At 60.9% G+C, this 227,865-nt stretch carries 214 protein-coding genes and 4 tRNA genes (2 of these 218 running past the window's edge); 100 read left to right on the top strand and 118 right to left on the bottom strand.

The window, feature by feature from the left end; genetic code table 11:
• Together METLI_RS12260 and epsC are read right to left on the bottom strand one after the other, a co-directional pair.
• Positions 1–684: the 5' portion of a polysaccharide deacetylase family protein gene (locus METLI_RS12260; RefSeq protein ID WP_004037033.1), read on the bottom strand. 75 nt of this gene lie to the left of the window's left edge; the window shows 684 of its 759 coding nt (coding positions 1–684); it begins with the start codon at positions 682–684; the stop codon falls past the left edge of the window.
• On the bottom strand, positions 674–1,405 hold the full coding sequence (gene epsC / locus METLI_RS00280) for a serine O-acetyltransferase EpsC (protein ID WP_217178690.1): 732 nt from the start codon (positions 1,403–1,405) through the stop codon (positions 674–676). The genes METLI_RS12260 and epsC overlap by 11 nt, the downstream gene beginning before the upstream one ends.
• A 613-nt stretch (positions 1,406–2,018) precedes the next feature.
• Between epsC and METLI_RS00285 the strand changes: the two genes are divergently transcribed.
• The 4 genes from METLI_RS00285 (at position 2,019) to METLI_RS00300 (ending at position 9,868) form a co-directional block, all read left to right on the top strand.
• Positions 2,019–3,329 carry a glycosyl hydrolase family 28-related protein gene (locus METLI_RS00285; RefSeq protein WP_169313791.1) on the top strand — a complete coding sequence of 437 codons (1,311 nt, stop codon included), beginning with the start codon at positions 2,019–2,021 and terminating at the stop codon, positions 3,327–3,329.
• Between the two features lie 685 nt (positions 3,330–4,014).
• Positions 4,015–6,741, top strand: a complete 2,727-nt coding sequence (locus METLI_RS00290) for a carbohydrate-binding protein (RefSeq protein WP_169313792.1) — start codon at positions 4,015–4,017, stop codon at positions 6,739–6,741.
• 476 nt (positions 6,742–7,217) lie between these two features.
• Positions 7,218–8,510: a phenylacetate--CoA ligase family protein gene (locus METLI_RS00295; protein WP_157203170.1), complete on the top strand. Its 1,293-nt coding sequence runs from the start codon at positions 7,218–7,220 to the stop codon at positions 8,508–8,510.
• A 404-nt stretch (positions 8,511–8,914) separates the two neighbouring features.
• Entirely contained in the window at positions 8,915–9,868 is a 954-nt protein-coding gene (locus tag METLI_RS00300) for an alpha/beta fold hydrolase (RefSeq protein ID WP_004037038.1), read from the top strand.
• A 107-nt stretch (positions 9,869–9,975) separates the two neighbouring features.
• On the opposite strand, the gene METLI_RS00305 is transcribed toward METLI_RS00300, so the two are convergent.
• The 10 genes from METLI_RS00305 to METLI_RS00350 all read right to left on the bottom strand — a co-directional run bounded on the left by METLI_RS00305 (position 9,976) and on the right by METLI_RS00350 (position 18,936).
• Positions 9,976–10,203: a hypothetical protein gene (locus METLI_RS00305; protein WP_004037039.1), complete on the bottom strand. Its 228-nt coding sequence runs from the start codon at positions 10,201–10,203 to the stop codon at positions 9,976–9,978.
• A 4-nt stretch (positions 10,204–10,207) separates the two neighbouring features.
• Positions 10,208–11,029: a HAMP domain-containing protein gene (locus tag METLI_RS00310; protein WP_004037040.1), complete on the bottom strand. Its 822-nt coding sequence runs from the start codon at positions 11,027–11,029 to the stop codon at positions 10,208–10,210.
• 145 nt (positions 11,030–11,174) lie between these two features.
• Positions 11,175–11,981, bottom strand: coding sequence for a tryptophan synthase subunit alpha (gene trpA, locus METLI_RS00315; RefSeq protein WP_004037041.1), 807 nt, complete (start codon positions 11,979–11,981; stop codon positions 11,175–11,177).
• Positions 11,978–13,150, bottom strand: a complete 1,173-nt coding sequence (gene trpB / locus METLI_RS00320; RefSeq protein WP_004037042.1) for a tryptophan synthase subunit beta — start codon at positions 13,148–13,150, stop codon at positions 11,978–11,980. Before trpB ends, trpA begins: the two co-directional genes overlap by 4 nt.
• Positions 13,147–13,719: a phosphoribosylanthranilate isomerase gene (locus METLI_RS00325; protein ID WP_004037043.1), complete on the bottom strand. Its 573-nt coding sequence runs from the start codon at positions 13,717–13,719 to the stop codon at positions 13,147–13,149. Before METLI_RS00325 ends, trpB begins: the two co-directional genes overlap by 4 nt.
• Positions 13,710–14,474: an indole-3-glycerol phosphate synthase TrpC gene (locus METLI_RS00330; RefSeq protein WP_004037044.1), complete on the bottom strand. Its 765-nt coding sequence runs from the start codon at positions 14,472–14,474 to the stop codon at positions 13,710–13,712. Before METLI_RS00330 ends, METLI_RS00325 begins: the two co-directional genes overlap by 10 nt.
• Positions 14,471–15,487, bottom strand: coding sequence for an anthranilate phosphoribosyltransferase (gene trpD, locus METLI_RS00335; RefSeq protein WP_004037045.1), 1,017 nt, complete (start codon positions 15,485–15,487; stop codon positions 14,471–14,473). Before trpD ends, METLI_RS00330 begins: the two co-directional genes overlap by 4 nt.
• Positions 15,484–16,065, bottom strand: a complete 582-nt coding sequence (locus METLI_RS00340) for an anthranilate synthase component II (RefSeq protein ID WP_004037046.1) — start codon at positions 16,063–16,065, stop codon at positions 15,484–15,486. The genes trpD and METLI_RS00340 overlap by 4 nt, the downstream gene beginning before the upstream one ends.
• Positions 16,062–17,567, bottom strand: coding sequence for an anthranilate synthase component I family protein (locus tag METLI_RS00345; protein WP_004037047.1), 1,506 nt, complete (start codon positions 17,565–17,567; stop codon positions 16,062–16,064). The genes METLI_RS00340 and METLI_RS00345 overlap by 4 nt, the downstream gene beginning before the upstream one ends.
• Positions 17,568–17,577: 10 nt before the next feature.
• Positions 17,578–18,936, bottom strand: coding sequence for a TrpB-like pyridoxal phosphate-dependent enzyme (locus METLI_RS00350; RefSeq protein WP_004037048.1), 1,359 nt, complete (start codon positions 18,934–18,936; stop codon positions 17,578–17,580).
• 134 nt (positions 18,937–19,070) lie between these two features.
• Between METLI_RS00350 and METLI_RS00355 the strand changes: the two genes are divergently transcribed.
• The 10 genes from METLI_RS00355 (at position 19,071) to METLI_RS00400 (ending at position 29,447) form a co-directional block, all read left to right on the top strand.
• The gene (locus METLI_RS00355) at positions 19,071–19,406 is read left to right on the top strand and encodes a hypothetical protein (RefSeq protein ID WP_004037049.1); all 336 of its coding nucleotides are present in this window, start codon (positions 19,071–19,073) and stop codon (positions 19,404–19,406) included.
• A complete protein-coding gene (locus METLI_RS00360; protein ID WP_004037050.1) occupies positions 19,399–21,351 on the top strand; it encodes a V-type ATP synthase subunit I in 1,953 nt (650 codons plus the stop codon). Before METLI_RS00355 ends, METLI_RS00360 begins: the two co-directional genes overlap by 8 nt.
• The gene (locus tag METLI_RS00365; RefSeq protein ID WP_004037051.1) at positions 21,351–22,796 is read left to right on the top strand and encodes an ATP synthase subunit C; all 1,446 of its coding nucleotides are present in this window, start codon (positions 21,351–21,353) and stop codon (positions 22,794–22,796) included. Before METLI_RS00360 ends, METLI_RS00365 begins: the two co-directional genes overlap by 1 nt.
• Before the next feature lie 12 nt (positions 22,797–22,808).
• A complete protein-coding gene (locus METLI_RS00370; protein WP_169313793.1) occupies positions 22,809–23,402 on the top strand; it encodes a V-type ATP synthase subunit E in 594 nt (197 codons plus the stop codon).
• Positions 23,389–24,573, top strand: coding sequence for a V0D/AC39 family V-type ATPase subunit (locus METLI_RS00375; RefSeq protein WP_004037053.1), 1,185 nt, complete (start codon positions 23,389–23,391; stop codon positions 24,571–24,573). The genes METLI_RS00370 and METLI_RS00375 overlap by 14 nt, the downstream gene beginning before the upstream one ends.
• The gene (locus tag METLI_RS00380; RefSeq protein ID WP_004037054.1) at positions 24,570–24,881 is read left to right on the top strand and encodes a V-type ATP synthase subunit F; all 312 of its coding nucleotides are present in this window, start codon (positions 24,570–24,572) and stop codon (positions 24,879–24,881) included. The genes METLI_RS00375 and METLI_RS00380 overlap by 4 nt, the downstream gene beginning before the upstream one ends.
• Positions 24,878–26,635 (top strand): V-type ATP synthase subunit A, encoded by a 1,758-nt coding sequence (locus METLI_RS00385; RefSeq protein ID WP_004037055.1) that lies wholly within the window; start codon positions 24,878–24,880, stop codon positions 26,633–26,635. Before METLI_RS00380 ends, METLI_RS00385 begins: the two co-directional genes overlap by 4 nt.
• On the top strand, positions 26,632–28,020 hold the full coding sequence (locus METLI_RS00390) for a V-type ATP synthase subunit B (protein ID WP_004037056.1): 1,389 nt from the start codon (positions 26,632–26,634) through the stop codon (positions 28,018–28,020). The genes METLI_RS00385 and METLI_RS00390 overlap by 4 nt, the downstream gene beginning before the upstream one ends.
• The gene (locus METLI_RS00395) at positions 28,017–28,667 is read left to right on the top strand and encodes a V-type ATP synthase subunit D (RefSeq protein WP_004037057.1); all 651 of its coding nucleotides are present in this window, start codon (positions 28,017–28,019) and stop codon (positions 28,665–28,667) included. Before METLI_RS00390 ends, METLI_RS00395 begins: the two co-directional genes overlap by 4 nt.
• A gap of 162 nt (positions 28,668–28,829) precedes the next feature.
• Complete coding sequence (locus METLI_RS00400) at positions 28,830–29,447, top strand: LysE family transporter (RefSeq protein WP_004037059.1); 618 nt, start codon at positions 28,830–28,832, stop codon at positions 29,445–29,447.
• Here METLI_RS00400 and METLI_RS13295 read toward each other — a convergent pair whose 3' ends face one another.
• From METLI_RS13295 to METLI_RS12985, 4 genes are all read right to left on the bottom strand, one after another.
• Positions 29,448–29,696 (bottom strand): eS24 family ribosomal protein, encoded by a 249-nt coding sequence (locus METLI_RS13295; protein ID WP_004037060.1) that lies wholly within the window; start codon positions 29,694–29,696, stop codon positions 29,448–29,450. It lies immediately after the preceding gene.
• Positions 29,697–29,763: 67 nt separating this feature from the next.
• Positions 29,764–31,299 (bottom strand): hypothetical protein, encoded by a 1,536-nt coding sequence (locus METLI_RS13300; protein ID WP_169313794.1) that lies wholly within the window; start codon positions 31,297–31,299, stop codon positions 29,764–29,766.
• A 96-nt stretch (positions 31,300–31,395) separates the two neighbouring features.
• A complete protein-coding gene (locus METLI_RS00415) occupies positions 31,396–32,064 on the bottom strand; it encodes a ribonuclease III domain-containing protein (protein WP_048103551.1) in 669 nt (222 codons plus the stop codon).
• A 605-nt stretch (positions 32,065–32,669) separates the two neighbouring features.
• Positions 32,670–32,897 carry a hypothetical protein gene (locus METLI_RS12985; protein WP_157203171.1) on the bottom strand — a complete coding sequence of 76 codons (228 nt, stop codon included), beginning with the start codon at positions 32,895–32,897 and terminating at the stop codon, positions 32,670–32,672.
• Here METLI_RS12985 and METLI_RS12990 point away from each other — a divergent pair.
• From METLI_RS12990 to METLI_RS00420, 3 genes are all read left to right on the top strand, one after another.
• Positions 32,884–33,054 (top strand): hypothetical protein, encoded by a 171-nt coding sequence (locus tag METLI_RS12990; RefSeq protein WP_004037064.1) that lies wholly within the window; start codon positions 32,884–32,886, stop codon positions 33,052–33,054. The genes METLI_RS12985 and METLI_RS12990 overlap by 14 nt on opposite strands.
• Before the next feature lie 162 nt (positions 33,055–33,216).
• Positions 33,217–33,399 carry a 4Fe-4S binding protein gene (locus tag METLI_RS12600; protein WP_004037065.1) on the top strand — a complete coding sequence of 61 codons (183 nt, stop codon included), beginning with the start codon at positions 33,217–33,219 and terminating at the stop codon, positions 33,397–33,399.
• Positions 33,383–34,606, top strand: a complete 1,224-nt coding sequence (locus tag METLI_RS00420; RefSeq protein ID WP_004037066.1) for an NAD(P)/FAD-dependent oxidoreductase — start codon at positions 33,383–33,385, stop codon at positions 34,604–34,606. The genes METLI_RS12600 and METLI_RS00420 overlap by 17 nt, the downstream gene beginning before the upstream one ends.
• A gap of 780 nt (positions 34,607–35,386) precedes the next feature.
• Here the strand turns inward: METLI_RS00420 and METLI_RS00425 are convergent.
• Positions 35,387–35,719, bottom strand: a complete 333-nt coding sequence (locus METLI_RS00425; RefSeq protein ID WP_004037067.1) for a cupin domain-containing protein — start codon at positions 35,717–35,719, stop codon at positions 35,387–35,389.
• A gap of 72 nt (positions 35,720–35,791) precedes the next feature.
• Entirely contained in the window at positions 35,792–37,696 is a 1,905-nt protein-coding gene (gene cooS, locus METLI_RS00430; protein WP_004037068.1) for an anaerobic carbon-monoxide dehydrogenase catalytic subunit, read from the bottom strand.
• Positions 37,697–37,796: 100 nt separating this feature from the next.
• Between cooS and METLI_RS00435 the strand changes: the two genes are divergently transcribed.
• From METLI_RS00435 to METLI_RS00455, 5 genes are all read left to right on the top strand, one after another.
• Complete coding sequence (locus METLI_RS00435) at positions 37,797–38,627, top strand: TrmB family transcriptional regulator (protein ID WP_004037069.1); 831 nt, start codon at positions 37,797–37,799, stop codon at positions 38,625–38,627.
• A gap of 9 nt (positions 38,628–38,636) precedes the next feature.
• Positions 38,637–38,975, top strand: a complete 339-nt coding sequence (locus METLI_RS00440; protein WP_004037070.1) for a cupin domain-containing protein — start codon at positions 38,637–38,639, stop codon at positions 38,973–38,975.
• 81 nt (positions 38,976–39,056) lie between these two features.
• Positions 39,057–39,482, top strand: coding sequence for a GerW family sporulation protein (locus METLI_RS00445; RefSeq protein ID WP_083838631.1), 426 nt, complete (start codon positions 39,057–39,059; stop codon positions 39,480–39,482).
• A 9-nt stretch (positions 39,483–39,491) separates the two neighbouring features.
• Positions 39,492–40,154, top strand: a complete 663-nt coding sequence (locus tag METLI_RS00450; RefSeq protein ID WP_004037072.1) for a DUF2953 domain-containing protein — start codon at positions 39,492–39,494, stop codon at positions 40,152–40,154.
• Complete coding sequence (locus tag METLI_RS00455) at positions 40,151–40,414, top strand: hypothetical protein (protein ID WP_004037073.1); 264 nt, start codon at positions 40,151–40,153, stop codon at positions 40,412–40,414. Before METLI_RS00450 ends, METLI_RS00455 begins: the two co-directional genes overlap by 4 nt.
• 52 nt (positions 40,415–40,466) lie before the next feature.
• Here METLI_RS00455 and METLI_RS00460 read toward each other — a convergent pair whose 3' ends face one another.
• Positions 40,467–41,297 (bottom strand): class I SAM-dependent methyltransferase, encoded by an 831-nt coding sequence (locus METLI_RS00460; RefSeq protein ID WP_004037074.1) that lies wholly within the window; start codon positions 41,295–41,297, stop codon positions 40,467–40,469.
• Positions 41,298–41,379: 82 nt separating this feature from the next.
• Between METLI_RS00460 and METLI_RS12995 the strand changes: the two genes are divergently transcribed.
• Complete coding sequence (locus METLI_RS12995; RefSeq protein WP_217178693.1) at positions 41,380–41,583, top strand: hypothetical protein; 204 nt, start codon at positions 41,380–41,382, stop codon at positions 41,581–41,583.
• A gap of 120 nt (positions 41,584–41,703) precedes the next feature.
• On the opposite strand, the gene METLI_RS00465 is transcribed toward METLI_RS12995, so the two are convergent.
• The 8 genes from METLI_RS00465 to METLI_RS00500 form a co-directional block, all read right to left on the bottom strand.
• On the bottom strand, positions 41,704–42,858 hold the full coding sequence (locus tag METLI_RS00465) for a COG1361 S-layer family protein (RefSeq protein WP_004037076.1): 1,155 nt from the start codon (positions 42,856–42,858) through the stop codon (positions 41,704–41,706).
• Positions 42,859–43,506, bottom strand: coding sequence for a YIP1 family protein (locus METLI_RS00470; RefSeq protein WP_004037077.1), 648 nt, complete (start codon positions 43,504–43,506; stop codon positions 42,859–42,861).
• Between the two features lie 42 nt (positions 43,507–43,548).
• Positions 43,549–43,914: a DUF2703 domain-containing protein gene (locus METLI_RS00475; RefSeq protein ID WP_004037078.1), complete on the bottom strand. Its 366-nt coding sequence runs from the start codon at positions 43,912–43,914 to the stop codon at positions 43,549–43,551.
• Positions 43,915–43,981: 67 nt separating this feature from the next.
• Positions 43,982–45,739: a PAS domain S-box protein gene (locus METLI_RS00480; RefSeq protein WP_004037079.1), complete on the bottom strand. Its 1,758-nt coding sequence runs from the start codon at positions 45,737–45,739 to the stop codon at positions 43,982–43,984.
• A gap of 14 nt (positions 45,740–45,753) precedes the next feature.
• The gene (locus tag METLI_RS00485) at positions 45,754–46,896 is read right to left on the bottom strand and encodes a pyridoxal phosphate-dependent aminotransferase (RefSeq protein WP_004037080.1); all 1,143 of its coding nucleotides are present in this window, start codon (positions 46,894–46,896) and stop codon (positions 45,754–45,756) included.
• Positions 46,893–47,300 (bottom strand): 6,7-dimethyl-8-ribityllumazine synthase, encoded by a 408-nt coding sequence (gene ribH / locus METLI_RS00490; protein WP_004037081.1) that lies wholly within the window; start codon positions 47,298–47,300, stop codon positions 46,893–46,895. The genes METLI_RS00485 and ribH overlap by 4 nt, the downstream gene beginning before the upstream one ends.
• A 53-nt stretch (positions 47,301–47,353) precedes the next feature.
• Positions 47,354–47,815 carry a riboflavin synthase gene (gene ribC, locus METLI_RS00495; protein ID WP_004037082.1) on the bottom strand — a complete coding sequence of 154 codons (462 nt, stop codon included), beginning with the start codon at positions 47,813–47,815 and terminating at the stop codon, positions 47,354–47,356.
• Complete coding sequence (locus METLI_RS00500; RefSeq protein WP_048103906.1) at positions 47,812–48,945, bottom strand: pyridoxal-phosphate-dependent aminotransferase family protein; 1,134 nt, start codon at positions 48,943–48,945, stop codon at positions 47,812–47,814. The genes ribC and METLI_RS00500 overlap by 4 nt, the downstream gene beginning before the upstream one ends.
• A 125-nt stretch (positions 48,946–49,070) precedes the next feature.
• On the opposite strand from METLI_RS00500, the gene purE reads away from it, so the two are divergent.
• Together purE and METLI_RS00510 are read left to right on the top strand one after the other, a co-directional pair.
• Positions 49,071–49,460, top strand: coding sequence for a 5-(carboxyamino)imidazole ribonucleotide mutase (gene purE, locus METLI_RS00505; protein ID WP_004037084.1), 390 nt, complete (start codon positions 49,071–49,073; stop codon positions 49,458–49,460).
• A complete protein-coding gene (locus METLI_RS00510; protein ID WP_004037085.1) occupies positions 49,457–50,071 on the top strand; it encodes a GNAT family N-acetyltransferase in 615 nt (204 codons plus the stop codon). The genes purE and METLI_RS00510 overlap by 4 nt, the downstream gene beginning before the upstream one ends.
• A 57-nt stretch (positions 50,072–50,128) precedes the next feature.
• Here the strand turns inward: METLI_RS00510 and thiC are convergent, their stop codons facing one another.
• On the bottom strand, positions 50,129–51,409 hold the full coding sequence (thiC, locus tag METLI_RS00515) for a phosphomethylpyrimidine synthase ThiC (RefSeq protein ID WP_004037086.1): 1,281 nt from the start codon (positions 51,407–51,409) through the stop codon (positions 50,129–50,131).
• A gap of 25 nt (positions 51,410–51,434) precedes the next feature.
• Here thiC and METLI_RS00520 point away from each other — a divergent pair, with 25 nt between their 5' ends.
• The 5 genes from METLI_RS00520 to METLI_RS12270 all read left to right on the top strand — a co-directional run bounded on the left by METLI_RS00520 (position 51,435) and on the right by METLI_RS12270 (position 57,480).
• Positions 51,435–52,034, top strand: a complete 600-nt coding sequence (locus METLI_RS00520) for an MBL fold metallo-hydrolase (protein ID WP_004037087.1) — start codon at positions 51,435–51,437, stop codon at positions 52,032–52,034.
• Positions 52,031–52,486, top strand: coding sequence for a GIY-YIG nuclease family protein (locus METLI_RS00525; protein ID WP_004037088.1), 456 nt, complete (start codon positions 52,031–52,033; stop codon positions 52,484–52,486). The genes METLI_RS00520 and METLI_RS00525 overlap by 4 nt, the downstream gene beginning before the upstream one ends.
• Positions 52,487–52,509: 23 nt before the next feature.
• On the top strand, positions 52,510–53,034 hold the full coding sequence (locus METLI_RS00530; protein ID WP_245529376.1) for a flavodoxin family protein: 525 nt from the start codon (positions 52,510–52,512) through the stop codon (positions 53,032–53,034).
• Between the two features lie 883 nt (positions 53,035–53,917).
• Positions 53,918–54,217, top strand: a complete 300-nt coding sequence (locus METLI_RS00535) for a YunC family protein (protein ID WP_048103554.1) — start codon at positions 53,918–53,920, stop codon at positions 54,215–54,217.
• A 128-nt stretch (positions 54,218–54,345) separates the two neighbouring features.
• Positions 54,346–57,480: a PAS domain S-box protein gene (locus METLI_RS12270; RefSeq protein ID WP_004037091.1), complete on the top strand. Its 3,135-nt coding sequence runs from the start codon at positions 54,346–54,348 to the stop codon at positions 57,478–57,480.
• Between the two features lie 10 nt (positions 57,481–57,490).
• Here the strand turns inward: METLI_RS12270 and cofH (METLI_RS00545) are convergent, their stop codons facing one another.
• Genes cofH (METLI_RS00545) through METLI_RS00555 form a run of 3 tightly spaced genes read right to left on the bottom strand, consistent with a single transcriptional unit; the run spans position 57,491 to position 60,401 of the window.
• Positions 57,491–58,573 carry a 5-amino-6-(D-ribitylamino)uracil--L-tyrosine 4-hydroxyphenyl transferase CofH gene (gene cofH, locus METLI_RS00545; protein WP_004037092.1) on the bottom strand — a complete coding sequence of 361 codons (1,083 nt, stop codon included), beginning with the start codon at positions 58,571–58,573 and terminating at the stop codon, positions 57,491–57,493.
• 47 nt (positions 58,574–58,620) lie between these two features.
• On the bottom strand, positions 58,621–59,709 hold the full coding sequence (gene cofH, locus METLI_RS00550; RefSeq protein WP_004037093.1) for a 5-amino-6-(D-ribitylamino)uracil--L-tyrosine 4-hydroxyphenyl transferase CofH: 1,089 nt from the start codon (positions 59,707–59,709) through the stop codon (positions 58,621–58,623).
• Complete coding sequence (locus METLI_RS00555; RefSeq protein WP_004037094.1) at positions 59,706–60,401, bottom strand: signal peptidase I; 696 nt, start codon at positions 60,399–60,401, stop codon at positions 59,706–59,708. The genes cofH (METLI_RS00550) and METLI_RS00555 overlap by 4 nt, the downstream gene beginning before the upstream one ends.
• A 97-nt stretch (positions 60,402–60,498) precedes the next feature.
• Between METLI_RS00555 and METLI_RS12275 the strand changes: the two genes are divergently transcribed.
• Positions 60,499–61,110 (top strand): DUF3267 domain-containing protein, encoded by a 612-nt coding sequence (locus tag METLI_RS12275; RefSeq protein ID WP_004037095.1) that lies wholly within the window; start codon positions 60,499–60,501, stop codon positions 61,108–61,110.
• 98 nt (positions 61,111–61,208) lie between these two features.
• On the opposite strand, the gene METLI_RS00565 is transcribed toward METLI_RS12275, so the two are convergent.
• The 4 genes from METLI_RS00565 to METLI_RS00580 are packed head-to-tail and all read right to left on the bottom strand — an operon-like array spanning position 61,209 to position 64,165.
• On the bottom strand, positions 61,209–62,018 hold the full coding sequence (locus METLI_RS00565) for a metal ABC transporter permease (RefSeq protein WP_004037096.1): 810 nt from the start codon (positions 62,016–62,018) through the stop codon (positions 61,209–61,211).
• Positions 62,015–62,791, bottom strand: coding sequence for a metal ABC transporter ATP-binding protein (locus METLI_RS00570; RefSeq protein WP_004037097.1), 777 nt, complete (start codon positions 62,789–62,791; stop codon positions 62,015–62,017). Before METLI_RS00570 ends, METLI_RS00565 begins: the two co-directional genes overlap by 4 nt.
• Positions 62,788–63,675 carry a metal ABC transporter solute-binding protein, Zn/Mn family gene (locus METLI_RS00575; protein ID WP_157203173.1) on the bottom strand — a complete coding sequence of 296 codons (888 nt, stop codon included), beginning with the start codon at positions 63,673–63,675 and terminating at the stop codon, positions 62,788–62,790. The genes METLI_RS00570 and METLI_RS00575 overlap by 4 nt, the downstream gene beginning before the upstream one ends.
• A 58-nt stretch (positions 63,676–63,733) precedes the next feature.
• Positions 63,734–64,165, bottom strand: coding sequence for a metal-dependent transcriptional regulator (locus tag METLI_RS00580; RefSeq protein ID WP_004037099.1), 432 nt, complete (start codon positions 64,163–64,165; stop codon positions 63,734–63,736).
• Between the two features lie 100 nt (positions 64,166–64,265).
• Here METLI_RS00580 and METLI_RS00585 point away from each other — a divergent pair, with 100 nt between their 5' ends.
• The 3 genes from METLI_RS00585 (at position 64,266) to METLI_RS00595 (ending at position 68,943) form a co-directional block, all read left to right on the top strand.
• Positions 64,266–65,678 (top strand): DNA-directed DNA polymerase II small subunit, encoded by a 1,413-nt coding sequence (locus METLI_RS00585; protein WP_004037100.1) that lies wholly within the window; start codon positions 64,266–64,268, stop codon positions 65,676–65,678.
• A 173-nt stretch (positions 65,679–65,851) separates the two neighbouring features.
• Positions 65,852–67,894 (top strand): sodium-translocating pyrophosphatase, encoded by a 2,043-nt coding sequence (locus METLI_RS00590; protein WP_004037101.1) that lies wholly within the window; start codon positions 65,852–65,854, stop codon positions 67,892–67,894.
• Positions 67,895–67,998: 104 nt separating this feature from the next.
• Entirely contained in the window at positions 67,999–68,943 is a 945-nt protein-coding gene (locus METLI_RS00595) for a magnesium transporter CorA family protein (protein WP_004037102.1), read from the top strand.
• On the opposite strand, the gene METLI_RS12280 is transcribed toward METLI_RS00595, so the two are convergent.
• Complete coding sequence (locus tag METLI_RS12280; protein WP_004037103.1) at positions 68,940–70,388, bottom strand: ATP-binding response regulator; 1,449 nt, start codon at positions 70,386–70,388, stop codon at positions 68,940–68,942. The genes METLI_RS00595 and METLI_RS12280 overlap by 4 nt on opposite strands.
• A 100-nt stretch (positions 70,389–70,488) precedes the next feature.
• Between METLI_RS12280 and METLI_RS00605 the strand changes: the two genes are divergently transcribed.
• Entirely contained in the window at positions 70,489–71,076 is a 588-nt protein-coding gene (locus METLI_RS00605) for a MarC family protein (protein WP_004037104.1), read from the top strand.
• A 23-nt stretch (positions 71,077–71,099) separates the two neighbouring features.
• Here METLI_RS00605 and pdxT read toward each other — a convergent pair whose 3' ends face one another.
• The 10 genes from pdxT to METLI_RS00655 all read right to left on the bottom strand — a co-directional run bounded on the left by pdxT (position 71,100) and on the right by METLI_RS00655 (position 78,794).
• Positions 71,100–71,669: a pyridoxal 5'-phosphate synthase glutaminase subunit PdxT gene (gene pdxT / locus METLI_RS00610; RefSeq protein WP_004037105.1), complete on the bottom strand. Its 570-nt coding sequence runs from the start codon at positions 71,667–71,669 to the stop codon at positions 71,100–71,102.
• Positions 71,659–72,555 (bottom strand): pyridoxal 5'-phosphate synthase lyase subunit PdxS, encoded by an 897-nt coding sequence (gene pdxS, locus METLI_RS00615; RefSeq protein WP_004037106.1) that lies wholly within the window; start codon positions 72,553–72,555, stop codon positions 71,659–71,661. Before pdxS ends, pdxT begins: the two co-directional genes overlap by 11 nt.
• 20 nt (positions 72,556–72,575) lie before the next feature.
• Positions 72,576–73,496 (bottom strand): adenosylcobinamide-phosphate synthase CbiB, encoded by a 921-nt coding sequence (gene cbiB / locus METLI_RS00620; RefSeq protein WP_004037107.1) that lies wholly within the window; start codon positions 73,494–73,496, stop codon positions 72,576–72,578.
• The gene (locus METLI_RS00625; RefSeq protein ID WP_004037108.1) at positions 73,478–73,990 is read right to left on the bottom strand and encodes a hypothetical protein; all 513 of its coding nucleotides are present in this window, start codon (positions 73,988–73,990) and stop codon (positions 73,478–73,480) included. Before METLI_RS00625 ends, cbiB begins: the two co-directional genes overlap by 19 nt.
• A 4-nt stretch (positions 73,991–73,994) precedes the next feature.
• A complete protein-coding gene (locus METLI_RS00630; RefSeq protein WP_004037109.1) occupies positions 73,995–74,177 on the bottom strand; it encodes a methytransferase partner Trm112 in 183 nt (60 codons plus the stop codon).
• Positions 74,174–75,184, bottom strand: coding sequence for an adenylosuccinate synthetase (locus tag METLI_RS00635; protein WP_004037110.1), 1,011 nt, complete (start codon positions 75,182–75,184; stop codon positions 74,174–74,176). The genes METLI_RS00630 and METLI_RS00635 overlap by 4 nt, the downstream gene beginning before the upstream one ends.
• A 64-nt stretch (positions 75,185–75,248) precedes the next feature.
• Positions 75,249–75,563 carry a DUF4405 domain-containing protein gene (locus tag METLI_RS13305; RefSeq protein ID WP_004037111.1) on the bottom strand — a complete coding sequence of 105 codons (315 nt, stop codon included), beginning with the start codon at positions 75,561–75,563 and terminating at the stop codon, positions 75,249–75,251.
• A gap of 281 nt (positions 75,564–75,844) precedes the next feature.
• Complete coding sequence (locus METLI_RS00645) at positions 75,845–77,005, bottom strand: aminotransferase class I/II-fold pyridoxal phosphate-dependent enzyme (RefSeq protein ID WP_004037112.1); 1,161 nt, start codon at positions 77,003–77,005, stop codon at positions 75,845–75,847.
• A gap of 8 nt (positions 77,006–77,013) precedes the next feature.
• A complete protein-coding gene (locus METLI_RS00650) occupies positions 77,014–77,505 on the bottom strand; it encodes an Lrp/AsnC family transcriptional regulator (RefSeq protein WP_048103555.1) in 492 nt (163 codons plus the stop codon).
• Between the two features lie 5 nt (positions 77,506–77,510).
• Positions 77,511–78,794, bottom strand: coding sequence for an ORC1-type DNA replication protein (locus tag METLI_RS00655; protein ID WP_004037114.1), 1,284 nt, complete (start codon positions 78,792–78,794; stop codon positions 77,511–77,513).
• Between the two features lie 661 nt (positions 78,795–79,455).
• On the opposite strand from METLI_RS00655, the gene METLI_RS00665 reads away from it, so the two are divergent.
• A complete protein-coding gene (locus tag METLI_RS00665; protein WP_004037116.1) occupies positions 79,456–79,944 on the top strand; it encodes a MogA/MoaB family molybdenum cofactor biosynthesis protein in 489 nt (162 codons plus the stop codon).
• A 5-nt stretch (positions 79,945–79,949) separates the two neighbouring features.
• Here the strand turns inward: METLI_RS00665 and cgi121 are convergent, their stop codons facing one another.
• Entirely contained in the window at positions 79,950–80,459 is a 510-nt protein-coding gene (gene cgi121, locus METLI_RS00670; RefSeq protein WP_004037117.1) for a KEOPS complex subunit Cgi121, read from the bottom strand.
• Between the two features lie 129 nt (positions 80,460–80,588).
• On the opposite strand from cgi121, the gene METLI_RS12285 reads away from it, so the two are divergent.
• The 5 genes from METLI_RS12285 (at position 80,589) to METLI_RS00695 (ending at position 85,773) form a co-directional block, all read left to right on the top strand.
• Positions 80,589–81,701 carry a glycosyltransferase family 4 protein gene (locus tag METLI_RS12285; RefSeq protein WP_004037118.1) on the top strand — a complete coding sequence of 371 codons (1,113 nt, stop codon included), beginning with the start codon at positions 80,589–80,591 and terminating at the stop codon, positions 81,699–81,701.
• Between the two features lie 243 nt (positions 81,702–81,944).
• Positions 81,945–82,934, top strand: coding sequence for a GDP-mannose 4,6-dehydratase (locus METLI_RS00680; RefSeq protein WP_004037119.1), 990 nt, complete (start codon positions 81,945–81,947; stop codon positions 82,932–82,934).
• Positions 82,924–83,649 (top strand): nucleotidyltransferase family protein, encoded by a 726-nt coding sequence (locus tag METLI_RS00685; protein ID WP_217178695.1) that lies wholly within the window; start codon positions 82,924–82,926, stop codon positions 83,647–83,649. The genes METLI_RS00680 and METLI_RS00685 overlap by 11 nt, the downstream gene beginning before the upstream one ends.
• 4 nt (positions 83,650–83,653) lie before the next feature.
• On the top strand, positions 83,654–84,793 hold the full coding sequence (locus METLI_RS00690; protein WP_004037121.1) for a DegT/DnrJ/EryC1/StrS family aminotransferase: 1,140 nt from the start codon (positions 83,654–83,656) through the stop codon (positions 84,791–84,793).
• Between the two features lie 2 nt (positions 84,794–84,795).
• Positions 84,796–85,773, top strand: coding sequence for a GNAT family N-acetyltransferase (locus METLI_RS00695; RefSeq protein ID WP_004037122.1), 978 nt, complete (start codon positions 84,796–84,798; stop codon positions 85,771–85,773).
• A gap of 6 nt (positions 85,774–85,779) precedes the next feature.
• Here the strand turns inward: METLI_RS00695 and METLI_RS00700 are convergent, their stop codons facing one another.
• From METLI_RS00700 to METLI_RS00725, 6 genes are all read right to left on the bottom strand, one after another.
• Complete coding sequence (locus tag METLI_RS00700) at positions 85,780–87,318, bottom strand: flippase (RefSeq protein WP_004037123.1); 1,539 nt, start codon at positions 87,316–87,318, stop codon at positions 85,780–85,782.
• Between the two features lie 133 nt (positions 87,319–87,451).
• A complete protein-coding gene (locus tag METLI_RS00705) occupies positions 87,452–89,632 on the bottom strand; it encodes an ATP-dependent DNA helicase (protein ID WP_004037124.1) in 2,181 nt (726 codons plus the stop codon).
• A gap of 108 nt (positions 89,633–89,740) precedes the next feature.
• Entirely contained in the window at positions 89,741–90,280 is a 540-nt protein-coding gene (locus METLI_RS00710) for a KH domain-containing protein (RefSeq protein WP_004037125.1), read from the bottom strand.
• A gap of 6 nt (positions 90,281–90,286) precedes the next feature.
• Entirely contained in the window at positions 90,287–91,078 is a 792-nt protein-coding gene (locus METLI_RS00715) for a serine protein kinase RIO (RefSeq protein WP_004037126.1), read from the bottom strand.
• A gap of 8 nt (positions 91,079–91,086) precedes the next feature.
• Positions 91,087–92,028: a tyrosine--tRNA ligase gene (locus tag METLI_RS00720; protein WP_004037127.1), complete on the bottom strand. Its 942-nt coding sequence runs from the start codon at positions 92,026–92,028 to the stop codon at positions 91,087–91,089.
• A 36-nt stretch (positions 92,029–92,064) separates the two neighbouring features.
• Positions 92,065–93,084 carry a type II glyceraldehyde-3-phosphate dehydrogenase gene (locus tag METLI_RS00725; protein WP_004037128.1) on the bottom strand — a complete coding sequence of 340 codons (1,020 nt, stop codon included), beginning with the start codon at positions 93,082–93,084 and terminating at the stop codon, positions 92,065–92,067.
• An 82-nt stretch (positions 93,085–93,166) separates the two neighbouring features.
• Between METLI_RS00725 and METLI_RS00730 the strand changes: the two genes are divergently transcribed.
• From METLI_RS00730 to METLI_RS00760, 7 genes are all read left to right on the top strand, one after another.
• Positions 93,167–94,192, top strand: a complete 1,026-nt coding sequence (locus METLI_RS00730) for an acyltransferase family protein (RefSeq protein ID WP_245529377.1) — start codon at positions 93,167–93,169, stop codon at positions 94,190–94,192.
• A gap of 83 nt (positions 94,193–94,275) precedes the next feature.
• The gene (gene ppk1, locus METLI_RS00735) at positions 94,276–96,381 is read left to right on the top strand and encodes a polyphosphate kinase 1 (protein ID WP_004037130.1); all 2,106 of its coding nucleotides are present in this window, start codon (positions 94,276–94,278) and stop codon (positions 96,379–96,381) included.
• Positions 96,368–98,140: a CHAD domain-containing protein gene (locus METLI_RS12290; RefSeq protein WP_004037131.1), complete on the top strand. Its 1,773-nt coding sequence runs from the start codon at positions 96,368–96,370 to the stop codon at positions 98,138–98,140. The genes ppk1 and METLI_RS12290 overlap by 14 nt, the downstream gene beginning before the upstream one ends.
• Positions 98,127–98,717 carry an HD domain-containing protein gene (locus METLI_RS00745; RefSeq protein WP_004037132.1) on the top strand — a complete coding sequence of 197 codons (591 nt, stop codon included), beginning with the start codon at positions 98,127–98,129 and terminating at the stop codon, positions 98,715–98,717. Before METLI_RS12290 ends, METLI_RS00745 begins: the two co-directional genes overlap by 14 nt.
• Before the next feature lie 23 nt (positions 98,718–98,740).
• Positions 98,741–100,003, top strand: a complete 1,263-nt coding sequence (locus tag METLI_RS00750; RefSeq protein ID WP_245529378.1) for a uracil-xanthine permease family protein — start codon at positions 98,741–98,743, stop codon at positions 100,001–100,003.
• Between the two features lie 55 nt (positions 100,004–100,058).
• Positions 100,059–101,903 carry an Nramp family divalent metal transporter gene (locus METLI_RS00755; protein WP_004037134.1) on the top strand — a complete coding sequence of 615 codons (1,845 nt, stop codon included), beginning with the start codon at positions 100,059–100,061 and terminating at the stop codon, positions 101,901–101,903.
• 40 nt (positions 101,904–101,943) lie between these two features.
• Complete coding sequence (locus METLI_RS00760) at positions 101,944–102,720, top strand: 4Fe-4S binding protein (RefSeq protein ID WP_004037135.1); 777 nt, start codon at positions 101,944–101,946, stop codon at positions 102,718–102,720.
• 8 nt (positions 102,721–102,728) lie between these two features.
• On the opposite strand, the gene METLI_RS00765 is transcribed toward METLI_RS00760, so the two are convergent.
• Complete coding sequence (locus METLI_RS00765; RefSeq protein WP_004037136.1) at positions 102,729–102,965, bottom strand: hypothetical protein; 237 nt, start codon at positions 102,963–102,965, stop codon at positions 102,729–102,731.
• Positions 102,966–103,934 carry a sensor histidine kinase gene (locus METLI_RS00770; protein WP_004037137.1) on the bottom strand — a complete coding sequence of 323 codons (969 nt, stop codon included), beginning with the start codon at positions 103,932–103,934 and terminating at the stop codon, positions 102,966–102,968.
• 278 nt (positions 103,935–104,212) lie between these two features.
• Here METLI_RS00770 and METLI_RS00775 point away from each other — a divergent pair, with 278 nt between their 5' ends.
• From METLI_RS00775 to METLI_RS00790, 4 genes are all read left to right on the top strand, one after another.
• On the top strand, positions 104,213–105,136 hold the full coding sequence (locus tag METLI_RS00775) for a DNA adenine methylase (protein ID WP_004037138.1): 924 nt from the start codon (positions 104,213–104,215) through the stop codon (positions 105,134–105,136).
• 283 nt (positions 105,137–105,419) lie between these two features.
• Positions 105,420–105,701 carry a hypothetical protein gene (locus METLI_RS12610; RefSeq protein ID WP_245529379.1) on the top strand — a complete coding sequence of 94 codons (282 nt, stop codon included), beginning with the start codon at positions 105,420–105,422 and terminating at the stop codon, positions 105,699–105,701.
• Positions 105,698–105,997, top strand: a complete 300-nt coding sequence (locus METLI_RS00785) for a hypothetical protein (RefSeq protein WP_004037140.1) — start codon at positions 105,698–105,700, stop codon at positions 105,995–105,997. The genes METLI_RS12610 and METLI_RS00785 overlap by 4 nt, the downstream gene beginning before the upstream one ends.
• Complete coding sequence (locus METLI_RS00790; RefSeq protein ID WP_004037141.1) at positions 105,994–108,747, top strand: hypothetical protein; 2,754 nt, start codon at positions 105,994–105,996, stop codon at positions 108,745–108,747. The genes METLI_RS00785 and METLI_RS00790 overlap by 4 nt, the downstream gene beginning before the upstream one ends.
• A 6-nt stretch (positions 108,748–108,753) precedes the next feature.
• Here METLI_RS00790 and METLI_RS00795 read toward each other — a convergent pair whose 3' ends face one another.
• A complete protein-coding gene (locus tag METLI_RS00795) occupies positions 108,754–111,885 on the bottom strand; it encodes a DUF3427 domain-containing protein (RefSeq protein ID WP_004037142.1) in 3,132 nt (1,043 codons plus the stop codon).
• A gap of 259 nt (positions 111,886–112,144) precedes the next feature.
• On the opposite strand from METLI_RS00795, the gene METLI_RS00800 reads away from it, so the two are divergent.
• The 5 genes from METLI_RS00800 to METLI_RS00820 all read left to right on the top strand — a co-directional run bounded on the left by METLI_RS00800 (position 112,145) and on the right by METLI_RS00820 (position 118,493).
• A complete protein-coding gene (locus METLI_RS00800) occupies positions 112,145–113,170 on the top strand; it encodes a helix-turn-helix domain-containing protein (RefSeq protein ID WP_004037143.1) in 1,026 nt (341 codons plus the stop codon).
• Positions 113,171–113,677: a PIN domain-containing protein gene (locus tag METLI_RS00805; RefSeq protein WP_004037144.1), complete on the top strand. Its 507-nt coding sequence runs from the start codon at positions 113,171–113,173 to the stop codon at positions 113,675–113,677.
• A gap of 380 nt (positions 113,678–114,057) precedes the next feature.
• Positions 114,058–115,851, top strand: coding sequence for a hypothetical protein (locus METLI_RS00810; protein ID WP_004037145.1), 1,794 nt, complete (start codon positions 114,058–114,060; stop codon positions 115,849–115,851).
• Complete coding sequence (locus METLI_RS00815) at positions 115,852–117,453, top strand: tetratricopeptide repeat protein (RefSeq protein ID WP_004037146.1); 1,602 nt, start codon at positions 115,852–115,854, stop codon at positions 117,451–117,453.
• Entirely contained in the window at positions 117,441–118,493 is a 1,053-nt protein-coding gene (locus METLI_RS00820) for a hypothetical protein (RefSeq protein ID WP_048103560.1), read from the top strand. Before METLI_RS00815 ends, METLI_RS00820 begins: the two co-directional genes overlap by 13 nt.
• 62 nt (positions 118,494–118,555) lie before the next feature.
• On the opposite strand, the gene METLI_RS00825 is transcribed toward METLI_RS00820, so the two are convergent.
• Entirely contained in the window at positions 118,556–124,957 is a 6,402-nt protein-coding gene (locus METLI_RS00825; protein ID WP_004037148.1) for a DEAD/DEAH box helicase, read from the bottom strand.
• A gap of 826 nt (positions 124,958–125,783) precedes the next feature.
• On the opposite strand from METLI_RS00825, the gene METLI_RS00830 reads away from it, so the two are divergent.
• Both METLI_RS00830 and METLI_RS00835 read left to right on the top strand, forming a co-directional pair.
• Entirely contained in the window at positions 125,784–125,987 is a 204-nt protein-coding gene (locus METLI_RS00830; RefSeq protein WP_004037149.1) for a hypothetical protein, read from the top strand.
• Complete coding sequence (locus METLI_RS00835) at positions 125,965–126,255, top strand: type II toxin-antitoxin system RelE family toxin (RefSeq protein ID WP_004037150.1); 291 nt, start codon at positions 125,965–125,967, stop codon at positions 126,253–126,255. The genes METLI_RS00830 and METLI_RS00835 overlap by 23 nt, the downstream gene beginning before the upstream one ends.
• A gap of 46 nt (positions 126,256–126,301) precedes the next feature.
• Here METLI_RS00835 and METLI_RS00840 read toward each other — a convergent pair whose 3' ends face one another.
• Entirely contained in the window at positions 126,302–126,670 is a 369-nt protein-coding gene (locus METLI_RS00840) for an HIT family protein (RefSeq protein WP_004037151.1), read from the bottom strand.
• A gap of 69 nt (positions 126,671–126,739) precedes the next feature.
• Positions 126,740–127,036, bottom strand: coding sequence for a MarR family transcriptional regulator (locus METLI_RS00845; RefSeq protein ID WP_004037152.1), 297 nt, complete (start codon positions 127,034–127,036; stop codon positions 126,740–126,742).
• Between the two features lie 77 nt (positions 127,037–127,113).
• Between METLI_RS00845 and METLI_RS00850 the strand changes: the two genes are divergently transcribed.
• From METLI_RS00850 to METLI_RS00860, 3 genes are read left to right on the top strand one after another with little or no spacing between them, the layout of a single operon-like run.
• Entirely contained in the window at positions 127,114–128,142 is a 1,029-nt protein-coding gene (locus METLI_RS00850) for a tRNA-guanine transglycosylase (protein ID WP_004037153.1), read from the top strand.
• Complete coding sequence (locus METLI_RS00855) at positions 128,139–128,978, top strand: hypothetical protein (protein ID WP_004037154.1); 840 nt, start codon at positions 128,139–128,141, stop codon at positions 128,976–128,978. The genes METLI_RS00850 and METLI_RS00855 overlap by 4 nt, the downstream gene beginning before the upstream one ends.
• Positions 128,975–130,156 (top strand): BREX system ATP-binding domain-containing protein, encoded by a 1,182-nt coding sequence (locus METLI_RS00860; RefSeq protein ID WP_004037155.1) that lies wholly within the window; start codon positions 128,975–128,977, stop codon positions 130,154–130,156. Before METLI_RS00855 ends, METLI_RS00860 begins: the two co-directional genes overlap by 4 nt.
• Positions 130,157–130,217: 61 nt before the next feature.
• Here METLI_RS00860 and METLI_RS00865 read toward each other — a convergent pair whose 3' ends face one another.
• The 7 genes from METLI_RS00865 to METLI_RS00890 form a co-directional block, all read right to left on the bottom strand.
• Entirely contained in the window at positions 130,218–131,297 is a 1,080-nt protein-coding gene (locus tag METLI_RS00865) for an endonuclease NucS domain-containing protein (RefSeq protein WP_004037156.1), read from the bottom strand.
• A gap of 409 nt (positions 131,298–131,706) precedes the next feature.
• Entirely contained in the window at positions 131,707–133,107 is a 1,401-nt protein-coding gene (locus METLI_RS12615) for a HEAT repeat domain-containing protein (protein ID WP_157203174.1), read from the bottom strand.
• A 125-nt stretch (positions 133,108–133,232) separates the two neighbouring features.
• Positions 133,233–136,421: a PD-(D/E)XK nuclease family protein gene (locus tag METLI_RS00870; RefSeq protein WP_169313795.1), complete on the bottom strand. Its 3,189-nt coding sequence runs from the start codon at positions 136,419–136,421 to the stop codon at positions 133,233–133,235.
• Entirely contained in the window at positions 136,422–138,497 is a 2,076-nt protein-coding gene (locus METLI_RS00875) for a hypothetical protein (RefSeq protein ID WP_004037159.1), read from the bottom strand.
• Positions 138,494–141,049, bottom strand: a complete 2,556-nt coding sequence (locus tag METLI_RS00880; RefSeq protein WP_004037160.1) for a DEAD/DEAH box helicase — start codon at positions 141,047–141,049, stop codon at positions 138,494–138,496. Before METLI_RS00880 ends, METLI_RS00875 begins: the two co-directional genes overlap by 4 nt.
• Positions 141,050–141,061: 12 nt before the next feature.
• A complete protein-coding gene (locus METLI_RS00885; RefSeq protein ID WP_004037161.1) occupies positions 141,062–144,418 on the bottom strand; it encodes an AAA family ATPase in 3,357 nt (1,118 codons plus the stop codon).
• The gene (locus METLI_RS00890; RefSeq protein WP_004037162.1) at positions 144,411–145,217 is read right to left on the bottom strand and encodes a hypothetical protein; all 807 of its coding nucleotides are present in this window, start codon (positions 145,215–145,217) and stop codon (positions 144,411–144,413) included. Before METLI_RS00890 ends, METLI_RS00885 begins: the two co-directional genes overlap by 8 nt.
• 121 nt (positions 145,218–145,338) lie before the next feature.
• Between METLI_RS00890 and dpdA the strand changes: the two genes are divergently transcribed.
• From dpdA to METLI_RS00910, 4 genes are all read left to right on the top strand, one after another.
• Positions 145,339–147,060, top strand: coding sequence for a tRNA-guanine transglycosylase DpdA (dpdA, locus tag METLI_RS00895; RefSeq protein ID WP_004037163.1), 1,722 nt, complete (start codon positions 145,339–145,341; stop codon positions 147,058–147,060).
• A gap of 683 nt (positions 147,061–147,743) precedes the next feature.
• Positions 147,744–148,523, top strand: a complete 780-nt coding sequence (locus METLI_RS00900; protein ID WP_004037164.1) for a sensor histidine kinase — start codon at positions 147,744–147,746, stop codon at positions 148,521–148,523.
• A gap of 149 nt (positions 148,524–148,672) precedes the next feature.
• On the top strand, positions 148,673–151,048 hold the full coding sequence (locus tag METLI_RS00905; RefSeq protein WP_048103564.1) for a DEAD/DEAH box helicase: 2,376 nt from the start codon (positions 148,673–148,675) through the stop codon (positions 151,046–151,048).
• 13 nt (positions 151,049–151,061) lie between these two features.
• Positions 151,062–152,270, top strand: a complete 1,209-nt coding sequence (locus METLI_RS00910; RefSeq protein WP_004037166.1) for a PD-(D/E)XK nuclease family protein — start codon at positions 151,062–151,064, stop codon at positions 152,268–152,270.
• Positions 152,271–152,457: 187 nt separating this feature from the next.
• Here the strand turns inward: METLI_RS00910 and METLI_RS00915 are convergent, their stop codons facing one another.
• The 3 genes from METLI_RS00915 to METLI_RS00925 form a co-directional block, all read right to left on the bottom strand.
• Positions 152,458–155,034 (bottom strand): DEAD/DEAH box helicase family protein, encoded by a 2,577-nt coding sequence (locus METLI_RS00915; protein WP_004037167.1) that lies wholly within the window; start codon positions 155,032–155,034, stop codon positions 152,458–152,460.
• Positions 155,035–155,191: 157 nt separating this feature from the next.
• Complete coding sequence (locus METLI_RS00920) at positions 155,192–155,371, bottom strand: hypothetical protein (RefSeq protein WP_004037169.1); 180 nt, start codon at positions 155,369–155,371, stop codon at positions 155,192–155,194.
• Entirely contained in the window at positions 155,358–156,545 is a 1,188-nt protein-coding gene (locus METLI_RS00925) for an ORC1-type DNA replication protein (protein ID WP_004037170.1), read from the bottom strand. The genes METLI_RS00920 and METLI_RS00925 overlap by 14 nt, the downstream gene beginning before the upstream one ends.
• Before the next feature lie 241 nt (positions 156,546–156,786).
• On the opposite strand from METLI_RS00925, the gene METLI_RS12295 reads away from it, so the two are divergent.
• From METLI_RS12295 to METLI_RS00955, 6 genes are all read left to right on the top strand, one after another.
• The gene (locus METLI_RS12295; protein ID WP_157203175.1) at positions 156,787–159,465 is read left to right on the top strand and encodes a hypothetical protein; all 2,679 of its coding nucleotides are present in this window, start codon (positions 156,787–156,789) and stop codon (positions 159,463–159,465) included.
• An 11-nt stretch (positions 159,466–159,476) separates the two neighbouring features.
• Positions 159,477–160,292: a PKD domain-containing protein gene (locus METLI_RS12300; protein WP_004037172.1), complete on the top strand. Its 816-nt coding sequence runs from the start codon at positions 159,477–159,479 to the stop codon at positions 160,290–160,292.
• A gap of 94 nt (positions 160,293–160,386) precedes the next feature.
• On the top strand, positions 160,387–160,584 hold the full coding sequence (locus METLI_RS00940; RefSeq protein WP_048103565.1) for a hypothetical protein: 198 nt from the start codon (positions 160,387–160,389) through the stop codon (positions 160,582–160,584).
• 469 nt (positions 160,585–161,053) lie between these two features.
• Positions 161,054–161,338: a nucleotidyltransferase family protein gene (locus METLI_RS00945; protein ID WP_004037176.1), complete on the top strand. Its 285-nt coding sequence runs from the start codon at positions 161,054–161,056 to the stop codon at positions 161,336–161,338.
• 32 nt (positions 161,339–161,370) lie between these two features.
• Entirely contained in the window at positions 161,371–161,658 is a 288-nt protein-coding gene (locus tag METLI_RS00950; RefSeq protein WP_004037177.1) for a HepT-like ribonuclease domain-containing protein, read from the top strand.
• A 118-nt stretch (positions 161,659–161,776) separates the two neighbouring features.
• Positions 161,777–163,177 carry an ATP-binding protein gene (locus tag METLI_RS00955; RefSeq protein ID WP_048103566.1) on the top strand — a complete coding sequence of 467 codons (1,401 nt, stop codon included), beginning with the start codon at positions 161,777–161,779 and terminating at the stop codon, positions 163,175–163,177.
• Positions 163,178–163,236: 59 nt separating this feature from the next.
• Here the strand turns inward: METLI_RS00955 and METLI_RS00960 are convergent, their stop codons facing one another.
• Complete coding sequence (locus tag METLI_RS00960; RefSeq protein ID WP_004037179.1) at positions 163,237–163,479, bottom strand: hypothetical protein; 243 nt, start codon at positions 163,477–163,479, stop codon at positions 163,237–163,239.
• A 168-nt stretch (positions 163,480–163,647) separates the two neighbouring features.
• Here METLI_RS00960 and METLI_RS00965 point away from each other — a divergent pair, with 168 nt between their 5' ends.
• The 7 genes from METLI_RS00965 to METLI_RS00995 all read left to right on the top strand — a co-directional run bounded on the left by METLI_RS00965 (position 163,648) and on the right by METLI_RS00995 (position 171,102).
• Positions 163,648–164,151, top strand: a complete 504-nt coding sequence (locus METLI_RS00965) for a hypothetical protein (protein WP_004037181.1) — start codon at positions 163,648–163,650, stop codon at positions 164,149–164,151.
• Positions 164,152–164,182: 31 nt separating this feature from the next.
• Entirely contained in the window at positions 164,183–164,377 is a 195-nt protein-coding gene (locus METLI_RS00970) for a hypothetical protein (RefSeq protein ID WP_048103567.1), read from the top strand.
• Positions 164,378–164,719: 342 nt separating this feature from the next.
• Positions 164,720–164,992: a hypothetical protein gene (locus METLI_RS00975; protein ID WP_004037183.1), complete on the top strand. Its 273-nt coding sequence runs from the start codon at positions 164,720–164,722 to the stop codon at positions 164,990–164,992.
• Between the two features lie 382 nt (positions 164,993–165,374).
• Positions 165,375–166,583: a C45 family autoproteolytic acyltransferase/hydolase gene (locus METLI_RS00980; protein WP_004037184.1), complete on the top strand. Its 1,209-nt coding sequence runs from the start codon at positions 165,375–165,377 to the stop codon at positions 166,581–166,583.
• A 158-nt stretch (positions 166,584–166,741) separates the two neighbouring features.
• Positions 166,742–167,467, top strand: a complete 726-nt coding sequence (locus METLI_RS00985; RefSeq protein WP_004037185.1) for an ABC transporter ATP-binding protein — start codon at positions 166,742–166,744, stop codon at positions 167,465–167,467.
• Positions 167,460–168,854: a hypothetical protein gene (locus tag METLI_RS00990; RefSeq protein WP_004037187.1), complete on the top strand. Its 1,395-nt coding sequence runs from the start codon at positions 167,460–167,462 to the stop codon at positions 168,852–168,854. The genes METLI_RS00985 and METLI_RS00990 overlap by 8 nt, the downstream gene beginning before the upstream one ends.
• A gap of 112 nt (positions 168,855–168,966) precedes the next feature.
• Positions 168,967–171,102: a SpoIIE family protein phosphatase gene (locus METLI_RS00995; RefSeq protein WP_004037189.1), complete on the top strand. Its 2,136-nt coding sequence runs from the start codon at positions 168,967–168,969 to the stop codon at positions 171,100–171,102.
• A 28-nt stretch (positions 171,103–171,130) separates the two neighbouring features.
• On the opposite strand, the gene METLI_RS01000 is transcribed toward METLI_RS00995, so the two are convergent.
• The gene (locus METLI_RS01000; protein WP_004037191.1) at positions 171,131–171,877 is read right to left on the bottom strand and encodes a class I SAM-dependent methyltransferase; all 747 of its coding nucleotides are present in this window, start codon (positions 171,875–171,877) and stop codon (positions 171,131–171,133) included.
• Positions 171,878–172,111: 234 nt separating this feature from the next.
• Between METLI_RS01000 and METLI_RS01005 the strand changes: the two genes are divergently transcribed.
• Positions 172,112–173,422, top strand: coding sequence for a hemolysin family protein (locus METLI_RS01005; RefSeq protein ID WP_004037192.1), 1,311 nt, complete (start codon positions 172,112–172,114; stop codon positions 173,420–173,422).
• 46 nt (positions 173,423–173,468) lie between these two features.
• Here the strand turns inward: METLI_RS01005 and METLI_RS01010 are convergent, their stop codons facing one another.
• The 15 genes from METLI_RS01010 to METLI_RS01080 form a co-directional block, all read right to left on the bottom strand.
• Complete coding sequence (locus METLI_RS01010; RefSeq protein ID WP_004037194.1) at positions 173,469–174,215, bottom strand: class I SAM-dependent methyltransferase; 747 nt, start codon at positions 174,213–174,215, stop codon at positions 173,469–173,471.
• 83 nt (positions 174,216–174,298) lie between these two features.
• Positions 174,299–175,024 (bottom strand): TetR/AcrR family transcriptional regulator, encoded by a 726-nt coding sequence (locus tag METLI_RS01015; protein WP_004037196.1) that lies wholly within the window; start codon positions 175,022–175,024, stop codon positions 174,299–174,301.
• Between the two features lie 173 nt (positions 175,025–175,197).
• Positions 175,198–176,040, bottom strand: a complete 843-nt coding sequence (nudC, locus tag METLI_RS01020) for an NAD(+) diphosphatase (protein WP_004037198.1) — start codon at positions 176,038–176,040, stop codon at positions 175,198–175,200.
• Positions 176,041–176,098: 58 nt separating this feature from the next.
• Positions 176,099–176,899: an EFR1 family ferrodoxin gene (locus tag METLI_RS01025; RefSeq protein WP_004037207.1), complete on the bottom strand. Its 801-nt coding sequence runs from the start codon at positions 176,897–176,899 to the stop codon at positions 176,099–176,101.
• A 169-nt stretch (positions 176,900–177,068) separates the two neighbouring features.
• Complete coding sequence (locus METLI_RS01030; protein WP_048103568.1) at positions 177,069–177,281, bottom strand: hypothetical protein; 213 nt, start codon at positions 177,279–177,281, stop codon at positions 177,069–177,071.
• 232 nt (positions 177,282–177,513) lie between these two features.
• Positions 177,514–177,596: transfer RNA gene (locus METLI_RS01035), tRNA-Leu, on the bottom strand.
• Between the two features lie 63 nt (positions 177,597–177,659).
• Positions 177,660–177,935 (bottom strand): acylphosphatase, encoded by a 276-nt coding sequence (locus tag METLI_RS01040; protein WP_004037209.1) that lies wholly within the window; start codon positions 177,933–177,935, stop codon positions 177,660–177,662.
• The gene (locus METLI_RS01045; RefSeq protein WP_004037210.1) at positions 177,932–178,378 is read right to left on the bottom strand and encodes a C-GCAxxG-C-C family protein; all 447 of its coding nucleotides are present in this window, start codon (positions 178,376–178,378) and stop codon (positions 177,932–177,934) included. The genes METLI_RS01040 and METLI_RS01045 overlap by 4 nt, the downstream gene beginning before the upstream one ends.
• Before the next feature lie 6 nt (positions 178,379–178,384).
• Positions 178,385–178,678: a hypothetical protein gene (locus METLI_RS01050; RefSeq protein WP_004037211.1), complete on the bottom strand. Its 294-nt coding sequence runs from the start codon at positions 178,676–178,678 to the stop codon at positions 178,385–178,387.
• A gap of 5 nt (positions 178,679–178,683) precedes the next feature.
• Positions 178,684–179,019 carry a cupin domain-containing protein gene (locus tag METLI_RS01055; protein WP_004037213.1) on the bottom strand — a complete coding sequence of 112 codons (336 nt, stop codon included), beginning with the start codon at positions 179,017–179,019 and terminating at the stop codon, positions 178,684–178,686.
• A 14-nt stretch (positions 179,020–179,033) separates the two neighbouring features.
• A complete protein-coding gene (locus tag METLI_RS01060; protein WP_004037215.1) occupies positions 179,034–179,801 on the bottom strand; it encodes a 4Fe-4S binding protein in 768 nt (255 codons plus the stop codon).
• Between the two features lie 37 nt (positions 179,802–179,838).
• Positions 179,839–180,309, bottom strand: a complete 471-nt coding sequence (locus METLI_RS01065) for a GNAT family N-acetyltransferase (RefSeq protein ID WP_048103928.1) — start codon at positions 180,307–180,309, stop codon at positions 179,839–179,841.
• A gap of 62 nt (positions 180,310–180,371) precedes the next feature.
• Positions 180,372–180,587 carry a hypothetical protein gene (locus METLI_RS01070; RefSeq protein ID WP_004037220.1) on the bottom strand — a complete coding sequence of 72 codons (216 nt, stop codon included), beginning with the start codon at positions 180,585–180,587 and terminating at the stop codon, positions 180,372–180,374.
• A 29-nt stretch (positions 180,588–180,616) separates the two neighbouring features.
• Positions 180,617–181,447 carry a MerR family transcriptional regulator gene (locus tag METLI_RS01075; RefSeq protein ID WP_004037222.1) on the bottom strand — a complete coding sequence of 277 codons (831 nt, stop codon included), beginning with the start codon at positions 181,445–181,447 and terminating at the stop codon, positions 180,617–180,619.
• 148 nt (positions 181,448–181,595) lie between these two features.
• Positions 181,596–181,670, bottom strand: a tRNA-Pro gene (locus METLI_RS01080).
• Positions 181,671–181,859: 189 nt separating this feature from the next.
• On the opposite strand from METLI_RS01080, the gene METLI_RS01085 reads away from it, so the two are divergent.
• Complete coding sequence (locus METLI_RS01085) at positions 181,860–183,158, top strand: Fic family protein (protein ID WP_004037224.1); 1,299 nt, start codon at positions 181,860–181,862, stop codon at positions 183,156–183,158.
• Positions 183,159–183,193: 35 nt separating this feature from the next.
• On the opposite strand, the gene METLI_RS12620 is transcribed toward METLI_RS01085, so the two are convergent.
• Entirely contained in the window at positions 183,194–183,349 is a 156-nt protein-coding gene (locus METLI_RS12620) for a DUF1328 family protein (RefSeq protein WP_004037225.1), read from the bottom strand.
• A 321-nt stretch (positions 183,350–183,670) separates the two neighbouring features.
• Between METLI_RS12620 and METLI_RS01100 the strand changes: the two genes are divergently transcribed.
• Positions 183,671–184,696, top strand: a complete 1,026-nt coding sequence (locus METLI_RS01100) for an AI-2E family transporter (protein WP_004037226.1) — start codon at positions 183,671–183,673, stop codon at positions 184,694–184,696.
• Between the two features lie 23 nt (positions 184,697–184,719).
• Here METLI_RS01100 and METLI_RS01105 read toward each other — a convergent pair whose 3' ends face one another.
• The 7 genes from METLI_RS01105 to METLI_RS01135 form a co-directional block, all read right to left on the bottom strand.
• Positions 184,720–188,586: a DNA-directed DNA polymerase II large subunit gene (locus tag METLI_RS01105; RefSeq protein WP_004037227.1), complete on the bottom strand. Its 3,867-nt coding sequence runs from the start codon at positions 188,584–188,586 to the stop codon at positions 184,720–184,722.
• Between the two features lie 56 nt (positions 188,587–188,642).
• Positions 188,643–189,944 carry a HEAT repeat domain-containing protein gene (locus METLI_RS01110; RefSeq protein WP_004037229.1) on the bottom strand — a complete coding sequence of 434 codons (1,302 nt, stop codon included), beginning with the start codon at positions 189,942–189,944 and terminating at the stop codon, positions 188,643–188,645.
• Positions 189,945–189,976: 32 nt separating this feature from the next.
• The gene (locus METLI_RS01115; protein WP_004037230.1) at positions 189,977–190,489 is read right to left on the bottom strand and encodes a HEAT repeat domain-containing protein; all 513 of its coding nucleotides are present in this window, start codon (positions 190,487–190,489) and stop codon (positions 189,977–189,979) included.
• Positions 190,490–190,498: 9 nt separating this feature from the next.
• Entirely contained in the window at positions 190,499–191,389 is an 891-nt protein-coding gene (locus METLI_RS01120; protein ID WP_004037232.1) for a mechanosensitive ion channel family protein, read from the bottom strand.
• A gap of 3 nt (positions 191,390–191,392) precedes the next feature.
• Complete coding sequence (locus METLI_RS01125) at positions 191,393–192,097, bottom strand: DUF432 domain-containing protein (RefSeq protein WP_004037234.1); 705 nt, start codon at positions 192,095–192,097, stop codon at positions 191,393–191,395.
• 134 nt (positions 192,098–192,231) lie between these two features.
• On the bottom strand, positions 192,232–192,660 hold the full coding sequence (locus METLI_RS01130; protein WP_048103570.1) for an FKBP-type peptidyl-prolyl cis-trans isomerase: 429 nt from the start codon (positions 192,658–192,660) through the stop codon (positions 192,232–192,234).
• A 141-nt stretch (positions 192,661–192,801) separates the two neighbouring features.
• Positions 192,802–193,062, bottom strand: a complete 261-nt coding sequence (locus tag METLI_RS01135) for an RNA recognition motif domain-containing protein (protein ID WP_004037237.1) — start codon at positions 193,060–193,062, stop codon at positions 192,802–192,804.
• A 90-nt stretch (positions 193,063–193,152) separates the two neighbouring features.
• Here METLI_RS01135 and METLI_RS01140 point away from each other — a divergent pair, with 90 nt between their 5' ends.
• Both METLI_RS01140 and METLI_RS01145 read left to right on the top strand, forming a co-directional pair.
• Entirely contained in the window at positions 193,153–193,776 is a 624-nt protein-coding gene (locus METLI_RS01140) for a 2'-5' RNA ligase family protein (protein WP_004037238.1), read from the top strand.
• A 21-nt stretch (positions 193,777–193,797) separates the two neighbouring features.
• Positions 193,798–194,040 carry a hypothetical protein gene (locus METLI_RS01145; protein ID WP_004037240.1) on the top strand — a complete coding sequence of 81 codons (243 nt, stop codon included), beginning with the start codon at positions 193,798–193,800 and terminating at the stop codon, positions 194,038–194,040.
• Position 194,041: 1 nt separating this feature from the next.
• Here METLI_RS01145 and METLI_RS12305 read toward each other — a convergent pair whose 3' ends face one another.
• Genes METLI_RS12305 through tnpA form a run of 3 tightly spaced genes read right to left on the bottom strand, consistent with a single transcriptional unit; the run spans position 194,042 to position 197,393 of the window.
• Complete coding sequence (locus METLI_RS12305) at positions 194,042–195,790, bottom strand: MASE3 domain-containing protein (RefSeq protein ID WP_342632918.1); 1,749 nt, start codon at positions 195,788–195,790, stop codon at positions 194,042–194,044.
• 7 nt (positions 195,791–195,797) lie between these two features.
• Positions 195,798–196,985, bottom strand: coding sequence for an RNA-guided endonuclease InsQ/TnpB family protein (locus METLI_RS01160; RefSeq protein WP_004037242.1), 1,188 nt, complete (start codon positions 196,983–196,985; stop codon positions 195,798–195,800).
• Positions 196,986–197,393 carry an IS200/IS605 family transposase gene (gene tnpA, locus METLI_RS01165; RefSeq protein WP_004037244.1) on the bottom strand — a complete coding sequence of 136 codons (408 nt, stop codon included), beginning with the start codon at positions 197,391–197,393 and terminating at the stop codon, positions 196,986–196,988. It lies immediately after the preceding gene.
• Between the two features lie 253 nt (positions 197,394–197,646).
• Here tnpA and METLI_RS01170 point away from each other — a divergent pair, with 253 nt between their 5' ends.
• The gene (locus tag METLI_RS01170) at positions 197,647–198,831 is read left to right on the top strand and encodes a cation:proton antiporter (protein ID WP_004037246.1); all 1,185 of its coding nucleotides are present in this window, start codon (positions 197,647–197,649) and stop codon (positions 198,829–198,831) included.
• On the opposite strand, the gene METLI_RS01175 is transcribed toward METLI_RS01170, so the two are convergent.
• A complete protein-coding gene (locus tag METLI_RS01175) occupies positions 198,832–200,010 on the bottom strand; it encodes an aminotransferase-like domain-containing protein (RefSeq protein ID WP_048103572.1) in 1,179 nt (392 codons plus the stop codon).
• Between the two features lie 50 nt (positions 200,011–200,060).
• Positions 200,061–200,303: a PspC domain-containing protein gene (locus METLI_RS01180; protein WP_004037249.1), complete on the bottom strand. Its 243-nt coding sequence runs from the start codon at positions 200,301–200,303 to the stop codon at positions 200,061–200,063.
• Positions 200,304–200,384: 81 nt separating this feature from the next.
• On the opposite strand from METLI_RS01180, the gene METLI_RS01185 reads away from it, so the two are divergent.
• Entirely contained in the window at positions 200,385–200,867 is a 483-nt protein-coding gene (locus tag METLI_RS01185) for a DUF2124 domain-containing protein (protein WP_004037251.1), read from the top strand.
• Position 200,868: 1 nt separating this feature from the next.
• On the opposite strand, the gene METLI_RS01190 is transcribed toward METLI_RS01185, so the two are convergent.
• The 5 genes from METLI_RS01190 to frhA form a co-directional block, all read right to left on the bottom strand.
• Positions 200,869–201,066 carry a hypothetical protein gene (locus METLI_RS01190; protein ID WP_004037253.1) on the bottom strand — a complete coding sequence of 66 codons (198 nt, stop codon included), beginning with the start codon at positions 201,064–201,066 and terminating at the stop codon, positions 200,869–200,871.
• Between the two features lie 196 nt (positions 201,067–201,262).
• On the bottom strand, positions 201,263–202,126 hold the full coding sequence (gene frhB / locus METLI_RS01195) for a coenzyme F420 hydrogenase subunit beta (protein WP_004037255.1): 864 nt from the start codon (positions 202,124–202,126) through the stop codon (positions 201,263–201,265).
• Between the two features lie 11 nt (positions 202,127–202,137).
• Positions 202,138–202,899 carry a coenzyme F420 hydrogenase subunit gamma gene (gene frhG / locus METLI_RS01200; protein ID WP_004037257.1) on the bottom strand — a complete coding sequence of 254 codons (762 nt, stop codon included), beginning with the start codon at positions 202,897–202,899 and terminating at the stop codon, positions 202,138–202,140.
• Between the two features lie 310 nt (positions 202,900–203,209).
• Positions 203,210–203,692, bottom strand: a complete 483-nt coding sequence (gene frhD / locus METLI_RS01205) for a coenzyme F420-reducing hydrogenase, FrhD protein (protein WP_004037259.1) — start codon at positions 203,690–203,692, stop codon at positions 203,210–203,212.
• A gap of 8 nt (positions 203,693–203,700) precedes the next feature.
• The gene (gene frhA / locus METLI_RS01210) at positions 203,701–205,068 is read right to left on the bottom strand and encodes a coenzyme F420 hydrogenase subunit alpha (RefSeq protein ID WP_004037261.1); all 1,368 of its coding nucleotides are present in this window, start codon (positions 205,066–205,068) and stop codon (positions 203,701–203,703) included.
• Between the two features lie 421 nt (positions 205,069–205,489).
• Between frhA and METLI_RS01215 the strand changes: the two genes are divergently transcribed.
• Positions 205,490–208,543 carry a PAS domain S-box protein gene (locus tag METLI_RS01215; protein WP_004037263.1) on the top strand — a complete coding sequence of 1,018 codons (3,054 nt, stop codon included), beginning with the start codon at positions 205,490–205,492 and terminating at the stop codon, positions 208,541–208,543.
• 13 nt (positions 208,544–208,556) lie between these two features.
• Here METLI_RS01215 and mptA read toward each other — a convergent pair whose 3' ends face one another.
• The gene (gene mptA, locus METLI_RS01220; protein ID WP_004037272.1) at positions 208,557–209,492 is read right to left on the bottom strand and encodes a GTP cyclohydrolase MptA; all 936 of its coding nucleotides are present in this window, start codon (positions 209,490–209,492) and stop codon (positions 208,557–208,559) included.
• A 143-nt stretch (positions 209,493–209,635) separates the two neighbouring features.
• On the opposite strand from mptA, the gene ilvC reads away from it, so the two are divergent.
• The gene (gene ilvC / locus METLI_RS01225; protein WP_004037273.1) at positions 209,636–210,628 is read left to right on the top strand and encodes a ketol-acid reductoisomerase; all 993 of its coding nucleotides are present in this window, start codon (positions 209,636–209,638) and stop codon (positions 210,626–210,628) included.
• 67 nt (positions 210,629–210,695) lie between these two features.
• A complete protein-coding gene (locus METLI_RS01230; protein WP_004037275.1) occupies positions 210,696–211,178 on the top strand; it encodes a flavodoxin family protein in 483 nt (160 codons plus the stop codon).
• Here METLI_RS01230 and purL read toward each other — a convergent pair.
• On the bottom strand, positions 211,156–213,228 hold the full coding sequence (purL, locus tag METLI_RS01235) for a phosphoribosylformylglycinamidine synthase subunit PurL (protein WP_004037278.1): 2,073 nt from the start codon (positions 213,226–213,228) through the stop codon (positions 211,156–211,158). The two genes, METLI_RS01230 and purL, sit on opposite strands and share 23 nt — an antisense overlap.
• 94 nt (positions 213,229–213,322) lie before the next feature.
• Between purL and METLI_RS01240 the strand changes: the two genes are divergently transcribed.
• Positions 213,323–213,934, top strand: coding sequence for a translation initiation factor IF-2 subunit beta (locus METLI_RS01240; protein WP_004037280.1), 612 nt, complete (start codon positions 213,323–213,325; stop codon positions 213,932–213,934).
• On the opposite strand, the gene METLI_RS01245 is transcribed toward METLI_RS01240, so the two are convergent.
• Both METLI_RS01245 and METLI_RS01250 read right to left on the bottom strand, forming a co-directional pair.
• Positions 213,931–214,554: a class I SAM-dependent methyltransferase gene (locus METLI_RS01245; RefSeq protein ID WP_004037282.1), complete on the bottom strand. Its 624-nt coding sequence runs from the start codon at positions 214,552–214,554 to the stop codon at positions 213,931–213,933. The two genes, METLI_RS01240 and METLI_RS01245, sit on opposite strands and share 4 nt — an antisense overlap.
• A 1-nt stretch (position 214,555) precedes the next feature.
• On the bottom strand, positions 214,556–214,834 hold the full coding sequence (locus METLI_RS01250) for a DNA-directed RNA polymerase subunit L (RefSeq protein ID WP_004037284.1): 279 nt from the start codon (positions 214,832–214,834) through the stop codon (positions 214,556–214,558).
• Between the two features lie 148 nt (positions 214,835–214,982).
• On the opposite strand from METLI_RS01250, the gene METLI_RS01255 reads away from it, so the two are divergent.
• Positions 214,983–216,251 carry an APC family permease gene (locus tag METLI_RS01255; protein ID WP_004037285.1) on the top strand — a complete coding sequence of 423 codons (1,269 nt, stop codon included), beginning with the start codon at positions 214,983–214,985 and terminating at the stop codon, positions 216,249–216,251.
• A 1-nt stretch (position 216,252) separates the two neighbouring features.
• On the opposite strand, the gene METLI_RS01260 is transcribed toward METLI_RS01255, so the two are convergent.
• The 4 genes from METLI_RS01260 to METLI_RS01275 are packed head-to-tail and all read right to left on the bottom strand — an operon-like array spanning position 216,253 to position 220,311.
• Positions 216,253–216,972, bottom strand: a complete 720-nt coding sequence (locus METLI_RS01260; protein WP_004037287.1) for an MBL fold metallo-hydrolase — start codon at positions 216,970–216,972, stop codon at positions 216,253–216,255.
• A gap of 1 nt (position 216,973) precedes the next feature.
• Positions 216,974–218,263: an ATP-binding protein gene (locus tag METLI_RS01265; protein ID WP_004037289.1), complete on the bottom strand. Its 1,290-nt coding sequence runs from the start codon at positions 218,261–218,263 to the stop codon at positions 216,974–216,976.
• 39 nt (positions 218,264–218,302) lie between these two features.
• A complete protein-coding gene (gene map, locus METLI_RS01270; RefSeq protein ID WP_004037291.1) occupies positions 218,303–219,184 on the bottom strand; it encodes a type II methionyl aminopeptidase in 882 nt (293 codons plus the stop codon).
• Entirely contained in the window at positions 219,181–220,311 is a 1,131-nt protein-coding gene (locus tag METLI_RS01275; protein WP_004037293.1) for a M24 family metallopeptidase, read from the bottom strand. Before METLI_RS01275 ends, map begins: the two co-directional genes overlap by 4 nt.
• A 90-nt stretch (positions 220,312–220,401) precedes the next feature.
• Here METLI_RS01275 and METLI_RS01280 point away from each other — a divergent pair, with 90 nt between their 5' ends.
• The 6 genes from METLI_RS01280 to METLI_RS01300 all read left to right on the top strand — a co-directional run bounded on the left by METLI_RS01280 (position 220,402) and on the right by METLI_RS01300 (position 222,624).
• Positions 220,402–220,659: a hypothetical protein gene (locus METLI_RS01280; protein ID WP_004037295.1), complete on the top strand. Its 258-nt coding sequence runs from the start codon at positions 220,402–220,404 to the stop codon at positions 220,657–220,659.
• Positions 220,652–220,951 (top strand): hypothetical protein, encoded by a 300-nt coding sequence (locus METLI_RS01285; RefSeq protein ID WP_004037297.1) that lies wholly within the window; start codon positions 220,652–220,654, stop codon positions 220,949–220,951. The genes METLI_RS01280 and METLI_RS01285 overlap by 8 nt, the downstream gene beginning before the upstream one ends.
• Positions 220,952–220,991: 40 nt before the next feature.
• Positions 220,992–221,064, top strand: a tRNA-Asn gene (locus METLI_RS01290).
• A gap of 153 nt (positions 221,065–221,217) precedes the next feature.
• Positions 221,218–221,433, top strand: coding sequence for a nucleotidyltransferase family protein (locus METLI_RS01295; RefSeq protein ID WP_342632902.1), 216 nt, complete (start codon positions 221,218–221,220; stop codon positions 221,431–221,433).
• Positions 221,411–221,533: a hypothetical protein gene (locus METLI_RS13590; RefSeq protein WP_342632903.1), complete on the top strand. Its 123-nt coding sequence runs from the start codon at positions 221,411–221,413 to the stop codon at positions 221,531–221,533. Before METLI_RS01295 ends, METLI_RS13590 begins: the two co-directional genes overlap by 23 nt.
• A gap of 110 nt (positions 221,534–221,643) precedes the next feature.
• Entirely contained in the window at positions 221,644–222,624 is a 981-nt protein-coding gene (locus METLI_RS01300; RefSeq protein WP_004037301.1) for a DNA-methyltransferase, read from the top strand.
• Here METLI_RS01300 and METLI_RS01305 read toward each other — a convergent pair.
• Both METLI_RS01305 and METLI_RS01310 read right to left on the bottom strand, forming a co-directional pair.
• Positions 222,621–223,238: a class I SAM-dependent methyltransferase gene (locus tag METLI_RS01305; RefSeq protein WP_052311143.1), complete on the bottom strand. Its 618-nt coding sequence runs from the start codon at positions 223,236–223,238 to the stop codon at positions 222,621–222,623. The genes METLI_RS01300 and METLI_RS01305 overlap by 4 nt on opposite strands.
• Positions 223,239–223,287: 49 nt before the next feature.
• The gene (locus METLI_RS01310; RefSeq protein WP_004037305.1) at positions 223,288–223,842 is read right to left on the bottom strand and encodes a YqhA family protein; all 555 of its coding nucleotides are present in this window, start codon (positions 223,840–223,842) and stop codon (positions 223,288–223,290) included.
• A gap of 111 nt (positions 223,843–223,953) precedes the next feature.
• On the opposite strand from METLI_RS01310, the gene METLI_RS01315 reads away from it, so the two are divergent.
• From METLI_RS01315 to METLI_RS01325, 3 genes are all read left to right on the top strand, one after another.
• Positions 223,954–224,163 (top strand): hypothetical protein, encoded by a 210-nt coding sequence (locus METLI_RS01315; RefSeq protein WP_004037307.1) that lies wholly within the window; start codon positions 223,954–223,956, stop codon positions 224,161–224,163.
• 134 nt (positions 224,164–224,297) lie between these two features.
• A tRNA-Ile gene (locus tag METLI_RS01320) sits at positions 224,298–224,369 on the top strand.
• A 296-nt stretch (positions 224,370–224,665) separates the two neighbouring features.
• Positions 224,666–225,262, top strand: coding sequence for a GNAT family N-acetyltransferase (locus METLI_RS01325; RefSeq protein ID WP_004037309.1), 597 nt, complete (start codon positions 224,666–224,668; stop codon positions 225,260–225,262).
• Between the two features lie 12 nt (positions 225,263–225,274).
• Here the strand turns inward: METLI_RS01325 and METLI_RS01330 are convergent, their stop codons facing one another.
• The 4 genes in view from METLI_RS01330 to METLI_RS01345 are tightly spaced (at most 36 nt apart) and all read right to left on the bottom strand, a layout consistent with a single transcriptional unit that may run on beyond the window.
• Positions 225,275–225,841 (bottom strand): YeeE/YedE thiosulfate transporter family protein, encoded by a 567-nt coding sequence (locus METLI_RS01330; protein ID WP_004037311.1) that lies wholly within the window; start codon positions 225,839–225,841, stop codon positions 225,275–225,277.
• Positions 225,838–226,338 (bottom strand): YeeE/YedE thiosulfate transporter family protein, encoded by a 501-nt coding sequence (locus METLI_RS01335; protein ID WP_004037313.1) that lies wholly within the window; start codon positions 226,336–226,338, stop codon positions 225,838–225,840. Before METLI_RS01335 ends, METLI_RS01330 begins: the two co-directional genes overlap by 4 nt.
• 10 nt (positions 226,339–226,348) lie before the next feature.
• Positions 226,349–227,713, bottom strand: coding sequence for a rhodanese-like domain-containing protein (locus METLI_RS01340; RefSeq protein ID WP_004037315.1), 1,365 nt, complete (start codon positions 227,711–227,713; stop codon positions 226,349–226,351).
• A 36-nt stretch (positions 227,714–227,749) separates the two neighbouring features.
• Positions 227,750–227,865: the final stretch of an SLC13 family permease gene (locus METLI_RS01345; RefSeq protein WP_004037317.1), read on the bottom strand. 1,675 nt of this gene lie beyond the right edge of the window; 116 of the gene's 1,791 nt are visible here — the last part of the coding sequence; its start codon lies off the right edge, out of view; its stop codon occupies positions 227,750–227,752.

Raw genomic sequence — 227,865 nt, forward strand, 5'->3', positions numbered from 1 at the left:
AAACGCCTTTGTGTCCTGATCTCTTGTAACCCCGAACCGACTGATCCCGTAGAGATCCGACCCTGCGGCGGTGCGGGGATTTACTTCCAGGGCACAGGCATACCCCGCCTCCCTGGCGGCGAAAACCTCTCGTGGAGAATATTTTCCCCAGGGGTACGACAGGGAAAGAAAGGTCTCTCCAAACCTGATCAGCGCTTCTTTTGAATCGTCCAGCTCCCTGCGGAGCGCCAGGGCGTCGAGTGCGGGAAGGTTTGCATGCGAATGAGTGTGGCTCCCGAGCCCGATCCCGCAGGACCGGATGGAGAGCACGTCGTCTTCATCCATCAACCGTGCGTCGGGTGAGTGCTCGTTGAACCTCGCCTTCTCCCCGAGCATGCCGGTGACGAGAAAGACGGTGGCCGGGACACCGAACGCTTCAAGCACCGGGAGCGCCTCCTCGACAAAGTCCAGGTAGCCGTCGTCGAAGGTGATGACCGCCTGCATCCCGACACCCGGATCGCTGGTTTTAAGCCCCTCCACCAGCGTGGGGAGCGGGACGATATCGTAGCCCGCATCCAGAAGCCACCCGATCTGCCCGGAGAAAGCCTGCCGTGAAACGGCAAAAGGGTCAGAAGGGGCAGTCGCGGTGATCGAATGGTACATGATGACGATCGGACCCGGAAGGTGCCTGATCTTAAAATTCATTGGATTCTCTCCCTATTTTATCGCCCGAATGCTCAAATGCATGCTGTCGCTCCTTTTTCAACAGGGTCGGGTAATTGTCGTGCACCCTCCCGACCACCCGCGCCGGGACACCGGCGGCGACGGCGTTTTCAGGGATGTCAGAGAGCACAACGGCGTTTGCGCCGATCATCGCATTGTTCCCGATCGTCACCGGACCCAGGATCTTCGCACCGGCCCCGAGCATCACGTTGTCGCCGATCGTCGGGAACGTTCTCCCGTTCTTTCTCTTCCCGGGCACCTGCCCGAGGGTGACTCCCTGGTACACGGTCACATTGCGCCCGATCTTCGAGGAGTAGCCGATGACGATGCACTGGGCATGGGGGATGAAGAGACCGGCACCGATCTCCGAGCCTGTGGAGATGGCGATCGCGTTTAAGATGCGGTTGAGTATGTTCAGAAGGGGGAGGAAGAACCCGAGGTTTTTTTCTCTGGTCTTCCTCGCCAGGCGGTAAAAGAAAACGGCCCTATAGCCCCTGTGCATGAGGGCGTATCTGAGTACGATATACCCGGACCGTATGCGCCCATAGGAAACGGCGGTTTCCGGTCGCCTGAGATAGGGCAGGAGGTCCTGCATATAATCAGACACCGGGCACGCCTCCACCGCCGGGGTGCCCCCCTCATGAACCCATTGTACGGCAAAACCCTGAGAACCGTCAGGGTAGCCCGGACATTCTTCCTCCACCTGCGGGGCACTGCCACGTATCAAAGCCATAGAGACCGGTCTCCATATATGCTCAATTATCCCCCGCCATCCACTCTTCGCTCAGATAGGTTGACGGGAATCTCACCAGGCCCCATGCCATGAAGCCGCGGGAAGATCCTTTGCGGTCCTGTCTGCCGTGCGCCGGTGACCTGACAAATGCCGGCATCGTCGCAGCTGACATACGCCTGCGTGTCAGTGCAGGCACCCGACATATAATAGTTTCTCACATGCCCGGGGTCATGGAAGACGGAACAGGACAGAAAGGGAGAGAGGCCGCCCCATCTCTCCCTCAGCCAGAGTGTTTGCGTTTCTGTTTTTCCGTTCATCTCAAACCCCTTCTCCGCACCGTCGGTTCACGCGACGGCCCTGAGGGTCCGGGGGCCGGTCATCCGGTCGATCCCGGGAGCGGCCTGACGAGCGGGATTATCCGTCCCCCTATCGCAATCAGGCAGGCGGACCTGTGGAGCAGGGCCGTTCCACCACCAACCGGATATATCAGGACATGAGTATAGGGGGTCATATCAGAGAGACGGCACCCATGACCCGGTCGATAGCAACCGTTATATTTCTCGTCGTCACGGCAGGCATCTGTTTGACACAGGCGACAGGCGCAGTGACGCTCTCCGTAGCCGCCGCTGACAGTTCACCTGAAGAAAAACGATATGCAGATCGTTTCTGCGACGGGACCGGGGACCAGATCGAGATCCAGAAAGCAATAAACGATCTTCCCGGAGAGGGGGGCGAGGTCGTTCTCCTCTCCGGACACTTCAGGTGCGATGACACCATCAGGCTCCGCTCCGGCACCATGCTCTCGGGGAAGGGCGCCGGCATCACCGTGCTCGACTTTACCAGAGGGACGATCTATCTCAGAGACATCAGGGGCGTGGTGGTCAGGGACTTCGGCACGACCGGCAGCGGATCGGTATGGATCTATAACAGCAACGTCGTTCGCGTGCGCAACGTCTCCGCTACCACCGATACCTCTGCACACGGGGCATTCTGGATTTATGCGCACAACGCCGTCGTCGACGATATCGAGTTCGTAAACTGCACCGCCCTGAACTGTTCACGCCACGGTTTCATCAACAACGGCGAAGGGACCACGAAACTGGTGAAAAATGTCAGGTATATCAACTGCACAGCCATAAATTCCGGGCTGTTCGAGCGTTACAACCCCTGGTCCACCGGATTCGATCTCGCAGAGAACAGTGATCTCGAGAACTGCGTGGTCAGCGGGTGCCTGGCCGAGGGGTCCTGGGAGTCAGGGTTCCATATCGAGAACAACCCCGCGAAGATCAACGTTTTGATCGAAAACTGCATCAGCCGCAATAACGGACAGAGGGAAAACGCCGATTTCGGTGCCGGTTATCTTATATCGGGCGATGTCACCCTGAAGAACTGCATCTCCGAGAACAACAGGCGGGGATATTATGTGGTAACGGCCCGGACGCCCGGACATCCGGTGATCACAGACTGCATGGACCGGGGTTCAGGCCAGAGTTATGTGCTGAAAGATACGGCAGAGATCCGTATCCAGAATAGTTCAAGCATAGATGCCTCGAACATGGGCATTTCAGTCATCAGATCAAAAAATATCACGATCAGCAACTTTACCCTTAAAAACGCCGCACATGAGAATATCATCTGTCATTCCCTGGGGATACCCCTGCAGGAGTCCGAATCCGGGTATCATGAGCTTCATAACATTGGAGGAATGTACAGTTGCGGCATAAGCGTTGAAATGAGCAAAAATGTGATGTTTTCTGGAACTATCGCAGAAAAAGAATCTGAAGAGCCAGGGACGCCGGGATCCATCATCAGAAAGGGCGTCATCGCAGCCATAATCGGTTCAATAGTGCTTTATTTCGCGTACCGCACATTAAAAAAGGTTAAAAATATATGATTGCCCATTTAAATTCTCAAATAACAACAGAGGCCCTAAATTTAACCGCGTATTAGAATGTATGATATACCGAGAAGCAAAAAGAGAAACAGAAATCCAGAAATTGCCAAAATATACTAAAAACATCATAATACGAAAAAATTGCCATTTTTGATATTGCGATGATTTCCGAGGGCACATCCGAGAAGCAACATTAAAAAATAAATTCAAATATATAAATTATACGCAGACCACATTATAGCATTATATACGAATTATATTAAATGAACAAAAATTATGAGATAGATTCTATTATCCTGCGCGACAGGATCCGAGAACGGTTGGCACCACAACACATTCGAATAGATAATATCAATTTAATTAACTAAAATGTCCTTAAAAAAACACATATCGAGATAATAGAACATTAATAAAAATTTTTAAAGGATTAAGACTTCAAAAATCAATAAAATTTTAAATTATACGATTAAATCGACAAATTAGAGTTAAAAGACTATATTAAACAATATTTTTGTAAAACTAAATTGTTATTGACCTTTTATCTGCCAAAAAATCAAAATATGATGCTAAAATGAATGAATCAAAATAGAAATATTTAAGTTAATATTGTATGAAAATAAATGTGCCCGGGGGGGAAGATGAAAATAGAGGAATTGATATGGGGATCAGGCCAACGCTAAAACTGTTGTTTGCAGCACTCATGCTCGTCTGTCTCGCACAGGCAGCCAGTGCGGCAACGGTCCATGTCGCTGCAAGCGACAGCACGGCTGAACTGAAAAGTCAGGCTGATTATATCTGCGACGGGTATAATGACCAGATAGAGATCCAGGCGGCAATCAACGCACTGCCAGCCAGCGGCGGCGAAGTGGTCCTGGCAGAGGGCAAATTCAGCCTCGGATCATCTGTCACGTTAAAGTCGAACACTGTTTTGAGAGGAGCAGGAGAGGAAAAAACGATCCTGACATTCTCATCAGGCAGAGTGGATATCTCAGGCGTGCAGTATGTCACCGTCGGTGACTTCAAACTCCTCGGGACTGGAGCAGTTTTCATCAAGAACGCAAAGCACATCACGGCCGAGCGGATCTATGCGTACGACATCTCCAATGTCCAGTGGGGCGCCTTCCAGGTAAGAGCGGACAGCTATGTCACCGAAGACATCAAGCTGATCGACTGCACCGCCGATTACATTGCACGTCACGGATTTGTTAACGACGGAACCAACGGTGGCCTGATAAAAGATATGCAGTTTATACGCTGCAAGGCGCTCAGCTGTGGTCTTCACAACAGGATCACGGCAGAGTGGGGAACCTGGGTGACCGGTTTCGATATCACGGAGACCGTCGATATCGAGAATGTCCTGCTTGACTCCTGCGTCGCGGACAACAACTGGGAATCGGGCTTCCACATCGAGTACTTCCCCAAAAAGACAAATGTAACATTCATAAACTGCCTTTCCACAAACAACGGCAGGGTCAAGCAGTACTCAAACGATGAGAAGATCTGGATGGCCGGCTACACCGTTTCCGGTGACGTCACCCTGATCAACTGCACGGCCGAGAACAACATGAAGGGGATCTTCTTCAACACCGGCCACTGGGCAGCTGGCGGCGTATTTGTCGACGTCCCCGGCACTCCGAAGTTCATCAACTTCCATGATGACGGCTCCAACATCGGCCTCTACATGCTGGGTGCACGCAGAGGCGTGCTGGAAAACTGTGTATTTGAAAACTCGGAGACCTACGCGATCTATGACTACAAGTCGTGGGACATCACGTTCGACAACTGCGATTTCGTGAACCCTGCGGGGGTCAACGGCGTCTACATCCAGAATGTTGTCGCAAACTCACAGGACTGGAGCGGCGTGAACCTCATCTTCGATGAGAATTACCAGTACAACCCGGTTCAGGAGCCAACGCCGGAACCAACCCCTGTGCCAACACCGGAACCAACGCCGGTTCCGACCGAGCCCCTGGCAGTGCCGGGGATCGTCGCGATCGAGCAGTATGACGCCGGCGGCGAGGGCGTCGCATACCACGACACCACCGCAGGCAACCAGGAAAACACCCTCGGAACCGATGACGTCGATATCGTCACCCGTTCATGGTACGACGGCTACCTGATCGGATACATCGACGAGGGCGAATGGATCAACTACACCGTGAACGTCGAGGAGGCAGGGGTCTATGACGTCGAGCTCCTCGTCTACGCAAAGAACGCAGGAAGGACCCTCTCCCTTGCAATCGACGGGGAAGAGGCATGCACCATTGAGGTCCCGGCAGGAGGCGACTGGACGACACCCCTGAACCCGACCGCACAGGTGACCTTCCCGACCGCAGGCGAGCACGTCGTCACGCTGACATTCGCAGGCGGGGACATGAACGTCGGGCCCATGTCGTTCGCACTCGCAGGACCGATACCGGAGCCGATACCGGAGCCGACACCTGAACCGACGCCTGAACCGACGCCGGTGCCAAAAGACGAACCGGTTTATCTTTCGACACCGCTGCCCGGCATCATTGCAGTCGAGCAGTATGACGCCGGCGGCGAGGGCGTCGCATACCACGACACCACCGCAGGCAACCAGGAAAACACCCTCGGAGACGATGACGTCGATATCGTCACCCGTCCATGGTACGACGGCTACCTCATCGGATACATCGCCGAGGGCGAATGGATCAACTACACCGTAAACGTCGAGGAGGCAGGCGTCTATAACGTCGAGTTCCTTTTCTACGCAAAGAGCGCAGGAAGGACCCTCACCCTTGCGATCGACGGGGAAGAGGCATGTAGCGTCGTGGCCCCGGCAGAAGGGTCCTGGACAACACCCCTGAACCCGACCACACAGGTGACCTTCCCGACCGCAGGCGAGCACGTCGTCACGCTGACATTCACAGGCGGGGACATGAACGTCGGGCCCATATCGTTTGCACTCGCAGGGCCGGTCCCCGAACCGGCGCCAGAAGGTATGATGGTACTGCCCGGCATCGTCGCGGTCGAGCAGTATGACGCTGGCGGCGAGGGCGTCGCATACCACGACACCACCGCAGGCAACCAGGAAAACACCCTCAGAGACGATGACGTCGATATCGTCACCCGCTCCTGGAACGACGGCTACCTCATCGGATACATCGCCGAGGGCGAGTGGATCAACTACACCGTATATGTCGAGGCGGCCGGAACATATGACGTCGAGTTCCTCGTCTACACGAAGATCGGGGGCAGAACGCTCAGCCTTGCGATCGACGGAGAAGAGGCATGCACCGTCGAAATCCCGGCTGGAGGAAGCTGGACGACACCGCTGAACCCGACCGCACAGGTGACCTTCCCGACTGCAGGCGAGCATGTCCTCACCATGGCGTTTGCAGGCGGGGACATGAACGTCGGTCCCCTGACATTCGAACGCAGCAATTAAAGCATCATACCGGCCTGCACCGGGGACCCGGAACAACAGGCCGGCCAAGACCTATTTTTTCTGCCTGAGAGGGCCGGGCATGACTGCAGAGCCAGGATGCCGGGAGCAGGTACGCCCCGAAATCATGGCCAGACCGACTTTTCTCCATTATTCTTCTGATTTTCCCCGGATACCGGGAATATATCCTGACTATAATCCGGCACATGAGAAACCTATATATATTGATTGCATATTACTGCTCATCGCCTGGCGGGGGGACGCGGGGCCCGGGGGTATGAGAGCGTGCCGAACGCATCTCTGCCGACGGGCGGCAGGTGCGAGCACGGCCGGACATGCCCTGAAACGGCAGAAGATATCGTCCTGAAAGACCCAAAAGAAACCATTCCAGGTGATGCCGACACGGACGTTCGGCGCAGGACGGTTTTCCCCCCACCACGCAATCCCAGCGGCATTGGAGCCGGGAAGAGGTGATCAGCGTGAGCAATGTCAGAAAACTCCTGTATCTCAGACAGGCGATGCGGAACCAGTGGCTGAAAAAGAAGGAGATCGAAGAGATCCAGAGACGCATGATGCGGGGGATGATCGTGCACGCCTACGACAACGTGCCCTTCTACCACAGGAAGTTCAGAGAGGCAGGAGTTACGCCCGATGATATCCGGACCGTTGAAGATCTCCGGAAAATACCGATAACCACAAAAAAAGAACTCAAAGAGAATTTTTCCGACCTGATCGCCCGCGGGGTCGATCCCTCCTCGTGCTGGATGCCGAGGACCAGCGGATCGACGGGGATACCGCTCAAAGCGGCCTATGGGAGGAGAGACGAAGATTATCAGAAGGCGATCGCACTCAGGCCGAACCTTGCGTGCGGCCAGCACCTCCGGGATCCCTGGGCGGTGCTCACGGCGCCCCACCACATCCTGGACAAAAAACACTGGTTCCAGAAGCTCAGGTTTCTCTCACCCACCTTCATCAATATATTCGCCGACCTGCAGGAGCAGATCAGGCTTCTCGAAGAGATGCAGCCGCGGGTCATCGACGGATATCCCTCGGCGCTCTACCTGCTGGCACGGGAGATGAAGCGGACCGGCAGAAAGACGATCAACCCGGAGATCATCTTCAGCACGGCCGAACACCTCTCGCCCGAGATGCGGGAGGGCATCGAATCCACATTCGGGATCAGGATGTACGACCAGTTCGGGTGCGTCGAGATGGGGCGGACGGCCTGGGAATGTCCCGAACATGCGGGCTACCATATGGACATCGATGCGGTGGTGATGGAGTTTCTCCGGGACGGCGAGCCGGTCGCTTCGGGCGAGCGCGGGGAGATCGTGTACACCGGGCTCTACCATTATGCGATGCCGCGTATCAGGTACGCCGTCGGCGATGTCGGGGTCCCGACCGACGAGGAGTGCCCCTGCGGGCGGGGGCTGCCCCTGATGAAAGAGGTCGAGGGGCGATCTGACTCGTTCATCCAGACCCCGGACGGGAGGATCTATCCCCAGATGACCTTCTGGGCGATCATGAGGACGTTTGCGCACGCCGAAGAGATCGCACAGTTCAGGGTGATACAGGAGAGAACGGACGCCATCACCGTCCCGGTCGTCAGGGGCAAAAATTACCGGGAGGGGATCGACGAGGAGATCAGGAGGCACATCATCGGCGTGCTGGGCGAAGACGTGAAGATCACGGTCAGCCCGGTCGACGAACTCCCGCGCGATCCCACCGGCAAGGTGAGAACGGTGATCTCCAATGCGCAGATCCAGTGGTGACTATCCACACCCCATTTTGTGAATTAAATCACATCAGAGACCATTAATACGCCCAAATAACCAGGCCAGGATATCCCGAAGCCGGCAGCGGTGCAATTCGGCGTCAGCACCCGAGAGATGGGGGAGAGAAACGCCCTATCTGAGGAGTCGGGGACCGACTGACCCGTACCAGGAGGCTCTGGAGGGGCATCATCGACGCCAGCCGACCTCTCCTGTCACCCGGGAACAGGAGGCGTACAGAAAGATGTGGCAAGAACCGCGTGATTTTCATCTCTCTTTGCTTCAATCCCCGGGACCGTCTGCAAACCCACCATATGACCGGCAGTGTCCGATAAATGAGAATAGAAACCAATAAACGGTTGATCGGCGACTATGGCTTTAGAGCAGAAAAAGGAGAGCCCGGAATGAAGCAGGACAGGACAGACACATCTGAGAAAGCCGACGAAAATCGGATCGAAATATTGAAGGACGCGTATATCTCCCCGGAGCTCATCGAAACCCGCCTTGGAAAGGTGGAGATAGATATCACCCGGGGCGACGGGCCTGTTCTGATGGGCAGTCACGGAGGTCTCGGCGGCGTCGATCAGTGCCGTGCGGCCATTGATTTTGCCGGCAACGATTTCAGGCTTCTTTCTCTCTCCCGCCCGGGATATCTGGGAACACCCCTCGAGAGCGGGAAGTCACTCGAGGAGCAGGCCGATCTCTTTGCCGCCGTCCTCGACGAGCTGGGGATCGAGAAGGTGGCGATGTTTTCCATCTCCGCAGGCGGACCGTTCGCATACACCTTCGCCATACGCCATCCCGACCGGATCTGGGCACTGATCGCCGCAGACGCCGTCAGCGGGTATTACGATCTCCCCGAGACCGCAGGGCCGGTCACCCAGATGATGTTCCTCTCCGATATCGGCCAGAGCCTTCTTCAGAAGATGACGAAATCCAAACCCGATGCATTCATAAAAGAGATCTTCAAGAGCGAGGCCTATTACACGAAGAAGCAGATGAAGGAGCACCTCGATTTCGTCCTGAACGATCCGTACGCACACGGGTTCGCAACGGCCTTCATGAATACGATGTACCCCTACAAACCCAGAAGAGCGGGAACGGAGAACGATCTGAAGATCACCCGCAAGCTCACCCATCTGCCCGTAGAAAAGATCACATGCCCGACCCTGGTGATCCACGGCACGCACGATGCGGACGTCAAGTTCTATGACGGCGTCTATGCATACGAGCACATCGAGAATGCAGAGCGGATCTGGATCGAGGAGGGCTCGCACCTCTGTTTCTGGATCAACCCGAAGTCAAAAGAGGCGCAGCGGTATGCCCTTGACTTTTTGAAGAGGAACATGCCAGAATGATTTCCGGGGTTTCCGGATCTTTTGAACCGCCCATGAACCGGGCACGCGGGTTCGCGGCGCTCAGCAGGCCCTCGCCCTCTTCCCGGGGCTCGATCAAAAAAAAGAGATCAAATCTTCTTTAATTTTTCAGTAAGTTCTGCAGCACGCTCTTTTCCGATCAGGAGGCCCGCCGAGATGTTCACCCATTTGATCAGATCGGGCATGTCAGAGCGCTGGATCGCCGAAAATTCAACTCCGTCCATATGAGAGCGGGTCTGGCGCTCCAGAAAGCGCTCGGCCCCCGGCCCGAGGTACTCGGTCGTGATATCCAGAACACGTTTGGAAAGGAGGTTCATGGTATCACTCACGTTTCGTCTCTTCGTCAGTGTCCATGAAGATCTTGAGACTTGCAACCATCCGGGAGAACGAATCCGCGAGTTCGCCGATTTCGTCCTTTCTCCGTACATCCACCGTCACCGAGAGGTCGCCCATGCTGATGGCGCGGGCGGTCGCGTTCAGTTTCCTGATGTCCCGAATGATCGTCAGGGAGAAAATGCCGATGATAAACGCTGCGACGAGAGAGGCAATGCCGATGATGAGGTATATCGTGTTCCCGATGAAGTTCTGCCGCTCAATGACGTCCGAACTGTCCATGTCGATCCCGACGATGCCGACGACCTCGCCCGCGCTGTTTCTGATCGGTGCATAGCCTGAGAGGACGGTACCCCACTGGTCGGTGGTAAATTCGTCGTCCGCAGACAGGCCTTCAAAGCCGTCGAGCATATTTTCGGTGACGCCCTCATAGATCTCCCCGATCCCGGCAACGTCCTCGTCGTAGCCATAGTCGGCATCGACAACAAATACGATCTCATTCCCGGATTTTCGCATCGAATAGACGTATAATACATCCGGGTTGGTCTGCTGGACCGATTTGAAGTCATCGCGTATCCGTATGAATGCCTGCGTGCTTTCATCGCCGGGCTTCAATGACGCGAATGCATCCCCGTCCACCTGAACAGCAACCGCCCCGGCAACGGCCATCAGTTCGCTCTGCGTCGACTCCTTGAGGGCGTTTTTCGTCTCTCCATAGGTATAGAAGAACGTGAGCCCCGATGTGATGAGGATGAGAACGACAAAACTCGCGATCAGCTTTGTCGAGAGGCTATGAAGCACCTTAACCATGTTATAATATAAATAAATATCCCATATAAAACTTCTCAAATTATACTATAATATAGATATAGAGATAAAATATCGGATTTTAACCAAAGATAACGACCATAAAGAGATAAAAGAGATAAGGCGCCCTCTCATGAAAAAGAGGGTTTCACCTGGAGGCCGTCCCACGGGCCGCCGCAGCCATTCCAGCCACATACGCCCTCAGCGCCGCCTGCATCGCCGCCACGTCGCCGCCGTGCGCCCCGACGATCCTGACGACGGCGCTCCCCACGATCGCGGCATCGGCCCCGGCATCGGCGATCTCCCGCACGTGCTCGGGCCTGGAGATCCCGAAGCCGACGGCGACCGGAAGGGAGGCGGACGAGCGGACGGCAGCGATCCGCCGGGCGATCGCCGGGTCGAGGCTCTCCCGCACGCCGGTGACCCCCTGCACCGAGACCAGGTAGAGGAACCCGCTCGCCAGACCGGCGATGAGGGGGAGGCGCTCGGGCGGGGTGTTGGGAGCGACCAGGAAGATCCGGTCCAGACCGTGCTCCCGGGCGGCGGCGTCGAAGGGACCGGACTCCTCGGGTGGGAGGTCGGTGACCAGGACGGCGTCCGCCCCGGCATCCCGCGCCTCGCGGCAGAAGCGTGCGTCGCCGCGGACATAGACCGGGTTGTAAGAGGTCATCAGCACGATCGGGACCTGAACGCGCTCCCTGATCGCCCGCACCAGCGCAAATAGTCTCTCGGTCGTCATCCCGCCGGCGAGCGCCCGCACATTCGCCTCCTGGATCACCGGGCCGTCGGCGATCGGGTCGGTGAACGGGATCCCGATCTCCAGGATATCGGCCCCGCCCTCGACGATCGCCATCGCCGCCGCAAGGGAGGTCGCAGGGTCGGGGTCGCCGCCGACGAGATAGGCGACCAGGAGGGGGCGCTTCGCCCCGGCGAAGGCCTCCGCGATCCTGCTCATCGCCGGCCCCCCATGATCGCCGCCACTCCTTCGACGTCCTTGTCCCCCCGGCCCGAGAGGTTGACGATGAGAATGTCGTCCCTCTCCATCTCCTCCGCCGCCTTCACCGCCTGCGCCACCGCATGCGACGATTCCAGCGCCGGGACGATCCCCTCGCGCCTGGAGAGGAGGGAGAACGCCGCCAGGGCTTCGTCGTCGGTGACGGCGGTATACGCCACCCGGCCCGCCTCTTTGAGCATGCTGTGCTCCGGCCCCACGCCCGGATAGTCGAGGCCGGCCGAGACCGAATGCGTCTCCAGCACCTGGCCGTCGGCGTCCTGCAGGAGATAGGAGAGCGCCCCGTGGAGCACTCCTTTCGTACCGGCGCAGAGGGTCGCCCCGTGCTCTCCGCTCTCCAGCCCCCGCCCGCCGGCCTCGACCCCGATCAGCCTCACCCGATCGTTCAAGAAGGGGTGGAAGATCCCGATGGCGTTCGACCCGCCGCCGACGCAGGCAATGACGGCGTCGGGCAGGCGCCCTTCGGCGCGGAGGATCTGCGATCTCGTCTCCTCCCCGATCACCCGCTGGAAGTCCCTGACGATCGTCGGGTACGGGTGCGGCCCGACCACCGAACCCAGGCAGTAATAGGTCTCCCCGGCGTTCGTCACCCAGTCGCGGAGGGCCTCGTTGACGGCGTCCTTCAGGGTCCGCTGCCCGGTCGCAACCGGGATCACCCGCGCCCCCAGCAGCTCCATCCTGAAGACGTTCAGCCGCTGCCGCGCCATATCGGTCTCCCCCATGTAGACCTCGACCGGGATCCCGAGAACGGCCCCGGCGATCGCTGTGGCGACGCCGTGCTGCCCTGCCCCGGTCTCGGCGATGATCCGCCGCTTTCCCATATGCTTCGCAAGCAGGGCCTGCCCCAGGGCGTTGTTGGTCTTGTGCGCCCCGCCGTGGAGGAGGTCCTCGCGCTTCAGGTAGAGCCGGCACCCCAGGTCGGCAGAGAGGTTTCTGCAGAAGGTGAGCGGGGTCGGCCTCCCGGCAAACTCCGCAAGGTAGGTCTGCAGCTCCTCCTGAAACCCGGGATCAGCCTTTGCCGCTTCGTACGCCGACGCCAGTTCCTCCAGGGGGGCCATCAGGGTCTCCGGGACGAACTGCCCGCCGAACCCGCCGAACGATCCTGCGTTCACGGGGTGATCCCCCTGCACGCCATGACACACGCCTTCATTTTATCAATGTTTTTTATGCCGGGGCTGTCCTCGACACCGGAGGAGACGTCGACGGCGTACGGCCTGACCACCGCAACCGCCGCCCCGATGTTCTCCGGGCCAAGCCCGCCGGAGAGAATGACCGGGACGGGCGAGGCCCGCACCAGGGCCTCTGCCTCCCGGAGATCGCAGTGCATGCCAGAACCCCTGCTCGCATCGAGGAGGAGGGCGTCGAACCGGCTTTCGGGGATTTTGCCGTCCCCGACCCCCCTGATCACCCGCACCCCGGGGGGCACGTCGAGGTCGCAATAGACCTGGACGGCGGTCGGATGGAGGGCGAGCATCCCGGCAAGGTCGTCCGGGTCGTCGGTGGCCGAAACGCAGACGCGCCCGGTGAAGGGGCCGAGGGAGGCGAAGATCGCCGCCGCCTCCGCCGGCGTGACCGAGCGGGGCGAGTCCGAGAACATGACGACGCCCACGGCGTCCGCACCCGCGGCCTCGGCGGCGAGGGCGTCACGGACGCGCGTGATCCCGCAGATCTTCAGGCGCATACCAGCCTCCCGAGCCGCCGCGCCGGGTCGCCCGAACCCATCACCGAGGAGCCGATCAGGAAGGCGTCGCAGTGGTCCTTGAGCGCCCTGATATCGCAGGGCCAGACGACCCCGCTCTCCGAGACCACCAGCCGGCCCTCGCCAGCAAACAGGGGGGAGAGACGGACGGTGGTCTTCAGGTCGATCGTCATCGTGGCGAGGTCGCGGTTGTTGATCCCGATCAGCCCGGCCCCGGTGGCGAGCGCCGATCTCGCCTCGGCGGCGTTGTGAACCTCGACGAGGGGTTCAAGCCCCAGGTCGGAGGAGAGGTCGATGAACCTCCCCAGTTCTGGCCCGAGCACCCCGGCGATCAGGAGGACAGCGTCGGCGCCCAGGGCGGCCGTCTCGTAGACCTGTCGCTCGTCGACGATGAAGTCTTTCCTGAGGATCGGGACGTCTGCGATCGGCCTGATCCGCTCGATGTTCTCCGTGCTCCCGCCGAAATAAAAGGGCTCGGTCAGCACCGAGAGGGCGACGCAACCCCCCCGGATCAGTTCCCCGGCGAGCGTCTCCGGCGGGTCAAAACGCCGGATCGCACCGCGGGAGGGCGAGGCGTATTTCACCTCGGCGATGATGGCGTTTTGCTCGCCCGCCGACCTGATCGCCCCGGAGAGGCTGTGGTGCGTGCGGTGCCGGGGAAGAAGGTCCATCTCCTCCACCGGCCGCAGGGCGGCGACCCGGTGGCGGGTGCAGGCGACGATCTCGTCCAGGATCATAGAGCGCCCCCGCTCGCCTGCACCAGCGATTCGAGTTTCCCAAACGCCCTTCCCGAGTCGATCGAGCGCTCCGCAGCGCTGACGCCGTCGATCAGCGTCCGGCTCTTTCCGCCGAGATATATCGCCGCTCCGGCATTGAGGAGGACGATATCGCGGGCAGGGCCAGGTGCCCCGGCCAGCACCTCCCTGAGAATCGCCGCATTCACGGCGGCGTCCCCGCCCCGCAGGTCGTGCAGGGAGGCCGGGCGAAACCCGAAGTCCTCGCACCTGATATCAAAGGTCCGGACCGTCCCGTCCCGCAGTTCGGCGACGGTCGTCGGTCCCGTGGTGCTGATCTCGTCGAGCCCGCCGCCGTGGACGGCCATCGCCCGTTCCACGCCGAGATCTCTGAGCACCCCGGCCACCGTCGTTACCAGCTCAGGGGCGTACACCCCCACGATCTGCGCCTGCGCCCCGGCGGGGTTTGCGAGCGGTCCGAGGAGGTTGAAGATCGTCCTGATCCCGATCTCGCCCCTGGGCCCGGCCGCCCGGCGGAGGGCCGGGTGGTAGGTGGGGGCGTAGAGGAAGACAATCCCGATCTCCTCCAGGACTGCCTGCGCCCGCGCCGGCGGGAGGGCGAGGTCGATGCCGAGCGCCGCAAGGACGTCGGCGGAGCCGCACCCGCTCGATACGCCCCGGTTGCCGTGCTTGACGACCGGGACGCCGGCGCCGGCGGCGACAAAGGCGGCTGCCGTGCTGATGTTGAAGGTCCCGGCCCGGTCGCCGCCGGTGCCGCAGGTGTCGACGAGGGGAGAGGCGACCCGCGGGGCGATGGCGACCGAAGCCGCCCGCATCGCCTGCACGCAGCCTGCGATCTCGGGCACCGTCTCGCCTTTCATCCGCATCGCCGTGAGAAAACTCCCGATCTGCGCCGGGGTCGCACCGCCCTCAAGGATCTCGCGCATCACCGCACCGGCCTCTTCGGCCGTGAGATCGCGGTGACCGACCAGCGCCGTGATCGCTTCGGCGATCATTGGGCGACCCCCCCTTCTGAGAGGAAATTTCCAATGATCCGGTCCCCCTCCCTGGAGAGGATGCTCTCCGGGTGGAACTGGATCCCCTCGATGGGGTAGTCCTGGTGGCGCACCCCCATCACGTAGCCGTCGTCCAGGCTCGTCGCCGTCACGGCGAGAGCGTCGGGCAGGCTCGCCTGGTCGGCGATCAGGGAATGATAGCGTGTCGCCTCAAACGGGTTCTCGACGCCGCTGAAGATCCCCTGACCGTCGTGGCCGATCAGCGAGGTCTTGCCGTGCATCAGCCGGTCGGCCCGCACGACCCTGCCCCCGAAGGCGGTGCAGATCGCCTGATGGCCGAGGCAGACCCCGAGGGTCGGGATATCCCGGCAGACCGTCCTGAGCGCTTCGAGGCAGAGCCCTGACTCCTCAGGAGTGCCCGGACCGGGCGAGAGGATGATCCGGTCGCATTCGATCTCGCGGAGCACTGATACCGGGGCGTCGTTCTTGACGACGACCGGCTTTGCTCCGAGCATTCCGACCTGCTGGAAGAGGTTGAAGGTGAAACTGTCGTAACAGTCGATGATCATGACGTTCATGGCGATTGCCTCCCGATCTCGATCGCCCTGAGCATGGCCCGGGCCTTGTTCTCTGTCTCTTCCCATTCCCTTTCGGGGACGGAGTCGGCGACGATCCCGGCCCCGACCTGCACGGAGGCGGTGCCGTCCTCTACGACCACCGTCCTGATCGCAATGGCGCATTCGAGGCTCCCGTCAACGCCCGCATACCCCACCGCACCGGCATAGACGCCGCGGGGAGAGGGCTCCACCGCCTCGATGATCTGCATCGCCCGGATCTTCGGGGCGCCCGAGACCGTCCCTGCGGGAAAGCAGGAGGCGAAGGCGTCGAAGCAGTCGTAACGGCTGTCAAGCTCCCCCTCGACGACCGAGACGATGTGCTGGACATGGGAGTATTTCTCGACGTCCATGAACGAGACAGGCCGCACCGAGCCGTACCTGCAGACTCTGCCGAGATCGTTTCGCGCCAGGTCGACGAGCATCGTGTGCTCGGCCCGCTCCTTCTCGTCGGCGAGGAGTTCCCGGCCCAGTCGGTCGTCCTCCTCCGGCGTCCGCCCCCGCGGTCGGGTGCCGGCGATCGGCACCGTCGTAACAATCCCCTTCTCCACCCGGACGAGCATCTCCGGGCTTGCGCCGGCGATCTGCATCCCGCCGAAGTCGAGGTAGTACAGGTACGGCCCGGGGTTCATCGCCCGCAGGGCGGTGTAGATCGCAAACGGATCGGCCGGGTAGTCGCAGTCGATCCGCCGCGAGACGACGCCCTGGAAGATCTCGCCGGCGGCGATCTCCTCTTTCACCCGGAGAACGGCAGCCTCGAACGCCGCCTGCGTCATCGAGGACGAGAAGACCGGAACAGCGCCAGGGATGGAGAGAGGGGGAGGATGGGGCGAGCGGTCCCGGGCATCGATCGCCGAGGCGATCCTCCGGATCCGCTCCAGCCCCTCCCGGTACGCATCGGCCGGTTCCCGGCCCCCGCCCGCGATCAGATGCGAGACGATGAACATCCTGCCCTCCAGGTGATCGAAGACGATGGTGTCCCGCGCGAGCATGCACCTGATCGCCGGGGCTGACCTGCCCCGGCGGCGCTTCACCTGCGGGTAGAGGTCACAGACGAGATCGTAGGTGAAGCAGCCGACAAAACCGCAGGCGTAGCGCGGGACGGCGACAGGCAGCGGGGAGAGCCGTTTCAGGACCGAACGCACCTTCTCGAGGGGCGTCGATCCTTCGGGGGATCCGGCGATCCGGAGATAGGGCTCATCCCCCCGGATCACGTCCTCCTCCCCGAGCGAGAGGGAGAGGACGGGATCGATCCCGATCACCGAGGAGCGTGCGGTCCGCTCGCTCCCTTCCATCGACTCCAGAAGAAATCCCCGCCCTTTGCAGAGCCTCGAATAGAGATCGGGGGGAGATATTCCAGGGAGGGGGTGTTCGCAGCAGAGCGGTACGAGAACCGGGCCGTCCTGACGCTCTGCAGTGGCGCAGAACTCCTCAAAAGAGGGGGTTATGGTGAAGGCAGCATCCATTCCACCGGCATCACCCCACCTTCGGCAGATGTGAGAGCGATTCCCGGATCAGGTCGGCCGGGTATTCGTAATCGATGAGACGCCCTGCAAAGTACGCCTCGTAGCTGGAGAAGTCGAAGTTGCCGTGGCCGGAGTTGTTGAAGAGGATCACCCGCTCCTCGCCGGTGCGCCGGCACTCGAGGGCGGCGTCGATCGCCGCTTTGACGGCGTGGGCCGATTCAGGGGCGACGATGATCCCCTCGGTCCGCGCAAAGGTGACGGCGGCCTCGAAGACCTCGTTCTGGTGGTAGGATGATGCGCCGACAACGCCGTCGTGGATGAGTTTCGCCACGAGGGGCGAGACCCCGTGGTACCGGAGGCCGCCAGCGTGGATCGCCGGCGGGACGAAGTCGTGGCCGAGGGTGAACATCCGCATCAGCGGCGTTAAGCCGGCCACATCGCCGTAATCGTAGGCATAGAGCCCCTTCGTCATCGTCGGGCATGCGGTGGGTTCGACGCCTAGGATCTCGGTCTCAGGGTGCTTCCCGGTGATCTTGTCCCCGGCAAAGGGGAAGGCGATCCCGGCGAAGTTGGACCCGCCGCCGACGCAGCCGATGACGGTGTCCGGGTATTCGTCGACCATCGCCAGCTGCTCGCGGGCCTCGAGCCCGATCACCGTCTGGTGGAGGCAGACGTGGTTGAGCACGGAACCGAGGGCATAGTTGGTGTCAGACCGTCCCGCGGCGTCCTCCACCGCCTCTGAGATGGCGATGCCCAGGGAGCCCGGGGTGTCGGGATGCTCCGCCAGCACCTTACTGCCCGCGGCGGTGCGGGGGCTCGGCGAGGGGATGCACTCGGCGCCGTAGACCTGCATCATGCTCTTCCGGTAGGGCTTCTGGTCATAGCTCGACCTGACCATGTAGACGGTGCACTCCATGTCGAAGAGGGCGGTGGCGAACGCAAGGGACGAGCCCCACTGCCCGGCCCCGGTCTCGGTGGCGAGACGCTCCACGCCCGCCTTCATGTTGTAGTAGGCCTGCGGGATGGCGGTGTTGGGCTTGTGGCTGCCCGGCGGGGAGACGCCCTCCCACTTGAAGTAGATCCGCGCCGGCGTCTTGAGGTGCTGCTCCAGCCTTCTCGCACGGTAGAGCGGGCTCGGCCTCCAGAGACGAAGGATATCCCGCACTTCGTCCGGGATCGGGATCGAGCGCTGCGTGCTCATCTCCTGCCTGATCAACTCCATCGGAAAGATCGGAGCGAGATCCCCGGGCACCACCGGCTTTCCGGTCCCGGGGTGGAGCGGCGGGTCGAGAGGCGAGGGCAAATCTGCCTGAATATTGTACCACGCCTTCGGGATGGCATCCTCGTCGAGGAGGATCTTGGTCTGCATACCATAGCATGGGTGTTGTCTAAATATATACATTGTTGCATCATATAGCACATCGAAGATCGCAGAATGTCGTGCGTGGAGAAGAGAAACACATAAATTACCTGACAGTTCAGGCTCGTTCAGGTGGTATAGGGATGCCCTTCCATGAGATCGAACTCGTGAAGCGGGCTGAAGAGGAGGCCTTCGCCCGCATCGCCAGGGCGCGGGAGGAGGCCGGCGTCAGGCTGGAGCGGGGGCGCGAACGGGCGGCGGCGGCAGCGGCAGCAGAGCGCCGCCACGCCGAGGCCGAGGCCGTCGCCCTCGTCGCTGCCGCCAGGGCCGGGGCCGCGGAGGAGGCCGGGCGGATCAGGGCCGGGGCGGAGCAGGAGGCGACGAGGATCCAGAGGGCGGCGGCCGGACGCCTCGACGACGCCGTCGCCTTCCTGGTGCGGGAGGTGACCGGCGGTGTTGAGACCGGCACGGATGCGTAGGCTGACCGTCGGGGTGCACACGGAGGCGTACGAGTCGTGCATCGCCGCCCTCCAGGAGGCCGGGGCCGTCGAACTGGAGGCGGCCGGCGATGTGGAGGGACTGCAGGGGCTCATCAGTCCCCGCCCGCGGTCTGAGCGGATACCGGCGATCGCCACCGAGCGGGCGCGCCTTGAGCGGTGCATCGAGGCCCTTGAATCTATCCTCCCGGAAACAAACCCGATCAGAGAGATCTTCTTTCCAACGACGCCATCGCGGGTGCCGGTCGCAGTGCGCGGTGCGGACGCCGTCCTTGCAGACGCCGGACGGCTGCACGGGGTGATCGAGAGGGTGCTCGCCCTGAAGACAGAAGACGGGGCGATCGCCGGGAGACTCGAACGCATCGGTGAAGAGGAGGAGATGCTCGGATACCTCCTCCCCTTCGGGATCGACCTCGCATGGCTCGGCTCCTCCCCCTTCCTCGAGGTCAGGGCCGGGACGATCCCGGCCGGCGAGTGCCGGGAGATCGAGGCGCACCTTGCCGGGCATATGCCGGATCTTGCCGCGTGGTTCTGCCTCTGCGGGATCGGCGAAAACCCCGCCGTCGTCCTCACGACCGCCCATCCGACGGCGGCGGCGCAGGTCGACGCCGTCCTCAGGAAACTCGCCTTCAGGGAATTTGCCCCGGGGATAAAGGAGGGGGCGCCCGAAGAGGGGCTGGCCAGGCTTGCAGGGGAACGCACGGCGCTTCTCCGGAAGCGGGAGGAGATCGTCGCCAGCCTCACGGAGATCGCCGCCGGGCACCTCCCGGCCCTGCGGGCCCTTGCCGAAGAACTCGCCTTTCTCAGGGAGCGGGAGGAGGCCGCCAGGCTCATGGGCGGCACCGCCGGTATGACCGTGCTCCACGGGTGGGTCAGGGAGGACGGTGCCGACGGCGTCGCATCGGTCTGCGAACGGGCGACGGACGGGCTTGCCTTCTGCATCTTCGGCCCGCCCGGCGAGGATGCGCCGGTCGCCTTCGACCATCCCGGCTGGCTCGCACCCTTCGGCTTTCTCACCGCCACCTTCGGGACGCCGGCATACGGCAGCGTCGATCCCACCCTCTTCCTCGCCCCGGTGCTCGTGCTCACCTTCGGGATCATGCTCGGCGACGCCGGCTACGGCATCCTCCTCGCCCTTCTCGCCGCCCTGGTCCTGAGAGGGGCCGGACGGACGCCGGGGACGGTGCGGGACCTCGCCCTCGTCCTCTTCGCCTGCGGGATCTCCGGGACGATCTTCGGCGTCCTGATGGGCGGGTTCTTCGGCGATCTCCTCCCCCGCCTCTTCGGGATACAGGCACCCTTCGCCGTCATTGAGCCGCTGAAAGACCCGATCGCCATCCTCCTCCTCGCCCTTGCGATCGGGATCGCCCACCTCAACCTCGGGCTGGCAATCGCCGCCCGCGAACACCTGCGCACCGGAGACCTGCGGGCGATGGTCCTCTCGGAGGGAGTCTGGTTCGTCATCCAGCCCTGCGCCGCCGTGATCCTCCTGACCTTCTTCGGGTGGGGCGCCTTTCCCGAACCCGCCGTCACCCTTGCATGGGCCGGGGCCGGGCTCGGCATCGCCGGGGTGATGATCGGCGAGGGGCCGCTCGGGTTCTTCTCGCTCACCGGCTTTCTCGGGGACTGGCTCAGTTACGCCCGCATCCTGGCCCTCGCCCTCGCCACCGGCGGGATCGCCATGATGATCAATATCCTCGCCGGGATGATCGCCGCCGTCCACCCGGCCCTCGTCGTCCTCGCCGTCGTCTTCGCCGTGGCCGGGCATGCGGGCAACCTGGTGCTCCAGGCCCTCGGGGGGTTTATCCATGCCCTCAGGCTCCAGTACGTCGAGTTCTTCGGGAGGTTCTTCCGGAGCGGCGGCCGGCCCTTCAGGCCGTTTGCAGCCAGGCGGACCTTCACCGAGGTCACGGGAGGGGATGAGTGATGGGGGTCGATGCCGGGCTCGTCCTCGCCGTCATCGGGGCCGGGCTTGCCGTGGGGCTTGCCGCCATCGGCTCCGGGATCGGCGTCGGGATCGCCGGGGCGACCGGGGCAGGCGTGATCGCCGTCAGGCCGGAGAAGTTTGGAAAAGCGATCGTCTTCCAGGCGGTGCCGCAGACGCAGGGGATGTACGGCCTCCTCGTCGCCGTGCTCATCCTCCTCTCCACGGGGGTGATCGGCGGCGGGACTGAGGGCGTCCCCCTCCCCCTCGGGCTGGCGGCCCTGGGCGCCGGTCTGGCCGCGGGGATCGCCGGGCTCTCGGCGATCGGGCAGGGAATCGCCGCATCGGCCGGGATCGCAGCCACCGCCGAGCGCGACGAGGCGATGGGGAAGAGCCTGATCTTTGCGGTGATCCCGGAGACACAGGCAATCTACGGGCTTCTCGTCGCCATCCTGATCATGGCGTTCACCGGACTCCTGACCGGATCGCCGGTGGCCACCGAGGCGACCGGGCTCGCGGCGATCGGCTGCGGGCTTGCCGTGGGGATCGCAGGTCTTTCGGCGATCGGACAGGGGATCGCCGCCGCCGCGGGATCGGCAGCGGCGGCCGAGCACGAGGAGAGTTTTGGAAAAGGGCTCGTGTTTGCAGTGATCCCGGAGACGCAGGCGATATACGGGCTTCTCGTCGCCATCCTGATCATGGCGTTCACCGGCATGATCGCCGGCGATCCGGTCGGCGACATTGCGATCGGTTTCGCGGCGATCGGGTGCGGGTTTGCCGTGGGGCTCGCCGGCATATCGGCGATCGGGCAGGGGATCGCCGCCGCCGCGGGATCGGCGGCCAGCGCCGAGCACGAGGGGTCCTTCGGGAAAGGGCTCGTATTCTCGGTTATCCCTGAGACGCAGGCGATCTACGGCCTCCTCGTCGCCATCCTGATCATGGCGTTCACCGGCATGATCACGCGGGACCTCACCGCCACCCTTGCTGCGGGCTTCGCCTCGATCGCCTGCGGTTTCGCCGTCGGTTTTGCAGGGATCTCGGCGATCGGGCAGGGGATCGCCGCATCGGCCGGGATCGCAGCCACCGCCGAAAAGGAGGAGATGTTCGGGAAGGGGCTTGTCTTCACCGTCATCCCCGAGACGCAGGCGATCTATGGCCTCCTCGTCGCCATCCTGATCATGGCGTTCACCGGCATGATCACGCGGGACGTCACCGCCACGGCGGCCGCCGGGCTTGCCGCCATCGGCTCGGGTTTCGCCGTCGGGCTCGCCGGGCTCTCGGCGATCGGGCAGGGTATGACCGCAGCCTCCGGGATCGGGGCGACTGCGCAGCGTGAAGGGGCGATGGGGCCGAGCCTGATCTTTGCCGTGATGGCCGAGACCTTCGCCATCTTCGGGCTGCTGGTGGCGATCCTGATCATGTTCGGGATCGGGCTCTTCGGGGGCTGAACAGGAATGGGCGTGGACGAGATCATCGAACGTATCGGCGCCGACGCCGCCGCGGAGGCGGAGGCGATCCGCAGGGAGGCCGAAGCCGGGGAAGAGCAGATCCTCAGGGACGGGCGGGCGGCATCTGAGAGAGAGGCCGCAGAGATCATGGCCGAAGGAAGGCGTGAGGCGGCCAGACAGCGACGAAAGGCGATCGCACAGGCGCGCCTCTCGGCCCGCGCCCGCCTCAGGGCGTGCAGGGAGGCGGGCCTCGACCGCGCCTTCGAGGAGGCCGAACGGCGGATCGCCGCCCTCAAAGACTCAGACGAGTACCCGGCCGTCCTCAGGAGGCTCATCCTCGAAGGGCGCGAGGTCGTGGGCGGCGGCCCCATCACCGTCCTCTGCCGTGAAGAGGAGAGGGGGGCCGTCGTCGTCGCCTGCAGCCGGATCGAAGGGGTCACCATCGCACCGCTCAAGGACGACGGCCCGGGCGGCGGCGTTGTCGTGCTTGCCGGACGGTCCAGGTGCGACCAGCGTTTTTCTTCCAGGATCGCACGGATGCGGGAGGGCCTGACCGGAAGGACCGCTGCAATCCTCTTCGGGGAGGAGCGTCATGACCGCCCTTGAGGAGATCGCCGTCGCCGTCCTCTCCGGGGCCGACGGGAAGGCCATGCTCGTCGCCGGGCTCTCCATCGCCGTCATGGTGGCGGTGATCCTGGCGGCGTCGGCCGGATATTTCAGGATGATCCTGAACATCGCTCTCTTTGCCCAGCCCGACGCACGGGTCCGGGCGATCGGCAACCCCATGATCGGCAGGGAAGGGGTGAGGGAGGCGCTGGAGGCCGGAAATCTCCACGACCTCTTCGAACGGTTTGCCGCCCTCGGGCACCGGATGCCGGCCGGTGCGGGTCTCGACGGCCAGGAGGCGGACCGGCTCGTCAGGGTGCACCACTACGAGGCCGTCATGCGCCTGATCGAGAGCGTGCCCGACGGGGTCAGACATTTCTTCGTGGCATACGCGGCGATGATCGGCACCGGGGAGGCGGCGGCGATCGTGGCGGGGAAGGGGCGCGGCCTCTCACCCGCCGCCATCGAAGAGCGTGCCGTCCCTATCGGGGCCCTCACGCCCGAGCGCGTGAGAAAGGCGGCGCATGCCGGGAGCGAGGAGGAGGCGATCAGGAGGATGGCGAAGGCGCCGTTCGGCCCCGCCCTCGCCCGCGCCCATGCCGCCGCCGCAGGAGACACCGCCGCATTTTCGGCACTTTCTCTCGCCGCCGCCCTCACCGAGATGGGCGTGGCCGCACGCGGGGTGGACATCTCTCTCTCCCCGCCGGTGGTGGAGACCGCCGGCAGAATGGTCGACGCCGCCAATCTCCGCGCCCTCGTGCGGGCCAGGGCATCCGGCACCGGGCGAGAAGCGGCGGCACGCCACCTGATCAGACAGGGCGGCTTCGAAATCACCGGGGAGCGGCTGCTCCATGCCGAACGGGCGGGAAACCTCGCCGACCTGGTCGCCGCCGTCGAGGGGACGCGCTACCACCGGTATCTCGCCGCCCTTCCCGGGGCGGTGCAGGAAGGCGACGCCGCCGCACTGGAGACGGCCCTCGACCGGTGCATCCTGGACGCCGCCCGGGGGATCGCCAGCCAGTACCACCTGGAGAGCGGCCCCCTGCTCCGCCACCTCGTCGCACTCGGCTACGAGGCGCGGAATATGAGAGCGATCGCCGTCGGCGTGGCGGCCGGGGCGCCGACCGAAGAGATCGAACGGGTGCTCATCGTGGAGGAGACAGAGGCATGAGGATTACAGCAATCGGAGACCGCTCCATGGCACTGGCATGCAGGGCCGGCGGGATCGCCCGGGCGGTCGCCTGCGCCGATGCAGAGGAGGCCGAACACGCACTGACAGGAGCGCTCGCAGAGAAAGATATCGGCGTGATCCTTGTGCTCGACCGATACCTCGCCGCCATCCCGGGGCCGCAGATCCCCGGGGTCTACCCGGTGGTGATCGGGGTTCCCGGGCCTTCGGGCCCGGTGCACGGGGAGGACACCGTCGCCAGAGCGGTGAGGAGAGTGGCAGGCAGGGGTCTACCCGGGGTGAGCGGGTGACCGGGCGGATCGTCAGGATCACGGGCCCGGTGATCGAGGCCGACGGGATGCGGGGCGGACGGATGTACGAGGTGGTCAGGGCGGGAAACGCCGCCCTTATCGGGGAGATCATCGGGCTTTCCGAGGACGTCGCAACGATCCAGGTCTACGAGGACACCACCGGGATCGCACCCGGAGAACCGGTCGAGCGGACCGGCGCCTCTCTCTCGGTCGAACTCGGCCCCGGCCTGCTCGGCAGGGTCTATGACGGCATCCAGCGCCCCCTTCAGGTGATAAGGGACGAGATGGGCGATTTCATCATCAGGGGGGCCTCCCTGCCCGCACTGGACAGAACGCGGCGGCACGAATTCACCCCGCAGGCACAGGCCGGAGGGACGGCGACGCCGGGCACCCGGATCGGGACGGTCCCAGAGGGGCGGTTCGCCCATGCCGTCCTGGTGCCCCCGGGGGTCGAGGGGCGGTTTCTCAGGATCGCACCGCCCGGCGCCTACACCATCGACGAGGGGATCGCATGCGTCAGGACCGCAGGAGGCGAAGAGGTGACCCTTTCCATGCTCCAGCACTGGCCGGTGCGGGTGGCGCGGCCGATCCGGGAGAAGCTCCCCCCCACAGAGCCCCTGATCACCGGGCAGCGGGTGATCGACTCGTTCTTCCCGATGGCCAAAGGAGGGGCGGCCGCGGTGCCCGGACCCTTTGGAGCCGGAAAGACCGTTGTCCAGCACCAGCTCGCCAAATGGTCTGATGCCGACATCATCGTCTATGTGGGCTGCGGGGAGCGGGGGAACGAACTCGCGGACGTGCTGCGCCAGTTCCCGGCCCTCGAAGACCCCAGGACCGGCGAGCCCCTGATGGGGCGGACGGTGCTCATCGGAAACACCTCGAACATGCCGGTGGCCGCCCGCGAGGCCTCGGTGTACACCGGGATCACCATCGCCGAGTACTACCGGGACATGGGCTACGACGTCGCCCTGATGGCCGACTCCACCTCCCGCTGGGCCGAGGCGATGCGGGAGATCTCAGGGCGCCTCGAGGAGATGCCGGGGGAACACGGTTATCCGGCCTATCTGGCCTCCAGGCTTGCGGAGTTCTACGAGCGGGCCGGAAGGGTGCGGCCCCTCGGCTCCGCAGAGACGACCGGATCGATCTCGGTGATCGGGGCGGTCTCGCCGCCGGGCGGCGATTTTTCAGAGCCGGTCACCCAGAACACCCTCAGGATCGTCAAGGTCTTCTGGGCCCTCGACGCCGATCTCGCCCACGAACGGCATTTCCCGGCGGTGAACTGGCTTCTGTCCTATTCCCTCTACCTCGACGCCGTCCGGGAGTGGTGGGAGGAGCACGGCGGGCCTGACTGGGAGCGGGTGAGAGCCGACCTGATGGCGATCCTCCAGAAAGAGAGCGAACTCGAGGAGATCGTCCATCTCGTCGGCCCGGACGTCCTGCCCGAGGAGGACAAACTCACCCTCCTCGTCGCCGGGATCGTCAGGGAGTCGTTTTTGATCCAGTACGCCTTCGACCCGGTCGACACCTACTGCCCGCCGCAGAAGCAGTACCTGATGATGAGACTGATCATGGATTATGCGGCGGCAGGACGGGCGGCGGTGGGGAGGGGCGCCTCAGCCGCAGAGGTGGCGGCGCTGGCCGTGACCGGCATGCTCTCCCGCCTGGGTTCGGTCCCGGCCGCCGATTTCCCGGCGTTCTTCGGCGAGGTGGAGCGGCACATCGAGGAGGAGTTCGGCAGGGGTGGGAGACCATGACCTCGCCGGCACGGGAGTACACCTCCGTCACCACGGTCGCCGGGCCCCTGATGGCCGTCTCGGGCGTGGGTGACGCCGCCTACGGCGAGGTGGTGGAGATCCGCCTCCCTGATGGGGAACGGCGCCTGGGGCAGGTGCTCGAAAGCCGCCTGGACCTCGCCGTCGTGCAGGTCTTCGGGGGGACGCGGGACCTGGACACCGAGGCGACCTCGGTCAGGTTCACCGGCGAACCCCTGCGCATGGCCGTCTCGCCCGAGATCCTCGGGCGGGTCTTCGACGGCGCCGGAAGGCCGGCGGACGGCGGCGGCGCCGTCATCCCTGAGGAGGTGCGGGAGATATCGGGCGCCTCCATCAACCCCACGGCGCGCGCTTTCCCGCAGGACTGCATCGAGACCGGGATCTCGGCGATCGACGGGATGAACACCCTGGTGCGGGGGCAGAAACTCCCGATCTTCTCGGGCGCCGGTCTCCCCCACTCCCGCCTCGCCGCCCAGATCGCCAGGCAGGCGCGGGTGCTCGGCGATGCCGAGGAGTTTGCGATCGTCTTCGGGGCGATGGGGATCACGAGCGAGGAGTCCAGGTTCTTCCTGGAGGCGTTCGAGGAGACCGGGGCCCTGGAGCACGCCGTGATCTTCGCCAACCTCGCCGACGATCCCGCCATCGAGCGGATCGTCACCCCGCGCTGCGCCCTGACGGCGGCCGAATACCTCGCCTTCTCGGAGGGGATGCACGTCCTCGTGATCCTCCAGGACATCACGGCCTACTGCGAGGCGCTGCGGGAGGTCTCGGCGGCCAGGGAAGAGGTGCCGGCCCGGCGGGGATACCCCGGCTACATGTACACCGACCTCGCCTCGATCTTCGAGCGGGCAGGGCGGATCAAGGGAAAGAAGGGCTCCATCACCCAGCTCCCGATCATCTCCATGCCGGACGACGACATCACCCACCCGGTGCCCGACCTCACCGGCTACATCACCGAGGGGCAGATCGTCCTCTCGCGCGACCTCCACCGGAAGAGCGTGTACCCGCCGATCGACGTCCTTCCAAGCCTGTCCCGCCTGATGCCCGGCGGCATCGGAAAGGAGAAGACGCGCGAGGACCACGGCGCCGTTTCCGACCAGATGTATGCGGCGTATGCACGGGGCAGGCGGCTCGAAAGCCTGGTGGCGGTGATCGGGGAGGAGGGGCTCACGCCAACAGACCGCCTCTACCTCGACTTCGCCGCACGCTTCGAGCGGGAATTCGTCGGGCAGGGGGCGGCGGCCGGGCGGACGATCACCGAAACCCTGGACCTTGCATGGGGTCTGCTCTCCCGGTTCCCGGACGACGAACTCAAACGGATCGACCCGGCCCTGATCGCCGCCCATGCGCGGAGGGAGAAGACGTGAGCCGGCGGATCATACCGGGGACCCGCCCCACCCGGATCGAACTGCTGAAGATCAGGAAGCGGATCGTCGTCGCAGAGAAAGGGCACGAACTCCTCCAGGAGAAACTCGACGCCATGGTGCTGGAGTTTTTCCGGCTGCAGGAGGAGCGGGAGAGACTGAGGACAGCCGCAGAAACAGCATTTGCAGACGCGTACCGGCCGCTTCTCCGGGCAGAGATGACCATGGGGGCCAGAGACCTCGAAGACGCCCTCGCCCTCACCGCCTCCATCGGCGAGATTGCGATGGAGCGGCGGACGGTGATGGGCACGGCGGTGCCGGCGATCCCTCTCCCTGAGCGCCTGCGCACGGCCGAAGAGCCGGGTTATCCCCTTGCTGCGCCGGGCGCCTCCCTGGACGAGGCCTGCCGCCGCTGCGAGGAGGCGGTCAGGGCTGCCCTGGTCTGCGCCGAAGCAGAAGGGGCGATGGCCCGGCTTGCAGACCAGATCGTCACGGTCAGGAGGAGGACGAACGCCCTCGCCTATATGCTCATCCCATCGCTCCGCGATACGGCCGCCTATATCGAGGACTACCTGGAGGAGATGGAGCGGGAGGACCTCTACCGGCGGAAACATACCAAATCCCTCCGCAGGGAGGAGACGAAGGCATGAGCGGGGAGGACCTCTCGCGCATCTTCCTGCTGGTCCAGGCCGCCGGGGCGATCGCCCTGATCGCGGGAGCGATCGTCCTCCTTTTCGTCTGGATCTTCGGGATCCAGGGGTGAAGGGCGACCATCCCCTTCTCTTATCACCTTTACCGTCCCATACATACCGATGGACGGCATCATCCCGGCCCTGATCATCGGGTTTGTCATCGGCCTCTCCGGAGCCCTGGCCCCGGGCCCGACCCTGGTGGCGACGATCAGGGGCTCGCTCGATCACGGGTGGACGGCCGGCCCGCGCCTCGCCGCGGGTCATGCGGCCGTCGAGGCGGTCCTCGCTCTCGCGATCGTCGCCGGGCTTGCCGCCGCGGCCGATAGCGTGGCCGTGCCGGTCGCCGTCGTCGGAGGAGCGGCCCTGATCCTCTTCGGCGGGCTCACGGTGCGGGAGAGCCGGACCGCCGTGCTCGACGCCCCCGTAGAAGCGGCATCGGGAAGCCCCTTCCTTGCCGGGGTCGTCACGAGCGCCGCAAACCCGTATTTCTGGCTCTGGTGGCTCTCGGTGGGGAGCGGGCTGTTGCTGGAGGGGCTGGCGGCCGGAGCGGCGGTCGCCGTCGCCTTCATGATCGGCCACTGGGCCTCGGACTTCGGGTGGTTCGGGCTGGTCGCCGCCGGGACGGCGGGCGGAAAGACCGTCCTCTCGGTCAGGCAGTACCGCCTCGTCCTTGCCGCATGCGGGGTGTTCCTGATCTTCTTCGGGGCCTCGTACCTCTGGCGGGCCCTTCCGGCGTGATCACCGCTCCGCGGCCTTCATCGCGGTCGGGTCGTCGTATATCCTTCCCTTTCCCCGGATCTCACCTTTTTTCGCCCGCGGGCTCAGGCGGTCGAGGGCGATCGCCGCCGGGTCGGCGCCCGAGATCAGGGCCAGCTCTGCACGCACCTCCTCCCGCGACGGGATGGCGCCTGAGAAGCGGGCGACGAACTCCAGATCGATCCTCCTGCATGCCTCGTTGCGCTCGTAGCGCGGGAACTCGATGTCCATGCTCTCCTCTCGGCGGGAGTGGGGAAGAGCGTTGGGGCGAGAGGCAGAGGAGAAAAAAGAGATCTGATTATCCGGCAACGGCCGGGAGGATCGAGACCTGGTCCACGCCCCGCACCGAGGTCCCTGCAGCCGAAGGGTACTGGACGCCGCCGGTCCAGTAGTAGACCCATGCCTCCTCCGCGAGGCAGGTCCGCATGTTCTCGTTCCCGAAGGTGTGGTCCGGGGCGAGGTAAAAGAGCCGCGGGCCGTCGTTGTAGGCCGGGGCGTAACCCTCCCGCGCACTCCACCAGGAGAGGACCGCCTCGCCCTGCTCGGGCCGCGGGGCATAGATGTTCTCGTAGCGCAGTTCGGTGGCGTAACCGTCTGAGGCGGAGAGCAGCACCCGGTCGCCGGGGTTCATTCCGCCTACGAGGTCGCAGAGATCCCGGATCGCCGTTCCGAGCACGGCGTCCTCGACCTTCGCCGGGTTCTTATCCTCTGCGGGGTTCCAGAGGTCGTCTCTGTCGAAGGTCGGGCCCTGGATGCGGTAGGGCACGGTCTCGTTCCCGAGCACCGGGAGGTTCGCCTCCATCCAGACGGTGTCCACCGTCGTCTCGTTCAGGACGGTCTGCCCGTCGGGCGCATACCGCCTGACGGCGATCGCCGGGGCGGCCGGGGGCCGGTCGTAGCCGGAGAGGGAGAGGGAGACGATCCCTTCAACGGTGCGCTCACCCATCCCCGGTCCGACGAGGACGAAGGGTCCGGCAGGACCGTCGAGGAGAGGAGCGCCGTCCTCCATGTACGCGATCAGGTAATCGTTGTTCCGGACGAGAACGGTGCTGTTCAGCGTATAGTCGGCGCCGTCCCTCCCGGTGAAGGTGACGTTATACCCGGTCGACGCAAGGCTCGAACTGAGCATCGGGTGGTGCGGGGACTCGCGACCGTCGACGCAGCCGATGAAGAACCAGACCGGGACGCCGCTCCAGAGGGATCCGTCAGGATCGGTATAACTCCGGCCGTGGCAGAGAAGGGCCGCACGGTAGATCTCAGGGGTGACCGCGTACTCAGAGAGACCCGAGAGGGCAAGCGATCCGCTTGCAGGTGCGCTCTCCTTCCCTTCCTCCAGGTGCAGAACGGTGCGGATCACCGCCGAGGCCTCATCGGGGCCGCAGCCTTCGGGCCCGTAGAAAAATACCACCCGGTCGCCATCGGCGGCGCAACGGGTGAGCACCCCGTCTTCAGCCGAACTGAGGAGGACGGGCGCCCCGTTCACGGTGCAGTTCCACACCGTCCCGTTCGCTTCGCAAAATCCGCCGACCCCCTCCACCACCTGCGAGTGGAGGCGCGGGTTCCAGTCCCGGTCAGAAACCGTGCAGGAAAGACCTTCCTTCTCGCAGACCGCCATTAAGATACCATAGAGGCTGCTGTTGTCCACCGTGTACTGGACGTTCGATCCTGCAGCGGTGAATACGGTCGTCCCGCTGCTGATGTTCACGGAGCCCTCATAGAGCACCGCAGGGCCGGAGAGTCCGCCGGCCCCCGCGAGGGCGAGCACGGCGGCGAGCGCACCGACGAGTGCGAGAACCGCCGCAGCGGATATGATAACAACCGTTTTTCTATCCAAAGAGATCACCACACGCCCCGGATACCAGGCCGGGGCCGTTCAGGAGCAAATTAAGATATCATTGACACGGCCAGAAAATAAAAGATATCGCACATACTATCGCGGCGCAAGGAGGCGGGCGGCCCGTGCCACCCCTTTGAGCCCGCACTGGAGGAAGACGATCCCGAGCACGGCCTCGACCAGGGTGCCCTTCACGTGATCGCAATCGCCCTTCTCCACCGGCGGGTCGAAATGGACGCGGTGCTCGTACAGCCCCCAGCGGTCGCAGAGCCGCGCCATATTCACATTGCTCTCGTAGGCCTTCCGGCGCTCTGAGAGCAGCCCGGCATCGGCGAGGCGCGGGCTCCAGATCTGGGGCAGGACCCCGATCTTCAGGGCCGCATCCCCGATCCAGGCGAGGGTCTCAGCCGCTTCAGGGAGGCGGGCCATCTCTGCGAGCGCAGTCGGGGAGAGGGCGCATCTGCCGTCCCTGAAATGGGCGTTGATCTCGGAGAAGAGGTTTTTCGTGGAGGGCTGGAAGAGGGCGAGGAGGAAGATCTCGTCGTTCTCGATGGAAAAGCCGAGGTCGCGCTCGACGGCGGGCATGACCACCAACCGGACCGAACCGATCTGCCGCAGGATCTCCTCCACCGAGGAGAGCCAGCGTGCGGTCAGGGCCTGCTCTCTCCCATCGGGGAGGGCGGCCGCCTTCCGGGCGAGCCCGTCCCTGAGGGCGGCGAGGTTCTCTTCGACACCGACCCGGTGCCAGCGGAGCGTCTGGTGCATACGCCTTCTTCTGGACGGAAAGGGCATATCTCTTCCCATTCGCCCTCCAGGGAAGTGCCGGGCAAAATTATTTTATAGTACATGCACAATAAAAATCTGCCTCGGGGGGGATCGTGACCGGACAGATGCTGCCAGGGTGCGATCAGCCCGACGGTCGAAACGGCTGAAGACCGAACGGGCGAAAACGAGAGCGCATCAGGGGGCCGAACAGACACCCGCTGAAGATAGGGCCGCAAAGACCAGAGCCACAGATCTTCTCCGGCAAAAGAGATGTGGCGGCAGAGAAGGCCTTTGGACGGCGCCGGCCTATCTTCACAGGGTTCGATGCCATGAGGGCCCGGTTCCGGGGCCGAAACGGCTGAAGGCCAGGGGACAGAGAGGGCGTATCACGGGGCCGAACAGAATACCGGGGACCGCCCCGGGGCACGTTTTTCAACCGGGATCTTTCGGCTCTTCGCGAAATTTCTCTGCGGGGAGCCATTGACACCTCAGCCCGACGCCCCCGGCCGGATCTTTCATCCAGGAGGGGTGAGAGCATCGGATCGGGATCAGGTCTCGATGGCAGCCCTTCGGAATCCCGGCGGGAGGAAGGAAAGCGGTTTCTTTCAGGCTCCCCGACGCGACCTATCGACCGGTTGAATTTCCTGCACGATTTTTCGCGAGAGATAGCCGGCATAAATATCGGGGCAGATAAAAATCCCTGTCAATCTACCGTTTTCTTCCATGACCGAGAGAGACTCCCGGCGGTCGGCCATCAAGAGCAATTTCATCGACGGTCCGGTATGTTCTCCCTCTTCATGACAAAAGAGGGACGACTCGATGTCGCTTGCCATCGTGCCGGTCACCGCCATTGCCGTAACATACGGCAATATCTTCTTTGCCTTCGGATGTGTGGTGTTCGTGCTCGCTCTGCCGTATCTTCTCGCGATCGTAAAGGAAAAGTACACCCTGCCTGAAGTAGCTCCAGGCAGCTCGAAACAGGAAACCTGATGCCCGATGAAAGACTTTTTGAGGGGATCTCACTCCCCTTATATCAGTCAACACAAACGATGTGAGACCGTAAGAGCCCGTTCCGGTTCATGGGGACGGACGCATCAAGAACATCAACAGTATGAATCGATAGTTATGACGACCAGAGATCATCTTTCCGGCATGATTATCATCGATCGTAGCCGGTGTTGTTATTGTGGAACCTGTGTAGCGACCTGTCCGAACTCAAATCTGGAATTAATCGATGCATGTCTCACGATGAACGCTGATTGCAAAAGGTGTGGGATATGTGCGAATATCTGTCCGGTCGGGGCATTGGAGGTAGTACATGAACACCGGTTATGACGTGCTGGTAATCGGCGGTGGGCCCGGCGGTGCGATCGCTGCACGAACGGCTGCCGAACAGGGACTTCGAACCTGTTTAATCGAAAAAAGACCGGCTATCGGAACGCCGGTCCGGTGCGCAGAAGGAATTTGTAAACATGAGTTGTCAGAGTTCATCGAGCCCGATTATAAATGGATATCAGCAGAAATTTCACAGGCGGGGATCGTCTCACCAGATCAGACAATGATGGTTCTCGATTCATCGATAGCCGGCAGTAAAGTGGGGTATGTCCTTGAGAGAAAAATTTTCGACCGGGCTCTTGTTAACCAGGCCGCTGCTGCAGGTGCTGACATATTCGTTAAAACCAGTGCAAAAGCTCCCATTATCACCGATGGCGTGATCAGGGGGGCCAGGATCGATGGAGGTGTCTCTCACATTCAGGCAGACGTCGTTATTGCTGCCGATGGGGTAGAGTCGCAATTCGCCAGACGGTGTGGAATCGACACTTCTGTTAAACCCGGCGATATGATGAGTTGCGCACAATATCTGCTCTCAAATATCGATATCAATCCTGCAATGAACGTATTCCACTTTGGAAACACGATCGCTCCGGGCGGATATATCTGGATCTTTCCAAAAGGTGAACGGTCAGCAAATGTCGGGGTCGGGATAGCAGGTTCTAAAAGCGGAGAGCATCATCGAGCAAAGGACTACCTTGACGCATTCGTTAAAGAAAAATTTCCAGACGGCAAAACTCTTGAACTGATTGCCGGAGGAATCCCGGTCTCCCGACCACTTGCAACAACCGTGAGCGATGGCCTGATGATCGTCGGTGATGCCGCCCGGGTCGCAGATCCCCTGACCGGAGGAGGGATCTATAATTCCATGTTTACCGGAAGGCTGGCAGGGGAAACGGCAGTCGAGTGTATTGCGAAAGGGGATTGCAGCAAGAACGCTCTTTCATCGTATGATAAAAAATGGAGAGTGTCTCCAATGGGGCAAGGATTAAACCTGAACTACAAAATCAAGGAATTTTTATACGCTCTTTCTGACGAAAAATTGAATAAACTGATGCAATCGGCGACGCGGTTAAATCTTAAAGAATTTAGCGTGCTTAATATCGTAAAGGAACTGGCTCTCAACAATCCCGGATTGCTCTGGGATATGAGGGAAATTATCCCGGAACTTTATCATCCGCCCCACCATGAGAAATCGGGGATCTCATAAAGGTCCTGACACCCGTCTTCGGACACGCACATATCCTTTTTTTTCGGCTTTTGTAGAAATCATCACGTTTCCGGATGGGAGCGTGATTCATTCGCTTTCCCCCATCTTCGCGCCGGGGGTTCTTACCCACGGACCCCCGCGTGCGGTTGTCCTGGATAGGGGAGGAGAGTCCGAGCGGCGCATCTGTCGATGAAAAATGATGGACGGACATCCCAGCGAGGTTTGCCCATCCCTGCCCCAATCGCAACCGGCGGGGGGACCGGGGGCAGCAGGCCCCCCGGCAGAGGCGTACCCTGATATCCCATACGGTCACACAACGCCCACACCGCGCCGGGTGGTTGGACCCCGGACCCCTGCATGCGATTGCCCTGGATATGCAGGAGCAGGGAGGTCAGATTATCTACCGGAAAAAATCCTGATGGCCTGGCTGGCGTATTTTTCCCGTTCCCGCCCCAACCGCAGTTTCGCGGGGCACTGATCCCGCATCTGCTCCCTGAAACTGCCGGGCGAATGGCTTTGTCCAGACCATCTCGTCGCCTGGTTCCACGATAAAGGGAAGATCTATCACACCCTCACCAAAGCACCTTCAAGCGATATCGATCGTTGTTGGAGGGGAGCTTTTCAACAAAGCCCTTTTTTCGGCTTTGTGGTAAACCCCCGGTCGATCCGGAGGGGGGAACCGGGCCCCGGAAGATCCTCCCCTCCCGGGTTTGTCGGTCTGGAGAATCGCACCTGCGTCATACTCCCGACTCATGCCTGATTCTCCAGGGCCATTTTTTCTCACTCGTGGATCATCACGAGCAGCATCTTGAAGGGCACCCGGGCAAACAGGGCGTGCGGAATTGTTGCCGGCATGACGATCATCTCGCCGGCGGCGAGGGTGTACGGGCGGCCCCCGACGGTGATCTCCGCCTCGCCCTCCAGGACCTGGACCACCGCATCGTAGGGCGCCGTGTGCTCAGAAAGGCCCTCCCCGGCATCGAACGCAAAGGCCGTGATCGTCCCTGCCTTTTTCGTGACGAGGGCGCGGGAGACGACCGCCCCGTCCTGATAGGCCACGAGCGCCCGCGGATCGATCACCGACCCGGCGAACGCATTTTTCTTCCCTTCCATACTCAGCCTCTTCCCGGCGTGCGGATAATGCTTCCCCCCCCGAAAAAAAGAGGCCCGAAGCCTCCTTCCTCTTCAGATCCCGAGCCCATTCCTCTTTTCCTCGATATGGGCGAGGACGCCCTCCGCGGCGGCCGCCGGATCGGTTTCTAAGGCGAGCACGCCGCCGGTGATCCCCTTTAAGTCCTGCGTGAGCAGGCGGACCAGGGACGGGGCGCCGGTCACCGTCGGCACCGGGTTCACGTAGGTGTACAGCCCGTATGCCAGGGCGAAGATGGCATCGATCGTCGCCTTCTGCTCCATGTACTCGGGCGCCACGGCGGCGACCGGGAGGTCGGGGACGGCCACGCCGCCGAGCGCCTCGCCGACGGCGGCGATGAGGTCGGCAAGCCTGCCGGTGTCGGTGCAGGTGCCGAACGAGAGGACCGGCGGGACGCCGACGGCGGCGCAGACCTTCTTCAGCCCGGGCCCGGCCTTTGCGGCGGCGTCGAGGGTGCACAGCCCGGCCACCTGCATCGCCGCATTCCCGCAGCCGAGCGAGAGCACCAGGATGTCCCGTTTGATCAGCTCCTCTGCAACGGCGACCGAGTGGACGTCCTGCCCTGAGTCCCGCAGGGTCGTGCACGAGACAAGCCCGGCCACGCCCCTGATCGATCCCTCCTTTATCGCATCAAGCAGGGGGCCCAGGCTCCCCCCGAGCGCCGCCGTGATGCTCTCAGGGGAGAACCCGACCACCGCCTTCCCCACCGGCAGCCCGGCGATCGGGGTGACCCGCTCCCGGCGCTCCCTGAAGTTCGCGATGCCCATCTCCAGGAGGGCGACCGCCTGCTCCCTCGCAGATCCCGGGTCGTAGTCCATCCGGTCGGCGACGCCCTCGAAGGCGACGAGGTCTGAGACCGGGACGATCTTGAACCCGAACCTCTCTGCATACACCGGGTCGAGCGGGAGCGAGCAGTTCATATCGGCCACGAAGACGTCGACGGCACCGGTGGCGAGCACGGCCTCCTGCATGATCCAGTTGCCGGTGTAACCCCAGAAGACCTCGTCCATCTCCAGGCGCTGGACCATCTCCTGCCCGGTCTCGATGTTCGCGATCACCCTGATCCCCTTCGCCCCTGCTTCACGGGCCCGCTCCTGCCATTCGGGGTTCCGGGCCAGGTCCACCAGCGCGAACCCGAGGAAGGGCTCGTGGCCGTTGGGGAGGATGTTCACGTAGTCGGGGTCCAGGACGCCGAGGTCGACACGCATCCAGTGGGGCCTGGGCGTCCCGAAGAGGACGTCCTGCAGGCTTTCAAGCACCAGCTGGCTCTGGTAGGCCATCGCGATCGAAAGACGCATCGCCTTTTTCGCCAGGCTCACAAAATACCCGTCCACGTTGGTGAGAGACGACCCGGTGGCGAGCATCATCTCGCCGTAGATCCCGCCGGGAAAGATCCCGAGATTGCGCCAGACCTTCTTCCGCTCTGCCGGGGCGAGGAGATCGACGATCAGGCTCTCTTCATGGGACTTTCTGGCGAAGTCCTCCTCCAGGAATGCGCAGAGGTCCAGGGCCAGTTCGTCGGCGGGAACGGCGGTGTCGAGACCGAGGCGGGCGGCAAAATGTTTCAATTTCGCCAGATCGGCGATCCTGAAGGGCGAGGCGCCGAGGGCCGTCTCCCGCAGGGTGCGGACCGTCTGCTCGCAGTGATAGTGGTAGGTGGCCGAACCCATCACGTTGCGCAACAGCATCATCCGCATCGCCATCCCGTCGGCCGAGATCCCGCAGACGCCGCGTTTGTCCTTCTCCGCATCGGCCCGGCAGGGGCCGTTCGAGCAGAAGTCGCACCGCACTCCCCCCATGCAGAAGCGGCAGCGCTGGTCGGGATCGGTGCCGAGGCCCTGCGCCTCGTACCGGTCCCAGACATTGGAGAGCCCCATCTCGTGGAGCTGCCTGTACACCCTCTTTACCGATTCATGGTGTGATATCCGTATATCTTCCATGCCATTCACCCCGGAGCGGGATACCGGCGACGGCCAGACCCCTCCGGCATCAGCCTCACGGCAGGAGAAGATAAATCTGTCGTCCCCACAATAGTGACATATGGACCAGATCGTCCGGGACCTTGTCGCCCTCGGCATGAAGGAGTACGAAGCAAAGGTGTACGCGGCCCTCGTCGGGATCGGGGAGGGGAACGCCCGTGAGATCCACATCGCAAGCGGCGTCCCCCGCCCCCGCGTCTACGACATCCTGGAGGGGCTTGCCGGGAGGGGTTTTGTCGAGGTGCGGCAGGGCTCCCCCCTCCGCTACCGCCCGGAAGAGCCCGGCGTCGTGACGGCGAAACTCAGGGGGGCGCTCGAAGGAGCGGCCGACCGGGCGCTTGCCGGCCTCGACGAGTTGCGCCTTGAGGCGAGGCCGACGCCCGCCCCGATCTGGTACCTCGACGGGGAGTGGAGCATCCGCCGCCATCTCGAATCCCTCGTCCACGGCGACTACGCCGCCCTCACGGTCATCTGCATGCTCAGGTCAGGGCCCGGCGAGTACGCCGCCCTCCTGTCTGAGGCGGCCGGGCGGCATACCGTCGACGTGGTCGTCCCCGAAGGAGCGGCGCAGGCGTGCCCCGAAGGCGTCAGGGTCACGGTTGCCGGGGAGTTCTGCCCCTTTTTCCAGGAGAAGATCTACGGGAAGGTCTTTTCGCGCCCGATCGATCACGAGGGCTCGGTCTTCTCCCTCGAGTACATCTTCATGGCCGACGACGAGGAATCGCTGATCGTCTATACCGAGAACGGGAGGCGCAAAGGCGTGATCATCACCCTCCCGTTCATCACCTGCGTCCAGCACCAGCTCGCACGGAAGATGATCGCCGGCGGCCGTGATGCCGCCGCAGCCCCGGGCCAGAAGATATACACGGGAGAAGAGAGAGTTCACACGTAGGTGAGAGAAATGGATGCCAGAACTGTCGGCGAACTGCCGAAGGAGAAAAACCCGCACGGCGTGGACGTCAGGAAACTTTACGACACGGAGAACGCCGTGATCGTCCACATCACCCTGCAGCCCGGCGAAGGGCTCAAACGGCACATAACCCCGGTGGACGTCGCCTTTTACGTCCTCGAAGGGCGGGGCGTCGTCGAGATCGGGGAGGAGCGGCAGGAGTGCGGCCCCGATACCCTCATCGAGAGCCCGGCCCGCATCCCGCACCGCTGGACAAACGAGAGCGACGCCCCCTTCAGGGTGCTCGTGATCAAGGTGCCGCGGCCGACCGAGTCGACGCGGCTGCTGTGACCGGGTCCCACCGGCAAAATCTGCCCGGACGGCACCACGTATTTATAGGGGCGCGGTCAATCAGGCACACTGGTGAGATAGATGACAGGCGATGAGATGATCAGGGCAACAGCGGAGGAGCTCCGCAACTTCATCAGCGCAAAGGCGATCATCGGCGACCCCCTCGACCTCGGGGACAAGGTGATCTTCTCGATAGCAACCTTCGGCTTCGGCTTCGGTGCCGCATCAGGGCGCGGGAAGGCAGAAGAGGGCGAGGGCGGCGGTGAGGGCGGCGGCGCAGGCGGCGGGGTCACGCCGATCGCCCTCCTGGTCGTCCACAAAGACGTCAAAGGGCCCGAAGGCGTGCAGATCTACTCCATGACCAAAAAAGGGCAGCTCTCCGAGATCATCGAGACCATCGGGGAGACGCTGCCGTCCGTGGTGGAGCGGGTCGGCGGCAAGGTGCTCGAGATGAGGAAGGCCTGCACCGAAGAGGGGGAGAAGACGCCGGAAGAGCCCGAGAAATAACCGGAGATCATGGGCGGCGGCGACCTCCCGGTACTCCTTTTTTTCCTCGCACTCCTAGCCCTGCCTCTGTACGCCCTGCTCCTCGTCCCGTTCGAGATCCGTTTTTCGGGGGGGTATGAAGCCGGGGAGGTGCGGGGGTTCTGCGCCTTCTGCTGGGCGGTCGTCTCCTTGAGATTATTATGGACGGAGGGCGCTCCCTGTGCGGAGGTCGCCCTCGGCAGGAGCGTGCTCTTCTCCACGCCCCTCGGCGGTGAGGAAGAGGAAGAAGAGATCGAAGAGAAGACCGGGGAAGAGAAACCCGCCGCCGGGCCCGGGGCCAGGGAGGTGCTCGCCGCCGCCAGGGCCGTGCTCCCGGGAGCCCTCAACCTGCTGGGATATACCCTTGCACGCTGCCGGATCGCCTGCGGGCGGATCCGGTTCAGGGCCGGGCTGGACAACGCCGCCGATACCGGGATACTCTTCGGGATCGTCCAGGCGATAAACGGCGTCCTGGCACCGACACCCTTCCGGGTCGATATGACACCGCTCTTCGACGGCGGCGAGGCCGCCGGGCGGGCCGAAGGACGGGTGCTGATCGAGCGCCCCCTCACGATCCTGATTGCGGCGGCGCTCTTTGCGGTCTCGGCACCGGTGCGGACCGCCGTATGGCCATTGATCCGGGGTGAAGCATGAGGGAGGAGACGGTCGTCGAAGCGGGCGGGGCGCGGGTCGCGGCCGGGCGGGCGATCGTCCCGATCGTGAGGACGCAGACGATCGTCGCCGGACCGGGACTGTTTCTCACGGCCGAGCCGATCGGCCTCGTGATCGCCGGCGAGGGCTGGGCGTACCTGCTCTCCGCTGAGGGTGCGGAGATCCCGGGCGACATCGTCGCCGGGGCGGCCGTGAGGGCACGGGAGGCCCTTTCGAGCCCGTCTCCCGGCCCCCAGGAGTGAGAGACGATTTTTTTCTCGTGAACTACCCCGGCACCTGTCCGGGCCTGATAGTTCACCGTTCTTCTTTTTTCCACCAGATATGGGCAAAGCGGGAACGGCCCCGCATGACCGGGCCCTCCTCCCCGAATTCAAGCCAGCCCTCAAGGGCGTGTGCAAGGACCTGCCGTTGCCGCTCGTCCACCGCCGAGAACCGCGGCGCATAATACGAGAGGGCGTCCTCCAGACGCGAAAAGCGCCGCTCTTCGGTGAAGGCGTGCAGCGTGATCTCAGGACGGCGCCCCATCCCCCGAAGGAGGCAAAAGACCACCCCGGCCTTCGGCACCGGCCTGTACCGGGCGCCGTGGAGGGCCGGCCAGAGGGCCATATACTGCCGCTCCCATGCCGGCGTCCCCACATGCCAGAAGATATGCACCGATCCCGCGGCGACCCCTTCCATCTTTTCCAGGGCGGCGGCGAGATCGGGCATCGCAAGCGAGAAGGAGGAGACGACCACGTCGTACGGGGGATCGAGGTCCAGGCCGGGATCCTCCCACCGCCCCTCCACGACCCTGATATTTTCAAGCCCCGCCTCGGCCGCCCGCTCCCGGAGCACCGCCGCCATCCCCGCGGCCGGTTCGACGGCATCGACCCGCCGCACCAGCCGCGCCATCGGGAGGGTGAGAGTGCCGGGCCCAGCGCCGATATCGAGCACCGCGTGTTCCGGCCCGAGGGGGAGGGCGGCCAGAGACTGCTCCACCCGGTCGCCCTCTCCGACGCCCCGGTCATAGCGGCGGGCGGTCTCTTTCTCCTTCCAGAGTACGCCGCCGCTCACGAAGCCCGGGCTCGACCGGTGCGCCGCCAGCCGCACCCGCCACACCCTGTTCCAGTCGATCCCGGCATCCATGAGAGAACAATCGTCCCGGAGGCAGAAAAAACCGACCGTGCCTGCCGGGGACGGGCGCAACGCTCATATGGTGCTTCGAACAATGGAACCCCTGGTGAAAAAGTCCATGGACAGGACAGGTATTGGAATGGTCGTCGCAGGGCTGGTGCTTGCCGCCATCGGCATATACGGCATTATGCTCCTCCCGTCTGAAGTGGTCGCTTTCCTCGTCGGCCTCGTCGAAATCGCCGTCGTCATCGTCGGCCTCGGGCTGATCGTGATCGGGGCGGTCATGGCAAAAGACTGATCGTCCGGGCGGTACGGGAGGATGAGGGCCTCTCCTGCACCACCTCTATGAAAAAATCGGTTCTTCGTCCTTAGACAGAGGGGAGCCCCCCGGCACACAGGAGCAAAGAGCAAAAAAAAGTTATTCGGAGTTCTGTTTTGCCTTCTTCCACGAATAGACGATGACGCCCCCGACCGCCACGACCGCGAGAAGGATCAGGGCGATCGCCCATACCGGGAACGATTCACCCTCCTCGGGGGCCACCGTGCCGCTGGACCCGATCGAGATCTGAACGGTTGAACGGTAGGCGTTCCCGTCCTCATCCTTGTATTCGATGACGAGCGGGACCGAGTCCGTATCTTCAGCCGTGAAGGTGACGTCGAAGCTCGAGAGGTCGTCGGGGTCGAGAGAAGCGACCGGATAGACCCGGTTCGGCTCGACCGGGACGGCCGGAGCGCCGACGGTGATCACGACGGCCTTCGCCACCTCAAGGCCGGCATTGGTGACGTCCCCGCTCACCCGGTAGACGCCGCCCTCTCTCGTCACCTCGATCCCGGAGACGACGATCTCGGCCTGTTTCTTGTCCTCAGAGAAGGTGATCGGGAGGCGAACAGAGGTGCTCCTCTGGTTGTTCCCGTTGCGGTAATCCACGTTTAAGACCAGATCGGTCTCCCTGGACGGCGTGATCTCAAAGGAGACCTCAGCCATACCGTCAGGGGCGAGGGCCCCGATAAAGACGCTCGTCGGGGTGCTCTCGATCCCATCTCCCCGGGGCACAACGGTGACGCCGTTGATCTCGCCTGAGCGCGGGTTGCTGACCTTGACCTTTATCGTCGCCTTTTTCCCCTCAGCGAAGGAGTCGGGGCGCTCCATGATCGAGATCCGCGGTTCGGTGCTCTCCACCTTCACCGTGACCGGGGACCGGAGCGATCCGGCGTCCCTGAAGTCGATCACAAACGGCGGGTAGAAGATCCCGTCCCCTGTGGACGCCTGCACCGTAAACGTGAAGGAGACCTCGTTGCCCGGGCCGATGGAGCCGAAGGTCTGGTAGGGGTTGTCCAGAATCACGATGTTTTTCTCCGTGAACATCCTGGCGCTTCTGAGGGCGACGCTCTCGTCGGCGGTGTTTTTCACCGTCACCGTCACCGTCGCCGCATCGCCGGGCATGAGCACGGCAGGGTCGACCGAGAACCCGGTGACCGTGACGCGTGCGGCGTTCTCCTGGGGGGTGGCGCCGGAGACGACCCCTGCAACCAGGAGGACGAAGACCGCACAGAACAGCAGACATCTTTTCATTTATATAACTCCCAGAGAAACTATCTGATAGATAATATATATCCCCACCGGCACGCCCACCGTGATCGCCGCGTTTTTCAGCGTGAGATTTCTCGCATGCTTCATGCCGAAGATCCAGATGTTCGCGCTCCAGAGGAGGAAGACGATCGTGATCCCAACGACTGCCATCATCATCGGAGAGTGCGTGATCGTCGCCTGGAACGCCGTCACCGCCGCCGGATCGGTGAAATCGATCTGCGGGAGGGGGACCGACGAAACGAACTGCGCCGTCAGGACGAGGGAGATCGCGGAGGAGAGGATCGTCGGGACATAGCCGTAACCGGTGAACTCAAGGGTTTTTTTCAGGCTCCCGCGCCCTTTGAACACGGACGAAATCGCGTAGAAGATAATGGCGACGACCACCCAGCCGATCAGGGAGAAGATCGGCGTGGCGACCGCTCCTGCGACGGCGATGATCCCCAGGATCCCCTGCGCCTCCGCGGGGAAGGCCGGGGTGAGCATGTTCGTGATCAGGTATGCGGCGATCCCGCCGATGATCCCGGTCACCAGCACGAGGGCTGCCGGCAGCATCAGTTCAGGCGCACGATCGGCCATTTTCCGAAAGAAGGCGTCAGGATTGAGGAGGACCTCAACGATCGGATGACTCATGAAGATAACTCGCGCGGCCCGCGCATATATACCATCGGGTCGTCAGTCCTCGAGGGCGAGCAGCACCGCCTTTCTAAAGATGATCTCGGGCACGACATAGCCGGATCGCACCTCCTCCTCATACGCGCACTCAGGGCGGCCGAGTTCCTCCATCCGGGACGGCCCGGTGCAGTAGCGCTGGGCCCCGGCGGCCTCGTCGATCAGGTCGGCAAGAGGGGCGCCGTTGAACCAGACGCCTGCGCCTTCATCGACCGTTTCCACCGTTACCTCCACCGAGACGCCGTTCTCCTTCAGGAGGGGGACGATCTCCCTGAGGAGATCGGGGAGCGAACGGTCGGTGTCTGAGGAGCGGTACGGGCAGGGCGATCTTCCGGTCCGGCGCCAGAGCACCGTGAACCGTTCCTTCATCCCCGCACCCCGGTCGATCTCGTTCTCATGAGGAGGTGTTGTCCGGCGTCCAGATGAACCGATCCCTTCAATGTTTGCGGAGGAACTCGCGCACCTTCTCGGACTCGATCCAGCCGCGGTCGAGCTGCGTGATGATCCCGTCGATGATCTCTGCCTGCTCCAGGATCCGCTCCTTTTGCTCCTCCTCGCAGTAGAGGTCGGCGACACCGACGATCACGGCGAGCGGGTTTCTGATCTCGTCGCCCAGGGTGGCGAACTGCCCGATGTTCCGGTCGATCTGCGCAAACGCCTCGGAACGCATCCTCTCCATCTGTTTGCGCTCGGTGATCTCGCGCGCCGCCCCCTGCAACCCGATCACCGTGCCGTCCGCATAGAGGGGGGCGGCGTTGATCTCCAGGTAGCCGCTGGTACCGTCATTTTTCAGGAAGAGTACCTCCAGCCCCTCCAGGCTCCCCCCACCGGCGACAGCGGAGATGGCTTCGGCGTATTTCCCATGATCCGCTGGATCGGTCAGGTCAATGGGCGATCTCCCGAGAAGGTCCGCGGGCTCGTAGCCGGTCACCCGGAGGACCGAGGGGGAGAGATAGGTGAAGCGGCCCCCGGTATCCATAGAAAAAATGATGTCGAAGGAACTCTCGGCAATGCGCCTGAACTTCTCCTCGCTCTCCTGCAGGATCTGCTCAGAGCGCCGCCTCAGCCTGATGTGGACGGCCAGGAAGACGACGACGATCGCAAGGGTGGCGATCGCAAACACCCCGGCAACCGCCACGCTCCGGTCGATCTCGATCAGCTGCGACGGCCTGTTGATCACGGCGCTCCCCCCTGGCAGCGTGGAGCCCTCAAGACCATAGCGCTGGAGCTGGCGATAGTCAAAGACATAGCGCCCCTGCAGATCGGTCTTCACCGGGATCGCCGAAGCCGGTTCCCCGTCGAGGATGCGCAGCCCCATTGCGGCGGCCGCCTCTCCCTGGTCTCTGCTGAAGAGGATCTTTCCACCGACGATCCCGCGGCCCATATGGACGTCCCAGACACCATAGACCGGTACCGCCGAGGCGGCGGAGATCGGACCGGCGACGTCGGCATGTTCGTAGTAGACACCGTCGGGGCTGCGGTAGTAGGTCATCAACAGGACGATCGTGTCGTCATGAAGGTTCCGCACCGTCTCCTCGATCTGGGCGAGGGTCGCATTGCCCGAGTGGGTGAAGGTCAGGCGACCGGCATAGCGGCCCGCGGCGCCCTGGATGACCCGCAGGTTCGAGATCCCGGTCTCGGTGGCGTCGTTCACCACAAAGACATTCTTTATCCCGGGGCTGAGGAGGAGGGCGGCGTCAAGGGTGCCGTCCACGTCATAGACCTCGACGATCCCGGTGCAGTTCTCCCAGCCTTCGAGATCGGCCTCGTCAAAATAGTTCAGGCCGCAGAATACGACCGGGACACCGGGAAAAAGGGAGGCGTGACGGTCCTGGAGGAAATGAAAGGCGTAGTCGTCCAGACAGATGACGAGATCGAACGTGACTCCTGCAAACTTCTGTCCCAGAATGGCCTCCTCCCGGTCCCCGTAGCCCGCATCGCCGAGACGGAGGGTGTCCATGTACTCGACATAGAGGTCGACCGGCGTTTCGGCGGTATCGAAGACCGACCTGGCCCCGGCCGTCATCTCGTCGGTCCAGGCGAGGCCCTGGTGGTAGGAGTGGAGAAGAAGCACTCGTTTTTCAGGCGATTCTACGGCGAGAGCGGGGGAGACAAGGGTAAAAGAGAGGAGCAAGAAGGTGAGAAGAAGAACGGCATATCCATATCTTCGTACAGACGCCCGTTTCGTCCTCATCCACCACCCTCTGTTCATCCGCTCTTTTTCCAGGCGCGTATCCGCCTCATCGCCTCTTTCAGCGTCGGCAGGGAGGCGGCATAGCTGACCCGGATCCAGCCGGGCGCATTGAACGCCGCCCCCGGTGTCGCCGCCACATGGGCATCGTTCAGCCATGAACGGGCGATCTCGAGGTCGTCGCCCTCCACCCGCACGAAGGCGTAGAAGGCGCCGTCGGGCGGGGCGACCGCATAGCCCATCGAGGTGAACTCGTCGAGCATGTACATCCGCCTGGCCTCGAACTCTTTGCGCATCGCCTCGACGCAGGACTGGTCGCCTTTCAGGGCCGCGACACCGCCCCACATCACGAAGGTCGCCGGGTGGGAGACCGAGTGCTGCTGCACCTTCGCCATCTGGCGGAGGACCGGGAGCGGGGCCACGGCATAGCCGAGCCGCCAGCCGGTCATCGCATAGGCCTTGGAAAAGCCGTTGACCGTGATCGTCCGACCGGCCATATCGCCGATCGAGGCGAGGGAGATGTGCTCTTTCCCGTAGATCAGTTTCTCATAGATCTCGTCGGAAAGGGCGAGGAGGTCGTAGTCCTCGCAGATGTCGGCGACGAGTTTGAAGGACGCCTTCGAGAGCACCGTCCCGGTGGGGTTCGAGGGGCTGTTGACGACGATCATCTTCGTCCGCGGCCCCACCCGCTCCAGGATCCGATCGTCGATCTGGAACGAGGGCTCCCTGAGGAGATGGTGGACGACCCGGCCGCCGGCCATCTGGACGCAGGGCTCGTAGGAGACCCAGGACGGGTCGGGGAGGACCACCTCGTCGCCCGGGTTCAGGCAGGCCTGCATCGCCTGAAAGATTGCGTCCTTCGCTCCGCAGGTGGCGATGACGTTTTCAGGGGCGCAGGGGATGTGGTTCTCGGTCCGGCATTTTTCGGCCACGGCGTGCAGGAGTTCGGGGATGCCGTTCGAGGGCGCGTAATGGGTCTCGCCGCGGGCGAGGGCGTCGCAGCAGGCCTGCACGATGTGCGCGGGCGTCGCAAAGTCGGGTTCGCCGATCGAGAGGCCGATCACGTCGATCCCCTCCCGCTTCATCCTCTTTGCGGCGTCCGAGATCTCGATCGTCGCCGAGGGGGCGACGGCGCTGACCTTCTCCGAGAGGGCCTTCATTCCAATCTCTGCACCATTTTTACGGCTGATTCAACGGCGCGCTTTGCGTAGTCGATCCGCTCGGTGGCCTCGAGGCGGGTCATGCCCGGACCCGAGATCCCGAGGGCGACGGGCTTGCCGTACTCCAGGGAGAGGTCGATGATCTTCCGGGCGGCGTGCTGGACCACGATCTCGTCGTGCTGGGTCGCCCCCTCGATGACGCAGCCGATGGTGACGACGGCGTCGATACCGTCCTGCTTGAGCAGTTTCTTGATCGCAAGCGGCATGTCGTAGGCGCCGGGCACATAGATGCAATCCGCCACCTCGGCGCCGAGAAACTTCGCGTGCTCCCGCGCCTCGATCTCCATCATATAGGTGATGTCGCGGTTGAACTCCGCGACCACAAATCCCAGTGTGATTGCCATGATATAACTCCTCGAATTGATCCTGTTTCTGTTCTTTCTTTATTCTGCCGGTTTTACTGCCTCGCCGGGCCGGCGTCCTCAAAGCCCTGCCGCTGGCCGGTGCCGGCCTGGCGGGTGAGCACCTGGGGGCGGAGGATGAGGTTCACGGCGTTTTCGGCGTGCTCCCGCGCCCGCCGCTCCGCGAGCCATGCGAGTTCCCGGTCGTTCTCCGCCTCGTCCTCGTGGACGAAGACCTCGATGATATGCCGGTTGGTCATCAGCTGGGCGAGCATCAGACCCTGCGAGGCCTCGTGGGCGCACATTTTGTCTTTATCTTTGCCGCCCGGCATGCCGAGGGCGACGACGATGTCGCAGCCCCGCTCCTCGATGAGCTTCTTGCAGGCGACCGGGAGGTCCTTGAAACCCGGGACGGTGTAGCGCTCGATCGCGACGCTGGCGTGCTTGCGCAGCTCGTCAACGACGAAGGCGCCCATATTGACGCGGGCGAAGGTGGTGTCGGCGACCCCGATCTTCATGCGTCGAGCACCTCAGCCGCCGCCCCGACACCGTCACCCATGCCGGCGACGCCGGCCTTCTTGAGTGCGTGCTGGACTGCTGCAAGGGTGGCGAGGATCTCGGGGGCGCTGACCGCACCCATCGAGCCGATCCTGAAGATCTTCCCCTTGAGGTGGTCCTGGCCGCCGGCGATCTCGATGCCCATCCGCTTGACGGTGCCGCGGAGGGCGCTGTCGGTGACGCCTTCGGGCATGACGACGGCGGTGACGGTGTTCGAATAGGCGTGGGCGGCGTCGAGCTGCGGGAACATCGAGAGGCCCCAGGCGGAGACGGCGGCCCTGACCGAGGCCGACATCCGCCGGTGCCGGGCGATGCGGGCGGCCATGCCTTCTTCACGGATGATCGCCATCGCTTCGGCGAGGGCGAGGAAGAGCGGGACGGCCGGGGTGTACGGGGTCTCCATCGGGGTCTTCTTGCCGTTCTTGCGGTAGGCGGCGAGGTCGAGGTAGTACGGGCGGTCCTCGGCGATCCGCTCCCATGCCCGGTCGGAGACGGCGACGGCCGCAAGCCCTGCCGGGGCGGCCAGGCACTTCTGCGAGCCCACGATGGCGATGTCGACGCTCCACTCGTCGGCGAGCACCTCATCGCCGCCGACCGAGGTGACGCCGTCCATGACAAAGAGGGCGTCGTGTTTCCGGACGAGTTTCCCGACGTCCTTCGCCGGGTTGAGGATGCCGGCCGAGGTCTCGTTGTGGACCATCGTCACCATCTCGACACCGCCTTCGAGGGCGGCGGCGAGGGCGTCGAGGTCGAGGGGCGTGCCCCAGGTCGATTCGATCGCGGTGACGTCGCCGTAGCGCCGCCCGAGGTCCCGGAGCCTCTCGCCGAACTTGCCGTTGACCAGGGAGGCGATCCGCTTCCCGCGGCCGAAGTTGGCGACGGCCGCTTCCATGCCGGCGGTGCCCGAGCCGCTGATGATATAGACCTCGTTTTTGGTCCCGAAGCATTCCTTGAGGACTGCGGCGCTCTCGGCGTAGGCGGTGCCGAATTCAGGGCCGCGATGGTTGATTGCCTGCCGCATCATCGCCTGCCGTACCCGTTCCGGCACCGGCACCGGCCCCGGCAGCATGAGGAGTCGTTCGTTTTCCATAAAGATCAGCGTGTACTGGTGCATCTTCCGGGGCAATGTAGGTTTTCATGGTGGGGGGGGCGGGCGTACGCGCTGGCCCTGACAGAAGACCTAATCCCACGACCGCACAATACTACAGATCAGTTATGCCCGATGTTGCAGTGATCACAGGCTCGAACTCAGACAGTGCGATTGCCGAAAAGGCGGTAAGAGTGCTCGAAACCTACGGTCTCTCCTATGACGTCCAGGTGATCTCGGCCCACCGCGACCCCGACCGTCTCGACGACTATATGCGCACCTCCGACGCGAAGGTCTTCATCGCCATCGCCGGGATGGCGGCCGCCCTCCCCGGCGTCGTCGCCTCGAAGACGAAACGCCCGGTGATCGGGGTCCCGGTCTCGGGCAAACTGATGGGCGGGCTCGACGCCCTCCTCTCCATCGTCCAGATGCCCAAAGGCGTGCCGGTCGCCTGCGTCGCCGTGGACGGCGGCGAGAACGCAGCGCACCTTGCCGCCCGCATCCTGGGCGTCGCATGAAGACCCAGCCGACCATCAGGAGCGGTCCCGTGCTCCTCGCCCCGCTGTGCCCGGAAGATGCCGGGCGCATCTCTCTCCTTGCAGGAGACAACGCTGTCGCCGACACGGCGGTCCTCATGCCCCATCCCTATTCCGAGGGAGCGGCAGAGGCCTGGATCGCGGAGAGCACGGCAGGATGGAAGGCCGGGTGGGGCGCGGCCTGGAAGATTACGAGGGCAACTGACGGCCTTCTCGTAGGAGAGGTCGGAATAACGATGGAGCCGGAAAACCTGAGCGCCGAACTCGGGTACTGGATCGGGAAGGACTACTGGGGCAGGGGCTATGCCACGGCGGCGGCGTGGGCAGCGGTGCAGTTCGGTTTTGAGGAGATGGGAGTCCACCGCGTCCACGCCTCCTGCCTCAGGCGGAACGCCGGGTCGGCGCGGGTGCTGGAGCGGGCCGGGCTGCAGTACGAGGGGTGCCTGCGGGAGCATCTCCTCCACCGGGGACGTTTCGAGGACCTGCTGCTCTTCGGGGCGGTGCGGGACGGGGACATGAACCCCGGAGAGAAGGAGGGCGGAGCCTGCTCCTCCCGGGTTTGCCATGAAAAACACCTGCGGTGTGTTTCGTAGAGTGCCCTGAAAAAAAGAGATCGTCAGGCTCCCCGGCGGCGAGGCCGGGCGGCCGCACTATTTTTCCCGTTCCCCGAGGATATCCCGCACCATCTTCACGGCGCAGAGGTCGCCGCACATCGAGCAGGTCTCCAGGTCGCCGTCGCGCTGATGGATCGTTCGGGCGTGTTCGCCGTACATCGCCGCCTTAAACTGCTCCTCCCAGTTGAGCCGCCGTCTGGCCTCGGCCATCTTCAGGTCGGCCCTCGCATGGGCGCCTGCGCCGAAGCGGACGATGTCGCCCGCATGGGCGGTGATCTTCGCCACCCGCGTTCCCTCCACGATGTCGTCGATGTCGGGGAGGGCCAGGTGCTCGGCCGGCGAGACCATGCAGAAGAAATCGGCGCCGTGCATGGCGGCGACCGCGAAACCCATCGCCCCGACGACATGGTCGTAGCCGGGGGCGACGTCGGTCACCAGGGGCCCGAGCAGGTAGAGGGGGGCACCGTCCGAGATCTCCTTGAGCATCTGCACGTTGTAGCCGACCTGGTCGAGGGGCATATGCCCGGGCCCCTCGATGAAGCGCTGGACGCCGGCCGCGAGGGCCCGTTTCGCGAGGCCCCCCAGGGTCACGTACTCGGTCACCTTCGCAAGCCGTTCGGCGTCGTACAGGCAGCCGGGGCGCATCCCGTCCCCGAGGGAGGCGACGACATCGGCCTCAGAGAGGATCTCGAGGAGGTAGTCGTACTCGCTGTAGAGCGGGTTCTCCTCGCCGGTCGCCGCCATCATCGCCACGTGGAAGGCCCCGCCCCGCGAGACCACGCCCATCACCCGCGGGTCGAGGCGGAGGGCCGAAAAGGCGGCCTGGTTCACGCCGCAGTGGAGGGTGAGGAAGTCCACGCCCTGCCGGCAGTGCTCCCGGATCACGTTAAAGAGGAGATCGGAGGTGACGTCGGCCGCATTCCCGGCCCGTCGCACCGCCTCGTAGATCGGGACCGTGCCCACGGGAACGTCGAGGGCAAGGATCTCCTTTCTCATCGCCGGGAGATCCCCGCCGGTGGAGAGATCCATCAGGGTGTCGGCACCGTTCTCCAGGGCCGCCTGCGCCTTCCTGATCTCGAGGGCAGGGTCGCAGCGCTCCCCTGAGGTGCCGATGTTCACGTTCACCTTGATCCGGCAGCCCTCGCCGATGGCAGAGAGGCGGTGCGGACGGCGGGGGTTGGCTGCGACCGTGATCCGCCCCCTCGTTATCGCACGGGCGGCCTGCCGCGGCGAGAGCCCCTCGTCCCTCGCCACCACCTCCACCTCGGGAGGGACGCCTTTGAGGCACTCCTTGATCAGGGTTTGCATAACACACATCTATCGGGAATCCTTATTATTCTGCATGCCAGTCGTGTGGTTGCCTGGAGAAGGATATTTCGCGAACAGTTATATCTTCGGCGGGGTGCTCGTCGACGCCGGGGTGACGCCGCTTGTGCTCGCCAGGCACGCCGACCGGATCGAGAGCGTCGTGCTCACCCATACGCACTACGATCACATCGCATACCTCAAGGAGATCAAGGCGCTCACCGGGGCCGAGGTCTGCGTCCACGCCTTCGACGCCGCCGGGCTCTCCGGGGATAGGACCAGCCTCGCGCCCGTCTTCGGCGCCCGCCCCCCGATGACCGTCCCGGACCGTATCCTCGAAGGCGGGGAGCGGATCGGCGGCCTGGAGGTGATCCACACCCCGGGCCACACGCCGGGCGGCATCTCCCTGTACAGCCCCGAGGAGCGGGCGCTCTTCTGCGGCGACACCGTCTTTCCCGGCGGATCCTTCGGACGGTTCGATTTCCCGGGCGGCGACCTCGAGGCGCTCACCGGCTCGATCGACCGTCTCGCCGCCCTGGACGTCGAGGCGCTCTACCCCGGCCACGGCGAGCCGGTCAGGACCGGCGGGACCCGCCACATCAGGGCGGCGGCCATGGCCGTGCGGGAGATGCGATGAAAGGCATCTACTGCCTGGTCCTCAGAAACGGGGCATGCGACCTCGAGGTGGGAAGGCTCGGACCGGTCCATTTCAGAGAGGGCTGGCACATCTACGTCGGTTCGGCCCTCGGGCCCGGCGGGCTTGCCGCCCGCGTCGGCAGGCATTTCAAGCTCGCCGCCGCACAGGACCGGCGGCCGCGGTGGCACATCGACCGCCTCCTCCTCTCGCCGGCCTTCAGCCTCGAAGGGGCGGTCTGCGGCGGCACCGAAGAGAGGCTCGAGTGCCGCCTCGCCGGTGCGATCGGCCGGGAGGGGGTGCCGGGCTTCGGGTGCACCGACTGCGCCTGCGATTCGCACCTCTTTTACCGTTCTGACGACCCATTTGATGAGATAACACGGGCCTTCACCGCGATTGGCATCTCTGCCGTAACCAGAAAGACCAATAAGGGGGAGAGTGATCTCCTGATATGAAAGTGCTCGGCATTTCTGGGAGCATGAGAAAGGACGGCAACACCGCCCAGATCGTGAGGTATATCCTCGCAAAGGTGCAGACGGCCGGGATCGAGACCGAGTTCGTCTCCCTTGCAGACCGGGAGATAAAACCGTGCACCGGCTGCGAAAAGTGCAAGGAGACGAAATGGTGCGTGATCGAGGGGGACGACTGGAGCGCCGTCGCTGAAAAGATGCTCGAGGCCGAGGTGGTGGTCCTGGGGTCGCCGACCTACTACTACGACATCAACGGCCAGATGAAGAACCTCATCGACCGGACCTATTCCTTCTACCACGACCGGAAGCTCGCCGGCAGAAACGCCGTCGCCGTGACGGTCTGCGCCGACCGGGGCTGCGAGCGCTCGCTTGAGACGATCGAAGGTTTCCTGAACACCCACCAGTTCTCCTATCTCGGGCATGTCTGCGGCAAGGCCTATCTCCCCGGCGAGATCATGACCGACGCCCGGGCGGTCAGAAAGTCCGACGAGGCCGCACGCAAGATCATCAACCTCCTCCAGCCTCACGACTAAAAAAGCACCCCGATCTACATCAAAATGCTGATCTGGCCCAAAAAAGCACCTTTTTTTGGCTTTGTTGAAAACCTCCCCTCCAACAACGATCGATATCGCTTGAAGGTGCTCTGGTGAGGGTGTGATAGATCTTCCCTTTATCGTGGAACCAGGCTACGGGATGGTCTGGACGAAGCCATTCGCCCGGCAGTTTCAGGGAGCAGATGCGGGATCAGTGCCCCGCAAAACTGCGATTGGGGCGGGAACGGGAAAAATACGCCAACCAGGCCATCAGGATTTTTTCCGGTAGATAATCTGCCCTCCCGGCTCCTGCATATCCAGGGGCAATCCTCGCGCGGGGGTCCGGGGGTACAAACCCCCGGCGCGGTGCGGGCGTTGTGTGACCGTATGGGATCTCAGGGTATGCCTCTGCCGGGGGGCCTGCTGCCCCCCGGTCCCCCCGCCGATTGCGATAGGGGCAGGGACGGAAAAACAACTGCGGCTTTTCCCTCCATCATTTTTCATCGAGAGATGCTCCGCTCGGACTCTCCTTCCCTATCCAGGGCAATCTCGCGCGGGGGTCCGGGGGTACAAACCCCCGGCGCGAAGATGGGGGAAAGCGAATGAATCACGCTCGCATCTGGAAACGTGATGATTTCTACAAAGCCCTTTTTTTATTTTAAGGTCAGAAAATAGGTGGAGCAGAGAAAACTCCCGAAGGAGAGAAGAAAGCATGGATCGAACCGCCCGCCCGGAGATACAGTACTGTGCCATTGCCCTTTCCGTCGTAGTTATCGCTCTCCTGATCGCTGCCATCCTGCCTGACGGTATTTTTGCTGCATCACCCCCTGTGAATGGCGCAAGGACAAATCCATTGATATATGCCGGAGACTCATCCGAAGGTATGGAAGGCATCAGGATCCCCCTCACAGAGAAAGAGGCTGAAGGCTTTGTCGTCCCCCTCGGCCCGGCAAACCTCGTATTTGCAAAGACCGATATCGGGCTCGTCGGTTGCGGCGCCTTCGATGTGGCGGCGCTGGAGCGGTTCGGCTACCCGGCGGCACGGGTGCGACCGGCAGAGGGATCATCGATCCGCGACCTCGACGACCTCCTCGCCGGCATTATCGCCGTGGCAAACGAACCGGCGGCAAAGAGGGGTATCGCACCGGGCATGACCGGGAGAGAGGCCCTCGAACTCCTCTGAGGGTGCAGGCCATCGCACGGGAAGACCTGCGCCAATCGAATGAGAACAGATACATGGATCAAAGAGAAACCTGAACACGACCAGTCCAGCCGCGTGGAGGAGTTACTATCGAAGGTTCCGGGAAGAAGGTGTTCGTTGCCGCCCTCCTGCTGCTCTCTCTTGTCCTTTCGGCCTCCGCTGCAGGGCCCGACGATACCAGGAGCGTCATGCTCCTCCTCTCCTATAACCAGGGGTTTGCATGGACCGACGACGTGGTGGACGGCGTCGTCTCCGTCATCCCGTCGGACGCCGACACCGATCTCCGCATCGAGTACATGGACGCGAAGCGGGCGAGCGGGGACGAGTACTTCGAGCGCCTCTTCAGGATCTACCAGACCAAATACCGGACGGACACGCCCGACGTGATCATCGCCGAGGAGGAGGACGCCTACCTCTTCTTAAAAAAATACCGGGACGAACTCTTCCCGGACACGCCGGTCGTGGTCGTCGGCCTGAACTGGCGGGAGGACCGGCAGGCCCCTGAACTCCATCACGCCACCGGGGTGATGGAGGACTACGAGATGGCGCGGACGATCGATCTCGCCCTCGCCCTCCACCCCGAGACCGGGCACCTCGTCGTCATCAACGACAACATCTCGACCGCCGGAAAGGAAAACGACCTCATACTCCAGACGGTCCTGCCCGCATACCGGGAGCGCCTCGAGGTGATCATGCTCAGCGGCCTCGCCGCCGAAGACCTCTACCTCGCCCTGGAGCGCCTCCCCGCCGACAGCGTCGTCCTGCTCCTCACCTACAACCAGGACGCCGAAGGGCGGATCTTCACCTACGACGAGATGGTGGAACGCATCACCCGCATGACCGACGCCCCGGTCTACGGCATCTGGGACTTTTATCTCGGCAAAGGGATCGTCGGCGGCTACATGACGCGGGGGTTCGAGCAGGGCGCGGCGGCCGGCGAGATTGCAGAGGCGATCCTCAACGGCACCCCGGCGGCGGCGATCGCCCCGGTGGTGGCGCGGCCGCAGGCGGCGATCTTCGATTACCGTCAGCTCGAAGAGCACGGCATCCCGGCCTCAGCCCTGCCCGAGGGGAGCGTCGTGATAAACCGGCCGGAAACGAGCATCGAGGTTCCGATCCAGACGGTGTACCTCTCGGTCGTCGCTGCAACGCTGCTCACCGCCCTTCTCGCCGGCCTCGTCCTGACGAACAGGCGGCTCAAGGGCGCACAAACGAGGCTGAAGACAAGCGAAGAGCGGCTTTCCGCCGCACTCGCCGCCACCAACGACGGGGTGTGGGAGTGGGACCTCACCGACAACCGGGCCTATTTCAGCCCATCGTATTACCGGATGCTCGGCTACGAGCCCGGCGCATTCCCGGCGTCCTATGCCTCATGGGAGGCGCTGCTCCATCCCGACGACAGGGACCGGGTCAGGAGCGAGATCAGCGCCGCCATCTCCACGAAAAACACCGATTTTCAGGTCGAGTTCCGCATGCTCACCCGTGAAGGCACATGGAAGTGGGTCCTGGGCCGGGGGCGGGTCGCGGCGTGGGACGGCGACACCCCCCTCAGGATGGTCGGCACCCATGTGGACTTCACCGGGCACAAGCGGGTGGAGATCGAGCGGGAGGTCTCCCGCAAAACCCTCGAAGAGCAGGTCGCAAAACGCACCGCCGACCTCGACCGGGCGGTGAAAAACCTCAGCGACGAGGTCAGGGACCGGAAGGCCGCCGAGTCCAGGCTTGCAGACGGGAAAGAGCGCCTTGCAGTGACCCTGCGATCGATCGGGGACGGCGTGATCGCCACCGACACGGACGGGCGGATCGAGATGATGAACCGGGCCGCAGAGGAGATCACCGGGTGGGCGATCGAGGAGGCGCGGGGAAAACACCTCGCCTCGGTCCTCAGGATCGTCGACGAACTCAGCCGGAAACCCCGTGATGACCTGGTGGCGCAGGTGATGAGGGAGAACGCCATCATCGAGCTCCCGCGAGAGACGGTCCTGATCCAGAAGGACGGGGGCGAGCGGGTCGTCGCCGACTCGGCCGCCCCGATCCGTGATGCAGAGAGCCGGATCATCGGCGTCGTCATCGTCTTCAGGGACGTGACCGCAGCCAGGCAGGCTGACGAAGAGCGGACCAGGGCGCAGAAACTCGAGTCCATCGGCCTTCTTGCAGGCGGGATCGCCCACGACTTCAACAACTTCCTGATGGGGATCCTGGGCAACATCCAGTTCGCCGCCGAGGGGATGGAGGAGAGCGATATCAGGCTGAAGTATCTCAAAGACGCAGAAGCGGCGCTCTTCAGGGCGCGGGACCTGACGGCGCAGCTCCTCACCTTTGCACGGGGCGGAGCGCCGGTCAGGCGCGCCCGCCACCTCGGGGAGATGATCAGGGAGACGGCCACCTTCACCCTGAGAGGGTCGCGGTCGAGACCGTCCTTCGATATCCCCGAAGACCTCCTGCCGGTGAACGTGGACCTCGGCCAGATCGCGCAGGTGATCGGAAACCTCGTCCTGAACGCCGCACAGGCGATGGAGGGCGGCGGCATTGTCACCCTCTCCGCGAGAAACGTCGATCTCGGCGAAGAGACGCCCGTGCTCAAGCCCGGGAAATATGTCAGGATCGAGGTCGGCGACACCGGGAACGGCATCCCGCCCGCCGTCCTCCCGAAGATCTTCGACCCGTATTTCACCACAAAAGCCGGCGGGCGCGGGCTCGGCCTTCCCAGCTGCCTCTCCATCATCCAGAAACACGACGGCTGGATCGATGTGCGCTCCGAGGTGGGCGCCGGGACGACCTTCTCGGTCTACCTCCCCGCAGCCGAGGAAAAACCCGTCCCTGATGAGCATGGAGAGGCAGGGCCCGAAGAGACGGCATGCCCCGGCCGCGTCCTGATCATGGACGACGAGGAGGCGATCAGGGCGGTGATGAAGGCGATGCTCACCAGAAAAGGGTTCTCTGTGGACACCGCGGAGGACGGCGCCGCCACCCTCGAACGCTATAGAAATGCGATGGAAGGGGGAGAGCCCTATGACGCCGTGGTGCTGGACATGACCATCCCCGGCGGCATGGGCGGGAAGGAGACGATGGAGCGGCTCAGAGAGATCGATCCGGCAGTGCAGGCGATCGTTTCGAGCGGCTACTCGCAGGACCCGGTGATGGCGTCCTATGCAGACTACGGGTTTTTGGCGGCGCTCCCGAAACCCTACCGGATCCAGGACCTCGTCGACGCCCTCAACGAGATCTGCAGGAATAACCGATAGGCAGGGCTCTTCACCGCACGGCCCGGTACAGGGTCGTGCGCTCCCTGAGGGGGCGGCCGAGATCCTCTGCGATCCGCCGCATCTCCGCGGGGTCCAGGTAATCGGTCCCGGTCGCCCCTGCCCCTTTCGATATGCTCTCTTCAAACATCGTCCCGCCGAGATCGTCGGCGCCGGCCATGAGCGCGATCTGCGCCATTTTTGTCCCGATCTTCACCCACGACGCCTGGATATGGACGATGTTGTCCAGGAAGAGGCGGGAGACCGCATACATCAGGAGGTCCTCCCGCCCGGTCGCACCGGCCCGCGCCCGCCCCGAGGTGTAGATGGGGGTGGTCCACGGGATGAACGAGAGCGGGACGAACTCGGTGAACCCGCCGGTCTCGTCCTGGATCTCCCTCAGGACCGCGAGGTGACGGGCGCGGTCGGCGGCGGTGTCGATATGGCCGTACATGATCGTCGCCGTCGAGGGGATGCCCATCAGGTGCGCCTCCCTGATGATCCTGACCCATTCTTCGGTCAGGATCTTGCCCGGACAGATCTCCCGGCGCACATCGTCCACCAGGATCTCGGCGGCGGTGCCGCAGAGCGATCCAAGACCCGCCTCCTTCATCCGGTCCAGAACCTCGCGGGTCGAAAGCCCGCTCTGCCTGGCGGCATAGGCGACCTCCTGGGGGTTTGAGGCATGGATGTGCGCCGCCGGCGCCTCCTCCCTGATCCGCCGTATAAGACCGACATAATCCTCGACAGTAAAGTCGGGGTGGAGACCGCTCACCGTGCAGATCTCGGTGACCCCGCGTTCTCTGGCGGTCCGCAGGCGCGAGACCACCGCCGCCGGATCGTGAAGGTACGCGTCGGGGTCCCCGATCTTCCGGCAAAACCCGCAGAAACCGCAGGTGTTTATGCAGATGTTCGTCACGTTCAGGTTCTGGTTGCGCACGTAGGTGACCGCATCGCCCGCCCGCTCCTGGCGCACCTGATCGGCGGCGGCGGCGATCGCCCACACATCCCGGCCCCTGGCGGAGAAAAGGGTCAGCGCTTCGGCCTCGGTCATCCGGCGACCGGCGAGAATCTCGTCGAGCAGCGCCCGTATCATGTACCAGGTGCTTCGGCACTCACCCTATAAAAGAGATGGGAAGGGGCTCAGGCCCGTCCGTAGGTGGTCGTCCGCTGCACGAGGGGGCGGCCGAGATCCTCTGCGATCCGCCGCATCGCCGCCGGGTCCAGGTAATCGGCCTCGTCGGCGCCGGCAGAGACCGTCACCGCATCGGCAAACATCGTCCCGCCGAGGTCGTTCGCCCCGGCGAGCAGGCAGGCCTGCGCCATCTTCGTCCCGACCTTGCCCCAGGAGACCTGGACGTTCTGGAAGTTGTCCAGGAAGAGGCGCGATACGGCGATGAGCAGGACGTCCTCCCGCCCGGTCGAGCCCGGACGGGCGATCCCGGCCTGGTAGAGGGGGGTGTGCTGGTGGATGTACGGGAGGGTGACCAGCTCGGTGAAGCCGCCGGTCTCGTCCTGGATCTCCCTGAGGATCGCGAGGTGGCGGGCGCGGTCGGCGTCCGACTCGTACGAGCCGTACATGATCGTCCCTGACGACCTGATCCCCATCAGGTGCGCTTCTTTGATGATCCTGACCCAGTCGGCCGTCCGCACCTTTTTCGGGCAGATCACGTCGCGCACCCCGTCCACCAGGATCTCCGCCGCCGTCCCCTGGAGGGTCCCGAGCCCGGCGGCCCGCAGGCGTTCCAGCGCTTCGACCGTCGATATGCCGCTCCTTTTTGCGGCATGGAGCACCTCGTCCGGGCTGCAGGCGTGGATGTCCACCCCGGGAAGAACGGCGGCGACCCACCGGATCATCTCCTCGTAGGACTCCGTGGTGAAGGCCGGGTGGACGCCGGAGAGGAAACAGACCTCGGTGACCCCGCGCCCCCCTGCATTGCGGGCCTGCGCCTGCACCTGCTCTTTGCCCAGCATGTATGCGTCCGCATCGGTCGCTTTGCGGCCGAAACCGCAGAAGCCGCAGAGGTTCTTGCAGATGTTGGTGATATGGAGGTTCTGGTTCAAAACGAAGGTGACCGCATCGCCGGCCTTCTGCTCCCGCACCTCGTCGGCGGCGGCGGCGATCGCCCAGATCCGGCGATCCTTCACGCCGAGAAGCGTGACCGCCTCCTCCTCGGTCATCCGGTGTCCGGCCAGCGTGTCGGAGAGCAGCGTGCGTATTCTGTCTGTCATGGTCGTCTCTTCCTGCTATCGCTCTTCGTCTCTTGTTTCCGTCTCTCGCTCAGGTAGTCCCAGAGGATCATCAGGGCGATCAGGGCGACCGCCACCTCGAGCAGGTGGAGGGGGAGGTAACCGAGCACCGGGACCGCAAACAGGGCCTTGCCGACGATCCACTCCTCCTTCACCGGTTCGATCTGCCCGAGGCCCGGATAGGCGACCACCTGGTCGGGGACCGGGTTGTTGTCGCCCCAGGTGATATACCCCTCATGCGGCGCCGTATAGCCGAGGTTGAGGCCGTTGAGGGTGTCCACCGTCTCGCCTCCCTCGACCCGCATCATGGCGCGGTGGATGATCGGGTGGACCGAATCGGCCCCGTTGGGCCGGTAGATGATCACGTCCCCGTATTCGTTGTATTTCATGTAGCCAGACGCCTGAGCGCCCTCGAAGGTCTGGAGAGCCCCGAAACGGTCGGGCGCCACGACGAAGACGAGGTCGCCGACATTCATGTTCGGGACCATGCTCTCGGACTCGATCGCCACCACGGCGGGCCAGGTGCCTGAGACGAGGAAGAGGACGAGCGCGATCACCCCGACGACCGCCACCGCCCAGAGGACGTCGCGGGCGATGGAGACGATGGGGTTCTGGCTCTCCCTGAACTGCTCGATCAGGCCGGGTTTCGGTTGGAGAGACGGTTTATCCGACATCTGTATGGTGATGGTGGGAACCTGGATCTGATATAAATATGGGAACGGCCCTGACCGGCGGGATGATAGGTCGGGAAGACGCACCTGACCAGAAGAGATGCTGCATACGCCGGGAAGTTCAAGGAAAGGAGGGTCTATCGACCTGAACGGATATCGCAAAGACAGGACCATCGACGTTTCCGGAGAGACGTCCCTGCTCCTCACGGCCGCATCGTTCGTCCTGTTCTTTGTCTCTGCAGCCGCCGTCCTCCTCATATTCACGCTGGTCACCGGCACGGGCTCGTTCACCTTCACGGCGAGCGGCCCGACCGACCTCCTGCCCATCCTCGCCCTGGTCCTCCTGGTCCTCCTTGTCGGCGTCCTCCACGAAGGTCTCCACGCCCTCGCCTACCTCCTCCTGCACCGGCGCCCGGTCTTCGGTTGGGGGAGGAAAGTTCTGCTCCTCTACTGCTCCTGCTCGGCCGACGGGGCGTACACGCGAGACGAGAGCGTCTTCGTCCTCACGCTGCCGTTCGTCCTGATCACGGCCCTCGGGCTCGGGGCGATCGTCCTCGCCCCGGGATGGGGGATCGCCGCCCTCGTCCTGGTCCCCCTCAACGCCGCCGGATCGGCCGCCGACCTCTATGCGGCGGCAACACTTCTCCGCTCCCCGACCGAAAGCCTGGTGCTCGAGGAAGGAGGCGCCATGACGCTCTTTGTGCCCGAATGAACAGAGGGGCCTTCGCACATCCCCGGGGGGATAGCCCCGGGCGCGCCCGTCCACGCAGGCGAGAGGCCGATAAAGGCGATAAAAAAGGAGGGCGCCCCTCAATCACGGGGGAAGAGGGTCCGCGCCCCCATCACCGCCCCATAGACGCCGGCGGCGACCAGGATGATCGTCGCCCCCGACGGGACATTGAGGAGGTACGAGAGGACGATCCCGCTCACGGTGAAGACCGCCCCGAGGGCGACCGCAAGGGCCATCATCAGCCCCAGGCGGGAGGAGAACTCCCGCGCGATCGCCGCCGGGATCGTCAGCAGGGCGATCACCAGGATGATCCCGACGACCTGGATGAGCATCACCACGGTCAGGGCGACGAGCACCAGGAGCAGGAGCGAGATCCGCTCCACCGGGAGGTTCATCACCCGCGCGTACTCCTCGTCGAAGGTGACCGCAAAGAGGTCCCTGAAGAAGAGGGCGACCACGAGGAGGATCACGGCGACGAGGGCGCCCATCAGGACGAGGTCTTCCCGCGGCACGAGCAGGATGTTCCCGAAGAGATAGCCGAAGAGGTCGGGCGCAAAGCCGGGCGTGAGATAGACGAAGAGGATGCCGAGCGCCATCCCCGCGGCCCAGACCGCCCCGATGATCGTGTCGAGGTTCTGCCGCTGCCGCAGGGAGAGTTCGCCCATGCCGAGGGCGACGGCGACGGTGAAGACGGTCGCCGAGAGGATCGGGTCGAGGCCGAGATAATAGCCGAGCCCGATCCCGCCGAAGGCGGCGTGCGAGACCCCGCCCGAGAGCGAGACCATCCGCCTGACCACCACATAGGTGCCGATCACCCCGCAGGCGACGCTCGCAAGCAACCCGGCAATCAGGGCGTTTCTGAAAAACTCATAGGCGAATATAGAGATCACGGCCGCTCCTCCCCTTCGTGCTCTCCCAGCACCCGGTGGGGAAGACCGTGGGCGATCAGGTCCACCGGGCAGCCGTATGCCCCTGTAAGCATGTCGCCGGTGATCTCGGCCGTATCGTGGGTGAAGATCCGCCGGTTTAAGCAGGCGATCTTTGTCACGCGCGAGGAGAGGACGCCGACGTCGTGGGTGACCAGCAGGACGGTCATCTCATCCCTGAGCCCGACGAGCAGGTCCATGAAGTGATCGCCGGTCGGAGCGTCGACATAGACGGTGGGCTCGTCCAGGATCAGCACCTCGGGCTCGCCCACCAGGGCGCGGGCGATGATCGCCCGCTGCTGCTGCCCCCCGGAAAGAGCGCCGATCTCCTGGCCCGCGAGATCGCCGATCCCCATCGTGGCCATCGCCCGGTCCGCAGCAGCGCGGTCTTCCTGCCCGTAACGGCGGGGGAAATTCCTGATGTGCCCGAGCCTGCCTGAAAGCACCATCTCGCCCACCGTGACCGGGTACGAGAAGTCGAAGGTGCGGTACTGCGGGACATAGCCGAGGAGGTGACGCCGCTCGACGGGCGTCCCGCCCAGCACCCTGACCGTCCCTGCGGACGGACGGATCAACCCCAGGATCACCTTCAGAAGGGTGCTCTTCCCGCCCCCGTTCGGGCCGATCACCGCATAGAAATCGCCTTTCTCGACCCTGAAATCGACGTCCTCCAGCACCGGGCGGCCGCCCAGGGTCACCGAAACGCCCCTGACGTCGATGACCGGATCCTCGCTCATACCGCCCCGCCGAACGCCGCGGCGACGTTCCTCATGTTCGCCGTATAATGTTCTTCAAGCGGGCTCACCAGGGCGACCCGGCCGCCGATCGCATCGGCGATCACCCGGGCGCTCTTCGTGGAGTACTCGGGCGAAGCAAAGACGACGGTGATATTCTCCGCCGCTGCCTGGAGGATCAGCCGTTCGATCCCCTGCGGGCCGGGCTCCTTTCCCTCGTCCTCGATCGGGATCTGCACGAGCCCGTAGTCCCGCACGAAATATGCCCAGGACGGGTGGTAGACCATGACCGCCTCGCCCTCGCGGCCCGCGAGAGAGGCGGCGATCCCGGTGTCGAGGGCCCGGAGTTCGTCGAGATACAGGTCGCGGTTCGCCTCGAAATAGGCGGCGTCGGCCGGGTCGATCGCCACCAGGCCGGCACAGATATTCTCGACCATCACCGCGGCGTTTCGCACCGAGAGCCAGACGTGCGGGTCTGTGCCGCCCTCCTCCTCGTCGCCGGCGAGGAAGGAAAGACCGGCCGAAGAGTTGACGACATGCATCCCCGGGTTCACCCCGACGATCTTCGCCATCCAGGCGCGCTCGAACTCGATGCCGGAGCCGACGGCGGCATACATCCGCACCTCTCCGAGGGCCGCCATCTGTCCGGGCGTCAGCTCGTAGGTATGCGGGTTTGCGCCGGGCGGGACGAGCACCATCACGTCCACCCGATCCCCCCCGATTGCCCTGACGAATTCGGCCTGGGGCGGGATCGTCACGGCGACCGGGATCGGTCCGTCTTCGGCCGGGGCCGCACCGTCGCCGAGGCAGCCCGCCGTCATCAGAAGAAAAAGCACACCCATCGCGGGCAACAGCCATTGCGCCGTCCCCATCTTCTTCCCACCCATAATTTGGTACGTATCTAAATTATCCCTGCAACCCGTAAATAGGTTTTCGGGCCCACAATCAACCGGTATCGGGGCAGCAGGCGAGATCGTGCTCGATCGGGCCGCAGACGCTCTGGACCGGGTGCCCGAGGGATGCGCAGATCCGGTCGACGAGGTCCTTTGAGACCCGCCCTTCCAGCATGTTCGCCTCCCTGCACGCCTCCGCGGGCGTCAGCCCGAACTGGCTCAGGGCGAGGGAGAGGAGGCGGTGGCGGCGGAGGAGGAAGCGGGCGTATCGCTCGCCCTGTGTGGTGAGGGAGACGCCGCGGTACGGCGTATGCTCCAGATACCCTTCATCTGCAAGGGCGAGAAGCGTCTTCGTGGCCGTCGAGGGGGCGACGCCGACCCTCCGCGCGATCTCGTTTGTCCGGGCGCATCCGCCCATGATGCCGATGATCTTCAGGTATTCGGCCTTCCGGCCAGGGAGTTCGAAACCGCTGATCTCCTCCATGCGCCGTAGTGCGCCGGCCAGAGAGTTAAATTTTCCCACACCCCAAACCTCGCGCCCTCATCCGCAAGGATCATGAGGCTCGACCGCCAACCTGATCACAATGCTCTGCGAGGATGAGATCGTCTCACGGTTCCTTGCCACCAGCCTCTTCGTCTCGCCCGAGGTGGTGGCCTACATAAAGGAGCAGGACGACCCCGGCCTCATCGACCGGATCATCGCCGGGACGCCCGAGGGCACCGTCGTCGTCTCGCCCGACTGCATTCCCGCCCTCAAGAAGGTGAGGGACGGCACCCGTTTTCTCGCAGACCCGGTCTGCGAGGTCCTCGCCGGAATGGAGAACTCGGCCGAGAGCATCAGGGACTTCGAGGAGTACATCACCTATTTCCGCAACCGTTTCACCCGCCTCTCCACCTTCATGCGGGGGCGGATCCAGCCGGTCCCGATCGAGGCGCTGGCCCGGACCGGGCGCTACCAGGAGGAAGAGGTCTCGTTCATCGGCATGGTCTCGAACGTGCGGAGCACGGCCAACGGCAATAAGATGGTCGAGGTGGAGGACCCCACGGGCACGATGCGGGTGCTCTTCAACAAGTCCAGGGAAGGGTTTTCTGAGGCCGAGAAGATCCTGCCCGACGAGGTGATCGGCGTGCGGGGCAAACTCTCGCAGGACGGCACCATCTTTTTCGCCAACACGCTGGTCCGCCCGGACATCCCGCTCTCGAACGCCCCGTACCGCTCGGAGCGTCCGGGCCGGGCCGTGCTGATCTCGGACATCCACGTCGGCTCAGACACCTTCCTCGAGGACGAATGGCACCGCTTTGCCGACTGGATCTCAGGCCAGGAGGATATCGGTTACCTGGTCATCGCCGGCGACCTCGTGGACGGGATCGGGATCTACCCGGGCCAGGAAAAAGAGCTCGTGATCAAGAACATCTACCAGCAGTACGCGGCGCTCGGCGAGATGCTCTCGGCCCTCCCGGAGCGGCTGACGATCGTCATCTCGCCGGGCAACCACGACGTGGTCAGGGGCGCCGAACCGCAGCCTGCGATCCCGCCGGCGTTCAGGATAGGTTACCCGGCAAACTGCGTGTGGGTCGAGAACCCGGCGCTCGTCTCCCTGCAGGGCGTGCGGGTGCTCATCTACCACGGGCGTTCGTTCGACGACATGATCGGGACGATCCCGGGCGCCTCATACAACCGTCCCGCGGAGATCATGGAGGAGATGCTGAAACGCCGGCACCTCGCCCCGATATTCGGGATGCGGACCCCGATCGCACCGGGAAAAAAGGACCCGCTCATCATCGACCCGGTCCCCGAGGTGCTCTTCACCGGCCATGTCCATATCAGCGGGATCAAACGCTACCGGGGCGTGCTGATGATCAATGCCGGGACCTGGCAGTCGCAGACCGCCTTCCAGAAACAGATGAACACCGTGCCGACACCCGCGCAGGCGGTCGTCCTGGACCTTCAGAGCCTTGAGACCGAGATCGTCGATTTTCTGACTCCCGGATCCTGATCGCGCCGGCGCACCTCCTGGCAACGGAAACTTCCGGCATCCTGCGGCGATGCGGGAGAAAACGATCAGATCATTCGAATCGCTCTATTTTTATTATTGAAGGGGCACATAGATAGAGAATCAAAAAGCCGGGATCCGGTGCTGTCAACCAGAACCCGGGGGAAAGAAAAAACATGGATGCAATCGTCTATCTGGCACCTATATGTGCTCTCTTAGGCCTTCTTTTTGCAGGGTACTCATTCCTTGCAGTTCGAAAAGAGGGAGAGGGCACTGAGGTGATGAAAAAGATCACCGCGGCGATCCACCACGGTGCCATGGTCTACCTGAACAGGCAGTACCGTGCCATCGCCCTGTTCGTCGTGGTCCTGGCCATCGTCATCGCGGCCATTCTACCGAACGGCGTTCTTACCGCAGCATGTTTCGTGCTCGGCGCCGTGCTCTCGGCCACCGCAGGATACATCGGCATGTTCACCGCCACGAGCGCAAACGGCCGGACCACCAACGCCGCACGCCGCGGCATCGCCGAGGCCTTCAGGGTCTCCTTCGCAAGCGGCTCGGTCATGGGCATGTCCGTCGTCGGCCTCGGGCTCTTCGGGCTTTCCATCGCCTTCATCGGACTCTCGAGCTTCCTTCCGGGCATGGACGAGTACACGATTGTGAACATCCTCGCCGGCTTCTCCCTCGGCGCCTCCTCGATCGCCCTCTTCGCCCGTGTGGGCGGCGGCATCTTCACCAAGGCCGCCGACGTCGGTGCTGACCTCGTCGGCAAGGTCGAGGCCGGCATCCCCGAGGACGACCCGAGAAACCCGGCCGTCATCGCGGACAACGTCGGCGACAACGTCGGCGACATCGCCGGCATGGGTGCGGACCTCTACGAGAGCTACGTCGGCTCGATCATCGCCACCATGCTCCTGGGCGCATCGACCGCGGCGGTCTTCTTCCCGAACGTCTCCTTAATGAACGTCATTCTCTTCCCGGTCGTCATCGCCGCCCTCGGCATCGTCGCTTCGATCATCGGCTCCTTCTTCGTCAGGACGAACAAGGCCGAGTCCAGCGCCATCCACATGGCCTTCAATAAGGGCCTGCTCGTCGCCCTCGCCCTGGTGGTCGTCGCCACCTACTTCGTGACGAACGCCATGCTCGGCGAGTACGGTTTCGGCGTCTTCGTCGCCACCATCTCCGGTCTCGTCGCCGGTTTCCTGATCGGCCAGATCACCGAGTACTACACCTCCTTCGAACGCAAACCGACCCTTGAGATCGCGAAGTCCTGCCAGACCGGCGCAGCGACCAACATCATCACCGGGTTTGCAAAGGGCATGGAGTCCACGGTCTTCCCGGTCATCGTCATCTCCATCGCCATCTGGATCGCATTCACCTTCTCCGGTCTCTACGGCATCGCCGTTGCGGCCGTCGGCATGCTCGCAACCCTGGGCATCTCCCTCGCGGTCGACGCCTACGGGCCGGTCGCCGACAACGCCGGCGGTATCGCCGAGATGTCCCACCAGGACCCCCATGTCCGCGAGATCACCGACACCCTGGACGCCGTCGGCAACACCACCGCCGCCATCGGCAAGGGTTTCGCCATCGGCTCCGCGGCGCTCACCGCTCTCGCCCTCTTCTCCGCATATGCCTTCGCCATCAGCAAGGGCGGAGAGACCATCGTTATGGACATCCTCCACACCCCGGTCTTCATCGGCCTTCTGATCGGCGCAATGCTCCCCTTCCTCTTCTCGTCCATGACGATGATGGCGGTCGGCAGAGCGGCGTACGAGATCGTCGTCGAAGTCCGCCGCCAGTTCAAGGAGATCAAGGGCCTCATGGAAGGAAAGGCCGAGCCGGACTACGAGTCCTGCATCGCCATTTCCACCCACTCGGCGCTCAGAGAGATGGTCGCACCCGGTCTCCTCGCGATCGTCGCCCCGATCATCGTCGGGCTCGTCCTTGGTAAGGAAGCGCTCGGCGGCCTTCTTGCAGGCTCCCTGGTATCCGGCTTCATGCTCGCCATCACGATGGCGAACGCCGGCGGCGCCTGGGACAACGCAAAGAAGTACATCGAACAGGGCCACTACGGCGGCAAGGGCTCGGACGCCCACAAGGCCGGCGTCACCGGCGACACCGTCGGCGACCCGTTCAAGGACACCTCAGGACCGGCCATCAACATCCTCCTGAAGCTGATGTCCATCGTGGCGGTCGTCTTCGCGCCCCTGTTCCTCTAATCTTTCTTTTTTTCTCTGCGACCGCCGTCAGGCGCAAACACCTTCATCTCTGATCAGAACAGAACCCTATGCGCAGGAAACGCTTTCCTGCAGGGGACACTTCCATGCTTCAGATTTTCAAGACCCGGCAGAACGGAGGGGGGACATTTATCGAGGAGCTCGACACCGTCGAGCCCGGGGCATGGATCATCTGCACCGCACCTGACGAGACCGAGATCGCCCGTGCCGCCGGGATCATGGGGATCCCGGCCGAAGACCTGCGGGCGGCGCTCGACGAGGAGGAGCGGCCCCGCATGGAGACCGAAGAGGGACGGACCTTCATCCTGATCGACATCCCGATGCGGATCGCGGGCGGGCCCACGGGGACCTACTCGACGATCCCGCTCGGCGTTGCGATCAACGACGACTATATCCTCACCATCTGCCTCCAGGAAAGCCCGATCCTGCAGGACTTCATCGCCGGGAAAGTGAAGACCTTTTACACCTTCAAAAAGACGCGGTTCCTCTTCCAGATCCTCTACCGCAGCGCCTTTTATTACCTGAACTTCCTCAGGCAGATCGACAAGCGCTCGACCGAGATCGAAAAAGCGCTCCATATGTCCCTGCGCAACGAGGAGTTGATCCTCCTGTTGAACCTGGAGAAGTCCCTGGTCTATTTCTCGACCTCGTTGAAGAGCAACGAGGTGGTGCTCGAGAAGATCCTCAGGTTCAAACCGGTCAGGATGTTCCCGGAGGACGAGGAACTCCTGGAAGACGTCATCATCGAGAACAAGCAGGCGATCGAGATGGCGAACATCTACTCGAACATCCTCTCCAGCACGATGGACGCCTTCGCCTCGGTGATCTCGAACAACCTGAACATCGTGATGAAGTTCCTCGCCTCGGTGACGATCGTGCTCGCCGTGCCGACGATGATCGCGAGTTTCTTCGGGATGAACGTCGGCATCCCGCTCAGCGAGAGCCCGATCGCCTTTGCGATCGTCGTCGGGACCTCGATGGTGATCTCGGCCGTGCTGGTGCTGGTGCTGATGAAAAAGAACATGATCTAAGGGTTGCGGTACGCCCCCTTCGGCACGGAGAGCACAAACCGCGCCCCCTCGCCGGGCATGCCCCCCTCGCGGATCCCGATCCCGGTGAGATCGAGCACCTCTTTTGCAAGGAAGAGCCCGAACCCGGTATGCTGTCCGATACCCCGCGCAAAGATGTTTTTTTTCTGCGCGAACGGGACGCCGACCCCGTCGTCGGCGACGACGATCTCCCCGCAGGTCTCCCTTTCGACAAACGAGACCTCGATCCGGCTCACCCCGCCGCCGTGGCGGAGGGCGTTTTCAAAGCAGTTGAAGAGCACCTTCTCAAAGAGGGGGTCGGCGAAGACCTCCAGGTCCCCGGTGGCGACGGAGAAGGTAATCCCCCGGAAATCAAGCCCCTCGGCGGCGCGGGCGGCGACCTTCCCCACATGCTGCCAGCGCGGCTCCATCACGCCAAGGTCGGCGTAGAGCCGGGTGAACTCCACTTCGCGGCTGATCATCCCGACGAGGTCCCGTATCTTTCCGAGGGTGTCGCGCTGGAAGGGCGAGAGCGACCCGGTATCCAGCAGCAGCCAGGTGTAGCCTGCGATCGCCGTCACCTGGTTGAGAACGTCATGGCGCGTGATCGAACCGAGGAGGTTGAGTTTCCGGTTTGCCTCCCGCAGCGCCTCCTCGGCCCGGCGCCTGGCGGTGACGTCCTGCGAGATGCCGGCAACGCGGCTGACCTGGCCGGCGGGATCGTCCCGTTGGGCCCGCCCTATCGAGAGGATCCACTTCCACGCACCGTCGTCGCAGCGGAGGCGGTACTCCACGGAAAACGCGTTTTCCCTCCTGATTCCCTCGACGATCGCATCCATCACCCCCTCCCGGTCGTCGGGGTGGATGCGGGCCTGCCAGGCGGCGAGATCGTTCTTCGGGACGGTGCCAGAAGGGCCGATGATCTCGCCCCAGCGGCGGTTGTAGGTGATCTCCCCGGTTACAAGGTCATAGCCCCAGACCGCGAGCCCTGCCCCTTCGACAGCAAGGGCGAGCCACTCGTCGGCCGTATGCCGGGCAATCGGAGGGGCACCGGCGAGGGCGATGGCGCACCTGACCGCATGGAGGAGCTCGGCGCACTCGGCAGGGGTGCACCCGCCTTTTCTCACATAGAACGACGCCCCGGCATCGATGGCCTCCTCGAAGACCGAATCCCGGCTTTTTCCGGTGTAGAGCACGAAGGGGACGGTGACGCCCCGCGCCCGCAGGGCCCGGAGAAAGGCGATGCCGTTCATGCCCGGCATCTGCTCGTCGGAGACGACGGCGGCGCACTCGATCCTGCCGACGAGGGAGAGGGCCTCTTCCGCGGATGATGCCCTGATGCAGTCGTACCCCCCGGTCCCCTCGAGATATCCCCCTGCCCGCTCCAGGACGACCGGATCGTCGTCGACGATCAGCACCCTGGCCGTCCCCCCGGCACGCGCCATCATCACACCGAGAGAGCGCGGCCACGAATAAATAACTGGCGGCACGCCCGGTTCAGGAGGGCGCCCCTCAAAATATATCTCCATGCCGGGCCCACAGCGCTGTATGCAGGACCTGCTCGCCCCCCTTCTCTACGCCTTCACCACGCTCTTCGTCATTCTCGACCCCCTGCTCTCGGTGCCGATCTTCGTCTCGCTCACGGCCGGGAGCCTGCCCGAGGAGAAGGCGAGACAGGCCGGGATCGCCGTCGCCGTGGCCGGCGCCCTCATGTACCTCTTCCTGGTCTTCGGGCTCTTCATCTTCGACATCCTGGGGATCACGCTCGCGAGCTTCGAGGTGGCCGGCGGGATCCTCCTCTTCATCCTGGGTATCCAGGAGTCGCTCGGGATCGAGTTCGGGCACGAGGGGAAGGAGCGGCGGTCGATGGCCGGGGTGGTGATCGGCACCCCCCTCCTCTGCGGGCCCGGGGCGATCACCACGGTCGTCCTCCTCTCCACGCGGGTGGGCGCGGTCGTCACCGGGATCGCCATCGGGCTCTGCCTCGGGGCGACCTGGCTCGTCCTCAGGTACGCCGCCCAGATCCAGCGTTTCCTCGGCGAGACCGTCACCGACATCATGGGCAAGGTGCTCGGCATGCTCCTCGCGGCGATCGCCGTGAAGATCATCGTGGACGGGATCGTCGGGCTGATCTGAAAAAAAGATGGGGAGCGCCCGGCCTACAGCCCGGCGAGAAACATCCGGTGAAGCCTGAGGTCGCCGGAGAGTTCGGGGTGGAAGGAGAGCGCCATATGCTTCCCCTGCCGCACCGCAACGATCCCCTGCGGTATCCTGGAGAGCACCTCGACGCCCGGGCCCGCGGCCGCCGCAACCGGCGCCCTGATGAAGACCGCATGGAAGGGATCCTCAAGCCCGAGAACCTCGAGGTCGGCCTCGAAGGAGTCCTTCTGCCGCCCGAAGGCGTTTCTCTCCACCGTGATATCGACGATGCCGAGGGGTGCAAACCGGGTGTCGTTGATCGTTGCGGCGACGATCACCATCCCGGCGCAGGTGGCGAAGATCCCGCCTGTAAAGGAGCGGATCGCCTCCCGGAGTCCGTTTTCACCGATCAGGCGGGCGATCGTCGTCGACTCCCCGCCCGGGATCGCGAAGGCGTCGCAGCCGGCGAGGTCGGCGGCGGACCTGACCTCCACCACCTCGCCCTCGCCCCCGAGGGCATCCACAAACGCCCTCACGTGCTCGGATACGTCCCCCTGCACGGCAAGGACGCCGACCTTCTTACCAGCCACGTTCCTGGAGCCTCTCCTCGTCTTTGAGCTCGTGGACGTCCAGGCCCTTCATCGGGTCGCCGATGCCGCGGCTCACCGCGGCGATCACCTTCGCGTCGGTGTAGTGGTGGACGGCCTCGACGATCGCCTTCGCCATCTTCTCCGGGTTCGTGGACTTGAAGATCCCTGAGCCGACGAAGACGCCGTCCGCGCCCATCTGCATCATCAGGGCGGCGTCGCAGGGGGTGGCGATCCCGCCGGCCGAGAAGTTGACGACCGGGAGGCGGCCCCGTTTCGCCGTCTCGGCAAGGACCTCGTACGGCGCCTCGATCGCGCGGGCGCGGGCCCGGAGTTCCTGCTCGTCCATGCCCTGGAGCTCGCGGATCTCGCCGCCGATCGCGTGCATGTGCCTGACCGCCTCGACGACGTTGCCGGTGCCGGCCTCGCCCTTCGTCCTGATCATCGCCGCGCCCTCGCCGATCCGGCGCATCGCCTCGCCGAGGTTCCGTGCGCCGCAGACGAACGGGACGGTGAACCGGGTCTTCTCGATATGGTATTGCTCGTCTGCCGGGGTGAGCACCTCGCTCTCGTCGATCATGTCGACGCCGATCGACTCAAGGACCTGGGCCTCGACATAATGGCCGATCCGCACCTTGCCCATCACCGGAATGGAGACGGCGTCGATGATCTCGATGACCTTTTCCGGGTCGGCCATGCGCGCCACGCCCCCGGCCTTCCTGATGTCCGCCGGTACGCGCTCGAGGGCCATCACCGCGACGGCGCCCGCATCCTCGGCGATCCGCGCCTGTTCGGCGTTCACCACGTCCATGATGACGCCGCCCTTCTGCATGGACGCGAAGCCCCGCTTCAGGAGCTCGGTGCCGTACCTCAGTTCCTCAAGTTTCATTATTCCTACCTATTGGGCGGTCATGCCAATAAAAATAGTGCGATGATGGCAGATACCGCAAATATCAGCGTTATTCCTCGAACGGACGCTATTATATCGTTTCCACCCTCTGCAAGGCTCCGCTCCCCGGGTCCGATCGCGTAGATACCCCGTTTGCAGAACCGCACCCCGACACCGCCGGCGACCACCGACATCGGCCAGCCGCCGTTGTAGCCCGGCCTTTTCTTCCGGTCGGCGCTGAGCGCCTGCCACGCCGGGGCGAACCGCCCCTGTACCCCGAAATAGAGGAGGCCGACGAGGGCGGTGAGCCGTGCGGGGACGAGGTTTGCCAGGTCGTCGGCCCGTGCGGCGCACCAGCCGAGCCTGATCCGCTCGTCGGTGTAGCCGAGCATGGCGTCCATGCAGTTGATCGAGCGATAGAGGGCGGCGGCGGTCAGCCCGAGGCCGAAGGGGGCGAAGACGGCGAACCAGAAGAGCGGGGCGACGATCGAGTCGGAGAGGTTCTCGGCGACCGACTCGTATGCCGCGGACCTGATCTCCTCCGCGGAGAGGGCCGAGGTGTCGCGCGAGACGAGCATGCCGGCGGCCGTCCGCCCGGCGTCCAGGCCCCCGCCGGCGAGCGCCGCCTCGACCGAAGCGGCGTGCTCCTCCAGGGAGCGCCAGGCGAAGACCGCCTTGAGGAGGAAGGGGGCGAGCACCAGGAGCAGGAGAGGGGGAGCATGGTGCTCGACGAGATAGAAGGGTGCGGCAAACAGGCAGGCGGAGACCGCCCAGAGGACGACGCCGGCCGCTCGCTGGAGGCGCACCGGATAGCGGCCCGGTCTGCCCCACCAGCCCACGAACCTGCCGAAGAGGGCGACCGGGTGGAGGGGCGTGCGCGGGTCGCCGAAGAGCCGGTCCACGACGAGCGCCAGGGCGAGGGTCAGCGCCGCAAAAACCATGCGGCAATCACCCCGAGGACCAGTACGACGAATGCTGCGGCCTCGAAGAGGAGGATCCCGGTGCCGACGTAGAGGATAAAGAGGAGGGCGGCGACGATGACGATGGCGAAGGGCACCACCGGGAGCCGCGGGGCCGGGGGCGGGGGGAGCGGCTGCGGCGGTTCTTCCACCGGGGCCGGGCGCTCCCTGACGGCGACCTTCAGGGCCGAACGGTTCGTGCCGTAGCCGGTGATCACCGTGATCGCAAACATTCCCGGAAAGACGTCGTCCCTGATGATCACCGGCACGTCTGCCAGACGCTCAAGATAGAGATTTTCATGGAAAAAATCGGTGAACCGCGCGGCGTCGGCGGTGGAAAGGGTGAGATGGAGGGGAGAGCCCTCGTTTTTCAGTTTGAGGACCAGGGTGTCCCCTGCCAGGACCTCAACCGATTCGGGCAGGTCGATCGAATTTATTGAGCGTGCATTGAACCGGATTTCACAGGGAACATCCATATTTTTAGTCCTTGTCGGTCTGGGGGAGGAGGTTTGGTATGCCCTCCGTGATGGGGTATGCGACACCGCAGGCGGCGCACCAGAGCGAGCCCTCGACGATATCGTCGCCGGTCTCCTCGTCGACGCGCAGTTCGAGGTCGCCCTTGCAGACCGGACAGCAGAGGATGTCGAGGAGCGAACGCCTCACAGTTCATCCCTCAGGTCGATGATCTGGGTGAGCTCGGGCCCCGTGGAGATCAGGCCGATCGGGGCGCCGATGTCCTTCTCGGCCTGTTCGAGGAAGGCGATCGCCTTCTCGGTCAGGCCGTCGTACGTGGTGGCGCCGAAACAGGCCGGGTCCACGTGGTCGATCCCGGTGATCGCCGCGATCGTGCAGCCGTTGATCATCGCCGAGTACCGGGCCATCTCGCCGTCCCAGCCGCCGATCCGCCGCTGGCGGTGGGTGACGGTGCCGAACTCCTTGAACCCGAGGGCGTCGGAGTCCTCGGCGTTCATCTCGGTCTGGAACGGCCCCTCGCCGACCCTGGTCGGGTAGGCCTTGAAGACGACGACGACGTCGTCGATCCTGGTCGGGCCGACGCCGTTGTCCGCGGCGATCTGCGAGGCCGAGGTGTCCTTGCTCGTCACGAAGGGGTAGGTGCCGTAGTACAGGGAGATCCCGAAGCCCTGCGTCCCCTCGAGGAGGACGTTCTCATCACGGTCGATCGCCGCGTTCACTTCGGCGGCGACGTCGATGATGTAGGGTGCGAGTTCAGGGACGTCCTTTGCCTGCCTGGAGGTGCGGAGGACGCGGTCGGAGTTCGCCGGGCCGCACCCGGTCCCGGTGGATCCGATCTTCTTCGAGAGGTGGTCGCTCGCCTTGTCCCGGGCGATATGCTCCTCCTCGATCACGCCGCAGCGCCCGTCCACAAAGATCCTGTCGCCGACATCCAGGAGTTCGACCTCGCGGAGGAAGACCCGCGGGTCGACGAGAACGCCGCTGCCGATGCAGAGTCGCGCACCCGGGTAGACGAACCCGGACGGGATCATCCGCACGCCATAGTTTTTGTCGCCGACCGTCACCGTGTGTCCGGCGTTCGGGCCCACGCCGCCCCTGGAGATGATCGATGTGTGGTCCTGATGGGCAATATGGGCCACAATCTTGCCTTTTCCCTCATCCCCGAAAAATCCGCCGACAATAATCGTACACGCCATTGCTATATCATGTAATTTGGGGTGATACTTGATGATAAAAGTATATCATCGGGGTTTGCTCCCCTCACTCATTCTCGCACCGGTCATTTTTTCCCGGCAAAAGACAGCGCCTGATATCCCTGAAATAGGGGATATGGAGGAGAGTATGGACGGCCATCAGCACGATGAAGACGATGCCGGTGATATTGTGGAGGTCCACCCACTGACCCCTGGTGACGCCCAGGAACACTTTCAGGTTCGCGACGCCGGTGCTGGCGTGCACCCATCCCCCGCCTGCCGATGGGAGGAAGAACAAGAGGACGATAGACGATAAGGCGACGATAACGAATGCCACGAGCATCGCAAGGTCGACGATCGCATTCACCTGTCTCTTCTGCATGGAAGAGGAGAGGGCGCACCGCCGTATTATACCATTCGCCCTTATCCAGAAATGCAAACGATCCGCCGGTGGAGGTGTTCCCGAAGAAATGGCGAGGTACGAGAGTACACGAAAAATCCTGCGTGCACCGGGGAGGATTCGCGCGGGATCGAACGCCGCGAATATCTCCAGAGTTCCAGTGGAAATAAAGGGGTTATCTGGCTGCCGATTGTCAGACAGCAGGCACATCCGGCCCGGGCAGGATCAAAAGGATTGTTTCCCGGAAAATGAGAAGGAGGGGATCACGGCAGACCGGCGATGAACGCCCCCATCCGCTCGACGGCCAGGGAGAGGTTCTGGCGGCTCGTCGCATAGGAGCAGCGGATATGCCCCTTCCCCGAGGCGCCGAAGGCGCTGCCGGGAACAACGGCGACCTTCTGCTCCTTGAGGAGGCGCTCGGCAAACTCCTCGTCTGAAAGGCCGGTCGTCTCGATCGAGGGGAAGGCGTAGAAGGCGCCCTGCGGAAGGTGACAGGCGAGACCGATCCGATTGAGACCCTCCACGAAGAGGTTCCGGCGGAGGCGGTACTCCCGCACCATCTCGTTTTTGTTCTCTTCGGCCTGCCTGAGCGCCGCATGGGCGGCGATCTGCCCCATCACCGGGGCGCAGAGCATCACGTACTGGTGGATCTTCAGGGCGGCGTCGCAGATCGGCTTGGGGGCGCAGAGGTAACCGATCCGCCACCCGGTCATCGCATAGGCCTTGGAGAAACCGTTGAGCGTGATCGTCCGGTCGCGCAGGTCGTCCATCGAGGCCGGCGAGCAGTGGGTGCCGTCGTAGGTGAGCTCGGAGTAGACCTCGTCGGAGATCAGGACGAGGTCGTGGTCGACGATGATGTCGGCGATGGCGCGGTAGTCGTCCCTGTTCATCACCCCGCCGGTCGGGTTGTTCGGGAAGTTGAGCACCAGGGATTTGGTCTTTTGTGTGACGCGCTCCATCAGGGCGTCGGGCGTCACCCTGAAGCGGTCCTTCTCCAGGCAGGGCAGGGGCACCGGCACGCCGCCGGCCAGGGTGACGCAGGGGGCGTAACTGACATAGGCCGGGTCCAGGACGATCACCTCGTCCCCCGGGTCGGTGACGGCCCTGATGGCGATGTCGGCCGCTTCGGAGACGCCGGTCGTGACGATGATCTCCTCTGCAGGCGAGTAGGAGAGGCCGTACTTCTGCTCCAGGTCGAGGGCGAGCGCCGCCAGCAGGGGCGGGTAGCCCCGGTTCGAGGTGTACGAGGTGACGCCCTGCTCGATCGAGTAGATGCCTGCCTCGCAGACGTTCCAGGGGGTCACGAAGTCAGGTTCGCCGACGCCCAGGGAGACGACGTCCTGCATGCCCATGCAGAGATCGAAAAATTTTCTGATCCCCGAGGGGGGGATCACCCGCGCCCGCTCTGATACGAAGTCCCGCATCGTTCACCTCAGAAGGAGTACGGCAGGCGCTCCCCCGCCTCGCGCTCGTCGTACGGGGTGCCGTTCTCCTTGTAGGTCTTCATCACGAACTGGGTCGTCGTCTCCCTGATCCGGTCCATCGGGGCGATATGCTCGGAGACGAAACGAGCGATCTCCTGCATGTTCTTCCCCTTGACCAGGAGGATGAAATCGTACCGGCCCGAGACCAGGCGGAGGGCCCTGACCTCCCTGAAACGCGCGATCCGCTCGGCGATCTTGTCGTAGCCGAAGTCCCGCTCGGGGGAGACCTTCAGGGCGATGATCGAGCTCACCTCGTCCCTGCCGGCGCGCTCCCAGTCGACGACGGCGGCGTACTTCCTGATGATCCTGGCCTCTTCCATCGCGCGGATCCGCCGTTCTACGTCTTCGACCGTGAGCTCTACCATCGTCGCCAGTTCGCCGGGAGGCACCTGGCTGTTCTCCTCCAGGAGATGGAGGATTAAGAGATCTTTTTCGTCCATTGTCATCACCGGAACGAGGCCCTCAGGCGGTTGAGGTCGACCTGGGCAAGGCGGTCCTCAGAGAGTCTGGGATCCTTCGCGAGTACTTCCTGTATCTTTTTGGTGTTGGTGTCAAACCACATCTCTTTTGTCCTTCCGTACCGCCCTTTGGAGACGACCCGGGTGTTGATCACCCCGAGCATGTTCAGCTCGGAGATCAGGTCGGTGATCCGGCGGTGGGTGAGGGGATCGATGTCGACGATCCGGCTGACGTCCCGGTAGACCCGGGTCACCTCGCCTGAGGTGAAGATCTTCTTGTCCATCTCCTCGAGCAGGAGCATCGAGTAGAGGACGACCTTGCTCTGGGTGGGCAGGGTCGAGATGCACTCGATCATCGAGTCGGTCTCGATCTTCTCGAGGGCCATGCGGACGTGCTTCTCCCCGACGCGCTCGGCGTTCTCCCTGTCGGCGAGTTCGCCCGAGACCCGCAGGAGGTCGAGGGCACGCCGTGCGTCGCCGTGCTCCTGCGCGGCGAAGGCGGCGCAGAGCGGGATGACACCCTCGTCGAGCCCGCCCTCCATGAAGGCCATCTGGGCGCGCTGGGTGAGGATGTCGCAGAGCTGCGGGGCGTTGTACGGCGGGAAGACGATCTCCTCCTCTGAAAGGGAGGAGAGGACGCGGGGGTCGAGGAAATCAGTGAACCGGAGGTCGTTGGAGATCCCGATCATCGAGACCTTCGACTGCCGCAGGTCCGAGTTGATCCTGGTGAGGTTGTACAGGGTCTCGTCCCCGCTCTTCTTCACCAGTTTGTCGATCTCGTCGAGCACGATGACGAGCACCCCGCCGGCCGCCTCGAGCTGGTTTTTCAGCTCGGTGTAGACCTGGTCGGTCGGCCACCCGGTCATCGGGATGTGGGCACGCGCCTTGTCGCTCGGGGTGGCGTCGATATCCTCGAGCCCTTTGGCGATCTGGGCGAGCACCCGGTACTGGGTGTCGATCACCTCGCAGTTGAGGTGGACGACCTTGCACCCGGTGGACATGCTCGCGGCCACCTTCTCGAGTTCTGCCCCGACATACCTGACGCTCGCGGTCTTGCCGGTCCCGGTCTTGCCGTAGATCAGGATGTTCGAAGGGGTCTCGTTCTTCAGGGCCGGGGCGAGGATCGATGCGATCGCATCGATCTGGGGACGACGGTGGGGGAGGATCTGGGGACGGTACGAGTGGCGGAGAACCTCCCGGTTTTTGAAGATCCGGTTGTTCGAAAGGAACTTCTGGAAGAGGCCAAAGGATGGATTTTCGTTCTCAGACATGGTATCAGCCGCGGGTGTTGAGGGGGTTCGGGTGGGCAGGAATAGAGATCATGTGGGGTGTGGAGATATAACCCCTTTGTTTCCACTGGAGTATGCTTATAAAGGTGATCAGGAGGTCGAGAAAAAAACCCGGATCCATCGAGATCCATGCCGCGAACCGGGACCCCTTTATTTCGACTGGAGCATGTGGAAAACAGGTGACCTGTTTTTCTTTACCACAGTGAAAACAGCTTGTTGTAGGGTTATCCACTGGTACTATAAATCTTCTCTGATCTCAGGACAGGGATCGCGATCGATCGCGGATCCCGATCAGGAAGATCAGGGCAGATCGCGACCGATCGCGATCCCGCGATCAGGGGAGAGCGCGGATCCGGGATCAGAACGATCCGGATCAGGGCGATCAGAGCAGATCGCGATCCCTGGATCAGGGAGGTGTACAGATCCGGGATCAAAACGATCGAGACCAGAACGATCCAGGATCAAAGTCCAGGATCAAAACCGGCGATCGCCTTCAAGGTGCAATCGGGATCCTCACTCTTCCTCCCATTCCGTTTCCACCCGTTCCAGTCGAAACAAAGGGGTCGGGGATCGCGCCCTCCCCTCACCCCCGCGGCACAGGAGATATCATAGGGTAAGAACAACACAGGAAGAAGGAGAGACCATGAAACAGGAGCATCTCAGGGAGATCGAGATTAAGACGGCGGTGATCACCGTCTCCACCACGCGCACCGAGGAGACCGATACGAGCGGACGGGCGATCCGCGACCTGCTCGCCGGGGCGGGTTTTCAGGTGAGCGTTTCGGCGATCGTGAAGGACGATATCGGGGCGATCCGCTCGATTCTTGCCCGGACTCTGCCCGAGGCGGATGCGGTGATCTTCAACGGAGGGACCGGACTCACCCCTGACGACTGCACCATCGAGGCGATCGAACCCTTCTTCGAAAAGAAGATGGAGGGGTTCGGCGAGCTCTTCAGGATGCTCTCGTACGGGGAGATCGGGACCTCGGCCCTGCTCTCGCGCGCGGCCGCGGGGATTGCCGGTGGAAAAGCGATCTTCTGCATCCCGGGATCGACGGGGGCGGTAAAACTCGCCACCGAACAGATCATTCTGCCCGAACTCAGGCACATCATCTCGCACGCGCGGGGATAAGCACTTTAGCGGTTCACTTCGAGGAGGGCGATCCGCTCAAAGACCAGGGGCCTGATCCGCCCGCCTGCGGCGGCGAGTTCCTCCCCGGTGATCGCGTAGCGCTTCATCAGCCGCATTTTTTTTGCCTCGTCGATCCCCTCCCAGTCCCCGTCGTCCGGGCGCAGGATCCTCTCCAGGGCCTCCGCGGCCGCGGGGGAAGGGGGGCAGATGCAGACATAGCAGCGGTTCTCCCCCTCGTGGAGGCCGAGGTCCATCGCCACCCGGCACTGCCTGGTCCCCCCCGCATAGAGGAGGGCCTCCATCTCGAGGCTGTTTGCGATCGCCCGGCCCTCGCGCCAGGAGCGGACCGCATGGCCGACCGCCTTCCTGGCATGGGCCTTTCCGGCGATTTTTTCGGCGTCGAAGCAGATGATATGCGTCCCGGTCGCCGCGGCAATCTCCCTGACGCTCTCTAGAAAGGCGGGAATCGAGGGGATATCGGCGATCCCCTGCCTGATCTCACACTCGTGCTCCATTGATCTCTCCTGTATGTGTGCCCGAAGGGTATAAGGGGATTTTTCCGGCACCTCCCTCATGGGATCCGGGGTGGCCCTCCTCTCCCGGCATCGCAGAATTTATATACCGGGTACTGCGAGATGGCGGTCATGAAGATTTCGGTCCTCTCGATGTACTGGAACGAGCCGCAGGGCGGGGGGATCAACGCCTATGTCACGGGGCTGGTGACGATGCTCCGGAACCGCCACCCCGAAAACCCGGTGGACGTCCTCTATGTGCAGGGAGACGGCGATCCCGCCGGGAGGGTCAGGCCCGGCGCCCTGGGAGAGATCGTCGGGACCGCCCTGCACCTCCACCGCCTCTCCCCTGACGTGATCCATGTCCACGACAGCATCGGGCTTCTCCTGGGGGCGGCCCTCTACCGCTCGGTCCTGAGGAGAGGAACGGTGGTCTACACCTTTCTCACCGAGACGAAACGGCCCGTCCATATCAAAGACCGGTTCCTCCGCCTCTTCGGGACGTGCCTGTACTCCTGGGGGATCGGCCGGTGCGCGTGCGTGACCTTCGTGAGCCGGGACCTCCAGACGAAGATCGACGCCGTCTATGCCATCCCGATTGCGCAGCCGACGGCGATCACCTATCCGGGCGTGGAGGCGCGGCCTGTCCTCCCCGGGAAGATCCTGGAGTTCCAGGAGCGGTTCGGGATCGCCGACGGCGATATCGTCCTCCTCTCCCAGGGGGTCACCGTCAACCGGTTCAAGGCGAAAGGGACCGAGGAACTGATCGCCGCCGTCGCTCTCCTCAGAGGGGAATACCCCGGGATAAAACTCGTCCTGACCAGAGACGGGAGGTTCAGGCCGGATCTCGAGAGATATGCGCGGACGATCGGGGTCGCGGACGCCGTGGTCTTCACCGGGGACGTCGACGACCCCTTCGTCCCGCTCGCCCGCGCCGACCTCTACTGCCATATCACCCTGGCCGACGGCCTTCCGATCGCCCTGCTCGAGGCGATGGCGATGACAAAACCGATCGTTGCGTCGCGGACCGGGGGGATACCTGAGGCGATCGCCGACGGCGAGGACGGTCTGCTCGTCGAACCGCGTGCCGGGGCGATCGCGGCGGCGGTCAGGCGGGTGCTCTCCGACCCGACGCTTGCAGAGGCCCTGGGGAGGCACGCACGCCAGAAGACGCTGGAACAGTTCGGGTGGGCCGATCGCTCCGATCTCGTCGCCGGGATCTACACCTCCCTGAAGAGGCGCTGATCACTCGCTGGCCTCGAACGATATATTTTTATATTATTGCCGATATCTGTGCAACTGTCAGATGAATCGGCCTTTCGTTCGTCTATAAATGGTTAAAAGAGCGTTTGGTATTCTTTATCCCGGAGATTTCCAGACAGGCCTGAGGGGGAGCGATGGGATATCTCACATAACGGCGTTATCTGCCTGATCCGGCGCCCGAATGCGCCTGGTAATCTTGAAAACTACAATCAGAAGGGGGGTCATATGGACGTGGGCAGCAGCACAATTTTTCTCACCGGAGGGGGCGGCTTTATTGGCAGCCACCTCACCGAATATTTCGTCGAACAGAACGCCACCGTAAAGGCGCTGGTGAAATACACCTCGCGCTCTGACCGGGGGATGCTCGACCTCCTCCCCCCTGAGACGATGCAGTCGGTGGAGGTGATCTCCGGCGACCTCAAGGACGGGGACGCCATCAGGCGGGCCACCAGGGACGTGGACGCCATCGTCCACCTCGGCTCGATCATCTCGGTGCCCTACTCCTATCTCAGTCCCAGGGAGACGATCGAAACCAATATCCTGGGCACCTTAAACGTCCTCCAGGCGGCCAGGGAGAACGGCGTCGGGCGGGTCGTCCACACCTCGACGAGCGAGGTCTACGGCACCGCCCGCTCGGTCCCGATCGACGAGTCCCATCCCCTCCAGGGGCAGTCGCCGTACTCGGCGAGCAAGATCGGGGCGGACAAGATCGCCGAGAGTTTCTTCTGCTCCTTCGACCTCCCGGTCGTGACCATACGCCCGTTCAACACCTACGGCCCGCGGCAGTCGGCGCGGGCGGTGATCCCGACGATCGTCACCCAGGCCCTGACCGGGAAGGAGGTGCGCCTGGGCGCCCTCGGGTCCACGCGGGACTTCACCTACGTGGGCGACCTGGTCCGCGCCTTCGCCCTCGCCCTCGCCGCTCCCGGCGTGGTGGGCGAGACGATCAACGTCGGATCGAACTTCGAGATTGCCATCCTCGACCTGGCCGAACGGATCCTCTCCCTCTGCGGGAGCGATGCGGCGATCGTCACCGAGCCTGTCCGCCGGCGCCCGGAGAAGAGCGAGGTGGCGCGGCTGTGGTGCGACAACACCCGCGCCCGCGACCTGCTCGGGTGGGCCCCGCAGACCTCGCTCGAAGACGGCCTGAAGGCGACGATCGCATGGATCGCCGGGAACATCGAGATGTATCGGCCGGGTGTCTATGTCAGGTGATGCGATGGTGAAGGCGGTGATCCTCGCGGGCGGGAGCGGCACCAGGCTCAAGCCCTATACGACGGTCTTCCCAAAACCCCTGATGCCCATCAGGGAGAGGCCGATCCTGGAGATCATCCTGCGGCAGCTCCACACCAGCGGCATCGAGGAGGCGGTGATCGCCGTCGGCTATCTTGCCGAGCTGGTCATGACCTACTGCGGCGACGGGTCGCGCTTTGGCTGTCCCGTCACCTATTCCCGGGAGGACAGACCCCTCGGGACGGCCGGGTGCCTGGGGCAGCTGAAGGAGCGGCTGCCCGAGACGTTCCTGATGATGAACGGCGACGTCCTCACGACCCTGGACTATGCCGCCTTACTCGACTACCACCGGCGCCACGGCGGGATCGCCACCATCGCCCTCCACCGGCGTGATATCCCGGTCGACTTCGGGGTGGTCGGGATGAACGGGGGGCAGCGGATCATCGAGTACACCGAAAAACCGACGCTTTCGAACCTGGTGAGCATGGGGGTGTACGCCTTCGAGCCCCGTGTGCTGGACTACATCGAGCCCGGGGCCCACCTCGACTTTCCCGACCTGATACAGAGCCTGATCGCAGAGGGAGAGGAGGTGATGGGCTACGTCTATGACGGCTACTGGCTCGATATCGGGCGGGTGGACGATTATGAGCAGGCGAAGGCGGATTTCGACGTGATCGCTCCGCATCTCGGGATCTGATCGCATGGGATGGAGGGTCCCGCTCTCGGACGTCTCCCTTTCCGCGGAGGAGCTCAGGGCCGCGACGGCGGTCCTTGCCTCGGGCTGGCTCTCCATGGGGCCGGTGACCGAGGCGTTCGAGCGGGCGTTTGCCGACTACCTCGGGGTGACGTACGCGTTTGCCGTCTCCAGCGGGACCGCCGCCCTGCACCTGGCCCACCTGGCCGCGGGGGTCGGTCAGGGGGACGAGGTGGTCGCCCCCTCGCTCACCTTCGTCGCCACCGCAAACGCCGCCGTCTATTGCGGGGCAACCCCGGTCTTCGCCGATGTCGCCGGGACCGACGACTTCAATCTCTCCGCCGACACCATCGCCCCGGCGCTCTCCCGTGCGACGCGGGCGATCACCGTGGTGCATTACGGCGGATACCCCTGCGATATGGCGCCTATCCTGGAGATCGCTGAGGAGCGGGGCATCCCGGTGATCGAGGACGCCGCCCACGCCGTCGGAGCGTCATATGCCGGCAGGCGGTGCGGCACCATCGGGGATATCGGGTGCTTCAGTTTTTTTGCGAACAAGAACCTCCCCACCGGGGAAGGCGGGATGGTCGTCACCGACAACGAGGCGTACGCCGGGCGGATCAGGACGATGCGCTCCCACGGGATGACCACCCTCACCTGGGACCGCCACCGCGGCCACGCCCGGGCGTACGATGTCGTGGACCTCGGCTACAACTACCGGATCGGCGAGGTCGCATCGGCCCTCGGGCTTGCCGGCCTCGCGGACCTGGACCGGGCGAACGCCCGCAGGGAGGAGATCGTGGAGCGCTACCGCCGGCGCCTCCGGGAGATGCCCGGGCTCTCGTCCCCGTTCGAAGGGGCGCCGGGCCGCTCTGCCTGCCACCTCTTTCCTGTCCTCCTCCCCACGGAATTACCGCGGGAGGGAGTAGCGGCGGCGATGCAGGAGGCGGGCGTCCAGACGAGCGTTCATTACCGGCCCGTCCACCTCTTCTCCTATTACCGGCGGCGTTTCGGCGGAAGAGCGGGCCTTCTCCCGGTGACCGAGGATGTCGGCGAGCGCGAGATCACGCTCCCCCTGTACCCGGGCATGGACGATCGCACGGTCGAGTACGTGATGGACGCCCTGGCGGCGGCGGTGGGCAGGTAGGCATGCAGGTCGCATGGGACGATCAGGTCTCGAAGAAGAGGTGGACCTCGATCCTCCGCTCCTCCGGGCACGCCTATTTCTTCCATACGCCCGAGTGGGCCGAGATCCTGCAGCAGACCTTCGGCCACACGATCGCCACGCGGATCTACGAGGTGGACGGGGCCGAGGTGCTCATCCCGATGGTCGAGAAGAGGACGGCCCCCTTCCGGGCGTACGCCTCGGTGCCCCACGGCTATGGCGGGGTATTCGGGGCCGAAGACCTCTCGCCCGACGCCCTCTCCCGGATCTTCCGGAGCATCGTCGGCGGGCGCTCGGTCGGCCTCACCCTGCATCTCCCGCCGGGGGCGACGATCCCGGCGAACGGCGATCGCGTGATCCGGCGGAACAGTAACGCCTGGACCTCGGCGCATGTGCTTTCCCTCGACCGCCCGTGCAAGGACCTCCACGCCGCTATCCACCGGGAGATCAGGCGCCAGGTCAGGACCGCAGAGAAGCGTTCGGTCGTCGTCTGTCACCCCGACGGGATCGAGGGATATCGATCCTTTTACTCCCTCTACGAGCAGCGGTCGAGGGAGTGGGGCTACCGGGCCCCGGAGTTTCCCTGGACGCTCTTCGAGCACCTCTGCGCCTGCGGCACCCCGCACGTCCGCCTGCGGATCGCGGAGCACGAGGGCACGGCCGTCGGCGGGCTGATCACCCTCGAGTACGGCGATACAATCTTCTGCTGGGGTCTTGCCGTGCCCATGGCCTCCCGGCATCTCTACCCGACCCATCTGATGTTTTTTGACCTGATCGAGGACGCCTGCGAGCGCGGTTTCTCCTGCATCAACTTCGGGGCGAGCGGCCCGCTCTCAGGCGTGCGGAACTTCAAGGAGCGGTTCGGGGCGCGGGAGATACCGACAGAGGATTACCGCGTCCTCTCCGGCATCGGGGATCTCTGGTGGCATCTCAGGGGCTATCCCCTCTCCCCGTTTCTCTGAGCGTTTTTAGTGCCCGGGCACCCGGGCTGCGACGAGCGCCCCCACCCTCCTGAGGACGCCCCTCTCCTCCCCGGTCAGGACGGCGGCGTAGAGGAAGCAGCAATAGAGCCCGACGAGGAGGACGGTCAGCGGCACCGGGTGGACCAGGGCCCGAAGGAGGAAGAAGGCGCCCAGCAGGACGAGCACGGCCGGTATGACCTGGCGGTAGGGCGCAAGGTCGATCCCCACCCCGAAGACCCGTTTCAGAACAACGACGAGCATCCCGCCGAGAAGGACGAAAGAGCCCGCCGTCCCGATCGCCGCTCCCATGACGCCGAAGACCGGGATAAGGGCGGCGTTTGCGGCGATGTTCGTCCCGGTGACCGCCAGGTTGGTCTTTGAGGAGAGGTCGGGCCGGTCCATCGCCGTGACGGCGGCCCCGATCGCCGCCATCGGCCCGAAGGCGATCATCGCGAGGGCGAGGACCGTGAGGGGCGGGACGGCCGGGAGAAAGGCGGGGCCGATCAGCACCGGGATGATCTCGCCGGCAAGGCAGATCATCAGCACCCCGGCGACCGAGAGGATCATCAGGGTGTATTTCACGGTCCGGTTCATCAGGGCCTCGATCGCATCCGTCCGCCCCAGGCTTCTGTACTCGGCGATCGCCGGGAAGGTGACGGCGGAGACGGCCATCGGGAGGGCGAGGAGGATTGAGCGCGACAGGGCGATCGCCATCGCGTAGACCCCGACGTCGGCGTCGTCGAGATAATAACCCACCATCAGGGTGTCGGTGGAGATCATCGCCGAGTAGAGGATGCTGGCCAGGAAGACCCGGGACCCGAACGCCAGCAGGCGCCTGCTGACCGCAGCGTAGTCCCGCGTGCTGAACTGCAGGCGGCCGCCGGCGACCGAGGCCATCAGGAGGAGGATCCCGGCCTCGGCGACCACCACCGAGAGGGCGGCGCCGGTCACGCCCCATCCCGCACTGAGGAAGAGGACGTTCATGCCGACCAGGAGGAGGGAGCGGAGGAGAGAGCGGAGGGAGTGGGCCTTCATCTCCCGCATGCCGTTGAGGACGCCGAGCAGGATGTTGTTGACGACGAAGAGCGGGACCGAGAGGGAGACGATCCTGATCACGCCGGCAAGACCGGGCATCGAGAAGAGGGCGGCCAGGAGATCCGAGGAGACGAAGAGGGCGCCGGCAAACACCACCCCGAGCCCGGCGCCGTTGATCAGGCCGACCGTGACCGATGCGTTCACGGCCTCCCGGTCGCCGCCCGAACCGGCGACGTACCTGACCATCGCCTCCGGGATGCCCAGGCAGGCGACCATCGAGACGAGCGTGGTGAGGATGAGGGCGAGGGCGTAGAGCCCGTACTCGGCGACGCCGAGCCAGCGCCCCAGGATCACCGTGAGGAGAAAACCGAGACCGAGGGCGGCGACCTGGCCGGAAAACGTCCAGCCGACGTCGAATACAAATTTTTTCGCCTCCTGAATCGTTTCTCCCCCTGTGTCAGCTTCGCAGGAGTGTGGCGCCGCTCTGCTCCTTCCCGCGGCTTCCTGCACACCAACTCCAGGCGGCTATATTTAAACTTTTTGGCAGGGGGCGGCGTGCTCCCCGGTGCTCACGCCCCGGCTGCGAAAAAACGAATCTCTCTCCTTTCGCGACCTATAGCGCGATATCCCCCGAAGAACCCTCTCACTCCTCGTCGCCGCAAAAGGCGCTGAGAAACGCCTGGCGGCTCCGCGGGGCCTCGTCCTTCTCCGGCGGTGCGGTCTTCCCGCCGCCTTTTCCCTCGACCTGGGCGAGGACCGAGGCGGCCGTCTTCTCACCCAGCACGGGGACGAGCGCCCCGATACCGGCGGCCCTGAGCTCCTCGGGCGTGGTCAGGCCGGCGTTGAAGAGGCGGCGAGCGCGGACCCGGCCGATGCCGCGGAGTTTGATGAGCGGGAGGAGCTCCTTTTTGATCCCGTGCTTCACCCTGATCTCCAGGTCGGCGATCGGTTGCGCGAACGGCCGTTTGAAGAGGGAGGCCAGGCGGGAGGCGGCGTGGATGAGCCAGACCGCCGTCTCGACCTTGTTGTGGATGTCGCCCGGCCCCACGTTGAAGCGCTCGCAGATCATCGCCTCGGTCACCTCCTCGGACCAGTTCAACAGCAGCATCGCCGTCTTGACGCTGCAGAAGAAGGCCTGCATCTCGTCGTCGCCATAGGGCAACCCGGTCCAGAGTTCGTCGATGTGCTCGTCGATGAAGCGGTAAATGACCTCGTAGTCGTCTTTGCGCAGGTACAGGGTGAGCATGTCCGGCGTTCTGGCGAGGGTCTCGAGCAGCCCGAGATCGGCGAAGTCCGGGGCCTTTGCGAGGGCGTCGACGATCGTCTCGGCGCTCCGCGGGTCGATATAGAGCCTGGAGACCAGGGTGCCGTACTCGGTCGCCTCAAGCCGGTCGCCGAGGGCCGTGACCATCTCCTTATCGCAGAGCCAGTCGATCACCCGCTCGATCGTCTCGTGGATCGTGGACCGGCGCCCCTGGTGCTCGTAGGCGTAGAAGGTCCGGTCCATGAAGGCGAGCACATCCGGGCGGGAGCGGCAAAAAGCCGTGGCGATGAGGGAGAGGACATGCGAGCGGAGGGCGTTTTCGGCGTTGCACTGCGATGCGATCTCCTCGGGCGGGGCGTCGATGTAATTTTCAAACAGGTCGTTTACGGCATCGGCAGTCTTCGCGATGAGCACCGCCTCGCCGTACGGGTCGAGGTGCGGTCGGCCGGCCCGCCCGGCCATCTGCTTGTACTCGCCCACCGGGATCGGGGCCATCCCGCCGTCGCCGAAGCGGAGGTAGTCGCGGATCACCACCCTTCGCGCCGGGAGGTTGAGCCCGGCGGCGAGGGTCGGCGTGGAGGAGATCACCCGGATCGACCCGTTCCGAAACCCCTCCTCGACGATATGGCGCTCTGCCGAGGAGAGGCCGGCGTGGTGGAAGGCCGCCCCGTTCCTGACGCAGAGGGCGAGGGTGCGGCCGAGATCGGTCTGCGCTTCGTGCTCGATCGCCGCCGACGCCGTATCGAGGGCGGGCTCGGAGAGTTTGAGCCCGCCGGCCGCCCGCTTCGCAAACGCCTCGGCGTTCCGCCGGGAGGAGACGAAGACCAGGCACTGCCCGCCCTCGGCGACGGTGTCCAGCACCAGGTTGAGGTCGTCGTACCGGGACTTCCCGGCCACGGTGCGGTCCTCCCGCTCGGCGAAATGGATCGCCCCCTCGAAATAGACGCCCTCCCGCAGGTCCACCGGGCGCCACTCGCTCGTGACGAGGGCGGCGTTCAGCCACCCGGCGATGGCGCCGGGGTTGCCCACCGTCGCCGAGAGGGCGATCACCTGCATGCCGGGATTTTTCATCAGGAGTTTGGCGATCACCATCTCCAGGGTCGCCCCGCGGTCGGGCGAACCGATCAGGTGGCACTCGTCCACGACGAGAAGGGTGATCTTCGAAAGCCAGGGGGCGCCGTTTCGCAGGAGCGAATCGACCTTCTCCGAGGTGGCGACGACGATATCGTTTCTCCCCAGGTAGGCGTCGGGCCGGTCGAGGTCGCCGGTCGCCACCCCGACCTTTGCCCCCTTTCCCGAGAAGTCCTCGAACTTCTCGGATGCGAGGGCCCTGAGCGGGACGATGTACAGGCACTTCCCGCCGTCGGCGATATGGCGGTGCATCACCATCTCGGCGACGATCGTCTTGCCGCTCGCCGTCGGGATGGCGCAGAGGAGGTTTTTTTTCTCGAAGATCCCGGCGGCCACGCAGGCCTCCTGGGGCGGGTAGAGGTTTTCGATCCCACGCTCTGCATAGCGCGTTTTAAGGGTTTGTGGGAGGGGAAGGTCAGCTACCTTCATATGAACCCCTTTGTTTCCACTCGAAAATCCGGCAAGCGCCCATAAATTTCTCAAAATATAGTTTTTAGTGGATATCCTGCTCCACCGGAAACCGTGCGGCGCACGCCCCTAGTAGTAGTAGTCCAGGATATTTTCCTTCTCTTCGCGCCGCTTCTTCTCCAGGAAGGAGAATACCGCCTCGTGAGGAACGCCGTTGATCAGCATGTCGATGGCGGTGCGGGCGTTCTTGAGCTGATCGGGCAGCCCGATCATCGCCACGGTCTTGCCCTGCACCGAGAGCTCGATCCCGGCCATGTTCTCGATCTGCTCGCGCGCCCGTCCGGCCTTGCCGATGATCCGCCCGCGGAGGCGCTCCTGCTGCTGCGGCGAGGGCTCGATCCCGGAGAGATCGATCACGTCCAGGACCAGGTCGTCATCCTCAAGGAGGATGAAGGCCCGTTCCGGCGAGAAACCCCGGCCGATTGCGGTGACGACCTCTGCCGCCCGCAGCGCTCCCACCGGGTCCTCGCCCTCGACCTTCACCAGCCCTTCCTCGCTGTCGATGGTGATGGCGGCGCCGGTCTTCTCTTCGAGTTTCCTCTTGGTAAGCCCACCCTTTCCGATGAGGGAGCCCACCCTGTTTGTCCCGATCCTGATTTCCTGTATCATCTCTCTTCACCGATCCCTATCACCGAGCCGTTTGATCGCCCCGCCGGTTACCTCGCGCATCAGCGCCTCCTCGTCCTCGACCTCGCAGAGGGCGGAGAAAAACCGGTTGACGTTCCTGATATCCCTGATCAGAAAGGTGCCGGCGTTCGGGTGATCGCGGGTGACCGCCTGGCCCATATCGATGATATAGGGTTTGTCCTGCCAGAGTATATTGTATTCACTCAGGTCACCGTGGACGAGCCGCGCCTCCTGGTAGAGACGTTTGATCTCGTCGACCACCGCACGGTAGGCCGTCGCCGGGTCGGAAAGGCCCACCGAGCGGATCTGCTGGGCAGGAATGTCGCCTTCCCCGATGAACTCCATGATCAGGATGTTGCGCTCGAAGGCATAGGGTTCGGGGACCGGGACGCCGGCCTCCCGGGCGCGCCTCAGGTTTGCGAACTCCTTTTTCGTCCAGGTGAAGACGATCTCCTTGCGGCTCCGGCGCACCGAGGCGAAGCGCGGATCGCCGAGGATGTACTCGGCCATCGCCTTGAAGTTGGCGTTGCGTATCCGGTAGATCTTGATCGCCACCGGCGCACCCTCGCGCTCCCCGATAAAGACGTTCGCCTCTTTTCCGGTGGAGATCGAGCCGCCGATCGCCGATATCTTCTTCCGGTGGACAAGGCGGTACAGGGCGAGGAGGGTCTCCTCGTCGAAGACCTCCCCGCGCACCTTGCGGGTGTTCTCGTCTTTGATCCGGATGCCCATCTCCTCGAGCTTCCGGTCGAAATCCTTACCTTCCCTGTCCTTTGCCATAATCGTCCTCACGCCACGGCGTCATGGACGCCGGCGAGCATCTCGACGAGATAGTCTGCGGTCATCTTCTTCAGGTCGAGGGGGTGGACCTTTCCGGCGCCGTAGGCGGCCTCGACGGCCTCGTACGAGGCGAACGCAAGGTCGCCGCCGAACTTCTCGGGCCGGCTGAGGTTCACCGTCTCGAAGCGGGGGAAGATGTGGTACTTCAGCACCTGGAGCACCGGGTTCTCCTCGACTTCGGGCGGGCAGAAGGCCTTCTTCATCTTCGCCCTGATATCGTCCTCTGAGTCGGCGACCGAGATGAGGTTTCCGGCCGAGGAGGACATCTTCTTCCCGTCCAGGCCGTTGAGGATCGGGGTGTGGATGCAGACCGGGGAGGGGTAGCCCATCGCCGGGAGGTGCTCGCGGGCGAGCATGTGGATCTTCCGCTGGTCGATCCCGCCGACGGCGGCGTCCACGCCGAGCATGGCGATATCGGCCATCTGCATGATCGGGTAGACCATCTGCGATACCGCCGGGTGGTCCATGCCGCGGCCGACCTCGTCCATCGAACGCTTCGCCCGGTTCACGGTCACCTCCTGCGAGAGCTGCAGGACCAGGAGTTCGTAGTCCGGGTGGAGCTGGAGGTCGGTGCCCATCACGTATTTTGCGCCCTTGAGGCCGAGGGCCTCGAAGCAGCGGCGGTTGTACTCGGCGGTCTCCCTGACCTCGTCGAGGGTGCCCTTGTGATTCAGGAACGCATGAAGGTCGGCGAGCAGGACGGTCACCTCGAACCCGGCCTTCTGCAGGTCCATGAGTTTGTTCACGGTCACCAGGTGGCCGAGATGGATCTCTCCTGAGGGCTCGTAGCCCGCATAGACCGATCTGGCGGGCTGGTCGAGGAGAGCCCGCAGCTCCTCGTCGGTGACGATCTCTACCGTGTTGCGCGTGGCAAGGGAGTATGGATCCATAAAAGAGAGTTGGGCGGGGTTCAGGATTAATCCTTCTTAGATCGCCGTGAACCCGAGCGCCCGGTTCGTCATCTCGATCGAGACGGCGGCCTCGTCGACGGCGTTCATCATCGCCCTGATCGCATCCACGTTCTCGACGACGACGTCCGCCTCCTGGTGGATCGCCTGGAAGAGGAAGAGCTCCCGGCCCACGAGGCCGATCGAGTCGGCGAAGATGGCGCTCTCGTAGAGGTCGGCGCGCGGCCGCCCGAGGTCCTGGGCGTACTCCCGCAGTTCGGCCGTGCTCGTGATCCCGGTGCCGGGCCTGACCAGCCCCATCCGCGGGTGCGCCTCGATGATCGCCAGGATCTCCTCCTTCGTGGCGTCGGACTTCAGGTCCATCTGGAGGGCGTGCATGTGCATGAAGGTCGTCGGGACGATCATCGCCATCGTGGTGATGTCGATCTGCGGCAGGACGGTCTGGACGTCAGGGCCGTGGTGGCTCGGCACCTTCACCGGGTTGAGGACGATCGCATCGACCGGCCCCTTCTTGATCTCGCCGGGGTCGGAGCCGCGGCGAACCATCGTCGCCCGCACCCGTCCGACACCGTAGCGCTCGTCCATCGCGTGGATGATCCGGCACAGCCCGGTGGTGTTGCAGGAGACGACCCGCACGAACTGCCGGTTCTTCGCCTCGTTGTAGTTGCAGGACGAGCAGAACGAGAACCCGGCGACCTCGTGGTCCTCGCCGCCCTGCCAGATCGCCTTCACGCCGTAGAGCTCGTAGAGCTTCTTGTTCTTCTCCCCGATCCCGCCGGGCGTGGCGTCCACCACGACGTCGGCGTGCTTGATCATATCGGTGACGTCGCCGGCGATCTCGAGGCCGGCGTCCTCGAAGGCCTGGCGTTTGCTCATCTCGGCAATATAGAGCGGGTAGCCGCGTTGCCTGGCGACGTAGGCCTCGGCGCTCGGCTTGGTCTTGGAGACGCCGACAACTTCCATATCAGGCTGAGCAGCGACCGCATCGGCGACACGCTTGCCGATGGTGCCGTATCCGTTGATTGCTACCTTGATCATGTAGAGCTTCAGTAAGAACAGAAATAGATAAAGGTTCCTGACGGTGAGGTCTATATCCCCTGCCGTCCATCCCCTGATGACGATGCAGACACCCCCGCGGCATGGAAACAACTTCGATCTCATCCGCCTTGCGGCGGCCCTGGTGATCGTGGTCTCCCATGCGTATGTCCTGCAGATCGGCTACGCCGCCATGCCGGCCACGGCCCCCCTCCTCCTGGTCGGCTACGCCGCCCTTGCCGCCCTCTTTACGATCAGCGGCCATTTGATCCCGTTGAGCTGGCTCGCTCAGCCGGACGCCGCCCGTTTCTTCTGGAAACGCTCCCTCCGGGTGCTTCCCGGCCTGGTCGGCGCCGTCCTCTTCACCCTCTTTCTCATCGGCCCTCTCGCCACCACCCTCTCCCCCGAAGGATATTTTTCCGCCCTGTTCTCGGGGGCGGTCGCCACCCTCCCCTTCTTCGAGGACGGATCGGCCCTCGGGCTCTTCGTCGCAAACCCGGTCTCGTTCGTGAACGCCTCCCTCTGGACGATCCCGGTGGAGTGCACGATGTACGTCCTGGTCGTCGCCCTCGGCCTCCTCGGGGTGCTCAGGAAGCGGTCCGCCCTCCTCGTCCTGATCGCCGCCAACCTCCTCCTCTGGCTCGCCCTCTACCACGACCCCGCCCTCTCGAAGGTCAGGTTCACCCTCTACTTCCTGATCGGGGCCTACCTCTCTATCCACCACCCGCACCTCCGCTACGACGGCCCGACCGCCTTCTTCCTCGCCCTCGCCCTGGTCGCCGCCGCCGGCACGCCCCTCTGCTCGTTCCTCGCCCTGGTCGCCATACCCTACATCGTCCTCTGGTTCGCCGGCCTCCAGGTGCCGGCCCTCAACCGCTTCGGGACGCACGGGGACTTCAGCTACGGGGTGTACATCTACGCCTACCCGGTCCAGCAGGCGATCGTCCTCTTCCTCGGGCCCTCTCTGCCCCTCTGGCTCTTCTGCCTCCTCTCGATCGGGATCACCTTCCCCTTCGCCTATCTCTCCTGGAACCTCATCGAGAAGCGGGCGCTCGGGCTCAAACAGGTCGATCTCAAATCGGTGCGATCGGCGCTTTTCTCCCCGGACTGAGGGCGTATATCGAGTCTATTGTCTCTCAATATTATATAGTGGGAGGAATATTTTTTTAAGGAGGATGTCGTGATCCTACCGTGATGATCGGGCCGGACGATGCACATGCCATGAACAGCGAGAAGGAGGGGTGCGATCTCCTGGACCTCGACGCTCCAGGGCTCTATATCAACCGGGAACTCTCGTGGCTCTCGTTCAACCGCCGGGTGCTCGAGGAGGCGCAGGACCCCGCCCACCCCCTCCTCGAGCGGCTGAAGTTCCTCGCCATCTGCGGGAGCAACCTCGACGAGTTCTTCATGGCCCGGGTCTCCGGGCTTTTGCGGCAGGTCGAGGAGGGGGCCCTCGAGACCCCGCCCGACGGGATGACGCCGGGAGAGCAGCTCGCCGCCATCCGCACCGAAGTCCGCTCCCTCTACCCGGCCTATGCGCACTGCTGGGAGGACGCCCTCCTCCCGGCCCTCAGGGACGCCGGGATCGCGATCGACCGGGTGGCCGACCTCGACCCCTCTCTGCGGGCGGCCCTGCGGCAGATCTTCGAGACCTCCATCCTCCCCACCCTCACCCCGATGGCCTTCGACGCCGCCCGTCCCTTCCCCTTCATCTCGAGCCTGGCCCTCTCCCTCGCGGTCGTCGTCAGGGACGGCGACTGCTCATCCCGCTTCGCCAGGGTGAAGGTGCCGGTCGGGCTCTTCGGCCGGTTCTACCCGGTGGACGCCCGCTCCTTCGTCCTCCTCGAAGACCTGGTGGCGGCGAACCTCGACCTCCTCTTTCCGGGGATGGAGATCGCCGGGGCCTGGGCCTTCAGGGTGACGCGCGACGCCGAGATCGAGGTCCAGATCGAGGAGGGCTCCGACCTCCTCACCGCCGTCGAGGAGGGCGTCGCCCACCGCCGCACCGCCGACGCCGTCCGCCTGGAGGTCGCCGCCGATATGCCCGCCGATCTCGTCTCCTTCCTTGCCCCGCACACCGGGCTTCTCCCGGAGCAGGTCTATCGCTCCCCGGCCCCGCTCGCCCTCTCCGACCTCTGGAGCCTCCACGCCCTCGACCGCCCCGACCTCAGGGACGCCCCCTTCCTGCCGGCCGTCCCGCCCCTCCTCGACCCCCCGGAGGCGGCGGCCGAACGGCTGCGCCGGGAAGACCTCCTCCTCTACCACCCCTACGACAGCTTCGCCGCCTTCGTCAGGTTCCTCTCCCACGCCGCGGACGACCCGGCGGTGCTGGCGATCAAGATCACCCTCTACCGGATCGGGGCGGACTCGCCGGTGCTCGACGCCCTTCTCGCCGCCCGGAAGAACGGCAAACAGGTGACGGTCCTCGTCGAACTGAAGGCGAAGTTCGACGAGACCGAGAACATCTCCTGGGCCCGGACCCTGGAGCGGGCCGGGGTCCACGTCGTCCTGGGCCACCCGCACCTGAAGGTGCACGCGAAGATCTGCCTGATCGTCATGCGCCACGACAACGGGATCCTGCGGATCGTCCATCTCGGCTCGGGCAACTACAACCCGGTGACGACCCGCATCTACGGCGACCTCTCGTATATGACGGTCGATCCCGCGATCGCCGACGACGCGAGCCGCCTCTTCAACGCCCTCACCGGCTACGCCCGCCCGCCCGGCTACAAACGGCTCCTGGTCGCCCCTGACTACCTCAGGGACGGGATCGTCGCCCGGATCAACCGGGAGATCGAGCGGCACCAGGCGCACGGCGACGGTTATATTGCCTGGAAGATGAACGGCCTCCTGGACAGGGACGTGATCAGGGCGCTCTACCGCGCCTCGCGCGCCGGCGTGCGGGTGGACCTGAACGTCCGGGGCCTCTGCGCCCTGCGGCCCGGCGTGCCCGGCGTCTCGGAGAACATCCGCGTCCTCTCGATCGTCGGGCGGTTCCTGGAGCACGCCCGGATCTATTACTTCCACAACGGCGGCGAGCCCGAGGTGCTCCTGGGCAGCGCCGACATGATGCCGCGGAACCTGAAGCGGCGGGTCGAGGTGCTCTTCCCGGTGCCGGACCCCTCGCTCGCCCGTGAGGTGAAGCGGATCTTCGACGTCCATTTCGCCGACACGGTGAAGGGGCGCTGGCTCTGTCCCGACGGCACCTATCTCCGCGCCCGGCCCGGCGGGGAGATCGAACCGCTCTCCTCGCAGGACTGGCTGATCGCGAACAGGGGGGTCTGGCATGGCAGGACCTGACCCCGAATACTGCCGCTTCGGCTCGGGGGTCCTGGGGACATATGCCGAACACCTTGCCGCCGAGGCCGACGGCGTCAGGGCGGCCGCCGATATCGAGCACATCCACCGGATGCGGGTCGCCTCCAGGCGGCTGCGGGCGGCCCTCCCGATCTTCGCCGAATGTTTCGGGAGAGGTGCGTACCGGCGGTGGCGGCGGGAGATCAGGGAGGTGACCCGCGCCCTGGGGGCGGCACGGGACGCCGACGTCCAGATCGCCTTCCTGCGTTCGTACCTGGCGACGGTCCCGGCAGAGGGGGAGCCTCGTTTCGGCCTGCATTTTTCTGCGGAGGCGGGTGGGGCGGCGGCCCCGGCCGCGCCCCTCCGCACCGGCGTCGAGTGCCTCCTCCTGCGGCTCTCGCAGAGGAGGGCGGCCCTCCAGCCGGCCGTGGCGGCGGCGATGGACGACCTGGAGGCGGCCGGCACCGCCGGGGCGATCGCGGCGGCCTGCCGGGAGCGGATGGCGGGCGCCGACGTCCGTTCGCCCTACGCTCTCGAGCAGGCGTTCGTCCACATCTCCCTCTGCCTGGACGACCTCTTCTCGCACGCCGCCTCAGTCGCCGACCCGGCGGCGGAGAAAGAGCACCATGCGATGCGGATCGCCGCAAAGCGTCTCCGCTATACGATGGAGACCTTCGCCCCCCTCTATCCCGGGGAGCTGAAGAGCGAGATCGCCGCCCTCAAAAAACTCCAGGACTACCTCGGCGACATCCACGACTGCGACGTCTGGGCGGCGTTCCTCCCCGGTTTCCTGGAGGAGGAGCGGGAGCGGTGCCGCACCTATTTCGGGCACGAGGGGGCGATGGCCGCGATCGAGCCCGGCATCCTCCGCCTCAGGGAGGAGCGGATGGCGCGGCGCCGGGCGCTCTTCGACGATTTCGCCGCGTACTGGGCCGATCTCGGGAGGAGCGGCTCCTGGGACGGGCTCGGCGATGCGATCGGCGGCGGCAAACCGGTGACGATCGCCCTGATCGGCGACGTCCACGCCAACCTCCCGGCCCTCGAGGCGGTGCTCAGGGACGCCCGCGAGCGCGGGGCGATCGCCGTCCTGGACGCCGGGGACGCCGTCGGCTACGGCCCCTTCCCCGAGGAGACGGTCGCGTACCTCAGGGAGCAGGGGGTGCTCTCGGTGGTCGGCAACTACGACCGCCAGGTGCTCGCCGCCGGCGGGAAGAAAAAAGCCCTCCCGAAGGACCCGGAGAAGCGCCTCGCCGTCCGCTGGGCGTACGAGCATCTCTCGAAGGAGGGGCGGTCCTCCCTCGCCTCCCTCCCCGAGCACCGCCGCCTCGCCCCGGGCAGCCGCCGCATCCTCCTCTGCCACGGCAGCCCGGAGGCGATCGACGAGTACCTCGACGCCGACACCCCGGCCTCCCGCCTGGCGGCGATCGCCCGGACCGCTTCGGCCGACGTGATCGTCTCGGGCCATGCCCACCGCCCGTCGGCGCGGGAGGTCGGCGGGGTCTGGTTCGTGAACACCGGGAGCGTGGGCCGCCCGGACGACGGCGACCCGCGGGCGTGCTACGCCCTCCTCCAGACCAGCCCCTTCTCGGTCTGCCACCTCCGGGTGCCCTACGACGTCGAGCGCACGGTCGCCGCCGTCCTCGAGGCGGGCCTCCCGCCCTCTTTCGCCCGGATCTTCCTGGAGGGGCGGCCCCTCGACGCCCTGGACGGCGGGGAGGTCTCGGTCTCCTGCACGGTCGAGGAGGACCATGAAGAGGGATGAGGTCGCCGCCTTTGCGGCCCGCTACGACCCCGATCCCCCGCACGCCCGCCAGGTGGAGCGTTTATCTCTCCTCCTCTTCGACGCCCTCGCCCCCCTCCACCGCCTGGGCGAGGCGGAGCGGGAGGTCCTCTCCTCCGCCGCCCTCCTCCACGACATCGGGTGGGTCGGCGGGGTGCAGGGGCACCACAAACGCTCCTGCCTGATGGTCCTGGAGGATAAGACCCTCCCCTTCAGCGACGAGGAGCGCACCCTCGTCGCCCTGGTCGCCCGGTACCACCGCCGCGCCCTCCCCGCGAGAAAGCACCCCCTCTTTGCCGCCCTCTCCCCGGAAGACCAGGCGACCGTCTCCGCCCTCGCGGCGATCCTCAGGGTCGCCGACGGCCTGGACGTCGGGCACGCCGGGGCCGTCGCCGGTCTCGCCTGCACCCTCGGGGAGGAGGCGGTGACGGTCGCCCTGACCCCCTGCGGGCCCGTGGACGCCGAGGTGCGGGCGGCCGAGAAGAAGGGCGACCTCTTCAGGGCGATCTACCGGAGAGACCTGGTGGTCCGCCCCCGCGAACAAAATGGGCAGGTATAACTCCGGCGCACGCGCAACGTCCAGTGAAGAAGCACCTGGAGAGGTTCATGGACGCCGGAGACGTTTTTGCTGGTTTTAAGACTCTATTTCAGGGCGTCCAGATCCTCTTCGTCGCCTTCGGCGCCCTCGTCCTCGTCCCCCTCCTTACGGGGCTTGACCCGGGCGTCGCCCTCTGTACCGCCGGCATCGGGACGCTGATCTTCCAGGCGGCGACCGGGATGAAGGTGCCGATCTTTCTCGCCTCCTCGTTCGCCTTCGTCCCGGCGATCACCTACGGCGTTGCGGCCTGGGGCGTGCCCGGCACCCTCTGCGGCCTCGCCGCCTCGGGTCTGCTCTACGTTGCGCTGAGTTTTGTCGTCAGGGTCTTCGGCAGCGGGGTCGTCACCAGGCTCTTCCCGCCGGTCGTGGTCGGCCCGGTGATCTGCGTCATCGGCCTCTCCCTCGCCCCGAGTGCGGTGGGCATGGCGCTCGGGCGGTCAGGCGGCCTGCAGGTCGTCCCGGCAGAGACGGCCCTGTTCATCGCCGGCGTCTCGCTCCTTGCAACCCTGCTGGCGTTTCTCTTCGGGAGGAGCTGGATCGGGCTCGTCCCGATCCTCGTCGGGATCGCCGCAGGCTACGCGGTATCCGCCGCCCTGGGCGTCGTCGACTACGCGGGCATCGCCGGGGCCGCATGGTTCTCCGTCCCCGCCTTCGTCTTTCCCGCGTGGAACCCCGCGGCGGTCCTCTTCATCGTCCCGGTCGCCATCGCCCCGGCGATCGAGCACTTCGGCGACATCCTTGCCATCGGGTCGGTGACCGGCAAGGACTACTTAAAGGACCCCGGGATCCACCGGACGATGCTCGGGGACGGGATTGCGACCCTCGCCGCCTCGTTTGTCGGCGGACCGCCCAACACCACCTACTCCGAGGTGACCGGGGCGGTGACGCTGACCCGGGCGTACAGCCCGGTGATCATGACCGTCGCCGCCGTCTTCGCGATCGTTTTTGCGTTTGTCGGGAAGATCGGGGCCGGGCTGCAGAGCATTCCCCCGCCGGTGATGGGCGGGGTGATGGTCCTGCTCTTCGGCCTGATCGCAGGCCTGGGCATCAAACACCTGGTCGTGCACCAGGTCGACCTGGGCGTCCAGAAGAACGCCGTGATCCTCTCTCTTGTGCTGGTGACCGGGATAGGGGGCCTTTGCATCCCGATCGGGGAGTTCGAGCTGGCAGGGGTCGGGCTTGCGGCGATCATCGGCGTGGTCCTCAACCTCCTCATCCCCGAACCGGCCGGGCCCGGGGCGCGGTGACCCGGCCGGAGCGAAAGAGCAGATTTTTCCGCCACCAACCGGATAATTAGAGGAAATGGTCTCCCCCCTCTCCCGGATACTCGCCGGCATCCTTCCCCCTTCCTTAAAGGAACGCCTTTTTTTCCTGGGCCCGGGCCTCCTCCTGGCCGTCACCGTGAGCGGGGAGAGCGGGATCGCCGAACTCCTCCCCGGCGGCACCGAATACGGCTACGAACTCCTCTGGGTCATGGTGGCGGCGCTCGCCTTCAAGTTCGCCTTCACCAAGGGGATCGCCCGCTATACGGTGGCGACCGGCCAGGACATCTTCCAGGGCCTGCGAACGGTGCCCGGCCCGAAGAACTGGGAGGTGATCTTCGTCATGCTCATCTACATGATGGAGATGATCGCCTACGGCGGGATCGCCGTCATCGCCGGGATCTACCTCTCCACCCTCTTCCCGGCGGCCCTCTCCGCGGACCTCTTTGCGATCTGCACCCTCGCCCTGGTCTTTTGCCTCCTCTTCTCGGGCTCGTACGCCCTCTTCGAGCGCCTCACCGCCGCCATGGCCCTCGCCCTCTTCGCCGGGATCGTCTACACCCTCGTCGCCGTCCCGCTCCCGTTCGGGGAGGTGGCGGCCGGGTTCGTCCCGGCGATCCACGACCACCTCCTCCCTGAGACGATGGCCCTGATGGGTGCGGTCGGGTCGGGCCTCAACCTCCTCCTCTACTCGCTCTGGCTCCACAAAAAAGTCGGCGACCGCCACGGCGAGGCGTATTTTAAGGCGCACATGCAGAGCATCAACCTCGACCTCGTCCTCGCCTTCGTGCTGATCGGGCTTGCGGCCTTCGGGTTCTTCGCCCTGGGCAGCGCCGCGGCGGCGGTGCCCGACGCCGTCAGCGAGGATCTCCTGGAAAGCCTCGCCTCGGTCCTCGAAGGCGTGCCCTTCGCGATGGTCGTCTTCCTGGTCACCGGCTACTTCACCCTCTTCGGCGGGATCGCCGCCGGGATCCAGGGCCGGGCCGGGGCGATCACCTCCATCCTCCGCTCCACCGTCCTGACCGCTCTTTCCGAGAAGACGGTCTACCGCGGCATCGTCCTCGTCTTTGCGGCGCTGATCCTCGTCGCCACCCGCATCGACGACCCGGCGGCGGTGATCAGGGCGGTCTCGTCCGCCTCCTCGATCATGTTCGGCGTGATGGGTTTCCTCCTCATCTACGTGGACGGCAGGCTCCCGGCCTATGCCCGCGGCTCGAACCTCTGGCTCGTCGTGATGGCGGCCGGGAGCCTGCTCTTCCTGGCCGTGGCCCTGCTGCGGGAGGAGACGATCCTGGAATACGGCATCCCCCTGATGGAGCGGATCGCCGTGGTGACGATCGTCATCTATCTCGTCGCCCAGTCGAAGACGATGCGGGACGTGATCCGGTGGCGCGCCACCCTCACCGACCGGGTGTGGCTCGTCGTGATCTTCGGCATGCTCTCGGTCTACGGCACCCTGCGGGGGATCGACGCCGGCGGCTACCTCGTCAACTTCCGCGACCTCGGGCCGCTGATCGCCGGTCTCCTGGGCGGCCCCCTGGTCGGGGCGTGCGCCGGGGCGATCGGCGGCGTCTACCGCTACGGCCTGGGCGGGTGGACGGCCCTCCCCTGCTCCCTGGCCCCGGTCGCCGCCGGGCTCATCGCCGGCTACGCCTCGCGGCGGTGGAAGGGGCGGCCGACCTACCTCAGGATGGTCGCCCTCTCGATCGTCGTCGAGGTCGTCCATATCGTGGTCCTCGTCCCGCTGCTGACGCAGGCGCCGCCCGACGTGCTGATCGCCACGATCAGGACGACCCTTCTCCCGATGATCGTGACGAACTCCTGCGGGCTGATGCTCTTCCTGTACGTGATGCGGGAACAGGGGCTCGCCGAAGGGGACGACTGAACGGTGCGTTATATCCGGGAGGCCGTCGAGGGAATCGCGTATGAGCGGTGACCTGAAAGCGGCCCTCATCGAGAGGTGCAGGGCGATGGAGATCCCCCTCGTCGGGGTGGCGGACGTGCGGCGGTGGGAGGAACCGCCGTTTCAACCCTGGATGCCCGAAGCGTTCTTCCCGCAGGCGATCGTCCCGGGCGCCCGGTCGGTGATCGTGATCGGGCTGCCCATCCACCTGCCGGTGATCGAGACGACGCCGTCGATCTGGTACCACGAGCTCTACCGGACGGTGAACACCCTCCTCGACCAGTACACCTACCGGATTGCGGAGTTCCTCAACGAAGAGGGCCACCCCTCGGTCTCCGTGCCGCGGGACGGCTACGGCGGGATCGACGTCCTCCTCGAACGCCCGATCGCCTTCTTCTCCCACCGCCACGCCGCCCTCCTCGCCGGGCTCGGGACCTTCGGGGTGAACAACATGCTCCTGACCCGGAAATACGGACCGCGGGTCCGCTTCGGCTCGGTGATCACCGCCGCCGCCCTCCCGCCCGACCCCCTGATCGAGGAGGACCTCTGCACCCGGTGCATGGCCTGCGTCCGGATGTGCCCGGTCCATGCCCTGGGCGGGGAGGACTATCCCGAAGGGCTGACCGACAAGCGCGCCTGCGCCGAGAACAGCGCCGGCCTGAGCAAACGCTCCCTCTCGCCGTGCGGGATCTGCGTGAAGGTCTGCCCGGTCGGGGAGGATATCGACCTCTACGGGAAACGGGACGCCGGGGCCCTGGAGCGGGCGGCCGGGCACGTCCGCTCGTACGGCTCGCGCTGAGGGCCCTTTCAGGCCTGCAGCTTCCTGATCACGTTGGCGACGAAGCGGGCGTCGGCGGCCGGGATGTACCTGACCGCATGCGTCTCCACGTTGGCGGCGAAGCCCTCGACGTTCGCGGGGGAGAGGTCGGCGAAGCGCAGGCCGGCACGGGCCGCCATGTCCTGCGCGAAGTCCGCCGCCGCCGGCCCGAGTTTTCTGGCCAGGGTGCTGACGACCATCCGCTGGTAGCGTTCCTGCTCTGCCATTTACGCCTCCTCCCTGCGTTCCGATGCGGACGCCGCCTTCTCCATGTAATACTTCATGCTGACGATCATCCGCCCGAACGAGGCGGCGAGGTCGCCGATCTCGTCCTCGTTCCTGATCTCGATCGCCGTCTCCTCCATATCGCCCATGCTCACCCGGTCGGCGAGGTCGCGGAGCCGCCTGATCGGGCCGGTGATCGAGGCGGAGACCAGGAAGGCGACGGCCGCCGCCGCCCCCATCGTGGCGAGGGTGAGGAGCAGGATCGTGTTCTGCGTCGACATCGCGGCCGTCTGCTCGGCGATGGCGGCCTTTGCGGCGGCGAGCCGCTCTTCGATTCGCGCCTGTGTCTCCCGGGCCGGCGCCGAGAACTCGTCGAGGTAGACGGTGGCGCCGACCCTGAGGTAGACGTGGTCGGCGGTCGGGGCGCCGGCGACGACGAAATAGCCGTACCGGTCCCGCACGCTCCCGCTCTCGTCGGCCCAGGCGAAGGTGCCCGCGGTGTCGATGTAGCCCCACCCGCTCTGGAGGAGTTTGTAGTAGGCCGGATTCGTCTCTTTTCTCTCGTGGAGGTCGACGCCGACGTCGCCGGGGTTTTCGTGGAAGGCGATCACCAGGGTGTCGGCGTCCATCGCCATCGTGGACCCGGTCCTGCCGACCGGCTGGACGACGATCGCCTGGAAGGCGGGGTCGGCCTGGAGGTCGGCCAGGGTGAGGTCGGGGTGGTCGGCGAGGTAGATCTCCACCTGGCGGGCGACGTCGGTCGCCTTTGTCCTGACCAGTTCGGTGCCCAGGGCGGTGAGGGCCCCGGTGCTCTCGTCGATGGAGAGCGCCCCGATCGCTTCGGCCTCGGCGGCGATCCCGGTGCTGAGCCGGTTGGCGTCCTGGAGGGAGGCGCAGCCCAGGATGCAGAGCGGGACGAGGGAGATGGCGAGCATGACGGCGACGAGCCTGGACCTGATCGAGAGCCTCATCGGCTCACCCTGCCGTATCCTGGCTGTTCTGCGAGAGGGCTCCTGTACGGTGCCGGTCCGCGGGGGGACGGGCGCGGGATCTGCATACGACCTGACTCCATGTGACTCTATCCTGGATGTGCTGATGGAGAGATGATCGCGGGGAAGTATATGTCTTGTCGAAATAGGCTATAGTCCCTCTATAGTTATCCGGCGGGCTCCGGCCCCGTTCGCTAATGCTAAATTCTCTCAAACCAAACTACCCTGGGTTCAAAAAACCAGCAGAGCGCAGATTTACCATGGCGAAGGCCGAAGCACGACCGTTTCTCAAGTGGGCAGGCGGAAAGACCCAGCTCCTCGATGCATTCACCGGACGGATCCCGGAGGGACTGGCCGACGGCGAAATCTCCACCTTCGTGGAGCCGTTCGTCGGCGGGGGTGCGGTGTTTTTTCATTTCAATACCCTCTTCCCCTTTGAGAAATGCCATATCTTCGACGTCAACGAGGAACTGGTCCTCGCGTACACCGTCGTCAAGAGGGACGTGGACGCCCTCATCGAGGACCTCTCCGGCCTCGCCGGCGAGTTCCTGGCGCACGACGACGAGGGGCGGCGGGATTATTTTTACGCCCTCCGCACCGAGTTCAACCGGACGAAGCAGGATATCACCTTCAAACGCTACGGGAAGGCGTGGATCTCACGGGCGGCCCGGCTGATCTTCCTGAATCGGACCTGCTATAACGGTCTGTTCCGGGTGAACTCCCGGGGGGCGTTCAACGCCCCCTTCGGGCGCTACAAAAACCCGCGGATCGTGTACCCGGAGGTGCTGCGGGCCTGCGCCGCGGCGCTGGAGAACACCGAGATCCATCACGGCGACTTCGAGCGCTCGCTCAGGTACATCGATGAAAAATCCTTCGTCTACTTCGACCCCCCGTACCGCCCCCTGAGCGCCACCGCCTCGTTCACCGGGTATGCGAAGGGGGGATTCGACGACGCCGGGCAGGAGAGGCTCGCCGCCTTTTTCGCACGGTGCGACCGGCGGGGGGCGAAGGCGATGCTGAGCAATTCCGACCCGAAAAACATCGACCCGGACGACGATTTCTTCGACCGCCTCTACGCGAAGTTCACGATCGAGCGGGTGCCGGCCCGGCGGATGATCAACTCGGACGCGAGAGGGCGGGGAGAGATCACCGAGATCGTCGTCACGAACTATCCGGGCAGGTGAAGGGCTCCTTTTTTCCGGGCAAGGTCCGCCGGCGCGCATGCGCTCTTCTCGCCAGTATGCGCCGCCTGTTTCTTCTTCCAACCACGATATGCGCCCTGACGCCCCCCGCGGCCATCCGCCCCCCGCCGCCGCAGACATTTGCACCTCTCCCCCGTAAAGAAGCGCATAAATACGATGATTATTCTCTTTCAACCCCCGCGGCTTTCATTTATATCGGCCCCCGCCGATCGATCTCTTGATGCGGGCCGCCCCCCGCGGCGGTTTCGCACCGGAGAAAAAAACCATGAGAGAGAACCATGCAGACCCCCCGGCCACCGACCGGGGAGAGGTTGAGAAGGAGAGATGCGGCAGCCCCCGGATTGAATCGTGCGCCAACACATGTTCAGGGAGGACCGCCGGCAGGAGAGAGACGAACACCGCGGAGCCGGTGCCCCTGTACCTGGTGCCGGTGGCGATCGCCGGCGAGATCCGCCGCTTCGGCGGGGTGATCTCCGAGATCTCTGTCCGCCGGACCGGGCGGCACTGCTATGCGATCGCCGTGGTGAGGCGGCTGGAGGAGGCATGAACGCCACACTCCGCCTGGGCTCGGACGATGCCCTGTACCTGCTCATCGGGTCGATGCGCTACCGGATTGCCGCCGAGGACCTGCGGGCCCTCCTCTTCTACGGCCGGGCCGTCCCGGTGACCGGGGAGGGGGCGGCGATCGTCGGCCACGCCGCCGTGAACGCCGCCGGCCGGGCGGTGCAGGTGTTCACGCCCAGGGGCCCCTTCATCGTGCCCCTGGTGAGCTTCCGCCGGGTGGTCACGGGAGAGGCGGCCTCGGCGCCGCTCTTCCCGCTCGTGCCGGGGGGATCCCCGTGATCGGGGCTGCCCTCGCCGCCCTGTTCCGGGAGGGGGACGTGGTGGAGGTGCGGGCGCTCGCCGACCGCTTCACGCACTCGGGCTACTTCGACGATCTTTCACGGCTCGCCGCGGCGGCGGCCGCCCTGGACGCCGACCCGGAGGTGCGGGGGATCTACGTCACCTTAAACGAGGTGAAGCCCGCCCTCCTCGCCCGGCGGGCAAACCGGGTGAAGATGCGGCTGACCAGGAGCGATCCCACCACCGCCGACGCCGACATCGTGCGCCGGCGCTGGCTTCCCATCGACCTCGACCCGGTCAGGCCGAGCGGGGTCTCGTCCACGGAGGAGGAGCACGCGGCGGCATTGCGCAAAGCGGACGAGATCGCCCTCTGGCTTTCTGAGCGGGGGTTTCCCGCCCCGATCCGGGCCGACTCAGGGAACGGGGCGCACCTGCTCTACCGGGTGGACCTCGAAAACGACGACGGGGGGCTGGTCAGGGGGGTGCTCGCCACCCTCGACGCGTTGTTCTCCGATGAGCACGTCACCGTGGACACCGCCAACTTCAACCCCGCCCGGATCTGGAAACTCTACGGGACGTGCTCACGGAAGGGCGACCACACCCCCGAACGCCCGCACCGGCGGGCGCGGCTCCTTTCGGTGCCCGGGGAGGTGGAGACGGTGCCGGTCGACCTCCTCGGGCAGATCGCCGCCCTCCTCCCGAAAGACGCCCCGGCCCCGCCCTCGAAAGGGATCGACCTTGCGGCCTGGCTCTCCGAGCACGGGATCCCGGTCCGGAGCAGAAAACCCTGGCAGGGCGGCACCCTCTTTGTCCTGGACGACTGCCCGTTCTCCACGGCGCACCGCGACGGCGCCTTCGCGATCCAGTTCCCCTCGGGAGCGGTCTATGCCGGGTGCCACCACGCCAGCTGCGGCGGCGGGGTGCAGCGCTGGCCCGAGATGCGGGCGCGGCACGAGAAGAAGAAGGAGGAGGTGCCGCCCCCTCCTCCTCCTCCCCCTTCGCCCGACCCTGCCGCCAGGGAGCGGGCGATGGAGATCCTCGCCCGCGGCGACCCCCTCGCCTTCCTCCTGGACACCTTCAACCGGGAGCACGTGGGCGACCGCACCGTCGCCGAGTGCCTGGCGATCTCGGTCGCCTCGCAGTCGGTGGAGAACACGAACGGGCTGCACGTCGCCATCTCGGGCAACTCCGGGAAGGGGAAGAGTCACGCCTGCACGGCGATGCTCGCCCTCCTCCCGGAGACGGCCAGGCTCACGGGCACCGTCTCGAACAAGGCGCTCTACTACCACGACAGCCTGCAGCCCGGCACCGTCCTCCTCTTCGACGACGTCTCCCTCTCCGACGACCTGCAGGAGGTCCTCAAATCCGCCACCGCGAACTTCAGGGAGCCGATCGAGCACCGCACCGTCACCGCCGACCGGAAACTCCAGGTCTGCCGGATCCCCGAACGCTGCGTCTGGTGGCTCGCGAAGGTCGAGGACCCGGGCGACGACCAGGTGATGAACCGGATGCTCACGGTCTGGATCGACGATTCGCGAGAGCAGGACGAGCGGGTGCTCGCCCACATGAAGGAGGCGGAGGCGGTCGGGCCGTCTTTGGGAGAGGACGAGGACGTGCTCACCGCCCGGGCGCTCTGGGAGGCGGTCAGGGAAGAGGTCCTGCCGGTCCGCATCCCGTTTGCGAGGGCCATCCACTTCTCGGCGGCGCAGAACCGCCGGAACCCCGGCATGCTCTTCGACCTGATCAAGTGTCGCGCCCGCCTTTTCTTCCTCCAGCGGGAGCGCGACGGTGAGGGCCGGGTGCTCGCGTCCCCGGAGGATTTCGCCGCGGCGGCCCGGCTCTACGGCAGCCTGAACGGGACGGCCGGCGGGCAGGAGACGAAGCTGACGAAGAACGAGGCGGCGGCCCTGGAGACGGTGGCGGCGATGGGGTGGGCGGAGTTCACGGTCAAAATGCTCCAGGAGGCGCTCGGGCTGTCGTACCACCAGACCCGCCGGATCCTCCACGGCTACATGAGCCGCGGGGAGACGTACTCGGGCCTCCTGGAGAAGTGCCCGGCGGTGAGTTACGTGGACGCAACAGTCCTGGATGAGGGGGAAGGCTACGCGGTCCGCCGCCGGCAGCACATCTTCTCCTTCGACCCGGAGAGGTACCGGCGGTGGGCACGCGGTGCGGCGGTGTGGATCGATGGGGGCGGGGACCGGGACGACGGTCCCGGGGGCGGCGATCCTTGCAGCATTGCAGCAGGTTTTCAGCAGCATTGCAACACCGACCGCGAGGATCGAAAGGCCGGGAAACGCCTCCGTTCTGACAGTAACAGTACAGACAGAGAGACGCGTCTATCTCTCAGTACGAAAGTACAGCAGATCACGAACACACACACCCCTGTCGGTTCTGGTGCGGGTGTGGGTGGGTGTGGGTGCGATCCCCGGAATGCTGCAAACGATCCCGGTATATCTGATGCCCGTGCCGAAAATCTGGATCAGGCGCCAATTTCCCCTCCTGTGGGTGACGGCGCCTGCTGCAACGTGCTGAAAAGAGCTGGAAAGATCGGGCCTGTGCTGCAAGAGTCCCTGCCGGGCGTCCTGGACCACCGGGAGTTCGCCCGCGTCTCGACCGCTCTGGGGCGCTGCACGGGATGCGGGGAGGGGCGGGCGGTGTTTCGGTCGGCTGACGGGCGGGTGCGGTTGTGCGAGGGGTGTTATGGGCGATTGGTCCGGGCGTGGAATGCGGGGGAGGGGGTGGGGTGATTTCTCTTACCCGATCACCATCTTATTCGCCCGGACAAACAACCCCGGCGGCATCGGGCGGTCGAGTTCCCAGAGGATGCTCATGGGGCGACTGCCTTCATGGGAGAGATAGCGTGCTGCTCCAAGGAATATGTATGGCTCTGTTATTTGTCCGACCTTCTTGAACTCCCGGACAAATAACAGGACCTTGCTTCCTCTCTCTTCATGGTGGATGTAGCGCTCTCCTACCGGCGACGACGCAGATGTGGTGCTCTGCGATTGCCAGTGGAAGAGGGATTCGGAGACGGCGTAGTCCATGTACATCGTGGTGGGCGAGTAGTGTTCCTCGGTCTTGTTAAGCGTGATGAAGAAGGCATCGATGTTTTTGTCGCGGAGATAGAGCACGCCCTCCCGACTCCCCTGTGAGGGTTTATTGTGCAGGGTGTAATGACCGAGAGCAGAGAAGATCTGGTCTCGGGTATAGGTGCAATGCACTTCCAGCGGAGCATCGAATCCCAGATCGATCGACTCCGGGATAAATTCGAGGTGTTTGAAGGTATAGTCCAGAAGATCGGAGATTTCGTCTTTGATCCATGGATTGTCAAGGATCCCTTCGAACAGAGAGCCACTATCCATTGCCGCGGTTGATACCGGCGCATCGAAGATGGAGTAGTAGAAGAGCGTGAGCATGTGGCGCTCGCCCTCGGAGAGATCGTCATACGAACGCCTGCGTGGATCGTCCAGAAGAGCCTGGATGAACTGGATCAATCGTGGCGAGTCGATCGTGCAGAGGCGGAGTGCGGCGGTCCGTGTGAACGGGGAGTCCGATCCGGTGTGCTGATAGACCCCGGCCCGGCAGGCCAACGCATAGAAGGTATCCTTCTGATAGACCTCTCTCGGCGTCAACGAGTGATACTCGATAAAATTTTTAAATGTCAGCGGTTTGCCGGTCCTCTCTTCAAACGTGCGAATATTGTCGATCAACGACGTCCGGGTGGTAATCGAGGAACGGATGTTCTCAAGGATCCGCTCTTGGGCGACCTTTTCGAGATGAATATGGCATCCCTTGGGGAGATCAAATGTGTTGTCTGCAACCTGCATAAGGAGCGGTCTATCGCTTGTCGAGAGCAATGCCGTTATTTTGTCGCCGAACCGATAGTTTGCATGATGCCGCCCTACAAAGTCGAGCACTGTGAGGCATTCTTTTCCCTCTGAAATCCTCAGACCCCGCCCGAGTTGCTGTAAAAATATCGTTAGGCTCTCTGTTGGACGGAGGAAGAGGATCGTGTTCACTTCAGGGATATCGACCCCTTCATTGTAGAGATCAACAACAAAGATGAAGTGGATCTCCCTTGATATCAGGCGGTTCTGGATGGAGAAGCGCTCTTCGTGCGGACTGTTGGCATGGAGATATGCCGATGGGATGCCTGCTTTAGTGAAGGATTCTGCCATATACGCTGCATGATCGACAGAGACGCAGAACCCAAGACCGATGGTATCGTCGATGTCGGCGATGTATTCTTGTAAGGCCACCACGATCCGTTCAGCACGCTTTGTATTCCCGGTGTAGAGGGCATTGAGTTCGCTGGGATTATAGGCGCCACACCGCCAGGATACGGCGTCGAGATCGACCACATCGGTCACGCCAAAATAATGAAACGGTGAGAGAAGTTTCCGGTTGATCGCCTCGGGCAACCGGATCTCTGCGGTGATGCTCCCGTTGAAATACTGGAGGATATCGAGTCCATCCATGCGTTCAGGGGTCGCTGTAAGTCCGACGAGGACTCTTGGTGTATAGTATGATAGAAGGCGCTGATAGGACGGTGCCGCTGCATGATGGAACTCGTCGATGATGATCACGTCATAATAGTCTGGTCGTGTACGTTGGATCAGGTCTTTGCTGTTGAGACTCTGGATGGAGGTGAAGAGATATTCGATCTGGGCGGGTTGGTTTTTCCCGACCAGGAGGTCGCCGAAATTGGGGTCTTTCAAAACGCCTCTGAATACGTTGATGCTCTGCTGGAGGATCTCCTCACGGTGGGCGACAAAGAGGAGGCGGGGGTAGTGTCCCTGTTCTGAAGCGAGATCTTTGTAGTCGAATGCAGATATGGCCGTTTTTCCGGTGCCGGTTGCTGCGACGATGAGGTTTTTGAAATTATTATGGTATTTTCGCTCTGCTTTTATCTGTTCGAGGATCTCCTTCTGGAAGTGGTAGGGATGGATATCAAATACGGGGATGATCCCTGGTTCTTTCTTCGTCTCTTTTGAGAGCGCTTGTATGAGGAGGTCTCTGCTCGCATCGGTGTAGGTGACAAACTCCGGGTCGTTCCAGTAGGTCTCAAATGTCGCATCGATCTTTTTTAAGATGTGGCCTGAGTCCTGCTGGGTTACCTTCACATTCCATTCCAGACCGCTGGTGACCGCCGGGTTTGAGAGATTCGACGAACCGATATATGCGGTGGAGAACCCGTTTCTCCGGTGAAAGATGTAGGATTTTGCATGGAGCCGGGTCCGTTCGGTGTCGTATGATATTTTTACGGTGGTGTTTTGGAGGCGAGAGAGCACCTCAACTGCTTTTATCTCGGTTGCGCCGGTGTAGGATGTGGTGATGACCCGGAGGGTGCCGTGCCGTACAAACTCTTTGAGTTCGTCGAGGATCAGGCGGATGCCACTCCATTTGATGAACGAGATGAGGAGATCGATCTGGTCGGCACTGTTGATCTCCTTTTTGAGTTCATATACGAGTCCTGGTTCTTGGGGCGATCCGGTGAAGAGACTGCTCTGAGAGATGGAGGTCTCTGGTCGGGGTAGGCTCTGTGGGTTCAGGGCGGTGGATTGGTCTGGGTCGAGGATGGCGAGTAAGAGTTCGGCGTCCTCGGTGATTTTACATTGATGGAGGCAATTTTCATCGATCTCGTCGGCAAGGTGAGAGATGACGCCGTTGCAGATGGCGATTTGATCTGCCAATGACCGGTTTTTATCTTCTGCTGTCCTGAGGGCGTTTTCCGTTATTGTGCGAATATAGCGGGACAGAATGGCCTGCGGGTCATAGTGCCTTATGGTATCTCTGAAGGGTTTTTGATCTGGTCTGAGGGAGGAGAGTTTTGATTGGAGGTATTCGTTTATTACCTGTTCATAGATTCCTGGAAAAAGGTCCATTGGTTTCTATTTTTGTTGATTGATATATTAAAGTGATTATTTGGTCTTTCTACGGCACCTCTCTTGAGATCATCACTGACTTTGGCTATGGGAGGATGAACCTCCCGAATCGCAATAATGACTCCCCTTTCCCCCGGAAGAAGCCCCCCCCTGAAACATCACAATCTTCAAATATCATGGTGTCCCCCGGAGTATAGTTTACAAAATCCACAATTCTGTTCCATTTGTAAACTGACGGGGAGAAAAGGATGTGTGCAATGTGAGCATTGCCGGGCGAATCCGGGTGGCCAGGAGAAGTGCTGGAATGAGCCAGCGGGACCTTGGCGCTGCAATCGGTGTGAGTGCGACGGCGATCTCAAAGTATGAGAAAGGGGAGGTGATCCCGGGTTCTGAGATGCTCATCCGCCTGAGCCAGGCCCTGGGCGTGAACATCGATTTCTTCTTCAGGCAGGTTGTGGCTGATGTCTCAGAACCCCGTTATCGCTGCCGGAGATCGCTCACGAAAAAGGAGGAGCGTATCATCCATGGGAAGGTGACCGAATGGCTTGAACGCTACCTGGAGGTCGAGATGATCTCCGGGATCACGGCCACTCTGGACCTCCCGCCCCGCGAGGCGTGCCTGGTCTCAACCCTCGACGATGTGGAAGTGGTCGCCCGGATGGTTCGGGATGCATGGGACCTGGGCACAGATCCGATCGAGAACGTGATGGACGTGCTTGAGCAGCACGGCATCAGGGTCGGACTCTTTGACGCCCCTGATTCTTTTGACGCCCTGACGTTTTATCACGACGAACAAACGCCGGTGATTGCGATCAACACGTCCATGGCCGGGGACCGCCAGCGCTACAACTGTGCCCATGAACTGGGGCACCTGCTCCTCCAGGTCGATCCCTCTCTCGATGAGGAAGATGCGGCACACCGTTTTGCCGGGGCATTTCTTGTACCCGATGAGATGGTGCACAAGGAGCTGGGAGAGCAGCGGTGCGCCATCGATCTGCGGGAACTCTCCCTGCTCAAACACAAGTACGGGATGAGCATGAAGGCCTGGATCCGCCGTGCCCAGGACCTCGGGGTGATCACCGGGGGGACGGCAAAGGGGTTGTATATCCGCCTGAACCGGGTGACGGTCGGGGATGAGGAGCCAGGGCGGCAGGTCAGACCTGAAGCGCCCACCTATATGCACCTTCTCATCCTGCGGGCGCTGAACGAGAAGAAGATCACTCTGTCCAGGGCCCGTGAACTCTTCGGCGGCGATCTGCCGGGGATCTCGATGGGGGCAGAGTAGGTGGGACACGAGGCAGGACCTTCCCCGGTCTGTGTCATCGACACGAATGTGCTCTTTGACGCCGTCGCCGGCGGGATCCTGCCCGATCTCTTCGGTCTTGCGTGTGTATTTTTGATCACCGACATTGCGGTCAGGGAGGTCAGGACGATTCCCCTTCCGGACCTGCTCGATCTGGGGCTTGAGGTCCGTGAACTCACCGGCGCTCAGGTCCTTGAGATGCTCGAACTCAGGGGGAAAAATGCCCCCCTTTCCATCGCAGATCTCTCGGTGCTGGTGCTTGCACGGCAGACCGGGGCGGTGCTCCTCTCGGGAGACGGGCCGCTGCGAACGGTCGCCCGGCGTGAGGGGGTGGAGGTGCACGGCATCCTCTGGGTGCTGGATCGCCTTGTTGCCGGCGGGGTGCTGCCGGGGCGGAGAGCGGCGGAGGTGATCGGGGTGATGCGGCAGAACGGAAGCCGGTTGCCCCGGGAGGAGTGCGAGCGGAGGATCCGGGCGTGGATGCGGTAGTTATGGGATGTTATTGGATCCCGGTGTATCTGTTGTGGTCTAGCTGGTTATGACGTCGCCTTGCTATGGCGAAGGTGTGTCCAGCTAGACCATGTGGCGGGCGCGGCGGGAGGAGTGTATACGTTATGACAGTGTTTGGGTTTTACCGGGCGTGAGGTGGAAATTGGATTCTTCAGTACTCATTACAGTTGAGAGTAGAACCACAGTCCCGCGGCGTCTCCGATGCCGTCTGAGTACAAAGTTTTCCTCAGGAGTCGCCATTGCTGCTTGCCACACTGGTATTGCCAGTCCAGAATCAACCAGACAATATCTTTGAAGTAAAACAACAATTTACAGCGCTAAATCGAAAATTTTAATCTATAATAAATAAATCCGAATCTATGGTCTTATGTTATGAAAATTGGAATAATAGACTATTTAAATATTTTTTTAACGAAAATATGGCCTATCAAGAAGTTATCATATACGCAGACGCAGAGGTAATAACTAGAGTAGGCAGCCCAGAAGGGGATGTATCTGCCTTCCTCGACACGATAAAAAGTTGGAGTGGCTACACTAACCGGAAATCTTTCTGCCAGAGGGCGCTGAGTACCTATAGAGCGTGGGAAAATAACCCTGAAAAGTTTTCCGAGCCACCATATTTCGCATACCTTGTATTTTTAATATACGCAGGCACCATCGAGGACCAAGAAGGACGTTCTTACTATCGAAAATTAAATACACTCTTAGATGACCTGGAAAGAGATAACCATAGTCCCCCTTCTTTTAACCGAATGGAAACACTCTGGGAAGACCTGGACCGGTGGACGACACAGACTTGCAAGGGGAGGATTGGGAAGTTCACAAAAGTTGAAAGCCATTTTGTCCATGTAAGCAACCCCATATCGCAGTCCCTTCTATCGGAAGAAGACCGGAAGAAATTACCAAACATATTTTCGTGGGCAGCGATGTCCCCCGACACCCTCCCCTTAGAGGAGGAGGTGCGGCGTGCAATGGTGGACTATAATGGTCCAGGCGGGCTCAGTGCAAGGATCAGAAGGCTCCTTGAAAAAGTTGGAAAAAATAGGTCTGCTCTCAGTGAAAATGAAAATGCAGCATACATTTTAATGATGCGGCTTGTCTTTTCCGATCTCGTGAACTGGGACGGAAACAAGCCCTTAGACTTACAGGGTGGCCTGAGTTCCCGTGTGTGGATATGTATACGGGAGAAGGGGATCTTTACTTCCACAGGTGTTAGGGTCAGGTTACAGGGGGATAAATATTGTTCTTTCTATGATATTGATAGACTCTCTTTAAAGGTAGGTGACCAAGAGATTGACCTTTCATGTGAAGGTAGCCCGGGACATATCGGTTGGTCTAAGAGAGTGAACATTTGTCGAAACAATAATAAAAAAATGCTGGACACCCTCGAATTCCCTTCGATCTGGTCGGAGGGTGCGACTTTCATAGGAGATAACGGAGAGTTCCTGGCCAGGCTACGGGGAGGTGATATACACATCTTCCGTGACGGTTCGGTGTGGAGTTTTGATGAGACGTGGGTTGAGGTAAACCGGCTAGAGAAAAATCATAGGCTCCTCATTGCATGTCGTGCTGAGGTCTCACGAAATGTTGAGAAGTGGGGGAGATCCTGCTGTCGAGCGTTCAAGGAGAGACAGATATTGCAGTCTCTGACCGGGTGGATATTTTATGAAGTCGATGGCGTGGAAAAGGGTAATGAGGATATTTCCGGACTTTCAATCCCGGATTTTGCTACTTCAAGACTTGAAGGGGGTTTAAAATTAAAAGATAAGAACAGGCATATCAAAAAGTACCTTCAGGGAGGACTTCCGGTACTCGTCCTGGAAGGGGGAGATGGGGATGAGGTCGGTGTGCTCAGGACAGAAAATGGAGATCTAGTCCTCCAGAAAATGCCCGGAGAGGGGGATAGGTGGCTCTTACCGCAAGACATACCTGTGGGGACTCTTCTGAGGATCGAGATTGGCAGGTACGATGAAGATGGGATGTTCAGAAAAGTAGCCTATTCCCATACGATCACTGTCGAGCCGATTAAAATAAAAAAGACTATACACAGTGTCTGGAGAGATTCCATTGGGGAAGTTGTCGACGACAAAGCGAACAACAGGCCGGTGATAAATGGCTACTCCATCCGAGAGGCCCAGGAGAGGGTGGACTAAGTGAAGTGCACGGGTTGGGAATCAGCGGTTGGACAACCAGCCCTCTCCCTTACAGTGAATACCCTAACAGGTACAAAGGTATCAGGGCCTGAAGTTGAGGCGTGGTTTAGAGGTATCCGGGGTAGCAGTCTTTCTCTCTATTATAAAGGCGTGGCATACTTCAGGGTTACAAACTATCCCGAAAAAGGCTGGGAGTGTTTCCAGAGGGCACTCGACTCCGGGTTGACAGGACCGCAGGCGTGTCTATTAAAGGCCGAAAGAGTGGTGCGAGAACGTGGCTCCAGTCAGAGTATAGAATATCTGATGGACACTCTCAAGGCATGTGAAACACCCGAAGAAAAGGAGGCAATAAACGGTAAACTTGGCTATTTTTTCTATTCTTCAGGGAAATATAAGGATGCGGTAGAACACTACGAGGTTGCAAGGAATATAAACTCTAGACTGGAGTGGCTCAATAATTTAGGGTGTTGCTATCTCAAATTAGGGGATGTAGAGGCAGGAAGGAGGTTTTTAAAGAGAGCAGCACAGTTGGCTCCATACAATGACAGGATCCAGAACAATAAATTACACTTGGATCTATTGTGCGGGGGCAGACAGACGCTCTCAAAATCCATCGCTTCCTTTATGAGTTCAGGAGCCCTCGATAAGGGTCAGAAAGAGAAGTTTATATCCTTGGTTTCCTTGGCCTCAGAGATGGGTCAGATATCTGATGAGGTAAAAGAAGAGTATCTGTTACTTGCCGATCTGGCTTCAGGTAACGTCGAAAAGGCCATCATCGGTCTTACTGAGAAGAGAGAAGGATTCAAAGGTCTTGGAGAGGGGGTCGAGGCCGGAGTGTTCTCTATACTCTATAACTATGTCTGTACGGACTGGCCAGATAGGTATTCTCAGGGGCTGAGGTGTGCGATACTCAATACCTGCAGTAGGCAGACTGTCCTAGATGGGCTGCAAAAAAATGCCATAGAAACAGAGGGTGATCAGTGCATCGCCCTGAAATTTGTTTTGAGGGCGTTTGTACATGACATTTCGGTAGAACAAAATACAGACATCTTGAAAGACCTAACACAGGCGCTCGAACACGACTGTGAGGGACTTATAAGAATTGCTGAGGCTGATAGCGGTGTACGAAATTTAATACACCAGGTGGGCACGTCACTACACTGGGCGCACATCGGAATAGAAAAGACCGACGCTGCAATGTGTGATTACTGTAGAGATGATGGCTTCAATGAAATAGACCCCAATAAATCATATTTTGAGAGTCCCATAATTTTTTACAAAAATGCTCTCTTGATTTTCCCTCAAGATCTTGCCCTCTTGGAGGGATATGCTGACCTCTTAAAGGCTATCCGGTCCATAAGCAGTCTCCCGGAGGCAATAGAGTTATATCAACGAATCATACAATTAGACTCCACCAAGGCTCAAAAAATCAATGAAAAAATAAATAATTCTCAAAGTTCTTTAAAGGGGTTACTAGAGTCAACTGATAGAAAAAAATATAGAGATAACAAAAAAAGAATAATTCTATTGACGGAAAGAGAAAAGAAGAGATTTATAGAAAAAGAGAAAGAGAGGGCCAGAAAAAAGAGATGGAGAAAATGATCCCCGAAACGATTCCGGAACAAGAAAAATTTCTGTACTACCTGAGCGCCCTTGGCACCGTCGATAAGTCTGTGTTCCGACAGTGGTTCGGGGAGTTGTGCCTCCGCTCCGATGCAAAGGAAGATCTCAATATCAGTTTCCTGGAAAACCGGTATATCCGAGTGATGCAGTCACTCGGGCATATCGATGATAGTGGGGGGAAACTCTGGGTCTGCCCCCCTGTTTTGTCTTTTATACGGAAGGATCCGAAACCTATCGCTCTCTTAAGCGGGGCATGTGACAGCGATCTTATATCAACATTGGACCACATCATCAGTACAGAGTTCCCACAGGGTGAGGTGCTCTGTGTCAAGCAAAGCCAATGCGTAAGCAGTGACACTGTTCTGTTGTTCCCCGACGCTTTTTTTATAAAAAATATTGGCCCAGATGACCTCAGAGATGTTGCGAGGGCACTCGGTGCCGGTCTCCAGACTGAAGAAGCACCCCCGTCGATAGTATCTTTAGCGGGTGGTATAGACCAGATGAGCCAGCGCCTTGAGTGGAGAAAATATAGAGAGGACGAACCAATAAACTCTATAAACCGTGTTTTCTCTCCCCATTTGCTCCACTTCACGGGGGATAGGGAAGATGGGAGAGACTATAGACTTGTCGAGTACAGGTTCAACTACTTATACGAGTACTGGATATGGGACGACACGGAAAAAGGGGCGGTCGTGCAAAGGGACTGGGGGAGGTATATGGCCCTCAATGCTGAGGGTGTAGACGTCCTCATCTATGACGAGGACGCGGGTTCGCTCGCTGTTCCGACGAATGTCCCCCTACCGGTCAACCTCGCAAGGGCGGTGACGGCGTGTTCTGGCCTTGTGCCGTATGAGGTCTGGTCAGGAGACCTCAGGGGCCTGGGCCTCCACGCAAATAATGTACCTTTTGATGTCTATTTCGGTGTCCCTAAAGACGTAGGTGTGAGTGTCGCAGAGAAACTTGGCCAGAGGCTGGTTACAGTCGGGGGGGTCTTTCAGCCAGAACTCTGCACCCTTTAGGAACTATTGTGCAGAGTTTAGCACCACCCTATCTCTTGCCTCAATGTCTCCATACTTTCCTATTATTCCCCACCAGAAAGAACTCTTTCCAGACACCATGTTGGGCGCCGAACAAGGTTAAATGTGTCAATTGAAATAATGGGATTTCTTTCGCCGATTTTTGCGTGGAGTCGTGCTTTAGCCGTCGATAGTAGACTGTCACCAGGTGTATTGAAGTCCCATAAGGGATGGCAAATAATGATACCCATTTTTGAACCTGCACACTCTAGACAAATTACTGGGAGGCCGTATTCTGTGTTGTGGTCGAAAAATAAGGCCTGCCCTCCATTATCCCCTGCACTGTGCTCGATCATTCGAGAGAATGTCCGGGCTTCTCTGTCTGCATTATCAGGCCATCCCTTCAGTTCAGGGTATGTAAAATTTCCATCTAGACCACAACGGTAATTCAGATCCCCCATAAGACGAAGGTAAGCTAGACCAAGTCTCCAGTCGAGAAGGCCGTGGTAGGGCATGTTTCTGTAGTTCATTATGCAACGATAACATGCTGTTGTACATGGAGGCTTACCATCACCTCCGAATATATGTTCATCCGACAAGATAGAACCCATGAATGTTTCATTTCTGGGATTGGTGGAGAGTATATTGGGCAGCACCCTCTCCTTCCAGTTGTTGTACAACCACAAGCTGAACCCAGAGCCGTTGGGTAGTTTGTCTGCTATGACAACCTGCCCTACATTTTCCTCTCCGGATATAGGTGAAGGTATGCTCATTGGCTGGATACGACAGATGTCCAGTTCTTCAGGGTCGATGTCGAGCATGTCCCCCACCACACTCCTTATGATAAATGCAGAGGAATATAGAGCAGATCTGGTTGTTTCCGTTGATGAAAGTGGATTTACTAGTATTCCTGATGGCTTTTGCTGAATATTATACCTGAAAATATCTGTTACTTTTCTTGAAGCGATTGCTATTTTTCGTACCTCTTCTTCACCACCGCTTTCGATTTTCCCCATAATATACTGGGATATGGCATCTTTATCCCTGACGCGATCATTTTGTTGGTCTTCAGCAATCCACTGTTTTGCACGAATCTTGGACTCGTAGTACCTTTTGGATTTTCTGTCGTATTGATAGCATTTAGATGGGACATACGACCCTGCAAACAGTTTTGGATGAATTCCAATCCGGTTATCATTGATCTTCCAGACAGGGACTCTTTCACTGAATGAAACCTTCCAGTTCTCGTTTCCTCTCTCTTTAGGGGAGGTGGATCGGTGTTCAGCAATGGTTAATGATGTCCTGTTGAAGACGTTGTCTTCAACAATGTCATGCCCTCTCCATAAATCCGTACGAAAACCAGCAGGTACTGCGACCCAGTAGGCTTCGATCTCTTCTGGCCTGGCCTGATGGCAGAATGGGCACTCTTCTGCATCGTGAAGAGGTTTTTTTAACAATATTTTGACTCCTCCACATCTGCGGCACCGTTGAATCCATCGTATAAACTTCAAGGGATCGTTTTCCTGGCCGGCAGGTTTCCATACAGCCCATTTATTCTCAAAAGATTTCCTGAGGGGTACAGAAAAGCCGATTGAGGTATATACTGCCTTATCCTTTGTCTTCTGGGCGCCCGGAGCGAACTCCGTAACTGCAAGGTCGAGGCTGCGTGATATTGAGTATGGCTCAGTCCTTTTTGATTCTTTGTCGGGGAGGCCGTGCATGAGCACTCGCTCGTCTGTAGGCATTCCGTACATTGGCAAGATCGCCATCTCCGCAAGCCTCTGTGCTAGACCCTCACCAATGATGTCATCCCTTTCAAGGGCTTTATCCAGTTGTTCTGGCAGTACCCTTGTCACATAATCCCGGAGGTGGGCTACTTTTTTTTCTGCCTTTTTCTGTGGGGTGCTGGGGTCAACAAATGCCATTATTATCTGTTCTCGGGCACTTTTTCCAGCATCACCCATGAGCCACTCTCGTACTTTTTCATGGACACGCCGATCTTTCGCTCCCTCTTCTATGCCCTGGAAAAGTACAGATGTGCCAAACTCTCCGTGAATGTCGCCGCCTCCAGGGCAGTCTTTTTTCGTGACGCCTGCATATTTAAACGCCAACCGGAGTGCCTCTTTTGCGACGAGACGATCCAGTATGCTTTCATTCTCGTCTTCTTTCATCGAGAGAAATGGCATGGGGGGCTTGCTGCCCGTCATATATGAAGGATCAGAGTAATGATACTCGTCGTGACTCCTGCCACCTCGGCAGAGGGTGAGGACAAAAGAATATGCCTGCCCCCTCCTTCCTACCCTGCCAGCCCTCTGTTGATAATTAAACCGCTCGGGCGGCATGTTTGCAAGAACTACTGCCCTGAGAGTACCGATGTCGACACCCACTTCCATCGTCGTCGTCACACTGAGGGCATCTATTTCTTGTGCTTTCTTTTTTTCCTGTTTCTCTCCCCCAGGGCACTCAACAAAGATTCCTCGGAACTGCCTCTGGCGCTGTGCCGGGTTATCAGTTTGACCGGTGAGTTCTTCACAATGAAGACGAATCAACCTTTCATGCTGGTCTGTTGATCCTTCCTGCCAAAAACTATGCGAATAGTAGTTTCTCTTCCGGATTTCATTACACTCCAAAGAAGGATCCCCGGACAATGGTGACAGACATTCAGTACATATTCCAGCAGAGGGATGGAGGTGCGGCCATTTGCAGTTTGGACAGATCCATACAGGTGTGTTACTTTTTGTGGGGACGATGACTACCTCACCTATGTTAACAATCAAGTTTGGATGCCCGCATCTAGCGAGGAATTCAATTATTGAGTTCCCAACAACTTCGGGATTTGTGCCCCACATTTCAGCCAATTTTCCGAGAAAATTTTTGATCTTTTTTGAGGTAATGGATCGATAGTCTGGAAATTCTGTGACGTTGAAATCGGATGCATCATATCTGTAGGTGTCGCCCAGTATCCGTATCATCGAATCACAGGCCTGCTGAAATACTTCTGGTTTGCAATTGCACTGAGACCCATAGTATTCAAGTGCTAACCTATAGACCTCAGAATAGGGCTGACCCTGACAACCTTCAAGACACTCTTCAAATCTTTCAATGCTGATGGCTGTTGGGAGAGCTTTTACGAAGCCAAGGCCTGAAGACTCCAGGCTGTAGAACAATTTAGGGAACAAAAAGTTGCTTATCCCCTTGTAAAGATCATTTATTATCTTTACTCGTGCTTTTTTCTTGTCATCGTCATCGGTGGGCAACCACTTGCCAGTCTCCATATCAAATAGATCGTACCAAGTGAAATAGCGAACAATATTGATCGTTTTACCTTCCGGGAAATTCTGTTCGGTCTTAACTTCTATCTCTTGCTCTGAAAACCGTGTGCCACCAGGGGAGACACCCAGTTGAACAAATCTCTCTACTAGATATCCCGGTGAGTCACCCAGACCTTTTTTGACCGCAGCAGGTCTGGCAACAAGATCATATATGGGGACTGGTGGCAGGCCATTATCCATAGGTTCAAAAAACATTAACCTGCTTTGGGCAGATGAATACTCCTTTCTCAGTATATCAAGATCATCAGGATCAAGATCGGGGTTGTCTTTAATCTGCTTGCTCGTCCGTCTTACATCTTTTACAATCTGCAGGATGTCTGGAGAATAGAGATTTATATAGTCGCTTGTTTTTTGGGAAAACTGGCTCTTTGAAAATTCATGTATCTTATCCTTGTTTTTTGTTTTGGTGAGATCTTGTAGGTGCGTCCTGATCTCATCTATGAGATACTCTTTGCCTTCGGCTACGACCAATATCTCTCTGAACAAAATTTCCCTGATGAGTTGTTTGTACTGCTCCTGCTCGATGCCGGCAGCGGTCGTTGCCGCCTCTTCCCTGCTGTCTGAGAACACAACGACCTTTCTCTCTTCAGCTGGCAGGAGGGAGAAGAGTTCCTTCGTGAGCGTCTGTGTAAATTTTGAGAAACCTGTCCTGAACCCGCGGATAGGGGAGGAAATATATCTTTTTTTGAGGTAGTTCGCCCCACACTCTGCACAGACTGTTGGAAGTGCGCGGAGAGTTTCTGCCTTTTCAGGCCCTCCAACCATTGTAAGGATATCACGGAAAGAACCCCGATTTTCTATCCCAATCTCATAAATATACCCCTCAAACCATTTTTCTGGGGATAATCCAGGGTCCTCGCGAGAAAATTCCCCTGTTGAATAGTTCATCCATGTGTGTCTCCAGTGTCCCATCAATAACTGATCATCAAAATGCCTATCCTGTTTTTCCCACAGTTCCCAGTTGCTGCTGGCTATTCCTTCTAAAAACGATCTATTTTTTGGTTTGGGATAAAATATGCCATATTCCCGATAATTTCTCAGATTGACCTGGACATCAATACTTCTTTCAGGTATTCCTGAAAGTTCAGGGTCTAACGGCAAGAGTTCTTTTGTATCTTTGTTGTTCAGAAGCCTGTAGCCACCAAGATATACTGCACCGCACCGTTCGCAACGCAATAGTTCAAGTACGCGGGAACCACTGTCGCCCGGCGTAAGGTAGCAGGGATGGGAAAAAAGTTCACCGACCGGCCGCTCCTCACCGCTGGAGATGCTTCCATTACTTGTCGGCTCCGTAGATGCCCAGAGGCCATCCAAGTTCCTGAAAAACCAGTGGAAACGGAATAATGGTAGGATGTTTTCGTCTATTTCAGGGGAGTTTCCGATAAATCCGCTGAGATCCTGATTGTCTGGATCTTTATACCCATCACATAAACCACGGGCGATAAAGAGTCCCCGAACAGCCTGTTCATTATATGGTTGAGCAAAGATTCGCTCTCCAAATGTTTCTATCGATTCTGCCTGGAAGCCTCCGGACTCTTTGTTGTAGAGTGCAGAGAGTAGCCTCTCCCTGATGTTGAGCTCTTTTGAACGGAACAGCACCGTCAGGGCTGCAGCGGCAGAGCCAGTGTTAGGATTATAGGGATAGCCCAACGCATGGGCTAGTTCGACTGCTGTGCGTCTGCAGGCTTCATCTGTATTGGAGGGGCTGCTACCGTATCTCTCATAGTCCTCTGCAAGGCACTCAAAGGCATGGGCAAGCCTATTCCACTCCATATCTGTGAGTCCTTCAGAGGATCCTGTCGTCTGCTCAAGAGCGCCCTCTATGACTTCAAATTTTTCCGCAGGCGCCCCAAACATCTGATGAAGGAACTCTTTTGCACTCAAACCTATGTTTCCATCCTCCTCCAGGGATGCGCTGGACCCAAGGATCCGTAACTGGTCACTATCAGGCGTGAGCCCAAGGCGGTAGAGGAGGAGCCGAAGGAGGTAGGCAACTTCAGTCCCTGCCGTCCCACGGTAAAGATGAATCTCATCGAGCACCAGATGAAATAGTCTTTCCTTACCTGAATCACGCCCCTCTTTGAGCCAGTCCCGTGTTTTATCAAAGATACCAGACTCCTCACCACGCATCATCATGATGCTGAGCATCGAAAAGTTCGTTATCAGGATATCTGGGGGATGTTCTTGCATGTCCCAGCGGGATCTCATCTCTGCACCATTGAGATTTTGAAAAAAGAATGAGGCCTCTTTTTTTGCGTCTCTTAGTGTAGGGCTATCCTGGGTAGAGGCACTCTTGGAAAATAATTTTGCTCTGTCCGAGGCGTCTTCAAATTCTCTTAATTTTTTCCGGAGTTCACCTGACTTATATTTTAGCCCGATTGTATCCATTGATCTCCGATCACCGGTAACAGGCGTGACCCCGGTATAACGGCCAAAATAGAAACGATTCCCATTTCTGTGTTTATTGAGCCATTCGAGCGCACTTTCAGAGTCTAACGCCTTGCGCAATCGGACAAGTTGGTCTTCAACAAGGGCATTCATAGGATAGAGTATCATGGCTCGCACTGCAGCAGGCCGTGTTTCATTAATCCTCTGAGGGATCCACTGACTTTTATGTTGCCAATAATCGTCCTGATGCTCACGCTTTTTCCGAGGTCTAGACCAGGTTTCTGCGTCCGAAGACTCTTTCACTAAATAGGCGAATATCGGCAAGAGAAAGGACTCTGTTTTTCCGGAACCGGTGCCAGATGTAATTATACAATGTCTGTCTCCTTTCAGTGCAACCTTTAACATCTCATACTGGTGCTGGTAGAGAGTGTGGTCTTGGCTGAAGAGGCCACATGTAGCGAATTGTTTGAATTCCTTGAGTGTGCATTCGTCAAAAACATCATCAAGATCCTCTGTTGTGAGATCCCGTGTCTGATCTGACTGCTTGCTCTTTGAATCCAGCGACAAGCCTGAACTGCGATATGTTGGAAGGGCTTCAATCCATGGTTTCTGGCACAAAACATCAGAATTTTTTAATTGTAATTCACGTTCAGAATTGATTGAATCATAGCGTGTCTTGAAGGTTGTCTGAACATAGCGTATAACTCCGTCTTTTACAGCATTATATGCACCAATTGGATCAATCATTGGTATCAATCACCCATATGATGTTTGAAAAAAGGTTTTTTCATTATATAGAGGTATTGTTTTGAATATTCTCAAAAATAGGGCCTAAGAATGGAATATTTGAGCAGCAGCATGATCATGTGCTTCTGTGATTGATCTCTCTGACACGTATCGAGGTTCTGCGTGACTGAGCGTGACCGAGCAGTCCATGTGGTCGAACTTCTGGGGGTTGCCAGCAGGACGAACTACATGAATTTCAGGGAGCAGGTCATCAAAGCCCTGCGCCATTGTTCTCACTTTGAGATAGTGGTGATCTCCCCTCTCCCCTCAATACACCCTCCTCTCCGGAATAACCCCCCGCACACCGCCCCTCGGGTTCTCGATGTCCCCCCGGTACCAGGGGATCAGGTGGACGTGCAGGTGTCAACGGCGGTGCAAAAGTGTACAGATCGGACGGAAAAAAAGCGTACACTTGATCAGATAATGATATCGGAACTCATCCCGGCAGGGTGTGTCCGGCGAAGCCCCTGCCTCCGTCGTTCCTTCAAGCGATAACTATCGCCTTTAATGTTCAGCGTCGTGCAGTGGTAAAAATCCGGTCAGGGACCGCTGCAACAATCACATGGTCCGCGAAGATAATTGTCGAGAAGTGTTTCAAAGGTCGCCAATTTCAGCCTCTTCAGGTTATCGGGCCGGGATCTTTATCCCACCGAAACCGGGGAATTTTGCACCGCCGATGACACAGAGGGGAACTCGTTCCTGAGAATGGGGGGACAGCATGACAACCCGGGGTTTTGCGTCTGCATAACGGGATCATTGTAAATATGATCAATACTTACAATGGTTCATGTCAGCCACAAAGCGCGTGCCCGTTTCGGAGGAGGTATGGTCCGACCTCTCCACGCTGAAAGGCCCCGGTCAGACCTATGACGATCTTCTTGCCAGGATGATCGAGCAGGAAAAGAAGCGGCGCTTCATTGAGGACATGGATCGCATCGAAGAGGATGGGGACTTCGTGGAGCTGGACGTTGGCGCACAGAGTTCTGATTGATCGGAAGGTCGGTGAATCCCTTCGTCGCCTCAGCCCCAAAAGCCAGCGGATCGTCATGGACAAACTCTCTGCTCTTGTGGAGGATCCCTATCCCGGCAACGGCAGCGACAAAGAGCGCCTCCATGTGCAGGGCCGTGATGACACCTACCGGATCCACATCGGCCACACCTACACTGCATTTTACCGCATTCACGAACCGGAAAAAGAAGTGCTGATCCTCGCGGTGATGTCGATCGAGCAGGCCCATAAAAAGTATGGATTTTTTTGATCCCAAACACCGCATGGCGCAGGGCATATACTCTCCCCCTCTCCCCTCAATACACCCTCCTCTCCGGAATAACTCCCCGCACGCCGCCCCGCGGGTTCTCGATATCCCCCCGGTATCGGGGGATCAGGTGGATGTGCAGGTGCATCACCGTCTGGCCGGCTGCCTCGCCGACATTCACGCCGACGTTGTAGCCGTCGGGGTTGAACTCGCGGTCGAGGTGGGCCTTCGCCTCCCTGACCAGGGCGAGGAGGGCGGCCTCCTCCTCCCCGGTGGCGTCGAAGAGGTCGGGGAAATGCCTGAACGGGATGATCAGCAGGTGGCCCGGGTTCACCGGGTAGCGGTCGTACCTGGCATAGCAGAGGTCGTTTTTGAGGACGACCTCTGAGGGTTCGGGGTTGCAGAACGGACAGGTCATAGCGCCCATGCCTCGTAGCCCCTGATCTCAATTAAATCTTCATATTCAATTTTAATACAGAAACAGGGCTCAAAATTGTTTTTTCTTATCTTTATCGGTGTTAACTTTCTGATCCAAATCCTTACCGATCTCCTCAATGATTATGTGTGGCTTTTTGAACTCATACACCTTCTTACGGCGGTCATCGCTCAAGCGATGGGAAATGATCCATCCAGACTTTACAAGAATCGGAAGTACCTGACCAGCATAAGATTTTGAGATATTAAGTATCGTTTGAGCATCTGTATGCGTGAACTTTTCACCTTTTTTTACGAAATAAAGCAGGGAAAATTTCTCGAGGAGGTTTTTGGGGATTGATTGGGTCATTCCTATGTTCAATATCGAGGAAAAATTACTTATACATATGAGTAGTCTACCTATTTCCTAGACTAATTGTTGATGACATGGTACAACTCAAAATAATTCAGACAGCCACGCGAGAACTTGAAACACCGGCCTTCTTTCCCGTACATAACGGGGGAAAAAGTGCTGAGGGAAATACACCCCGATACTGGGAAACCATTCCCGAAATGAACACGATGATGATCAATGCGTATTCTATTCTTTCCAGTCCGTTGTATGAAAAAATGGGAAATGGTGGGCTTCATAAAAAATTTTCAGAAAATGGGGTTTTCTTTGTCGATAGTGGAGGTTTCCAGCAGAAGAGCCGCAACATCACTCTCGACCCTATTAAAATACTTCGGGTTCAGGAGACGGTCGGCGCCGATATTGCTGCGACACTGGATTTGCCAACGTTCACGGAGGACTGCATCTACAACCAGAATCATGCAGATTTCGTCAAGAAGTCCGTTAAAAATGCACTCATTGCCCTTGAGAACCGAGAACGTGAAGATATGCTCATCTATGCATCTTTGCAGGGGAACGATCCCGCAATGATGGTGAACACCATCGATTACCTGATGAAAAAGGGTAATTTTGATGGCTTTGCAATCGGCGGCTGTGTCCCCAAACGCTCCAGGTATCACGAGATCATAGACATCATCCATGCCGTACGGCGACGAATCGGCGATCGACCTCTTCATGTTTTTGGCCTGGGAGGGCCGGCCATGATCCCCCTCATGGTGTATATGGGGGCAGACACCTTTGATTCATCGGCATTTATCACAGCCGGATCAAAACGCCTCTATTTCATGCCAGAAAAAGGGACAATAGAATTTTCTGATATTCCTGAAACACTATATCTGCCTTGTGTATGCCCGGTCTGCAGCAAGCATACCTACCACGAGGTGCGCTCAGAGCGAAAACTCATTGCAATGCACAATCTCTGGATGATAACGCACGAACTACGGAAACTGAAAGTCGCCCTTGAAGAGAACGAGGTTGAGCGCTACCTTGAGAAACGATTAAGGCACAATCCCGCGGTTTACGACGCCTTCCGCTACGCAAAAACAAAAAAAAGAGGTCTGGTATGAGAAAGAGCCTGCGTCCAATAACATTTCGGAGAGTCGTCGAAGCGGCGTTCTGCGTAGAAGACGAGCACGAGCTATCATACCAACAATTTCAGGATATTTTCGCCCTTTCAGCAAACAGATCTAAAGAAATTCTCCGTGAAATGGCACGAATGGGTCTGATATCGCAGGAAGACGATCATTACGTCAGAACAGAGACGACAGGACAGTTCGTACAGGCCGTCAGAGATGACGACTGGCTATCTGTCCATGATCTCATGATGGGATATCCGTATTATGCTGCGTTCTATCGTGGGGTGAAGAATTCCGGACCTATCGAGTTACACGATCTCCAGGACCTCATCTCTGATGAAGAGTTCAACTTCAACGAAACAGCTCTCTCCGTTATCTCAGACTGGACATTGAGGATCGGATCGCTTCAACGGAACGTCTTCAACAACCATTATTATGACGTTGATGGCACAGGTGAATCCTTTACAAAGGTCTTATTGAATGCATACGATGACTTGAACCTCTCCGGGAGCGGGAACCTCAAACAACGATATGTCGAGATTCCGAAGATCCGGGAATATGTCTGTGAGCAATTGAAAATTTCAAGAAAGAAGTTTGATACAACATTTGTCGATCTCTATGGGAACAATATTGGAAGATGGGAACTGGCCGGCGCTCCGATCACTACACACGCAAAAAAATCCAGCACTAAGATAAAATCTCTTGTTTTCTCTCAGATGCTCGATAGAGTGTCGATAGAACTCACATCTGATCGATATTTACAGGGGATCGAGTACGGGAGAAAGCAGTACTATTATCTGGCAATTCACACGAGGGATGTTTTATGAGTGATTTAAAAATTATCATTTCTAAGAAAAATTATGAAGTTTTCGGGCTGAATGCAAATCCGTTCCCCTATTCGGGTATACCCGATCAGGTTCCAAATATTTACGTCGGCCAACCGGAGGTGATGGGCAAGGTGAGTGCTGTTCTATCCTCGGTGTTCTCGACCGGCCACTCGAATCACCTGATCCTCACCGGATCCTATGGCAACGGGAAGAGTCACACCCTGAAGTTTATTCAAGCTCAGGTACAAAACAAATTTTTTGAAGGTTCGGCCATCAAACCAGTTGCAGGATATGTTGCCCAACCTGGGGAGTCTTTTCTGGATATATACCGGGATTTTATCTACGACCTTGGTTCGGCGTATTTGAAATCATGTTCGCAGGAATATATCGGCACAGTATGCGAGGAGATATCGGAGAACGGGACGATCGAGGAAGACATTCAACCGGGGATGGGCTGGCGAGCCATTGAGAAGGGAAAGGTCCTGCTCTCTGACATCGTCCCTCAGGCATATGTTCGGCTCTCCGAGTTGACGAGGTACCCTGATTTTTCCCGGGCGTTTTTGAACCTCTCCTATGAGGAGAATGCCTACACCTCATGGGAGTGGTTGAGCGGAGAGTCTATCGAGTATTCACGTCGGAGAGAACTGCATCTGACCTCGAACATCACGGCCCATCACGCACAACGTGCGTTTATGGCATTGAAGACGGCGCTGGAGGCGATCGGTCATTCGCCGATGATCATGCTCATCGACGAGTTTGAATGTATCGAAACGCTTCAGGCCAGGACGAAACAGAATATGCTCAATGCACTCCGGCATTTGATCGATATCAATCCAACGGGTCTTTCGATGATCATCGCCTGTGCGCCAGAGGTCTGGGAGCCACTTGTTGCCGAATATCATGCATTTTCTGATCGTATTGCAAAAGAAGCCAACCTGAAGCCTCTGGATAAGAATTCAGTTGTTCACCTTATCACTGAATACCTCAATACCTGTAGGCCGAATCCCTCTGATTCTCTTGAGCCATTCACTGAGGAGTGTGTGCAACGGATTTTCGTGGAAGGTAACGGGAATGCACGGCGGATTATTACGATATGTGGTCAGGCGATTGATGAGGCTCTCTCGAAAGAGATGGAGGGTGTTGATCTGGGGGTGCTTGAACGTATGAGTGGAATATGACATAATATCCATCATGCTGACTCAGTTAATATTCCATTCATCCACTCAATAAGATCAACAATTATTTACACATCCCTTTTTTTATCAGTTCATCTGTTACAATCGGCATCGTCATTTCAATCAACCCCCTCATCCCCTCAGCGATCTTCGATGGATGGATGTCTCCGTTGTATGAAACCTGCAACCGAGCCCAACCATTATATTTACCTCCATTCAGCACATTTACAGGATAATTCGGGAAGTTTTCTTGGACCAATGGTTTCAGTGAAATGATAGCCTCCTGCATATCAGGGACGAGTGCAAGATTGGCTTGTATCTCGACCCCTATGCGATTCTCATCAAGCCAATCAGTAAACTCATAGTGCACTTCTTTCCCAGGCCAATGGGTATTAAGAATCACGCAGTTTGTTGCCATCTCCCTACCTATCACGATTCCTTCGACCATTTTTTCCCTGAAGGCATTGATGATGTCTTGGAAGTTTGATCGGATATTGCCGCGACTGCTGACCGTGTGCGATTTATATGAGACGAGGTGATAAGGAACGAGGATCTCCGAACCATCATTGAGACGATATGCATTGATCGCAACCAGTCTTATGTCAAGTTTAGAATGGGCATTTTCATAGAGCCAAGTCCTGAGTAGTTCGTTTGGTGCTGAATCGACAGCGATTATGAGTCGGAAATCTCCGTCTCGAATTTTCCCCTCAAAGCGACTCTTGAGCCGATTATACATCATTTCCTGATCTTCTGAGTTCTGATGGTCTTTGCAGAAGGATCGAAGGACTTCTTCGAGGTTTCTACCTGTCTTTGCATTCAGCTGATCAAAAGTCAGGAATGGAAGAGACGATGCGTAGTCGTGGATCTGACCAACAACTTCACGCTGGCATTGGTAGTTGTCATGCATCTTCACTTCGACGATAATTGGCAATCCTTCGGAGTCCGCCATGAAGATATCGACATCTCCAGTGTCTATTCTCAGTTCGCGGTAGATTGTCTTTACCTGTGGTTCGTTCCTGTAAGTCAATAGTTCGGGGTGATCTGCGATCAGTTCCTGTAATCTCTTCTCCTTGAATTCCAAACGCTGAAAGAATTCGGGTGGACCGAGGGATTTTGTGTTATCTTTTATTAAGACAGCGGGCATGAAGTATCTCCCTTAACATAGGCCTTTTGGCGTCAACAACTGGATATGGGAATACTGTAGACAGAAGAGAAAAGAGTTTGTAATTGTTCCGGACCGATCCGAGCAGTATTCTGCTGTAATTCCATGTCTCAAACTGTGAGATTCGTTGTCATTTCCTGGTAGTATTCCAGCATGATCCTAACGTTAAGATGCCATCCAACAACACTCTGAGGTCTATACGCTCACTGTTGTAACTCTCCGTCTATGAAAAGTCATGGGTTTCGGCATCGTGATTTGCCTAACAGTTAAATGAAATCATGAGTGGTCGTGCTATCAAGCCTGAAATGAAGTTCTAAATCATCCTTGGTTCAACAAAATCATTACTTCATCTCCTTTAAAATTTTTGTTTAGTATCTTTCTGAGATTATTTCTATTGGTTGAGAATCCTTTCAATTGCCTCTCGAACAACCACTGAGTTCTCGGTTTCCATATGGTTTTTAAGAATCTTAATCGCTAGTGGACTACCAATGATCCCTAGGGATCGAACACAGGCTTCCCGAACCTGAGTATTATAATCAGAAAACCCCTTTTCAAGGGCCATGACTGATGCTTGAGTATTCAGACCAGACAAGGCCTGTGCAGCAGTAACACGGGCTTTGGGATGTGGGACTGAATGCAGAATATCTGCAAGTACCTCAGGCGTACGGGAGAGGGGGAATGTGCTAATGCATTCAGTTGCATAGACAGCAAATGCCTGGTTGCATCGAAATACTTCTTGGTGCAGTAGATTCAGAGCTTCATCGGTTTTCAGGTTAGATAGTTGTTCTATAGCCTCTATCTTAACTTTGAGGTCGGAGGAGTGAAGAGATGAGATGATAGAATGGATTAATGGATTAGGGTCCATATTGTCATCACAATTTTTTGGTGCGATTATTGGATCTGATATTGTTTGAAGGGTTTGCTGCTGTAAATCTTTATTAAATTCTGTCTTTTGAATTTTTTGGGTCCATTTTGTTGTTTTTTGTGGTCTCTCTGCTGGGGGAAGAGACGTCATTTTCGGATTTAGAGTAATCATTTTTAAGAGATTTCTGTTGATCTCCTGAAACCGCCTATATTCTTGCACAAGAGTGTGTTCCCTACAATACTCCAGTATATCGTGAAGTTTTACAACACAATAACGAAGATCAGTTATTGAACCCGGACCTTGATTTAAAAATGCCCAGTAATATCGATATTCTGTACTGAAGATCCGTTTGTAAGATTTCTGTGCTAAAGTTTCTGTACTCTGTGTAAATTTGTCCAGGATTTGCTGGTAGAGTATAGGATTGCTGAGCACCGGCAGGGGTCCATATACCGTGTTAACAAAAAGTGTCTTTTCTGAGTTAAAATGATTCAGAATTTTATCCTCTGGGATCCCCCAATATGAGGTTAGATTCTGAAAATAATCTTCTTTTTTTACTTCATATGGAGCACTAATAGGTATGTCTTCATCTTGTAAAATATCTGACCATTTCAGGAGGCTAAATCCAAGTGAGGGGTCAAATATTCGAGCCTGAATAGGAATTGGGATAAAAGAATATCTATAACTTGTACGATGTCCGTTTTGATCGTTTGGAATTATTCTGCGGGGAATGTATCCTTCCTTAAATACTGAAGCATCATCCATGAGGGGATTGAGTACATTTCTAATATCCTGTTTATCAATCCCATATTTTGATACGAACTCCTCAATAGTCCACGAACCGGCTATAAGATCATCGATGAGCAGTTGGGATAAGGGCCTCTCGAGAATCCGGTAACTATTTGGATCAAATTTTTCAAAATGACTCACTAGACGGCCATTCGAGACTACCTGCTGAGAGTTGATCAAATCATAAATTTGCCGTCTGTTGATAGATATACTCACCTAGATCATCCTCACAATCTCTTCATCCGGTTCTGATGTATGAAATGACATTATATCTCATCCGGAGAACGATTTTCTGAAATAATCTCTGCAATCAATCTACTCTGTCCAATCGTCTCTCTATCCCCCACAACAATGAGATTTTCTTCAGCAGAGGTAAACATCGTATACAGCACACCAGGATCGGTCAGTGGGTACCTGATGACCCGTTCTGCGTTGGCACTCACAAGCGAGATGATACATGAACGGAAACTCCGGCCACTGATCTGGAAGGGGAGCCACACCGAGACGCAACCGATCCCGGCCATGTACAACCGTTTCTTCAGAAGCGAGGCCTGCGAGATAAACGGTGTGATGACGGCCGTCTCTTTTTGTTCATCCGGGGACATCGCCTTCAGAAGTGCAATGACCTCTTCTGCCTCCTCCTCATTGGAATACAGCAGTTCTTGAAGGGTTTCAGACAATGAGATTGGAATCCGGATCACGACAGAGACATTCTCCTTCGGATCCGACGCATTCGCACTCCCGAGCGGATCGATCTGGACGACCCTGCACGAACACTCCCCGACCTGGAACGAACTTCCGGGGCCGTAGTTGCTTATGGAGTGTTTCGTAAGATTTTCAAGGAGTGTCTCTATCGTTGCGGCATCCAGAACGCGGTCAGGTTCGATGACCATCTGGTAGTTCATCCGCTCATCTCCCATGCAGATCTGATAGAGGCAGTCGACACGGAAAACCGACCTCTCATGTCCCTTTACATCAATATATGTGAGGTTCCCGTCAATCCGTTCTGAGGAGATCTCCGAATCGATCTTCTCGAAGGCTCGAACTACACTCCCGGGGAGTCGCCTGAAGGGCTCATGGTAGACCGCGTAATCGTTTGACTCAAAATATGAATCATAGAGGACGAGTCGCTCAAAGGGCCTTTCCTCAAGCCCCAGTGAGCGAGCCTCTCGACTGCGCACCGGGTACGACATCCTGAATGCATCGCCGATGAGAAGCGTTGAATATCCCAGATTTTTGATATAGTAAAACATCGGTTCAAAGAATTGTTCGGCCCCTGTTGCACACACATAATCAAAGTAATACGACCTTTCTGGATGTGAGAGAGCCTCAAAGAAATGAGAGCGTTGAAGGAATCCAATATCGGTGATGATCACACGCGACAGAGATATTTTTTCCTGAATATCTCTGGGGGAATTATTCTCTCCGATCTCACAGACCCTGGGTTTGGGTGGGAAATCTTCCTCTCGATCGATGATGAGGAGATCGTGCGTTCTGGGATATCGCTGGACAAACTCCTCAATCTCCGATCGATTTCTGAGAACAACGAGAACAGAAAATTTCTCTGAAAGGTGGCCAAGAATTTCCACGCATCGTTCGACATCAGAGGTCTGGGATGGGGAATGGATCGCAACCAGTTTGCTCCTGAAGAGATCCTTGGCCACAGCCACTGGATCATACTCTTTCAGTGCCCGCGTTTCGAGGATTTTTCCCCGGGACCCGGAGGAGAGGCGCATCTCCTGCCGATTGCGCTCAGTATAATCGCTCACCCTGAGCAGATACCGCATGATCGCTTTCTCAGAATAATCTCTGGAAAGAGCATATCTGGGTGATCCAAAGAACTCTTCAGAGGGAGAACCGCCGAAGAGGACCTGCACCTCATTGAGGCCGATTCCAGCCAGAGTTCCAGAATAGGTGTTTTTTCCATCTTCCGTCGAGATCGACACCCTATCTCCAGGAATGCAATCGAGGCATGGGAGGGCCTCATCAGAACTGAAGATACAGACCTGATCAGATCTGGTCATAAGTTTTAGATTGCTCACTTTCTGACCGCCCATCCGAAGCGTTTCTTCAGGGAGGTTGCGAAGTTGTCTGGCAAGGAGGGTCAACTCTTCGTTTTCTGCCGAGATGGCCTTTCTCATCTTGTTCCAATGATCGATGATCTCTGTATCGAAGTAGGAAAATTTGAGTTCGCAGTCATCAAACAGCGGGCATAATGCTGTAATCTGACCGTGTTCATCATACAAATAACAATCCCAGTATCGTTCAGTCTGACAGTAAAATGAACACGCAGGATACATTTTTTGCAGAGAATAAGGAGAAGGACGCCGATATCTACATTCTTCACAGTCCATGTTCTGGGGGGATGGGAGCTGCATCCCTCTTCTCATGAGCAAAACACGGTGACGGCCATAAAGAATGGCGTCGATATCTTCTTCGGTCAGTTCTACAGGGTGAATGTGACGACACTCACCTGAACTCCTCGATTCTACGCACTTCGAATACATGAGATGCCCCATGCGATTGCCTGAGTCCAGATAACTCACAAGGAGGTAGACCTTGAGCTGGATCAGGTGTTCTTCATGGAGTTGAGAGGAGGTTTTGAGTTCTACCGGAACAGATCCATCAATAAGAAAGTCGAGCACACCTGAAAATCCATAGAGCTGGTTGACCATCCGCTCGGTGACCACATTTCTTCCCCTGAAAAAATCTGCTACCTCTGTTTCCTGCGTGAGATCTTTAAGATGGAAATATGCATCCTTCTGGACACTTTCAAGCGTGTCATCTGCGAGAAGGTGGAGGGCAGAGCTCATTCTGAACGTCGTATTTGTCTCATTTTCGACGATCTCCCGCAGTCTTCCCGTTCTCTCCCTCCCCCCCATCTCAGAAAGGTGGACTATCTCTCCCGATAGGGTGAGATGTTCGCAGATGCTATGGACTACGTTTCCACGGGAAATCTGTTTCACGGGCCTTCTGAGAATATTGTCCGTGGTGTTTTTGATATATTCAAGATAATAGATCCTCGGACAATGAAGTGCGCCAATGATCTCCCGTGGTCCGATTGCAATGGAAGGATGAGCAATGAGAATCCGTTCGACATTTATCCAGAATATTTCGGCAGAATATTTCAGAAAACCCTCAAAGAACACCTCCTCTCCCTGACTGAAGAGATGGCACATCTTTTTACACTCTTCATCATCGCTCCCGAAGAGCGAGACGAGGTTCGGTGAGGTTTCGGTGTAGGGGAGCCAGGAGGGAGGATGTTCCCAGATTACAATCCTGATATCGTGTCGGTATCCAGAGGGCACCTCAAGGTTCAGCAGATACTTCGGCCCTCCCTGAGTCGTTGCATAGTAGGGCTGCGAGGATAAACGGGCCCGGCTCTGAATCCATTGGTCTTTGTAGGCCTCCGGTTCTTTCACCAGCGTATCAAAGGGAACATATGTTCCAGTCAATCAGATCACGTCCAGCAGATTCAGGAGCAGGCGCTTGTCACGATGTGCATAATGAGCAGATGTCATTCCATACTGATTGTCAAGATCAATGCATTCCGGGCAGGCATTTATACAGACAGGCACGATTTCATCGACCCGTGCGGCAATTTCGGCCAGATCGCTTTTATGCCTTGCGCGGAATTCATCGAACAACTTGAGGGCCCGCGGGTCATAGAACGGGTGGGCGGAACAATAGAGAAGCAGGTCAACACCCCTCGGTGTCCTCTTCAGAAACACCTCCAACCGGTCGTAGCCGAGCACAAGCTCCCGGTAGAATGCGATCAGATCTTCAGACGTCGTGAGCCGTTTGAGATCAAGCCTGACAAACGTACGAATATCATCTCGCTTTTTGTCTTCGAGTGAGATATGTTGGAGTTCCTCCAGATCGTCAAGTGCATTGTTGATCACCTGATCCTGCAGATCTTTATCCTCTAAAAACACCCCGGAGAGGAAATGCGTGTTGTATTTCTTGAATATCCATCTGATAACCGCATCCCCAATATCTACGTCACACTGGATGGCTTGCTTGATCTGATCATTGATGCTGTCGGCAGGTTCGGCGGCAAGAACCTGGATCTTTCCATAAAATTCACGGGCGATCCCTGTTCCTCCCTGGTAGGTGTCGTAGGCATAGACACGCAATTTCCCTCCTTCATCACTGGTATCAGACCAGAATGTGAGTCCTTCACCGACCACACTGAATATTTGTTGGCTCCAGACCTGGATCGCTTTTTCAATGGTCTGCGAGAGAACCTGTTGAATGAACCCTCTAAACGAGGCCTCGTTGAATGCCTCCTCAACAAGTGCGCAGAGTCTTTTCTGGTGATTCTCGAGGATCTCATTGATTTCGCCCCGTCGTTCAGGGGTGAACCCGGCAAGACGGAGCCTGATCTCGCTCTCCTGTGGAATCAGTTGTGAAACTATTCTTTTCTGTTCATCCAGATCACGTCTGAAAAATGCACGCAGGTCGGTGTCCGGTTTCATCTCTTTCAGAATATACTCCACACCACACAGGAAATCGAGGCACCATTCCACGTCATAGAGTGAGCCCAGCAGTCCCTCTTTCTGGAGAACAGAGGTGTGTAGCAGCAAGCCGAGATAGGCAAGTCTCAGGTCATTCTGCAACACCGGGTCTGATGCCACATCTGCCATGGCTCTCTCGAGATATGGCCGGAGGTCAATCGTAAAAACAACGGCCTGGGAAATATGTTCTGTGCCGATGAGGGCATACCGATCATCACTGTCATGGTAGAAGGGAATGAGTCTGGTGATTGATTGGCCGCTGGTGAAGAGTTGAAGGCAGTTTGCATAATAACAGCGTGCCAGTCTGAAATCAGGAATATATGCTGCAGATTGCAGAAGGGAACCCTGTTGGAAGGTTAAGGGATCGGTGTCTCCACCGATTCCTGTTATATCGGCAACACAGAGGGGAACGGTCTCCCATAAGGGTGAAGATATCGGATCCCGTTTGGCTTCATGGGTGGTGCCTTCGGTACGGCATTGCGTCAGCAGATGAATTGTATCGTTCCAATAGAACGTGCCATGGGGTTCTATCTCCTCGACATAGACCGTTTCAGGGAAGTAGACCGAGGTCCTTTCTGTCGGAAGACCGAGAGGCGAGAAGGTTTCATGCGCATATATCTCATTCAAAGCGACGACTTTTGCACAATTAAATGTCTGCTCGATCTTTGAAGCACCCTGTAAACAGCTGCTCGGTTGCCAGAGTGCACGGAAATGTTTGAACCCCCACCGTTTCTTGTAGCCCCCGGGTAAGAAATTGCTCAAAATGAACTCTTTTCCCTCGGCATCAAGCCTCTGCTGCCTTCCTCCTGTGCGCTGAACAATGGCGATCGTTCCCCCGACCCGCTCCGGAATAAAATTCGCCGGAACACAGTAGGGTTTGACCGTTGCCGGGTCCAGGCCGAAGAGATCAGGGGGGTGCATATAGGCATAACTGAATTTTCCGGGTCCATGACCGAATTTTTGCCAGTACTTATGGGCGGCTCGCAATCTGGAAATCTGTTCTTCCCGGTTCATATCTGCCCTCCCATCTGAATGATTGTCCTGAGAATCTCGTTTTTGATTTCTTCGATGCCCCGCCCCTGATTCTCTTTGTCGTACCGGCAGAGGTCGATAAATGAACTCTCTTCACGACCCGGTTCGAGAGGTTCAAGCGAGGATCGATAATAGGCACAGAGATGCTCAAGGATCTGGTTGGCATCTGACGGACTGATCTGGAATGTTTCGATCACCTCTTTGATAATGTGGTCTTTATTGTTTTTAATCAGCTGAAGCGTCTCTTTCACATCGAGATTATAGTAATGGACCCTGAGGTCACGCTTATATGCATGTGTACTGATATAGTCGTAAATAAACGAGACGACATGCATGGCTTTGATATACTTGTTTGCCGGGTCTATGGGTATTTCCAGTTTATCTGACCCGGGATCCGTCAGAAGCGTGGTGTGGTGGAAGTAAAAATTATCGAGAGGGTGCGATCCAAGCACCACAACTGAGACGGGCATATCAGAGGGAGAACGCCCGCCCCGCCCGATCCTCTGCACAAACCCGGGGATATTCATCGGAGCCTTATACTGGAATGTTCCGATGATGGCCGGATGATCAAACCCTACTTCCAGCGAGGAGGTGGTGATCATCATGTCCCAATCGTCGGTTTTAACCTCTTTATTCTGGCAATTGCAGGTGTTGCCCGATTTGTGGACATGGATATTCATCGGGGAGGTATCACGATCCTCCATCGTCCACCAGCACTCTCCGTCGAGATAGGCCTGGCAGCGGTTGGTGTATGGATTGGGTGGAAGTGTCTCACAGGCCACATGGGGGCAGTTGCGATTCAGAGCCGTGTCAAGCTTGTGATCCGGGGTCCGTAACTGATAGAGTTTCCTCTGTCGTTCGGCATCACAGAGTTTGTCTCCGAGGCGCTTGATAATATCAATGGAGTCGACGAATCCGATGATCCGATCCTTCTCTTTCATCTTGAGCATCGTATGGTAGAAACAGAAGGCAGTCTGTATCATCGCTGAGAGGTTTGTGGCGATAGTGAGTCGCTCCTTCTCCTCCCCGGGCTTGGGGATCAGGATCTTGCGGGGATTGGTGGCTTTGAGAAAAACCACATATTCACGTCCTATCTCCTCCAGGTCTGTATCTCGGGGCCTGATGGCCTGAGCATTATCCGTCGAAAAGAGCTGGCAGGCAAACGTTTCAGGGGCACCGACGGTTGCACTTGATGCAATGAATATCGGTTCAGCGGATGTCTTCGACCGGATCTTCTGCCGGAGTCGCTGTACGATATTTGCGACATGCATCCCTGACTGGTTTGAATAGATGTGGGCCTCGTCAAAGACGATAAATTTTGGAAGAACGTCCTTCCCGTCCCATATATTCTCTTTCCCGTATTGGTCCATCAACCTACGGTGCATGGAATCGGGTGTTGAGATGATGATGTCGGCCGGGCTGTTTTTATCGACAATATAGTCGATGAGGTGGTCGGCGTTCTGGTCACATCGATAAAACCGGTCGCCATTCTGTGTGACCAGCTTGCCGGTGCACCCATCATACGGACACGCGAGCGATAGACCGTCTGTCCGGCTGTGGTGAATGCCGATTTTGATCTTTTTTGTTCCAGGCAATCCCGAATCATTGATGATCGCAACGTAGCGGAGGAGGCGCTGGACCTGATCGTTACAGAGGTCGATCCGGGGGTAGAGGAGGAGTGCTTTTGTCCCTGACTTTTTGCTCATCAATAACGTATAGAGCAAAATCGGGAAGAGAAAGGTCTCTGTTTTTCCAGAACCGGTGCTGGACTGGATGATATAAGAGAGATTATCTGATGAAAAATCCTTTGATATGGCTGCTTTCAAGATCTCCTTGAATCCATCGACCTGGAACCGGGAAAGATAAATTTCTGAAGGGTCTCGATTGAAGTTACTCTTGATCATCAAACGGAGCCACTCAAATGCCTTTTTATATGTTCCATCTTGAATGGCGCCCTGGATGGATTCATTCAGCCGCACTTCATCTTTGACGGTGAAGACGCTCTGGAGTGCATTTTTGAGGATGATATCACGTTTAGGCCTTCTTCGACTCTTTGTCTTCAGTTTTACCATCTGAGTGAGGCCGGGTGACGACTCATAATCGTCATCGAAGCGCTGTTTTAGATAGGAAAAATAACGGACGAGTTCTGCAATCCGGCTCCTCACCCGTTGTTTATCGTACACATAGAGGAGCACTCCATCATTGACCATTTCCCTGAGGCACTGGAGAATGATCACACGGTATATCTCTGAGAGGTCGTTTTTATCAAAAGAGCCACTATCAAATCCACAATGGTCGGCGAGAGAAGTGAGCAGGACAGGATCTTCTGTCCCTTCAATATCGTGTAAAATATCACATATCGGGACAAAACAGTCATAATCTCCTCTATTGATATCCTGTTCGTTCCGGTCTTCGACGTATTTTAAAAGAGCGTATTTTAGGGATTGTATTTCTTTTTTTCCCTGAGAATTGCCATTATTCCCAAGGAAAGAGGCCCAGGAAACATGAAAATTCTCAAGGATGTCACCGTCCATTGGATCACCTGATTATCTGAAACTGATATTGATATCCGAGATCTTTCCCTGTTGGTAGAGCGATTTAATATACGCAAAAGTTTCATCGACAGAATGAACTCCTTTTAGATCCTGGAACCGGACATTATTTTGCCCCCCATAATCATCTATCAACTTTTCTTCCGGAGTCTTGATGACCTCTTTTCGCGATTTCCGAAGGGCATTATATTTTTTCAGTGCAAGTTCAACGCTCGCAAAATCCCATTCATCGAGGGAGCGTTGTGCCGCATCGAGGAGTTCAATGAGGCCTGTATCCTCTCCGGAAATGGTTCGGTATTCTCCAATCTTTCCGGAGTAACTTTTATACTGGGTATCTATATTCCGCAGATCCTGGTTGAGCGTCTGGAGGTTGCTATAGATTTTATTGATACACTCCTTGGCTTCATTGAATTTTCCGGCGTTGAAGAGTGGGTTATATTCATCGGTGTACTGCTTCGCGAGACTTGCAAGAGTGCTTCTTTTATCTGTACCGGTATATCCAAGATCTTCCAGAGAGTCCAGGGTTCCCTCACAGATGCCCCTGAGGTCACCGTATTTTTCTGCATATGTGATGCATGGGTCTTTACTGCTCTTTCTATCCTGGATCTGAGTCTTGTACGTCTTGATTTTATTCTCAAGATCGTTTGAGCCTATAGCGAGGTGGATATAGTCCTCTGATTTAAGGTGTTTTTCAATGTCAGAAACAGCATTATTCAGCGATTTAGTCCATTCATCTTTTTCAATTCCAGAGCGATAGCCTTCTTCGCATCCCTTATTGATCCACTCCAGGAGCTGCTCTACCTGACTTTTTTTGTTGTCAAAGCCTGAGATATATTCTCCTTTTTTATTTTTTACTTCTCTATCCAGGTTTTTCCGCTTTTCAATGATATTTTCGATGAGATTCTTGCACTCTTCGACGTGCTGTGCATTGTACTCAAACTCATCCTGAAGAGAGTCCAGATCTGATGCATATTGTTCAATCGCATTCCTGTGATCTGATAGGGGGATCTGAAGGTTCTCGGCAAGAGGTACCAACCCGCGATAGGTTTCGAGTTCATCTTCAAATGTTGCAAGGTACTGGTTTACCTGACTCGAAAAGTCCATTGGTTTATGGAATACTTCACCATGGTCTGATTCAGAATCAATCATGCTCTGTTTTTGCAGGATCTCCAGGTACCAGGAGACCATACGCATCTCATCCCCCGGCGGGGTCTGAACGATGTAGTTGTCCTCGATATACTCCCAGATTTCTCTGGTTGTGGCTCTTGTATTTTTGCTGACAAATGAAAAAATCGACTTCCAGGGAGGGTTCTGGTCCAGTGTGGCGATTTTCCACTTGGCGCCATCAGCTTCAACAAAGTGTTGATGCTGTAAACCTTGCATGAGATTTTTATCGATATAATTCAGTTTTAGTGCTGTTTTTAATTCTGTGATTGAATACGATTTCAAGGAATTCGATGCAAGGTGATCGATAATCCTTCGACGGTTTTCTTCAGGGAATGCGATCGCCTTTTCTTCGATCAGCTCGGTGATCTTCTTTGCGACTCCAATAGTCTCGAAGAGTCTGGCTGTGTCAATTTCTCCAATAGAATCGATCTCTCTGTTCCCAAGGAGTTTGATCATCCCCATCATTGTGTCCCTGTCATCAGAGAGTTCATGGACTCCTATAGAACAGATATTTCCAAAAAATCGTTCATTTTCGGTATTTTGAAGAGAATTTTTGAATTTGTTGAAGTTTGGATCTGCCTTGAAGTAAAAACCCTCATAGATCACAAAACCGATCGTTGCAACTTTTTGGTCCAGGAGATTGAGAATGCCGTTATATAATTCTGTAGGGAACTCTCTGCCTTTATAGGCTGCAAACGCAACACTCACCGGTGCTGGTGAGGTCTCCAGTCGCAGATTTCCAACAATCGCCCGATAGGAGTTAAATGATTTATCTGTTTTATACTCAGCCTTCGCCTCTTTTTGCAGCAGTGTCCAGAGCCCTGTAGTCAATTGAGGCTGATACCGTTCAGGGTTCTGCATCAGTTCGATCAGTTCACGATCAAGGTTTTGTTCGATTTGAGAGTCGTATCTTTTCCCCTTGAAGATCTCATTTTTGACCTCCTGGTGGATGACGTAGGTTGTCTCACCATGTTCGCTGAATTTTCGCTCAAGGATACGAATCCCCTGAATCGGCTGGGTCAACCCGTCAGGATTCGAATCAAGGCTGAATTCATCCTGGGAAACCTCGGCCTCCTCTCCAATCAGCTTTCCCTGCAATCTTTCAAAATCTTTAAAGAGGGGTTCATCCCTCTCCTTGATGGCGGTCGTGATCCGGCTGAGAGCCCCATAATCAAGGACCACATTCTCCTTATCAAAAAATGAGGTGTGGGTCGCGAGAACCTGAAGGATACATCCCCCATCTACTTCTTTTATCCCACTTTTTTGCGCGTATATGAGACCTTTGTTCAGGATCGAGAGGATCTCTCTGGGATGTCCGCCAGTCAATCGTGCAACAACACCTACAACGCCCTCGTGAAGTGGGTAAAGGCTTTCACTTGGTGTTATTCTGGAACTATTGAGCCTATCATGGACCATGGCCAGTACATCTTTTTCAGAGAGGTAGCCAAGAACGATCTCATCATTATTCTGGAAACGCTGTAGTAATGCATCTCCAAGTCTGCTCTCTGAGGATTCAGGACCGTTGATCACAGTAATTTTTGCAAGTGCTTCCCGTGAAAAACCCATGATGAAATGGAGGGGAGCTCCGGAAAAATGGTTGACCAGATGAAGCAGCGTCTGGACAAAGTACTGAATTTCATCATTGTCACTTGATTGAACAATATCCTCTGCCTCATCGATCAGGAGAAATATCCCATTGTAACCCTGCAACTGTGAGGTGGCGACGATTTTTTGTATGTTTGCAATGACGTTGTCGCGAAGTCTCTCTTTTTTATAGGCTTGATCGACGCTTTCAGCGGGCTCCACGGGAGGGAGAGCCGCGATGATATCCTGAAAGTCTGAACCATACGGAGAAAATGACTCAATGAACTTCTCATAAAACCGTCTGATACTTATACCGAGATTTCCCAGATAGACCGCTACTGCACCATCCCCGTACATACCTGAGCGGATCTCATCCTGGAGGCGCAGAAGGTGATGGGTCTTTCCGGTACCATATTCTCCACGCACGAGCATACGCTGCTGTTTTTTTTCATGTAAGGCCCTTTTCACAAAGAACTCTGCTTTTTCCAACTGGTCTTCCCGTCCGAACAATCTGTATTTTTTCGAGGATTCCTGGTCTCCTATGATCGTATCAAAGGGATTGGAATTCAGTCCGAGGTCTGAGAGGTCAAGGTCACTCATATAATTTCAACTCCTGTGCCATGTCCATGTTAATCGAGAATTTTTCATAACTTCCAGCAGTAATGAGATCAGGGAGAAGCGAATTTTTCAGAATCGAAAACCGTTCATCAAATTCAGGGTAGTTCATGTTATATCTGAGAGAAAAGCGTTCTTTCATTGAGTATAATGGGACCGTACCGTCCTTGTCTTTCAATTCACAGTATTCCTCAACCAGAAGTTGAGCAAAGATCATGTTGTGGAGGTTTACAAGGGTATATGAGGCCGGAGACTCTCCATCTTTCTTTTTCTGGAGGAGAGATAGTCGTTCCAGTTCCGCAAGTGAGGTCTCAATCGTGAAGGGATTAAATGAGTGTCCAAAAACATTCCTTTTGTCATATTTCATGCCAATTTCTGATTTGGATAACTGTTTCCTGCGGAATATGAATGCAGCCAGATCCCTGATCTCCGGTGAATAGTAGAGCGCGTTTGTCTGCAGCATGAGCAGCGCACCCTGTTTATCGCCATTGAGATCGGCCGCATAGATCTGTTTTCCAGAATAGAGATTGATATGGTCCTGATTTAGGGCTGATGTCAGAACCAGATTCTTGTCATCCTCGGCAACAAACTGGAGAACCTTCAAATTATAGAGAACATCGGTTGTCGCACCGGACAGGGATTTTTTCCCTTTTTTTTCGATCTCTTCATTATCACAAAATTGTTTCAGATAATTAAAGAGTTTTTCTTTGGAAATCGGGCCATTTTTGCCTATATAATTAATGGCAAGAATAATTCGATTTGGATCAGATATTGCTCTTCGCATGAACCATCATCTCATGGAACAGATTACTATTGGGTAGATTCGATAAATAGGTTTGGAATAGACACTTTCGGGCTCCGCTCCAAATTATTAATCCGGAGTAATACTACATAATTATAGAAACATGCGCTACTTCATTCCAGAATGGGACGATCGGGTGGACCCCCACTATGACTTTCTCACCGATACGCATTCGCAGACTCATTCCGACGATCCGGTCAAAAACGACTCCTACATGTGGGACCTCTTAGGAGTTGAAAATGTTCCATTTAATGGTGTGCTGGTTTCAATAGCCACGATTGAGCAAAATAAGAAGAAATACGCGATGATAAAAGAACAGGGGATCCATCGTTTCTTCGGTCTCCCCGATTCTTTCCCGATAATGGCCGACTGCGGGGCGTTCTCCTATATTGATGAAGATGTGCCGCCCTATCGCACCTCCGACATCCTGGAAAAATATTCTGAGATGGGTTTTAACTATGGGGTGAGCGTCGATCACCTCGTTGTCAAAGCTTTTGAAGAGAAAAAAGAAGAAAGGATGGAAATTACTTATCAGAACGGCCTTTCTGCATTTGAAGAGTGGAACAAAAAATATCGTGATGATTTTCAGTTGATCGTTGCAGTCCAGGGTTTTTCCACGGATGATTATCTCAGAATGTACCATAAGTTTCTGGATCGAGGGATAACCCATATGGCTATGGGAGGTCTTGTACGATCTCAAACTTCGGAAATCATTGATTTGATAGATCGTCTTATCGCCGACCTAAAGAAAAACAGCAAAATACATGGTGCTTCCAGAAAACCCGAATACCTCCATTTTTTCGGTGTTGCACGACCAGACCTGTTTTTCAGGTTGAAAGAGCTTGAATCACTGGGAGTGGAGGTTGCATTTGACTCTGCCTCATATCTCAGACGGGCGTGGTTGGCCTCTCCGACCAGTCAGATGAACTATATCACCCAGGACCAGATTGGCTATACGGCCATCCGCATACCCCAGGATTTGTCCAAAAAACAGCGAGAGTCTTTAGACCCTGAGATCTATCATCGTCTGGAAGAAAAAGCCCTGAGCACTCTCCGAGCATACGATCACGATAAGGCCGACCTCGACGAGGCCCTGGATGTTTTGCGGGATCTAGGCGATTATATCGGTGAGAGGCCGGAGATTCTTGAACATTATCGGCGCACTCTCAAGGATCAACCGTGGAAGAAGTGTCCCTGTCCGATATGCCGGAAAAATGGAATGGATACGATTATATTCAGAGGAAATAATCGCAACCGAAGGAGAGGATTTCATAACACTATTTCGTTCTTCACTCTCCTCAGAAATGAGGGTCAGTGGGATAGAACGTATGCAGGAACCGAGATTGAAACACTGGAGGAATTCTCATATGGTCAATCTGTTCTGGTCATCACTGGATGTACGAAAAATAAATGTGAAATCGGGGAAAATCGAAAGGTTGCTGCTAAAGACTTGTATACTGGGACACTTTTCACGAAAGTACGGGCCTTTTGCGAGGGGATGGGATATGATTACCGGATCATCTCTGCGAAATATGGCATATTGTCACCTGAAGATCAGATCACGACCTATGAAAAAGTATTGAAAAGTCGGGCCGATGCCGATCAGATCCGTCCCTCTGTGGAAGCCGGGCTCAAACCCATCCTGGATATGTACGATACGATACTTGTGATTGCAGGGGTGCAATATCGCGACGTCCTAAAGCATATCATAGATGAACGATTTGTCTTTTTAAAAGCGAAAGGAATTGGCGATCTGATCCATAAGGTGTCGGTTGCCATTCCGGATGTAAATAGGACAATCAATGAGTTTTCGCGTGATCAATAAACGGCATGATATAGTTGCAACTCAGAGGTTGCGCTTAATTTGAGGTTGGATTGCCGGTTGATGTAAACAACAAATACAGACGTTATAATAACCTTGGGATCTTCCCCGCCTCCCAACCGCTCAAAAAACATTTTTGTCGTTATACGTAATTGAGTCGATCAGAAGACGGTTTCAACCCCAGTATCTGTATGTGCCTCACTTTTATTTGAGGCTTGGTAATGTGATTGGAAGAGGTGGTGAACCCCGGTCTATAGAACCGGAGATCTATAGATCTGCTGTGATGAATCATTCGTTTTTCATAATAGATGTACACAAATGCTAAAATGCAAGACGGTCACTCAAAACATATCAAAATCTATAAATAATGCAAACGCCAAACCTCTCCTTGTCGTTATACGTAATTGGGTGACTCGATGGGCTAATTCAGTATATTTCATCAATCCGGTCGACGTTCCTGTATTCTGGTGGGGTCTTCTGTTGCCTCCTCTGTGTAGGGACAACTCTGCCGTTCATCATCAGATATCAGTGTCGTACTTCATGTTCCCAGGGATAGGTTTCCCCCTCGATCTGGGTTCCCTGTCGGTGCAATCTATCAGATTCGATGATCGAATCCACACAAACTGCTCATCCCGGTCCCTTCGCGTATATCAGCAAATGATTGTTGATGAACAGAAGTGACGCCAATGAAAAAAAATCTGATAAATCAAATGGATGAGGATTCGGATCCCGGAAACTGGGGTGAAGATGAATCCTACCAGAACCATCCGGTATTCTCTGGGTCACCTGATAAAATTCCATCACAGGAAGAGTTTGAGCGCCTTGAGTCGGCACTTCAAAAGACGACGTTGATGACGGGCATGACCATCCACGACATTCTCAATAAGATATCTGTGATCTATGGATATCAGGCACTTATTGGTCGTCAGATGCCGAATCATGGTGATTTTCGCCGGCACTATGAAATCATGATGGAGGCGGTAGACTGCATACGGCAGTATGCTGAGTTCAACAGGTTCTATCTGGGTCAGGGGATACCACCATCAACATGGCTCAGTCTCTCCCGCCTGGTTCAGGAGTCAGTGGTTGGCATATCCCATGAAAATGTTGATCTTGTGATCAATATTGGAAATGTCGAGATCTACGCCGATGAATTGATGAAAAAGGTATTTGTCAATCTAATCGAGAATGCCCTTTCCCATGGCGAAAAAGTTTCAAAGATTCAGATTGGGTTTTCTGAAAATGACGAAGGAGCCATCATTCTCATCGAAGACGACGGATGTGGGATCCCGGCAGAAAACAAGTGCCGAATTTTCGAGTACGGCTTTGGGAACCATACTGGCATGGGCCTTTTCTTCAGCCGGCGGGTGCTTAATCTCTTCGGTTTTTCGATCCGCGAGACCGGCCAGGAAGGATGTGGCGCACGGTTTGAGATCAGAGTTCCTCTGGATCGGTATCGTTGCTAGATTGATTCCTGATCTTCTTTTACTATTAGATATTACGTAATTTTCAGTAAAAGCCATTCATACCATCCACAGTTTACAGAGCAGACAAAAACGTTACTTATTTTATCATATGAGAGAAAAATGGCATCAATAGTGGATAAGGTGACGATTTGATTCAATTTCAGGATTTCATGGCCGCAGTACAATCTTCGCTGGACAGGACCATTACACCCGACGGCAACCAGGGCCAGTATGAAGCCATTGAAAGTGCTCTGGATCGCTCGCTCTTTATCGTGGCCGGCCCGGGGAGCGGAAAGACGATGGTCATGGCTCTGCGGGTATTGAAACTGATTTATGTGGACAAAATTGACTCTTCAACGATCCTTGCCACCACCTTTACCAAGAAGGCGGCCGCAGAGTTGCGGTCCCGCATTCTTGGATGGGGAGATCGTTTACGTGAGGCGTTTATTGAAAACCCGGCCTACACCGACCAACTGGAGGCCCTGCAGTCGATTGATTTCAATCAGATCGTCACTGGAACCATCGACAGCATCTCTGAGAACATCCTGCAGGAGTACCGGGAGCCAGGAAGTCCGGCTCCGGTGATCATTGAGGATTTCATCGCGAATGCCATGATGGTGCGATATGGCCTCCTCAGAGGTCATCGTTACCAGAACGAGGACCTGAAACAATACCTGAAAAATCTCAGTGGTAATACTCGTGGGCTGAACACTGGGGGGATGGCAGGAATCCTGCTCGAAATCCGGGATCGGATCTGTCACGACCAGGTCGACATCGATGCCTTCTGTGAGTCAGGGGAAGATCCTGGGATCGAAGTAGCCTGCGAGGCGATCCGGGCCTATATGCGGGAACTGGAAGAGCGACTGCTCTATGACTACAGCCAACTGGAGCAGGAATTCTATCAGAAACTGCTGGATGGAGGGCTCACCGAATTTACTGATAAAATTCGCTTCGTTCTTGTGGATGAGTACCAGGATACAAACCTGCTCCAGGAACACATCTACTTTGAACTGGCCTGCCACGCCCTGCAGAATGGGGGGAGCGTCACTGTGGTCGGTGACGACGACCAGTCGATCTACCGCTTCCGCGGGGCAACTGTGGACCTCTTCACTCACTTCCCTGCACGGATCCAGGAAGCGCTCGGGGTTCAACCTGCCACGATCACCCTCTCGAAAAACTACCGCTCCACCCACACTATCGTCGACTGCGTTGAGCACTATGTAGCATGCGATGAGAACTTCCAGCAGGCACGGGTGGCAGAAAAACCCGCCATCCAGCACGCGAGAATCGGAACACAGGAAAACATTCCAATCCTGGGCATGTTCCGAGAAGATATTGATACTCTGGCAGAGGACCTCTCTGCCTTTCTCCGGGATGTGGTCGACAATGGAGGGGTCGAGATCACTCAGAACGTTACGACCTATACCCTCCGTATTGATGCTGATCACGGATCCTCGGCTGATATTTGTGTCCTCTGCAGTTCACCCCAGGAAGTGAAGGCCAACGGAGATCCACGTCTGCCATATTTGCTTCGCCACTATCTACACACATCCCCCAATCCAATTGATGTCTTCAACCCGCGTGGACAACAACTCAAGGATATCCCCGAAGTACAGGCGCTCTGCGGGCTCATGCTGGAATGTATCGATCCTGGGTGCCTTGTCCAGAACGGGATACGAAACCTTCCGAACGATGCACAGGACACCTTTAGCACCTGGAGGGAAGCGGCTCACACCTATATTCAGCAGCATACCGAAAAGCATGGAGAGATAACCCTCGAAGAGTTTGTGCAGGGCTGGCAGACCAGAACCCCGCGGAAAGCCTTTGAACAGAAACGTGAAGTTCCCCTCCTCGACCTGGTATACCGGCTGGTGACGTGGATTCCTGCCATGCAGGATGATGTGGAAGGACTCGTCTATCTCGAAGTGATCACCAGAACGGTCACTCAATCTGCCGTTTTCACCAGTTTCGGCAGTGAGATCATCTTTGATGCCAACGCACCAGACCTCGAAGGAAAATCGATCAAAGATGCGATACGCGGGATCTTCATCCCCCTTGCAACTGGGGCCATCGATATCAACGAGGATCTCCTGGAAACCATCCCCAACAATCGCATTCCGATCATGTCCATCCATCAGGCGAAGGGGCTCGAGTACCCCCTGGTCATTGTGGACGTAGGGTCCGATTTCAAGACCGATCACCATACGCAGGCCTTCAAGCGCTATCCGAAAGAGGGGGGGAAGACATGCAGAATGGAGGATGAACTCCGTGCCTTCTCTCCCCTCCTGGTTCCTCAACGACCAGGAGTTGATCGAGCCTTCGACGACCTCATACGACAATATTTCGTGGCCTTCAGTCGTCCCCAGGATGTATTGCTCCTCGTCGGTCTGAACAGCGTGAAGGATGGCTACCTCACCAGGGGGAGGAGACCGAACCGTAAATTCATCCCTAACGTGGCGACAGGATGGGATCGCAACGATACTTGGCACTGGGGGCAGGGGCTGCCTAATATTGTTCATCTCTAGAAAAGAGGGAAAAATGGCACTTTCAGTGAAATCAAAACCCTATATAATTCCTGAGTACAGCCTCACTGGCGATTTGTTGAGTTATCAGGCGTGTGGATTGCAGTATCGCTACCAGAATCGGGGAGCCCTCCCGCCCTCGACACCGGTACAGCTCTGGTTTGGAGAGTTTATCCACGGTGTCATGGAGGAGGCGTACAAAACCTGGCGTGAAGATCCTATGGCGTTCCGCTTCCCTCGCGGGTGGAAAGAGGAGATCCGGGTGATAGAGATGAACGTCAACCGTCGCCTCAGGGCAAAAGGCCTCCTTCCTCCTCCCCGCCTCTTCTGCCCGTATGATGAGACGATGAGAACGCAGGGCCTCTGCCCTGACGCCAACCATCCCCACCCACTCCTGGCCAGTCAACGAGCCGAAGCTGCGATCAATACGTGGGGCCCTCACCTTTTTCCGCTCATCGACAATGCTGAGGTGAAACTTAAGGGGTGCAGGGACATGGTTGGCTACCAGTCAGGGGTCCATCGGGCACAAACCTACAGTGTTACAGGTGTCGTCGACGTCATCAGCTCGATCTCTCTGGAGAGGGCGGAGATGGGAAATCTGATCCTCCACTACATCAACACACATCCCGATATCCGGGCAATCATTGATGACCTCTCCTCGCTGAACTACGAGATCATCATCGACTACAAAGGGATGCGCCGCCCTCCCATGTACCTCAGTCCAGGTGTCCCAAACCCTACCTGGAAGGCCCATGAATGGCAGGTGCTCACCTATGCTTGGTTGCGCTCCCACCAGAAAGATGCCCATCGACCGGTTGCAGGAATCATTTTCTATCTAAACGAATTGATCCCTTCAGCAGACGACATCGGTGATCTCAAAAAGGAGGTAAAGGACAGATTGACCGATATATCGCCGACAAGTCGAGTGGATAAACAGGCGCTGGAGCAGTGGAGGAAGGGATCGAAAAAGAGTGTTCTCTCTGCGAACTTGCGCGAACAGCGATCCATACGCCTGATTCCCATCACCGAAGAGAGTCAACAGCAGAGTCTTCAGGCGTTTGACGGCGTCGTTCTAGAGATCGAAGACTCTATCGCTCGGGAGATGAGGTGTGGATCGATCCGGGAGTGCTGGAGGCAAAATCCTCAGGAGAAAACCTGTACGGCATGCGACTTCAAGCTCTATTGTCCGGCCGTTCAGGGGAAGTATCGGGTGAGCCTACCATAACATGGGCCGCGTTTTTCAGGTCACTGCCCCGGTCGAACCGATCGGGGCAGAACAGGTGGTTACTCTTCGCTCTGGCCCTGATCAGATGGGCCTACCCTCTACATCAAAACACTGAAAATCCCTACTGACAGCAGCAATGTACTCCCCGGCCTGTTTAATGCCGATGAAAAATCTCTTCCCCTTCCAGTTATTGGCCCCGCAGTCTGCACAGTGCCCGTCCAGCCTCTTTCCTCACCCCCGGATCAGGGTCACGCTGCAGTTTCATCAGGTCAAATCTGGCCCTCGGATCCCCGATCAAACCGAGGGCTCGTGCCGCCCGCTCACGGATATCCTGGTCTTGGTCCTTTAAGAGGCTGATCAGGGGATCGATCGCTGCCGGTCCTTGCTGAACAAGAGAGGTAACCGCTCTGTCACGCTCTGCCCGCTTCTGGTTTTGCTTCAGTGATAAAATTAAAAAGTCTAAATTGCTTTGATTCGCACAATTCAAGATCGGATCGGGGCAAGGGAGGACGTCTGGTTTGTGACTGCCAGATGGATAAGACTTGGTTTTCTCGACAGCCGCCCCTCCATACCGCCCGATCAACTCCCTGATCCTTTTTGGCTCCCTCCCGGCAATGACCAGCAGCCAGCGCTGGCTCGGTATCTCCAGCATCTGTTCGTCCCTGTACGCCGACCTGAGCACCCGGGCCCATCTCTCATCGGTGAGGGGGCCGGTCATCCCCTCCAGGAGCCCGACCAGCCGCGCCCGCGCCTCCGGCAGGATAGAATCGACGATATTTCTGACCTTGATCACGCCGAAGTCGTCGGTCGTCAGGCCGTCATGGCTGGCATAATACGTCCTGACCGCCTCCTCGGACTCCCGCTCAAACGCGGAGAACACACCTGACTCATCAGAGACCTCCTCCGTGATCGGGATACCCATCTTCAGGGCCACATCGGTGATCCATGCGAGGTCGTTCTGGTAGGATAACGAGTCCTCGGAGATGATATACTGGCGGGGAACGGCCACAAAGTGGTGGAAGACCGGCTTTTTGCCCGGCCTGTTCCGCAAGATCCTGCCCAGGCGCTGGATGAGCTGAAGTTTTGTCTTGGACGAGGCTACGTTGATCCCGACCTCTGCATCCGGTATATCGACACCCTCGTCGAGCATCTTCGGAGCGATCAGGACACCGATTTGGGCTGCCCTGAACGCCTGGAGCGACTGCTTCACCTCCTGGTCCTTGAGGTCCGAATGAACGATGAACGCCGGCACCGTCCCAGAGATACGCTCATAGATTCGCTCGCAGGTTGCAATATCCATCGCAAACAGCACGCACTTCTTCGTCCCGGCCAACTCCCGCACCAGGGCGACTGCACTCTCGAGTTTCGGCGACGACCGGTGGATCACCAGACGCCGTTTATTTATGAGACCGCGCATCTGGAGCCACTCCACCGGAATATCGACACTGCGGTACCGGAGGTCTGTCATCAGGCTGAAAAAGTCCCCCAGGTTCTCAAACCGTTCAAACCGGTTCCTCGACAATACCCTGATCCGCTCTTTCTGGGTGGCGTTGATGTAATTCAGGAGTTTTCTGATGCTCTCGGTGATCGACGCGAACTCGACCTCCTCTGCAATATCCAGGAACGTCTTGTGGATCGTCAGGTTAAACTCAGGGACGATCCCGTCCCGTCGTGCATTGGCCAGCGTATAGGTGAATATTGTATTCCCGAGATAGCGGTCCAGCACATTCGAACGTTCCCGCCCCTCCACCGTCGCCGACAGCCCCATCCTCCACTGGCAGGGAACGGTGAGGGCGTTTCGAAACTTCAGGCCAGCCCCGTGGTGGACCTCGTCGACGATGAGGAGTTCTGTGCCGTACTCCCCTGGATCTTTCATCACCATCTGGAAGGTGTTGAACGAGATCTCGAACTTCCCTTTATACGAGACCGGCACCGTATAATCCTCGTCCGGGTCGCCCAGGAACCCCAGTTTTTCGATCGCCTCCCGCCGCCACTGGTTCAGGATTGCCCGCGAATGGCAGAGCACCAGCACCTTCAGCGAGTGATGTATTTTAAAAAGATGATAGGCCGTTGCAAGGCCGACAAGGGTCTTACCGGTCGCTGTGGCCATTTCCAGCACCCCTTTCCCGCCGACACCGAGCCAGGAGTCCCGGGCCTGGACCTGGTGTTTCCACAGGGAAAGAAGAACTTCAGGTGTTTCGGCGATCTCGCGGATGGCTTCGTCGGAAGATGGCCAGGCTTTGTTGAACAACTCCCATTTGCCGGATTTTTTCAGACCGAGATAAAACTCCATGGCAAAGAGCGAACTTCCCACACAAAAGAGATGGACACTCTCTTCGATCTCTGATGGCGACAATGCGATTTTAACGGCGATTTTTTTGAGGATCTGGATCTTTTGGATCTCAGGGTAGGTATGGAGGGCGGTTACCAGGTGTTTCCGGAATTCTGAAAATTCAGCCCAGGAATAGTGCGAATCAGATCCTTCTATGAACCGCTCTGAAAGGACGGCCGCAGATTTCTGTGCGACATACTCCTCCAGGTTCTGGTAGGCAGGCCCATAGACGTCGAGCTGGGAAACAAACAGGGTGTGATGAAAATTGCGGTTGTGGTATTCGTTATCGTAATGGTTGAGGAGTTCCTCATCGGCCAGGCTCAGGGCGACCGGGATAGGCTGCGGGTCGAGTTTTTGCTGCCTGAAATACTCAAAGGTAAAACACTCCGGGTGCTCAAGATATTCCAGTTCAAATGCCGAGAGATGTTTCATGTGCGCTCTCCATGAAATCAGGGGTCAGGACATGCTTTGTTATCTCTTCACGATTAATGCTGTTTTCGGTATTGTTCTCGTGCATCTGGGTCTGAAAGATAATAGGTGGTGTTATGCCGGGCATATGAACTGAAATAGGGAAAAATAGAGAAGAATCTCACTTCTTCCGATACACATTCACCCCGATCTTCACCTCCTCCCTCCCCGGCACCGAAACATTCCCATCCGTCGAAGCGATCGTGATCGACTTCCCTGACTTCGACGCCCCGAACTCCTGCGAGAGATCGACCGTGATCACCAGCCTATCCCCCTCCACCTTCATATCAACATTTTTCATCGTCGCACACTCCTGCAGGACCGTTCACCGGCACCCCCGATGAACCTGCCGGGACCTGGAGCACCTCCTCCACCCCCTCCCGCACCAGGATCACCCGCGTCAGCCCCCGTCTCCTGACCACGGCCAGGTCCACCAGCCTGAGGAGTTCGAGCCTCCGCAGCCGCTCGTGAAACGCCGTGTAACTCATCTGCATGCGGTCGCCGAGGCGCTCGTACACCCGCCCGGAGATCACCGGCTCCTCCTCGTCCTCCAGCCCGGCCGCCACGATCGAGTCGAGCACCGCCCGCTCCCCGGCGTCCAGGGACCGCACCGCCCGCTCCACCTGCAGGTTCAGGGAGGCCGCATACGCGGCGAGCACGTCCGCCGCCTCCACCTCCCGCCGGGCGTCCATCTCGGCCGCGAGGGCCGCCCGCCTGATCATCTCCGGCCCCACCCTGAGGTCCCCGCAGGCGTGCGTCCGCTCCACCAGGAGGTCGAGCACGGCCGGGGGCACGACGCCGGGGTACAGCCCGGCCCGGATCCGGTCGGCGAGGATCCCCCTGATCTCCTCGGGCGTGTACAGGGGGAAATAGACCTCGGAGGCCTGGAGCACCGAGCGCGTCGCCGGGTCCAGGCAGCGGACCAGGTCGACGTCCACGTCCGAGACGACCAGCATCACCCCGGCCCGCGTCCCGGGATAGCCCTCGTGCATCCTGAGGATCCCGGCGAGCAGGTCGTTCAACACGTTGTCCGGGAGGAGATACCCGGCATCGTCCAGGCAGACGACGAGCACCGCACCCCGGGCGGTCAGTTCGCCGGCGATCCGGCCCATGAGCCGCCTGAGCGGGACGCCCGACCCCGGCGGCACCTGGCCGAAGAGGGCGAGATAGACCTGGCCGAAGACTGCATAGGCCGTGCGGTGGACCTGGCAGGAGACGAGCACCGGCACGACCGCCTGCGTCGCCTCCTCCACCTCGGCGAAGATCCGGCGGACGGCCGTGGTCTTCCCGGTCCCGGGCGGCCCCCGCAGCACCGTGTTCAGGGGCGCGGACCCGCGGAGCGTCGGCCGCAGGGCGAAGGCGAGGTCTCTGATCTGGGCGTCGCGGTAGTTGAAGGTCTCAGGGAGGTGGGTGGTATCGAAGGTCCTGGAGTCCCGGAAGAGCGTCTGGTCCGCCATGAGGGGAGTACGGGTCATGGTGAAGGGGTGGTCGGGAGGAGTATATAGGGGCGGGCCGTGCGTGCGGGGTGAAAGTGAATGTGAACCCTCGCATGGGGAAGACCGCTCAGGTGGAACCGTTCCGGCACCTTTATGGGTGAGGGTATTATATTTACTCCAGCGCACGGGAGGCCCCCTCTGCCTTTTCGGAGAGTTCGCACGTTGAGAATTGTTCCGGCGCCGCGCTCCCTCCCGCCGATCTGATAGAAAAGGGACGATCATGAGATCCGGACGAATGACGGCAGGTGTCCTCCTGCTCATCGGGCTCTGCCTCCTGGCGGCGCCCGGGGGGGCGGGAGCAAACGAAAGCGGCGATACGATGTTCGACGACGAGCAGGCATTCGATATCCCGGCAGCCGCCGGCGTCGCCGGCTCTGCGACGAACGATGTCGGCATCACCTCCACCAAAGAGACTCTCATCAGGAGCAACCCCTTCGTCGTGACCGTCACCGGCGGCCCGAATACCGAATACTACCTCTACGTGAGGGACGCCGCCGTTGCGGCGAAAAAATACCCGTACATCAAGACCGGCCAGCCCTCCGTGACGATCGCCGACGCCGCCTTTGCGGGCGCCCCCGATCCCGCCGCCGACACCCTCGCCAACAGCGAGCGGGCAAAAGCCGGCGGCGCATACGTCCCCGGCACCGCGGCCGTCCTCACCACCGACGCCGAAGGAGCCCGTTACGTGGAGTTCGGCACCACCGCCAACACCACCCCCTCGACCTACTTCATCACGGTCGTTGACCCGGCCGACGCCTCGAACTTCGGCGACCTCAGGGTCACGGTGAGGGTGGGGGATGTCACCATCACCGCCGAGGGCGCGGGCACCTACTACATGGGCGATAGGATCAAACTCTCCGGCACCAACACCGACAGCAACGACGTCTACCTCTTCATGACCGGTCCGAACCTCGGCGATGGGGCGGGCGTGGAACTGGACGACCTTTCGGCCTGGGCCTCGGCCGGCAACTACGTCCGGCGCCCGGTCGAGTCCGACGACACCTGGGAGTACGGGTGGGACACCGCCTTCCTCTCAAGGGGCTACTGTGTCCTGGACGCCGGCACCTACACCGTCTACGCATGCAGCAACCGTGTCGACGACCAGGGCAACAACGTCGACAAATACCACCTCTCGGGCGTGCGGTACCAGACCTTCTCGCTCGTGTTCAAGCCGCCCACCATCTCCCTGGACGGGATCGAAGCGGTCGTCGCCAAGGGCGATCGGCTGACGATCAGCGGCACCGCCACCGGAAACCCCGATCAGGTAAGGATCTGGATCATCGGCACGAGGTACCGCCTGCTCGGTGTAACCGCCTTTGCCGAAGAGGACGGCACCTTCTCCTACACCCTCGGGCGCCTGGACACACGACACCTCAGCTCGGGCCAGTACTATGTTGTCGTCCAGCACCCGATGTGCGAGCATGTATTCAACGTCTTTGCCTTCGCACCGGGCTCCACCAGCGACTTCAGGATCGCTAACACCTGGTCGTCGGAGACCGTCGACCTCGGCTCCATGGCTGCCTCCGACGCCGTGACTGCCCTCGTTGACATGATCGAGTCGCCGCACTGTGACGACATCTGCCGCAAATTTACCTTCAGTGTCGAGGAAGCCTGGATCGCGTTCGACCCCGTCGCCAACCATACCGTCGGCGAGACCTTCACGGTCGCCGGGAGCACCAACCTCGCCGCCGGCGACATTCTCGTCTACGATGTGTTCTGCGCCTCCTTCAACCCGACCGTTCCGGGCGATGAGCCCGGATACGGGGCGAGCGGCACTACCACGGTCAGGACCGGCACCGGCACGAACGAGTGGTCCTTTGAGGTCAATACGACCATATTTTCCGCCGAACCGTACCGAATAACCGTCGAATCGGTGGAAGCCGACGTGAGCAAAGCCGCCACGCTTTACCTGGACGGCGAGTCGTATACGCCGCCTGATCCGCCGGTGGGTCCGACGGGCGGGAACTACGGGATCGAGTATATCTTCATCGACCCGGAGACGGACAGGATCGTTGCCGGGGAGAGCGTATGTCTGCGCGGTGGGTTCTCCCTCAAAGATGACGGCGATTCCACCTTCCCTGCCGGCGACCGTCTCGAATGGCGTACCGATCTCGAAAACCCCTGCTGGCGGTATACCATTGAGGTAGGAGATGTCTCCGCCGGGTCCCGGACGGTGTACGCTCGAAATCTCACCATCGACGGCTTCGACCTCTCGTACAACGCTGATCTCGATGTCCGGATACGGCTCTCTCTCTCCGGCAACGCCTCTTTGACCTCGGCCGCCCTGAACCAGACGCTGCTTGCGGTCAGGCAGGTGGACGGAGACGGGGCGTGCGTGAACGGGAGCGAGTATCTCCTCCGCTTTACCCCTTCAGGAGCGCCGTCAACCACCATCGCCCTCTCCCCCGGCTGGAACTTCGTCTCCACCCCGAAGACCCTCGCCGCCGGGAAGGACACGGCAGCGATCTTCGCCGGGGTGGACACGGCGGGCCACTCGGTCCTCCGCTACGACACGCCGACGGGAACCTGGGTCGCCCTGAAACCCACCGACCGGATCCGCCCCCTGGAGGGCTACTGGATCTACGCGGCGGCGGCCACCGAGATCACCCTCTTCTCCTCCACCGCCTCCCCGCAGGCCCCGCCGGAGCGTGCCCTTGCGGCCGGGTGGAACGCCGTCGGCTTTTCCGACACCGAACCGGCCGCCGCCCGCGACGCCCTCGTCTCCCTCGGCGGCACATGGTCGGTGGTGATGGGCTTCGACGCCGCCGCCCAGACCTACGAGACCTCGATCATCAGGGGTGGGAGCGGGGAGCACAGCGATGCGGGCTGGCTGCTCCCGGCGAAGGGATACTGGCTGTACATGACGGAAGACGGAACGCTCGCCGCCATCGGGGCGTGAAGGAGATGCGTATGAAAACATATGCATGTGTCTGCCTCTTCCTCCTCGCCCTCGCTCTCCCGGCCGGAGCCGTGCCCGTCCTCCCGCAGGAGGTCTACGGGACGGTGACCTGCAACGGCACCCCGGCCCCGGCCGGAACGGTCGTCGCCGCCCTGATCGACGGGGTGGTCTGCGGGCGGTTTTCCCTCGACGAGGCGGGCGTGATGGGCGGTGCCGGCACCTTCGACGAGCGGCTGATCGTAGGCGGCGAAAGTGCAGGAAAAACCGTTTCCTTCATCGTGAACGGGGAGGCGGCCACCGAGACCCTGGCGTTTTCGCCCGGCACCGTCGCCCGCCTGGACCTCACCGCTCCCGAGGACGCTCTCATCCCGCAGGGCCCCCATGCGGCCTTCTCCGCCTCGCCCACCCTGGGCGTCGCCCCCCTCACCGTCAGGTTCGCCGACCTCTCGGCGAACGCCTCGGCCTGGGCGTGGACCTTCGGCGACGGGACGACCTCGACGGTGCAGTACCCGATCCACACCTACACCGCGGGCGGCACCTACACCGTCGTCCTCTCGGTCAACGGCGGGGCGGGGGTAGCCAACGCCACGATCGGCGTTTTGCCCGTCCTCTTCGGCGACGCCAACGACAACGGCGCCGTCGACCAGGCCGACACCCTCCGGGTGCTCAAGCAGGTCGTGGGTCTGGCGGCGATGCCGGCGAGCGGGACGGATCTCTTCAGGCAGACCGACGTGCACGAGAACGGTGCGATCGAGATCGGGGACGCCCTCTTCATCGCCCAGTACAATGTGGGGCTGCGGGGGGCGTGGTTCGGGATGGGGGGATGAGATCCCATCCGCACACTATACATGAACGCATGCACCACCCGAAACCAGATATGCCCTCCCTCGCCCTGACCCCGTCCGCATCTTCATCAGCAGCGTGCAGAAGGAGTTCGCCGGGGAACGGGCGGCCCTCCGCGACTACCTGCGGGGCGACGCACTGATGCGGCGGTTCTTCGAGGTCTTCCTCTTCGAGGACGTCCCGGCCGCCGACCGCCGCACCGACGACCTGTACCTCGACGAAAAAATCCCCGATCGTCAGATATCGGACACCCTAAAAACGGAAGATGTCCGATAAATGTCCGATAAATGTCCGTTATCTTGCCGGGTATACTTCGACACATCAGGCTTTCCCGGGCAAGGCCGGGCTGCGCTCGCGAAAGGCTCCGGAGGGGATACGCCATGAGCATCGTCGGCGACCAAGGAACTCACCGTCGGCGCCAGCACCGCACTGAGAGACCTGCACGACATGGTCGCAAAGCATGTTCTTGAACGGCGGGGCGCATCTCGGCGGGACATGCACTATGTCCTGTTCAGGGAGACGAGGGGGTCACCGTGATGTGGTGTGATAAGGAGTGATGTGGTGTGATAAGGAGTGATGTGGTGTGATGATCTCCCGACAGATCGCAAAGGCTCTTTCCGGCACGGGGTAACCCCTCACCCCCACCCGATCATCTGCAGCACGATCGCCACCGCCCCGCCGGAACCGATCGGGGGGCGCCCATCCGAACACTATAAATGAACGCACGCGCCACCCGAAACCAGATATGCACCCTCTCGCCCTGGTCCGCCAGAACCTCCGCACCATCCGGGAACGCTACGGTGTGGCACGCATCGGCGTATTCGGGTCGGTCGTGCGGGGCGAGGCCACCCCGGAAAGCGACATCGACATCCTGGTGGAGTTTCGGGAGGGGGAGGAGACCTTCGACCATTTCATGGACCTCAAGTTCTACCTCGAAGACCTCCTGGGCCGGCCGGCCGATCTCGTCATTGCCGATACCTTAAAGGCCAGGATCAGGAGCACCGTTCTGGCAGAGGTGGTCTATGCCTAGAGACCTCCTGCTCTCCCTGGAGGACATCAGGGATGCCCTCTGTGGGGGAACGGTCGTTTGAGGATGTTGTGGACGATCCGATGTGCCTCGACGCCGTCGTGCTGCGGTTCATCACCATCGGGGAGGCGGTGAAACATCTCCCGGCCGACCTCACCGCCGGCCATCCCGAGATCGAGTGGCGAAAGATTGCCGGGCTCCGGGACATCAGTGTTCATTCGTATTATTCGGTGAAACCGACGATTCTCTGGGATATCATCCAGACCAAACTCGATCCCCTTGACGAGGCCGTCGAGGGTATGATCCGGGATGAAGGGGAATAACCCTCTTCACCCCCACTCGTTCATCTGCAAAACAATCGCCACCGCCTGCCCGGCCCCGTCATGCGGCACAACCCATCCGAACACTATAAATGAACGCATGCACCACCCGAAAAGAGCGATGAAAACCCCCACGGCTGACCTCTCCTCCCTCCTCACCCGCTATGAAGGGCGGCAGATCGACTTCAAGGAAGAGGTGAGCAGCACCTTCTACAAACTCCTTTCCGCCTTCGCCAACACCGCCGGCGGCACCGCCGTCCTCGGCGCGAGGGACCGCGACCACGCCGTCACCGGCATCGACCTGCGCAACAACGCCCAGAAAAAACTCGCAGACAGCATCACAAGCCGGCTCGGCATCCACCCGGTCATCGAGACCCACGAGATCGACGGCAAAAATATCCTCATCGTCACCGTCGAGCAGAGCCGCACGCCGGTCGCCTATGACGGCCGCTACTACACCCGCGTCGGCGACACCACCCGCGAGATGCTCCCGGACGAACTGCGGGGCTTCTTCCAGGAGAGCATCGAGTGGGACAGCGTCCCCGGGACGTTCGACCTCGATGAGATCGACGCGGCGAGCGTCCGGCGGTTCCTCGCCCTCGCCCGGAAAGCTGGCCGCCTCACGGCCACCGACCCGGAAGAACCGGTCGAGGCCGTCCTCCGCCGTCTCGGCCTCATCAGGGACGGCCGCATCACCAACGGCGCCATCGCCCTCTTCGGCACCGACCCGCAGCACCACTTCCCGAACACCGTCCTGCGGATCGGGAGGTTCAGGCGGGCCGACATCATCATCGGCGACCACGAGATCAGGGGCAACCTCTTCGCCCAGTTCGAGGAGGCCGAGCGGACCATCAAGAACTACATCGGCGTCCGCTACGATATCTCCGAGGAGGCGATGCGGGAGTCCTTCCAGCGAAAGGAGGTCTGGGACTACCCGCTCCCGGCGATCCGGGAGGCCCTCCTCAACGCCCTCATCCACCGTGACTACTTCAACAACACCGTCCAGACCCAGGTCAGGATCTTCGACGACCACATCCGCTTCCACAACCCGGGCCGCCTCCCCGAGGGCGTCACCATCGAGATGATCCTCAGGGAGCACTACTCCTACCTCCGTAACCCGCGGATCGCTGACATCTTCTACCGTGCCGGCCTGGTGGAGCGCTACGGGTCTGGGATCGAACGGATCATCAGGGCACTGATGGAGGAAAACCTGCCGGCGCCAGAGATCGTCAGCACGCCCCTCGGCTTCACGCTCACCATGCGTTCAAACCCCTTCACCGACGAATTCCTGCAGGCACTCGATCTGAACGATCGGCAGATCGCGGCCGTTTCCTACCTCAAGGAGCATGGCACCATCACCAACAGCCAGTACCAGGAACTCACCGCCGTCGCTGCCCGGACCGCACTGAAAGACCTGAACGACATGGTTGCAAAGCATGTTCTTGAACGTCGTGGCACTTCACGGCGGGATACTCACTATGTTCTGTTTAGGGAGATGGGGGGTCACCGTGATAATGCGTGATCAATGCGTGATAATGCGTGATCAGTGCGTGATAATGCCCTAGGCAAAGGAGTGACCCCTCACCCCCACCCGAGCATCTGCAGCACGATCGCCACCGCCCCGCCCACGACCCCCCCAGCCCCGGCGGCGATCTGCCTGTCCCGCCTGCTCTCCCCCACCGTCTCGCTCCGCCACCCCTCCAGGGCGCGGAGCCTCTCCTCCCGGCAGGTCCCCTCCTCCTCCATCCTTGAGAGGGTCCGGCAGATCCATTTTACGTCCCTGGCCGTCTCGGCGACCAGCTCCCGCGTCGTCTTCTCGGGCATGGCTCCTCGCCAGGGAGATCGCCGGGAACGGAGATGAGCGTTTCTTAACCCTGCCGTACGCCCCGCCCGTTCGGCCGTCCGATGTTAAGGCAGGCAGATATCCCCCAGGGTCATAGGAGAATGTGCCTGTTCATGTGCCCCGGAGCATGCGGGCAGGAGAAACACAAAATGGCAGACTTTGTCGAGACCAGCAACACCAAGACCGCCGTGCGGCAGATCCCGGCCCCGATCGCAGACATTGCGACCTTCGAGGCGATCGTCGCCGGCGTGATCGCCGACAACCCCTTCGGGTGTGTGGAGTACGTCCAGAGCGGTTCGACCCATCCTGGGGTCGAGCGCAACCGCGAGTCCTACACCCTCCGGGTGAACTACGAGGACGTCGAGGGCAACGTCGTCGGGACCGTCACCGTCAGGGCGCCGGACATGGCCGCCTTCAACGCGGCGGCGACCGCCGTCCTGAACGATGCGGCCCTCGAGACCGCCCTCGGGGGCGACGCCGTCAGGAACCCGGATGCCGACGCCTTCAGCTGCCAGCTGAAGTGCCATGACGCGAACGGGGAGACCTACTACGTCGCCCTGGCCCGCGAGAGCGTGCGGATCACCTCGTACGAGGACGACGCCGTCCTGGCCACTGTCGAGACCTGGGCGGACGGGGTCGCGGCCCTGAACTGAGGGGGGATCTTCCCCCTCTTCCGGGTGGATCATGCCGATTGATGCGACCGTGATCGTCGCCGGGGTGTCGGTCGTGGGGATGGCGGTTGCCGCGATCCCCACCGTCGCCGACGCCCTGGACCGCCGGGCCCGCCGGAATGCCGGCATCGATCCTTTCGGACCAGGCGCAGAAATTCGACTTTGCCCGGGATTCGATTGCCGGACGGGAGTCGTCTGCGTGGGATGAGCGGTGAGGGAGGGGGGATTCCGATCCCTCACCCGCGTAAAAGAAGGCCCTATTGGTCGCTGTTTTGGGAAATGTGGGTGCTGATCTGTTCATATTGGGCGTCTTTTGAGAAACACTCGTATGGGCGTGTAAATAGGGATTTGATGAGAAAACGTGCCGTTTCCTGTGGACGTATGCGGCCGGTCGGGAGGGATGACGGCCCGGAGAGGGGAACGCCTGGGCAGGGGAGGGAGAAGGCGGGAAATAAGGTGGAAATCGACGGAAAATGCAGCACCCCATAGAAGACCCGGGAGGCCACACCCTGCCATTTGATATATATAGTTATATAACAAAAGATCATCCATGCCAGCCTCCAGCTCAGCCTCGCACTCCCCCACCCTGGAGACCATCCGCATGATCGAGGAGTTCGCCCGGGAACACAGCGGCGAATACCGGCGCCGTGCCATGTGGTCCAGCCTTCCGAGAAAGACGATGTACCAGACGTTCAAGACGGCGATCGACTATCTCATCGAGTCGAACAAGATCGCGATCGACGCCGGAGGCAAGGTCTGCTGGATCTTCGACCCCGACCTCACGCGACGGTACCTGGGGCGTGAAGACCTGCGGATCCGATGAAGGCGAAGATCTTCTTCGCGGATGAAAAGGTCAGGGATACCTTCGCCGAACTGAAGGACTCACGCCGCACCCCCCACCTTCGCCGCCCTCGATGCGATCGTCCGGACCCCGATCTTCACCTCCCCGGAGTTTCAGCAGCACGCTCTGATCCCCAGAAAAACCGCCGACCGCATTCCTGGACCGTTGAACGAGGATGCGATCGTCGAGGTGCTCTGCGATCGTTACGTCTTCTGCTGATCGCCACGCAGGGAAGGGACGGTTGTGCGACACCCGGCCCGGCACTCCTGACACCCGCCTGACCGGCAAAAGAACCGCTGGCATTGGGAAAAACCCCATCAGCCAATTTGGGCAGGTTTATTCCTTCGGGAGAGGAGTTCATCTCATGAAAATCCTCTCCATTCTTATCGCACTTTCCCTCATCGTCCCGGCGATGGCGATCGCCCTCGCCCCGGCGAGTGCGGATGGTGCCGGCACCGATGCCGGGCTGAATCAGGTTGCCGTCTTCGGCAACGGCACGCGCTACGAGGCCGGATCGTATCACGTCGTCGTCCTCTCCGGCACCTACCGGGAGATGGGACGGCAGTTCGGCGCCCTGATGAAGGACGAACTCAAAGAAGAGTATGCGATGCTCCGCTCCCACTTCACGGCATCGGGATACACCGACGCAGAAGTGGGTGCATTCGCTCAAGAGGCAACAGCACTCCAGGCGAAACGCATGAAGGAGATACGGGCAGGCATCGCGGAGACCTCCGGTCTTTCCGCGGCTGAGGTCGATGTCCTCTACGAAGGGCCGATCGTCTACCTCACGACCTTCGGCGCGAAGGCGGGGTGCTCGTTCATGGCGGTATGGGGCAATTACACCCCGGACGGTTCGGTGGTCCTCTCCCGGAACTACGACCTTCCCAACGTCTTCTCGGCATTCTACCCCTACTACACCCTCACAGTCTACAACCCGACCGACGGGAGCAACGGCGTCGCGACCTTCGGACCGGCCGGGGCACGCCCCGAAACCCTGATGAACAGCGCCGGACTCTTCATCGCCGACGATAACGCTGCGGACTCCGGCAGCACCCTCGAGATCGCCGGCAGGCCCGACCTGATCGGGGAGTTCTTCAGGCTGATGCTCGACTACTCGGATATGGACGGACTCGACGCCGGGATCATGACCACCCGTGCGGACTGCGCATGGATCGTGAACGCGGCCGGGCCTGACCGCGCCTACTCCTATGAGGAGACGGTTTACGATATCAAGCGCCGCGAGGGCGAGGGCGTGATCGCGGCCGCGAACCACTTCGTCGACCCGTCGTGGCGGCTTGCGGCGCCCCCGGCCGAGCACTCGACCACGCGGTACGCCAATCTGCTCAGCCTCGCGGAGAAAAACCGGGGTTCGATCGACGGGGAGCGGATGGTCGAGATCCGCGACGTCCTGGTAGAGGACGGGGGCGCGACCTTCAGGCACACCATGCTCGGAGGCATGGCGTACTCCTCGGATCACCAGGTGGTCTTCGTCCCGGAGACCCGTATGCTCTGGATGAAGGTCGTGGACCGGGACTGGCAGAAGGTGGCGCTTGGGCCGCTCTTCTCGGTGTGATGGCGGCGGGCCATCCTGTGCCCCCCGCCTCTCGCAGGGCGACGCGGATGCACCACGCACTACAAAAACCAATCGATCCGCTCTCCCCTCTCTCCTCAAATCTCCTTTAAAAAAATTGATGAATCCCGAAGATCCACCTCTACCCGGAGACAATAGACGTGACCCCCGCACTCACCGCCCACACCCTCACCAAAACCTACGGCGAGACCACCGCCCTGGACGCCGTCACCCTCTCGGTCGAGCAGGGTGCGCTCTTCGGCCTCCTCGGCCCCAACGGATCGGGAAAGACCACGATGATCAAACTCCTCACCGGGCAGGTGCGCCCCTCGGGCGGCACGGCGACCGTCCTCGGCCGCGACGTCGCCGCCGATCCCGTCGGGGTCCGCTCCCTGGTCGGGATCATCCCCGAGCAGGAGACGCCCCCGAGTTTCCTCACCGCAGAGGAGTACCTCCGCCTGGTCGGGGCGATCAGGAAAATCCCGGACGTCGAGGAGGGGATGGCCTGGTGGTTTGACTACCTCGAATTCGGGGACAAACGCGACGTCCTCTGCAAGGACCTCTCGCGGGGCACCCGGCAGAAACTGATGTTCGCCCAGGCCTTCCTTCACCGCCCGGTCCTCGCCCTCATCGACGAACCCCTCATCAACTTCGACCCCATCATGCAGGAGCAGGTGAAGGACTACCTGGCCGGCTACGTGAAGGAGGGCAACACCATCTTCATCTCCACGCATATCCTGGAGATCGCCGAGGAGATCTGCTCGGACTTCGCCGTCCTCCACCGGGGCAGACTCCTCTCCACCGGGAAGGTGGCCGATATCACGGGGGCGGGCCGGCACCTCGGCGACTACTTCCTCTCCCTGGTCAGGACGGGCGGCCATGCTTGAACTCTTCGTCGGCATGATGAAGGAGGAGTGGCGGGTCCATGCCACGATGTTCGGGAGCCTCAGCTTCGCCCTCTACCCGGTGCTGATCTGCGCCATCGCCTTCATGGGCTCGTTCCTCCTCCCCCTGATCCGCCCGCTCCTCCCGTTCGGCGACCTCGCCCTCCTCACGCACGCCCTCTTCCTCCTCCTCGGCCTCATGATCGGGGCCTTCGGCCTCCTCATGAACGAGGTGATGGAGCGGCGCTTCGGCGAGGCGAGCACCCTTGCCTATGCCGCCCGCACCCTCCCCGTCCCGGAGCGGCTCCTCTTCGCAACCTTCGTCGTGAAGGACACCGTCTACTACTTCGCCCTCTGGGTGCTCCCCTTTGTCGCCGGGTTCGCCGTCGCCTCGCCCTTCGTCGGCATCCCCCTCTCGGTGCCGGCGCTTCTCCTCCTCACGCTCTCCCTCTCCTTCCTCACCGGCCTTGCGGCGGCCTTCTTCCTCTCGACCGTCTATACCCGATCGAAGCGGCTCTTTGCCGCCGTCTGCGCCGTCCTCCTCCTCGCCGCCGGAGCGGCGCACCTCGCCGGCCTCACCCTCTTCCTCCCGCTGGCCCTCTTCGCGTCCTTCTCGTGGGGGACGCTCCTTGCGGCCTGTGCCCTCGTCCTCGTCCCGGCCGCCCTCGCCGTCGCCCTGGTGCGGCCCGGATCGGCGGCGCGGGCGAAACGCCATGCCGACCTGCTCACCCCCCTCTCCGGGCGCCTCGCCCTCTTCCCGCACCCGGCCCTCGCCGCAAAGGACTGCATCGACCTCGTCCGGAGCGGCAGCGCCGTCGGCCAGACCCTCTTCTCCTTCCTCATCCCCCTCGGGGTCATCTGGTTCTTCCTCTCCCTGCTCGGCCGCTTCCTCCCGGCGTCAGGGATCCTCCTCCTCTTTGCGGTCCTCACCGGCGTGATCGCCTCGACGATCTACATCTGGCTCACGATGTTCGAGACCTTCGGGCCGTACGCCTGCCTCCCCCTGGGGGTCGCCGACGTGCTGAAGAGCAAGATCTGCAGTTTTGCGGTGCTGCAGGCGATCCCGGCCGCCTTCATCGCCGCCGTCACCCTCCTTGCCGGGGAGGCGGCCTACCTCCTGCCGGCACTCGTGCTCTGCCTCGCGGTCTCCTTCTACGGCCTCGCGGTGACGGTCTACCTCACCGGCCTCTCCCCGTCCGTCCTCCTCTACGATCCCCGGGTGCTCGTGCTCTACCTCTCTGCCATCGGCGCCCCGCTCGTCGCCCTCATCGCCCTCGCCTTTGCAAACCCCTGGTATGCGATGGCCTCCCTCGTGCTGCCCGCGGCCGGGTGGCGGATCGTGCAGCGGGGGTTTGTGAAATGGGAGGGGCGGGAGGTGACGGGGTTTTGAGGAGGAGATCGGCCCTATACGGTGGGCGGGCAGATCCCGGCAACCGGCCCGTCACCGCGCCGGGAACAGCGTTTGCAGCAGCAGCATTTTCCCTTCCGGGGTCGCAATCACCATGATGGGCGGCAGAAGGGCCTGGCACCGGATGACCGTCAGGGCGAAGATCCTGGCGGTTTTTCTCTCGATATCGATGGCGGCGCTCGGTATCGTCGGCTTTGCGGCGTTTTCGACGATGGGCGAGATGGGGTCGTACGCCCTCGAGAGCAGCGGTCAGCTGGGGAGCCGCGCCGTCTCGGACAGCACCGCCGCACTGGAGGCAAACGCCGAATCGTCGCTGGTGCGCCTTGCGACCGACCAGGCCGAGATCAGCGACGTGGTCTTCGAGCAGGTGGGCTCGGAGATGGAGGCCCTTGCAGGCTATGCCGATGCCGTGCGCCGGCGCCCGGTCTCCCCTGCGGCGCCCCGGCTCTACTCGCAGAGCGAACGCCCCGCGGACCCTGAATCGGCGTCGGTCTCTATTCTTGCGCCCGGCGTTGCGCAATCGTCGGTGAGCGGCGAACTCGCCGCCCTCTCGGTGATGGACGACCTCATCCGCCCCCTGCGGTCCTCCGACCCCCGCCTCACCCAGGCCTATATCGGCACGGGCTCGGGCATCCTGTGGGTCAACCCCTGGGTCGAGGGCGTCCCGTCGTCCTATGACCCGCGGACGCGGGAGTGGTTCGTCCGGGCGGCCGGGAGCGACCGCCTCATCTGGTCGGACCCTTATGTCGACGCCGGGGGAAAAGGGCTCATGGTCACCTGTTCGCGCCGGGTCGGGGCCGATGACGGCGGGTGGACCTGGGTCGTCGGGGCGGACGTGACCCTCGAGACGATCAACACCAGGATCATCGCCACGCAGGTCAGCGACCGCGGCTACGCCTTCCTCCTCGACAGCCGCGGGAACGTCGTCTCCCGCCCGGGGATCGGGGCCGGCGACCTGAGATGGGACGAGTCGTTCACCGCGGAGAACCTGCTCGACAGCGACAACGCGGCGCTCGGCGCCGTCGCCCGGGCGATGGTCGCGGGAAAGAGCGGGACGGCGCGGGTCGCCCTGGGCGGTGAAGAGAAGTACGTCGCCTACGCCCCGGTGCCAAGCGTGAACTGGAGCCTTGCCGTCGTGATGCCGGTCGACGAGATCGTCGCCCCGGCCGAGGAGACCCGGGCCCTGATCGTCGCCGCGACCGGAGAGAGCGGGGCCCACTTAAACCGGGAGATGGACGCCGCAAAAAGCCTGTTCTTTGCTCTCTTCGTCGCCCTCTTCATCGCGGTGACGCTCCTCTCGGTCCTCTTCGCCCGGGTCGTCACCCGCCCGGTCGAAGACCTCAGGCGCGGTTCCGAGGCGATCGGGGCCGGCGACCTCGACTACCGCGTCGAGATCGCCACCGGCGACGAGTTCGAGGACCTGGCGCACTCGTTCAACAGGATGGCGGCTGACCTCAAGGGTCATATCGACGAACTCCAGCGCACGACCGCGGAAAAAGAGCGGTTCGAGAAGGAGCTCGAGATCGCAAAAGGGATCCAGCAGAGTTTCCTCCCTGACCGTGCGCCCGAGATCCCCGGGATCGAACTCGCCGCGAAGAACGTGCCGGCGCTCGAAGTCGGCGGCGACTTCTACGATTTCATCCCGATTGCAAAAGACCGGTGGGGGCTGGTGATCGCCGATGTCTCGGGCAAGGGCGTCCCTGCGGCGCTGTTCATGGCCCTTTCCCGGACGCTGATCCGGGCGAGCGCCATGACCGATGCCGACCCGGCACGCTCGATCGAGCATGCAAACCGGCTGATCTGCGAGGACTCGAAGACCTCGATGTTCGTCACCCTCTTCTACGCCGTCCTGGATGCGCGGGAGATGACCCTGCACTATGTCAATGCCGGGCACAACCCGCCCCTGCTCTTCCAGGGTGCGGCCACCGACGTCCGTCTCCTCAGGGCCGAGGGGATCGCCCTCGGGGTGATCGACGACGCCGAACTCCAGTCGGTCAGGGTGGACCTTGCGCCCGGCGACGTCCTGGTGCTCTACACGGACGGGGTCACCGAGGCGATCAACGATAAAGATGAGGAGTTCGGGGAGGAGCGGCTGCTCAGGATCATCGCGGAGCACAGGGGCCGTCCGGCCGGGGAGATCCAGGAGCGGATCCTCGATGCGATCGCCGCCTTTGCCGGGGACTGCCCGCAGTTCGACGATATCACCCTGATGGTGCTGCGGGCGCTCTGAGCGGACGGCCCCCCCTCTCCCTCGCGGCTCAGCGTCTCCTCAGGATGAAGAACGCGTAGCCGTACTCGTCCCCGTGCTCCCGGTGCACCTCGATCTCCCGCTCGGAGAAGGCGACATGCGCTTCGGCGTCGGGATTGCCGGCCGCCGCCTTCTTCAGGTCGGGGAGCCGTTTCTGGAGCGGCGTATAGTAGTTGTCCCACCACGCCGATCCCGGGAGCCGGAAGGTGGCGACGACCTCATAGCCGGCGTTCCCGGCGATCGCAGCGGTTTCCCGCGCCCCTTTTATCGCCGGGTAGCAGTCGTTCCAGAACGCCACCGCCTCGGGCGAGGGCCGGTCGGTGAACCAGACCGCTTCGGTGAGGCATAGGTAGCCGCCCGGCCTGAGCAGCCGCTTCCACGACCGGAGCCCCTCCTCGAACCCCACGATGAAGATGGAGCTCTCCGCCCAGAGGACGTCGAAGGATGCATCCTCAAAGGGGAGGTCGTCCATGGACGCCCTCACCGTCGTGATCCGGTCGCCCACGCCGGCCGCCGCCGCTTTCCTGGCGAGATCGTCCAGGTACGGCTGGTGGATGTCGACGGCGGTGACATGGCAGTTCGGGCAGATCCGGGCGAGCTCGATCGTCTGCATCCCTGAGCCGCACCCGATGTCCAGGATCTCCGGGCGTTCAGGGAGGTCCTTCAGCATCGAAAACGCTTTTCTCGTGCACTCGTTGCTTCCCGGCCCCTGGCGGGGGAGCCCCTCGTGCATGGTAAAGAGGAATGATAGGTCCATTGCGGTTGATGCGTCGTCTGATCTCATAAAGGGTCTGGTTTTAGGGGGTGCTCGGGGAGGAGTGTGCGGGTTTGAAGCATAACAACCCTTATCAATCGTTATAAGTGTCGCCATCTGTAATGCACGTGAGCGCATCGGAAGGGCGGCTCCGCTTTCACCCCCGCACGATAAAACGTGGAACGCCGGTTTTATCACAATGGTTATACCTTCCGCCACGAGGATAGGAGCTCAAAGATGTCGTACCTCATCGAGATTGCCATCATCATTCTCCTCATCGTCCTCAACGGCATCCTCTCGTTGTCGGAGTTCGCCATCGTCTCCGCCAGGAGGGCGAAGCTCAGGCAGAGGGCGGACGAGGGGGACGCCGGGGCGGCGGTGGCGCTGGAACTCGCGGAAGAACCGACGCCGTTTCTTTCGACCATCCAGATCGGGATCACGCTGGTCGGCATCTTCGCCGGCGCATATGGCGGTGCGACGGTGGCCGAAGGGCTTGCCGCCTCCTTCGCCGCATTCCCGGCCCTCGCCCCCTATGCCGGGGCGCTCGGGATTACCCTGGTCGTCCTCGTCATTACGTACCTCACCCTGATCTTCGGAGAACTCGTCCCCAAACGCATCGCCCTCAATAACCCCGAAGATATCGCATCGGCCGTCTCGAAGCCGATGCGCATCCTCTCCCTGGCCTCGGCGCCTCTCGTGTTCATGCTCAGCCGGTCGACCGAAGCGGTACTGGGGATCATGCGCATTCGCGAGAGCACCGGGTCCCCGGTGACGGAAGAGGAGATCAAGATCATGCTCGAGGAGGGGACCGAGGCCGGGATCTTCGAGAAGGCCGAACTGAGCATGGTGCAGGGAGTGTTTGGCCTGGGCGACCGCCGCATCGAGTCCCTGATGACGCCCCGCTACGAGATCGTCGCCCTCGATCTCGACGACCCCGATGCGGAGAACCTGAAGAAGATGGTACGGAGCGGCCGCTCCAGCTTTCCTGCATATGAGGAGGACCTGGATGCCGTCGTCGGGATGGTATCGGTAAAAGATGTCCTCGCATCTCTGGTGGAAAGGGGATCGTCAGATGTCAGGGGGGCGATCACGGCACCGTTCTTCGTTCCCGAGTCCACCCCGGCCCTCAACGTGCTTGAGTCGTTCAAGGAAACAGGCATGCATATCGCGCTCGTCACCGACGAGTACGGCAATGTCACGGGTCTTGTCACCCTTCACGATATCCTCGAGGCCATCGTCGGCGACGTCCGCACCCCCGGAGAACCGGAAGAGACACCGGTCGTCGTCCGGGAAGACGGGTCGTGGCTGATTGACGGGAGCACCCCGATTGAAGAGGTCAAGGATGTTCTGGGGGTCAAACGCTTTCCCGGCGAGGCAGAGGGGCACTACCGTACCGTCGCGGGCCTGATCATGTATGCCCTGAACCGGATACCTGCGACAGGCGATCGCATCGTAATCGGGGATCTGCGGTATGAGGTCGTGGATATGGACGGAAACCGGGTGGACAAGGTGATGGTGGCGAGAGTTCCTCCGGCTCTTTCCGATTGAGGAATTCTTCGGGTTCGCACCGTCGCCCCGGCCCCTCCCCGGCGGATCAGAGGCTCCTGAGAACGAAGAACTCGTAGCCGTACTCGCTTCCGTGCTCCCGGTAGATCTCGATCTCCCGCTCGGAGAACGCCACCCGCGCCTCGGCGTCCGGGTTGCCGGCCGCCGCCTTCTTCAGGTCGGGCAGCCGTTTCTGGAGCGGCATATAGTAGTTGTCCCACCACGCGGAGCCCGGGAGCCGGAAGGCGGCGACGACCTCGTAGCCGGTGTTCCCGGCGATCGCAGCGGTTTCCCGCGCCCCTTTTATCGCCGGGTAGCAGTCGTTCCAGAACGCCGCGGCCTCGGGCGAGGGCCGGTCGGTGAACCAGACCGATTCGGTGAGGCAGAGGTAGCCGCCCGGCCTGAGCAGCCGCTTCCACGACCGGAGCCCCTCCTCGAACCCCACGATGAAGATGGAGCCCTCCGCCCAGAGGACGTCGAAGGATGCATCTTCAAACGGCAGGTCGTCCATGGACGCCCTCACCGTCGTGATCCGGTCCCCCACGCCGGCCGCCGCCGCCCTCCGGGCGAGGTCGTCCAGGAACGGCTGGTGGATGTCGACGGCGGTGATCTGGCAGCCCGGGCAGATCCGGGCGAGCTCGATCGTCTGCATCCCTGACCCGCACCCGATATCCAGGATCTCCGGCCGCTCCGGGAGGTCCTTCAGCATCGAAAACGCTTTTCTCGTGCACTCGTTGCTCCCCGGCCCCTGGCGGGGGAGCCCCTCGTGCATCGTTAAGATGAATGAAATGTCCATTGCCGTAGAATTATGCAGTCCCGGTTATTATACGGCGGTGGTCCGGAACCCAAAAGAGCGGGAATATCTTCGCTCCCGCGATTTTAAGGTTCTTGCCCCTTTCTCTTCTTGGGCGCCGGAGGTTCTGTTACATGGAATCCGAACGCCGCGAAATCCCTGACGTCCATCCTGTGGGAACCCTCGCCGGGAGAAAGCGCCGGCATGATGAACCTGAAGAATTCACCGGCGAACTGCTCGTAAGAAAATCCCTCCGCCTCGATCGCCAGTTTCCATTTATGCTCCATCGACAATATGCCCATAAAGGATGTCATCAGGTACATCGAGGTCAGGAACGGGTCGAGATCGGCCCGGATCGTCCTGTCGTCGATGCCCTCCTGGACCGCATCCTGCAGGATCTGGCGGCAGGTGCCGTAGCCCTTTCCGATCTCTGCGGTATAGGGGTTCTCTCCAGAGAAGCGCTCGGACCCGTAGAAGTGGATCAGGCGGAGATACTCCGGGTACTCCTGTGAGAACCGGTAATAGGCCTGGCCCATCAGGGCTACCTTGACGATGCCGGGGGCCTGTGCTCCCATGCATGCCAGGTATTTTTCCTTGAGGATCTCGACGCCGCGGAGGACGATCGTGGCGAAAAGCGTCTCCTTGTTTTTAAAATACAGGTAGATGGTCGCCTTGTTCAGTTCGACCTCCCGGGCGATATCGTCCATGGAGACGTCTTCGTACCTCCGGGAGAAGAAGAGACGCTCGGCTGCATCGATGATCGCGGTCTTTCGCTGTTCTTTTTCTCGCTGTCTTCTCTCTGCTGTTCCCATCCTGATGCTCCCGTTCGTGTGCCGGTGTTCACGACGCCGGATCTGATAGAGTCCCGCGATCTGCCGGTCCGGGCTGGCCCATGGGCGGATCCGACCGGCTTTGATTGTTTCCGTCAATTCGTTTCGAGGAAGAAACCTTTTCGGCTCCTTTCGCTCGTGATACCCGGCGGCGTTTAGACTTCCCGCCGGATCCAGGCCTCGATGAGCGCCCGCGTGATGCTCGCCCTCCGGGGAACGGGGGGCAGGGTGTCGCGGGTAAACCACCGGGCATCTTCAATTTCCCGGCCGTCGACCCGGATCTCTCCTCCGGCATAATCTGCGACAAAGCCGATCATGAGCGAATCGGGAAACGGCCAGGGCTCGCTCCCGAAGTACCGGAGGTTTTGCACCGCAACGCCGACCTCCTCGCCGACTTCGCGGTGGACGGTCTGCTCGAGGTTCTCGCCGGGCTCGTTGAAGCCGGCGATGACCGAGAAGGCCCCCGGCGGGGAGGCGGGGGAACGGGCGAGCAGGACCTCCTCACCGGATTTGATCAGCACGATGATGGCCGGGGAGATCCTGGGGTAGGTGATGCGGCTGCAGGCCGTGCAGATCCGTGCCCGCTCGGTCGTGAGCGGGCGGGTTCGTGCGCCGCACCTCCCGCAGAAGGCGGTCGACCGGTCGAAGTCGAGGATCCGCACGGCATAGGAGGCGACGGCCATGTCGCCGTCCGGGACCTTTCCGGACAGTTCCCTGACCGGCGACGGCTGCCAGCCGCCCGGCGGCGCGGCACCGTCCGGGACCTCGGCCGCATAGTAGACGAGGTCGTCGCGGGTGCCGAGGTACGCCGGCGCACCGCACGCCAGACCGGCGGGAAGGGGATCGGGCATGAGCACGGTGCCGGGGGCCGGGTCGCTCTGGAAGAGCACGGAACTGCCCTGGACCAGGACCCAGCGTTTCCGTGCGGGCGCCGGCTCCTCCGGCTCCGGGTAGACCGGGAGGAGGGGGCGGACTGCGTAGAACGGGCGGTGCTCCATCAGGTATCCCCGGTATGGAGCCGTGAAGATCTCCTCGTTGCCATGATGAATCTCCTCGTTATAGGAAGTATTCCGGCTCTTTTCGCTCGCTATAGAGCGTATGGAGGCGCAACGATGCGTCCCTCACCAGGCCGGGCTTCATCGTCCTCGCGTGTTTTGGGCAGCGTTTGATGCAGGCGCAGCAGGTGATGCATTTTTTCGTGTCGATCGCCGTGCTGTCCTCCGGATCGATGGCGCCGACCGGGCATACCTCCGCACAGGTCCCGCACCGGACGCACGCATCGCCGACCGCGATGAAATCGACCGTCCAGAGCTTCGAGTCCCCCCGGTACGGGCGGCATCCGGGTATCGCTCCATCGGGGATCTGGTCGGCCGATGCGATGGCATCGAGTTTTTCCCGGATTTTCCGTCCGAACGACTCCGCGTGGTGCAGGTCGCCTGCATCCGGGCGATCTTTAGCCGTCGGCGTCTCGTCGGTGGAGAACGAGTGCTCCCCGATATAGGCCGCCCCGGCGATCGGTCTGCACCCGCACCCGGTCAGGATATCTTCGAGCTCGATGAGTGCATCGTCATACACCCGGTTGCCGTAGACGACGACACATACCGCCGGCGTGTTCCGGGCGGCAATCGCGTGCAGCCATTCGGTTACGAGGGCCGGCACCCTCCCCATATACACCGGCACGCCGACGACGAGCAGTTCGTTTTCCGATGTTTCGAGCGGTTGCACTCTCGCATCAGGTCGGGTGATATCCAGCAGTTCCACGTTTTCATGCTGTATTCCGCGTGCAATGCCCTGGACCACCGCTTTCGTCGTTCCCGTGGGTGAGAAATATACCAGTTTCACCGATTCCGTTTTCATTTCATCTGCCCCGTCAATAGTCTCTGAATTGTGCAAACGACACCGTTCATTCGCCTTCAATCCCCCGTGGGTCCTCGTCCCTCTCCCATCGGGGGGTGTCGCTCCGGGATGCTGCCCGGAGGGGGTTTCACCAGAACTGTCTAACTCTTAGTTATATTATAACTATCGGTTATCGGATGGATGCGAGCTGGATATCATGGTGCACCGGGGGAAAAATGATCCGGTCTTCCTCGACGTCGGGCCGGCCCGCCGCAGAGCCCACGCCCGGTCGGATCACGTTCTCCCGATCGGGACGAAACGGGATATGCCGGACCCGGATCACGTCGCCCTGGCCCGGCCCCTCGAAGGTCAGGACGTGGTAGCCGCGTCTGATCCCTTCCATCGCATACGGGTGGAGTTCCTCCTGGCAGCCGTCGAAGCCGGTCTGGACGATGAGGAGCGGCCTGGGTATAGTGGCGAAGTACTGAGATCACCATTTTTTAGATGCTGCAAGCGGGCAAGAAATCTCAAAAATACACGCTCTTCCAATCTTAAGTTAGAAAAATGTGTACATCACACACAAAATAAGGTGGAAAAATGTGTACGGGAGACACATAATCTATACTTAAAGAAAATGCGAGAGGCCGGATTCGAACCGACGGACCCCTGCGGGAACAGATCTTGAGTCTGTCGCCGTTAGCCACTTGGCTACTCTCGCAATTTGCAGACAGTATTCGCCCGGCCCACTCTAATACCTATCGCCGGGCAGAATCCCCGGCGCTCAGTACCGGATCGAAAACGCCCCTGACGCCCCGGCGGGCGCTTCCCGCCGCACCTCGACCCCGTCCACCCGCGCCCCGGGCGGTCCCCGCCGGCAGAAGGCGATCATCTCCTCGACCATCTCCTCCTCGCCCTCGAAGACCGCCTCCACCCGTCCGTCAGGGAGGTTTCGCACCCACCCGGCAACGCCGCGGCCTCTGGCCTCCTTTTCGGTTGCGTACCTGAAGCAGACCCCCTGCACAAGCCCGCTCACGACGACGTGCGCCCGCAGCCTCATAACTCCTTCAGGATCTCCTCCACGATCCCGGCGGCGTCCGCCACATACCCGGTGCACCGCTCTGAAAACACCCCGGCCGCCCTGGCCGCCTCCAGGCCCCTCGGGCCGGAGAGGTCGAACCCCACCAGTTCGGTGCAGTTCACCGAGCCGTGGCGGGCAGAAAACCGGCGGATAAACTCCCGCACCAGGGCGTAGCACCGCTCCTTCCCCTCCCGGTCGCCGGGCACGGCGGTGCCGCGGGCGATGCCGAGCACCAGCACGGCGCCGCTCACCGCCCCGCAGGTCCGGTCGGTATGGGCGAGCCCGCCGCCGAAGCCGCAGGCAAGTTTCCTCACCGTCTCTTCATCCAGGCCATAGTCGCGGGCGAACACGGAGGCGACCGCCTGCGCACAGTTCAGGCCGCCGTCAAAGGCGCGTGCAGCCTCTTCGGATCGTTCTGACATCCGGGATCATTCCTGCGGCCGCTTCTGCCCGGCCGCCGCCTGCCGGTATTCAGCCATCAAAGCCGCCGCATAGGCGTCGGCCTTCTTCGTCGGGACGTAGTTGAAGGCCCGCACCCTTCTGAGCACCTCCTCCCTCACCTCGTCCTCGCGGGAGAGGCCGAGGGCGATCACGTCGCCCAGGATCCGGTCGAGGTGGTCGATCCCGATCTCCTTCCCGTCGATGAGGATCTTCCTGATCGCCGGACCTTCCGGGACAACGCCGCCGCAGACCGTGCAGTAGTTCCCGTCTTTATCGTCCATCCGTATCACTCCCTGATCATGATCAGCATCATCTTAAAGGGCGTCACTGCCGAGAGGGCGTGGGGGGCGTTCGCCGGGAAGATGATCGTCTCCCCCTCGGTCATCTGGTGCGTCTCCCCGGCGAGCCAGACCTCGCACTCGCCCTCCAGGATCGTGACGACGGCGTCGTAGGGCGCCGTGTGCTCGGAAAGCCCCTCGTCCTCGTCGAAGGAGAAGAGGGTGATGCTCCCGGCCGGGCGGTTGACGATCATCCGGCTCGCCACGGTCCCGTCCTGGTAGGCGACAAGGTCCTTCAGGCGCAGGACCTTCCCTTTGATTTCGTTTCGTTTTTCATCGGTCATGGATACTCCTCTCTTCACCGTCGTGCATAATGAAGAGCTCCCTCCGCCGGGCAGACCTCGACGCACCTGCCGCACATGTAGCACTCGGCCTTCGCGTCCGTCTTCTTCGCCTCGTCGACCGGGCACGCCCGCTCGCATCGCCCGCACTCGATGCAGAGGTCGGTGCGCACGAAGCGGTACAGGGACTCCGAGGAGGCGACGGCGAGCAGGGCGCCGTACGGGCAGATAAACCGGCAGAAGGGACGGTAGACGAACGCCGAAAGGGCGAGGATGCCGAGGAATATCGCCGCCGGGACCCCGAGGGCGAGGTGGAAGAGGTCGTGGACGCCGAGGGCGCCCAGCAGGTTGAAGGAGAAGAGCAGCCCCGCGGCGAAGAAGGCCAGGAAAACCCCGCCCCGCACCGCCATGGAGACCTTCTTCTGCGTCCGCCCGACCTTCTTCGGGGAGAGGTGTGCGGCGATCTCCTGCAGGGCCCCGACCGGGCAGAAGTGCCCGCAGAAGATCCGCCCGAAGAGGAGGGCGAGCCCGAGCATCACGGCAAGCCCGACGGCGACCAGCAGCACCGGCGCCCCGAGCCCCGCAACGTCCCGCAGGACGAGGAGCTGGAACTGGTACGGCGCCACCGGGGAGAAGATCAGAAAACCGAGCAGGGCGGTGACGGCAAGAATGGGCAGCCCTTTCCTGCGCGAGAACCTGCCGGTGTGCCAGAGGTAGGCAAGGGCGAGAATGCCGGCAAGGGCGTAGACCAGCCCGACCGCTTTCGGAACCGATGCGAAGACCATATCCTCTCACTCTCCGGCAAGGGATAAAATGGTGGTGTCACCGGGAGGATAACACCGGCCGGGCGAACTCCTGTTCGAAGAAGACGTAGTCTGAACGGGCCATGCCGAGGCGGCGGTAGGTCTCCTGGGCGGCCGTGTTCTCCTTCTCCACGTACAGGCGGAGCCCGACCACGCCGGGCCGCTCCCGTGCGGCCGCCTCGACGGCGGCGAAGATCCTGGTGAAGACCCCCTGCCGCCTGAAGGCCGGCGCCACATAGACGCTCTGGATCCACCAGAAATCGCCGTTGCGCCAATCGCTCCACTCGTAGGTGACCATCGCCTGCCCGACCACCTCGCCTCCGGTTTCGGCGAGGAGGTAAAACCCCCGCCGCGGCTCGGCGAGCACCGCCTCCACCCCCGCCCTGACCGTCGCCGGGTCGAGGGCCCGCCCCTCGGTCTCCATTGCCATGGCGATGTTGTGGGCGGCGATCACGCCGGCGTCATCAGGCGCGGCCGGACGCAGCCTCATCTCTCTCCCGTTCACGCGGGAGAGGTTGGGAATGCAGGGTAAGGTGTTTTTCGGTCGGCCCTCTACCGCGGCGGCCGGCATTTTTCCGGGCAAGCGGAGATCCGCCCGGTCTCGGGATCGAGTTCGTAGTCGCCCGGGTGCTCCACGAGGTCCAGGGCGTTGATCTTTTGATCGATTAAGTCCTGGTAGGTGAACCCATAGGTCGCGGAATCGGTCCCTTTTTTGTATTCGACTACGATGCCGTTCACTTTCTTCGACGCCCCCGTAATGGCTTCCATGGTGCTGAATGCACGACACCATACTTGAATCATTCGGCCGGCTGGATGGGGTACTGCACTTCGGTGCGGATCTCCTCCCTGCCGACCTCGTGCGGGCTGTTATAGTAGAGCTCCCGGTCGGGCCCGGCGAGGGCGAGGCCGTGCTCAGCGGCGTATGCGGCGATCGCACCGTACGCCCCGAAAAGATCTTCGTACGGCCCGGTGTGGACGACAGAGATCGCCGTCACCGCGGGGAGCACCTTCACCTCCACCCCCTCTTCGACGGCGATCCGGCCGGCGACCGGGACGGCGATCTCAATGTCGGCGTCGCTCTCCCTGTACTCCTCGTCGTGGCAGAGCATCATCACCGGGCCGGTGATCCGCACGCCGTTGCGCAGGTTCTCCGGCGTATGGATGGCGGCCATCAACTCCTCGATCAACCGGTGGCATACGTCCTCGTAGGTGCCCTTTTCTCTCCGTGCGATCACCCGGATCTCCGGGATCTCCTTTACATTTGGTTCTGACAGCGACATGATATACACCTCTTCGGGGGAGGCCCACCTCTGGAGGGCCTCCTCGATCGCGCTGAGGCGCCCCATCTCCTGCCGCACCGCGGCAAGACGCCCCTGCATCATGGCCGCCGCCGTCGTCTCGTCTGCATCAAGGATCCGCCCGATCTCGTCGAGGGAGAAGCCGAGGTAAGAGAGGCTCCGGATCCGGATCCCCCGCTCGATCTGCGAGATGGTGTACGAGCGGTAGCCGGTGATCCGGTCCTTCGCTCCCGGCACCAGAAGACCTTTCTGGTCGTAGAGGCGCAGTGCCTTCTGCGTCAGGTGCGTGATAAGCGAGAACCGGCCGATGGGAATCTGGTCGACGGTCATGTGCGACAGAGCATGGGGGAGGTGTTCACATCATATGCCGCAGTCTGCCCCGGGTCAGGGTCGAGAAACGCCGGAGCGGACCTTCCTGAGATCGATCGGCATGACGGTATAAGAACGGATCGTGATGGAAAAAGACCTGCACAAAAAGTGGGATCGCTGAGATTTGAACTCAGGTCAGAGCGTCCCGAACGCCCTAGGATGGACCAGGCTACCCTACGATCCCGCTGAAGCACATAAGTTTGGCGCCGGTAGTATTTGAGCACTTCGGAAAACGACGGACGTGTGGTGCCGGGAGAGAGGGAGAGGCCGGGGGGCCGCGCGTGGTATCAATATCTATCAATTTGTTTCATATTGATAGATACTGATATCAGGTACCAGGTGAAAAGGATCGTTCGGCCAGGAGACCAGGTCCATGAAGATACCGCAGATGCCCACCTATACGGACGAAGACGAGAAGATGGCCTGGGAGATGGCCAGGGATATGGACGTAATCGACGCCGTCTTCGCCTGCAACAAAAAATACCTCCACTGGGAGGAGATAAAATACCGGAAACTTCCGGCAGACCCGAAACACATCTGGTTCCTGATGAAGGTTTTCAGGGCGAGGAATACACGTTCTGTCGGTTTCGGGCCGTGGAAGTTCCGTTTTGCGCTCGATGACGAGTGCTGGAAAAAACTTCATCTCCTGGATACATCGGCCGGGGGAAGCCTTGCGAGTATGATCGACGCCGTGGGGCAGGATAAAGAGCGCTATATCGTCAACTCCCTGATGGAAGAGGCGATCGCCTCAAGCCAGATCGAGGGGGCGGCGACGACCAGGGTCGCGGCGAAACAGATGCTCCAGGAGCGGAAGAAGCCGAGAAATCGGGACGAGTTGATGATCCTGAACAACTACCTGACGATGAAGGAGGTGGCCGGGCTCAGGGGCGAACCCCTCTCGCCGGAACTGGTCCGGAGGCTCCATGCGATGATCACCCGCGGCACGCTTGAGGATCCCGCGTATGAAGGAGCGTTCAGGGAGAACGATGATATCCGCGTCGTCGACTCGAGCGGGGCCGTCCTCCACGTCCCGCCCCCCCACGAGGAGATCGAAGGGCTTGTCGACGAGCTCTGCGCCTTTGCAAATGGCGAGGAAGAGGAGTTCATCCACCCGGTGGTGAAGGGGATCGTGCTCCACTTCCTGATGGGGTATATCCATCCCTTCAATGACGGGAACGGCAGGTGCGCGCGGACGCTCTTCTACTGGTACGTGCTGAAACAGGACTACTGGCTCTTCGAGTACATGGCGATCTCGCGCGCGATCAGGGAGAGCCGGGGGCAGTACAAGCGGGCCTATCTGTACACGGAGACGGACGAAAACGACCTGACCTATTTCATCAGGTACAACCTTGACGTCATCGAGAAGACGATCGAAGAGGTCCGGGCCTATATCAAAGAACAGCAGGAGAAGCAGATAGAAGCGCTCCACCTCATCGAGCATGCCGGGGACTTAAACCTCAGGCAGGTGGAGATCCTGAAGATGCTGATGAGGCGCCCGGAACGCCCCATGACCATCAAAGAGGTGATGGAGGTCTTCGGCGTGGCCTACGGGACGGCGAGGAGCGATCTTTTGCGGCTGGCCGGGGCCGGATACGTGGAGAAGAGGACGATGGGGAAGGAGTTTGTGTTTCTGTACGGGGGGTCGGGCGGTGCCCCGCCTTCTCGCCCGTAATCTCCCCCCGTTCGCTCAAAAAAGAGAGGGTGGCGCTACAGGAAGAACGAGATGATGGCGAGTATGATGAAGATGATCACGAGCCACTTCGCGATGGTCATCGAGAGCCCTGCAACACCCTTTGCCCCCAGCACATAGGCAACCAGCGCCAGGATGAGAAATAGGATCGCCAGTCCGATCAGGTCTGCCATGATTCAATCCCTCCGGTGATCGGCAGATGGGGGGCGGGGATGATAATAGTATTGTCCCGGCAGGGCTTCGAGCGGGAAATACCCGGCGGGATGCGCAGGGAAGGCGGCGCCCCGGAAAACTCCCCGACGGGCGTATGAGGCGCTCCGACGTTTTTTTTTTCTGTCCAGATATTTTTCTTCGCCTCCGCACCGGCTTTGTGCGCTTCGATCTTCACGTCGTCGACGGCCGTATGGGCCCTGACACGGAGAAGTGTCCCCTGATGCCATGCGGGCCGATCTCCCGGCGCATTATTTATATCCGGCCCAATCCAGGTTATCACTATGGCGGTGGTGACGATCAGCGAAGATCAGAAACTGCTGCTGCTCATCGGCACGGTTTTCCTGATCGCCACTGTCGCATTCTGGCCGCTCATGACCGTGTTTGTCTGGGCGATCGCTCTTGCCAGCGCACTCATGCCCTTCCACAAACGGTTTTTACAGCGGGTGAAGCCATCGGTCTCTGCCACGTTAATCACCCTCGGCGTGGTCCTCGTGATCCTGGCCGTCAGTTCGCTGGCCGCGAGCGTGTTCTATGCCAACCTCGAGTTCATCGGGAGCATGGTTGCCGCGATGGTCCAGGGGCTGCAAAATACCAGACTTGCTGCATTCCTGCCTACGTTCACGGCAGACCAGCTCTCCGATATGCCCCAGACGCTCGTCCAGCTGATGCTGCAAACGCTCCTCTCGACAACCCAGAACCCGGTGCTTTTCGTTCTCCAGATCATCATTCTCTTCCTCGCCCTCTCGATGCTGGTCTATTACGGCGAGCAGATCTGGGGGGTGTTGACGCGCAACCTCTCCCCGAAACTCTCGTCCGCCGTTGATATGATGGCGGAGATCACCGAGAACACGATCTATTCCCTCATCATCATCCAGGTATCCGCGGCCGTGATCACGTTCATCCTTGCCGTTCCGTTCTTTTACTTCCTGGGCTACGGGCACGAGTTCCTGTTTGCGACCATGGTCGGGTTTGCCATGTTGATCCCCCTCATCGGCGCCCAGCTGGTTCTGGTCTTTTTTGCGCTCTACCTGCTCGCCCTCGGGGACATCAAAGGGGTGTTCATCGTCATGTTCATCGGCTATCCCCTCCTGAGCGGCTGGATTGATTTCTATTACCGGCCCGTGATGATGAGGAGACGGGTTGCGGTGCATCCGGTCTTTATGATCATCGGGATTTTCGCCGGCGTCCCCTTCATGGGGTTCGTGGGCTTCATTATCGGGCCGGTGCTCGTTTCGCTCGCGGCGGTTTGCTTTAAAATATATGCCGACCGGACGAGAACGGCGGCGGTCGGCGAAGAATTCTCCTGAAGGGCCCGCGGTCGCCCTGGACCTCACATGAAGTCCGCGAGCCCCAGCTGCTTCTCCCGCTCCTTCCCGAAGGTCGAGTCGATCGCCATGTCCAGCACCTCGACCCGCTGCTTCGTGTAATCCGAGATGGCGTACTTCTCGCACATCCGCCTGGACATCTCCAGGTACTTCTTCACCGAGGCCTCGTGGACCGTCTGGTTCACCTTGCCGCCGCACTTCGGGCACTTCCCGGCGAGCGGCATCCGGCGGTACTTCGTGGCGCATTTCGTGCACCGCACCGTCTGGGAGGCGAACGCCCGCAGGTTGCCCATCAGGTCGCGGATGAAATGGGTGTTGAGCACCCGTTCGGCGACGTCGTCGACGTCCACCGCCCGAATCTTCTCGCCGAGTTCGAGTTCGGCCTCCATCTTGTCGAACATCGAACCGAGCGTCGTATAGGTGGATTCGAGCGGGCCGGCCGAGATGTCGGCGGTGTCGTGGGTGAACCTGAACCCCTCGTACTGCCCGGGCGTCCCGACCCGCAGGTCGACGTGGTCGATCGCCTTCTCGAGCTCCTTGGGCGGGGCGTAGCGGAGGGCCGCCTCGTAGAGTTCGAGGGGATAGCGCTCCATCACGTCGACGTTGAGGCTCTCCTTGTCCACCTCTTTGGGGTCGAGGCGGGTGGTGAGGACGAGAGGGGCGTCCATCGACCCGCCCCTGGTCTCCGGCAGGAAGGAGCGGGAGAAGTTGATCAGCCCGTCGAGGAGGAACATCACGCAGTCCTCGTCGCCGTCGCACTGCCCGCAGAAGATCCCGTTTGCGGCGAGGGTGTGGTCCTCGGCGACCGTCAGGCAGTAGACCTGCTCCTCGGGGCAGAGGATGTACCTGACCGCCGTGACCGTATCGGCGATCACCTGACCGCCCTCGGCGACCGGCACCCGGTCGCCCTCCCGCACCTCCATCGCCATCACCTTCCGCAGGTAGCAGAGGTCCCAGACGAGCATCGTGTGCTCTGGGGTCACTTCGAGGGTCTTGCCGCGGGCGGTCTCGAAATGGATCAGGTGCTTCGGGGCGCGGTGGATCGAGACCGCCGTCACCCGCCTGAGTTTCGTGTTCCCCTGGGAGTCCACCGCCTGCACCGCCGCATACCGTTTCGGCGGCGACCAGTGGGTGCCGGCGGCGTCCAGGCCCGGTTCGGCGAGGTCGAAGTTCTCCAGGACGAACTGGCGGACCGGCATGCTCCGCCACCCCTTCTCTTCGAAGACCCGGATCTCCGTATCCCCGGCAAAACAGTTCCGCCGCTTGGCGGCGTGGTAGAAGGGGTGGGCATAGCCGACGCTCGCCTTCGTGAACCCGAGCAGGCGGCAGAGCACGCCGGCCGAGGTGTGCGGCGCAAGCCCGATGAGCATCTGGCCGATGAGGTCTGAGGGTTTTTCGGCGTTGTAAAACCGCGGCAGCCCGTAGAACTTCTCCAGCAGGTCGTCGAGGAACTGCGAGACCTTCAGGAGCCAGTCGCCGCACTTCTCCGAGACCAGGATGTCCTGGCAGCGGAGCTCCAGGACCTGGTCGGACGAGGTGAGGGGTGCGCCGTTGTAGTCGTGGGTGTAGCCGATCGCCACCAGCCGCTCGACCGGGGCGCCGATCTCGCGCGGGCGGACATGGGTGACCGGAAGATCGATCATGTCGTAGCGCACCGTCCCGTCCTTGAAGACGTAGACCTCGTGGGCCGCCCGCAGAACGCCCTTCTCCAGGGGCTCGATCGTCCGGTCGCGCGAGATCATCCCCTTGACGCCCTTCACGAGTTTCACGGCGTTCTCCCGCATCCCGAGACGGGCGCAGGCGGCGGCGTACTCCTCCTTCACCCGCAGGTCGGTCTCCAGCAGGCAGACCGTCGGCCCCTGGCAGGCCGGGCAGACCGGGCCCTGCACCTCGCGGTTGCAGCGCGGGCAGCGGTAGACCGGCGTCGTGTGGGTGCCGCATGCCTCGCAGCGGTTCTTGAAGGTGACGGCCCCGCACTGCGGGCAGCGCCGCTCCCCGGTCTCTGCGTGGATCGTCCCGCCGTCGGCGTTGCTCCGGTCCTTATACGCCCCGGCGTTCTGCACCGAGCGGCGGGCGCCGCCCGACTCCCCCACCGGAAAGAGCACGTGGGGTGCGGGCTTCATCTCGCGGGGCTTGGACTTGCCCGGCCTGCCCATCCGGCCGCCGATCCGTGTTCCCGCCTTCGAACGGAGCGTAAACCCGGAGAGGTGGGAGACCAGCGCCAGGGAGGGCCCGTCAGGAGCGTCCTCCCATGTCCGGCGGAGGTTGAGATCCAGGCTCAGGCCCAGGCAGGCGAGGAAGACGAGATAGGTGCGGATCACGACCTCGTCGCCCTCGACCGTGTGCGGGACGAGCACCTCCTCCAGGATCGCCTTCAACTCGGGGTCGTTTACGACCCGCAGGGCGTCGCCTGCGATCCGGCCGCGCTCCGAGACGATCCCGGCGAGGCGCCTGATCTGCGCCGGGGCGAGGTCGTCCCAGAACCAGGTGTAGTCCGGGTGCAGGGGGGCGCCGGAGAGGGCGAACTCGATCGCCTCCATCTCGTTCTCCGGGTGGCGGGGGCCGCCCTCCTGGAGCCACCACTCCTCGCAGTAGGACGATGGGATCAGGGGGTGGTTGTTCTCCAGGAACTCGCCGTACGAGATGAGGATCTCGCCGACGTCCAGGATCCGCACGATCGAGGGGCCGATCGCCAGCGCCTCGGCGGTGTCGTCGACCCGCCGCACCTCGCCCGAGGCGAGGAGGACCGTCGGCCCCTCGATCGTGTCCACCGGGACCACGCCCGCCGCCTTGCCCGGGCGCTCGGTCTTCATCTGGGTGCCGACGGCCAGGTAATCGCCCAGGATGTGCAGGGTCGCCGGGTGAAAGCCGGCGGCGGCAAACCCGGTGTTTCTTGACCGGCCGTACCTGAGGCGAAACCCGCCTTTCCTCATCGGGTACGAGAAGACCGGCCTCCCGCCGATCAGGTCGCGGATGTACTTGTCCTTCGGGTGGACGCCGGGCTCCTCCTCCTCGTCGGACGACTTCGAGGCCACGCCGTCGATGATCTGCTGGAGCCAGTCCCAGCCTTCCATCTTCATCTTCTTGACGTTCTTCATCACCTTCGGGGCCTTGAGAGCAAGCCCCTCGGCGACGACCAGGCACATCCCGCCCCGCACGGTGTTCGTCTCCACCCGTTCGAGGTTCCGGTAGCCCGAGACCTCCTCGCGCTCGGTCGGTTCGCCGTCGATGCAGACCGGGCAGTTCTCGATGATCAGCCTGATCTCGGCCTCGCTGGGCATGTACTGCATCGACTGGATCCCGTTGTACTGCTTGAGCTCCTCGATGTAGCGCTCAACCTCTTCCTTGCGGGGCTTGTAGCGGTCGATCCCGAGGGCCTGGCGGACATAGTCGCCCACCAGCACGGAAAGCGCCTGGGCGGTCCCGCCGGCCGACCGGATCGGCCCGGCATAATAGACCTTCAGGTACTCGGTGCCGTCGTCGTTCTTGCCGAACGCCACCTTGGCGATCCCCTCGGTCGGCGCCGCCACCACGCCCTCGGTTAAAATCCCCATCGAGGTCCTGATGGCGTGGTCGACGATCTCCTCGCGCGTGGTCTCTCCGAAGATCTTCGCAACGAAATCGTCGCCGATCTTCAGGGAGACCTCCTCGCGGGACATCTCTTTTTCCAGGATCCGGACCCGCTCTGCGACGCCCTTGACCCCGACGAGCACCTCGACGCGGTCGCCGATATCGTTCGCCCGCGGGATCTCGACCGTCGTCGTCGGGTCATACCCCCGGGACCGGGCTATTTCCGCGACGCTAAGGGCTTCGTTAAGGTTTTCCTCGAGCCTCCTGAAATATTCGGCCATTGCCGGGGAGACCGCAACCATGAGGGTACAATAGCACCCGCACCGGATAAAAAATATCTTCGAGGGAAGAGGTCGGGTCAGGACCCGTGATTGATCTCTTTTTTCAGGCCGACCGAGAGGATCTCCCGCGCCGCCTCCACGACGTCGGGGTCGCTGTCGGAGAGCGCTGCCAGCAGGGCGTTGACCCCGCGCTCGTCGCCCCGCTCCCCCAGGATCATCGCCGCCCCGATCCGCACCCAGCGGTTTTTCCGCTCCAGGGCGGCGAGGAGGGCGGGCTCCGCCTTCTCCTGCATGCGCCGCAGGGCTTCGACCGCTCCAAACCAGTAATCGTGCTGTCCGAGAGCGTCGATCAGGGCGCCGACCGCCGGTTCGCCCCTGGCCGCAAGGGCCGCGGCCACCTGACCGCGCACCTCCTCGTCCGCATCGCCGAGGGCCGCGACCAGGGGGGCCACCGCCTCGTCGCCGCCGACCGCCCCGAGCGCCTCTGCCGCCTTCCACCGCACGCCGGCGTCCGGGTCGGCGAGGAGGCGCGAGAGCGCCGGCACCCCGGCCCCTCCGTCCATTTTCCCGAGGGCCAGGGCGGCCGCCCAGCGTGCTTCGGGGCTGCCGGTATCGGCCGCCGTCTCGAGGGCCGCGATGGCGGGCTCGCCGATCGCCGCAAGGGCGAGGGCCGCACGCGTCCGTACGTAGCGGTCCTCGTCCTCCAGGGCGGCGGCCAGGGGGCCGACTGCCCCGGGGTTGCCGATATCGCCGAGTGCGATCGCCGCCCCCCACCTGATGTCCACCTCGGCCGAGGAGAGGAGGGAGATGAGGGTCTCGAGGGCGGGCTCGCCGATCGCCCCGAGGGCTTCCATGGCAACCCAGCGCACGCCGGGCTCGGGGTCGAAGAGCGCCTCTTCCAGGGGCTCGATCCCCTCGGGGTCGCCCCGTTTTCCGAGAGCGACGGCCGCCTCATACCGGGTTTCGGCGTTGCGGCTCTGCAGGGCGATGATCAGGTCCTCTGTCCCGGCATCGGCGGGGATCCCGTCTTTTCTTGAAAACGGCGATATCTCATCGAGCCTGATCCGTTCGGCGACGAACCCGACCACCGCAGCCACCACCACGAACATCAGCGCCCGGCTCAGGGCCCCGGTGGTGATCGCCCCGTTCTGCAGGTAGCTGACCCCGACGTGGACGGCTCCGAGGGCGGCGCCGACCGGGACCGCCCGCATCCCGTACCAGAGGCCGGCCAGCACGATCGCTATGTAGAAGAAATGGGTGTAGACGATATCCACACCGATAAAGAAGTGGACGACCACTTCGAGGACGAGGCTTGCCGCAAGCACCAGTGCCAGCAGGACCAGCCGCAGCCGTTTGTTCCCGCGCACGTTACCGGCCATCAACGATTGTGTTCTCCGGGGGATCTTAAAAATTATCTGGTCTCGTCCTCATCGAGCGCTTCCACGAGTTCGTCGATCCCTTCCTCCCCCATCTTCCAGAGCGTTAAGGAAGCGCAGGACTGCATCCTCTCGTCGCCCTCTTTTGCGAGTTTTTTCAGGGGCGCGGTGGCCGGAGCGCCGATACGGCAGAGTGCGAGCGAGATAAAACCCCGCAGTTCCTTGTCCTCAGTTGCGAAGGCCTCGATCAGGGTCGCAACCGCAATCTCGCCCATCGATCCGAGGGCGGCGGCCGCATACCGCCTGAACTGCCGGTCATCCTCGACGACCATCGTCAGGATCAGGGGCTTGATCGCCGGTTCGCCGATCCGCGCCAGGGTCCGGGCGGCGTACCAGCGGGTATCGTCGGTATCGCCCTCCATCAGCACCTCGATCAGGGGGAGGACGGCGTCCTCTCCCATCGCCACCAGTCTGTCCTCTGCTCCATGCCTTTTATCAACATCGGGGGATGAAAGCGCCCCGATCAGTCCGATGATCTCGTCTTCCATGATTCTACCTCAGATCGTATCGTCGCGGTCTCCTGCCGGGGTCAGGGACGACGGTCCCTCCTCCCTGACGCTGACCCTGCCCCCAAGTTCGTTCCTGAACCAGACATCCCGCTGCGGGAAGGGGATCTCGATGCCGTTCTTCTCGAGTTCGGCCTTGATCGTCCAGAGCAGTTCGGTCCGCACGTCCCACCAGTCCGACGACGGCGCCCAGACCCGCACCTTGATGTTCACCGCATTGTCCCCGAGTTCATCGACATAGACCGACGGACCGGGCTCACGCAGGGCGAGGGGGTGCTCCCTGATCACCTCTTTGATGATCCTGACGGCGACGGTGGCGTCGGCGGCGTACGGGATCCCGACCGTGTACTCGAACCGCCGCGCCACGTGGGCGACATAGTTTGTGATCGGGGAGGTAAAGACCGTTTCATTCGGGATCCGAACATAGATCCCCTCGTAGGTTTTGATGATCGTCGAGAAGATGGTGATGTCGGTGACGGTCCCGGTGGTCGAGCCGATGTTGATCGTGTCCCCGATCGAGACCGGGCGCTCGATGATGAGGAAGAGCCCGGAGACCATGTTGCCGATGACCGACTGGCTCGCAAACCCGATGACGATCGAGGCGAACCCGCCGGCCACCAGGAGCCCGCTCAGGTTCACCTCGAAGTAGGGCAGGATGACCAGGAAGGCGACGACCGCAATGCCGTATTTGACGGCCCTCATGAGAATGTCGAGCTGGCTGCGCTTTATCTTGTCGGTCAGGCTCTTTTTCAGGTAGATCGTCAGCACCCTGGAGACCACCGCCGCCGCGATCACGACCAGACAGACATAGATCAGGTGCCCCCAGGTGATCGCCGAGATCGAGGTGACGGGCGCGTCCAGGCTGAAGTTCAGGCCGTTCATATCCTAGATCCCCTGGTCCATCAGGTACCGGGAACGCTCGATTCCGGGGATCGAGCGCGCCGTGTAGAGTTCGAGCGATTTGTGCTGCCCCCCGGTCATGGGGGTGTCATAACAGCCGGTTTCCGCAACCTGCGTGCTTATTATTCGCATCCACGCCTTCATCGAGGCCGAGTCGCCGTAGTAGATCTTCATCCCGTAGCCTTCGAGCACCAGGCGGGAGACGTTCACCCACTCTCGTGTGGTGTTGGTGATGGAGAGCGAGAGGGTGCCTTCCAGGCGGGGATCGACGTCCGGGGGGGAGAACGAGACCCGGCTCTCCCACCAGCGGGCGAGGTCCCCGCGCTCGGGCGATCCGTAGAGGGTGTACTTCTGCCGGTTCCACGAGAAGATGTCGACGACCTCGTAGTTCCCTTTCGCCGCGATGAAGACGCCCACCTCGATCGGGAAGGTGAGGTAGATCGTCTCCTGCGCCCCGGGCTCGATCGCGAGCTGGTCGAACTCCACGAGGAGGTGGTGGGCCACTTCTTTCGGGAGGTTCAGCGGCTCGACCGGGTTGATGATGATCCGGCCCCCTGTGGAGATGAGGGTCCGCTCCTGTGTGCGGCCGCGGAGCGTGCGCCGATAGACGTACCTCCCGTTTTCGTGCTCGATGCCGATGGAAAAGTCCTTTCTCTCATCGTGAAAGGAGAAGTCGTAGGTGCCGTACACGTCTTGAGTATCTCGGAGGAGCGGTATTAAGGTTTATCTCTCCGGGCGAATGAGCGGAACTCGTGCAATCAAAAAGGGGCGCACGGCCCGGTCTGTGGTGGCATCCCCGGGAAAAATAATTGTAATGGGGCTTTTTACTCGACGGTAACGACTTCCACCGCGAAGGTGAGGTCCTTTCCGGCGAGGGGATGGTTGGCGTCGAGGGTCACGGTCTCGCTGTCGAGGGCGGCGACTGTCACCAGGACCACCTGCCCCTCGTTCACCTCCACCGGGTACTGCTGCCCGACGGCGAAGTCGATCTCAGGGGGGAACTGGTCCCGGGCGACCTGCATGACGAGGTCGTCCCGCCGCGGCCCGTAGGCCTCGTCGGCAGGGATCGTGAACGTCTTCGTCTCGCCCGGGGCCATGCCGACGACGGCCTCTTCAAAGCCGGGGATCACCTCGCCGCCGCCCACGGTGAACTGCAGGGGATCGCCGCCCCGTGACGAATCGAACTCGGTGCCGTCTTCGAGGGTTCCGGTGTAATGGAGCAGAACGGTGCTGTCCTGAGTTGCCTTGGTCATACCCATCTTTTGAGGGCGAACGGTGATAAGGTTATCACACCCGAGAAAAAAGCTGCCAGACGGCGGAGGGGAATTTCCCTCCCCTGCATCCGGCCAATACACGAGAATGTGGATATATCCAGATGGAGATATCGGGAACTCTCAGTACCTGTTGTACTCGGTCCGCGGCTTGGGGGCACGCGCCTCGTCAATCCGCAGGGTCCGGCCCATGCACTGGGTCTCGTTCAGGGCGTTCATCGCCTTCTCGGCCTCCTCGACGGAGGCGAACTCGACAAAGCCGAAGCCTTTGCGCGGAATGATTCTGGCGGACTTAACGTCGCCGTAGGCTGAGAAAAGTTCGGAGAGCTGCTCTTCGGTGGTCTCGTAGTTGAGATTCCCGACATACAAAGTGCTTGATTCCATGAAAAGCTCCTTCATAACATATGGGTTTGCCGCAGTTATCATCCTTCCGGGTGCGGCAAAGCCTAAGTCGGGTGGCGGCGATGTTCATCCATGCAGCACGCCCGGGCCCTTGCCCTCGACCTCGCCCTCCTTCTTCCTGCCGGTCCTGCCGCGGAAGCACGCCGGATTAGCCGTATTCTTGCCCGCAGATCAGGCGATGCGACGATCGCCCTGGGGACACGCGCGTGCCTGCCGCACGTGACCCTCGCGATGGCCCCGGTCCCTGAGGCGAGGATGGAGGAGGCGGCCGCGGCGCTGGCGTCTGTGGTCGGGCGCCGCCTCCCGCTCGCCCTCGCCCTGACCGGGATCTCCACGGTCGAGACCGCCCGGGGACGGCTGGTCTCGGGGTTTGACGTCGCTCTGGAGGCGGGGCTGCTGGCCCTCCACCGGGAGGCGGTCGACGCTCTCGCCGCCCTTGCCGCAGACGAGGACCCGGCCCTCTGCACCGGAGAAGGGGCGGCCCCTGATCCCTCGATGGTCGCATATGTCAGGAATTTCGTCCGCACGTCGGCCTATGCCCGTTACTCCCCTCACGTCACCCTCGGCGTGGGAGAGGCGGCCGACGCCGATGCCGCCGTCTCCTTCCCGCACCGTTTTGAGGTCCGGGCCGCGGCCCTCTGCCACGTGGGCAACGGTGGGACCTGCCGGCGGGTGCTGGCGGAAATACAGATATAGCCCGGCGACGATGGAGGCGTGATGGCGCAGTCCTGGAAAGAGGCAAAAGAGATCGCGGAGGCGCGGGGGTTCGAGCACGTCTACCACGACTATGACGACGGCACCTACGGGGCCTGCCGGGCAACCGACCGGCAGGGGACGTTTTCCTGCGGGGCGTTTTCCGAGCACCGGTGCATCCACATGCTTTCATCACTTTCAGCAGAGGAGATGGAGGAGAAAGAGCGGACGTTCCTGGAAGAGCATCCCGAATGGTTGAGCGGCTGAATCACTCTTTTTTGTGCTTTCCTTCGGGGACAAAAATCTCGAAGCGTGCACCTTTCCCTGCCTCTCCGGTCTCCCGGATCAGGATGCCGGTGATGGCGAGGATCTCCCTGATCAAAAAGAGGCCGTAACCGTGATTTTTTCCGTAGCCTGACGAGAAGATGATCTCTTTCTCCCCGGGAGGGATCCCTATGCCGTCGTCCTCGCAGGCGATGACCAGGCCCCCGTCTTTCTCCTCTGCCGCAAAGACGATCCTGCTCACACCTTCGCCGTGGTCAAGGGCGTTTGCGATGAGGTTGCAGAAGACTTTCCTGAGCATCGGGTCGGCATAGATCAGGACCGGTGCGATCTCGACCTGTACGATCTCCCCGGCGCCCTGTTCGGCGGCGCAGGAACGGATGAGCGGAACGGGGTTCTGCCAGGCCGGAGGAGAACTGCCCATACGCTGGTACTCGGCGGAAAACCTGATGTCCGTCTCGATCGCTCTGGCCATGGCCCCTGCCTTTTCCAGGAACGTCTCATCCCGGGGTTTGATCTTTGCCATCTCGAGGTAGCCCGAGAGGGCGGTGAGGTGGTTGAGGATGTCGTGGCGGGTGATCGATCCGAGGAGGGCGATTTTCTGGTTCGCCTGCCGCAACGCCTCTTTCGAGAGGTTCTCCTCGGTCACGTCGCTGCCCGAGGAGAGCAGGCCGATCGGTCTCCCCTCTGCATCTTTCAAGATGGCGTTCGCCCACCTGATGTCCCGCACCGTCCCGTCCGCCGAGATGACGCCGTTTTCGTGCGTCTCGAATCCTGACTTCCCGTTCAGCGCATCATGGTATGCCGAAAGCACTTCTTTTTGATCCGCTTTCGGGACGAAGGTGTAAAACCACTCTTTTCGGAGGATTTCGCTCAGGGGGAGACCCAGGAGTTCCTCGCCTTTCCGGTTTATCAGGGTGACCCTTCCCTCCGGGTCGAGGGCGAGGATGATCACGCCGGCGATGTCGAGATAGTTCTGTGCGGTGTCGCGCTCCTTTCTGACCAGGGCCTCGGTACGGGCGAGGTCGCGGAAGATCAGGTCGTAGGGCCGCTGGAGCCCGGTCTCGATGATGGCCACGTAGATGAGGGCGAAGGCGACGATCTTCAGGAGGTGGCCGAGCATGTTGAAGCCGTCGAAGACGCCGACATAGAGGGTGAACGAGAGTTCCGAGATGGTGGTGGCGGCGATTGCCGCGAGAAGAAATGAGAGGACGGTGGGGTCGAACGCATCCCTGTTCAGCCAGAAATGGACGCCGGCAAGGACGAGGGCGAAACAGATGAGATACTCCATGGCGATCTTGAAGGGGGTCAGCCCCTCGCCCGCGATATAACAGGCCGGAAAGATCCCGGCGGCTATGCTCAGGAGCAGGACGGCGGTGACCCCGGCGAACCCGGCAAATATCGTCCACTCTCGCCCTTTTTTCCTGAGCATCAGGGGTGCTGCGAGCAGGGCGGCCGCCTCCAGGGAGCGGGCGGCGGTCCAGAGCTGGGTCGGGATGTCCGGGTCGTCCGGGAGGATGTTCATGCCATGGTAGGAGAGCGTGTGGACAAGGTCGACAAAACCGGTGAACAGGAAGGCGATCCCGATAAAAATAAGAAGATCGCTCTTCTGAAACCGGCGGGTGTTCCATGCCAGGGCAAAGATGCTCCCGGCGATGATGACGGAGAAGACCTCTGCAAAGACGTGGAAGAGCAGATAACTGTACAGGCGCGTGGCCGCAGCTCCTGCGATGATAAGTGAACTACCACGCCCTGTTGGGCGTGGCTTCCTGCTTCATGGACAACACTTGCATCACAGCAATGTGATGTAGAGGTATCATCTCCACAGGCTCGAAGGGCTGTTCCATCCCCACGCGGTGAATATTCACCGCAGCATTGTAATCTCTATCGGCAACAAACCCGCAGTATGGACATTCGTGGACTCTCTCAGAGATGCTCTTTTTCACGATGCTTCCACAGTTCGAACAGATCTGTGATGTATTCCGAGGATCGACTTTGACGAGCTTCGTACCAGCACTTTCAGCCTTGTACGCAAGATAAGAATAGAATCGTCCCCATGAAGCATCATGGATACTCGTGTGCAGTCCTGTAGAGTTGCCTTTCTCCTTCAGACCTTTGATATTCAGGTCTTCGACACAGATCGTTGCATAGGTATCAACATACTGGCGGGAGAGTTTGTGCAGGAAATCTTTTTTCTGATTCGTGACATGATCATAGACCTTCTCAAGCCTGCTTTTTGCCTTCTTCCAGTTCTGCGAGAACCGTTTTTTCCGGGCAATGCTCTGCTGAATTTTCTTGATCTTACCCTGAGAATGTTCATAGAAGCGAGGGTTCTCGACCGCCGCGCCGTCGCTATCGACTGTAAACGAGTTCAGACCAACATCGATCCCGACAGATCGTCCTTCACGCTTTGACTCAGAAGCCTCCTGCTCTGCCTGAATGATCACGTACCATCTATCACTGGAATGAGTAATCAGGACGCCTTTCACCTTTCCCGTGTACGGTCGGTGCATGTTGAATGAGAGTGCTCCGATCTTCGAGAACGTGATCGTACTGTGTTCGCGGTCGATCTTGAACCCTGACTGGTTGTAGTTGATTGTCCGGTAGCGGAATGCGCTCTTGAACCTGAGTTTGCCGATCTTTCGCCCTCTCTTCTTCGTCTGCGAGAGTGCAGCGATATTGCTCCAGAGCGTATAGTTCACCATCTGAAGCACTTTGGAGTACACACTCTTCAGAAACGGATTCTCGTCTTTCAGCGTGACGATCCGCGCCTGCGTTCCTCGCATCGTCGGGGAGATCCCACCATCCCACGCCGTGTTGCATTCTTCGAGGAGTTTGTTGTAGAGCCACCTACAGGTATCGAGTGCGGCATTCAGCCGTATCTCAGTGGTTGCGTCTGGATACGCTCGATACTTGTAGGAAACGATCATTCACTTCTCCAATTGAGAATCAACATATTCTTTCAGGGCGTCAAGGCTTACCTGCCCCGATGTTGCAAGGAAATACGACGGAGACCAGAAGGACTCTCCCCCCACCAAATTCTTTGTCGCAGGGAACTCCTGCCGCAGCCTCCGTGCCGATACCCCCTTGATCACATTGACAACATTGACGAGGTTGGTTTTCGGAGTCGCCTTGAAGAGAAGATGATAGTGATCTTCGGCAGGTTCGTGAGCAACAACCTCTATACCCAATTCATCTGATAGGTTCCACACAATATCTTTCAGGCGTTCCCGAATATCGTCAGAATACAACGCTTTCCGGCGATACTTCACTACTATCACCAGATGATAATAGAGAGCAAAGACCGAATGCGCTGACCTATCAAGTTTATACTTCATGTTGGGTGTATCACAATGTTCCATCCAACAAGATATATCTATCGCAGGAAAAAGGGCGGCTCCGCTTTCATCCCCGGCCTAAAGACCGGGGACTTCCCGCTCCGCCCCCTTTACCCCCGCAAGTTAAAAGCGCTAAATAAAATCCTCCCGTTTCCCCTTTCAAGAATAAACCTGTCCTGATCGACTGATGGGGGTGAGGAAATAAAATCTTTTGGATCCGATCATTTATCTCCCCTCCTGACCATGAACTTCCATGATCGGCGGAATTGAAACGACCATCGAGTTTCAGATGAGCCTCCTCCTCTTCATCGCCCTGGCCGGCTACCTGGTCGCATCCAGGATCAACCAGTCGGCGGTGATCGGGGAGATCCTGGTGGGCCTTCTGGTGGGACCAAGCCTTCTGGGCCTGATCACCTATACCGATTTCGTCAGAAGCCTGGCAGCACTCGGGGCCGTGATCCTGCTCTTCGTGATCGGGCTCGAGTTCGACCTTGGCGACATCCTGGACGTCAGGTACGTCGTCATCGGCCTCGCCGGGGTGATCGTCCCGTGGATAGGCGGCTACTGGCTGACCGACGCCCTCGGCTACGGCTTCGAGAGCGCCGTCTTTGTCGGGACGGCGATGACCGCAACAAGCATTGCGATCACGGCGAACGTCCTGCGGGAGATGGGGCTGCTGGATACCCGGGCCTCCAGGGCGATCATCGGGACGGCGGTGATCGACGACGTCCTCTCCCTGATGGCCCTCTCGGTCTCGATCGACGTGGTCTCCGGGACGTTCTCCCTTGTCTCGCTTGCCACGATCGTCGCCAAGGACGTGGTGTTCATCGTCGTTGCCGCCGCTGTCGGGATCAGGGTCATCGCCCCGTTCCTGGAGCGGATCGACCGGAGGCCGTTCGCCCGGAAATACCCGGAGTTCATCTTCATCACGGCGATGATGTTCGCCTTTCTCTTTGCCCTGGGGGCCGAGGCGATCGGGATCTCGGCGATCATCGGGGCCTTCATCGCCGGGATGTCGTTTCGGAGCGTCAACCTCATCCACTCGCGCGACCTCAAGGAAGGGGCCGAGTACCTCCATATCATCTTCGCATCGATCTTCTTCGTCTCCCTGGGCATCCTGGCGGACTTCTCGGCGCTCACCCCTGATATCCTCATCTTCCTCATCGCCCTGATGGTGATGGCGGTGGTGACGAAACTCGTCGGCTGCGGGATCCCGGCGCGTCTCCAGGGGATGGGCAACCGGGAATCCCTGGTCCTGGGGTTCGGGATGGTGCCGCGGGGCGAGGTGGCGATGATCGTCGCCCTCATCGGGCTGAACGCCGGGATCATCGACCAGGGGATCTACGTGGCGATCGTCCTGATGAGCCTTTTGACGACGCTTGTCACTCCGATCGTCTACCGGAACTGGCTGCTGAAAAAAGAGACCGGGACGGCCTGATCAGGCATACGTCCGGAGGACTCTTGCGAGTCTCCGGATCCCCTCTTCTATCCGTTCGTCGGTTGCATTCGAGAAATTGAGCCTGAGGGTATCGGTCCCCCCGCCGTCGGTGTAGAAGGGGATGCCCGGGAGCACGGCGACGTTCTCGGCAAGGCCGCGCTCGAAGAGGTCCAGCGACGATATCCCTGCAGGAAGGGTCGCCCAGATGAACATGCCGCCGTCAGGGCGCGTGTGCGTCACCTCTTCGGGGAAGAGGTCGTCGATCAGCCCGCCCATCAGGTCGCAGCGGCGCCGATAGGTCTCGCAGATCCGCCTGATCGGGGCGTCGATATCGTTGTCGGCCAGGTAGCGGGCGAGGATCCGCTGGGTGAGGATCGGGGTGTGGAGGTCGGTGGCCTGCTTTGCGACGGTCAGCAGATCGATCACCTCTTTTTCCGCATAGATCCAGCCGAGCCGCATACCCGGGGCGGCGATCTTCGAGAAGGACCCGGTCATGATCGTTCCTTCTGGGAGATGTTTCTTCACCGGCGTCATCGGGTCGCCGGAAAAGCGGAGTTCGCCGTAGGCGTCGTCTTCGACGAAGACCGCTCCGGCCTCCCGGAGAAGGGCGGCCACCTCCCGCCGTTTTTTCTCCGACCAGGTGATCCCGGAGGGGTTCTGGGAGTTCGGGACACCGTAGAAGAGCCTGATCTTCTTTTCCTGGAGGAGGTCTGCAAGCGCCCCGGTGTCCGGGCCGTCCTCTCCGAGGGGGACCGGGCAGAACGTCGGCTCATAGAGGGAGAACGCCTGGATCGCCCCGAGGTAGCCGGGGCGTTCGATCGCCACCGCCTCCCCGGCGTCGATGAAGACCTTGCCGATCAGGTCGAGGGACTGCTGGGAGCCGCTCGTGATCAGGATCTCGTCCGGGCTCGCGTCGAGCCCGAGTCTCCGGCGGTAGCGCCCGGCGACGAACTCCCTGAGGGGGGCATACCCTTCGGTCGTCGCATACTGGAGGGCCGCCGCTCCCTCGCTCTCGAATACCAGGCGTGCCGCTTCGGCGATCTCTTTGACGGCGATCAGGGCCGGGTCGGGAAGCCCGCCGGCAAAGGAGATGATCTCCGGCCGTTCGGTGACCTTCAGGATCTCTCTGATGAACGAACGAGGTGTTTTCCTCGTTCTGGCGGCAAACTGGTACGGCATGGATACGTTATCGGAGGTTTTTCCGTAAATACCCATCTGCCGGGCGGGGCTCAGACTTTTGCCTCTTCGCTCACCGTGTACTCGGCGTCGATGATGTCCTCCTCCTCCTCGGGGATGATCAGCCATGCCGCAAGGTACACGACGATGCCGGTGAACACGAACCCGATCATGCTTAAAATCACCCATATGAGCCTGACCACCACCGGGTCGATATCGAGGTAGCGGGCGATCCCGCTGCAGACCCCGGCGACGACGCGGTCGTCACGCGGGCGGACCAATCGTTTTTCTGCCATCAGATCTCCATCACGCCACGAGCACATAGGGTTGTCGGCGCCGGGGATCAGTTTTTATACCGCACTGACCCCTTGAAGCATATGGAAGAGAAAGAACGACTCAAAGGGGTTCCCGGGATGCTCAGACCGTTCAAGCAGTACCTTGTCGGGGCCGGTCTCCCTGAGGGCGCCCAGATCGTCTATTACGGGTGCCCGGGCACCTGCACGCCTTTCATCGAGCTCCTCGCCTTTGCGGTCAGGGATCTCCCGGTCGAGCAGGTCTTCGTGCCCTACCTCGACGAGGGGAAGGCCCGGACGATCCGGCCCGTCGCCGACGTCGGGATGCAGATCGGCGAGGCGCCCGCCTCTCTGCGCCCGGCCGTCGCCGTGGTGATGGGGGGGCTTGCGATGCCGAACATCCCGGTGACCGCCGAGGCGGCGGCAGCGGTCCTCGAAAAATACCCGGATGCCAGACGGACCGGGATCTGTTTCATGAGCATGTTCGAGAAGGAGGGCTGGACCGGTGCGATCGGCTTCGATCTCGTCATCGACGCCTCGATCGACCCGGTGACGGTCTACCGGTAGGTCAGGTCATCGCCATGACGGCTTCTTTTCCCGTCATGATCCTGACGATATCCCCGACCATTTTTTCGATCTGCGATCTCCGTGCCGAGCGTCCTCCGACGATCAGGGTCAGGTCGCCCCGGCTGATCAGCGAGACCGCGGCGAGCCCTTCAAAAAACGGCATATCCACGAGTTCCTCATAGGTGATGGTATCTCTCATCTACGTCCCCCGTTCCTCCCTATAGAACTCAAATTATTTAATTTTATGTGGGGCCGGAAGATATAATTCCAAGAATTTTATGGATTTTTTAACGGGTGGCCGTGGCAAAAAGGCGTCGCCAGACCCTGTAACAGACTGAAAACAGAAGAATGCCGGAGGCATTCCTCCGCCCATGATGGACGTGCAAAAAATAAATTTAGAGGTACGGGTTGCGCAGGCCCTTGCCGACGCCGAAGGTGGCGCGGGCGTCGAGGGTCTTCTGGTTCTTCGTGATCTTCTCGGTGGCGAGCTTGGTCACGAGTTCCAGGCCGGGCTTGACGCTGGCGATGTCCTGCGTCTCGAAGCAGCCGGCGGCGTTCGCCTTTGCCCAGACGTCGTCGCCGATCTTTGTCCTGACAAAGACCGTGCTCCAGCCGTCCGGGGTGCCGACCGATCCGGTCGAGACATCGGCGAGGTTGGAGACGTAGTCAAGGCAGACGTGGCAGCCGGGCTGCTCGTACTTGTGGGTCACCTTCAGCGGGATCTGGGCGACCGCGCCGCGCTCGGTGTAGGCCCAGAACTTGCCCTTGCCGATGTCCAGCTTCTTGACCGATTCCATCTTCAGGTTGCAGTGGTCCTCGACCAGTGCCTCGATCGACTGGTACGGGAAGTTCTCCATGCAGAAGATCCCGATGGCGAGGGCGATCTTGTCGGGAACGTCGCGCATGCCGACCGGGTAGAGCTGGGCCTTGCGGACCGCCTGCATCTGGCACGGGGTGCCGACGATGCCGACTCTGTCGAGACCGTAGCTGCGGGTCGCCTCCTTGAGGAGGGAGATGTTCGGGGAGAGGGTGTATTTCGTGCCGCGGGCCGCGAGGAGCTCGGCCTTCGTCGTGGCGACGATCGGCTCGGGCTTCCAGGGCTCGTCTGACGGCCCCGCTACGATGGCGCCGTCGATGATCCCCTCTTCGAGCGCGTACGCGAAGAGCTGGGTGACGATGCCGCCGTCCTGGGCTCCCTTCAGGATTTCCTTGTCGGTGCTGCGTGCAGCAACACAGGTTTTGTAGTTACCGAGTACCATTTTTCTTCACCTCACTCCATGACCGATTTGATGAGTTCGGTAATGCCCTCGAACTCGTTCATCACATCGAAGTTGAAGAAGCTCCTCGGGCACTGGGCATAGCAGGCGCCGCACTTGATGCAGAGGTCGCGGTTGACCTGGGGCTTGCCGTACTCCATGGTGACTGCACGGACCGGGCAGGCGGCGGCGCAGGAGCCGCAGCCCATGCACAGGCCCTGGTTGATCACGTCGTACATCAGGTCGCAGCCGCAGGCCTCGTCGCCGCGCTTTGCAAGGTCCATGAGCGGCTTCAAGTATGCGGTCGCGAGCTCCTTCTGCTCGTCGGTGCCTTTCAGGAGCAGGTACGCCATGATGGCGACGTTCCTGATCTGCTGGGGGGTCGGTGCACAGCCGGGGATATACAGGTCCACGTCGATCAGTTCGCCGATCGGAACGTAGGACTCCATCTGCGGCTGGTTCCACTGGCCGCCGCGGCAGAACCGGGTGATGTTCCCGTATGCCGCACAGCCGCCGAGGGCGACGACGACCTTTGCCTTCTCCCTGGTTTCTTTGATCTCTTCCACCGAGATCTTGTCCTGGAGACAGACAGAGCCCTCGACAAGGGCGACGTCCATCTCAGGGACATGCCTGACATCTACAAGGGTCAGTGCATAGACGAGGTCTGCATAGTTGTCCAGAATCTTGAAGAGTCCTTCGTAGTTGTCTGCAAAGGACACAAGGCATCCGGTACAGCCGCTCATGTGCACGTGCCCCACGGTAATCTTTTCTACCACAGGTCTTTCCTCCTTAGTGTTTTCAACTTGTATTTCCGCTTCAATCTCAGAAGGTTTCGCTACAGGTCTGGGTGCCGGTTCAACGGTCGTCTCGACCGTTTCGACCGCTCTGGCAGGCTTCTCGGCAGGTTTCTGCCGGGCCTCTTTGACGGGTGCAGGCGCCGGTGCTGGCACGGGCTTTTTCACCCATTTTACTGATCCCCGCTCCTCTGACGGCACAGGCTCAGGTTTCGCCGCAGCCTCAACCGGCTTCGGCTCTGCTCCTGCGGCCTTTTCGGGCGCGGGCGGCTCTTTCCTTCCAAAGATCCCTTTAAGAAACGATAGTAGCCCCATCATCCACTCCAATCTCGGCAAGTACGTGGTGTACTACCCTGGGAATGGCCTTCTGTACCTCTTCAGAGAGCCCGATCTCCATGTCGGGTGCCGTTACCCGTTTCGGCTGGACGCCGAAGATCGTGATCTCGACGCTGTCCTTGAGTCGCTGGAGCGGTTCGGTGAGGTCCCACGAGTGGGCGTCCCGGTAGCTCCCGGGCGGCAGGTCTTCGACAGAGAGTTTTGTGAGCGAGCCCGGTTCGGCACCGAAGTCCACGATGTCGATGATGACGATCTTCTTCGTGACCGCCTTGTCGACCAGTGTGAAAATAAAGTGCGGGGCGCCAAGCCCCCCGTCGATGGCCTTGACATTGTCGGGAAGTTGCAGGCGGTTAATCTCCTCGATCACCGCGGGGCCGAGGCCGTCGTCGGCGAAGAGGGGGTTGCCGCATCCTACAATCACGGTTTCTGGGTATAGCATGTATGCTCTCACTCGAGGAGTTTCTGGGCCACTATCCTCTTGCTTTCATCGACCACCAGCATATGGGTGGCGCACGATACACACGGGTCGTATGCCCGGACGATGACCTCGGCGAGCTCCCACGGGGCGCCCACGAGGGCGCGGCTGCAGGTCGGGAAGTTCCAGGTGGTCGGGACGAGCATCGAGAACCAGCGGACCTTGCCGTCCTTCACCTTGGTGAGGTGGACGTCGCAGCCACGCGGGGCCTCGTTTGCCGCCCAGCCAAGGCTTCCGTCGCCCTGCGGGATCTCGTCGGCAAGCACGCTGGCCGAGGTGTCGAGGGCGTCGCAGGCTTCCATGATGCCGTAGCAGGTCTCCTCGTACTCCATCTGCCGTGCGATCTGCAGGCCGATGGCGCCCTTCTCGTCGTAGTTCTTGAACTGGACGAGACGGGCACGCGGACCGACTTCGACCGGCTGGCCGTCGTACAGGGGCACGCCGGTGCACGCCTGCATCTGGGGCCAGGCCTTCTCGCCTGCCGGGGTGGTGCCGCCGACGGGGTAGTCCTTGTCCTCGAGGGTGATCTCTTCCTCGCCCATGTACCAGTCCCAGGGGCGGACCTCGGTCCAGCGCTCGGGGAACCAGGTCGGGTTCTCGTCAAGGCTGCTGCTGCCGTAGACCGGCGCCGCAGCCATGTAGCCCTGGTTGTGGTAGCCGAGATCCTTCGGGATCGGGATCTGGCGGCCGGCAACCTCGGCCCAGTCGCGCTTCTGGAAGTTCCGGAAGACGGCGATCATGAACTCGGACTGCTCGTGGGCAAGCTTGCGGCCTTCCTTTGCAAGGTCGTAGACCTTCTGCTTTGCGATCGGGCTGATGTTCTTATACATGCCGCCGACACGCGGGTTGGACGGGTGGACCGCTTCGCCGCCGACGATCTCGCCGATGGTCTGGCCGATCTCACGCAGCCGCTGGATCCTCAGGGCGACCGACCGCACCGGCTCCTCGGGGGAGAACGGGTTGATCTTCGTGTCCGTGCCCGGAAGGTACATGTCGGGCAGGGAGAGGATGTTGTGCAGGGCGTGCGAGTGCAGTCTGTTCGCGCACTGGAGCATGTAACGCAGAAGCATGGCGTCCTCGGGGACCTCGCATCCGATGGATGCCTCCATGGCCTCTGTTGCTGCGAGCGTGTGGGCGATCGGGCAGATGCCGCAGACGCGGGAAGCGATCTTGGGCACCTGTTCCATCGTCTTGCCGATGGCCAGCTTCTCTACACCCCTCACCGGAGTGATGGAGAGCCAGTCACCACGTTCGACGATACCCTCGTCATTTACCTTCAGGACGAGTTTGGAATGTCCCTCGTGCCTCGTGGTTGGGGAAATCTCTACAACTTTCGACAAATATATCGCCTCATTTTAATTGGGTTGTTCAAACAGCGATACAACTCTTCGAACCTGTGCAATAGGTGTGACACGTACCTCAGAAGTACGCTAAATCCAATTGTTATTGGGTTTTAGTTATATCTTTCGATCTATCGCAGGACAAATTTCAGGTATTTTCATTAACAATCATTAACAATACCTCAGATGACAGGATCGTCGTTCTCTTTATTTTTATGATGATCATTCTCGTGTCTGCACGCCCGATTCAGGGTGTTCGTGGCGTGCACTCTCTGGTTCCGGCCGCCGCTCCCCGGTATATCAGATCTCACGGAAGGCAGGACCTGTCCATCGATCACCGTCCCTGGTCTCCGTCTTCGCCCTGCATCCGCGAGAATGCGGGGGATAATTTTATCGATTACCTATTATATTATGATTTTATATGTGCGGGGGCGAGGCAGACCATCTCGCGAAGATCAGGGCGATCATCCGGTACAACCCCAGAGGACTGAGCATCTCTGAAATCGCGAGAAAAGCGCACCTGAATCGGAACTCTGTCGCAAAATACCTCCAGGTCCTCCTGGCCTCGGGCGAGGCCGAGCTCAGGACGATCGGGGCGGCCAGAGTGTACACCCCGTCCCGCCGCCTCCCGCTCTCCTCCCTGCTGGAGTACTCGAACGACCTGATCGTCGTCCTCGACCGGGACGGGACGGTCATCCAGGTCAACACGCCGTTTCTTGCGTTTTCCGGACTCTCCAGGGATGAGATCCCTGGCGCCGGCCCCCCTGATCTCCCGCTCCTCTCGGCCCCGGCGCTCAGGGCGGCCCTGGCCGATCCCCCGGCCGAAGAGATCGTGATCCCCGAGGTCGCATGGGAGAACGGGGCGGTCTTCCGGGCGAAAATTCTCCCGACGCGTTTCGAGGACGGGGGGCACGGGACGACGGTGATCCTGGAGGAGATCACCGGGGAGAAGAGGGCGTGGAAGACCCGCACCATCCTCGCCTCGATCGTCGAGTCCACCGACGACGCCATCATAGGAAAAGACCTTGACGGCACGGTAATCTCCTGGAACCGGGCGGCAGAGGCCCTCTACGGCTATACGGCGGAGGAGATGGTCGGGCAGAGCCTCGACCGCATCGTCCCGCCCGACCTGGCCGCAGAGGTGGCGGCGATCACGGAGGAGGTCAGGCAGGGCCGCCCGGTCAGGCATATCGAGACGACCAGGGTCCGCAGGGACGGGAGACGGGTCGCGGTCGCCCTGACCGTCTCCCCGATCCGCGGCGAGGACGGGGCGGTGATCGGCGCCTCGACGATCGCCAGGGACGTCACCGCCCTGAAGAGGGTGGAGGCGGAGAAAGAGCGGCACCTCAAAAATATGGCGTTTCTCTCCAGGACGGCGACGGCTTTTGTCAGGATGGACGACGACGATCTCTACGGTTATATCGCGGAGAAGACCAGGGAACTCGTGCCCGGCGCCCTCGTTGCGATCACCTCGTACGACCCGGTGAACAATACCCTGACCGCAGAGGAGGTGGCCGCTTCGCCGCACGATCTCGAGGTGATGGCCGGGTATCTCCGCACGTCGCCGATCGGGATCACCGTCCCGTTCCTCGACGAGTACCGGGACACTTTTAAGGAGCCCGGCCTTGCGCCGGGCCCGCCGCTCTACACCATCCTGATGCACACCGTGCCTGAAGAGACCTGCAGGCGGATCGAGGAGGACCTTGGCCTCAACGGGAGCTTCTATGCCCCGATCATCTCGAATCGCCGGTTTCTGGGCAGCGTGCTCATCATCCTGAAGAAGGGGACCGTGGTCGAGGACCCTGCCCTGATCGAGACGTTCATCGACGGGGCGGCGGTCGCGATCCACCGTCGGACCGCCTTCCAGATCCTCAAGAGGGGCGAGAAACAGGCAAAAGAACTGCTCAACGCCACCCACGACCTTGCGATCCTCACCGATGCCGGCGGCAGGGTGCTCGACCTGAACGAGGAGGCCGCCCGGTTTCTCGGGCGGTCTGAAGAGGACCTGATCGGGTGCTCGCTCGGGGAGGTCCTGCCCGGCGTGGAGGCACCGGCGGGCGAGGCGCATGCACGGTTCGAGGTCTCGCTATCAGGGCGGATTTTTGACGTCTCGGTTGCGGCGGTGATCGACGAGCGATCCTCCTCTCCGAGATCGGCGGTCTTTCTCAGGGATATCACGGCAGAACGGGAGGCAGAGGGCCAGCTCAGGCGGATGAACCGGCATCTTGCCGAGATCATCGAGTTCCTCCCCGACGCCACCTTCATCATCGACGCGGACGGGAGGGTGACTGCCTGGAACCGGGCGATGGAGGACCTCACCGGCGTCTCGAAGGAGGCGATGATCGGAAAAGGGGATTACCAGTACGCCGTTCCCTTCTACGGCGAGCGGCGTGAGATCCTCATCGATCTCATCGACAGAGAGGGCGACGACCTTCCCCCGTACCTCAGCATCGACCGCACCCGGCACGCCGTCATCGGGGGCGCGTACTGCCCTTCCATCGCCGGGGGAAAAGGGGCATATCTCTGGGGCAAGGCGACGGCGCTCTTCGACGAGGACGGAAACCGTGTCGGTGCGATCGAGTCGGTCCGGGATGTCACCCGGATGGTCCGTGCGGAGGAAGCGCTCAAGCAGAGCCAGGCGAAGTACCGCGACCTCGTCGAGAACGCCAACTCGGTGATCCTCACCCTCGACACCGAAGGGCGGATCACCTTTTTCAACCGGTTTGCAGAGGCGTTTTTCGGCTATACGCGGGACGAGGTGCTCGGAAAGAGCGTTCTCGGCCTGATCGTCCCGGAGACGGATTCTGCCGGTCGGGACCTCAGGTTCATGATCGCCGCTCTCTGCGCCCGTCCCGACCTCTTCGGGAACGTGGAGAACGAGAACGTCACCCGGGACGGGACGCCGGTCTGGATCTCGTGGACGAACCGTGCGATATACGGGGAGAACGGCGAGATCGTCGGTGTCAACTGTGTCGGAAACGACATTTCGGCCCGCAAACAGATGGAAGAGGAGTTGAAAGCGGCACAGCAGAACCTCGAGGCGACGGTGTGCCGCCAGACCGCCGACTTGATCTTTGCGAACACCTCGCTCAGGGAGGAGATCGGCGAGCGGATCCGGGCGCAGGAAGCGCTGGAGAAAAGCAGGAACACCCTCTGGCTGATGCTGGAGGTGATCGCCGACTGCATCTTTGTGGCCGGCGCCGGCGGCGAGGTCAGGGCGGTGAGGACGCAGGGCGAGGTCCTGCGGGGCGTGCCGGTCGAGGCGATCCTTGCGGGCGCCCTTTCCGGCGAACGGAGAGAGCAGGTGTTTGCAGAAGGGAGGCCGGTCAGGCAGGAGATCAGGCTCGCCTCGTTCGGGCGGGAGATCGCTCTCGACACCTGGCTGATACCGGTGCCTGACTGGGATGGAAAAGGGCCGGCGATCGTCGGCGTCGCCCGTGACGTTGTCCCGGACGGGAAAAAAGAAGGGGATTAAGAGAGAGGAAGCGTTAATCGCCGTTCAACTCGGCGATCAGTTCGGCCAGCGTCGCCTTGCGCTCGGCATAGGCGTCGTGCTGGTGGATGCTCTCCTCGTTGGTCTGGCGGATCAGGACCAGGGAGTCGCCGGGGAGGGAACCGAACTCGCCGACGACCCTCCGGGCCATCTCGCGCACGCAGTCCTCGACGAATCTGGGGTTGCGGTGGGCCTGCAGCACGACGTAGTTCTCGTCGCCGCGCTTTAAGAGTTCGTAGATCTGGGCGCTCATCGAGTTCTTCAGGACGTCGATGATCGCCTCTAAGGAGACGTGCTGGTCGTCGTCGGTCTCGATGCAGAGGAAGCCGCGGCCGCGCTGGTTGTGGGTGGCCATCGGCACCTCCTCGAAGAACGCCGTGATCTTATCCGCCTCGATACCGAGGTTTTCCATCACGCGGACGGCATGGTCCTTGACGATGTCCTGGGCGCAGGGGCAGGCGGTCATGCCGGTGACCTCGGCGCCGATGCTCTTCCTGATGATCGGCAGGTGCCCGGTCCTCATGGCGATGGCGCGGGCATGGACCTTCACCACCTCGTGGCACTTCGTCTTTGAGACCGGGGTGTCGCGGCGGACCATGAACTCGCTGCGCATCTGCACCTCGGTCCGGTCGGCGTACTCGTGGTGGTCGAGGAGTTTGCGTGCAACGACGCTGCAGAGTTCCTCGATCTCGGTGACCTGACCGTTGATCGCCTCCTGCAGCACCTCGTCGATCACCTCGAAGTTCCGTGAAAGATTGGCACCCTTCAGGCTCCCCGGCAGATCGACGTAGACGTCAAAATTGGAGATGAAGATAACCGGGCGCTTTCCTGGACGGCTGACTTCTACAAGCTTCTTCACGTTTTTTACGCCGACCCTTGTCAGGTTGATGCGAACATCAGGGATGGTCGACTGAACATCTGGAAGTTCCATTCTTGTAAACCTCGAATTACTGGAGATAATTGCACGAAATCACGGCGTAGACCGGGACATTCAGGGGCGCCGAAATTATAGTGCTTTTTAGGTACCCCCTATAATTATTTATGAACTTCGTTCTCACCATATGGTGGTACAGTATGGTCGAGAAATACTTTGATGCCGACGCCGATATGAGCGTGCTGGCTGGAAAGAAGATCGCGGTTGTTGGCTACGGGTCGCAGGGACGGGGTCAGGCCCTGAATCTCAAGGACTCCGGCCTCGACGTGATCATCGGGGTCAGGCCCGGCAGGAGCTGGGAGGCCGCGATAAAGGACGGGTTTGAAGTCTACCAGGTGGCCGATGCCGCCAAGATGGCGGACATCATTCAGGTCCTTCTTCCAGACGAGGACCAGGCCGCTATCTATCAGGCGTCCATCAGGCAGGGGCTCTCCGCAGGAAAGACCCTGATGTTCTCGCACGGATTCAACATCCACTACGGCCAGATTGTGCCGCCGCCCGACGTGAACGTCGTGATGGTCGCCCCGAAGGGGCCGGGCCACATGGTCAGGAGGATGTACGAGGAGGGCAAGGGCGTCCCGGCGCTCATCGCCATCGAGCAGGACCCGAGCGGTCAGGCGAAGGCGATCGCCCTCGCCTATGCGAAGGGCATCGGAGCGACGAGAGCGGCGGTCTTCGAGACCTCCTTCAGGGAGGAGACCGAGACCGATCTCTTCGGCGAGCAGGCGGTGCTCTGCGGCGGGTGCACGGCGCTGGTCAGGGCCGGGTTCGAGACCCTGGTCGCAAACGGCTACGCGCCCGAGATGGCCTACCTCGAAGTGCTCCACGAGCTGAAACTGATCGTCGACCTCATCTACGAGGGCGGGTTTACGAAGATGCGCGACTCGATCTCGAACACCGCGCAGTACGGCGACCTCACCCGCGGCCCGCGGGTGATCGGCCCCGAGTCCTATGCGGCGATGCAGGAGATCCTGGAGGAGATCCAGGACGGAAGGTTCGCAAAGGAGTGGATCCTCGAGAACATGACCCGCCGCCCGGTCTTCACCGCCCTCACCCGCGCCGACGAGGAGCACGAGATCGAGGAGGTCGGCGCCGAGATCAGGGCGCTGATGCCTCAGTTCCAGAAAAAATAACGCTCTTTTTTTTCGGGCGGGCCCTGCCGCCAGAACGCCCTTATGGGTGTGCGTATATCTCTCCTGTATGCGAGCCTGTATTGTCTATTACTCGGCCACCGGAAACACGCGTGCGCTGGCCGAAGCGGCCGCCGGGCTTTCCGGGGCCGATATCGTCGAGGTGAGGGACGAAGAGGACTACTCGAAGGTGATGATGTACCTTAAGGGGGCGCCGCGGGCGCGCCGGGGCGAGGCGGCCAGGATCGAGCCCGCGGCGATCGATGTCGGGGGCTACGACCTGGTCGCCGTCGGCACCCCGGTCTGGGCGTTCAGGCCGACGCCGGCGGCGAATGCGATCGTCGCCGCCCTGCAGAACTGCGAGGGAAAACAGGCGGTCGCCTTTGCGACGAGCGGGGGTGCGCCGGGCGATACCGTGGGGGTGCTGAAGGCGCGGATGGAGGAGCGGGGCATGAAGGTCGTCGGCACCTTCCATGCGAGCGATAAAGAGGTAAAACGCGGTGAGGGCGCCGACGCCCTCGCCCGCCTGATCAGTAGCGCATCAGGCGCGTGATCGAGGAGAGGGAGAACTCGATCTCCTCGGGGGAAAGGACGACCTTCTCATCCCCGGCGGCGATCCTGAGCCCTTCCCCGCCGGCCGTGCCGATCACGGCGTGGGGGAGGCCGGCAAGGTCGGCCTCGTTTTTGACGGCGACCAGGAAGCGGCCGTAGGTCTCGGAGAAGAGGGCCGTGACCGGGTCGCCGGAAAGCCGCACCTCTGCGTTCGGTGCGAGTTTTGCAAGGGCGACGAGCAGCCCGCCCTTCGAGAGGTCGGTGACGCCGGAGAAGCGGTCGGCCGCCACCCGCTCGCGGATCAGGGGGAGCAGGGAGGGGTCGGCGATCGCCGGGGCCGCACCGCCGCACCCGGTCACGGCGTCCAGGACCGACCCGCCGAGGTGCTCGCCGGTCTCGCCGACGAGGGCCAGGATGTCGCCGGCCGCCGCTTTCGTCCAGCAGCGCACCGGGCCTTTTCCTGCCATGCCGATCGAGGGCGTCGGCTTGATCTCGGTCCCGTACTCGTCGGACTCGTTGTACAGGGAGACGTTCCCGCCGACGACCGGGGCGCCCAGGGTGCGCGCCATGTCGCCGAGGCCCAGGACGGCCTGCTCCATATCGTGGAAGACCTCGGGGTGGAGGGGGCTGGCGAAGTTCAGGCAGTTGACGATGCAGAGGGGTTCGGCGCCGACGCAGGCGAGGTTGGCGGCGTTCTCGTAGACGGCGTTTGCGGCGTTCGCATAGGGGGCGAGGGCGATCTGGCGCGGGTTGCAGCCGCAGGAGAGGACCAGGGCGGCGTCTTCGAGGCGCAGCACGGCGGCGTCGTGGGAGAGGGAGACGGTGCGCACCTGGACGTCGTGGTCGTACTGCTCGGTGATCCAGACCTTCGAGGCGATGTCGGGGTGGGAGAGGACGGCCAGGGCGAGGGCCTTCGTGTCGCCGGGCGGTGGGGTGTAGGTGGTGTCGACGGTGCGCGGCGCTTTCGGGAGGGCGCACCGCGGCGTCCCGCCGACCAGGAGGTCGATGGGAAGGTCGCAGACGGTCTCGCCCGCAAACTCCACGATATAGCGCGGCTCTGCGATCACCTCGCCGATCTCGCTCCAGCCGAGGTCGTACTTCGCGGCGATCGCACCCATCAGGGCGACGTCTTCTGCTGCCACCTCGATGAGCATCCGCTCCTGCGACTCGGCGAGCATGATCTCGACGGCGTTCATCCCGGTCTCCCTGAGGTGGACGCGGTCGGCGACGATCCTGGCCCCGAAGGTGCTCGCCATCTCGGACGAGGCTCCGGCAAGCCCGGCGGCCCCGAGGTCGCGGCAGGAGAGCACTTTTCCGGTCTCTGCCATCTCCATCGTCGCTTCGATCAGGAGTTTTTCGGTGAAGGGGTCGCCGACCTGGACGCTCGGGCGGTCTTCGGCCTCGGATTCCTCGGAAAGATCACGCGAGGCGAACGACGCCCCGCCGAGCCCGTCCCTGCCGGTGGACGACCCGAAGAGGACGAGCCTGGTGCCCGGCGCCTTCACCCGCGCCGTCAGGAAGCGCTCCGGATCGACGACGCCCACGCAGACGACGTTCACCAGGGGGTTGCCCTGGTACGAGGGGTCGAAGACGGTCTCGCCGCGCACCACGGGGACGCCGATGCAGTTGCCGTAGTCGCCGATCCCGGCCACCACGTGTTCGAGGAGGTAGCGGGTCTTCTCGGCGGCGAGCGAGCCGAAGTACAGCGGGTCCATCAGGGCGATCGGGCGGGAGCCCATCGATATGACGTCGCGCACGATACCGCCGACCCCGGTGGCCGCCCCGTCGTACGGGTCCACGTACGAGGGGTGGTTGTGGCTCTCCATCCCGATGGCGAGGGCGAGCGAGTCGGAATACCGCACGATGGCGGCGTCGTCGCCAGGGCCGAGGATGACGTTCTCTCCCTCGGTCGGGAGGGTCTTCAGGAGCGAGCGGGTGGAGCGGTACGAGCAGTGTTCGCTCCAGAGGTTCTCAAAGCAGGCGGCCTCCACGTCGGTGAGGTCGCGGCCCAGTGTTCCGGTGATGAAGGCGAGGTCCTCGGCAGACAGCATGTACACACAGATGGGTTTCGCGCGCCTTTATATTCATCTCACTCCCCGGAGGGGCACATATTCCTTTTATCCGATCCCCACCATAGTATATATCATGGCAGATCCTTACGAAGAGTTGCTGAAAAAAGCATATTCCAATATCACCGAGATCAGCGACTCCGCCGAACGTTTCCATATCCCCGAGGGGAAGATCTATCAGGAGGGCAAGACGACGGTCCTCGAAAACTTCACCGAGATTGCGGAGTACATCAGGCGCGAGCCCGATCACCTGATGAAGTTCCTCCTCGGCGAACTGGGGACGGCCGGAAAAGTCGAGGGGAACCGCGCCGTCTTCAACGGCAAGTTCGAGCCGTCGGTGATCACGGCGGTGGTCAAGAAATACGTCGAGGATTATGTGATCTGCTCTGAGTGCGGACGGCCTGACACCCGCCTCGTGAAGGACGACCGGGTGCTGATCCTCCGCTGCGACGCATGCGGCGGGCACAGGCCGGTGAGAAAGCGCCGCGCCAAGGCAGACGACGGGGCCCCGAAGCTTGAAGAGGGATCGATCCTGGACGTCAAGATCGAGTCGATCTCCAAGCGCGGCGACGGTGTGGTGAAGATGGGGAAATATATCATGTACGTCACCAACGCCCGTCCCGGACAGGTGGTGAAGGTGAAGATCGCCCGGATATCGGGCTCGATCATCTTCACCGAGCGGGCCTAGAGATCGGGTTTTGTGATCTCGACCCAGAACCCCGTTTCCTCTTTTTTGATCCCGGCATGAGGGATCCCGGCGGCTTCGAGGTCGCAAAGCATGGTTTCTGGGGGTATCCGGGCGCTCCGTCGGGCGACGTCCCGGTCCCAGTGCGGGTTTTTTGTCCGCATCCGCTCGAAGATCTCCTGGCGCAGGGCGGCGGTGCCGAAGCTGCCTCCCAGGTAGGCGGCACCGCCCGGTGCAAGGGCCCGGTGGACTTCAGAGAAGACGCGGGCCCGGTCGTCCCAGTAAAAGATCGAACCGCGCGAGACGAAGAGGTCGACGGTGTTGTCGGAAAAAGGCAGGTGGTGGACGTCGGCGAGGGCCGGGGCGACCCTGCCGGAGAGCCCTGCATCCCTGATGTGTCCTGCCGCAAACGTGAGCATCTGCGGGTCGATGTCCAGCGCGGCGACCGTCATCGACGATGCGCCTGCGACGGCGATCGCGAGCAGGCCCGGGCCGGTGCCGAGGTCGACGCAGATCCCCTCACGTTTCTTCGACCATGAGAGAAGCCGCTCTGCGATCACCGGGTAGATGGGAGCGAAGATCCGGGTCGCGATCAGGTCGAACCCGGCGGCGTCCCGTCCCATATCAGACGGTCGTCTTCGCCCTGACCTGTTCGATGAGGTCGTCGCACTGGGCGGTGATGCGGCTGCAGGCCTCCCTGACTACAAGGAGCGGATCTTTTCCCTCTTTCGTCGTGACGAGCAGCTCGGGATCGGAAAACTGGTATTTGATGACATATTTTGCCACATCGACCGCGGGATCACTGAGGATCTCCTCGGTGAGGGCGTTCATGAAGGTGTGTCCCTGACCCTTCAGGACCATCCGCACTTTGTCCCCTTCGCGCTCAAGGATCTTGATATCCATGTAGAGATAGGTGGTGGGCAGAAGAGTATATAGATATGGGTACCGGGATCGGTCGGGAAATCCCCGGCCGTGGTGGCCCGTTTGACCCCGGGACGCCCCGGTGCCGGGCGGGTCAACTCCTATATATCCGGGAGGCGTTTCTCTTCTCATGACAGGGGAGGGAGGGCTCAGGCGGGAGCTCGGGCTTGCCGGGGTGACGGTCTCTGGTATCGGCATCATCCTCGGGGCCGGGATCTACGCCCTGCTCGGCGAGGCGACCGGCCTGGCCGGAAACGCCGTCTGGCTCTCCTTCGGGATCGCCGCCGTCATGGCGGCCTGCACCGCCCTCTCGTACGCCGAACTTTCCTCGATGTTCCCGCGTGCGGCCGCGGAGTATGCCTACGTCTCGGAGGCGTTCGGCCGGAAAGCCGCCTTTGTCGTCGGCTGGCTGATCCTTGCGAGCGGCGTGCTTTCCACGGCGACGGTGGCGCTGGGTTTTGGCGGTTACGTCGCCGGGGCCACCGCCCTGCCGATCGTCCCGGCCGCCCTGCTCCTCATCGCCGGGCTCTCTGCCCTGGCCGTCCTGGGGATCAGGGAGACCGCCCTGTTTGCGATCGCCATGACCCTGATCGAGGCCGGGGGGATCGTCTTTGTGATCCTGATCGGTCTGCCCCACCTCGGTTCGGTCGACTATTTCGTGATGCCGAACGGATTTTCAGGCGTGTTCAAAGGCGCCGCCCTCGTTTTTTTCGCCTTCATGGGCTTCGAGGAGATGGTAAAACTCGCCGAAGAGACAAAAGACCCGGAACGGACGATCCCGAGGGCCGTGCTTCTCGCCCTCGCGATCGCCGTCGCCCTGTACATGCTCGTCACGGTGAGCGCCGTCTCGGTGCTCGGGTGGGAGCGGCTTGCCGCATCGAGCGCCCCCTTCGCCGAGATCGCCGGGGCGGTCCTCGGGGAGCAGGCCTTCGCCGTGATCACCCTGGTCGCCCTCTTTGCGACGGCGAACACCGCCCTCCTCCTCCTCGTCGCCGCCTCGCGCCTCGCATACGGGATGGCGGCGGCCGGATCGCTCCCGGCGGCGCTCGGGCGCGTCCACGGCCGGTTCGGGACGCCGTGGGTTGCGGTGGCGGCGGCCGGTGCGATCTCCGCCGGTTTCCTCTTTGCAGGAAACATCGCCTATGTCGCAAACGCCACCAACGTCGCCCTCTTCCTCACCTTCCTGACGATCAACGCCGTGGTGATCGTGCTGCGGTTCAGGGAGCCCGATACGCCCAGGCCGTTTCTGGTGCCGGGTGCGGCCCTGGGCGTCCCGCTCGTCCCGGTGCTCGGGATCCTCTTCTCGGTTTTTCTCCTCTTCCAGCTCGAGGCGGCCGTTCTCGTCCTCGGGGGCGTGCTCCTCGTCTCCGGCGGCGTGATCGCCGTTTTCCGGGGATGATTCAGAGGTCGAAGGTCTCCATGTCCATGGCGAGGTGGGGGGTGTCCCAGGGCATGAGGTGGCTTGTATGGGTGCAGCGGAAGGTCTTCGGCGTGAGTTCGGCCGCAAGGGCGACGGCGTCGGCGTAGTTCATGTGCTTCGTGATCGTATAGCCCCGCGGGGCGATGGCGTCGAGCACCAGGAGGTCGGCGCCGGAAAGCGCTGTTTTGCTCCGCTCCGGGACGGAGGCGTTGGTGTCCGAGGTGAGGGCGAGGACGGCGCCCTCGTGCTCGATCCTGACGCCGAAGGTCGGCATGTGCGGGTGGTTCACCGGGACCAGGGTGACCGAGGCGCCGAAGAGGTCGAAGGGGCAGTACGGGCTGACGGCGGTAGACTCGAAGCGGAGAAAAGAGAAGATCGAGCTGGCATAGTCGAGGGTCGGTGCGGCCGCATAGACCGGCGGGATCCGCTGCACCCGGTAAAACTCCCCGAATCCCATGAAGTGGTCGTAATGGCCGTGGGTCCAGATGACGGCGTCGATCTGCGGCGCACCGGCGGCGATGAGCTGGGCCCGCAGGTCAGGGCCCGAATCGACCAGGACGTTTTTGTCCCCGATCTCGACCAGGGTCGCCGACCTGAGACGCTGGCGCCCGGCGAGACGGGCCTCGGTGCAGACCGGGCAGGTGCACCCGATCTTCGGCGTCCCGATGGCGTCGCCGGTGCCGAGGAGGGTGACCTTCATCTTATCCCCACGAGCAGGTGCGGATCAGGCTCCTGTTCGCGACCGAGGCGAGGGCCCCGTCGATGTCGGCCTGGGTGACGACCCTTCGGCCGTCCATTAAGGCCGAGATCACCGCCTCCTTGACGGCCATGCGGAGGTCGGCGCCTGAAAAACCCTCTGAACGGGCTGCCGCCTCTGCAAGGTCGGCCGTGCATTCGAGGGAGAGGACGAACTTTTTCAGGATCGTCTCGCGCATCGCCTCGTCAGGGAGGACGAACTCGACGACCTCGTCGAAACGCCGCCAGGCCGCTTCGTCCAGGAGCTGGGGGTGGTTTGTCGCCCCGATCAGGAGGACGCCGTTTTTGATCAGGCTGATCTTGTCGATGTTCTTGAGGAGCATGTTCACGGCGCGCTTCATCGCCCCGTGGTCGTCTGAGACCCGGCTTTTTGCCACGAAATCGAACTCGTCGATGAAGAGGACGCACGGGGAGAGATTCTTTGCCAGGTCGAAGATCCGGTCGATGTTCTTGGAGGTCTCGCCGAGGTACTGCGAGGTGACCATCGAGAGGCGGACCTCGAGGAGGGGCATGCCGAGGTCATTGGCGAGGGCGAGGGCCAGCGAGGTCTTTCCTGTGCCGGGCGGGCCGACGAAGAGGAGTTTGCCGACCTCGGAGATGTTGTGCTCCCTGAGGAAGTCGCGGTTCTCGATCGCCGTCCTGATCCGTGCGATCATCCCGGTCTGGCCCTCGGTGCAGACGAGGCCGTCCATCTGCTGCTCGATCTCGGCCGGGGCCGAGATGATCACCAGGTCCATCGCCTCCTTGAGCGCCTCGTCCCGGGAGAGGATCTGCGCGACCCGCTGGTCGAGGGCGGTCCTCGAATCGGCGAACCTGGGGTTTCTCGCCCGCACGCTCGTATAGTCGATCCCGAGCGAGTCGTAGCCCCCGATAAAGTGGGCGAGGGCCGGGTTTTTCTCCACCAGGTCCCGTCCGCCGTGGCCGACGAACCATTCGGCCGCCGCCTGGAGGTTGGTGACGTGGTACTGGAGGTTTAAGGTATCGAACTCAACGAACGGATTTTTCAGGAGGTTTTTTACGGCCTCGTCGGACTGCACGCCCACCCGTTTCAGAAACCCGTCGGTAACGAGGACCGGCCGTTTCACCTCGGATGCCTCGGGCCCTGCGAGGAAGAGGCTCCGGTGCCGGGGGGTAAGGTCGTCCAGGTCCAGACGGGGGGTGCGGTTGAACACCTCGGCCGTCAGGATGACCTCCATCAGCCGGATGACGTCGTCTCTGCTCTCTGCACTCGACATGGATGTAACATCTTCTATTGTCGGTCTGCTCCGATAATACTATCCATGGTGCGTCGTCACGATGCAGCCGTCGGCGGTGACGATGAGGGTGTGCTCGGCCTGGGAGACGAAGGAGCCAGCCACGTCGTGGAGGACCGGGTAGCCGTGGAGGACCCCGCCTTTCAGGAGGGTCGAGAGGGCGAGGTCGACCTTCTCCTGCGGGAGCCAGCGGCGGGAGAAGGGCATGCCGCGCCGCTCCCTGATCTGATTGAGGATGCGCTTTGCCGAGGGGAGGCGCACCGGCTTGACGGCGATCTGCTGGTAGATCTCGGTCCGCATCCGGTCGCTCACCCGCCCGCTGCCGGTGGTGGCGAAGGGCTCGATGGCGATCGCCATCCCCTCTTCGAGGACGGCGCCGCCGGCGATCCCGACATTCGGGATCGTGGGGGCGGTGTGGATCTGGTACGGGGCGAGGCCGTGGCCGGTGAGGTTTGCGACCGGGAGAAAGCCCCGGCCCTCGATCTCGGCCTGGATGGCGCCCCCGAGTTCGCCGGCGGTGACGCCCGGGCGCACCAGGGCGATGGCGCGGTCGAGGGCGGCGGCCGAGGCGGCGACGAGGGCGTCGTGCCCGCCGAGGTCCACCGAGAGGGCGGTGTCGGCGATCCGGCCGTCGAGGGCGACGCCGAGGTCGAGTTTGATCAGGTCGCCGGCCGAGAAGGTCCGCTCGTCGCCGGCCGAGGCGGTGTCGTGGGCGGCGTCTTCGTTGAAGGAGAGGTTTAAGGGGAAGGCGATCTCGGCCCCGGTCTCCAGGATCATCGCCTCGATCCCGTCCACGACCTCGAGCACCGATCTGCCGGGCTTTACCATCGCCGCGCCGGCGTGCAGGGTTCTTGCGGCGATGCGCCCTGCTTCGAGGTACTGCTCTATTTCTTCGTCTTTCATAGGATCAGGTCTCTGGTGTAATCGGTGTAACAGTCAAATCCGCCGGCGGTGACGGCGCCCATGTCCTCGATCCGCACCCCGCCGATCCCGGCGTAGTAGAGGCCGGGCTCGACGGTGACGACGTTGCCGGCGGCCAGGGGGCCGCCCGAGGGTGAGAGGGATGGGGCTTCGTGCACCTCGAGCCCGACGCCGTGGCCGAGGCTGTGGACGAACCCCTGCGCCCCGCTCTCGTAGCCCTGTTCGTCGAAGTGTTTGACGACGGCGGCGTGGAGGTCGGCGCCAGGGACGCCGGCGCGGATGAGGGATTTGCCGAGGGTCTGCGCCTCCAGGACCGAGCGGTGCATATCCGCAATCTCGGGGGAGGGCTCGCCCTTCACGACGGTCCTGGACATGTCGGCGTAGTAGCCGGTCGCTTCGTCGCACGGGAAGAGGTCGATGACGATCGGTTCGTCCGGCCTGAGGGGGCCGGCGCCCTGCCGGTGGGGCATCGCCGACTCCTCCCCGCAGGCGACGATCGTCTCGCGGGCGATGCAGCCCTGCCCCATCAGGTAGGTGTGCATCGCCGCCTTCACTCGCTCTGAGGTGAGGACCTCGCCGTCGAGGAGGAGGACCCCGCCCTGTGCGGAGGAGCGGCGGATCATGGCGATACCGAGGTCCATCGCCGCCGCCGTCGCCTGTTGCGCCGCCCTGATGGCGGCGAGTTCGTGCGAGGTCTTCACGGCCCGCATCGCCCCGACTGCCCCGCCGGTATCGACGACGACCTCGCCGTAGCCTTCGAGGAGGCGGCCGAGGCGGTACGGGAGGGTGCCCGGGACGAGCACCGGCCCGCCGGCGAGGGCGGCGGCGGTGTGCGCCAGCGCCTTCCAGGGCTCTTTGTCCTCGTCCAGGTATGCGAGGTAGCCCGACTCTGCCCTGGTCACCGGGACCGCCGTCGCTTCGGCGGCGGCGCGGGCGTACTCCATCTGGGGGACGACGAGCCCGGGCTCTTCCCCGAGGCGCTTCACGTACAGGAGGGGGTCGGAGACCTGGAACTGCGTGAGGTACCTGAAGTCCGCGTCCTTTGATGAGGCGTAGGCCACGTAGGCGGCGCATCCGGCGGCAGAAATCGCATCGTCCAGTCTTTTCATAACCCGCTCCCGGCGGTCTGAGCCCGCCATTGTGTGTACCTATTGCGGGGATACCACAAGTACTTAATCACAAAAATGCAACTACGAGTGATGGAGGACGCAGATAAACAGGTCTTCAAGTTGAAGTTCTGGAAATTGACGATCATCTTGAACATCATCATCATCTTCGTCGCCCTTGCGATAGGTCTTTACTTCAAGGCACCGCAGCCGTACGGCCCTGCGATCGCGGGGGCGCTCATCCTCGCCGATATCCCCCTGATCTGGTATTTCCGGAAGGACTATTACCGGACGAAGGCATGGCTGGACGTCCATGCCACCCCGTCGGAGAAGAAAGAGGACCATGCTTGAAAAACTGAAGACCGAGATTGACCTGGTCGCCCGCCACCTGGAGGTGCTGCGGGTGGTGGCCGCCCACCAGCCGATCGGGATCATGAAACTCGCCGAGGTGATGGGGCTGCCGTACCACCGCGTCCGCTACTCCCTGCGGGTGCTCGAAGGGATGGGCTATATCAGGGCCTCGCCCGCGGGGGCGGTGGCGACCGAGCGCGCCCTCGCCTTCCTCGACCATCTCGACGACGATCTCGACGCCATGATCGCACTTCTCGAAGGAATGCGAAGGCCCATCTCCCATAACATTTAATAGGAGCGACAAGATAGGTATTAAGGCACAACGCTTCCGTGCCGCCATAACTCAGTTGGTAGAGTGGCTGGCTGTTAACCAGCATGCCACAGGTTCGAGTCCTGTTGGCGGCGTTCTTTCATTTTTGTTCCGTTCCTTTGTCACCGCGGTTTTTTGCTCCAGACATGGTTTTTGTCACCCCCCCGGGGCGTAGGTGATATTCCCGGAGAGACAATCTTCATCACTTCCCCACCCCCAGGTACGCTCAGGAGGCGAGCAGAACCCGTATGGTGGTACAGCGAGAGGAGAAATGCATCTTCGTCGCCAGGCTCGAAGAAGTGCTCCCCCTCCTCAGGGAGCGGTTCGGCGTGGCGCGGATCGGGATCTTCGGGTCATTTGCCCGCGGTGAAGATCGTCCGGAGAGCGACGTCGATATTCTGGCCGAGTTTGCGCCGGGAGAGACGACGTTTTTGGAACTTCATGGAACTCGCGCTCTATCTTGAGGGCTTCTTCGGGCATCGGGTGGATCTCGTCACCGAAGGGGGGCTCGACCGGTACCTCAGGCCGTATGTCGAGCGGGAGGTCGTCTGGTGTGAGGCGTGATTCCGTAGATCTCTCCCGCATCCTGCAGGAGATGGAGTTTATCTCCCTATTTTTCAGCAACCTTTTTTTCCGGCGGCGTCCGACCCTCTGGAGATGACAGGGGTCAGGCGATGAGATGCGTCACGCTCAACGGCAACACCTTCTACAACGGCGACTGCATCGCCGGCGCAGCGGCGCATATCCCTGATGGCTCGGTGGACCTGATCGTCACCGACCCCCCGTACGGGATCGACGGCGACCTCCTCCACCGCCACTACAACCGGGACGAGGGTTATGTCGTGGACGGCTACGTCGAGGTCCCGGCCGCCGAATACGGCGAGTTCTGCCTGCGCTGGATCGCCCAGGCCGAGCGTATCCTCAGGCCCGGCGGCTCTGTCTACATCGTCTCCGGCTACACGAACCTCTACCATATCCTCCACGCCCTCAGGGAGACCTCCCTGGAGGAGGTCAACCACATCGTCTGGAAATACACCTTCGGGGTGTACACGCGGAGAAAATACGTCTCGTCCCACTACCACATCCTCTACTACGAGAAGCCCGGCGGAACGAGGACGTTCAACCTCGAGTCCCGCTATGGGCTGACCGAGAAGGACGCAGGCGGGCGTTCCCTCAACTACGGGGACCGGGAGGACGTCTGGACGGTCCACCGCGACTACAAGCCCGGCCAGGTGAAGAACAAGAACGAGCTCCCGCCCGACCTCCTCGTCAAGATGATCCAGTACAGCAGCGGCGAGGGCGACCTGGTCTGCGACCTCTTCCTGGGCGGGTTCTCGACGGCGAAGACGGCGGTCGGCCTCAACCGCCGGGTCGTCGGGTTCGAGGTCTCGCCCGCGATCTTCGACCGGAGAATTATCGAGATGGGGGAGGCCGTCCCTGGCGGGCTGCTCCCCGATCTGCGGCGGCCCTGGATCGAGCCGCCGCAGAACCGGGGGAGGCGCTGGACCGGCGAGGAGATCGAGGCGCTCCGCGCCGGCTACCGCCGCCTGATCGACGGGGGGGCGACGAAGAAGGAGGCGGTGCGCCTGCTGGGGCTGGAGTTCGGGCGCGGGCGCTGGGCGATCGAGAAGATGCTCAAAAAGCAGGGTCTCTAAAGGCCCGGTTCAACCGGTTTTTTCAGGAGCGCCGTCCTGCTGAGCAGGATTCGGGGCGTGCCGGCGACCGTCAGCCCGGCCGCCTCGGCGGCCCTGACCGTGCGCTCAAACTCCGCCGCCGCCACCTCATCCTTCGGTTCGACGAGCAGCATCAATCCGCCGGGACGCAGGGCGACCGCCACCTCGCGCAGGAGCCCCTCCCCGTCAGGCACCTCGTGGACGACGTAGAAGGCGAGGGCGAAGTCGACCGGCCCCAGACCAGTGAAACCCGGGGATCCGGGCTCTGTCCGGTGGAGACGTATCCGGTCGAGGAGCCCTTCCCGCCCGGCCCGTTCGGCGAGCATGGCGAGCATCTCTTCCTGGAGGTCGGCGGCGATCACGCACCCCTCCTCCCCCACCATGGCGGCCATCGGCCTGGCGAAGAACCCGGGCCCGCACCCGATATCGAGCACGGTATCGCCGGGGCTGATATAGCGTCCGACAATCCGTTTCGGCGATTGGAGAAGTCTGCGAAGGGGGTTGTCCAGCAGCCAAGCGCGCGATGCCGGGTGGACCCCGTGCCTCCCGGCTGCCGGTCCGTCAGGGGCGTTCATCGACACCTCAATCGTCGGCATCGGGGATGAACCCGATCCCTTCGCCGGGCCGGGACAAAAAAAGGGGTGATCAGTGGTTCTTCCCCATAAAGAAGACGCCGACGCAGATCACGCCGATCGAGACGGCCATCGCCAGCATGTCGATCGAGGTCGTGAACTCCATCGAGAGGATCCGCTGGAAGAAGCTGACGATGAGCACCATGATGATCACCTTGATGATCTTGTTCTTCAGGTCGTCGAGGCTGGAGACCTCCAGGATGCCCCCGAACTCCCCGCCCATGCGTGCGACATCGATCTCTGAGATGAAGAGTTCGTAGATGCCGAAACTGAAGATCAGGAGCACCAGGGCGATCAGGTAGAAGTCGATGGCGCCGATCACGCCGATCAGGATCTCCTCGTGCGTCAGGTGGCTGCTGGAAAATTTCGTGTATTCAACAAGGATCTCGAATATCTCCATCGAACCGGCGAGGAAGAGGACGATGGCGCTGAGGGCGCCGAAGACCACGCCCAGGAGGACGATGTACCTGGAGTTCCAGAGGAGCCATTCGAAGATCTTCTCAATGGCCGGCTGATCCGGCCTTGTGCCGTGAGGGGCCGGACGGTCTGATGCATCGGGTTGTTCCATAGTGTTCCCCGGATTTATGTGTAAGAAATCTGTCCGCTGCCGGGATAACACCTCTTCCCCGCGGCGGCGGAGGGGGCATGGCTATAAATATCCGGGGGATGAGCCTTCGGTATGCTGCCGATCATCTCCGGCCTCATCGCCTCCGTCGTCCTGGGCCATATCCGCCGATACGTTATCGGCATGGTCGTCGGTGCGGTCGCCCTCCCCCTCGCCGCGGCCGCCGTCGTGCTGGGGTTCCTCGCCGTCCCGGTCGTGCTCGTCGCCCTGTTCGCCCGCCCGGTGGGGCAGCGTGGCGGACAATCCCGGGAGAGCGGTCGGTAGTCTGGATGATTCTGCCGGGGTCGGCGATCGTCCCCTGACCTGGGGAAGGGCCTGGCGGCATGCCGGGGTCTGAATGGAGACCGGGGCCACCAAACGTATTTATGAGGAGATGCAATGAGTATATGCATCCTTCAGGGCCCGTAGCTTAGTGGTGGAGCGCCCGGCTCATAACCGGGTGGCCGTGGGTTCGAATCCCTCCGGGCCCATGCTTTTTTGAAAAAATCGCTTTTTTATCGGGCATGGTGCATGTTTTAGCACTCACAATGAGCGATTCTATGCATCGAGAGGCGTTCGTGACCGATCCATGCAAAAATTCGGCCGCCTCGTCCGGGAGCGTGAACGTGTACGTCTTCCTCTTTCGCTCGTAGTGTTTTTCTTTCGCCATTTTATCTCTTCATTGAGATTTTTTCTCCTGTCCATACCCTTCTGGATCGGTCCGGACGCCTGATGGAGGGAGATCCCACCGCACCCCGCATATAGGGTGAGAGCAAACGCTCCTCTCATGCAGCACACATGGACCGGCGGCGACCTGATCTTCTCATACTGCACCGATGGCGACCTGCCCGAAATCTCGCGGATGCTCTCGAAAGAATCGGTCTGCAGGTGGCTGTTCTTCGGGCCGAACGCCGTGGAGGTCACCCGCTCCTATTTTCTGCCCCTGATCGAGGGGATGCAGGCGGCGCTCCTGGAGGGCAGGACGCCGGACCACCATGTGTTCACCCTGAGACTGCACCGGACCGGGGAGTTCGTCGGGCAGTGCGCCCTCTTCCCGGTGGATTTCAGTCCGGGGTCGTATCTCGTCGGCTACCAGATCGACGACACGCACTGGGGAAAGGGCTACGGCACCCTGGCCTGCAGGTTTCTGGTCTACGTCGCCTTCGCCGTCCTCGACGGCTACCGGCTGAACGGCGACGCCGTGGCCGGGAATACGGCATCGCTGCGGGTGATGGAGAAGTGCGGCTTCGTCCGCGAAGGGCTCCAGCGTGGCTACTGGCACGCCCGGGGCGGCTGCCACGACCGCGTCCTCCTCGGGCTTCTCAGGGACGACCTCCCTGCCGGGTGCATCGAGCCGCTGGCAGGGGCGTTCTCCGCACGCTGAAAGGCACCCCCCTCAGAGCCCGGCCAGTTCAATCCCATACAGGACGACCGCGATCGCCAGCACCAGCGGCACCACCACCGCCCACGGATTGACCCGCAGGAGATCCGGGATCGTCGCCGTCGGCAGCGCCCCCACCCCGAGCACCGACGCCTCCAGCCGCGGGTAGAGCGCCGCGAAGATCCCGGCCCCGATGAGGATCCCGGTCACCCCGCCGACCAGGGCGTCGAGGGCGCCCGACCCCACGGCGCCGGCCACCGTTCCCGGGCAGTAGCCCAGCACCGCGAAGCCGGCGCCGAAGATGACCCCACCGATCACCGTCGCCCCGACCGAGCCCGGCTTGATATGGAGATCGGCAAGCCCGGCCCCTCGCATCAGGTAGACCCCGACCGTCCCGACGGCCACGGCGCTGAGCATCACCTTCACCACCGTGAAATCGGTGAGCAGGAGCTGCCCTAAGATCACGTCGTAGCGTGTGACCCCGGCGATCTGGAGGCAGGCGCCGAAGCCGACCCCGATCGCCAGCCCGAGGACGAGCTGCGCCGGCCCGTTCCCGCGCAGGCGTTGCAGGGCCTCGTTCATGGCGCCACCCCGTAGAGCAGGAAGGCAAAGAGGATCCCGCTTGCGAAGAAGACGAAGACCGCCACCCAGCTCGAGAGCGCCAGCTGGAGGGTGCCCGAGATCCCGTGCCCGCTCGTGCACCCGCCGGCCCACCGCGACCCGATCCCCATCAACACGCCGCCGGCGAGGGCGACGGCGAGCCTCAGGGGAACAGACGGCCCGAACGCCGCTTCAAATGTCGGGGGGACCCAGACGAGGGCGAACGCTCCCGTCAGGAGGGCCGTCGCACCGGCGCCGATCACCACCCCGAGCACGAGCATCCACTCCCAGTCGACTTTCGGGGCAAACTGTTTGTAATAGGCCCGGTCCAGCACCGCCTTCCCGCGGACGGCCCGCTCGATCATCCCGCTCGTCCTGGCATAGGCCGTCGAGCACCCGATCGGGCGGTCTGAGAGGAGGAATGCGAGCCAGGAGAGCACGCCGATCCCGGCGCCGGCGATATAAGGCGTCCAGTCCATCCCCGCCCCCTCAGGTATATCCTGCCGCACGGTAGGCGGTGATCCCGCCCGCGGCGTTGTAGACGTTGAGAAATCCCTTCTGCTTCAGGATGCTGCACCCCAGGCTCGACCGGTGCCCGGTCCTGCACATCACGACGACCGGCCGCAACGGGTCGAGCCCGGCAGCGCGCTCCCTCAGGTCCGTCACCATGATGTTGACCGCACCGGCCACATGGTCCTCCTCGTACTCCTCGGGCGTGCGCACGTCCACCAGCGCCGCCCCTCCCTCTGCGATCATCCCGTGCACCTCGGCCGGCGAGACCTGGGGGACATGGCCGGTGGGATAGCCCGCCATCGCCCATGCGTGCGTCCCGCCCTCGAGGTAGCCGACGGTCAGGTCAAGCCCCACGCGGCGGAGCATCATCGCCGCCGCCTCCGCCTGTGCCGGGCCGTCGGCGACGAGCAGGATCTCGCTCTCAGGCGGGAGCACCCAGCCGGCAAAGGTGGAGAAGTTCCCGCCGAGGTCGATGTGGTAGCTCCCCGGGACGTGCTGCCCCCCGAAGCTGGCATAGTCATTGACCGAAAGGACGATCGTGTCCTCCCGTGCAGCCCGCTCCCTGAACTCGGCCGGCTTCATCGGCCTGATCGCCGGGAGGGTGCGGACGAGAGCCGGGCCGCGGCGGTTGATCTCGCTGCACCGGGCGAAATGGTCAGGGGCCGGCGGCATCTCCTCGGTGAGCGAGCGGATGAACTCCTCGCGATCGGCGATCTTCAGGGCTCCGTTGAACCGCCGCTCGTAGCCGATGGTGGAGGACCGCATCGAACCCATCGCCCGGCCGCAGAGCGACCCGGCGCCATGCGCGGGAAAGAGCATGCAGTGATCGGGCAGCGTGAGGATCTTCGTGTGCAGGCTTTCATGGAGGTGTGCTGCAAGGTCCCGGGCCTGTCCGGGAAAGAGGTCGGGCCGACCGACGTCGCCGACGAAGAGTGTGTCGCCGGGGAAGACGGCGACGGGTTCATCGCCGCGGGAGAGGTCGGTGGCCACGTAGGTGACGCCGTCCGGGGTGTGCCCGGGCGTGTCCAGGACATCGAACCTGATCCCGCCGACCGAGAACTGCGTCCCGTCGCCCCCCGGCTCGTGCTCAAACGAGCATGACCCGGACTTCGGCGCATAGATCCGGGCGCCCGTCTTCTCCGCCAGGTCCATATGGCCGGAGACGAAATCGGCGTGGAGGTGCGTCTCAAGGATATGCGTGATCATAAGCCCGAGGTCTTTTGCGGCCTCGAGGTAGCGGTCGACGTCCCGTGCGGGATCGATGATGGCGCATGTCCCTGAGGCGCCGATCAGGTACGAGCTGTGCGCGATCCCCGGTATGAAAAACTGCTGGATTACCATTCTCTCATCCACTCCCCTCTTCTCTGGACGAGATGATCATACGAAGACCATATAAATCCATCCCGAGACGACGATGAGAAAGAGAACGGTCAGGATGCTGCCGGCTTTCAGGTAGTCGGCGGTGTGGTAGCCGCCCGATGACATGAGGAATG

The sequence above is a fragment of the Methanofollis liminatans DSM 4140 genome, from assembly GCF_000275865.1.
GTDB lineage: Archaea > Halobacteriota > Methanomicrobia > Methanomicrobiales > Methanofollaceae > Methanofollis > Methanofollis liminatans.

What these genes read in the sequence shown, in the direction of transcription:
- METLI_RS00965 (WP_004037181.1), top strand. Translation starts at nt 163,648, where the DNA reads ATGGCAGACTTTGTCGAGACCAGCAACACCAAGACCGCCGTGCGGCAG.
- METLI_RS00845 (WP_004037152.1), bottom strand. Translation starts at nt 127,036, where the DNA reads ATGACCCAATCAATCCCCAAAAACCTCCTCGAGAAATTTTCCCTGCTT.
- METLI_RS01130 (WP_048103570.1), bottom strand. Translation starts at nt 192,660, where the DNA reads ATGACCAAGGCAACTCAGGACAGCACCGTTCTGCTCCATTACACCGGA.
- purE (WP_004037084.1), top strand. Translation starts at nt 49,071, where the DNA reads ATGCCCGATGTTGCAGTGATCACAGGCTCGAACTCAGACAGTGCGATT.
- METLI_RS01295 (WP_342632902.1), top strand. Translation starts at nt 221,218, where the DNA reads ATGGTGGTACAGCGAGAGGAGAAATGCATCTTCGTCGCCAGGCTCGAA.
- METLI_RS00920 (WP_004037169.1), bottom strand. Translation starts at nt 155,371, where the DNA reads ATGAAAAATGTTGATATGAAGGTGGAGGGGGATAGGCTGGTGATCACG.
- METLI_RS01055 (WP_004037213.1), bottom strand. Translation starts at nt 179,019, where the DNA reads ATGACCGATGAAAAACGAAACGAAATCAAAGGGAAGGTCCTGCGCCTG.
- METLI_RS00890 (WP_004037162.1), bottom strand. Translation starts at nt 145,217, where the DNA reads ATGCGAAGAGCAATATCTGATCCAAATCGAATTATTCTTGCCATTAAT.
- METLI_RS00865 (WP_004037156.1), bottom strand. Translation starts at nt 131,297, where the DNA reads ATGCCCGCTGTCTTAATAAAAGATAACACAAAATCCCTCGGTCCACCC.
- METLI_RS01240 (WP_004037280.1), top strand. Translation starts at nt 213,323, where the DNA reads ATGGCAGATCCTTACGAAGAGTTGCTGAAAAAAGCATATTCCAATATC.
- METLI_RS01175 (WP_048103572.1), bottom strand. Translation starts at nt 200,010, where the DNA reads ATGCCGTACCAGTTTGCCGCCAGAACGAGGAAAACACCTCGTTCGTTC.
- METLI_RS01160 (WP_004037242.1), bottom strand. Translation starts at nt 196,985, where the DNA reads ATGATCGTTTCCTACAAGTATCGAGCGTATCCAGACGCAACCACTGAG.
- METLI_RS00855 (WP_004037154.1), top strand. Translation starts at nt 128,139, where the DNA reads ATGAGAAAGAGCCTGCGTCCAATAACATTTCGGAGAGTCGTCGAAGCG.
- METLI_RS00590 (WP_004037101.1), top strand. Translation starts at nt 65,852, where the DNA reads ATGGATGCAATCGTCTATCTGGCACCTATATGTGCTCTCTTAGGCCTT.
- METLI_RS00525 (WP_004037088.1), top strand. Translation starts at nt 52,031, where the DNA reads ATGAAAGGCATCTACTGCCTGGTCCTCAGAAACGGGGCATGCGACCTC.
- METLI_RS00460 (WP_004037074.1), bottom strand. Translation starts at nt 41,297, where the DNA reads ATGGATGCCGGGATCGACTGGAACAGGGTGTGGCGGGTGCGGCTGGCG.
- METLI_RS12610 (WP_245529379.1), top strand. Translation starts at nt 105,420, where the DNA reads ATGAGAGAGAACCATGCAGACCCCCCGGCCACCGACCGGGGAGAGGTT.
- METLI_RS00475 (WP_004037078.1), bottom strand. Translation starts at nt 43,914, where the DNA reads ATGAAGGAACGGTTCACGGTGCTCTGGCGCCGGACCGGAAGATCGCCC.
- METLI_RS00900 (WP_004037164.1), top strand. Translation starts at nt 147,744, where the DNA reads ATGAAAAAAAATCTGATAAATCAAATGGATGAGGATTCGGATCCCGGA.
- nudC (WP_004037198.1), bottom strand. Translation starts at nt 176,040, where the DNA reads ATGGAGCACCGCCCGTTCTACGCAGTCCGCCCCCTCCTCCCGGTCTAC.
- METLI_RS00850 (WP_004037153.1), top strand. Translation starts at nt 127,114, where the DNA reads ATGGTACAACTCAAAATAATTCAGACAGCCACGCGAGAACTTGAAACA.
- METLI_RS12280 (WP_004037103.1), bottom strand. Translation starts at nt 70,388, where the DNA reads ATGATGGCGCGTGCCGGGGGGACGGCCAGGGTGCTGATCGTCGACGAC.
- METLI_RS00705 (WP_004037124.1), bottom strand. Translation starts at nt 89,632, where the DNA reads ATGAAGGTAGCTGACCTTCCCCTCCCACAAACCCTTAAAACGCGCTAT.
- ilvC (WP_004037273.1), top strand. Translation starts at nt 209,636, where the DNA reads ATGGTCGAGAAATACTTTGATGCCGACGCCGATATGAGCGTGCTGGCT.
- METLI_RS01070 (WP_004037220.1), bottom strand. Translation starts at nt 180,587, where the DNA reads ATGGAAGCCATTACGGGGGCGTCGAAGAAAGTGAACGGCATCGTAGTC.
- METLI_RS00760 (WP_004037135.1), top strand. Translation starts at nt 101,944, where the DNA reads ATGAGCGGTGACCTGAAAGCGGCCCTCATCGAGAGGTGCAGGGCGATG.
- METLI_RS00825 (WP_004037148.1), bottom strand. Translation starts at nt 124,957, where the DNA reads ATGATTGATCCAATTGGTGCATATAATGCTGTAAAAGACGGAGTTATA.
- METLI_RS00880 (WP_004037160.1), bottom strand. Translation starts at nt 141,049, where the DNA reads ATGGACGGTGACATCCTTGAGAATTTTCATGTTTCCTGGGCCTCTTTC.
- cgi121 (WP_004037117.1), bottom strand. Translation starts at nt 80,459, where the DNA reads ATGGAGCACGAGTGTGAGATCAGGCAGGGGATCGCCGATATCCCCTCG.
- METLI_RS01025 (WP_004037207.1), bottom strand. Translation starts at nt 176,899, where the DNA reads ATGAAAACGGAATCGGTGAAACTGGTATATTTCTCACCCACGGGAACG.
- METLI_RS00625 (WP_004037108.1), bottom strand. Translation starts at nt 73,990, where the DNA reads ATGGATGTTCCCTGTGAAATCCGGTTCAATGCACGCTCAATAAATTCG.
- METLI_RS01115 (WP_004037230.1), bottom strand. Translation starts at nt 190,489, where the DNA reads ATGGAAGACGAGATCATCGGACTGATCGGGGCGCTTTCATCCCCCGAT.
- METLI_RS00585 (WP_004037100.1), top strand. Translation starts at nt 64,266, where the DNA reads ATGCTCTGCGAGGATGAGATCGTCTCACGGTTCCTTGCCACCAGCCTC.
- METLI_RS00485 (WP_004037080.1), bottom strand. Translation starts at nt 46,896, where the DNA reads ATGAAGGCCCTCTCGGAGAAGGTCAGCGCCGTCGCCCCCTCGGCGACG.
- METLI_RS00440 (WP_004037070.1), top strand. Translation starts at nt 38,637, where the DNA reads ATGGATGCCAGAACTGTCGGCGAACTGCCGAAGGAGAAAAACCCGCAC.
- METLI_RS00680 (WP_004037119.1), top strand. Translation starts at nt 81,945, where the DNA reads ATGGACGTGGGCAGCAGCACAATTTTTCTCACCGGAGGGGGCGGCTTT.
- METLI_RS01075 (WP_004037222.1), bottom strand. Translation starts at nt 181,447, where the DNA reads ATGACCGTCGACCAGATTCCCATCGGCCGGTTCTCGCTTATCACGCAC.
- cofH (WP_004037093.1), bottom strand. Translation starts at nt 59,709, where the DNA reads ATGACAGACAGAATACGCACGCTGCTCTCCGACACGCTGGCCGGACAC.
- METLI_RS00425 (WP_004037067.1), bottom strand. Translation starts at nt 35,719, where the DNA reads ATGGAAGGGAAGAAAAATGCGTTCGCCGGGTCGGTGATCGATCCGCGG.
- METLI_RS00415 (WP_048103551.1), bottom strand. Translation starts at nt 32,064, where the DNA reads ATGCACCAGACGCTCCGCTGGCACCGGGTCGGTGTCGAAGAGAACCTC.
- METLI_RS00330 (WP_004037044.1), bottom strand. Translation starts at nt 14,474, where the DNA reads ATGATCCTGGACGAGATCGTCGCCTGCACCCGCCACCGGGTCGCCGCC.
- trpA (WP_004037041.1), bottom strand. Translation starts at nt 11,981, where the DNA reads ATGAGCAGGATCGCGGAGGCCTTCGCCGGGGCGAAGCGCCCCCTCCTG.
- METLI_RS13295 (WP_004037060.1), bottom strand. Translation starts at nt 29,696, where the DNA reads ATGGACATCGAGTTCCCGCGCTACGAGCGCAACGAGGCATGCAGGAGG.
- METLI_RS00945 (WP_004037176.1), top strand. Translation starts at nt 161,054, where the DNA reads ATGCACCCTCTCGCCCTGGTCCGCCAGAACCTCCGCACCATCCGGGAA.
- METLI_RS01335 (WP_004037313.1), bottom strand. Translation starts at nt 226,338, where the DNA reads ATGGACTGGACGCCTTATATCGCCGGCGCCGGGATCGGCGTGCTCTCC.
- METLI_RS01015 (WP_004037196.1), bottom strand. Translation starts at nt 175,024, where the DNA reads ATGGGAACAGCAGAGAGAAGACAGCGAGAAAAAGAACAGCGAAAGACC.
- METLI_RS00810 (WP_004037145.1), top strand. Translation starts at nt 114,058, where the DNA reads ATGGTCTTATGTTATGAAAATTGGAATAATAGACTATTTAAATATTTT.
- METLI_RS01120 (WP_004037232.1), bottom strand. Translation starts at nt 191,389, where the DNA reads ATGAACGGCCTGAACTTCAGCCTGGACGCGCCCGTCACCTCGATCTCG.
- METLI_RS01135 (WP_004037237.1), bottom strand. Translation starts at nt 193,062, where the DNA reads ATGGAATCAAGCACTTTGTATGTCGGGAATCTCAACTACGAGACCACC.
- METLI_RS00820 (WP_048103560.1), top strand. Translation starts at nt 117,441, where the DNA reads ATGGAGAAAATGATCCCCGAAACGATTCCGGAACAAGAAAAATTTCTG.
- METLI_RS00885 (WP_004037161.1), bottom strand. Translation starts at nt 144,418, where the DNA reads ATGAGTGACCTTGACCTCTCAGACCTCGGACTGAATTCCAATCCCTTT.
- METLI_RS00685 (WP_217178695.1), top strand. Translation starts at nt 82,924, where the DNA reads ATGTCAGGTGATGCGATGGTGAAGGCGGTGATCCTCGCGGGCGGGAGC.
- METLI_RS00470 (WP_004037077.1), bottom strand. Translation starts at nt 43,506, where the DNA reads ATGAGTCATCCGATCGTTGAGGTCCTCCTCAATCCTGACGCCTTCTTT.
- METLI_RS01065 (WP_048103928.1), bottom strand. Translation starts at nt 180,309, where the DNA reads ATGAGGCTGCGTCCGGCCGCGCCTGATGACGCCGGCGTGATCGCCGCC.
- METLI_RS01040 (WP_004037209.1), bottom strand. Translation starts at nt 177,935, where the DNA reads ATGAGGCTGCGGGCGCACGTCGTCGTGAGCGGGCTTGTGCAGGGGGTC.
- METLI_RS01300 (WP_004037301.1), top strand. Translation starts at nt 221,644, where the DNA reads ATGAGATGCGTCACGCTCAACGGCAACACCTTCTACAACGGCGACTGC.
- thiC (WP_004037086.1), bottom strand. Translation starts at nt 51,409, where the DNA reads ATGTGTGTTATGCAAACCCTGATCAAGGAGTGCCTCAAAGGCGTCCCT.
- METLI_RS00755 (WP_004037134.1), top strand. Translation starts at nt 100,059, where the DNA reads ATGGTCTCCCCCCTCTCCCGGATACTCGCCGGCATCCTTCCCCCTTCC.
- mptA (WP_004037272.1), bottom strand. Translation starts at nt 209,492, where the DNA reads ATGGAACTTCCAGATGTTCAGTCGACCATCCCTGATGTTCGCATCAAC.
- METLI_RS00325 (WP_004037043.1), bottom strand. Translation starts at nt 13,719, where the DNA reads ATGCGCCTGAAGATCTGCGGGATCACGCGCGTCCGTGACGCCCTCGCC.
- METLI_RS00345 (WP_004037047.1), bottom strand. Translation starts at nt 17,567, where the DNA reads ATGGATGCTGCCTTCACCATAACCCCCTCTTTTGAGGAGTTCTGCGCC.
- METLI_RS01000 (WP_004037191.1), bottom strand. Translation starts at nt 171,877, where the DNA reads ATGGACCTATCATTCCTCTTTACCATGCACGAGGGGCTCCCCCGCCAG.
- METLI_RS12275 (WP_004037095.1), top strand. Translation starts at nt 60,499, where the DNA reads ATGCTGCATACGCCGGGAAGTTCAAGGAAAGGAGGGTCTATCGACCTG.
- METLI_RS01305 (WP_052311143.1), bottom strand. Translation starts at nt 223,238, where the DNA reads ATGCCGACGATTGAGGTGTCGATGAACGCCCCTGACGGACCGGCAGCC.
- METLI_RS00665 (WP_004037116.1), top strand. Translation starts at nt 79,456, where the DNA reads ATGAAACAGGAGCATCTCAGGGAGATCGAGATTAAGACGGCGGTGATC.
- ribH (WP_004037081.1), bottom strand. Translation starts at nt 47,300, where the DNA reads ATGGCAATCACACTGGGATTTGTGGTCGCGGAGTTCAACCGCGACATC.
- METLI_RS00830 (WP_004037149.1), top strand. Translation starts at nt 125,784, where the DNA reads ATGTCAGCCACAAAGCGCGTGCCCGTTTCGGAGGAGGTATGGTCCGAC.
- METLI_RS00380 (WP_004037054.1), top strand. Translation starts at nt 24,570, where the DNA reads ATGAGGATTACAGCAATCGGAGACCGCTCCATGGCACTGGCATGCAGG.
- METLI_RS00655 (WP_004037114.1), bottom strand. Translation starts at nt 78,794, where the DNA reads ATGTCTGAGAACGAAAATCCATCCTTTGGCCTCTTCCAGAAGTTCCTT.
- METLI_RS00725 (WP_004037128.1), bottom strand. Translation starts at nt 93,084, where the DNA reads ATGATCAAGGTAGCAATCAACGGATACGGCACCATCGGCAAGCGTGTC.
- METLI_RS00555 (WP_004037094.1), bottom strand. Translation starts at nt 60,401, where the DNA reads ATGTCGGATAAACCGTCTCTCCAACCGAAACCCGGCCTGATCGAGCAG.
- METLI_RS00695 (WP_004037122.1), top strand. Translation starts at nt 84,796, where the DNA reads ATGCAGGTCGCATGGGACGATCAGGTCTCGAAGAAGAGGTGGACCTCG.
- METLI_RS12290 (WP_004037131.1), top strand. Translation starts at nt 96,368, where the DNA reads ATGGCAGGACCTGACCCCGAATACTGCCGCTTCGGCTCGGGGGTCCTG.
- METLI_RS01330 (WP_004037311.1), bottom strand. Translation starts at nt 225,841, where the DNA reads ATGAACGAGGCCCTGCAACGCCTGCGCGGGAACGGGCCGGCGCAGCTC.
- pdxS (WP_004037106.1), bottom strand. Translation starts at nt 72,555, where the DNA reads ATGAAACTTGAGGAACTGAGGTACGGCACCGAGCTCCTGAAGCGGGGC.
- METLI_RS01030 (WP_048103568.1), bottom strand. Translation starts at nt 177,281, where the DNA reads ATGGAAGGGATCAGACGCGGCTACCACGTCCTGACCTTCGAGGGGCCG.
- METLI_RS01145 (WP_004037240.1), top strand. Translation starts at nt 193,798, where the DNA reads ATGGCGCAGTCCTGGAAAGAGGCAAAAGAGATCGCGGAGGCGCGGGGG.
- METLI_RS00605 (WP_004037104.1), top strand. Translation starts at nt 70,489, where the DNA reads ATGCAGGACCTGCTCGCCCCCCTTCTCTACGCCTTCACCACGCTCTTC.
- METLI_RS00950 (WP_004037177.1), top strand. Translation starts at nt 161,371, where the DNA reads ATGCCCTCTGTGGGGGAACGGTCGTTTGAGGATGTTGTGGACGATCCG.
- METLI_RS01285 (WP_004037297.1), top strand. Translation starts at nt 220,652, where the DNA reads ATGCTTGAAAAACTGAAGACCGAGATTGACCTGGTCGCCCGCCACCTG.
- METLI_RS12300 (WP_004037172.1), top strand. Translation starts at nt 159,477, where the DNA reads ATGAAAACATATGCATGTGTCTGCCTCTTCCTCCTCGCCCTCGCTCTC.
- METLI_RS00785 (WP_004037140.1), top strand. Translation starts at nt 105,698, where the DNA reads ATGAACGCCACACTCCGCCTGGGCTCGGACGATGCCCTGTACCTGCTC.
- cofH (WP_004037092.1), bottom strand. Translation starts at nt 58,573, where the DNA reads ATGATACGGGCGCTGCTCGACGAGATTCTCGCCGGTCGCCGGATGACC.
- METLI_RS01230 (WP_004037275.1), top strand. Translation starts at nt 210,696, where the DNA reads ATGCGAGCCTGTATTGTCTATTACTCGGCCACCGGAAACACGCGTGCG.
- METLI_RS01310 (WP_004037305.1), bottom strand. Translation starts at nt 223,842, where the DNA reads ATGGAACAACCCGATGCATCAGACCGTCCGGCCCCTCACGGCACAAGG.
- METLI_RS01110 (WP_004037229.1), bottom strand. Translation starts at nt 189,944, where the DNA reads ATGGCCGGTAACGTGCGCGGGAACAAACGGCTGCGGCTGGTCCTGCTG.
- METLI_RS00730 (WP_245529377.1), top strand. Translation starts at nt 93,167, where the DNA reads ATGCAGACACCCCCGCGGCATGGAAACAACTTCGATCTCATCCGCCTT.
- METLI_RS01045 (WP_004037210.1), bottom strand. Translation starts at nt 178,378, where the DNA reads ATGTCAGAACGATCCGAAGAGGCTGCACGCGCCTTTGACGGCGGCCTG.
- METLI_RS12295 (WP_157203175.1), top strand. Translation starts at nt 156,787, where the DNA reads ATGAGATCCGGACGAATGACGGCAGGTGTCCTCCTGCTCATCGGGCTC.
- METLI_RS01180 (WP_004037249.1), bottom strand. Translation starts at nt 200,303, where the DNA reads ATGGCAGAAAAACGATTGGTCCGCCCGCGTGACGACCGCGTCGTCGCC.
- map (WP_004037291.1), bottom strand. Translation starts at nt 219,184, where the DNA reads ATGAAAGACGAAGAAATAGAGCAGTACCTCGAAGCAGGGCGCATCGCC.
- METLI_RS01215 (WP_004037263.1), top strand. Translation starts at nt 205,490, where the DNA reads ATGTGCGGGGGCGAGGCAGACCATCTCGCGAAGATCAGGGCGATCATC.
- METLI_RS00745 (WP_004037132.1), top strand. Translation starts at nt 98,127, where the DNA reads ATGAAGAGGGATGAGGTCGCCGCCTTTGCGGCCCGCTACGACCCCGAT.
- METLI_RS00480 (WP_004037079.1), bottom strand. Translation starts at nt 45,739, where the DNA reads ATGAGGACGAAACGGGCGTCTGTACGAAGATATGGATATGCCGTTCTT.
- METLI_RS01265 (WP_004037289.1), bottom strand. Translation starts at nt 218,263, where the DNA reads ATGTCGAGTGCAGAGAGCAGAGACGACGTCATCCGGCTGATGGAGGTC.
- METLI_RS00645 (WP_004037112.1), bottom strand. Translation starts at nt 77,005, where the DNA reads ATGCGGGACTTCGTATCAGAGCGGGCGCGGGTGATCCCCCCCTCGGGG.
- METLI_RS12620 (WP_004037225.1), bottom strand. Translation starts at nt 183,349, where the DNA reads ATGGCAGACCTGATCGGACTGGCGATCCTATTTCTCATCCTGGCGCTG.
- METLI_RS00575 (WP_157203173.1), bottom strand. Translation starts at nt 63,675, where the DNA reads ATGGGTGGGAAGAAGATGGGGACGGCGCAATGGCTGTTGCCCGCGATG.
- METLI_RS12995 (WP_217178693.1), top strand. Translation starts at nt 41,380, where the DNA reads ATGGAACCCCTGGTGAAAAAGTCCATGGACAGGACAGGTATTGGAATG.
- METLI_RS01245 (WP_004037282.1), bottom strand. Translation starts at nt 214,554, where the DNA reads ATGGGACGGGACGCCGCCGGGTTCGACCTGATCGCGACCCGGATCTTC.
- METLI_RS00500 (WP_048103906.1), bottom strand. Translation starts at nt 48,945, where the DNA reads ATGGAAAACGAACGACTCCTCATGCTGCCGGGGCCGGTGCCGGTGCCG.
- METLI_RS12985 (WP_157203171.1), bottom strand. Translation starts at nt 32,897, where the DNA reads ATGGCAAGCGACATCGAGTCGTCCCTCTTTTGTCATGAAGAGGGAGAA.
- METLI_RS01280 (WP_004037295.1), top strand. Translation starts at nt 220,402, where the DNA reads ATGGAGGACGCAGATAAACAGGTCTTCAAGTTGAAGTTCTGGAAATTG.
- METLI_RS00720 (WP_004037127.1), bottom strand. Translation starts at nt 92,028, where the DNA reads ATGGATCCATACTCCCTTGCCACGCGCAACACGGTAGAGATCGTCACC.
- METLI_RS01050 (WP_004037211.1), bottom strand. Translation starts at nt 178,678, where the DNA reads ATGGACGATAAAGACGGGAACTACTGCACGGTCTGCGGCGGCGTTGTC.
- METLI_RS01085 (WP_004037224.1), top strand. Translation starts at nt 181,860, where the DNA reads ATGAAGATACCGCAGATGCCCACCTATACGGACGAAGACGAGAAGATG.
- cbiB (WP_004037107.1), bottom strand. Translation starts at nt 73,496, where the DNA reads ATGGTTTTTGCGGCGCTGACCCTCGCCCTGGCGCTCGTCGTGGACCGG.
- METLI_RS00960 (WP_004037179.1), bottom strand. Translation starts at nt 163,479, where the DNA reads ATGCCCGAGAAGACGACGCGGGAGCTGGTCGCCGAGACGGCCAGGGAC.
- cooS (WP_004037068.1), bottom strand. Translation starts at nt 37,696, where the DNA reads ATGGAAGATATACGGATATCACACCATGAATCGGTAAAGAGGGTGTAC.
- METLI_RS13590 (WP_342632903.1), top strand. Translation starts at nt 221,411, where the DNA reads ATGGAACTCGCGCTCTATCTTGAGGGCTTCTTCGGGCATCGGGTGGAT.
- METLI_RS00765 (WP_004037136.1), bottom strand. Translation starts at nt 102,965, where the DNA reads ATGGCAGAGCAGGAACGCTACCAGCGGATGGTCGTCAGCACCCTGGCC.
- METLI_RS00300 (WP_004037038.1), top strand. Translation starts at nt 8,915, where the DNA reads ATGAAGCAGGACAGGACAGACACATCTGAGAAAGCCGACGAAAATCGG.
- METLI_RS00570 (WP_004037097.1), bottom strand. Translation starts at nt 62,791, where the DNA reads ATGAGCGAGGATCCGGTCATCGACGTCAGGGGCGTTTCGGTGACCCTG.
- METLI_RS00915 (WP_004037167.1), bottom strand. Translation starts at nt 155,034, where the DNA reads ATGAAACATCTCTCGGCATTTGAACTGGAATATCTTGAGCACCCGGAG.
- METLI_RS00455 (WP_004037073.1), top strand. Translation starts at nt 40,151, where the DNA reads ATGAGGGAGGAGACGGTCGTCGAAGCGGGCGGGGCGCGGGTCGCGGCC.
- METLI_RS12285 (WP_004037118.1), top strand. Translation starts at nt 80,589, where the DNA reads ATGAAGATTTCGGTCCTCTCGATGTACTGGAACGAGCCGCAGGGCGGG.
- METLI_RS00910 (WP_004037166.1), top strand. Translation starts at nt 151,062, where the DNA reads ATGGCACTTTCAGTGAAATCAAAACCCTATATAATTCCTGAGTACAGC.
- METLI_RS00795 (WP_004037142.1), bottom strand. Translation starts at nt 111,885, where the DNA reads ATGGACCTTTTTCCAGGAATCTATGAACAGGTAATAAACGAATACCTC.
- METLI_RS00355 (WP_004037049.1), top strand. Translation starts at nt 19,071, where the DNA reads ATGCCCTTCCATGAGATCGAACTCGTGAAGCGGGCTGAAGAGGAGGCC.
- METLI_RS00955 (WP_048103566.1), top strand. Translation starts at nt 161,777, where the DNA reads ATGAAAACCCCCACGGCTGACCTCTCCTCCCTCCTCACCCGCTATGAA.
- METLI_RS00310 (WP_004037040.1), bottom strand. Translation starts at nt 11,029, where the DNA reads ATGGTTAAGGTGCTTCATAGCCTCTCGACAAAGCTGATCGCGAGTTTT.
- METLI_RS00520 (WP_004037087.1), top strand. Translation starts at nt 51,435, where the DNA reads ATGCCAGTCGTGTGGTTGCCTGGAGAAGGATATTTCGCGAACAGTTAT.
- METLI_RS00970 (WP_048103567.1), top strand. Translation starts at nt 164,183, where the DNA reads ATGCCGATTGATGCGACCGTGATCGTCGCCGGGGTGTCGGTCGTGGGG.
- METLI_RS01325 (WP_004037309.1), top strand. Translation starts at nt 224,666, where the DNA reads ATGCAGCACACATGGACCGGCGGCGACCTGATCTTCTCATACTGCACC.
- METLI_RS01340 (WP_004037315.1), bottom strand. Translation starts at nt 227,713, where the DNA reads ATGGTAATCCAGCAGTTTTTCATACCGGGGATCGCGCACAGCTCGTAC.
- METLI_RS00715 (WP_004037126.1), bottom strand. Translation starts at nt 91,078, where the DNA reads ATGGCAAAGGACAGGGAAGGTAAGGATTTCGACCGGAAGCTCGAGGAG.
- METLI_RS00580 (WP_004037099.1), bottom strand. Translation starts at nt 64,165, where the DNA reads ATGGAGGAGATCAGCGGTTTCGAACTCCCTGGCCGGAAGGCCGAATAC.
- METLI_RS00710 (WP_004037125.1), bottom strand. Translation starts at nt 90,280, where the DNA reads ATGATACAGGAAATCAGGATCGGGACAAACAGGGTGGGCTCCCTCATC.
- METLI_RS00350 (WP_004037048.1), bottom strand. Translation starts at nt 18,936, where the DNA reads ATGCAGACCAAGATCCTCCTCGACGAGGATGCCATCCCGAAGGCGTGG.
- METLI_RS00770 (WP_004037137.1), bottom strand. Translation starts at nt 103,934, where the DNA reads ATGAGGCTCTCGATCAGGTCCAGGCTCGTCGCCGTCATGCTCGCCATC.
- purL (WP_004037278.1), bottom strand. Translation starts at nt 213,228, where the DNA reads ATGCTGTCTGCCGAGGACCTCGCCTTCATCACCGGAACACTGGGCCGC.
- METLI_RS12600 (WP_004037065.1), top strand. Translation starts at nt 33,217, where the DNA reads ATGATTATCATCGATCGTAGCCGGTGTTGTTATTGTGGAACCTGTGTA.
- METLI_RS00840 (WP_004037151.1), bottom strand. Translation starts at nt 126,670, where the DNA reads ATGACCTGTCCGTTCTGCAACCCCGAACCCTCAGAGGTCGTCCTCAAA.
- METLI_RS01005 (WP_004037192.1), top strand. Translation starts at nt 172,112, where the DNA reads ATGTCGTACCTCATCGAGATTGCCATCATCATTCTCCTCATCGTCCTC.
- METLI_RS01010 (WP_004037194.1), bottom strand. Translation starts at nt 174,215, where the DNA reads ATGGACATTTCATTCATCTTAACGATGCACGAGGGGCTCCCCCGCCAG.
- METLI_RS01315 (WP_004037307.1), top strand. Translation starts at nt 223,954, where the DNA reads ATGCTGCCGATCATCTCCGGCCTCATCGCCTCCGTCGTCCTGGGCCAT.
- METLI_RS01250 (WP_004037284.1), bottom strand. Translation starts at nt 214,834, where the DNA reads ATGGATATCAAGATCCTTGAGCGCGAAGGGGACAAAGTGCGGATGGTC.
- METLI_RS12990 (WP_004037064.1), top strand. Translation starts at nt 32,884, where the DNA reads ATGTCGCTTGCCATCGTGCCGGTCACCGCCATTGCCGTAACATACGGC.
- METLI_RS00990 (WP_004037187.1), top strand. Translation starts at nt 167,460, where the DNA reads ATGCTTGAACTCTTCGTCGGCATGATGAAGGAGGAGTGGCGGGTCCAT.
- METLI_RS00360 (WP_004037050.1), top strand. Translation starts at nt 19,399, where the DNA reads ATGCGTAGGCTGACCGTCGGGGTGCACACGGAGGCGTACGAGTCGTGC.
- METLI_RS01185 (WP_004037251.1), top strand. Translation starts at nt 200,385, where the DNA reads ATGGAAGAGAAAGAACGACTCAAAGGGGTTCCCGGGATGCTCAGACCG.
- METLI_RS00650 (WP_048103555.1), bottom strand. Translation starts at nt 77,505, where the DNA reads ATGGACGAAAAAGATCTCTTAATCCTCCATCTCCTGGAGGAGAACAGC.
- METLI_RS00530 (WP_245529376.1), top strand. Translation starts at nt 52,510, where the DNA reads ATGAGAAAGGACGGCAACACCGCCCAGATCGTGAGGTATATCCTCGCA.
- METLI_RS01170 (WP_004037246.1), top strand. Translation starts at nt 197,647, where the DNA reads ATGATCGGCGGAATTGAAACGACCATCGAGTTTCAGATGAGCCTCCTC.
- METLI_RS00535 (WP_048103554.1), top strand. Translation starts at nt 53,918, where the DNA reads ATGGAAGGCATCAGGATCCCCCTCACAGAGAAAGAGGCTGAAGGCTTT.
- METLI_RS01100 (WP_004037226.1), top strand. Translation starts at nt 183,671, where the DNA reads ATGGCGGTGGTGACGATCAGCGAAGATCAGAAACTGCTGCTGCTCATC.
- METLI_RS00975 (WP_004037183.1), top strand. Translation starts at nt 164,720, where the DNA reads ATGCCAGCCTCCAGCTCAGCCTCGCACTCCCCCACCCTGGAGACCATC.
- METLI_RS00375 (WP_004037053.1), top strand. Translation starts at nt 23,389, where the DNA reads ATGACCGCCCTTGAGGAGATCGCCGTCGCCGTCCTCTCCGGGGCCGAC.
- METLI_RS00925 (WP_004037170.1), bottom strand. Translation starts at nt 156,545, where the DNA reads ATGACCCGTACTCCCCTCATGGCGGACCAGACGCTCTTCCGGGACTCC.
- METLI_RS13305 (WP_004037111.1), bottom strand. Translation starts at nt 75,563, where the DNA reads ATGCAGAAGAGACAGGTGAATGCGATCGTCGACCTTGCGATGCTCGTG.
- METLI_RS00390 (WP_004037056.1), top strand. Translation starts at nt 26,632, where the DNA reads ATGACCTCGCCGGCACGGGAGTACACCTCCGTCACCACGGTCGCCGGG.
- METLI_RS00635 (WP_004037110.1), bottom strand. Translation starts at nt 75,184, where the DNA reads ATGGCGTGTACGATTATTGTCGGCGGATTTTTCGGGGATGAGGGAAAA.
- METLI_RS00445 (WP_083838631.1), top strand. Translation starts at nt 39,057, where the DNA reads ATGACAGGCGATGAGATGATCAGGGCAACAGCGGAGGAGCTCCGCAAC.
- METLI_RS00305 (WP_004037039.1), bottom strand. Translation starts at nt 10,203, where the DNA reads ATGAACCTCCTTTCCAAACGTGTTCTGGATATCACGACCGAGTACCTC.
- METLI_RS00775 (WP_004037138.1), top strand. Translation starts at nt 104,213, where the DNA reads ATGGCGAAGGCCGAAGCACGACCGTTTCTCAAGTGGGCAGGCGGAAAG.
- METLI_RS00510 (WP_004037085.1), top strand. Translation starts at nt 49,457, where the DNA reads ATGAAGACCCAGCCGACCATCAGGAGCGGTCCCGTGCTCCTCGCCCCG.
- METLI_RS00365 (WP_004037051.1), top strand. Translation starts at nt 21,351, where the DNA reads ATGGGGGTCGATGCCGGGCTCGTCCTCGCCGTCATCGGGGCCGGGCTT.
- METLI_RS00340 (WP_004037046.1), bottom strand. Translation starts at nt 16,065, where the DNA reads ATGAACGTCATGATCATCGACTGTTACGACAGTTTCACCTTCAACCTC.
- METLI_RS01190 (WP_004037253.1), bottom strand. Translation starts at nt 201,066, where the DNA reads ATGAGAGATACCATCACCTATGAGGAACTCGTGGATATGCCGTTTTTT.
- METLI_RS01260 (WP_004037287.1), bottom strand. Translation starts at nt 216,972, where the DNA reads ATGAAGGTCACCCTCCTCGGCACCGGCGACGCCATCGGGACGCCGAAG.
- frhD (WP_004037259.1), bottom strand. Translation starts at nt 203,692, where the DNA reads ATGCTATACCCAGAAACCGTGATTGTAGGATGCGGCAACCCCCTCTTC.
- ppk1 (WP_004037130.1), top strand. Translation starts at nt 94,276, where the DNA reads ATGATCGGGCCGGACGATGCACATGCCATGAACAGCGAGAAGGAGGGG.
- frhB (WP_004037255.1), bottom strand. Translation starts at nt 202,126, where the DNA reads ATGGTACTCGGTAACTACAAAACCTGTGTTGCTGCACGCAGCACCGAC.
- dpdA (WP_004037163.1), top strand. Translation starts at nt 145,339, where the DNA reads ATGCGCTACTTCATTCCAGAATGGGACGATCGGGTGGACCCCCACTAT.
- METLI_RS01275 (WP_004037293.1), bottom strand. Translation starts at nt 220,311, where the DNA reads ATGAAAAGACTGGACGATGCGATTTCTGCCGCCGGATGCGCCGCCTAC.
- METLI_RS00435 (WP_004037069.1), top strand. Translation starts at nt 37,797, where the DNA reads ATGGACCAGATCGTCCGGGACCTTGTCGCCCTCGGCATGAAGGAGTAC.
- ribC (WP_004037082.1), bottom strand. Translation starts at nt 47,815, where the DNA reads ATGAAGATCGGGGTCGCCGACACCACCTTCGCCCGCGTCAATATGGGC.
- METLI_RS00995 (WP_004037189.1), top strand. Translation starts at nt 168,967, where the DNA reads ATGATGGGCGGCAGAAGGGCCTGGCACCGGATGACCGTCAGGGCGAAG.
- METLI_RS00980 (WP_004037184.1), top strand. Translation starts at nt 165,375, where the DNA reads ATGAAAATCCTCTCCATTCTTATCGCACTTTCCCTCATCGTCCCGGCG.
- METLI_RS00420 (WP_004037066.1), top strand. Translation starts at nt 33,383, where the DNA reads ATGAACACCGGTTATGACGTGCTGGTAATCGGCGGTGGGCCCGGCGGT.
- METLI_RS00875 (WP_004037159.1), bottom strand. Translation starts at nt 138,497, where the DNA reads ATGAACCGGGAAGAACAGATTTCCAGATTGCGAGCCGCCCATAAGTAC.
- METLI_RS01255 (WP_004037285.1), top strand. Translation starts at nt 214,983, where the DNA reads ATGACAGGGGAGGGAGGGCTCAGGCGGGAGCTCGGGCTTGCCGGGGTG.
- METLI_RS00400 (WP_004037059.1), top strand. Translation starts at nt 28,830, where the DNA reads ATGGACGGCATCATCCCGGCCCTGATCATCGGGTTTGTCATCGGCCTC.
- METLI_RS01140 (WP_004037238.1), top strand. Translation starts at nt 193,153, where the DNA reads ATGCAGCACGCCCGGGCCCTTGCCCTCGACCTCGCCCTCCTTCTTCCT.
- METLI_RS00465 (WP_004037076.1), bottom strand. Translation starts at nt 42,858, where the DNA reads ATGAAAAGATGTCTGCTGTTCTGTGCGGTCTTCGTCCTCCTGGTTGCA.
- METLI_RS01060 (WP_004037215.1), bottom strand. Translation starts at nt 179,801, where the DNA reads ATGGTCTTCGCATCGGTTCCGAAAGCGGTCGGGCTGGTCTACGCCCTT.
- METLI_RS01105 (WP_004037227.1), bottom strand. Translation starts at nt 188,586, where the DNA reads ATGGTTGCGGTCTCCCCGGCAATGGCCGAATATTTCAGGAGGCTCGAG.
- trpD (WP_004037045.1), bottom strand. Translation starts at nt 15,487, where the DNA reads ATGATCGCCGAAGCGATCACGGCGCTGGTCGGTCACCGCGATCTCACG.
- METLI_RS00690 (WP_004037121.1), top strand. Translation starts at nt 83,654, where the DNA reads ATGGGATGGAGGGTCCCGCTCTCGGACGTCTCCCTTTCCGCGGAGGAG.
- METLI_RS00450 (WP_004037072.1), top strand. Translation starts at nt 39,492, where the DNA reads ATGGGCGGCGGCGACCTCCCGGTACTCCTTTTTTTCCTCGCACTCCTA.
- METLI_RS00595 (WP_004037102.1), top strand. Translation starts at nt 67,999, where the DNA reads ATGCTTCAGATTTTCAAGACCCGGCAGAACGGAGGGGGGACATTTATC.
- METLI_RS00860 (WP_004037155.1), top strand. Translation starts at nt 128,975, where the DNA reads ATGAGTGATTTAAAAATTATCATTTCTAAGAAAAATTATGAAGTTTTC.
- tnpA (WP_004037244.1), bottom strand. Translation starts at nt 197,393, where the DNA reads ATGAAGTATAAACTTGATAGGTCAGCGCATTCGGTCTTTGCTCTCTAT.